Origin of the sequence: Pseudomonas peli (assembly GCF_900099645.1) — a bacterium.
Taxonomy (GTDB): Bacteria; Pseudomonadota; Gammaproteobacteria; order Pseudomonadales; family Pseudomonadaceae; genus Aquipseudomonas; species Aquipseudomonas peli.
In genome coordinates this window covers 282870-510459 of record NZ_FMTL01000003.1, presented here as the reverse complement: position 1 = coordinate 510459, position 227590 = coordinate 282870, and the positions used below count along the sequence as shown (strand labels likewise).

Below are 227590 nucleotides of genomic sequence, written 5' to 3'. Positions count from 1 at the left end.
CCATGGCCTTGAGCAGACGCGGCTTCTGCAAGGGCTGCAGCTGGTTGAGCCGTTTGAGCGCAGCCTCCAGGGCTTTCAGATCGCACTGCGTTGCCGGCAACAGGTTGAGCACGGTGTATGGCAATTCGCTCGCCGCCTTTGCCAACGCTGCTTGCGCCTGATCCGTCGGAACAGTGCCGGCATGGGCCAGAAACGACAGCAACACCTGCGCGTCATCCAACACTTCCAGCAGGTGGAAATGCCCACTGAGCCGCCGACTGGGAGCCAAGTTGCGCTCGACGATGCGCAGCAAGGTCCATTCCAGCAGCTCAACCTGGCCATCGGCACGAATCAGCCGCGCCATCACCGCACACAACCCAGCCGCCTGCTCGGCGCCCAGCTGCTTGAGCGCCGGCATGGCCAGGTCCAGCAGGGTCAGCCGCTGGTTGCCTGGCAGCTGCCGCAGCGGTTGTTCCAGCGCCTGCACATGCTCCATCAGCTCGGCGCTGAGCAGTGGCTTGAGCATCTGCAGTTGCTGGTCACGCAAGGGCGCCGTTGGCGCCAGCAGCAAACCATAAAGTAAGGCCTGGGCGCCGCTGCCGTGGTGCGCCGCCTGACGCAGCGCCGGGTGCAATTCATCCAGCACTTTATGCGCCTGCTGCAGGTGGGCCGCACGTGGCTCGCCAATGCTGGCGATGGCCGCCGTGGCCGAGGCGGCGCTAAAGCCGGTCAGGGCCTGATCCCAGCCCTGGGCCACAGCAGGTTGGTTTGCCGTGGCATTGGTAGGCAGCAGACTGAGGATCGAGACATCCGGGTAGCGCCCATCCCACTCCGGCGTGACGCGACGAATCCGCTCTTCCAGTGGCGGATGGGTCGCCAGCATGCCCTCCAGCGCCCTGCTGATACCGGCGGCGAAGTACATATGACTGAACTCGGCCGCATGCCCGGCGCGCAATTGCGAACCGTACTGGTTGCCCCCGATCTTCTGCAGCGCTCCGGCAATGCTCTGCGGATTGCGGGTGAACTGCACGGCCGAAGCATCGGCGAGAAACTCGCGCTGTCGACTTACGGCAGCCTTGATCAAGCTGCCGAAGAACGTCCCGGCATAGCCCAACAGCCACAAGGTAGCGCCGACCGCAATGATCGCTGCCGCCGAATTGTTACGGCTGGAACGCGAACTGCCACGGGAGCTGCTGCGCAGCAGAAACCCACCGATAAGCCCCAGCAGCAGAATGCCGTGCAGCACTGCGACCAAGCGTGTGTTGAGGCGCATATCGCCGTGGAAAATATGGCTGAACTCGTGGGCAATCACCCCCTGCAGCTCTTCACGCGAGAGCAGGCTGATTGCCCCGCGGGTAATCCCGATCACCGCATCCTGCGGCGTCAAGCCGGCGGCAAAGGCATTGATCCCCACATCATCCAGCACATACACCGGCGGCACCGGGGTGCCCGAGGCCAGAGCCATCTCCTCTACCACATTAAGCAGGCGCTGTTCTTCCAGGCTCTGCGGCGCGAGGTTGATCAAACGCCCACCCAGCCGTTCGGCCACCGCCTGACCGCCACGGCTGAGCTGCAAGCTCTTGTAGAGGCTGCCCAGCAGCACCACACCGATTACGGCCAGGGCGACCATCGCCACCTGCGGCCCGCTGGGCAGTAACGTGCGCGGACCATCCAGCATGCCCAGAGACTGTGGGTCAGGACCGAATACCTGCCAGACCACACCCAACGCCAAGCTGGTCAGGCCGATCAGACTGAGTACTGCCAGTATCATCAGGACCAGCAAACGCCCGCTGTTACGTCGGGCGCGATCCTGTTGCTCGAAGAAGTTCATCCCTGGGGATCCTTAGAACGACACCTTCGGCGCTTCCTGAATCGCCGCACTGTCGGCGAACTCCAACAGGCTGGCGTCCTGGGCGTGGCCAAAGCTGGCGGCCAGCAGCACCGGTGGGAATGCCTGCTTGTAGGTGTTGTAAGCCATTACCGCATCGTTGAACGCCTGGCGGGCAAAGGCCACCTTGTTCTCGGTGCTGCTCAACTCTTCACTGAGCTGCTGCATATTCGCCGAGGCCTTGAGATCCGGGTAAGCCTCAAGCGTCACGTTCAAGCGACCCAAGGCACTGTTGAGCAGCCCTTCCGCGCCGCCCAGCTGCGCCATGCTCTGCGCATTGCCCGGCTGCGCGGATGCGGCCTTGAGCCCGGTCACGGCGTTGTTGCGCGCGGCAATCACCGCCTCCAGCGTCTCGCGCTCATGCGCCATATAACCCTTGGCGGTTTCCACCAGATTGGGGATCAGGTCATAACGGCGTTTGAGCTGCACCTCGATCTGCGCAAAGGCGTTCTGGAAGCGATTACGCAGGGTCACCAACTGGTTGTAGATGCCAATCACGTAAAAAATCAGTGCCGCGAGAACCGCCAGGAAAATCAGCGTGGAAATGGACATGGGGAAATCCTTATCAGCATGCGAAAGAACGCAGATGGTAGCGGAAAAGCGGTGAAGCGACTGCTCACCGCTGCACGCGGGTCGCACACCCAGGGCAGGCACGCGACCAATCCAAGTGATGCCTTGTCATATCGCCCGGTTATGAGGCAGAAAACCCTTGGCAAAGTAGACCGACCGGTCTATATATTTAGCCTATGAAAAAGATCTCGACCCGCGACAAGCTCATTCACGCCATGGCCGACGCCTTGCAACGCAAGGGGCTGCATGGCGTTGGTCTGAATGAGCTTTTGGACATTGCCGGCGCGCCCAAGGGCAGCCTCTATCACCACTTCCCCGGCGGTAAAAGCGAGCTGGCAGTGGCCGCAATTGACCACATCAGCCGCACTATCGACAGCCTGTTTGCCCAACTTTTCAGCCAACGAAGCGACCCACTCAAGGCCATGCACCACTGGTTGCAAGGTGCACTGCAGCAGCTGGAGAACAGCCAGTTTGAGCGTGGCTGCCCGCTGGCCACCATCGCGCTGGAAAGCGGCCCGGAGGATGTAGAAATCCGCGCCGCTCTGCAGCGCAGCTTCACCGCTGTGCGCCAGGCACTGAGCCAGCAACTGCACGCCTACGGTTACCCCAGCGAACAGGCCGACAACCTCGCCGCGCTGTTTGTCGCGCTGTATGAAGGCGGGCTGCTGCAAGCCCGCGTGGCCGGCAGCAGCGAGCCGCTCAAGCGCGCCGCCACTGCCCTGTTCAACCTGACCCACGAACAGCTTCCGGGAGGAGTCCGCCCATGAATACCCCAGCCATTCTTAGCGAGACCGTGCAGTTGCCAGCACTCGACGGTTACCCGCTGACCGCCACGCTGTATCACGCCCCGGAACCGGTCGCGCAGCTGGTGATTGCCGGCGCCACCGGCGTGCCCCAGGGTTTCTACCGACGTTTTGCCGAATATGCCGCGCAGCGCGGTTACAGCACCCTGACCCTCGATTATCGCGGCATCGGTCAATCGAAACCGGCCAGCCTGCGCGGCTTTGCTATGGATTACCTGGATTGGGCGCACCTCGATCTGGCGGCCGCTGTCGACCAACACCGCCACCCACAACGACCGCTGTATATGGTCGGTCACTCCTTTGGCGGACATGCCTTTGGCCTGCTGCCGAACCATGATCAGGTCCAGGGGTTCTACACCTTCGGCACCGGTGCTGGCTGGCACGGCTGGATGCCCAAGACCGAGCAGCTGCGCGTGCTGACTATGTGGCGCCTGATTGGCCCATTGATGACCCGTTACAAAGGCTACCTGGCCTGGAGCACCCTGGGCATGGGCGAGGATTTGCCGCTGGGGGTCTACACCCAGTGGAAGCGCTGGTGCCGCTACCCGCGCTACTTCTTCGAGGACCCGCAGATGCCGGGCCTGGCCGAACGCTTTGCCAAGGTCAGCACGCCGATCATTGCCGCCAATGCCCTGGATGACCTGTGGGCCCCGCCCGCCTCGCGCGATGCCTTTATGGCGGCTTACAGCGCCGCGCCCTATCAAGCGCGCACCATCGATTCAGCCGCCAGCATCGGCGCCATTGGCCATATGGGCTACTTCCGTCCTGCGGCGCAGGCGTTGTGGGATGAAACACTGAACTGGTTCGCCGCGTTGCAGGCGCAGCGCCAAGCCGCCTGACGAGCCCACAACACAGAAGGTATCGCTGATGAGCATGGTTCCCGAGGGCTTTACCCGATTGTTTCGCAGCAGCCCCTTTCTCGATTTGCTGGGGCCCATATACAACCAGCGCACCGATAAGGGCCTGGTGATTGGCTTATGGGCCGAAGAGAAACACTGCAACGCCCGCGGTCTGGTGCATGGCGGCGTGCTCAGCAGCCTGGCCGACGTAGCACTGGGCTATAACAGCGCCTTCGCCGAGGAACCGCCCACGCCAATCGTCACCAGCAGCCTGACCATCGACTACGCCGGCATCGCCAAACGCGGCGACTGGATAACCCTGGAAACCGATGTGCAAAAGGTCGGCAAAAGCCTGGCGTTTGCCAATTGCTACGTTGTGGTTGAGTCAGTGCGGATTGCCCGTGCCAGCGCGGTATTCAGCGTGGTCACACAGTAGGTTCGGTAGGTCGAGAAGGGTTCTGCGGTTTGGCGAACGCCATAAAAAAGAAAACCCCGCATTGCGGGGTCTTTGCAGACTGTTTGCTGACATCCTTGATCTGCTTGCCGTCCTGGCAGCTGTCCCACGTATCCTTGTTGCTAAAGTGCGCTTCCTGCGCGACGTCCACGGGGAGCAGATTAGCCAGTGCGAGGAACTCGGCATAGTGGCGATCTACAGCACGCCGTGTAAGCCATAGCCTACACAACCGCTTCTTGAGTAAAACCGAGCAAACGCTCGGCTTTATTTTGTGACGCAGGTCTTGTTAGACTCGATCTTGTCTTACAAAAACAACAGACCCCGTCAACGGCGGTCACTGGGGCCACACATGCGCTCATTGCTTTTCGCCATCGGCTGCCTGACAGCCACCCTCAGCTCACTGGCATCCGCCAACGGGCAAAACCAGCTTTCTGATCCCAAGGCCGCGACGCAGTTATTCTGGAGTCAGCTGTATGGCCAGGGTGGCAGCACACTGTATTGCGGCAAAGCCTTCACGGAAGAAAGCGGCCAACTCAAAGCCAGCCCGATATACAGCAGCAAACAGCTGAAAAGCTCGCTGCGCTGCATCACCGACCGTCAGTGCGGGATCATGAATCCGCGTTACGTCTTCATGGCTTCGGACCTGCACAACCTCTACCCAGCACTCACCCGCGTGGAACTGGTTCGGCGCAATGCGCAGTTCGGTGAGCTAGATGACAGCGTGCCGAGCAAGTTCGACGACATCGGCTGCGACATGAAAACCAGCTTCCAGCTAGTGGAGCCGCGCGATGAAGCCAAGGGCAATGTGGCCCGGGCGATTTTCTATATGCACGTGGAATATGCCCTACCGATTGTTGGTCAGGTGCAGGTGTACAAGAAGTGGCACCAGATGGACCCACCCGATGCCGAGGAAAAAGCGCGCAACGACAAGATTGCCAGCCTGCAAGGCACGCGTAACCGCTTTATCGACAATCCGGAACTGGTTGAGCAGTTGATCAATAACTGAGAGCCCCGCACACAGCCGCTGAGCACTGATCCCAGGCACAAAAAAACCGGCACTTAGGCCGGTTTTTTTGTCATACCGAACGCCTTAGAACTGCGCAGCATCCAGCAGGTACAGCGACTCGCTACCGGCTTTGACCGAAGCGGTCAGCGAGTGGATACGCGGCAACAAGCGGGCGAAGAAGAAGCGCGCGGTACCTAGCTTGCTCACGTAGAACTCGTCCTGATCCTGCTTGGCCAGCGCGGTACGGGCCATCAACGCCCACATGTAGGCGTAGGCGGTATAACCGAACACTTGCAGGTACTCGACCGAGGCGGCGCCGACTTCATTCGGGTTGGCCTTGGCGCGCTCCAGCAGGTCGCTGGTCATCAGTTCCAGGTTGGCGATGGCGTCTTTCAGCGGGTTGACGAACTCGGCCAGCGAGGCGTCGGCGCTGTCGGTGAAGGCTTTGATCTCTTCAGCGAAGTGCTTGTAGAACGCACCGCCGCTGCCGACCACTTTACGGCCAACCAGGTCGAGCGCCTGAATGCCGTTGGTGCCTTCGTAGATCTGAGTGATGCGGCAGTCGCGGATCAGCTGCTCTTGGCCCCACTCGCGGATAAAGCCGTGACCGCCAAAGATCTGCTGGCCGTGCACGGTGGTTTCCAGCGCCATGTCGGTGAGGAAGGCTTTGGCCACGGGCGTCAGCAGGGCGACCAGTTCTTCGGCGCGCTTGCGGGTGGTGGCGTCTTCGCTGTACTTGGCGGTGTCCAATTGCATAGCCACATAGCTGGAGAAGGCACGGCCGCCTTCGTTCAGGGCTTTCATGGTCAGCAGCATGCGGCGCACGTCGGGATGCACGATGATCGGATCAGCGGCTTTGTCTTTAGCCACCGGGCCGGTCGGCGCACGGCTCTGGATACGGTCGCGGGCGTATTCCACAGCATTCTGGTAGCTGCGCTCACCCAGGGAAAGGCCCTGAATGCCGACGCCCAGACGCTCGTAGTTCATCATGGTGAACATCGCTGCGAGGCCTTTGTTCGGCGCATCGACGATCCAGCCGGTGGCGCCGTCGAAGTTCATCACGCAGGTGGCCGAGGCCTTGATGCCCATCTTGTGTTCGATCGAGCCGCAGGACAGGGCGTTTTTCTCACCCAGCGAACCGTCGTCATTGACCATGACTTTCGGCACCAGGAACAGCGAGATGCCTTTCGGGCCAGCCGGTGCGTCCGGCAGCTTGGCCAACACCAGGTGGATGATGTTTTCGGTCAGGTCGTGCTCACCGCCGGTGATGAAAATTTTGGTGCCGCTGATCTTGAAGCTGCCGTCAGCTTGCGGCTCGGCCTTGGTGCGAATGATGCCCAGGTCAGTGCCGGCGTGCGGCTCGGTCAGGCACATGGAGCCCGCCCAAACGCCGGAGTACATGTTCGGCAGGTATTTTTCTTTCAGCTCTTCGCTGGCGTGGGCGTTGATCGACAGGCAAGCACCGGCGGTCAGCATCGGGTACAGGCCGAAGGACAGGTTGGCCGAGTTGACCATTTCCTCGACCTGGGCCGAAATCACCTTGGGCATGCCCATGCCGCCGAATACCGGGTCACCACCAACACCAACCCAGCCGCCATCGGCATAAGTCTGGTAAGCCTCAGGGAAGCCGGCTGGGGTTTTCACCGCACCATCGGCCCAGGAGCAACCTTCTTCGTCACCGCTGCGGTTCAACGGAGCAATGACGCCGCCGGTGACCTTGCCCGCTTCTTCGAGAATGGCCGCAGCCGTGTCTTCATCAACCACTTCAGCCAGGGCCGGCAACTGGGCCCACAGCTTGGAAACTTCAAACACTTCATTGAGCACGAAGCGCATATCGCGCAGGGGAGCTTTGTAGTCGGCCATGGGGTAAATCCTCGAGCGAAGCAACAGGTATACAGATGTGCAGAAAGTCTAACCGAACAACTTTTTAGACACATAGCGTCGCGTACAGACCGAACAGTCACAACCCATTCAGTCGGCCACACACAGTAAAAACCCGCCAAGTGGCGGGCCTTTACCTACACGTACCGTCCGTCAGAGCGCGAAATGCTCGGCGGGCAAACGCATCAAGCATTCACTGCCGGCTTCGGCACCGGCCAGGTGAGTCGCGGTACGCGGCAACAAGCGCTTGAAGTAAAACTCGCAGGTGGCCAACTTGGCCTGATAGAACGCAGCATCACTCGCGCCCGCCGCCAACTGCTGCTCGGCGACCAGCGCCATGCGCAACCAGAAGTAGGCCAGGATGACGTAGCCGGAGTACATCAGGTAGTCCATCGACGCCGCCCCGACTTCGTCCGGGTTCTTCATGGCCGCCATGCCAATTTTCTGAGTCAGTGTGCCCCACTGCTGATTCAGCGTGGCCAGCTGAGCGACATAGCCCTTGAGCTGCGGATGCTCGGCCTGCACTTCGCAGAATTTATGCACGATTTTGGTAAACCCGCGCAGCAACTTACCCTGGCTACTCAGCACCTTGCGCCCCAACAGGTCGAGCGCCTGGATACCGTTAGTGCCTTCGTAGATCAGGGCAATGCGGCAGTCGCGAACCAGCTGCTCCATGCCCCACTCGCGGATAAACCCGTGGCCACCGAATACCTGCATGCCATGGTTGGTCACCTCCAGGCCGGTTTCGGTCATAAAGGCTTTGCAGATCGGAGTCAGGAAGGCCAGCAGGTTCTCGGCTTCCTCACGCTGTTCGGCACTGGTACCGCTGTGGGCTTGATCGATCAGCTGTGCGGTGAAATAGGCCAGCGCACGGTTGCCTTCGTTGAACGCCTTCATGGTCAGCAGCATGCGCCGCACATCAGGGTGCACGATGATCGGGTCGGCGGCCTTATCCGGGGCTTTCGGCCCGGTCAGCGCACGCATCTGCAGGCGATCAGTCGCGTACTTGATCGCGCCCTGGAAGCTGGTTTCACCCAGACACAGCCCCTGCATACCGGTGCCAAGGCGCGCATGGTTCATCATGGTGAACATGCAGTTAAGGCCTTTGTTGGCCTCGCCAATCAGGTAACCGGTGGCGCTGTCGAAGTTCATCACGCAGGTGGCAGACGCCTTGATGCCCATCTTGTGTTCGATCGAGCCGCAGCTGACGCCATTGCGCGCCCCGGCCTGACCTTCAGCATCGGGCAGGAACTTGGGCACGATAAACAGCGAGATGCCTTTGGTGCCCGCCGGCGCGTCAGGCAGCTTGGCCAAGACCAGGTGCACGATGTTTTCACTCATATCGTGCTCGCCAGCCGAGATAAATATCTTGCTGCCGGTCACCGCATAGCTGCCATCGGCCTGAGGCACGGCGCGGGTTTTAATCAGCCCCAGGTCGGTGCCGCAGTGGGCTTCAGTCAGGCACATGGTGCCAGTCCAACGGCCTTCGGTGAGTTTGCTCAGGTAAGTCTGTTTCTGTGCTTCAGTGCCATGGGCGTGAATGGCCGACATCGCGCCGTGGGTCAGGCCCGGGTACATGCCCCAGGACAGGTTACTGGAACCCACCATCTCACTGATGATTAACCCCAATGAAGACGGTAACCCTTGGCCACCATAGGCCGTATCAGCGGAGAGTCCATTCCAGCCGCCCTCCACATACTGAGCAAAGGCTTCCTTGAAACCCGCAGGCGTGGTCACCACGCCATTGTTAATCTGGCACTCTTCTTCATCGCCTGAGCGATTCAATGGCGCCAGCACCTGCTCACAGAATTTGGCGCCCTCGGCCAGAATGGCGCTGACCATGTCCGGGGTGGCATCGCTGGCACCCATCACGGCATAGCTCGCGTGAAAATCGAAAACTTCGTCGATCAGAAACTGCATATCGCGCTGGGGGGCTTTGTACTCGGGCATGCTGGGTTCTCCGTCAGCTAGAGCGTGGGTTAGCGCACTACGCTACGGCTCATGCGGCGCGCCAACAATCACCGTGCAAATGCTGAATACACTGCCATTAGCCGGCGCGTTTAACCCCGCACGTTAACCAGCTTGACCGCACCGCGACGCTGGCCGTAACTGCGTACACAGTTACGGCCGGCGCCCTTGGCGTTATACAACGCCTGGTCAGCGGCCTTGAGCACCTCATCCGGATTACGCTGTTCCACCCCGCGTTCGGCCACGCCCATGCTGACCGTCACCGACACCTGATTGGCAGCACTGCCAGCCCGCCGCGCCCGACCTTGCTTGTCGTCCCGCGGGCGCTGCTGTTTGTCGCGCAACTGAATGCGGTAGGTCTCAATGGCCTGGCGCACCACTTCAAGGTGGGGCAGGCACTCTTCAAGCGTTTTGCCAGGGAACACCAGGGTGAATTCCTCGCCGCCATAGCGGTAGGCCTTGCCCCCGCCACCGATCTTGCGCAGCTGAGCGGCGACCAGGCGCAGGACCTGATCACCGACATCGTGACCATGGGTGTCGTTGAATTTCTTGAAGTGATCGACGTCGGCCATGGCGATCACATAACTGCGGCCCAAGCGCTGCAAGCGCTCATTCAGTGCACGTCGTCCCGGCAGGCCCGTAAGCTCGTCACGGAAGGCCATCTGATAGGCCTCGTGAGCCAAGGCTGCCACCAATATCAGCATGACCTGACTGCTCATCACATTCAGCGCATTGGGCTGGATAAAGGTGTTCGGCAACATCCATAGCACGCCGCACAAGCCAAGCAGCTGGGCCGCATGCAACGGCCTTGGCGCCCGCAGGTACTGCACTGCCAGGAGGATCAGGCCGAGGATAAACACCGGATAAGCCAGCTGCACCAGCGTCAACCACTCAACCTGCAACGCCGGCCAGCGCACACGCGATAACCAATGCAGCAGCGCATCGGGAAAGCGCTGCGCCAGGCCCACCGCCACCGCACCGACTGCCAGCAGAACCGCTGCACGGGCAATCAGGTCCTGCAGCAGATGGGTACGTTCCAGCCAGGCCGCGTAGAGGCTGTAGAGCAGCGGCAACAACAGGCTGCACAGATGGAAGATCAGCGCCGCATCACTGCGCACCTGCCCTGTGGCACGAAAATGATCAACCTGGGTATCCAGCAGGAAGTAAGCGAGGTACAGCGTCAGCAGCAGAAACACTTCGCGTTGGCGGCCATACACCAGGCAAAAGGCGCCGCCGAGTAACAGCAGGAGGGTGGGCAGCACGTTGAACAGCGAGGTGAAGAACTCGCTCAGCACAGCCAACCGCGCCAACAGCACACCGCCAAGCAGCAGCAGCAGCGACGGCAGAAAATGACTGAAGCGCACAGCAGCAAGACGCGACAAGACAGGCTCCACACCACGATAAAAGTGGATAACGTCGCGCAGTTTGCCTGTAACGCGCGCGTTGCGCATGGAACCTAACGACAAATCGACAAGCGAGCTGGCGCGTTTTATTTGCCCCATAAAAAAACCGCCGCCCAAGGGCAGCGGTTTCTTTGACCTAATCGGACGAAGGCTTAGTAGCCCAGGGCGAAGTTCTCTTCAGCCATGTCCATCAGGTTGTTGGCGCCAGACAGCATCGCCTCTACGTGCATACGGGTACGCGGCAGAATACGGGCGAAGTAGAAGTTGGCGGTCTGCAGCTTGGCTTTGTAGAACGCCTCGTCTTCAGCACCGGCAGCAATCTTCTCAGCAGCCAGGCGAGCCATGTCGGCCCAGAAGTAAGCCAGGCAGGCATAACCGGAGTACATCAGGTAATCCACCGAAGCGGCACCGACTTCTTCACGGTCTTTCATAGCGGCCATGCCCACTTTCATGGTGATGTCGCCCCACTCTTTGTTCAGCTTGGCCAACGGCTCAACCAAGCCTTTGATGGCGTCGTTAGCTTCGTTGGTCTGGCAGAACTTGTGCACGATCTTGGTGAAGTTCTTCAGCGCGCCGCCTTGAGTCATCAGAATCTTACGACCCAGCAGGTCGAGTGCCTGAATACCAGTGGTGCCTTCGTACATCATCGAGATACGGCAGTCGCGAACGTTCTGCTCCATGCCCCACTCGGCGATAAAGCCGTGGCCACCGTAGATCTGCATGCCGTGGTTGGCGGCTTCGAAGCCGACTTCAGTCATGAAGGCTTTGGCGATTGGCGTCAGGAAGGCCAGCAGTTCGTCTGCGGCTTTCTTCTCGGCTTCGTCTTTGCTGTATTTGACGATGTCCACTTGCTTGGCAGTGAAGTACACCATCGCACGGTTGCCTTCAGCGAAGGCTTTCATGGTCAGCAGCATGCGACGTACGTCCGGGTGGACGATGATCGGGTCAGCGGCTTTGTCCGGCGCTTTCGGGCCAGTCAACGAACGCATCTGCAGACGCTCGCGAGCGTACTTCAGACCACCCTGGAAACCGATTTCAGCGTGAGCCAGACCTTGCAGAGCAGTACCCAGACGAGCCGTGTTCATAAAGGTGAACATGCAGTTCAGGCCTTTGTTGGCTGGGCCGATCAGGAAACCGGTGGCGCCGTCAAAGTTCATCACGCAGGTAGCGTTACCGTGGATGCCCATCTTGTGCTCGATCGAGCCACAGGAAACGGCATTCCGTGCGCCAACAGAGCCGTCAGCGTTGACCGAGAACTTCGGCACGATGAACAGCGAAATACCTTTGGTGCCTTGCGGCGCATCGGGCAGGCGGGCCAGAACGATGTGGACGATGTTATCGGCCATGTCGTGTTCGCCAGCGGAGATGAAGATCTTGGTGCCGGACACTTTGTAGGTGCCGTCAGCTTGCGGCTCAGCCTTGGTGCGCAGCATGCCCAAGTCGGTGCCGCAATGTGGCTCGGTCAGGCACATGGTGCCAGTCCACTCGCCGGAAACCAGCTTGGTCAGGTAGGTGTGCTTCTGATCATCGGTGCCGTGTTCGGCAATGGTGTTCATCGCACCGTGCGACAGGCCTGGGTACATGCCCCACGACCAGTTGGACGAACCCACCATTTCGCTCAGCACCAGACCCAGCGACTCAGGCAGGCCTTGGCCGCCATGGTCAGCGTCGTGCGCCAGGCTCGGCCAGCCGCCTTCAACATACTGCTGATAGGCTTCTTTAAAGCCGGTAGGGGTTTTCACGCCTTCCGGGGACCAGGTGCAACCTTCGGTGTCACCTACACGATTCAGTGGCGACAGCACTTGCTCACAGAACTTGGCGCCTTCTTCAAGGATGGCGTCAACCATGTCCGGAGTAGCGTCCTGGCAGCCAGGCAGGCTCTGATAATGCGCTTCGTAACCGAGCAGTTCGTCGCGTACGAAACGGATATCACGCAAGGGGGCCTTGTAATCAGGCATAGCGGTTAACCTCTGCGGTGGATTCTTAGTGTGTAGGTGACCGGGTATTCGGTCGGTTTCGGGAGCAATCCCGGCGCTCGCCTGCCCCTTGGCAATCGAGCTAATCAAACAATCGTTTGAAACATACGTTTATGCCTATTTAATGTCAAGCACCCCACGTGCCGTTCAGGCCACCAGATCGACAATCGGGGCCGGCGCCTGCAACCCGCTGAGCTGCTTGTACAGATCAAGACTAGGGGATGGTGGCAAATCCTGCTGGGCGGGCGCGGTTGATTTCTCTTCCTCGTCCGACGGCGGCTCTTCCTCTTTGCTGCGTTGCTCGGCACGCGCCTCACGGGCGGCCTCAACCTCACTGCGCTGCTGTTGTGCCAGCTCGACACGGGCCTCGGCCATCTGCAACTGAGCTTGCGCGGCCACCTGACGATCCTGCGCAGAGGGCTCTGCGGGCGCCAGTGCAGCACGGATGACAACCTCCATCTTGCGCAAGGTGGCTTCCGGGTCGTTCGGAATGGGGCTGGTGTCGATGCCGACCTCACCACCCACCGCGTAGCGTTTGCCATCCGGGCCGCGTTCATAGGTGTAGCTCGGCGCGCCGGCATAGCGGCCACCGACGGCGGCATGCGCCTGCTCGTGGGTGCGCACTTCCTGATCACGGCTGACCAGCTTGGCGATTTCCAGTTGCTCAAGACGCTGCTGAGGGCTGGGCTCGCCTTCGCGGCTTTTCGCGTTTTCGGGATTGGTCGAGGCGTCGGCAGGTTTATCCGCTTCTTCACGCGCCGAAGCCGACTGCTCATCGGCCAGTGGCTGGGCGGCGGTTACCGGCGACTGAGCGGCGCGGGTGATGTCCGGGGATACATCAGGGGAAATATTGGACGCAAGAAGACGGGCCGGCAGTAACGTGGCTGCAGGCGCAGGATAAGACGATGCGCCGCCAATCTGCATGCAATGACTCCTCGCCCCGCAGTTGCTGCCTCATTACCAGGCATGAGAACGCTCGGGGCGGGCGACTCAGGCCGTTGTATCGATCAGGGTACCGAGCACTTCGTCAGCGGTTTTGACCACCTTGGCGCCGGCTTCCGCCTCATTTTGGCCTTGGCGCAAAGCGACCAGGCTTTCCGCCAGATCAGGGCGCGACTGCTCGGCCGAACTCGGCGAAGGGTTAACCTGATTAGCTGGCGGCGCAGAAGTTGGCTGCGGTTGCGGACCCAGCGCATTGCTGGCGATATCCGCCGCAGCCTGATCGACCCGGCGCTGGCCAGACTGAATGGTGCTGATGCCCGAGTTGAAGGCGCTTCCTGAAATTTCCATGTCCAAGCTCCCGCTATGGCAAACCACTAACAGCTTCAATTGAAGCAGAAGTTGCTCGAAAAACGTACAAGCAAAAAGCTATGGCACTTGGCCTGCTTATAGCGCGCGGTGCAATAGATCGAGGTTGAGGTAGCCAGAAACCGCAGCCGGCGTGGCTTCGGCCAGGCGCGGAACATAGCCCAGACAGGGGGCTGATAGCCGTTCGGCTAGGGTGGCTAGATTGTCCTCAAGCCGGGAGGTCTGAGGATCGACCAGATTGGCCACCCAGCCCTCCAGCAGAAGGCCGTCACGCAGGATGGCCTCGGCAGTGAGCAGCGCCTGATTGATGCAGCCCAGGCGCACGCCGACCACCAGAATCACCGGCAACTGCAAAGCAATCGCCAGGTCCGACAGGGCTTCCTGACCGGCCAACGGCACCCGCCAACCGCCCGCCCCTTCGACCAAAGTAAAGTCCGCCTGCTTGTCCAGAATTGCCTGTACCGGCCCCTGCAACGCGGCAACATCCAGCAATACACTCACCTCGCGCGCCGCCAGATGCGGGGCAATCGCCGGCTCGAAGGCCAGCGGATTGACCTCTTCATAGCGCAGCGCCAGGGTGCACTCACCGAGCAATGCCAGGGCGTCGTCGTTGCGCAGGCCATCCACTGTGCGCACGCAGCCGGATGCCACCGGTTTGGCCGCAGCAGTCGACAGCCCCGCCATTCGTGCCGCGTGCAGCAGCCCGGCGGCGATGGTGGTTTTGCCGATTTCGGTGTCGGTGCCTGTAACGAAAAATGCTTGGCTCATAGCGATCTCTGACGAGGGGTATTGGCTACGTTCTGAAGTAACTCTGGGCAAGCGGGTTATCTCAACCCTTGCGCAATATGCCGTAGACCACCTGATAGGTCGCTGGCAGGCCTTGTGGCTGACGGAACTGCTCATAGGCGTTAAGCAGCGCCAGCATGCGCGCTCGCCCCGTCAAACCGCCGGGCCGACCGGGGTTGAGGTTGTGCGCGCCCAGGGCTTTCAGTTCATGGGTGAGGCTGCGCACATCCGGGTAGTAAAGGGTTTCCGGGGTGGTTTGCAGGCTTACACAGGTCAACCCGCTACCAGCGCACAGGCGCTGGTAATCCTCGAAACGGCGGAAACGGTTGACGTGGACAAAGCCATCCACCGCTTGCCAGCTGTCGCGCAGCTCCTGCAGGGTGCCGACACACAAGCTGCTAAACGCAAGCACACCACCAGGGCGCAGGACCCGTGCGGCCTCAATGAGCACCGCGGAAAAATCCGCACACCATTGCAAGGCCAGGCTGGAAAACAGCAGCTCGCAAGACGCATCGCGCAACGGCAGGCGCTCGGCATCGCCGGCAATAAACTGCTGCGCGCCACCCAGCGGCCGAGCGTGCTGCAGCATGCCTTCGGCGATATCTACAGCTACGCCCTGGCTGGCCGGAAAACGCTCGCTCAGCGCGCGACTGAAATAACCGGTACCGCTACCCAGATCGAGCCAACGCACCGGACTGATCGCTGCCGGCAACTGCGCCAGCAACTGCTGACCCACGTTGCGCTGCAGAGCCGCCACGCTGTCGTAGCTTTGCGCCGCGCGGGAGAAGGATGCCGCCACCTGGCGCTTGTCCGGCAGGCCGCCGAGAGGATCATTGGCCAGATCAGTCATCACCGGCCTCGTGCAGAAAGGCCTGAATCGCCGCGGCAATTTCATGCGGCCGCTCCAGGGCAAAGGCGTGGCTGGCGTTATCAATCAGGCCGACTTCGACATCTGGCAACAACTCCAGCAAGGCCTGCGCGGCACTTGCAGGAACCAGTGCATCGGCGCCGGCGAACAGATGCAACTGTGGGCCGGCAAAGGTCTGTAACGAGGTCCGCGTATCCAGATTGGCAAGCAGATCCAGCACGGCCAACAGTGTGGCGGACTGTGGTTGCGGTGCCGCGCCGAGCAACTGCCGCGACAGGCCACGGGCATCCGCAGCGCCTTGGGCGCAAAGCAGGGAGAAACGCTTCAGGGTAGCGGACGCATCAGCAGCGCAGCCCTGACGAAAAACCTTAAACGTCTCGGCGGGCATAGCCGCAGACCAGCTTGGCTCGGCGACAAAACGCAGGTTACTGGCCAGGGTCAGCAGACCGCTGCAACGTTCACCCCGACGCGCTGCCAGCTCAGCGGCAAGCATGCCGCCGAGGGACCAGCCGCCAAGCCAGGCGTCCTCTGGCAGGTTGGCGTCGAGTTCGTCCAGCCAGTCGACTGGGTCGCTAGAAACCAATAAAGGGAGCGGTTCGACCTGCACCTGCAAGCGCGGATCGAGGCCGCGTAAGGCCTCGGCCAGCGGCTGCAAGGGCGCAGTGCCCAGCCCCCAGCCGGGAAGCAAAATCAGTCGATCACGCATGTACGGCCGCCTCACCACCCAGCAGCGGCCAGCATTCGGCCAAAGCCTCCAGCAGCAGCTCCAACTGTTCCAGGCTGTGTGCGGCGGACAAGGTTACGCGCAAACGTGCACTGCCGGCGGGTACGGTTGGCGGACGAATCGCCGTCACCAGCAGGCCGCGCTCGCGCAGCATCTGTGACAGTTGCATCGCACGGCCACTGTCGCCTATCAGAATCGGCTGAATCGGCGTGGCGCTGTCCATCAGCTCAAGACCGATGGCCTGTGCGCCTTCACGGAAGCGCTTGATCAGGGCGTTCAGGTGCTCACGCCGCCAGTGCTCGCTGCGCAGCAATTCCAGGCTTTGCAGGGTGGCGCAAGCCAACGCCGGCGGCTGACTGGTGGTGTAAATATAGGGGCGGGCGAACTGCACCAAGGCTTCGATCAGGTCGTCACTGCCGGCGACAAATGCACCAGCCGTACCGAAGGCCTTGCCCAGGGTGCCGACCAGCACCTGCACATCATCCAGGCCCAGGCCGAAGTGCTCGACAATGCCACCGCCGGAGGCGCCCAGTGGACCAAAACCGTGGGCATCATCGACCATCACCCAGGCATTGGCACGGCGCGCTTCGGCGCACAGTGAAGGCAGATCAGCCAGATCGCCGTCCATGCTGAATACGCCGTCGGTGACGATCAGGGTATTGCCGATGACCTTGCGCAGGCGATTGGCCAGACTGACGCCATCGTTATGCAGGTAACGGGAAAACCGCGCGCCGCTGAGCAGGCCGGCATCCAGCAGGGACGCGTGGTTAAGGCGATCCTCCAGCACGCTATCGCCCTGCCCGACCAGCGCGGTGACCGCACCGAGGTTGGCCATATAACCGGTGGAAAACAGCAAGGCGCGAGGTCTTCCGGTGAACTCGGCCAGTGCTTCTTCGAGCTGGTGATGTGGGGTGCTATGACCGATCACCAGATGCGAGGCACCGCCGCCCACACCCCATTTCTCCGCGCCGGCGCGCCAGGCTTCGATCACCTGCGGATGATTGGCCAGGCCGAGGTAGTCGTTGGAACAGAAGGCCAGCAGCTGCCGACCATCGACCTGCACCAGCGGCCCCTGCGGTGATTCGAGCAAGGGGCGTTGGCGATAGAGGTTGGCGGTGCGCCGTTCGGCAAGGCGGGCGGACAGATCGAAGGGCATGCAAGCCTCAGCAAGGAGCTTGGAAGTAGGAGCGGGCCATGCCCGCGAAAGGTTCGCAACCTTCGCGGGCATGGCCCGCTCCTACCGGTTCGAAGGGATTAGACCGCGGCGTTATAGAACAGCTTGAAATCGCGCTGTTCGACCAGAGCCTGCTCGATGGCGGCCTGGTGCACTTCGTCAGCATGTTCTTCGCGCTCTTCCGGCTTGATGCCGAGGCGGGCGAACAGCTGCATGTCTTGGTTGGCTTGCGGGTTGGCGGTGGTCAGCAATTTCTCACCGTAGAAGATCGAGTTGGCGCCGGCGAAGAACGCCAGGGCCTGCATCTGCTCATTCATCGCCTCGCGGCCAGCGGACAAGCGCACATGCGACTGCGGCATCATGATCCGCGCGACGGCGAGCATGCGGATAAAGTCGAACGGATCGACATCCTGCTCATCAGCCAGCGGCGTGCCTTTGACTTTCACCAGCATGTTGATCGGCACCGACTCCGGGTGCTCCGGCAGGTTGGCCAGCTGAATCAACAGGCCAGCGCGGTCGTCCAGCGACTCGCCCATGCCGAGGATGCCACCGGAGCAGATCTTCATTCCCGAATCACGCACATAGGCCAGGGTTTCCAGGCGATCGGCATAAGTGCGGGTGGTGATGATGTTGCCGTAGAACTCCGGTGAGGTGTCGAGGTTGTGGTTGTAGTAGTCGAGGCCGGCGGCGGCCAGGGCCTGGGTCTGTTCTTTATCCAGCTTGCCCAGGGTCATGCAGGTTTCCAGGCCTAGGGCTTTAACGCCCTCGACCATTTTCAGCACGTAGGGCATGTCTTTGGCCGACGGGTGCTTCCACGCCGCACCCATGCAGAAACGGGTGGAGCCAATGGCCTTGGCCTCGGCGGCGGCCTCCAGCACTTTCTGCACTTCCAGCAGCTTTTCCTTTTCCAGGCCGGTGTTGTAGTGGCCGGATTGCGGGCAGTACTTGCAGTCTTCTGGGCAGGCACCCGTCTTGATCGACAGCAGGGTCGAAACCTGCACGCGGTTCTGGTCGAAATGCGCGCGGTGCACGGTCTGCGCCTGGAACAGCAGGTCGTTGAACGGTTGCTCGAAGAGCGCCTTGACCTCATGCAGAGTCCAGTCGTGACGCAGGTTGGCGGCGGTAGTGGCGCTCATCGGTAATTCCTTATTGTTGGCGGCGTCCTGCTAGATTCAGCGGACGCGACACGGATGTTCGGCATAGTTATGGAAGGCGTATGCGCTGTCAACCCGACTCACAGCACCCGGTTTACAACTGGTTAAAAAGCAAGCAAATCTGCCTGCTCTGCGATGAAGCCGCAGACGCCGCGCTGGCCATCTGCACCAGCTGCGAAGCCGAGCTGCCCTGGCTTGGCGGGCATTGCCAGGTCTGCGCTCTGCCGCTGCCCAGCCAAGGCTTGGTATGCGGGGCCTGCCTGAAGAAGCCGCCGAGTTTTAGCAAAGTCGAAGTGCCTTGGCGCTACGCCTTCCCCATCGACAGCCTGATCACCCGGTTCAAGCATCAGGCCAAGTGGCCATTGGGACGTCTGCTCGGTGAGCTTTTGTCACATCACCTGCAACATGCCTTCGATGAAGGACTGCCTAAGCCTGACCTGCTGCTGCCTGTGCCCCTGGCCAATAAACGCCAACGCCAACGGGGCTTCAACCAGGCTGGCCTGCTGGCTGAATGGCTGAGCGCCAGCCTACAACTGCCGCAACAGGCACACTGGCTGCAGAGGGTGATCGACACACCGGCGCAACAGCAGCTGGATGCGGCCACCCGTAAACGCAACCTGCGTAAAGCCTTCGCCTTGGCGCCGAACAGTGCAGTCAGCGGCCTGCATGTGGCGCTGGTCGATGATGTACTGACCACCGGCGCCACCGCCGAAAGCCTGGCGCGCCTATTGAAGAAGGCCGGCGCGGCGCGGGTTGATGTGTACTGCCTGGCGCGCACACCGAAGCCAGGCGACTGAGTAATGAGTTGCAGGAAAGAGCCTGTTCAAAGGCTCGCGAGCTAGAGCCATGCAAGGCGCTACGTAGTAACAGCCTCCGGCTGGTCAAAACGGCGAGGAAGCGGAGTTTACTGGTGTAAATGAGCATTCCGAGCCTGTTTTTAACGCAGCAGGGCCGACGCGCAGCAGACTTTGGACAGGCTCAAAGCGGTACACTTTGCGGCCCACCTGCTGGAGTCACCCATGTCCCATCCATTTGCCGCACTCACACCCGACCTGGTGCTGGATGCCGTGGAGAGCATCGGCTACCTCAGCGACGCCCGCGTACTGGCGCTGAACAGCTATGAAAATCGCGTCTATCAGGTGGGCATCGAGGACGAGACACCGCTGATCGCCAAGTTCTACCGTCCGGACCGCTGGACCGATGAAGCCATTCGCGAAGAGCACAGTTTCACCTTCGAGCTGGCCGAATGCGAAGTACCGGTGGTTGCGCCACTGGTGCGCGACGGCGAAACCCTGTTCTGTTACCAGGGCTTTCGCTTCGCCCTGTTTCCGCGCCGAGGCGGCCGGGCGCCGGAGCCTGGCAACCTCGACCAGCTGTATCGCCTCGGCCAACTGCTTGGCCGCCTGCATGCGGTCGGCTCACTCAAGCCGTTTGCCCACCGTGAGGCCTTGCAGGTGAGCAACTTCGGCCATGCATCGCTGGCCACCCTGCTCGATGGCAACTTTATTCCACGCAGCCTGCTGCCGGCCTACGAATCGGTGGCGCGGGATCTGCTCAAGCGCCTGGATACGCTGTTCGCCGCTCACCCAGTACAGGCGATTCGTCTGCATGGCGACTGCCACCCGGGCAATCTGCTGTGCCGCGACGAGACCTTCCATATGGTCGACCTCGACGACTGCCGTATGGGCCCCGCAGTGCAGGATTTGTGGATGATGCTGGCTGGCGACCGCCACGAGCGCCTCGGCCAGCTGTCGGAGCTGATGGACGGCTATCAGGAGTTTCACGATTTCAACCCGCGCGAGCTGCCGCTGATCGAAGGCCTGCGCACCCTGCGCCTGATGCATTACAGCGCCTGGCTGGCACGCCGCTGGGACGACCCGGCCTTCCCCATGAGCTTCCCCTGGTTTGGCAGCGAGCGTTACTGGGGCGATCAGATCCTGATCCTGCGTGAGCAGCTGTCGGCGTTGGATGAAGAGCCGCTAAAGCTGTTTTGATGCCAAGCGCATAGCCTGGATGCAGTCCGGGCTACGGTGCTGACCACTACAGTTAGCCCTGTCGCCGTAACGTCTTTGTTACAGCCAAGTGGCCTAGGGCGCCGAAGAAAATCCTGGCCATCCAGACAAGCCCTCGCCGCGCCGACTAGAATCGCAAGCCTCTCGTTAGCAGCCTAAGCAAGGACCCTGCATGGCCACCGCCAACCCGCGCCGCGGGTATATTCTCGGCCTGACCGCCTACATCATCTGGGGCCTGTTCCCGCTCTATTTCAAAGCTATCCAGAGCGTGCCTGCGCTGGAAATCATCGTCCATCGCGCACTCTGGTCCGCGCTGTTCGGCGCGCTGTTGCTGCTGGTGTGGAAGCACCCCGGTTGGCTGCGCGAGCTGCTCAATAATCCCAAACGCTTTGCCGTACTGGCCTTGAGCGGTGTGCTGATCGCCAGCAACTGGCTGGTGTATGTGTGGGCGGTAAATAACGAGCGCATGCTCGAAGCCAGCCTGGGCTACTACATCAACCCGCTGGTCAACGTGCTGCTGGGCATGCTGATTCTCGGCGAGCGTCTGCGTCGCCTGCAGTGGCTGGCCGTGGCCCTGGCCGCGCTGGGTGTGCTGCAACAGTTGTGGCAGGTCGGCAGCATTCCCTGGGTATCCCTGGTGCTGGCGCTGACCTTCGGTTTCTACGGGCTGATTCGCAAGCAGGCGCCGGTGGCTGCCCTGCCCGGCCTGGTCGTGGAAACCTGGCTGCTGCTACCACTAGCACTGGGCTGGCTGCTGATGCACCCAGTAGCGATGAGCACCCAGGCCGATTTCTGGAGCACCCCGGAAGCCCTCTGGCTGATCGCCGCCGGACCGATCACCTTGGTGCCGCTGGTGTGTTTCAACGCCGCCGCCCGCCATCTGCCCTACACCACCCTGGGCTTTCTGCAGTACCTGGCGCCAACCCTAGTGCTGCTGCAGGCGATCTTCCTGTTCGGGGAACATTTCGACCCAAGCAAACTGCTGGCGTTTATCTGCATATGGACGGGGCTGGCGATCTACAGCGTGGATGCCTGGCTGAGCCTGCGCAAACGCCAGGCTGACTAAAAAACAACCAGCACCCTGTAACGCCCGAGGCCGCTGGTCTGCAGCCAGTTGCCCCCGGCTTATCCACAGAAGCATCCCCGGCCTTTGTGCACAACCAGTTGCTAAGTGCTTAAAAAATAAGCACTTAGCAAAAAGCCCCGGGGCACTAGGCAGTGCTCCGGGGCTCCTCATGCTACGCACAGAGTTATCCACATGGATCGTGGATAAACAGCGGCTCTAGCTGGCTGTTGAAACGTGGGCGAGGCAGGCAAGACAAGGCAAAAACAGGCGAGGAAGCGGAGTTTGCTGGTGCAAATGAGCATTCCGAGCCTGTTTTTAACGCCGGATTGCCAACGCAGGTAGTTTCAACGGCCTGCTAGTCTTCAACCTGCAGCTTCAGTTCCACCATCAGATCATCAGCCAGGGTTTCCAGGTGCGTCTGCAACTGCTCCAGGCTCAGGCTCTGCGGCACGCCCAGCACAGCCTGGGCCTGGAAGAGCAGCTCGCCGCTCATCGGCGCGGGCACCACTTCGGTGTTCAGGCTTTCCAGGTTGACCCCATGACTGCTGAGCAGGCGGGTGATATCGCGCACGATGCCCGGACGATCATTGCCCACCAGCTCCAGGCGAATGGCCTGCCAAACCGTTACCGGCTCGGTGCCGCCTGCGGCGATCTGCACACGGATGCCATGGGCCTGCAATTCCTCCAGCGCTGTGACCAGGCCGGAATGCGCGTCCAGCGGCACATCCACCCGCAGGATCCCGGCGAACTGCCCGGCCATGCGCGACATGCGGCTTTCCAGCCAGTTACCACCGTGCTCGCTGATGCACTGGGCGATACGCTCGACCAGCCCCGGCTGATCCTGGGCAATAACCGTCAATACCAGATGGTCCATGAACAACTCCTTATACGAGGCTTATTTGAGCGCCAGCCAATAGGTAAAAAACACCTCATCACGCACATAACCCAGGCGTTCGTAGAGGGCTTGTCCTGGCAGATTGCTCTTTGCCGTCTCCAACTGCAAACCGCATGAGCCTGTGGCCTCGGCATGGGCGCGAGCGGCATTCATCAGCGCTTCGCCAACACCCTGGCGGCGCACCTGCTCACTGACGTAAAGGTCACTCAGTAGCCAGGCTGGCTGCAGCGCCAGCGAAGAGAAAAAGGCATAGAGCTGGACGAAGCCTTGCGCCGCACCTTGCGCATCACGGGCCAGCAGAATGACCGAATCGTTGTTGCGCAGGCGCGCGGCGAGAAAATCCCGCACCTGCGACTGAGGTTTGGCCACCTCATAAAAGCGCAGATACGCGCCAAACAGCTCGGCCAGTTCGTCCAGATCTGCGGCAGTGGCTGCCTGTATATGCATGGTGATCACTCTCCAGAACGGTGGAGCAGCAGTATAGGCAGGCGCGCCTGTAGCAGTAGATCGATAAACACGCGCAATAAACTGTGTACTGTTTTTTATATTTTATGAAACAATATTGAGAGTTAACCGCGACAATAAGCCACACACAGTGACTGCAAAGCACTTCTTGGTCGCAGAGCGACGCGCACCCACTGATTTTCCCCGGATCTTGATGTAGTATGCCGCGCCTCGGACTACATGACGTATTTCCCATGTCCGACGCGGCTATTGAGTAGAGCTGAGCAGAGTGAGGCAAGTGATGACTGAACGCGTTCAAGTAGGCAGCCTGCAGGTTGCCAAAGTGCTGTTCGACTTCGTGAATAACGAAGCCATCCCCGGTACCGGCATCGCTGCCGACAAGTTCTGGGCGGGTGCCGAAGCGGTCATCAATGACCTGGCCCCGAAAAACCGTGCGCTGCTCGCCAAACGCGATGCGATTCAGGCGCAGATCGACGGCTGGCACCAGGCCCGCGCAGGCCAGGCCCATGACGCCGCTGCCTACAAAGCCTTCCTTGAGGAAATCGGTTACCTGCTGCCAGAGCCGGCTGACTTCCAGGCCACCACGCAGAACGTCGACGAAGAAATCGCCCGTCTGGCCGGCCCGCAGCTGGTAGTGCCGGTGATGAACGCGCGTTTCGCCCTCAACGCTTCCAACGCCCGCTGGGGTTCGCTGTACGACGCCCTATACGGCACCGACGTGATCAGCGAAGAAGGCGGCGCCGAGAAAGGCCGTGGCTACAACAAGGTTCGTGGTGACAAGGTCATCGCCTTCGCCCGCGCCTTCCTCGACGAAGCCGCGCCGCTGGCTGCTGGCTCCCATGTCGACTCCACCGGTTACCGAATCGAAGCCGGCAAGCTGGTTGTCAGCCTCAAAGGCGGCAGCAACAGCGGCCTGCGTGACGACGCGCAACTGGTTGGTTTCCAGGGCGCTAGCGATGCGCCTATCGCCGTACTGCTCAAGCACAACGGCCTGCATTTCGAAATCCAGATCGACGCCAACACCCCGGTCGGCCAGACCGATGCTGCCGGCGTTAAAGACGTGCTGATGGAAGCTGCGCTGACCACCATCATGGACTGCGAAGATTCCGTAGCGGCCGTCGATGCCGACGACAAAGTGGTGATCTACAAGAACTGGCTCGGCCTGATGAAGGGCGACCTGGCGGAAGAAGTGGTCAAAGGCGGCCAGACCTTCACCCGCACCATGAACCCGGATCGCGTCTACACCAAGACTGACGGTAGCGAACTGACCCTGCATGGTCGCAGCCTGCTGTTTGTGCGTAACGTCGGCCACCTGATGACCAACCCGGCGATTCTCGATGCCCAAGGCAACGAAATCCCGGAAGGCATCCAGGACGCGCTGTTCACCAGCCTGATTGCCATCCACAACCTGAATGGCAACACCAGCCGCAAGAACACCCGCACCGGTTCGGTCTACATCGTTAAGCCGAAGATGCACGGTCCGGAAGAAGTGGCCTTCACCACCGAAATCTTCGGTCGCGTTGAAGATGTCCTTGGCCTGACTCGCAACACCCTGAAAGTCGGCATCATGGACGAAGAGCGCCGCACCACCGTCAACCTGAAAGCCTGTATCAAGGCTGCCAGCGAGCGCGTGGTGTTTATCAACACCGGCTTCCTCGACCGCACCGGTGACGAAATCCACACCTCCATGGAAGCTGGCGCCGTGGTGCGTAAAGCCGCCATGAAGTCCGAGAAGTGGATCAGCGCCTACGAGAACTGGAACGTCGACATCGGCCTGGCCACCGGCCTGCAAGGTCGCGCGCAGATCGGTAAAGGCATGTGGGCCATGCCCGACCTGATGGCCGGCATGCTTGAGCAGAAGATCGCTCACCCACTGGCCGGCGCCAACACCGCCTGGGTGCCGTCGCCGACCGCCGCCGCGCTGCACGCGCTGCACTACCACAAGGTCGACGTGTTCGCCCGTCAGGCCGAACTGGCCAAGCGTGAGCGCGCGTCCATCGACGACATCCTGAGCATCCCGCTGGCCAAGGACACCAACTGGTCGGCTGACGAGATCCAGAACGAACTGGACAACAACTCCCAGGGCATCCTTGGTTATGTAGTGCGCTGGATCGACCAGGGCGTCGGCTGCTCCAAGGTGCCGGATATCAATGACGTCGGCCTGATGGAAGACCGCGCTACCCTGCGCATCTCCAGCCAGCTGCTGGCCAACTGGCTGCGTCATGGCATCGCCACTGAAGAGCAGATCGTTGCCAGCCTCAAGCGCATGGCACCGGTGGTTGACCGTCAGAACGCAGCTGATCCGCTGTACCGTCCGCTGGCACCGAACTTCGACAGCAACATCGCCTTCCAGGCCGCCCTGGAACTGGTGGTCGAAGGCGCCAAGCAGCCGAACGGCTACACCGAGCCGGTCCTGCACCGCCGCCGCCGCGAGTTCAAAGCCGCCAACGGCCTGTAATCCGCAGCTGTAGCCACATAAAAAACCGCCCTTCAGGGCGGTTTTTTATTATTGGCCGCCAGCAAAGCACAGGCACAGTGACTTGCATCAGGCTGGCGGCCTCGCTTTTGTTCGACAATTTCAAGCAGATACTCACTTTATTGGCTATAGGAATAGGCATGCCAGCCGAAACCATAATATAGCCATAACGGAATATGACTAAAAAATGACCGAAAAGCGGCATTACGCCACTATGTGAACTCGGTATACTCCGCGCCCCTCTTTGGGTACATCTGCCATGTTGAAAAATCTCTCGCTGACACTAAAGTTCTTACTGCTGCCCGCCATTGCCTTGCTGGGTCTGCTGCTGTTCGTGGGCTACACCTCGCTACAACTGGCAAACAACGATGTGCGCCTGGTCACCCTGGAAACCAATAGCTTCCCTACCCTGGAGAAGGCCGATGCGGTGATCTTCCAGTACTCACGTTTACCGGGCCTGCTTAATAGCGCAGTCGCCGCCGGAGAGCTGGAAACCCTCGATGAAGCGCGCAAAGTCCTGACTGACATTGCGGACATGCAGCAGGAACTGCAGACCCTGGTCACCCAAGCGGACCGCCGCCAGGAACTGGACGCCTGGCGGAGCGCCATACAGCGTTACGCGGACAACGCCCTGCCCGCTTCGGAGCAGCTGATTAAAGGCAGCGCCAGCTTTGAAGACCTGGCGCCCAACCTGGGCCGCATGGCCAGTGACTTGGGTGAAGCGCAAAAACTCGGCAATGCGTTCCGTACCCATGCATATGAAGACTTTCAGGAAACCCTGGCGCAAACCCGCACGGACAACGCCACCACCACCCGCGTGGGCTTTGCTCTGTCAGCCATTCTGGTACTGCTAATCAGCATTGCTTCAGTGCTGGTAATTCGCGGCACCATGACCAACGTGCGTGGCGTGATCACCTCACTACAGGCAATCGCCCGGGGTGATGGCGACCTGACTCGCCGAGTGAATGTCGACTCCAATGATGAAATCGGTGAAATGATTCAGCTGTTCAACAGCTTTATCGACAAGCTGCAAGGCACCATCCGCCAGATCATCGAAGCTGCCAGCCCGCTCGCCGGCATGTCCCAGGAACTGTACCGGCTGACTCAAGACTCCAAGGAAAACTCACGTTCGCAGCAAGGCCATACCGACTCGATCAGCCGTGACATTCTGACGATGACCAACAGCATCCAGGAGGTCGCCCATCGCTCGCAACAGGCCTCCGAAGAAGCGGGGGCGGCCTCGCAGCAGGCTGACCAGGCGCGCAAGAACATCGGCAGCCTGTCGAGCAGTATCAGCGACCTGGGCAGCAGCGTAATGGGCGCGGTCAGTGCCATGCAGCAGCTGGAAGAGGAAACCCAGCAAGTGGGCTCAGTGCTGACCGTGATTCGCAGCATTGCCGAACAAACCAACCTGCTGGCACTCAACGCCGCCATCGAGGCCGCACGTGCCGGCGAGCAGGGCCGTGGTTTTGCCGTAGTGGCCGATGAAGTGCGCAACCTGGCCTCGAAAACCGCCGCCTCCACCGCCGAAATCCAGAACATCATCCTGCGCCTGCAGAACAGCGCCAACGGCGTGCTCAGCGTGATGACCGCCAATGGTGAGAAAGCTCAGGCGAGCATCGAGCGCTCCGTACAGGCCACCCAGATACTCGAAGCGATTGCCGGCGCTGTCGGCCATATCAACCAGCTGAATGCCGGTATTGCACAGTTCACCCAGGAACAAATCGGTCTTTCCAGTTCCATCCAGCAAGACACACAAGTGTTGCAGCAGGACGCACAAGCAACCGCTCAAGGTGCAGAAGCAACGGCTCGTCTCGGCGAGCAGTTGGTCAGCACAGGGGATCATCTGCGCGCGGCGACAGCCCAATTCCGCGTTTAACCTGAACACAGGAGCATCACTGCATGTTTAAAGTCCGCCTGCTTCCCTTGGCCATCTGCCTGGCCGCTGCCCCAGCCTTCGCGCTGGAGCAGGGCGAACACCGCTTCAATACCTTTGGCACGGTCGGCATCACCCACCTTGGTGGCGAGGATGATGGCCGCAGTTACGGCATCACCGGCCAGACTACGGACTCCTGGCGCGGCGATCAGCTGTCCAAGTTTGGTGCGCAAGTCAATTACGGCATCACCGACAGCATTGGCGCAACACTGCAACTGACCGCCAAGCCAGCACAGGATGAATGGAAAGCCAATGTAGAGTGGGCGTACTTCTCCTGGCAGGCCAATGACAATCTGATGCTGCGTGTCGGTCGCCTACGCACCCCGGTATACATGTATTCGGAAAGTATCGATGTGGGCTTCAGCTACCCATGGCTGCGCCTGCCTGATGAAGTGTACAGCCAGGTCCAACTGTCCAACTACGAGGGTCTGGACGCGGTTTACAACCTGCCACTTTCCTTCGGTTCAATGGCCTTCCAGGTCGCCGGTGGTCAGGCGAAGAATCGCGACATCTTCGCCTTTGATGGCATGCATGACATCGACTACGAGAAAGTCTTTGGCGCCAATATCAGCCTGGCCACCAATGACTTCGGCACGCTGCGCGTGGGTTATGTAGAAGCCGATATCTCAACTGAAATTGAAGACACCGTATTACTGGGTGGAGCACCTAGAGCCGTATCGTTTCAAAGCTTGGACAAACAGAAAGGAAAATTCACGTCTCTAGGTTACCAATACGACAACGGTACCTGGCTAACCAGTAACGAATGGACCTCACGCGTTATTGAGGCAGACGGTTCAGGCAGTGTCGACGCCTTCTACCTCATGGGGGGGCGCCGCTTTGGCGAATTCCTGACTCATGTTACCTACGCACAACTGGATGACGATGCTGGGCGGCAAAACTCTTGGACTCTGGGTCTGAACTACAACCTACTGCCTAACGTAGTTTTGAAAAGCGAATTCAAACGCGTGGATACTTCAGGCGGTTACGACGGTGTATTTGTCCGTACACCTCAAGAAGCGTTCGAAAACAACATTAATCAAAACGGCATCCCAAGTCTGAATGTTCCCGCAGGGGTAGCAGGCAGCCCAGCCCGCAACTTTGACGGTGACATCATCAGCGTCGGCGTCGACTTCGTATTCTGAGGAGAGCATTGATGAAGCATTCCATTCAAACGCTCTGCGTCGCCGTGTGCCTCAGCGTTAGCGCGCTGGCTCAGGCCGAAGTCGCAGTAATCGTTAATCCGGGCGCGGCCAAGGCTCCAAGCCAGGCAGACGTCAGCAACATCTTTCTGGGCAAAGACAAATCCATGAAAGGCGTTGACCACAAGGATTGGTCTGCAACCAAGGACAAGTTCTACAGTGCAGTGACCAACAAGAGTGAATCACAGCTCAAATCATACTGGTCTGGACTCGTTTTCACCGGCAAGGGCCAACCGCTACCAAGCGTTGGCGGCGACGCTGATGTCATCGCCAAGGTGGCCGCTGAAGCCGATGCGATTGGCTATGTAGATGCCGCCGCAGTGAATGACAGTGTGAAGGTTCTCTTTACCCTGCCTTAATCATTGCAGCATCGTCATCAGAGCCCTTGGATTGAAAAATCCAAGGGCTTTTTTATGCCTCTTACACAGGGCACCCAACGCCTAGACTTACGTCCAATGGCCTACCCCACAGCGCCAGTCGATCATGCTCATAGAGCAAACCGTGAGGCCACCCATGAGCAGCGCAGATGCAATCGCCCAAGCCGGCAAAACGGCGGTGCTGCAGAACATCCATGGCACCATGGCCTTTCTGCAGAAATTTCCGCCGTTTAATCAGATGGATACCGCTCACCTGGCGTATCTGGTGGAGAACTGTCAGCTGCGGTTTTATGGCGAAGGTGAAACAATCATCAAGCCGACCGACGGCCCGGTTGAGCACTTCTATATTGTCAAACAGGGCCGCGTGCATGGCGAACGCCCGCATTCCGCACGACGCGGCACGGAAACCACCTTCGAGATAACCAGCGGTGAATGCTTCCCGCTGGCTGCGCTGATAGGTGAACGCGCCACTCGCACCGAACACCTGGCCGCCGAAGACACCTTCTGCCTGCTGCTGAACAAGCCGGCGTTTATCAAGCTGTTCTCATTGTCCAACCCGTTGCGCGACTTTGCCTTGCGCGGTGTCAGCAGCCTGCTCGATCAGGTCAACCAGCAGGTGCAGATGCGCGCAGTGGAAACCCTTGGCGCGCAGTATTCGCTCGACACCCGCCTCGGCCAGCTGGCCATGCGCACCCCGATCAGCTGCAGCCCGGACATGCCACTGCGTGATGCGGTCAAGCTGATGCACGAGCAGCAGGTCGGCAGCATTGTGATCGTTGATCCCAAACTGAAACCACTGGGCATTTTTACCCTGCGCGACCTGCGTCGCGTGGTGGCTGACGGTGTCGATCTGGCGCAGCCCATCGACTGCCTGATGACGCAATCACCCTTTGATCTGCCACCGGATGCCAGCGCCTTCGATGCGGCGATGGCCATGACGGAGCGGCATATCGCCCACGTCTGCCTGGTTGAGCGTGGCCAGCTATGCGGGGTGATTTCCGAGCGGGATCTGTTCAGCCTGCAGCGGGTCGATCTGGTGCATCTGGCGCGCACCATTCGCCACGCCGGGCGGGTGGAAACCCTGGCGGCGCTGCGCAGCGATGTGCGCCAACTGGTCGACAGCATGCTCGCTCACGGCGCCAGCTCGACGCAGATCACCCAGCTGATCACCCTGCTCAACGACCATACTGTCAGCCGGGTGATCGAGCTGACGTTGGAAGACCTGGGCGACCCTAACATACCGTTCACCTGGCTGGTATTCGGCAGCGAAGGCCGCAGCGAACAGACGCTGCACACCGATCAGGACAACGGCATCCTCTTCGAAGCCGCCGATGCAGCCGAAGCTGCGGCCATACGCAGCCGCCTGCTGCCGCTGGCCCAGGAGATCAACCAACGCCTGGCGCAGTGTGGCTTTACTCTGTGCAAGGGCAACATCATGGCCGGCAACCCCGAGCTGTGCCTGTCGCGCCACGAGTGGTCACGGCGCTTCAGCAGTTTTGTTCAGGAAGCCACGCCGGAGAACCTGCTAGCTTCGAGCATCTATTTCGACCTGCGTGCCGTGTGGGGCGCAACCAAAGGTTGCGATCACCTGCGCGAAGGCCTGCTGCAGCAGGTGGCCGGCAATAGCCTGTTTCAGCGCATGCTGGCGGAAAACGCCCTGCGCCAGCGACCGCCGGTGGGCATGTTCCGTGACTTTGTGGTCGCCCGCAGCGGTGCTGAGAAGGACACCCTAGACCTTAAAGTGCAGGGCCTGACGCCCTTTGTTGATGGCGCCCGCCTGTTGGCCCTGGCCCATGGCGTGAACGCCTGTAACACCCTGGAGCGCCTGCGCGCGCTGATTCAGCAGGGGGTGATCGAAGCCCAGGATGGCGCCGCCTATGAAGAGGCCTACCACTACATTCAGCAGGCACGGATGCAGCAGCACCAGCTGCAGGCACGCGATGGCCTGCCCTACTCCAACCGCGTCGACCCCGATCACCTCAACCACCTCGACCGGCGCATCCTGCGTGAATCGTTCCGCCAGGCACAGCGCCTGCAGAGCAGCCTGGCGCAGAGGTATCAGTTATGAGCAAGTTCACCTGGTTTACCGGGCAACGACCGGCCCTGACGCAAGCACAACTCACGCGCCGACAGGCGCTGGCCGAGACCTCCTGCCTTAACGATGGTCCGCTGAATGAGCAGCGCCTAGTGGTGCTGGACCTGGAAACCAGCGGACTGAATATGCGCCGTGATCAAGTCCTGTCCATTGGTGCGGTGGTAATCGATCAGGGCGCCATCGACCTTGGTCAGCAATTCGAATGCACCTTGCTCCGCGAAGGCCACCAGGCCAGCGCCAGCACGCTGATCCATGGCATCGCACCCAGCGAAATCGCCAATGGCGAGGAGCCCGCCGAAGCCCTGCTGAGCTTTATGGAGTTTGTCGGCGACAGTCCGTTGCTGGCCTTTCATGCCGAGTTCGACCAGCGCATGCTGGCCCGCGCGCTCAAGCAGAGCCTGGGCTACCGCTTGCAGCATGCCTTCTTCGATGTCGCCGAAATCGCCCCACTGGTCTGCCCCAAGGCAAAACTGCCGCACGCAGGCCTAGACGACTGGACGCAGCATTTCGGCCTGCAGGTGCAACAACGTCACCACGCCAGCGCCGACGCGCTAGTGACTGCAGAGCTGGCGCTGATTTTGTTCAGCAAGGCGCGCCAGCAGCGCCTCGACAACCTGCCGGCACTGCTGCAGCAACTCAACAGCCGTCGTCGCCAGCGCGCGCACTCGATGTAAGAGCAGCGCCTACAGATCGCGCATCAGCAGGCCATATTCCAGCTGCACCTCAGGCGGCACCGGCAGGTAGAGCACATGGCCGTCGCCCGGCGCGACTGCCACAGCATGGCCCTTGCTGTTTTCCAGCTGCTCGAGGGTAAAGCGCAGATTACCCTGGGGCGTCATCAGCTCCAGACCATCGCCAACGGCAAAGCGGTTTTTTACCCGCACCTCGGCCAGTTCGCCACGCCGCTCGCCGGTCAGTTCACCGACAAACTGCTGCTGTTCGGACACCGAGCTGCCGCGCTCATAGTTCTGATATTCATCGTGCACATGGCGGCGCAGAAAACCCTCGGTGTAGCCGCGATGGGCCAGGGACTCCAGGGTCGTCATCAGGGATTTATCGAAGGGCCTGCCGGCCACCGCATCATCGATGGCCTTGCGGTACACCTGAGCGGTGCGCGCCACGTAATAGTGGGATTTGGTACGGCCCTCGATCTTCAGCGAATGCACGCCCATCTGCACCAGACGCTCGACATGCTGCACCGCGCGCAGGTCCTTGGAGTTCATGATGTAGGTGCCGTGCTCATCTTCAAAGGCGGCCATCTGCTCGCCAGGGCGACTGGCATCTTCCAGCAGAAACAGCTGCTCTGTGGGCGCACCCACGCCTAAGGTCGGTTCGACAATCTGCACCACCTCGCCCAGTTCGTTCTCGCCGGCAAGAGTGGCCTGGTACTGCCAGCGACAGGCATTGGTGCAGCTACCCTGGTTGGGATCGCGCTTGTTGATATAACCCGACAGCAGGCAGCGTCCGGAATAAGCCATGCACAGCGCACCGTGGACAAACACCTCCAGTTCCATGCCCGGCACCTCACTGCGGATCTCGGCGATCTCCTCCAGCGACAGCTCGCGCGACAGAATCACCCGGCTCAAGCCCTGCTGCTGCCAGAACCTCACGCTGGCCCAGTTCACCGCATTGGCCTGCACCGACAGGTGAATCGGCATTTGTGGGAAGTGCTCGCGCACCAGCATGATCAACCCGGGGTCGGACATGATCAGCGCATCCGGCCCCATCAGCACCACCGGCAGCAGGTCACGCAGAAAGGTCTTCAGCTTGGCGTTATGCGGCGCGATGTTGACCACCACATAGAACTGCTTGCCCTGGGCATGGGCCTCGCGGATACCCGCCTCCAGATTGGCGTGGTCGAACTCATTATTGCGCACCCGCAGGCTGTAACGCGGCTGCCCGGCGTACACCGCATCCGCGCCATAGGCGAAGGCGTAACGCATGTTCTTCAGGGTGCCGGCTGGCGAGAGCAGCTCGGGGTAACGCGGAGTCGGTGCCATGGATAAAGCGCTCAGCCAACAGGGCCGGTCACTCTAGCGCGGCAGCGGCCAGCGGCTATTGATCTGCATCTATGTCACTGCGGTGTCATGGCATAGCGCAACCACCCATCGCGGCAGCGCATCGGCTGATTGCAGCGCAGGGGGCGGCGCTGTCATCATATGCGAATAATTCTTGATTTGTTTCCTATCTCCTATTGCGAGGTCCGCGTGTCGGCCGGCGATTCCACCCACCAGCAAGTTGTCGGTCTGTTCTATCGCGATCACCGTGACTGGCTGCTCGGCTGGCTGCGCAAAAGCCTGTACAGCCCGGAACGCGCCGAAGACCTCAGCCAGGACACCTTTGTCCGCCTGCTCGGCCGCAGTGATCTGGATCAGGCCCGCGAGCCGCGCGCGATGCTGACCACCATCGCTAAAGGTCTGCTGATCGATCACTTCCGCCGCAGCGCGTTGGAACGTGCCTACCTCGAAGAACTCGGGCAACAGCAGCAGGACGTGCAACCCAGCGCCGAAGAACAGGCGCTGGCCCTGGACGCGCTGCGCGAGATCGACCGCTTGCTTGGTGAGCTGTCGAGCAACGCCCGCGCGGCCTTTCTGCATAACCGCCTGGATGGCATGGGCCACGCGGAAATTGCCGAGCACCTCGGCGTGTCAGTATCCCGCGTGCGCCAGTACCTGGCTCAGGGCCTGCGTCAGTGCTACATCGCCCTTTACGGAGCACCGCAATGAGCGCGGTATCGGCGCAGGTGCTGGATGCCGCCATCGAATGGCAACTGTGCCTGGACTCCGGCACGGTCAACGCCGAACAGCAGCACGCGTTCGCCGCATGGTTGGCGGCGCACCCCGACCATGCGCGGGTCTGGCAACAACTCAATGGCCTGGATATCCGCCTGGCGTCAGCCGCCGCCGCACCGGCGCGCCAGGCCTTGCTGCACAGTGCGCGCAGCAAAGGTTTGCGTCGTATGGGCGGCACCGCGCTCGGCCTTCTGCTGAGCAGCGCGCTGGTGCTCGGCCTGTTGGCGCAGCAACGCCCGCTCGGCGATTACCTGGCCGATGAACACACCGGCCGTGGCGAACAGCGCGAACTGCTGCTGAGCGACCACAGCCTGGTGCGCCTGAACAGCGCCAGCGCCGTGGACATCGAATTCAGCGACAGCCAGCGCGCAGTGCGCCTGCACAGCGGTGAAATCCTGGTGCAGACCGCTCACGGCGATTCACGCCCCTTTGTAGTGCTTACCGAACACGGCAGCCTGCGCGCTCTCGGCACGCGCTTTCTGGTGCGCCGTGAGGGCAACAGCACACGCCTGACCGTGCTGCATTCGGCCGTAGCCGCGCACCCGGCAGAAGGCAGCAGCGAACGAATTATCCACAGCGGCGAACAAGTGCTGATGCAACGCCAGCGCCTGGGCGGCGTGCTGCCTGCACCACTCAGCGCTGCGGCCTGGAGCCACGGCATGCTGGTGGCGGACAACCTGCGCCTGGCCGACCTGCTCGACGCCCTGGGCGAATACCGCAGAGGCTACCTGGGCCTCGACTCAAGCCTGGCCGACCTGCGCATCAGCGGCAGCTTCCCCTTGCACGACAGTGACAAGGCCCTGGCTGCCCTGCCGCCGAGTTTGCCCGTGCGTATTGAGCGCGTTGGCAACTGGTGGACCCGGGTTGTACCCGCTGCGCAGTAGGTGTCGCGCTGCGCAGCCGGTTGATACACAGGGCGTTGGTAAATTATTTTTAACGAGCCCTGTCACTTTTTCATTCTGCTTCGGCAACAGGTCATTGAGATACATTCCCGCTTAGGAGAGTTTCGTAATGACCCGCGCCCTGCCCCTGTTTCGCCCCGGCCTGCTGGCCGCTGCCATCAGCCTTGCCAGCGTCTGCGCTCCCGCCCTGGCGGATAGCTACCAACTGCCGGCCGCACCGTTGGCCAGCACCCTGACGCAGATAGCCAGCCAGGCCAGCATCGTGCTGAGCATCGACCCCGCGCTGACCGCAGGCAAACAATCAGCCCCGGTGGCAGGTGACTACGACGCCCTCGAAGCACTGCACCAGGCGCTGCGTGGCAGTGGCCTGCAGTTGCAGCAGAACAGTGCAGGCACCTACAACCTGGCACCCGCGCCGCAAGCGGCCGTGGCGTTGCCGGATGTCACCGTGACCAGCCAAGTCGTCAACGAAGGCAGCGCAGCGTCCGGCTACCGCAGCGATACCGCGCAAAATATCGGCGCCCTCGGCGATATGAGTTTGCAGGACGCACCCTACTCGGTCAGCGTGGTGTCCAAGGAGCTGTTGCAGAACATCCAGGCCACGTCCAGCGATGACGTGTTCAAGCTCAGTCCGGCCACCCAGTTCACTTCACCCGTCAGCGCCGGATATGCCAGCGCGGTGAGCATGCGCGGTTTTAGCGGGTCCGGTAATTTGAGCATCGCCAACGATGGCCTGCGTTTCAGCAACAGTTATGACGGCGGCAATTTCATCGAAGAGATGGAGCGGCTGGAAATCCTTACTGGCCTCAGCGGTTTTCTCTACGGCCCGGCCAGCCCTGGTGGCCTGGTCAACTACGCGCTCAAGCGCCCGACCTATGAGCGCTATAACAGCGTGACCCTGGGCAATGCCGGCGGCGAGAACTACTATCTGCACGGCGACTTCGGCGGCCAGATCGACGATGCCGGCGTCTTTGCCTACCGCGTCAACATGCTGACTCAAGATGGCGAAACCGCCCTCGACCTGCAGAAGCGCCGCCGCGAAATGATCAGCGTCGCACTGGACTGGAATGTCAGCGACGATTTGCAGATCCAGTTCGATGCCTCGCACAAGAAGACCGAGATACGCGGACTGAGCAGCTACTGGTACTTCGGTGATCAGAGCCTGCGCCCGGACGCTAAGGACCTCGACAACGACAAGCTGTACAGCCAGAAGTGGGCCTTCTCCGACAGCGAGCACGGACGTGTCGGCAGCCGCTTCAACTGGCGTCTGGACGATGTCTTCACCCTGCGCGGCGCCTTGTCCTACAGCGAGTACACCGAGGAATACACCTACACCGGCCCTACGGTGTACAGCACCGGTAACTACACCCAGCCGCTGTACGCGTTTGCCCCGGTAGATAACGAAGAAACCTCCGGCTACCTGTTCCTCGACGCCGCCTTTGCAACGGGCGCTATCGAGCACAAGACCACCCTCGGCTATCAGGGCAACGTCGCGCGCGTACGCAACTACGAAGACCACATTCCCTACCCAGGCCCGCAATACAACGACGTAGTCGGTACACCGAAACCCTTCAATCAGACCCCACAGGTCGACAAGCCCGGCTATTCGATCGGCAACGGCGACCAGCGCCTGTCTTCGCGCACCCAGTCGGACAACTTCCTGATCGGCGACGTGATCACCCTCAACGAGCGGTGGTCGAGCATCCTTGGCCTGACTCACACCACGATCAAGACCTACAGCAACGACTTCATCTGGGCCGAAGCCTTCGGCTATGGCGAAACCACCAGCGACTATAAAGAGTCGGAAACCTCGCCCAATGTCTCGCTGATTTACAAGCCAGTGCCGTGGCTGACTACTTATGCCAGCTATATCGAAGGCCTGCAGGCCGGCGGCATCGCCCCGAGCACCGCACTCAACGCTGGCCAGGCCATGGCCCCACTGGTCAGCGAGCAGTATGAAATAGGCGTAAAAGCCACCGTCGGCGAAACCCTGCTGACCCTGGCCCTGTTCAATATCGACAAGCCCAACACCTACACCAATGGTGCCGGCGTGTTCGTCCAGGACGGTCGCCAGGAGAACAACGGTCTGGAGTTTGGTATCACCGGCAAAGTACTGCCAGAACTGACCCTGGTCGGTGGCGTGACCCTGCTTGATCCGCAGGTGAAGGACTCCGGCGCCGCCACCAGCGAAGGGCAGAAACCCACCGACGTTGCCTCCCAGCTGGCCAAGCTGTATGCCGAGTACGACATCAATGCTGTACCGGGCTTGGCGCTGACCGGTGGTACTTACTACACCGGCAAGCAGTACAGCGACGAAGCCAACCAGCACAGCCTGCCCTCATTCACCACCTTCGATGCCGGCGCACGTTACCGCGCACAGCTGAGCAGCGACAACACCCTGACCCTACGCACCAACATCAGCAACCTGGCGAACAAGGAATACTGGCTAAGCAGCCATTACCTGGGCGCGCCGCGCACCCTGACCTTCTCAGCTCAGCTGGAATTCTGATCACACCGCAACACACCTACGCCGCCATACCGGGCGGCGTAGGCATTTCTGGATATGCCGATGAAAAGCACCACCATCCGCCGTTGGTCCCTGGTGCACACCTGGACCAGCCTGATCTGCACTCTGTTTCTGTTGCTGCTGGCCCTAACCGGCCTGCCGCTGATCTTTCACCACGAGCTGGAGCACCTGCTCGGCGAAGCGCCAGAGCTGCGCGAGCTGCCGGCCGAGACGCCACACCTGAGCCTGCAGCAGCTGGTCGAAGCGGCCGAGCGTCATCGGCCGGGGGAAGTGGTGCAGTACTTCGGCTTCGAGGACGACGAGCCCAACGGCGTGGTGGCAATTACCGCCGCCACGGCAGGCACCGAGCCGAATTCCTCGCACACTTTTATGCTCGATGCACGTAGCGGCGAGGCGGTGGAGATGCCAGCGGCCAATGGCGGCATCCTGATGGTCATTCTGCGCCTGCATGTGGATATGTTCGCCGGCCTGCCTGGCAAGCTGTTGCTGGCGTTTATGGGCGTGCTGTTCGTGGTAGCGATCATCTCCGGCGTGGTGCTTTACGCACCCTTTATGCGCCGGCTGAAATTCGCCGAAGTGCGCCATGAGAAATCCACCCGTACACGCTGGCTCGACCTGCACAACCTGATCGGCATCGTCACCCTGACCTGGGCGCTGGTGGTGGGCGTGACCGGGGTAATCAGCGCGTGCGCCGATCTGCTAATCAGCGCCTGGCGTACCGAAGCCCTGGCCGCGATGGTCGCGCCTTACCGCGACGCGCCGCCGTTAACCGAGCGTGCACCAGTCAATCAGGTGCTGACTATCGCTGCGCAGGCCACGCCGGGTATGCAGCCAGACTTTATCGCCTTCCCCGGCACGCGCTTTTCCAGCGAGCACCACTACAGCGTGTTTATGAAGGGCAATACGCACCTCACCGCCCACCTGTGGACGCCGGTGCTGATTGATGCGCGCAGCCTGGAAGTCACCGCTATCGGCCAACGGCCCTGGTATATGGATGCGCTGTCGATGTCGCAGCCGCTGCATTTTGGCGACTACGGCGGCATGCCGATGAAAGTGCTCTGGGCGGTGCTCGATGTGCTGAGCATCATCGTGCTCGGCAGCGGCCTGTACCTCTGGTGGGTACGCCGGCGAACCCCGGCGACGCAACGTGAGCGCGCGGAGACCCCAGCATGAATTGGCGCCAATCGACCTTCACCCTGCCGCTGCTGATCGGCCTGCTCAGCGCTATCGGCCTGATCAGTGCGCTACTGGGTGATGGCGGCTGGGATGCCGTGGCCTGGCTGGGCCTGGGCCTGCCGGCCGTTCTCGGCTGCTGGCCACTGCTGCAACGCAGCGAAATCCGGCGCCCGTAGCCCTGAACGAGGCCAGGGCTAGCCCGGTGATTAGCGAAGGGACTTGACGATGCTGCGGACTGCTACTGGCAGACGTGCCGGTAGAGCGCATCCTCTTTAGCGACGACCTTCAACTGATCCAGCAGCGGCTTTTTCTCTGCGTCCAAGGGCAGCAGCTCTGCCGTGCTGCAATTGAGCAGATGCGCCTGATGGCTGACATGGTCGATGTGCTGCTTTTCAAAGCGGTACAGGTTAAAGGCGCTGATTACGCCACCCTCTGTTTCCTGGCGCTGCACGCTTTTGCTGTCGAGCACGGTGAACGCCTTGGTCATCGGCCAGTAAAACGTCCAGGGCCGCCAGAACACCTCGCCGTTTTCACTGGCTACCAACACCGACTCCGCCGGCTGACGCTGCAGCTGGTGCTCGAACCAGGAATACTCGTAGTAAATCTGGTAGCTCAGCATGCCCAAACCGCCAAACGCCGGAATGATCCACTTGGGCAAGCGGTTGCGTGTCAGTTTGCGCAGCAGCATGGCAATACCAGCCGCCCCCAGCCCTGAAACCACGATGGCAAGTATTGTCCACAACATGTACTGACTCCCGATAATAAAAACTGCCTGGCGCAGTTGATGACGCTGCACCGCGACGCGCCAGAAGGTGTGCGCCATGGATAGCTGGAAATAAAACGGGCCTCCTAAGGAGGCCCGCTGGCAAGACCCTGATCAAACATGATCCGGGGTGATTATGCTCAGTGGCTCAATGCGCCACCAGCACCTTTGGGAGTACGCACGCTTTCCACCAACTCCTGAATCTCCTTCGGCGGCGCTACGGTCGCAAGCGACACGGCGTAGGCGACAGCGAAGTTGATGACCGCACCGACGGTACCGATGGACAGCGGCGAGATGCCGAACATCCAGTTCTCCGGAGTATTGGCGAGGGTCGCAGTGCCAGGAATGAAGAACCAACCCAGGTACAGGAAGATGTAAACGACGGTGAACACCAGGCCTACCAGCATGCCGGCAATCGCGCCCTTGTCGTTTACCCGCTTGGAGAAGATCCCCATCATCAGCGCAGGGAACAGCGTGGCCGCGGCTATACCGAAGGCCAACGCCACCACCTGCGCCGCAAAGCCTGGCGGATTGAGCCCCAGCCAAGTGGCCAGCAAGATAGCCGCCGCCATAGAGAGCCGCGCAGCGCGCATTTCGTTCTTCTCGCTGATCTTCGGATTTATCAGCGTCTTGATCAGGTCATGACTCACTGCCGAAGAAATGGCCAGCAACAGACCGGCAGCCGTGGACAACGCAGCCGCAATGGCACCTGCCGCGATCAGACCAACAACCCAGCTAGGCAGGTTGGCGATTTCCGGGTTGGCCAAAACCAGAATGTCGTTGTTAACGGTCAGCTCATTGCCTTTCCAGCCGCGAGTTTCAGCAGTTGGGGTGAAGGCTGGAGCGGCATCGTTGTACAGCTGGATACGACCGTCAGTGTTCTTGTCTTCCCAGGTGATCAGACCGGTTTTCTCCCAGTTCTTCACCCACTCAGGACGCTCTTCATACGCCAGCGCTGGAGCCTCGACACCTTGTGGATAGACGGTGGTCAGCAGGTTCAGGCGCGCCATAGACGCCACAGCCGGAGCTGTGAGGTACAGCAGAGCGATAAAGATCAGGGTCCAGCCAGCCGACCAACGTGCGTCAGCGACTTTCGGCACGGTGAAGAAGCGAATGATTACGTGCGGCAGACCGGCCGTACCAATCATCAGCGACATGGTGAAGAGCACCATGTTCAGCTTGTTGGTGACATCCGCGGTGTAGTCGGTAAAGCCCAGACCCGCTACGACTTCATTGAGCTTCTGTAGCAGCGGTACACCTGACTCAGTGTGCTCGCTGAACATGCCGAACATCGGAATCGGATTACCCGTCAGTTGCAGGGAGATGAATACCGCCGGGATGGTGTAGGCGATGATCAACACCACGTACTGCGCCACCTGGGTGTAGGTAATGCCCTTCATCCCGCCGAACACCGCGTAGCAGAACACCACGCCAGCAGCGATCCAGATACCGGTGGAGTTGCTCACTTCGAGGAAGCGCGAGAACGCCACGCCAGCACCAGCCATCTGACCGATCACGTAAGTAACGCAGATAATGATCAGGCAGACCACTGCAGCCAGGCGTGCGCCGTTGCTGTAGAAGCGATCGCCGATAAAGTCCGGCACAGTGAACTTGCCGAATTTGCGCAGGTACGGCGCCAACAGCATGGCCAGCAGCACATAGCCACCGGTCCAGCCCATCAGGAAAGTTGAGTTGGCATAACCACCGGCAGCAATCAGGCCCGCCATGGAAATAAACGAAGCCGCGGACATCCAGTCGGCTGCAGTCGCCATGCCGTTGGTAATGGGGTGAACGCCACCGCCGGCGACATAGAACTCTTTAGTCGATCCGGCACGGGCCCAGAACGCGATGCCGAAGTAGAGCGCAAAGGAGGCGCCCACAAACAGCAGGTTTATTGCAAACTGGCTCATGGATTATTCCTCGACACCGAATTGTTTATCGAGTCTGTTCATTTTCCAGGCGTAAAAGAAAATGAGTCCGATAAAGGCAATGATCGAACCTTGCTGGGCGAACCAGAAGCCAAGGTCAGTACCGCCGACAGAGATACCTGCCAGCATGGGTCGAAGAAGTATGGCGAAGCCGAAAGACACCAGGGCCCAGACAATCAGGCTCCAGGTAATCAGCCGAACATTCGCCTTCCAGTACGCTGCAGCGTTAGCTTGATCAGAAGTCATAAACTCCTCCGGTTATTGTTATTCTCATGCACCTTCAAGCTAGCAGCAGGCCACTAGTGCCGACAGATAGACATTGGTATTAGCCGTCTAGCATCGTTCCTCAAAACAGAATTTATCCATATATAACAATCAGTAGCTGGCAGACTGAAAGAATCAACAACAGCACCAAGACGTTAGTCGAACGAGATAACAGCTACACCCTACTCAACACCTTCGCACAACGCCTGCAGCGCTCCTGCAAACTCGCCGTAATCCAACGCTTAGCCGTCATAACCCGATACGATCAGTCCTTCATCCGGAATTAACAGCAATAAACCCTCAGGTTTGATGCTGTAGAACGCCCCAGGCGCCTGCATTGCCGTATGAATACGTATAGCCAAACGCGCATCAATGCCGGCACACCAAAGCGGCGGCCAGCCACCCTCACTGGTAAAACCATCAGGCACCGGCGTCTCCTGCCAAGGTTCATAGCTGTAGTACGAGGAACCGTATCCACGCGCCTGCCGGGCTGATTCAAGAAAAGCTGCTCCCTCTTGCAACAACCGTTTACGGGTATACCCAGACAAGCGGAATACGGCAGCACCACACCCCTCACGCCCACCACTTTCACCACTGAGCAACACGACACTACTGGGTTCGATACCCACTGGCAGAGCATCAATAGTGAACTGACGCTCGGCAACCTTGTAGCTCAGGTACAGGCACAGCAATAGACCGAAAAACAGATGAAGACTGAACAACAGGGTGTTGCCGAATATGCCGGCAACCCGCCGTAGCACTGTGGGCACAGCCATGGCCTAATCCTCAGCAAAAAAATAGAACAGCCACAAGCTCAACAATGCCAAAGCACCTATGCGCGCCCACACCAGGTAGTACGGCACCTGCACCGACGTCAGCAAGGCGTACTGCAAGTCTTGCAGCAGCAGGGCAATAGCCGCTGCCGGGGTGAACAAGCCATTGAATGGCCAGGACGGCAGCAGTCCCCCCAGCAGCACACAGCCTAGGTAAGCCCCGTTCAGTCCCAACAAAAAACCTTGCAACCTGGCATTAGTGCGACTCAAGGTCGTCGACATATACGGCTCTCCACTTGGGCAACCCCTGATGGCGGCAAGGGGCGCGCAAAGAGGAGCGCGATCCGCCGCGCCAGCACATGCCCGGCACGCGACTCTTCGCGTAAACCGATATGCCCGCTCATCGCACATACCACAGACGAAAGAAGCCAAATGCCAGCAGCAGCCCCACCTGGCCCAGCGCCGTGCAGAGGCTGAGAAAGGACTGCACTTCAAGGTTCTGTGGGGCGTTGGCCAAGCCAGTCAGGCTCTTCCAGAAGGCTTCTGGCAATAGCACCAGGCTCAATTGCGCCATGGGTTGACCGGTCAACTGCAGGCCTTTGATCAGGTCAAACTGGCCGCAGAACATCAGGCCCAGCAGCACCATAAAGGCCACCGCCAACCCCAGAGCGAAACAAGCAGAGAACTGCATCAGTAAACGCATCATGTTCAACTCCCACGCAGGTAAAAAGTGGCGCAAGCTGAACCTGCGCCGCAGGGTTTAGCGATCGCTGATAGGGCTGGCCAGTGGCAGGCGACCGACGCCGTACCAGTCGAGTTTGCGGGTCAGCACCATCACCCCGGCGAGCACACCGAACACCAGTACCGAGCCCATCAGCAAGGCGTAGTCCTCAGCCCCAAGCAGGCCAAACAACATGCCGTAGAGCAGCGCCAGCAACGCACCAAAGCCCACTCCGCGCAGGGCGCTGTGCAGCACGTAACTGACGTAGAAACCAATCAGCAGCACACAGGCGGTCGCGGCAATGCCGTAGGCCAGGGCAAAACTCAGGTGCTCGGACAGCGACAGCAGCAACAGGTAGAACAGCGCCAGCGACATGCCCACCAAGGCGTATTGCACCGGGTGTACGGCCATGCGTTTGAGCACTTCAAAGAGGAAGAACACGGCGAAGGTCAGGCCGATAAACAGCAGCGCATATTTGATCGCCCGCTCGGTCTTCAGGTACTGGTCCACCGGGTCGACAAAGCTCACGCCAAAGTTGCGCGCGGTCAGCGCATTGCAGCTGTCGCCTTGCACGCAATCAGCCAATGCTTCTTCCAGGTTGGTGGCGAAGAAACTGGTCTGCCAGTGCGCTTTGAATCCGGCGGCCGAAACCTCACGGCTGCTCGGCAGGTATTCCCCAACAAAGCTCGGGTGCGGCCAGCCGGAGGTCAGCTCAACCCGGCTGTCACGCCCCACCGGGGTGATGCTCAGCTGCTCGGTACCCTGCAGTTTGAGGTTGAAGGCGAACTCCAGCACTTGCCCACCCTGGGTATCCAGCAGCGGCAGCGGCGCATGCACACCTGCACCGAAGCGCTCTTCAGCGCTGCCCGGGGCGAAGCTCAGGTTCATGCCGTTGAAGCGCAGTTGCAGGTCATTGCTGATGCCCCGCACATCGCTGATGCCGACCGAGAGGAACGGCCGGTCAAACTGGTACAAACCCAGCTCATCACCCAACCCCAGACGCGCCGGTAGCTTAAAGGCACCACTGATCTGGTTGTCGCTGCGGTACAGCAGCGCTTTATAGATGCCGCGTGCACGCTCCTCGGTGTTTACCTGGCCATTGAGCACAAAGCGCTCTGGCAAGAAGTACAACCGGCCACGGCTCTTCTGCTCTTCCAGGTAACGCTCGCCAGTCTTGGCGTGGGTTTTCCACTGGTTCCACACCTTGGTGTAAGGCATTACCAGAATCGGCCCGGTCAGCTGCTGGCGGTAGCTGGAACTGCGCGCGATGTCCTGCAGCACCTCGGCACGTTGATACTGCCGCTCGCTCACCAGCCCGCCAATCATCGACAGCGGGATCAGCAATAACAAAATCAGCAGGGCAATGGCGCCCAGCTTGAAACCCAGAATGCGGCTCATGGTGCAACTCTCCGATACGGTTTAGGTGGGCAGAGTCTGGGTGGCGCAAATGGTGGCTTTATGGAGGGCAGATGGAGAGTATGTGGAGATGCGGAGCAGACACCCAGCAGGCCAATAGACAGTCATCCGGGAAATGCGTAGCGTGCCGCTGAACGCCACTTAAGGATGAACGGCCATGACCCAGCACAACCCCTACGCTACCCCGAAAACCAGCGTCGCCGACGCAGAATCCCTGGTGTCCGACGAGCAGATTGCAGCCTTACCCATCTCGGATAAATGGAAGCAGCGCTTTAGCGCGATCCACCATGCCGGCGGCATCAAGATGCCCAGGTTCAAGCAGCTGCCCGCCGAGGAGCGGCGCAAGGCTTTCAGCTTCAACTTTCTGGCTTTCTTCTTCGGGCCGATCTACTACGCCATCAAGGGCATGTGGAAAAAGGGTCTGGCGCTGTTCGTCGTCTGCGCAGCGGTAGTGATCATCCTCGGCATCGGCCTGGACTACCTCGGCTACAGCCAAATCGCCAACGCGCTGGGCTACGGCATCAGCGCGGTATTCGCCACGCGCGCCAATATCGATTACTACAAGAAGATGCTGCTGAACGATAACGGCTGGTGGTAAGCGCCTAACTCAACAGCATCAGGAGAATGACGTGACGGAGTATGTCGCTGAGGTGATCTGGCAACGCGGTGAGCAGGACTTTCTTGGTAACCGCTACAGCCGCAAGCATCTGCTGCGTTTTGATGGAGGTCAGGAGGTCGCCGGTTCGTCCTCACCGCATGTAGTTCCGCTGCCAATGTCGGGTGCAAGCGCCGTCGATCCCGAGGAAGCCTTCGTCGCTTCGCTGGCCAGCTGCCATATGCTCTGGTTCCTCTCCATCGCCGCCAAGCGCCGCTTCTGCGTCGATGACTACCGTGATAATGCCAGTGGGTTGATGCAGGAAAATGCTGCCGGCAAGCTGTTTATCGCCCAGGTGACTCTGCGTCCTGCGGTCAGCTTCTCTGGTGAGCGCCTACCCAGCCGCGAACAGATTGAGCAGATGCACCACCAAGCCCATGAAGAGTGCTTTATTGCCAACTCAGTGAAATCTGAGGTGCGCTGCGAGCCACGTTTTATTGAGTGACAACCCACCGACCGTATCGTTGGCTGAACACGATGCGGATTAACGCAACAGCGGCTAGCGGGAGATAGGGCATGAACCCAACTGCATACGGCTGCCCCGATGGACAGCCACTGTTCTACTTCCATGGCGTACCGGGCGCAGCGGTTGAGGCGGCGATGCTGCATCAGGCTGCCTTGGCGCACGGCATCAAGCTGCTGGTGGTGGAGCGCAATCTGCCCGGCGAACTCGGCAGCGCGGCTTATCTGCAACAACTGGCGCAACAGATCAGTGATCACGCCGCTGGCCAGCCGATTCGCCTGCTTGGTTTTTCCATCGGTGCCTGCCTGGCGTTGCGTGTCGCCGCACTGATGGGTGAGCAAGTAGCTGAGGTCTATTTGCTATCGGCCGCCGCACCTCTGGAAATCCCCAGCAATAGCGTCGGCATGGGCGCGGGCCGTTATACCTTCCTTTGGGCGCAGCATTACCCAAGGCTGTTCCGGGCCTTTGCCGGGTATCAGGCGCTGCTGGCGAAAGTCAGCCCGCGCCTGCTGCTGAAGTTACTCTTCAACGGCGCTGGCGGCAAAGACGCCGAATTACTGCATCAAGCCGACACCCAGGCCTGGCTGGCAGACATTCAGCGCGCGTGTTTCAAACATGGCACTAGCCGCTATCAGCGCGACGTAAAACTTTACGTCGAGCCCTGGGCTGCAGAGCTGGATAGCGTCACGGCGGCGGTCAACCTGTGGCATGGCGACACAGATAATTGGGCGCCCATTGCCATGTCCATTTACCTGCAGGAGCATCTGCGCAATGCCAATGCGGTGATCCGCTGCGCCGAACAAGCGCACTACGGCTGCCTGCTGGAGAACGCTCAAGCCGTGATGGCGACGGTGCAGCTGAACAGTTCAGCAACCCACGCGCCAGGCTGATAGCGCACAGCTCCCTCGACTAATAACAACCCAAGGATGGCACCATGAAAAAGCTCGCACTGCCGCTGATCACCCTGCTGGCCTTCAGCGCCTACACCTTCTACGTGATGCTGCACGCAGAGCAATCGCTGCTGCAATTTGGCATTCAGTTGATGTCCAGCCCTGACACCGCCCAGGTGGTGATCGACCTGTATATCCTCGCGGCGCTGGCCTGCATCTGGATGTACCGCGACGGCCGCCAACGGGGCAAGTCGCTGGCCTACCTACTGCCATTCTTTGCCCTGACTTCGCTGTTTGTCTCAATCGGACCGTTGCTGTATCTGGTGCTCAAAGCGCTCGATACAGCGAGCAAAGCGCCACAGAATAGCGCCTCGACTACAGCTTGACTGGACGGAGCAGCCCGAAGAACCGGGCTGCCAAACGCTTAGAAGTTCAGATTGAAATTGCCAGTGCCGAAGATGCCAACAAGACCAATCACGATCAGATAAATCGCCACGATGTAGTTCAACAGGCGCGGCATCACCAGAATCAGAATGCCAGCGATCAGCGAAATCAGTGGAGTAAGGGCAAGGGTCATCGTCGTCACCTGAGGATTATTGAAAGGCCAGTATGCGCGCCACAACCAAAGCGCACAGCACTATCCACCCACAGGGCCGTGACCCGCCCAGCACTCAGTTAAACAACCGCGTATTGAAGGCCCTTTATGAGCAACGCCAGCTTGTTAACCTCACTGCTGCAGTACAAGGCCTGGGCCAATCAGGAACTCTTTGCTGAGCTGCAGCGACTTGACCCGCTCACCCAGCAAAGCGAGCTGCACGCCGCCCTGCGCATCCTCAATCACATCTATGTGGTCGAGCGAATATTTGTCGCCAACCTGCAAGGCATCAACCACAGCTACTGCGCCACCAACACCGCGGAAACGCCCACGCTGGATGCGCTGCAGCAGGCGGTGCAAGAAACGGATCGCTGGTATCTGGACTATGCCGCAAGACTAAACGCCGAACAGTTGGCCGAGCGCCTGCTTTTCAACTTCGTCGATGGTGATGCGGGCTGCATGAGCCGCGAGGAAATGCTCGCGCATATCGTCACCCACGGCGGCTACCACCGTGGCGCGGTCGGCCAAATCATGGCGCAGCTGCAACTGGCGCCGCCGCGGGATATCTACACGCGCTTTCTGCATGCGGATCAGCCGCAGCGTCGCGCAGTGAGCTAACGCGGCAAGTGCTATTCGCCGCGAATATACTGTTCCAGCTGCTGGATCAGGCTGGCCTGTTCGGCGATGGTGTGTTTAACCAGGTCGCCGATCGACAGCAAGCCGATCAATTCGCCTTCGGCGATTACCGGCAGGTGGCGCAGGTGGCGGTCGGTCATCAGCTGCATGCAGTGCTGAGAGGTGTCGCGCGGCCCGACGGTCAGGACATCTGCGGTCATAATTTCGCTGATCTGGGTGCTAAATGCCGAGCGTTGTAGCAGCTCGATTTTACGTGCGTAGTCACGCTCGCTGACGATGCCGACCAGGCGGCCCTTGTCCAGTACTACCAGCGCACCGATGCCTTTTTCAGCCAGCAATTTGACTGCGTCGAGCACTGTGGTGTCCGGGCTAACGCTGTAGATCGCGGCATGTGGCTTGGCCCTGAGTATCTCGGCTACGGTTTTCATGCAGTGACTCCATTCTGGTCTTGTTGGCAGTAAAGGTCGCGCGTGGGTTGTTGCTATGAGGATAGCCAACCCGACAACAGGGATCAGAGCATCTGCCTGGCGGTTGCGCAACCTTGCTTAGCCACAGACGTCAGCAAGGAGCAGGCCAAGATGTGCCACTAATCACTGGTTGCCGCCGGCAAACGCAGGCGCACTTCTACGCCGCCGCTGACATTGCCGATGTGCAGTTCGCCGCCATGCAGCTGCACCACCTCCTCGACAAAATTCAGCCCCAAACCGGTGCTCTTGCGTCCACTGCCGGGGCGCGGCAGGGAATAGAAGCGTTCACTCAAACGCGCCAAGGCGTAGTCCGGTATCGGCTCACCCTGGTTGAACAGGCGCAGTTCAATCTGCTCACCGACGCACTCGGCCGTAAACCGCAGCTGACCCTGCGGCGGAGTGAAATCCAGGGCATTGTCGAGCAGGTTGACCAGCGCCTGGCGCAGTAGAAAACGTTCACCACGGAGTGCAAGGCTGGCTTCAATCCTATTCTCGACCTGCACAGCAGCGGCTTCTATTCGCGCCATCTGCGCCTGTAAAAGCGACGTGACCAGTGCTTGCAGCGGCACCGCGACCTGTTCCTCCAGGCCCTGGCGCTGCTCAACCTGCGCCAGGTGCAGCAGGCGCTCTATCAGCTGCTGCATGCGTGCGCTTTCCTGATCGATATTGGCGACAAAACGCTGTCGCTGTGGCGCAGGCATTTCACCATCGAGCAACTCCGCCGCGCCACGAATCGCTGCCAGGGGGCTTTTCAGTTCGTGGGTCAGGGTGTGTACGTAGCGCTCGACATAGGCCTTGCCTTCCAGCTCGGTGCGCATGCGCTCGATCGCTTCGGCCAGTTGCGCCAGCTCACCGCCGCGCACGCTGGGCAGTTCGGCACGTTGACCGGCACTAACCGCCTGGGCGTAACGGGTCAGCTTGCGCAGGGCTGCGCTGAGCCACCAGGACAGCAGTGCGCCAATCAACAGGCCGAGCACAATCAACCCACCACCGAGCCAGGCCAGGCGCTGTTCGGAGCGTTCGATATAGGGCTGCAGCGTGCGATTGGGTTTGGCCACCGAGACCACGCCGATAATCTGCGCGCCGTCCATGATCGGCGCAGCGACATACATCACCGAGGAGTCAGGATCGTTCGGGTCTTCCTTGGTCGAGCGCGCACCGTATTCACCGCGCAGGGTACGCAGCACATCGTTCCAGCGCGAATAATCCTGGCCTACCGCCGCGCCTGTGGAGTCGAGCAAGACAATGCCCTTGGCGTCGGTGACATAGATGCGATGGTTGACCTGAGTTTTCTCCACGCCCCAGATCTGCGCCTGCGGTTGACGCTGACCATAGGCTTGCAACAAGGCGGGCAGGCGGCTCTGTTGCAGGCGACCGGCCTTGACCTCGTCACGCAGAATCTCGGCCAACAGGTTGGCGGTATCGACCAGGGTTTCTTCGGTGCTTTGCCTTACGCCGGGGCGGATTTCGTCCATCACCGTGCTCAGCACAAACCAGCCCGCCAGCCCGACAAACAGGAAGTACACCAAAAAGATGCGTATCCCCAACGGCATCAGGCGTGCCTCGGCGAGTAGCTGTAACCCAGGCCGCGATGAGTCTGGATCGGCTCCGCCTCAGCGGCCACCAGGCGCAACTTGGCGCGCAGGCTTTTGATATGGCTGTCGATGGTGCGCTCGTAGCCGACATCGGCGGCCACGCCCAGGCCGTCGAGCAACTGCTCGCGGGAGAACACCCGCTCGGGTTGCGCCAGCAGGCTTTGCAGCAAACGGAATTCGTGGCGGGTCAGGCTCAGTAGCTGGCCGTGATAGTGGATCTGCACCCGCTCGATATCCAGCTGGAATGGAGCGCAGGCCGGGCTGGTGGCAGGTGCTTCACGCGGCGCTATGCGTTTGAGAATGGCCTTGACCCGCGCGGCGACTTCCCGGGGGCTAAAGGGTTTGACCACGTAATCGTCGGCACCGATTTCCAGGCCCACCACGCGGTCGATTTCCTCGCTGCGGGCCGTAAGGAAGATCACCGGCACCTCGGAGAAGCGCCGCAGCCGTTTGCAGGCCTCGAAACCGCTGATATCCGGCAGGCCGACATCGAGAATCAGCAAGTCCGCCGGACTGCGCTGCTGTTCGGCCAGGGCCTGCTCGGCCAGGCTCAGCCAGGTGGTGGTGAAGCCTTCGCTTTGCAGGGCGAAGATCAAGGTGTCGGCGATCGCGGCTTCGTCTTCGACAATCAGAATATGCGGCATGGGCGTCCTGCTCGTGGCAACTCGGCGGGGAGCCTGCGGCAGGCAGCCGATAGCGTCAAGATCGGACGAAACCGGCGGACAAACTGTGCGTTGTCCGCCCTACGCCGACCTGGCCTTAATCCAGCTTGAAGCGCGCAGTGTTCTGCGCCAACGCCTGACTCCCCTGACGCAGTTGTTCGGCGGCGTTGCTGACTGCTTGCGCACCTTCAAGCAAGGCGCTGGCGGCATGATCAACCTGCTGGATATTGCCGCTGACTTCATCGGCCGTTGCCGCCTGCTGCTCGGCGGCAGTGGCGATCTGCGCCAGACGGTCAGTGACAAGTTGCACCGATTCGACGATGGCATTGAGGTCCTCGCCCATGGCCAGCACACTACCGACATCGCCTTCGGCCTGGCGCACGGCATCTTCCATCTGGGTGACCGACTGGCCGACCACCCGGTGCAGGTTGGCCACCGTGTCGGCGATTTCCGCGGTGGAGTTCTGCGTGCGCTGCGACAGGCTACGCACCTCATCGGCGACGACGGCAAAGCCGCGGCCCTGATCGCCAGCACGCGCTGCTTCGATGGCCGCATTGAGCGCGAGCAGGTTGGTCTGCTCAGCGATGCCCTTGATCACATCCACAACCCGAGTGATTTGCGCCGTCTGCTCTCGCAGCTGTTGCAACGTGGTGGCACTGTCGCCGAGGCGGCTGCTGAGCTGGCGCATGCTCTGGCTGGTGCGCGCGCTGCGCTGGTTGCTCTGGTTAGCGATCTCGCGGGTCTGGTTGGCTTCTACCGCCGCCTGCTCGCAGCTTTGCGCAACGCTTTGCGCGGTGGCAGCCATTTCAGTGGCGGCCGCCGCAATCTGGCTCATCTGTGCCTGCTGCTGCTCCACTGACACCAGGGCATTACGCGCCTCGCCGTTGAGCAGTTGCACGGTGCCGCCCAATTGCTGGCTCTGTTGATTGACCCCCAGCATGGAATCGCGCAACTGGCCGACGGCGGTATTCAGGGCCTGGGCGATATTCGCCAGGTCATCCTCGCCATGCACTTGCATGCGCACACGCAGATCACCATCGCGCAAGCCTTCAGCGGCCTGAATGATCCCAGCAGTGCTGCGCCGGATCGACGCGTTAAGGCAGAACAACACATACAGCGCCAGCAATGTCAGAACGCTGAACACACCAATGACTTGAGCCATGGCGCTCAGCGCCTTGCTCCGATAATCACCCAAACTGGCAACAAACTGCTGATACAACGCCGTTTGCAGCTTCAGCAGTTGGCCCTGAAGAGCATCCGCGCGCTGTACAAATTGATCCGGGGTCAAGGCCATAGGGCTGGCTTCAAACATGTCGCGATCGATGCCCGCGAGGAAGGCTTCATAGCCCTTCAGTGCCTCATCATAAGGCCCCTGCAACTGGCGCATGGCATGCGGCGCCTCAAGGGTGAGCGTGGCCTGTGCCTTCAGCAGCTGACTGCGTGATTCATCCAGGCTACGGCGTAGGTCGCGGATCAGTACGCGGCTCTGTAACGTGAAGTGCTGCGACACCACCGCGCCATAACCTTGACTGGTGAAGCTGCCAAGCTGCTCGAGCAGGCGCGGCAAGGTGTAGGTCAGCTGCTCCATCATCAGGTACGTGTCGAGCTTCGGGTCAAGGATCAACCCACTGTCGGTGGCCACCTGCTCGCGCAGGGCCAGCAGGCTCAGCAGGTTCTTTTGGTAACGCTCAAGCGCATCGGGCAGGGCCAGTTTACCCAGCACATCGATACTCAGTTCGGCCTGGCCGGTTGTAAGGCTCTGCAAATGTTGACGGGACTGATCACTCAGCAGCTCTGACTGAAGCGGCTGTTCCAAGGCTTGCAAGGCGGGCTCAAGGCCGCTGGCATGCTCACGCAGCAGCGCTTCGGCGGCTTTCTCTGTGCCCTTCCAGCGCGACAGCAACGTGCGCTGCTCAATCAACGCCTGCTGCACGCCAGCCATGCCCTGCAGTGCATTGATGCCCTCTACCTCATTGGCAATGGAGGTGAGCCGCTCCTGGTAATTACTGCTTATCACCCATAAGGCAAAAACCAGTGGCATCGCGAACAAGACAAACACCAGCTGAAACTTGCGCGCGAAGCTGAAACGCTCCAGCAGCCGCACACCTGGTTTGAGTACTCCAGTCATACACACCTCAACCTGTTGAGCACGCCAACTACAGGGGCGCGCCAAAGCGAAACTTCAAGCAAGAAGTACGCCCAAGCCGCGTGCCTGCGGACAGTCATAGGTAATGAGCATAGTTGAGTGACCGGGCTACGACCCGCTATCCGCTCGACACGCGAGCCGTGGCACCCAAGGCACTACCTGGAAATGCCGCTCCAGAGTTCCTCGACATTACGAAAGCCCCACTCCTCAGCAGACTCACGGCCAACAATCTTGTCGCGACCGACCAGCTTGCTGAGGTCGAGGGTTTCCTGCGGGATTGGGGTTTTCGAGCGGGCCGAAAAGAACACCTTCACCCGCGGTGCAAGCAAGGATTTGGCTTGCTGCTCCAGCACCAAGCCAATGCGCCCGCTTTCCAGCCGCACCAGCGAACCCACGGGGTAAATACCCACGGTTTTGACAAAAGCCTGGAACACTACAGGGTCAAAATGGCCTTTCCATTCGGCCATCTTGCGGATGGATTCGGCTGGGTCCCAGCCACGCTTGTAGGGGCGATCAGACGTGATGGCGTCATACACATCGCACACTGCGCCCATGCGCGCATACAAGCTGATCTGCTCACCGGCCAGGCGGTGCGGATAACCGCTGCCATCGACTTTTTCGTGGTGGTGCAAGCACACATCCAGCACCAGCGCGCTGACCTGCTTGCTGGCAATCAGCATGCGCGAACCGGCTTCAGGATGATCGCGCACGGTGGCAAATTCATTGTCAGTGAGCTTACCGGGTTTGTTCAGCACCTCATTGGGGATCGCCATCTTGCCGATGTCATGCAGCAGCCCGGCCAACCCAGCCTCACGCACCTGGCCCTCGTTGAGCCCCAGGTTGCGAGCCAAAGCAATCATCAGCGCGCAGACCGCCACCGAATGCATGTAGGTGTATTCGTCGGCGTTTTTCAGCCGCGCCAGGCTGATCAGCGCATTGGGATGACGCATGATCGAATCGGAAATTTCCTCAACCAACTCCCCGGCCTGTTCAAACTGCAAGGCCTGGCCCATGCGCGCATCGCTAAACATGCTGACCACTGCAGCCTTGGAGCGCTCGCAGAGCCTGGCCGCGCGCTGCAACTCATCTTCCATCGACACCGCCAGATTGACTGGTGGGGTCTGTACCGCCGCCAAGAGTGCGGCCTCGGCTTCGGCGGCAACCTCTTCGGGGCTGACACTCACGGTGCCAACCTCGACATCCAATCCCTTGCTGACATCAATCCAAAGCTCGCCAATGCTGCTGGCCTTGATCCGCTGCAGGTCTTTTTCAGAATTGAGAAGGAACTTGGATTTCCAGAAGGGGTGGTCCATCCATGCGCCACAGAACTCGTGGATATACATACCGACTCGCACGTCGGTCACAGCGATGCACTTCAACATGGATGGCACTCGAACAGAAAAATAACCCGGTTATTGTCAGACAAGAATAGATGAACAATAGCCAGCATTATGCGGACTTGGAACAACTAATGGCCATAGGACATCGGTCGCAGATCAGTGGCTTGGAAGCCTTGACACGACTGCTTATCATTGCCGCTCAAGCGCACCCTAAGGAGCTGCCATGCGCCGTTTGTTGACCGGTCTGAGCGTCATTTTCCTGCTGCTGTTTAACACGCTGATTCTGATCGGCCCGCTGCTGCTGATCGCCCTCGGTAAGTTCGTCCTGCCGGGCAAAGCGCTTAAGACTGCAAGCTCACGCGGGGTGATGTGGGTGGCGGAAACCTGGGCGGAAATCAACAAGCTGATCTTTGCCGCCCTACTGCCCGTGCGCTGGGATATTCGCGGCAGCGCTGACCTGCGCCCAAGCACCTCCTACCTGGTTATAAGTAACCATCAGTCGTGGGTGGATATTCCAGCACTGGTGCAGTGCCTTCAACCGCAAGACCCCGTACTTCAAGTTCTTCCTCAAGCAGGAACTGATCTGGGTACCCTTCCTCGGCCTGGCGTTCTGGGCATTGGACTACCCCTTTATGAAGCGCTATTCCAAAGCGTTTCTCGCCAAGCACCCGCATATGCAGGGCAAGGACCTGGAAATCACCAAGCAGGCCTGCGAAAAGTTCAAGGACCTGCCGGTGACCGTGGTCAACTACCTCGAAGGCACTCGATTCACCCCGGCCAAGCAGGCGCAACAGGGTTCGCCCTTCCAGTACTTGCTCAAGCCCAAGGCCGGCGGCGTGGCTTTTGTGCTGGCGGCGCTGGGTGAGCAGCTTGATACGGTGCTGGACGTGACCCTGGTCTACCCCGGTGCGCGTATTCCAGGCTTCTGGGCGCTGATCAGCGGGCAGGTGGACAAGGTGATCGTCGATATCCAGACCCGCGAGCTGGACCCGGCGCTGTGGCAGGGCGACTACGAAAATGATCCGACCTTCCGCCAGTTTGTGCAGAACTGGGTGAACACACTCTGGGAAGACAAGGATGCGCGAATAGCGCAGATTCGCACTGAGCTGAGCACGCCAACGCACGGCTAGGGTTGGCCTACTGCGGCAGGTCGCGGCGAATCATCCAGTGTTCCGGCGGTGGCATCAGGCGGCTGATGTCGAACTGCGGCAAGCTAGCCTGATCGAGCATCTGGATCATCGGGCTGACCTGCTGGGCATGCGGCTGATCTTCCAGCACCCGGACCGCCAGATCGACAGCAATCCGCGCCTGTATCACCGGTGAATCCGTGGGCGCAGCAACAATAAAGCCGTCGCGAATCTGCTCGATAATCCGTTCGGTGGTGTAGGTCGCCAGTACCTGCGCCCGGTAGTTTTGCCCGGAGGTCTGCACCAGCTGGGCGGCAAACCCGGCAGCTTCGGCGTTGCCCAGCAGGTAATCGAGGTGCGGATGCGTCTTCAGCAGCCCGCGCACCAGCTGCGCCTGGCTGGCGCGATCGACCGGGGCATAGCCACCATGCTCCACGCGCATACGACCTGCCTGCTCGGCCTCGCGCAGCGACCGCTCAAGATCCTCGACCCAACCCGCGCCCTGCGGCCCGGGTAACCAGCCAAGGCTGAACGACCCAGCAGGACGATGCTGCTCGATGTAACCCAGCGCAGCCTTGAGCATGTCGGCAAAGTCCACGCTCGAATTGGCACTCAACCCCGGGCAATCACTGCCGTTCACCAGATCAATCACCGGTTTACCCTGCTCGACCAGCGTGGCGATAGCCCCGCAGAGGGCCTGGGCGTTGATCGCGGCGATGATGTAGGCATCGGCATTTTGTTGCCGGCATTGTTCCAGCTGCTGGGCCTGCACCTGAGGATTTTCATAGCCACCGGCTTCATAGATGCCAAGGCGAACGCCCTGTCGGGTGGCCTCTTCATCCAAACCCCAGGCCACACCCCACCAATAGCGATCCTTGCCATGGGGCAACAGCGCACAGATGCGCCAGGGCTTGGCCGCTTGCGCCAAGGGTTGGTAGGGCTGTACCTGGCCATCCGCCTGCACGGACACAGGGAACCAGTCAGCAGCCGAGACCAGGCCTGACGTGCACAACAAACAGAGGGTTAAAACGATTACCCGCATGAACTCCGGCCCTGGAAAGTGCGCACTGAGCAGCCGTGCCGTGCACTTACTGTAGCCAATTTTACGGGTCTAACGAGGGCGCAATACTGCGCTGAAGGCGGGCACTTGAGTGCCCGCCGAGGTGCACCTATTGATCAAGCGGCGCTGAACAGCTTGTGCGGGTCGATGACGAATTTCTTCGGCACACCAGCATCGAACTCGCCGTAACCGCGCGGCGCGTCGTCCAGACTGATCACCTGCACGCCGACCACTTCGGCGATATTGATGCGGTCCCACATGATCGCCTGCATCAGCTGGCGGTTGTACTTCATCACCGGGGTCTGGCCGGTATGGAAGCTGTGGGATTTGGCCCAGCCGAGGCCGAAGCGGATGCTCAGGGAACCGATCTTCGCCGCCGCGTCCACCGCGCCCGGATCTTCGGTGACATACAGGCCGGGAATACCGATCTTACCGGCGACCCGAACCACGCCCATCAGCGAGTTGAGCACCGTGGCCGGCGCTTCGTGTTGCACGCCTGCGTGACCGTGACCACGAGCCTCGAAACCCACCGCATCCACCGCACAATCGACTTCCGGTTCGCCCAGTAACGCAGCGATCTGTTCGTGCAGCGGAGTGTCTTTGGACAGGTCAGCAATCTCGAAACCCACCGCCTTGGCATGCGCCAGACGCACCGGGTTGACGTCACCGACAATCACCACTGCCGCGCCCAGCAAGCGTGCCGAGGCAGCCGCAGCCAGACCGACCGGGCCAGCACCGGCGATATACACGGTGCTGCCAGGGCCGACACCCGCCGTTACGGCGCCGTGGTAGCCGGTGGGCAGGATGTCAGAGAGGCAGGTCAGGTCGCGGATCTTCTCCATGGCCCTGTCGCGATCCGGCAGTTTCAGCAGGTTGAAATCGGCATATGGCACCATGGCGTATTCGGCCTGACCGCCGGTCCAGTCGCCCATGTCGACATAACCGTAGGCACCGCCGGCACGCGCCGGGTTGACCGACAGGCACACCCCTGTGTGTTGCTCTTTGCACGAACGGCAGCGGCCGCAGGCCACGTTGAACGGTACCGAGACCAGATCACCAATTTTCAGGTTCTCCACATCGCGGCCCTTCTCGATCACCTCACCGGTGATTTCGTGGCCCAGTACCAGCCCGGTTTGCGCCGTGGTGCGGCCGCGCACCATGTGCTGGTCGGAGCCACAGATATTCGTGGAGACCACGCGCAGGATCACTGCGTGCTCGATCTTGCGACCGCGCGGGTCCTGCATTTTCGGATAGTCGATTTTCTGCACTTCGACCTTGCCAGCGCCGAGATAGACGACGCCACGATTACCAGACATACGTATTTCTCCTTTCTTGTTGTGAATACAAAGGCGCGGCCAACGGTCGCGCGGCCTTGTACTGGAGCTTGTGTCTGTTGCCGGGCGGGACCCAGGGTTTGGCAGTCGGTGACCCACCCGTAGCGGGGATTCAGCAGTTGCGGTTTAGGCGTGCAGCACCACCGTGCGGCCGTCATTGAGGAAGACGCGGCGTTCAAGGTGATAACCGATGGCCTTGGCCAGGGTCTGGCACTCGATATCGCGGCCCTTGGCGATCAGGTCTTCGGGGTAGTGGGCATGGTCCACCGACTCCACGCCCTGGGCGATGATCGGCCCTTCGTCGAGGTCGTTGTTAATGTAGTGGGCAGTGGCGCCGACCAGCTTGACGCCCTTCTCATAGGCCTGGTGATAGGGCTTGGCGCCTTTGAAACCGGGCAGCAGCGAGTGGTGGATATTGATCGCCCAGCCATCCAGCTGGCGGCACAGCTCTGGCGACAGCACCTGCATATAGCGAGCGAGGACTACCAGCTCGGCGCCGCTGTCCTCGATCACCTGCAGCACCTTGCGCTCCTGCGCCGGCTTGTCTTTCGGGTCGAGCGAGAAGTGGTAATAGGGAATGTCGTGCCAGCGCGCCAGCGGCTCCAGATCCGGGTGGTTAGACACCACCGCCACCACGTCCATGGCCAGGTGGCCGATACGCTGGCGATAGAGCAGGTCGTTCAGGCAATGGTCGGCCTTGCTGACCATCAGCACCACCTTGGCGCGGTAGCCCGGCGGGGTCAGTTCGACCTGCATGCCGAAGGCGCTCAAGCGATCGTTCAAACCGGCGCGAAAGGCCAGTTCATCGAAGTCATCCGGCTGGCGGAATTCCACACGGATAAAGAAGCGCGCCGACAGGCGATCATCGAAGGAATGGTGCTCGGTGACGTAGCAGCGCTGCTCGAACAGAAAGCGCGTCACCGCATCCACCGTGCCGAGCACGCTCGGGCAGTGGGCGGTGAGAATCCAGGTATCGGGGGTGCGGCTCATGGTAAGGGGCTCCGCTCAATGGCTCCCCTCTTCCATTCATGGGAGAGGGGCTGGGGGAGAGGGTAAAGCGGCCCTCTCCCTAACCCTCTCCCGCAAGCGTGAGAGGGGACAGTGCGTGCAAGCTTCAGGCCTTGATCGCCAAGCCAAACTCGGCGCTGGCGTCCTGCAGCCACAGCCAGAAGTAATCGGAGAAGCTGCGGCGGATCAGCAGTTCCCAGGTGTCTTCGGCAGTGTGGCGGATCACCAGCTGCGACTTGGCGAAGTGCGTACCCACCGCCTTGCCGGCCGGGAAGTTGCTCGGGTGCACGTCATAGCTGGTGGACTTCATCAGCACTTCGCGCACCTTCGGCCCAGTCAACTCCAGCAGGGTCTGCCCGCCGCTAACGTTGACGATCGAGATGTGCTGGCCCTCCAGCGCCTCGCGCAGCTTCTGCTCGACCGCGAACTCGCTGCCGCTCGGCACAATCAGCAGCCATTCATCGGGGGCCAGCCATTGCAGCGAGGTGTCGCCGGCCGCCACCAGGGTCAGTGCCACCGGCAGTTCCAGGCCCAGGGCCTTGTGTACACCGCCGGCAAACGCCGGGTCCTTGGCGTCGCCACGCAGGGTCAGGTGCCCGAGCAGCTTCTTCTCGCGCACCGTCACCCCGGCTCTGGCCGAGCCTTTACCTGCCAGCTGTTCAAGGCCAGCGTGGAACAGAGGTGATTCGGCATGTGCCGCAGCCGGGCGTTGCTGATAAACGTTGATCAAATTAGACATTCTGGCGATCCCCTTTCGGGTCATAGAACACGGAGCTGACGATTTCGGCTTCGATCAGGCTGCCATCGGCCAGCGGTGCGAACACCCGCTCACCCATGCGTTTGAGGCCGCCCTTGACCACACCCATGGCGAAGGAATAGCCCAGCGCCACGCTCATGTAGCTGGAGGTGACGTGGCCGACCATCTGCATCGGGACGGTCTGTTTCGGGTCGAACACCAGTTGCGCGCCTTCCGGCAGCACCTTGTTGGGGTCGACGGGTTTGAGCCCGATCAGCTGCTTGCGGTCTTCGCGCAGGCTGTCTTCGCGGTTCATGCCGCGCCAGCCGATCCACGAGAACGGTTTGGTTCGCCCTACGCACCAGCCCATGTTGAGGTCGTCTGGGGTGACCGAACCGTCGGTGTCCTGACCGACGATGATGAAGCCCTTCTCAGCACGCAGTTCGTGCATGGTCTCGGTGCCGTAAGGCGTCAGACCGTGCTTCTTACCGGCTTCGATGATCTTTTCCCACACACCCAGGGCGTAGTCGGCCTGCACGTTGACTTCGTAGCTCAGCTCACCGGTGAAAGAGATGCGGAACACCCGCGCAGGCACACCGCCAACCTGGCCTTCCTTCCACGTCATAAACGGGAAGGCGTCCTTGTCCAGGTCGATGTCGGTGACCTCGGCCAGCAGCTTGCGGCTGTTGGGGCCGGACAGGGTCATGGTTGCCCAGTGGTCGGTAACCGAGGTGAAGTACACCTTCAGCTCCGGCCACTCGGTCTGGTGGTAGATTTCCAACCACTCCATCACCCGTGCGGCGCCGCCGGTGGTGGTGGTCATCAGAAAATGGTTGTCGGCCAGGCAGGCGGTCACACCGTCGTCGAAGACCATGCCGTCTTCCTTGCACATCAGACCGTAGCGCGCCTTGCCCACATCCAGTTTGGTCCAGGCGTTGCTGTACACGCGGTTGAGAAACTCGCGGGCATCCGGGCCTTGAATATCGATCTTGCCCAGCGTCGAGGCGTCCAAAATGCCGACTGCGTTACGCACGGCCAGGCACTCGCGGGCTACGGCGGCATGCAGATCTTCACCGGCTTTGGGGAAGTACCACGGGCGCTTCCACTGACCCACGTCCTCGAACTCGGCACCGTTTTGCAGGTGCCAGCTTTGCATCGCGGTGTAACGTTTGGGCTCGAACAGCGCGCCACAGTGACGGCCGGCCACCGCACCGAAGGTCACCGGCGTGTAGTTCGGGCGGAACATAGTGGTGCCCATCTGCGGGATGCTGATGCCCAGCGAACGGGCGGCAATCGCCAGGCCGTTGATATTGCCCAGCTTGCCCTGATCGGTGCCGAAGCCCAGCGCGGTGTAGCGTTTGACGTGCTCGACCGACTCAAAGCCCTCGCGGGTGGCCAACTCGATACCGGCAGCGGTAACGTCATTCTGCAGGTCGACAAACTGTTTGGGCGCACGCGCCGTCGGCTTGTCGTGCGGCACCTGGAACAGCGCCAGGGAAGGTTCTTCCAGACGGACAGCGACCTGCGGCAGGCTGGCGGAAACCGCCTTGAAGCCGGCTTCGGCAGCCGCCGACACACCCGCCTCGAAACCATCGGCCAGGGCATCGCCCAGGCCGAATACGCCATTCACCGCACCGGCGCACAGGCGCTTCTGGAAGCCACCCTCGCCTGGCACAAAGGCCAGAATATCTTCACGCCAGGTCGGCCGGCCGCCCAGGTGCGAAGCCAGGTGCACCACCGGGCTGTAGCCTCCGGAGCTGACGATCAGGTCGCAGTCGAGCACTTCGCCGGGGCTGCTGACCTTATGGCTTTGCACATCGATGGCGCAGATGCGTGCAGCGGTCACCCGCTTGCTGCCGGCGGCTTCCACCACGGCGCTGCCGGTAAGGATGCGCACGCCGCGCTTGCGCGCTTCTTCCACCCAACTGCCGCGCGGGTTGCTGCGTGCATCGGCGACGGCCACCACCTGCAGGCCGGCGTCGAGCCAGTCGAGCACCACGCGGTAGGCGTAATCATTGTTGGTCGACAGCACCAGCTGCTTGCCCGGGGCCACACCATAACGGCGCACGTAGGTGGACACCGCATCGGCGAGCATATTGCCCGGCACGTCGTTGTTGGCGTACACCAGCGGCCGCTCGTGGGCACCGGTGGCCAGCACCACACGCGTGGCACGCACGCGGTGCATGCGCTGACGAACCATACCGAGTGGCGCAATTTCACCAAGGTGATCGGTCAGGCGCTGGTGAATGGTGAGGAAGTTGTGGTCGTGGTAACCGTTGACCGTGGAACGCGGCAGCAGAGTCACTTCAGGCATGCCAGACAGCTCGGTAATCACCTGCGCGGCCCAGTCGGCGGCCGGTTTGCCGTCGAGGGTTTCGCGAGTGCTGAGCAGGCTGCCGCCGAACTCTTCCTGCTCATCGGCCAGGATTACCCGTGCACCGCTGCGCGCAGCCGCCAGCGCTGCCGCCAGGCCCGCCGGGCCGGCACCGACCACCAGCACGTCGCAGTGCTGGTTCATGTAGTCGTAGCTGTCCGGGTCCACGGCGGTTGGCGCACGGCCAAGACCTGCGGCCTTACGGATGTATTTCTCGTAGGTCAGCCAGAGGTTCTGCGGGTACATAAAGGTTTTGTAGTAGAACCCCGGCGGCATCATCTTGCCGCCGACCTTGCCGAGAATGCCCATCAGGTCGGTGTTCACACTCGGCCAGCCGTTGGTGCTGCTGGCGACCAGACCGGCATACAGCGCCTGCTGGGTGGCGCGCACGTTGGGGATCTGCGCCGCTTCGGTGCTGCCAATCTGCAGCACGGCGTTCGGCTCTTCGGCGCCAGCAGCAACGATGCCGCGCGGCCGCGAGTACTTGAAGCTGCGCCCGACGATATCCACGCCATTGGCCAGCAAGGCGGCAGCCAGGGTGTCACCGGCAAAGCCTTGATAGCTCTGCCCGTTGAAGCTGAATGTCAAAGGCTGGCTGCGGTCAACGCGGCCGCCGCTGGCAAGACGATTGACCTGGCTCATGCCGTTACTCCTTGGTCGCTGGCCTTTTTCTCGGCGGTGCCAGCAGCAGTAACGCTGGGCTTCTCGCCGATCTTGTAGGTTTCGAGAATTTCGTAGGTCACCGTGTGACGGGTGGCGTTGAAGTACTTGCGGCAACCAGCCGAATGCACCCACAGCTCGTGGTGGATGCCGCGCGGGTTATCGCGGAAGAACAGGTATTCACCCCACTCGGCATCGGTGCAGGCAGTCGGGTCCAGCGGGCGCGGAATATGCGCCTGGCCCTTGGCGTGGAACTCCTCTTCGGAGCGCAGTTCGCCGCAGTGAGGGCAGAAGATATGCAACATGGGTAAGCCCTCTTAGTGAGCCACGGCAGCAGCGCCGTGCTCGTCGATCAGTGCGCCGGTGTGGAAACGGTCCATGGAGAACGGCTTGGCCAGCGGGTGCATTTCGCCCTTGGCCAGGCTGGCCGCGAACACGTGACCCGAACCCGGCGTGGCCTTGAAGCCGCCGGTGCCCCACCCGCAGTTGAAGAACAGATTGGGCACCGGGGTCTTGGAAATGATCGGGCAGGCGTCCGGCGAGGTGTCGACGATGCCGCCCCACTGACGGTTCATGCGTACCCGCGAGAGCACCGGGAACATCTCAACGATGGCCTGCAGGGTGTGTTCGATGGTGCCGTAAGAGCCGCGCTGACCGTAGCCGTTGTAGCCGTCGATACCGGCACCAATGACCAGGTCGCCCTTGTCGGACTGACTGATGTAACCGTGCACGGCGTTGGACATGATCACGCTGTCGATGACCGGTTTGATCGGCTCGGATACCAGCGCCTGCAGCGGGTGGGATTCCAGCGGCAGACGGAAACCCGCGAGGCCGGCCATGTGCCCGGAGTTACCCGCAGTGACTACACCGACGCGCTTGCCGCCAATAAAGCCCTTGTTGGTTTCCACACCGATGCACACGCCGTTTTCCTTGCGGAAGCCGATCACCTCGGTCTGCTGGATCAGGTCCACGCCCGAGGCATCGGCAGCACGGGCATAGCCCCAGGCCACGGCGTCGTGACGGGCCACGCCACCACGGCGCTGCACGGTGGAGCCCAGCACCGGGTAACGGGTGTTCTTGCTGCAATCGAGGTACGGAATCTCTGCGGCCACCTGCTTGGCATCCAGCAGTTCGCCGTCCACCCCGTTGAGGCGGTTGGCGCTGACGCGGCGCTCGGAGTCACGCATGTCCTGCAGGGTGTGACAGAGGTTGTAGACGCCGCGCTGGCTGAACATGACGTTGTAGTTGAGGTCCTGGGACAGGCCTTCCCACAGTTTCATCGCGTGCTCGTAGAGGTGCGCCGACTCATCCCAGAGGTAGTTGGAGCGTACGATGGTGGTGTTGCGTGCGGTGTTACCGCCGCCCAGCCAGCCCTTCTCGATCACCGCGACGTTCTTCACGCCAAACTCTTTCGCCAGGTAATAGGCCGTGGCCAGACCGTGACCGCCACCGCCGACGATGATCACGTCGTACACCGGCTTGGGCGTTGGGTTACGCCACATGCGCTGCCAGTTTTCGTGGTGGCTGAACGCGTGCTTGAACAGGCCGAAGCCGGAATAACGTTGCATAAAGGTGCTCCCTAAATTGAAGCCTGGGATGAATCATCGAGCGGGATGAAGTGCAAGGCGGCCGGAGCGCGGCAAGCAAGACATACCTGTAGGTAGGCGCAGCTTGCGAGCACCGGGCAACGCAGCAATTCGCCCGCGCAGATATTCATCAACGGTAGACCGGGTAATCGGCACACAGACCTGCTGCCAAGGTCGCCACCTGCGCTTCCACATCGGCATCGCCGAGGTGGTCGAGGATGTTGCAGATCCAACCGGCCAGCTCGATGCTCTGCGCCTCTTTGAGGCCGCGCGTGGTGATCGCTGGCGTACCGATACGCAGGCCCGAGGTGACAAATGGCGATTGCGGGTCGTTCGGCACGGCGTTCTTGTTAACCGTGATGCCGGCACGCCCCAAGGCAGCATCGGCGTCTTTACCGGTCAGGCCCTGACGGATCAGGCTGACCAGGAACAGGTGGTTGTCGGTGCCGCCGGAGACCACGTCATAGCCGCGCTCGATAAACACCTTGGCCATGGCCTGGGCATTTTTGATCACCTGCGCTTGGTATTCCTTGAAGCCAGGCTCCATGGCTTCCTTGAAGCACACAGCCTTGGCCGCAATCACATGCATCAGTGGGCCGCCCTGGGCACCGGGGAAGACCGCCGAATTGAGTTTCTTCTCGATATCAGGATTAGCCTTGGCCAGGATCAAGCCACCACGCGGACCGCGCAGAGTCTTGTGGGTGGTGGTAGTGACCACATCGGCAAAGGGAATCGGGTTGGGGTACAGGCCTGCGGCGACCAGGCCGGCGACGTGGGCCATGTCGACAAACAGCAGCGCCCCGACCTTGTCGGCGATGGCGCGGAAACGCGGGAAATCCAGGGTTTTCGAATAGGCCGAGAAACCGGCGACGATCATCTTCGGCTGGCATTCAACGGCCAGGCGCTCGACTTCGTCGTAATCGATCAGTCCAGTGGCAGTGTCGATGCCGTACTGCACGGCGTTGTACAGCTTGCCCGAGGACGACACCTTGGCGCCGTGGGTCAGGTGGCCGCCGTGGGCCAGGCTCATGCCGAGGATGGTATCGCCGGCATTGATCAGCGCCAGGTACACCGCGCTGTTGGCGGACGAACCGGAGTGCGGCTGCACGTTGGCGTAATCGGCGCCGAACAGTTTCTTGGCACGGTCGATGGCCAGCTGCTCGACCACGTCTACATGCTCGCAACCGCCGTAGTAACGCTTGCCCGGATAGCCTTCGGCGTACTTGTTGGTCAGGCCGCTGCCCTGCGCTTCCATAACCCGCTGGCTGGTGTAGTTTTCCGAGGCGATCAGCTCGATATGGTGCTCCTGACGGCGCTCCTCGGCGTTTATGGCGCTGAGCAATTCATCGTCGTAGCCTTGAATCTGGTCGTTCTTGCTGAACATCACTGATCTCCTGCGGCACCGGGGTGTGGCGCATCTGTGTCGTAAGCGGGCTGAGCCCTTGTGAGCCGATGGTATGACTGGCCCTGATCGGTCAGATGCCTAGGCACGCCACGGGGGATTGCGTTTGCGACATGCACGCGTCGCAATTGCGCAGGCCTTATAGGCGACAGCGCGCTGCGGCTTCGCCTGTATGGCAGAGGATGTCGCCCCCGTATCTGCACGCAGGCGTGACCGCGGATACAGTAGAAGCATCCCAAACGGCTTAGCGTTAGCGCCCACAAGGAAGCTCCCATGCCCGATCTCTCGCAACAATTCGCCAGCGACAACTACTCCGGCATCTGCCCGGAAGCCTGGGCAGCCATGGCCGAAGCCAACCAAGGCCACCAGCGCGCCTATGGCGACGACGAATGGACCGCACGCGCCGCCGACCATTTCCGCCGCCTGTTTGAAACCGACTGCGAAGTGTTCTTCGCCTTCAACGGCACGGCGGCCAACTCCCTGGCCCTGGCGTCGTTGTGCCAGAGCTACCACAGCGTGATCTGCTCGGAGACCGCCCACGTCGAAACCGACGAATGCGGCGCGCCGGAGTTCTTCTCCAACGGCTCCAAGCTGCTGCTGGCCAAGACCGAAAACGGCAAACTGACGCCCGAGGCGATCCGCGAGATCGCCCTCAAACGCCAGGACATCCATTACCCCAAGCCACGGGTGGTGACCCTGACTCAGGCCACGGAAGTAGGCACCGTTTACAGCCCAGATGAGGTGCGGGCGATCAGCGCGGTGTGCCGCGAACTGGGCCTGCACCTGCACATGGACGGCGCGCGCTTCTCCAATGCCTGCGCCTTTCTCGGCTGCAGCCCGGCCGACCTGACCTGGAAGGCCGGCGTCGATGTGCTGTGTTTTGGCGGCACCAAAAACGGCATGGCCGTGGGTGAGGCCATTCTGTTCTTCAATAAAGATTTGGCCGAAGACTTCGACTACCGCTGCAAGCAAGCCGGTCAGCTGGCCTCGAAGATGCGCTACCTGTCCGCACCCTGGGTCGGCATCCTGCAGAACGATGCCTGGCTGAAATACGCCCAGCACGCCAACCGCTGCGCGCAGCTGCTCGCCGAGTTGGTCAGCGATATTCCGGGGGTCAGCCTGATGTTCCCGGTGCAGGCCAACGGCGTGTTTTTGCAGATGTCGGAACCGGCGCTGGAAATCCTGCGCGGCCTGGGCTGGCGCTTCTACACCTTTATCGGGGCTGGCGGCGCACGCTTTATGTGCTCCTGGGACACCGACGAAGCGCGGGTGCGCCAGCTGGCAGGGGATATTCGCCAGGCGATGACGGCCAGCTAAGCAAGACGCTCACGATGCGGGCTGATGCAGGCGGCCACTGACGCCTGCATCAGCCCCAACCATCAGGAAGGACGGGGAACCAGCGCCGGCAGCAAGGTGCGCGAGATCGCCTCGCGCACATTCGGCAACAGCGTCGCGCTGCCACCGAGCAACTCCTCCACCAGACGCCGCAGGGCCAGCGCGCGCTCCGGGCTCAGGCCGCTGACGGCATGTTCGCACGCCTGCTCGGCAGTGACCCCGGGTGGAATCGACAACCCTAGCGCCACCAGGCGTTCGCGTAGGTCCTCCTGATCAATCAGGTCGGCGTGCATCATGCTCAATTCCTCCAATGGTGGCGTGCTAGCGCAGCACGCCCTCTTCCAATAGCAACTTGAAGATAGCCTCCGCGCCCGCTTGCGGCGAGACATCCTTGAGCACCTGTCCGCCACCGCCGGATGCCTTGGCCGTAGCCGCCTTCATACGCTCCGCGCCGGTCTTGGCCTTGATCACCTTAAGGCGCTTGGGCCGGGGCTTGGCCGGTTGCAGCTGGGCGCTGGCAAACAGTGGATCGGCAACCAACTCCACCTCTTCGCCCGTCAGCAGGCCACGGCGTGCCGGGCCGAAGGCGCTTTGCCGGGCGGTAGGCGCGGCGTTATCCACGCTGGCGACAAACGGCAGACGCACCTGCAAGCGCCGGCGCTGTCCGCGCGGCAAGGCTTGCAGCACCTGCGCCACACCATTGCTGACCTGCTCCACCGCCGCCAGCCCGACCACCAGTGGCCAGCCGAGCTGTTCCGCCAGCAGGTAAGGCAGCATGCCCGAGCCTTCGCCGGTTTCCGCCTGGCTGCCGGTCAACACCAGCTGCGCGCTGGAGTCGGCCAGGTACTCGGCCAGCACCGGCAGCGCATCGCTGTGCGCCGGTTGTTCGAGAATCTTGATCTGCTCAAGGCCCATTCCCAGGTAAGCACGCAGCGCCTCCTGCTGCGGGTCTCCGGCATGCAGCACCTGCAAACGCTCACCGGCCAGACGCAAACCCAGCTCGACCGCGCGGGCATCCTGCTCGGCGCGACGTGGGCGCCCGGAGGTGGGGTGAGCGCCTACGGAAACCAGCGTAACTACCTGCAAATCAGTCATGGAGCAGCTCCATAGGGTGGAAGACGCTGTGCTCTTCCACCATCGCAGTGTGGTGGTTACTGGTGGATGGGTGAAGCGTCATCCACCCTACAGTTTGCTTAGGCAGCATCACGTTCTGCTCCCTGCCGATGGGCGGCGACCCGCTCGATCAGCGCTTGCAAGATCGCAGCGGACTCACCGATTACCGAAAGATCAGCGCGTTTGATCATGTCGCAGGTCGGGTCGAGGTTGATCGCCACCACTTTGTCGCAGGCACCGATGCCTTGCAGATGCTGGATCGCCCCGGAAATCCCCACGGCCACGTAAACCCGCGCCGTGACCCAGATGCCGGACGCGCCGACCTGGCGTTCGCGGCCCATAAAGCCATCGTCCACTGCCACCCGTGAGGCGCCTTCGGTGGCGCCCAGCGCCGCAGCGGCCTGATGGAACAGCGTCCAATCCTTCACGCCGTTGCCGCCGGAGAGAATAAATTCGGCCTCGGCCATGGGGATCTGCGCCGGGTCGACTGCCACCGCGCCCAAATCCTGAATCCGTGGCAAATGGCTGACCAGTGCTTCACTCAGCGCCAGCGGCCGTACTTCGTGACGGGTTTCGCTGACCGGTTCGGCGCATTCCACCGCCGCCAGAATCAGGCGTGGCGCTTGTTGCACCAGGTCTTCCCGACCGGCACCCGCACGCCCGCTGGCCATGCCATCGGCCACCTGCCAAACCCGCGTGGCCGGGCGTTCACCCAGTTTGGCGGCCAGACGCCGGCCCAGTTCTCCACCACCGCTGCGGCTGTCGGGCAGCAACCAGTGGCGCGGCGAAAGTTGCCGTTCTACTGCGCCGAGGGCCAGCACTCGCGCTTCCGGGGCGTAGCCGTCGAAACCCTCGCCATCGAACTGCAGCAGACGATCCACGCCGTTGCTATCGAAGGCGCTTTCCTTGTGCTCGCCAAAGATCACCGCGACCACCGCACCGTCGCTGCCGGCCAGCTTGTGCGCCAGGCCGAGCAGGTCCTTGTCATGGGCGCTCAGGCGGCCGCCGACCATATCCGGCACCACAGCGATATAGAACGCCGGTTGCTCGATAGCGCGTAGCGGCAACTGCACCACGGCACTGGCCGTCGAACGCTTGGCCGTGCCGCCTTGCTGCGCGCCAGAGCGATCGATACGTTTAAGACCATTGGGGCCGATAAAACCCACTGCATGGGGATTCTTGCGTAGCACCCCGGCGGCGCTGAGCCAGCTAGCGACGGCCGGTTGCGCGGCGGCATGCAGCGGATGCAGGCGGTTACGGGCGATCCATTCGGCCCGTGGATCACGGCGGATCAGGTCGCTCATGGGCTTACCTCGGCTGCTTCACGCGGGACGGATGCAGGCTTCTTCACCTCGACCACGCCCTCGATCAATACATCGGCCACCAGCTCGGCAATATCCTTGACCTCCGGACGCGGACCGACCACGCCTTCGAGCATCGCGGTGCACTGCGGGCAACCCACGGCGACCAGCTCGGCGGCCGTTTCCTTGATATCAACCATGCGCATATCAGGGATACGCTGCTTGCCGGGGATATCGGTGATCGGCGCACCGCCGCCACCGCCGCAGCAACGGGAGCGGAAACCCGAGCGCTGCATCTCTTTCACTTCAATGCCGATGGCATTCAGGACATTACGCGGCGCTTCATACTCGCCGTTGTAGCGGCCCAGGTAGCAGGGGTCGTGGTAGGTGACCGAGCCGCCTTTGTGGGTGCCAAGGTTGAGTTTCTGGCCAGTGATCAGCTCATCCATATAGGTGCTGTGGTGCAGCACCGAATAGCGACCGCCCAGCTCGCCGTATTCGTTTTTCAGCACATGAAAGCTGTGCGGGTCGCAGGTGACGATGCGCTTGAATTTGTACTTGGCCAAGGTGGCGATATTGCGTTTGGCCAGCAGCTGAAAGGTCGCTTCATCACCCAGACGCCGGGCCACGTCGCCGCTGTCGCGTTCTTCCAGGCCGAGCACAGCGAAGTCGACCTTGGCGGCTTTCAGCACTTTGACAAAGGCGCGCAGGGTGCGCTGGTTGCGCATATCGAAGGCACCGTCGCCGACCCAGAACAACACATCGACGTTCTGCTTATCGCCCATCAACGGCAGGTTCAAATCCGCCGCCCAGTTCAACCGGCCACCCGGTGCGAAACCGCCGGGGTTGTCGGTGGCGATCAGGTTATCCAGCACCTCGGCGCCCTTGTTCGGCGTCGCGCCTTTCTCCAGCGTGAGATGGCGGCGCATATCGACGATGGCGTCGACGTGCTCGATCATCATCGGGCATTCCTCGACGCAGGCGCGACAAGTAGTGCACGACCACAGCGTCTCGGCATCGACCAGCGCCTTGCCATTCAGATTAACGATCGGCAGGTGTGGGCCGCCACCGTGTTCGCCCACTGGTTTTCCTGGGTAAGGCGAACCAGCAAACTTGGCATCGGTACCGCCGGCCAGACCGACCACCATGTCCTGAATCAGCTTTTTCGGGTTGAGCGGCTGTCCGGCGGCGAAGGCCGGGCAGGCCGCCTCGCACTTACCGCACTGCACGCAGGCATCGAAGCCGAGCAGCTGGTTCCAGGTGAAGTCCGTGGGTTTTTCCACGCCCAGCGGGGTTTTCGGATCATTCAGATTCAGGGCTTTGAGGCCGGTCGAGCGACCACCGCCAAAGCGTTCACTGCGGCGGTGCCAGGCCAGGTGCAGGGCGCCGGCGAAGGCGTGCTTCATCGGCCCACCCCAGGTCATGCCGAAGAATAGCTCGGACACACCCCAGGCCACGCCGACGGTCAGCAGCAGTGCCAGCACCCAGCCGCCAAAGTCTGCAGGCAGAATCCCGGCCACCGGCAAGGTGGCGATAAAGAAGCTGCCGGCAAACATCAGCAGGCTTTTCGGCAGACGCATCCACGGGCCTTTCGACAAACGCGATGGCGGGTCGAGGCGGCGTTTGGCGACAAACAGTGCGCCGACAAACATCAACGCCGTCGCCGCCAGCAGGGCGAAGCCGAGGATGCGACTCTGCAGGCCAAACCCGTGCACCAGAATCGCCAGCATCGCGGCCAGGACAAAGCCGCCCGCCGTAGCCACGTGGGTGTTGGCGATGTATTTATCGCGGGCCACCACATGGTGCAGGTCGACCATATAACGGCGTGGCATGGCCAGCAGCCCGCCCAGCCAATCGACCTGAGCCGGACGGCCACGGCGCCACATCAAAAAGCGCTTCACCGCGCCAATAACCGCAAGGGCCAGGGCAGCGAAGAGCAGGATGGGGAGTAGGGTGTTCAACATGTGAGGCTCCCACCGCCAATGTCAGGGGATGATGCATTTCAGTCCCCTCTCCCCTCCGGGGAGAGGGTTAGGGTGAGGGGCTGGCCTGTGAGACCGCTCCCCTCACCCCAGCCCTCTCCCCAAGAGGGAGAGGGAGCTAGACCGGGTCAAACCATCGATGTTGTGCTGGACTCAGAAATCCTTGCACAACCGCAGCGCGTCATAGATCGCTGCATGGGTGTTGCGCTGGGCTACGCAGTCGCCGATGCGGAACAGCAGATAGCCGTCACCCTTCTCAGCTAAACAAGGTTGCGGCTTGATCGCGAACAGCGCTTCCACATCGGTCTGGCCCTTGTTGCGTGAGCCATCCTTGAGCGCGTAGTACAGGCGCTCATCTGGACGCACGCCGTTTTCCACCACCACTTGGTCGACCACCCGCTCCTCTTTCGCCCCGGTGTATTCGTTCTCCAGCACCGCCACCAGCTTGTCGCCTTCGCGGTAGACCTTCTCCAGCATCATGTCGCCGGTCATGATCACTTCTTTCGGGTACATGCTGCGGTAGTAAGTCGGGAACGTGGTGCCGCCCATGGCTACGCCCGGCTTGATGTCGTCGGTGACGATCTCGACCTTGGCGCCCTTCTCGGCGATAAAGTCGGCCACCGACATGCCGCCGAATTCGCAAATGGTGTCGTACACCAGCACGTTATTGCCCGGTGCAACGGTGCCATCGAGGACGTCCCAGCTGCTCACAACCAGGCCTTCGGCGGCGCCCCAATGTTCGTTTTGCTCGATAAACGGGTGACCGCCGTTGGCCAGCACGACGATGTCTGGGCGCAGGTCGAGGATGCTCGCTTCATCAGCACCAGTACCCAGGCGCAGGTCGATATTCAGGCGGGCCAACTCCAGCTGGAACCAACGGGTAATGCCGGCCATCTGGTCGCGCTGCGGTGCCTTGGCGGCTAAAGTGATTTGCCCGCCGAGGCTGTCTTTCTTCTCGAACAGGGTCACATCGTGGCCACGCTCGGCAGCCACGCGCGCCGCTTCCATCCCGGCCGGGCCACCGCCAACAATCACCACCTTGCGCTTCGGTCCGCTGGTTTTCTCGATGATATGCGGCAGGCCCATGTATTCGCGGCTGGTCGCGGCGTTCTGGATGCACAGCACATCCAGACCTTGATACTGGCGGTCGATGCAATAGTTGGCACCGACGCACTGCTTGATCTGGTCGACCTGGCCCATCTTGATCTTGGCGATCAGGTGCGGGTCAGCGATGTGCGCGCGGGTCATGCCGACCATGTCGACGTAGCCGCCTTCGAGGATGCGCGTGGCTTGGTTCGGGTCTTTGATGTTCTGCGCGTGCAGCACCGGCACCTTGACCACTTCCTTGATCCCGGCGGCCAGGTGCAGAAACGGCTCCGGCGGGTAACTCATGTTGGGGATAACGTTGGCCAGGGTGTTGTGGGTGTCGGCACCAGAGCCAACCACGCCGATAAAGTCGATCAGGCCGGTGGCATCGTAATAGGCGGCGATCTGCTTCATGTCCTCGTGGGACAGGCCGTCCGGGTGGAACTCGTCACCGGAGATACGCAGGCCCACGCAGAAATCGGGACCGACCTCGGCGCGCACCGCTTTGATCACTTCCAGGCCGAACTTCATCCGGCCCTCAAAGGTGCCACCCCATTCGTCAGTGCGCTTGTTCACCCGTGGCGACCAGAATTGGTCGATCATGTGCTGGTGCACGGCCGACAGCTCTACGCCGTCCAGGCCGCCGGCTTTGGCCCGAGCCGCTGCCTTGGCGAAGTCACCGATGACGCGCCACATTTCCTCCGGCTCGATGGTCTTGCAGGTGGCACGGTGTACCGGTTCGCGGATACCGGACGGCGACATCAGGGTTGGCCAGTCGAAACCATCCCAGCGCGAGCGACGGCCCATGTGGGTAATCTGGATCATGATCTTGGCGCCATGCTTGTGCATGGCATCCGCCAGATTCTGGAAGTGCGGAATGATCCGGTCAGTCGACAGGTTCACCGAGCTCCACCAGCCGTGCGGGCTGTCGATGGAGACCACCGAGGAGCCACCGCAGATCGCCAGGCCGACGCCACCCTTGGCCTTCTCTTCGTAATACTTAACGTAACGCTCAGTGGTCATGCCGCCGTCGGTGGCCATGACCTCGGCGTGCGCGGTGGACACGATGCGGTTACGAATAGTCAGCTTGCCGATCTGGATCGGCTGGAACATTGCTTCGAAAGCCATGACTCGATCCTCGACTTAGCGTGGCTTGACGATAAACAGGCCATCGTCGTGGCCCTCTTCGGAACCGCCATAGACCTGCTCGGCCACGGTGCGCAGTGTGCTGCCCTGGGCCTGGAGAATCTGATCCATGGCGCCGGCAAACCAGCCGGTGAACATGTAGTCGACCTTGCGCCCGCATTTGCCGTAGACGTAGACGAAGGCCGAGTGCTTGAGCTTCACCGAGGCGGTGCCGGCGGCCAAATCGATGGCTTCAATCTCGAACAGCCCCCAGCCGCGTTGCGACAGGCGCTTCATGTAGTGCTCGAACACCGCCACGCCAGACAGGCCATGGCACTCGGCCTCTTTCTCGCACCAGTGCCAGGCAGACTTGTAGCCGGCCTTGTAGAGGATCTCTGCATAGGCCTCAGCGCCCAGTACCTCTTCGATACCAATGTGGTTGTTAACGAAGAAATGCCGCGGCACATAGAGCATCGGTAGCGCGTCAGTGGTCCAGACGCCGGTTTCGTCGTCGACCTGGATAGGCATTTCGGGTGCGTGGGTGGCCATGTGTTCAGTGCTCCAGAATTCGTTGTCTTGCGTATTTGAAAAGTGCCGATGAATGCCTGTGGAGCCGTAGCGAGCGCGCCGAGAGCAAGGAGACCCGCAGCGACAAGCGAGAGCAGTACGCATGTACGGCGAGCTTGCCGCGAGGACGCGACGCAGCTATCGGTGGGCGCAGTAGGCTCCGCAGGTATTCATCACTCGCCCCAGACGTCCGCCAAAACCCTTACCCAGTTCTCGCCCATGATCTTGCGCACCACACGCTCGGAATGGCCGCGCTTGAGCAGGGTCTCGGTGAGGTTGGGGAATTCGCCGACGGTGCGGATGCCCAGCGGGTTGATGATCTTGCCGAAGCTGGTCAGGCGGCGGGCGTAGCCCTTGTCGTGGGTCAGGTACTCGAAGAAGTCCTGGCCATGGCCCTGGGTGAAGTCGGTGCCGATGCCGATGGCGTCTTCACCAACGATGTTCATCACGTACTCGATGGCCTCGGCGTAGTCGTCGATGGTCGAGTCGATGCCTTTGGCCAGGAACGGCGCGAACATGGTCACGCCGACGAAGCCGCCGTGGTCGGCGATAAATTTCAGCTCGGCATCGGACTTGTTGCGCGGGTGCTCTTTCAGCCCCGACGGCAGGCAGTGGGAATAGGTGACCGGCTTTTTCGATTCGAGGATGACTTCCTCGGAAGTCTTCGAACCCACATGCGAGAGGTCGCACATGATGCCGACGCGGTTCATCTCGGCAACGATCTCGCGGCCGAAGCCGGACAGCCCGCCGTCACGCTCGTAACAGCCGGTGCCGACCAGGTTCTGGGTGTTGTAGCACATCTGCACAATGCCCACGCCGAGCTGCTTGAACACCTCGACGTAACCGATCTGATCTTCGAACGCATGGGCGTTCTGGAAGCCGAAAAGGATGCCGGTCTTGCCCTGCGCCTTGGCGGTACGAATGTCGGCGGTGGTGCGCACGGGCATCACCAGGTCGCTGTTTTCGCGGATCAGCTTCTGGCTGGCGGCGATGTTGTTCACCGTCGCCTGGAAGCCTTCCCACACCGACACGGTGCAGTTGGCGGCGGTGAGGCCGCCTTTGCGCATGTCTTCGAACAGTTCGCGGTTCCACTTGGCGATGATCAGCCCGTCAATAACGATGCTGTCGGCGTGTAATTCGGCTGGGCTCATCAGGCAGTCCCCTTTTAGCGGTGTCGCCAAACCCGTTGTTGGCGCTTTGGACTGAGCATATCCCCGGGGGCTTGGGCGACCCGGTGCAAAAACGACTGGGGTATTGCCGAAAGCGTCAAAGCCGGGTCGCCTATGGATAAGCCACCGAGTGAGCGGCCCCCGACTGCACTGCCGGGCGTGCGGAAAGGTCGCGAGGGGAAGAAAAACGAAACCGCAGAAAGCACAAAGGGGAGCCTAGGCTCCCCTCTAATTGGGTGTGTGCTTTATTTTTATTATTTAGCGACTGTTATTGTTGTTTTATCGCTGTTTGTTGCGTCATCGCTTTCGGTGATTCCAAGTGGAACCAAGGGCAAACGTATTTTTTTGGTTACTGATACAGCAATCGCCATTGCCAAAACCCCTGCAATGATCCAACCGGCACACCGAGCTACCTCAAGGTAGTTTTATTCTTTTCGGCCTGGTTGCGGGAAAACCCGAATCACATACCCTTTCCAAAAAAATCTGTTTGCGACTCGTGGGTACTCTTGTTTTTGTTGTGCCTTGAGTCGATACGATAGTTCTGCTGATGCTTGTTATTGTTTTTGTGCAGGAAACAAAGCATTCAGCGTGCCAACTTTAAAAATTACTTATAAATCAATGGTATATGAAAATAGCAGACAGCCAAACTGACACAAGCAGTCACCATTCTGGGGTGCTGCTACTCGTTTGTGTTCCCGTTGCTGGCTGAGCGGTAACACTTGTGCGCAGGTAATGGCGCACATTGGCGGGGCTAAAAAAATGCCCGCAGCAGACTGCGGGCAGCAAAGCGGCCATGAAGGCCTGAGTGTGGAGCCGTTCCGGCGGGCGACCAACCCGCCAGCTCCGTTACTCGGCGGCAACCCCTTTCAGGTAGGGCGCAGGCGCGGCGCCGAGGTTGTTGAGCAGACGCTCGCTGTACCAGTCGATAAAGTTGACCACACCAAACTCGTAGGTTTTCGAGTACGGGCCGGGCTGGTAAGCGGTGGAGTTGATGCCGCGCTGGTTTTCTTCGGCCAGACGGCGGTCCTGATCATTGGTGGCGTCCCACACCTGACGCAGGCGCGCCACGTCGTAGTCGACGCCTTCCACGGCATCCTTGTGCACCAGCCATTTGGTGGTGACCATGGTTTCCTGGGCACTGATCGGCCACACGGTGAAGACAATCATGTGATCGCCCATGCAGTGGTTCCACGAGTGCGGCAGGTGCAGGATGCGCATCGAGCCCAAGTCGGGATCGGTGATACGACCCATGAGTTTCTTGCAGCCCTGCTTGCCGTCCATGGTCATGGACACAGTGCCCTTGAGCAGCGGCATGCGCACGATGCGGTTGCGCAGACCAAAGCTGGCATGGGCGTAGGGAATATTGTCTTTGTCCCAGCGACCCGTGCACTCCGCCACCTGATCCTTGAACGCCTGGGTGGCGCGCGGGTCGGTAACGTCATCCCACTCCAGCAGGGTATTGAGCAGCTCGGGGTGCGAGCCGTTGCAGTGGTAGCACTCGCGGTTGTTCTCCAGCACCAGCTTCCAGTTGGCCTTTTCCATCAAGGTGGTTTGCACGGCCACCTTGGTGTTTTCCATGTCGTACGGCTCCATGTAATGAGCCAGCGTACTGAGGAACTCATCAATGGCCGGTGGGTTTTCCGCCAGGGAAATAAAGATGTAACCACCGGCCACTTTGCAGTTGACCGGTTTCAGGCTGTAGTCCTTGAGGTCGAAATCCGCGCCCATTTCGGTGCCAGCAAACAGCAGGCGACCGTCGAGTTCGTAGGTCCACTGGTGATAAGGGCACACCAGCTTGGCCACCTTGCCTTTGTCACTGGTGCACAGGCGCGAGCCACGGTGACGGCAGACGTTATGGAAGGCATGCACCACACCATCGGCCCCGCGAATCACCATGATCGGGTTATCGCCGATCTGCAGGGTGAGGTAGTTACCCTTGGCCGGGATCTCACTGGTCATGCCGGCAATCAGCCATTCCTTGTGGAAGATCTCCTGCATATCGATCTTGAACAGGCGCTCATCGTTGTAGAACGGCTGCGGCAGCGAAAAGGTGCGCTCGCGGCTTTGCAGCATCTCGGCGGTGGCCTTGCGTGCAGGCTCCAGCGGATCGCCCAGGCTCAGGGTGGAAGTGACGTCCATCGGTAACTCCTCAATGGCGACTCGCTCGGCGAGTTGCCGCAATAAAGTGGCTAGTCGGTATCACGCAAGGTGGCGTCATTGCCCCGTTCTACGCCCGCCGATGGCGACTGGATGAAAGAGGAATTCGCTCGTGACCTTTTTGCTTCGGCTGGCTGCGAGTGTGGCGCTGAGCGTGGGCCAAACCTTGTCTATGGACGACATGGTCACATCCGTTTCCGACGCGGCAAACCAAGGCCTGCGCGGCAGGTCGCGATAAGCATGTAAATGTCGCTGGCAGATAAATGAGCCCATCCGCCAGTGCGCACAATCCGCCCCATATAAGGCCGATGCCCGGCCGCGCGGAGAGACGTCCATGACGACGAACGACTTCCTCAACCCCATTACCACCCAGACCTGGAGCAATGGCCGCCACCTAGTACGCTGCGTCAAAGTCATCCAGGAAACCTGGGACGTGCGCACGTTCTGCTTTATGGCCGATCAGCCGGTGCTGTACTTCTTCAAACCAGGACAATTCGTCACCCTGGAACTGGAAATCGACGGCCAGCCGGTGATGCGCTCCTACACCATCTCCAGCTCGCCTTCCGTACCCTACAGCTTTTCCATCACCATCAAGCGAGTGCCTGGCGGCAAGGTCTCCAACTGGCTGCATGACAACCTGCAGGAAGGCCAGGAACTGCCGGTTCACGGCCCGGCCGGGCTGTTCAATGCCATCGACTTTCCCGCCGACAAGGTGCTCTACCTCAGCGGCGGCGTCGGCATCACGCCGGTGATGTCGATGGCGCGCTGGTTTTACGACACCAACGCCAATGTCGACATGGTGTTTGTGCACAGCGCGCGCTCACCGAAGGACATCATCTACCACCGCGAGCTGGAGCATATGGCCGCGCGGATCAACAACTTCAGCCTGCATGTGATTTGCGAGAAGCATGGGCTGGGTGAGGCTTGGGCCGGTTATCGCGGCTACCTCAACCAGAAGATGCTGGAGCTGATTGCCCCGGATTATCTGGATCGGGAAATCTTCTGCTGCGGCCCGACGCCGTACATGAATGCGGTCAAACGCCTGCTGGAAAGCAATGGCTTCGACATGCAGCACTACCACGAGGAGTCCTTTGGCGCGACGCCGGCGGATGTCCGCGAAGAAGCCAAGGAGCTCGCCGCCGAAGCCGCCGAAGCCCCCGCCGTGCCGGCTGCCGAACAGAATCAGGTGGCATTCACCAGCACCGGCAAGAGCATCCGCGTCGACCCAGGCGAAACCGTACACGCCGCCGCGGCCAAGCTTGGCCTGCATATCCCCAAAGCCTGCGGCATGGGCATTTGCGGCACCTGCAAGGTAATGAAAACCTCAGGCGAGGTGAGCATGGAGCACAACGGCGGGATCACCGACGAAGATGTCGCCGAGGGCTACATCCTGTCCTGCTGCAGCGTGCCGCAGGGTGATGTCGCGATCGAGTACTAAGCACCGCGTATCGCACCGTCGCGCACACAGCAAAACGCCGCACTCGCCTTCAAGGCCAGTGCGGCGTTTTGTTTTGTGGGAGGGCTGGGCGGCACTCCGCTTCAGCCGCGACAAGCGATTAACAGCTCGCCGCTAAAGCGCCTCCCACACAGCGTGTAGGAGCCAGATCCCTGCCAAGCAAAAGCATCGCAAGCAAGCTGGCTCCTACAGGTTATTCAGCGAGGCTTAGAGCCTAACACTGGCGAAGGTCGACTCCCCCTGCGCCCGCGTCAGCGCGGCCATAGCCGAGGATGGCGATGGGCGCATGAGGTCTTCCGGCATTGGCAGCAGCGCCACCACATTGCCGCCCTGCTGGCCCGCGCGTTCGTCGCGCGGCGGGATGCCAAAGTATTCGCGGTAGCACTTGGAGAAGTGCGGGGTAGAAACAAAGCCGCAGACCGAAGCCACTTCGATAATCGACATGCTGGTCTGCTTGAGCAGTTGGCGCGCACGTATCAGGCGCAGCTTGAGGTAGTAGCGCGACGGCGAGCAGTGCAGGTACTTCTGGAACAGGCGCTCCAGCTGGCGGCGCGACACATCGACATACAGCGCCAGCTGATCGAGGTCGATTGGCTCTTCCAGGTTGGCTTCCATCAGCGCGACGATTTCCTGCAGCTTCGGCTGGTTGGTGCCAAGCATGTGCTTGAGCGGCACGCGCTGGTGATCCTGCTCGTTGCGGATGCGCTCGTAGATAAACATTTCAGAAATTGCCGCTGCCAGTTCGCGGCCATGCTCGCGGCCGATCACGTGCAGCATCATGTCCATCGGCGCAGTGCCGCCGGAGCTGGTGTGGCGGTTGCGGTCAATCGAGAACAGGCGGGTGCTGACTGCTGCGCGGGGGAAGGCTTCCTGCATCGAGGCCAAACATTCCCAATGCACGCTGCAATCGAAACCATCGAGCAGCCCGGCCTTGGCCAGCGCCCAGCTACCGGTACATACCGCACCCAGTTGCGCGCCATGGCGGGCCTGGCTTTGCAGCCACTGCACGTGCTCGCGGGTGACGCTGTGCTGAATGTCCACACCGCCGCAAACGATCACCGCATCCAAACGCGGCGCCGTAGCCAAACTGGCATCCGGGGTGATCTGCAGGCCATCACTAGCGCAGACCGGCAGGCCGCTTTGGCTGAGGGTGTGCCAGCGGTACAACTCCTTACCGGACAGCTGGTTGGCCATCCGCAGCGGCTCGACGGCAGACGCCAGGGAAATCAAGGTGAAGTTGTCGAGCAGGAGAAAGCCGATGGACTGCGGAGCACGGCTCTGGGGTTGTGCCCCTTGAGTGAACTGTGACATCAGGTAAACCCTCACGCGAAGCAAAGCACGGTAGTGAGCCCCTCTATACGGTGGCTCTTTTTATGGTTCTGGGACTGCATAACGCCAGATCGACCACCAGCACAACGCAAAGGCCGTGCCTAAATTGATTGGGCGTTCAATTAAAAACAGATGGGTCGGCCCAACGCTAGTGACACTAGGCGTTGGCAGGAGCGACAGAAGCATTCTGATTACGACCGCAAACGCCCATTCGGCGGGCGCTTGAGCATTTCGGTAGCACTGCCAGGCGGGTGCTTTGTCACCCCGCTACGCAGGGTAAAAACGGCGCGGTAACGGACCAACGGTCAGGCCGTATTCAGCAGCGTTGCGCTGCCCTTTTCCGCTGCACCAAACAGCCACGCACCACAAATGTGCGCAATGCGCAGCACGCACCTGATTGAACGCACAGCGCCTGATTTACGATCTTGCGAGCTAGAGTCCTGCAAGGCAAAAACAGGCGAGGAAGCGGAGTGTGCTTTTGCACATGAGCATTCCGAGCCTGTTTTTAACGCAGCAGGGCCGACGCGCAGCTAATCGTAAACAGGTGCTCAACATTCAACAGCGCTAACTGCCAACCCGCCGCGCGAGGTTTCCTTGTACTTGTCATGCATATCGGCGCCGGTGTCGCGCATGGTGCGGATCACCCGGTCCAGTGAGATAAAGTGCTCGCCGTCGCCACGCAGGGCCATCTGCGCCGCGTTGATCGCCTTCACCGCAGCAATCGCATTGCGCTCTATGCACGGCACCTGCACCAGGCCACCGACCGGGTCACAGGTCAGGCCGAGGTTGTGTTCCAGGCCGATTTCGGCGGCGTTTTCCACCTGCCCAGGGGTAGCCCCGAGAATCTCTGCCAAGCCTGCCGCGGCCATGGCGCAGGCCGAACCGACCTCGCCCTGACAACCGACCTCAGCGCCGGAGATCGACGCGTTCTTCTTGCACAGGATGCCGATGGCGGCAGCAGCTAGCAGGTAATCCACCACATTGGCCTCGGTCACCGACGGGCTGAAGCGCACGTAATAATGCAGCACCGCCGGGATGATCCCCGCCGCACCATTGGTCGGTGCTGTGACCATGCGCCCGCCGGCGGCGTTTTCCTCATTCACCGCCAGGGCGAACAGGTTGACCCACTCCATACCGCTGAGGGTCGAGCCGATCACGTTGGGCTTGCTCATTTCCTGCAGGCTGCGGTGCAGCTTGGCGGCGCGGCGCTTCACATTCAGCCCACCAGGCAAGGTGCCCTCGTGCTGCAAGCCTTGCTCGACACAATCGCGCATGGCCTGCCACAGACGCATCAGCCCGCTGCGGATTTCGGCCTCACTGCGCCAGGCTTTCTCGTTGGCCATCATCAGCTCGGAAACCCGCAGGCCATGAGCCTTGCACAGGCTTAGCAGCTCCTCCGCGCTATTGAAGTCATACGGTAGCTGCGTGTGATCCTGATCCAGCTGACCGCTGGCGGCCTGCTCGGCGTCCACCACGAAACCGCCGCCCACCGAGTAATAGGTGTTTTCGTGCAGCAGGCTGCCATCTGCGGCAAACGCACTGAGGGTCATGGCGTTGGGGTGATACGGAAGGTTTTCGTCCAGCAACAGCATGTCGCGCGACCAGTCGAAGCCGATGCTGACCCGCCCACCGAGCGGCAACTGCCCACTGGCCAGCAGCTGCGCGATACGCGGTTCGATGCTGCTCGGGTCGACCTGATCCGGCCATTCGCCCATCAGCCCCATAATCACCGCACGGTCGCTGCCGTGGCCAACACCGGTGGCCGATAGCGAACCGTACAGACGCACCTGCAGCCGCGCCGTACGTTCCAGCAAACGCCGCTCGGCCAATGCGCCGCTAAACAGCGCCGCCGCACGCATCGGTCCGACGGTATGCGAACTGGACGGCCCAATGCCGATCTTGAACAGGTCAAACACGCTGATAGCCACACCACTCTCCTGCACGATTGCTACATGCAGGCATGATCAGGATTTCCCCACGCTACCGCCGCTCCACACCGACCCGCCCATATCTAAATCCGTCAGCGCCGCAAACGAACGCGACGTGTGCGACAGCGCGCAGTTTCAAGCGCCGCTGCAGCAATTCACGACAGCAGCGTTCTACTTGCGACTTCACGCATAGGCAGCGAAGGAAATCTGTCGGCATGATCGCCGCGCCCATGGACCGGCCAGCTGCATTCGCCTGCCACCCGTGGCCCGACTGCGCGCTTCTACGCGTGCCCTGTCACTGCAACCGGGAGAGGCTTGATGACACGCAACAAACGCTGGCTGCTGGCCGCCACCTTCTGCACCACCCCGCTGCTGGCCCAGGCCGCAGAGCCGGCGCAGTGCGGGCTGATTCGCTTCGCCGATGTCGGTTGGACCGACATCACCGTGACCACCGCCGTCACGCGGCAGGTATTCAGTGAATTGGGCTACCGCACCCAGGTCAAACGCTTGTCCGTGCCCGACACCTACAAAGCCATGCAGGACGGCAAGATCGACGTGTTCCTCGGCAACTGGATGCCGAGCATGGAAAACGACATCAAACCCTACGCCGCCAACGGCTCGGTAAAGACCCTCGGCGCCAACCTCATCGGTGCCAAATACACCCTGGCGGTTAACCAGACGGCGTATGACGGCGGCGTGAAAAACTTCGCCGATCTCGCGCGCTTCAGTAAAGAGCTGGGCGGCAAACTCTACGGAATCGAACCGGGCAACGATGGCAACAAGCTGATCCAGTCAATGATCGACAAGAACGCTTTCGGCCTGAGCGGGTTCAGCCTGGTGGAGTCCAGCGAGAACGGCATGCTGGCCCAGGTCAAACGCGCCGAGCACCTCAAACAGTGGGTGGTATTTCTCGGCTGGGCGCCGCACCCGATGAACAACCAGTTGCAGATGCATTACCTGGACGGCGGTGATGAGTTCTTCGGCCCCAACTACGGCGGCGCCACGGTGTACACCAACGTGCGCGCAGGCCTGGCCGAACAGTGTCCGAATGTCACCCAGCTGCTGAAAAATCTGCGCTTCAGCCTGGAGATGGAAAGCTACCTGATGGGCGCCATCCTCAACAAAAACACCAACCCGCGACGCGAGGCCAAAGCCTGGTTGAAGGCTAATCCGCAGACGCGGGCGAGCTGGCTGGAAGGCGTCACACGATTGAACGGTCAATCAATAAAAACCGCCGAAAACCTCGCCAGTGGAAATTAATTTGTCATTTTTTCCGAACAGCGCGCAGCCCCCAGCGCATAGTACCTGTGGCCATTTGAAACGCTGCAAACCACGGCCGCTGTGGCTTGCAGCCTTGGCAACGGAACAAACAAGTCTGTTATGGTTTTTAAAGCGTCTGTCGCCGCGCAACACGTCAGAGTCGCAAACCGACAATTGCGACAGGCCGAAGACTATATCGTTGAGTCAGCCGATTTCGTCGCTGTCGCCTTAGCAGGGTCGACAGACCGGGCGCCCACAGCCCCGGACCGAAGAATATATAAGTGCTGGCTCACCACGTGATGGGTGCCAGCCCAACAAGAAATTTCGGATGTACGCGCGCCTCGGGTCGAGGTGTGTAAAACCCAAGGATGGGACTTCGTAACACTGCCAGAGGGTTTGGAACGCGGTTTGCAGCACGGCACAGCAAGGTTGACTCAACAGTACGCCCCCATAGCGTCCATTGCCCACAAGGCAACCGGAGCGTTGCAGCGGTTGTGCCTGAGCACCCTGAATGTGTTGCGCGGCAAGGCACGGCCCCGACCCCGGAACCCAGTAAACCCACACAGGCAAGAACAGTCGGCATCACCGTACGTACGCCAGCTGGCGTAGGCGCGGTTCCGCAGCACTGATCTGGATGTCTACTGAAGGGGAATCATCCCATGCAGTCTGGAAAAATCGTCGTCGAAAACCTCTACAAGGTGTTCGGCGCAGAGCCACAAGAAGCCATTGACCTGCTCAAACAGGGCTGGAGCAAGGAACGAATTCTTGCGGAGAAAGGCGCGGTAATCGGCGTCAGCGACGTGTCTTTCAGCGTCGAGGAAGGTGAAATTTTCGTGCTGATGGGCCTCTCCGGCTCTGGCAAATCCACCCTGATTCGCCTGATCAACCGCCTGGTTGAACCCAGCGGCGGCAATGTCTACATCGACGGCCAGAACGTCGCCAAGATGCCCAAGGCGGAGCTTATCGATCTGCGCCGCCGCGACATGAGCATGGTCTTCCAGTCCTTCGCCCTGATGCCTTCGCGCAGCGTGCTGGACAACGCCGCCTTCGGCCTGGAAGTGGCCGGCAAGAGCAAGAAGGTGCGCGAAGAGCGCGCCATGCAAGTACTCAAGCAGGTTGGCCTGGACACCTTTGCGCACAAGATGCCGCATGAGCTGTCCGGCGGCATGCAACAGCGCGTCGGCCTGGCCCGCGCCCTGGCGGTTGACCCGTCAATGATCATCATGGACGAGGCGTTTTCCGCCCTCGACCCGCTCAAGCGCCGCGAGATGCAAGACGTGCTGCTGGAGCTGCAAAAGACCGACCGCCGCACCATCATCTTCGTCTCCCACGACATCGAAGAGGCCATGCGCATCGGCACCCGCATCGGCATCATGGAAGGCGGCAAACTGGTTCAGGTTGGCACCCCGCAGGAGCTGATCGACAACCCCGCCAACGATTACGTGCGCAACTTCTTCAATACCGTCGACACCAACCGCTACCTCACCGCCGGCCAGCTGATGGCCAACAGCGTGCCGATCTACGTGCACAACGGCAAAGCGCCGGATGCGCAGAAGGTCTGCCAGGAGCTGCAGGCACTGGACAAGCACTACGCCTTTGTCGTCGACGAGCAGAACAACTTCCAGGGCTCTATCAGCCTGGAAAAAATCGCCCTACTCGTCGAAGGCGGCGCGACATGCAGCCTTGACGCGAACGTACTCAAGCATATCAACCCCGTTTCCGAAGGCACCCCGCTGGATCAGGTGATTGAACGCCTGGTGGACAACGAAGGGCCTATCCCGGTGATTGACGCGCACGGCCACTACAGCGGCGCCATCAGTAAAGGTCGCCTGTTGACCCGCCTGCAGGGAGAGTCCCATGAGTGAGAAACAGCTCGACCTGGGCAGCTGGGTCAACGACGTGGTGCAGCACCTGCTGGACAACTACAGCGATGGCTTCGACAGCATCGGCGCCGTGGTCAATGGCTTCTCCGAAGGCATCGAATGGCTGCTGATGCTGCCACCGGCCTGGCTGCTGATTGCCATCTTTATCGGCCTCGGCCTGTGGCGCATCGGCTACAAGTTCGCCATCTTCACCGCCATCTCCTTCGTGCTGATCGTACTCACCGGTTTCTGGGAACAGACCGTGGTAACCCTCGGCCTGACCTTCTCGGCCACGCTGATCAGCCTACTACTCGGCATCCCGCTGGGCATCTGGGCCGCGCGCAGCGAGCGGGTAGCGACCATCATCCGACCGATTCTCGACTTTATGCAGACCATGCCGGCGTTCGTTTACCTGATTCCCGCCGCCATGCTGTTCGGCCTCGGTCGTGTGCCGGGGATCATCGCCACGGTGATCTTCGCCATGCCCCCGGCGGTACGCCTGACCAACCTGGGCATCCGCCAGGTGAATAAAGAGATCATCGAAGCCGGCCAATCCTTCGGCTGCACGCCGCGTCAGCTACTGTTCAAGGTCCAGCTGCCCAACGCCATGCCGTCGATCATGGCCGGGGTCAACCAGACCATCATGATGGCCCTGTCGATGGTGATCATTGCCTCGATGGTCGGCGCCGGCGGCCTGGGTAACGACGTACTGGCGAGTATTCAGCGCCTGGACATCGGCCTCGGTTTCGAAAGCGGCATGGCCGTGGTGCTGCTGGCGATCATTCTCGACCGCATCACCGAAAGCTTCGGCACCCCACAAACCGCCAAGCGCAGCAGTCTGTTCAGTTGGTTCAGCGGCAAGCTTCAACGCCAGTAATCTAAATTTAACCATCACAGGGAATCGCAGATGAAGACGATTAAACAGCTCGCAGGTGTCGGTCTGCTCTCCGTGGCCATGCTGCAAAGCGCCTGGGCGCAAGAGCCGGAGAGTTGCAAGATGGTGCGCTTCGCCGAAATCGGTTGGGCCGACATCGCCGCTACCACTGGCGTAGCCATGACCCTCAGCGAAGGCCTGGGCTACCAGACGCGCAAAATCATGGCCTCCGTACCCATCGCCTTTACCGGCGTGCAAAAAGGCCAGATCGACGTATTCCTCGGTTACTGGGCACCCTCGATGGACGCCGTGATCGAACCCTTCACCAAGGATGGCGGCGTCAAAGTACTGCCCAAAGCCAACCTTGAAGGTGCCAAGTACACCCTCGCCGTCCCGACCTACGCCGCTGAAGCCGGGCTGAAAAGCTTTGCCGACATCGCCAAGTTCAAGGACCAGCTGGGCGGCAAGATCTTCGGCATCGAGCCCGGCAATGACGGCAACCTGCTGATTGACGGCATGATCAAGAGCAACCAGTTCGGCCTCGGCGAATTCAAGATGGTCGAGTCCAGCGAAGCCGGCATGCTGGTTCAGCTGCAACGCGCAGTGAAAAAGAATGAACCCGCCGTGTTCCTCGGCTGGGCACCGCACCCGATGAACACCCAGTTCGACATCACCTACCTGGAAGGTGGCGATGACGTATTCGGCCCCGACTTCGGCGCCGCCAAGGTCTACACCGTCGTGCCGCCAGATTACGAAGCACGCTGCGCCAACGTCGGCAAACTACTGAACAACCTGCAGTTCACCGTGGAAATTGAAAGCCAGCTGATGGAAAAGGTCCTGGATAAACAGAACCCGACCGAAGTCGCCAAAGAGTGGATCAAAGCCAACCCGGCGATCCTCGATCAGTGGCTGGCCGGCGTTACCACCTACGACGGCCAGGACGGCGTTGCAGCGGTGAAAAAACACCTCGGCCTGTAAGCCACAACGCGCCGCCTCCTTTACCCGCGGGCGGCGCGGTTAGTTCAAGCACCTGAATCAGCACCACACCCGCGAGGCCACATGGCCATCGCCGGGTTTGCTGCACTCCGGATTTAACACGCAATACCGTACGACCCAGCTAGGCCCGCAAGAAGAACGCGCCAGTAACTCACTGAACTGCCACTCTCACTGACGGAGCACACCCTATGCGAAACCTGAAAAACCTCTGCCTGCAAAGCCTTGGCGTCGCCGCCCTGGCCCTCGGCATGAGCAGCGCCATGGCGGCGGACAAAGCCACCCTGAAAATCGGCTACGTAAACGGTTGGGACGACAGCGTCGCCGCCACTCATGTAGCCGGTGAAATCCTCCAGAGCAAACTCGGTTACACCGTCGAGCTGAAGCCTGTAGAACCCGCCATCATGTGGCAGGGCGTAGCCCGTGGTGACCTCGACGCCACCCTCTCCGCATGGCTGCCCGCCACCCACGGCGAATACTTTGCAAAACTCAAAGACAAGGTCGAAGTGCTCGGCACCAACTACGCCGGCGCGAAAATCGGCCTGATCGTGCCCGACTACGTCCAAGCCAAAACCATCGCCGACCTGCAAACCTACGCCAAAGATTTCGACGGCAAAATCACCGGCATCGACGCCGGCGCCGGCGTCATGCGCCGCGCCGAAGACGCGATCAAGGAATACGCCCTCACCGACATCAAACTGATGCCAAGCTCCGGCCCAGGCATGGCCACCGCCCTGACCCGCGCCGAAAAGGACAAGAAAGCCATTGTCGTCACTGGCTGGATCCCACACTGGATGTTCGCCAAATGGAACCTGCGCTTCCTCGAAGACCCGAAAAAAGTCTTCGGCGATGACGAACACGTCGACACCGTCGCCAACCCCAGCATCAACAGCAAAGCCCCAGAAGCCGCTGCCTTCCTGAAGAAATTCTCCTGGAGCGGTGAAGAAGTCGGCGCCGTCATGCTCGCTATCCGCGACGGCGCAAAACCGGAAGACGCTGCCAAAGACTGGATCAGCAAAAACCCAGAGCGCGTCGCCGAGTGGCTTAAATAAGCCAAGGCTGCACCTCTATATATAAAGCGGGCTACGGCCCGCTTTTTTGTGGGCGCGAAATGGTGGCGGAGAATTTTCTAGACAGTGAGATGGGGGGCTAGATAGGGTTGGGGCATGGTGGCTGAGTAATGGCCCGACGGTCGCTTGGGGACGGCATAATCCTGCTGGATTGCGACATATAACGCGGATATAGAAGGATTGCAGTAGGCAGAAGGGCGTTATACGACAGATAAGCGCGACACTGGTATGTCGCATAATTAATAGTTAGATTTTTCAGGAGAGTTCAACAGTGGCCTTTGAAGCACCAATAGTTAGCCTTGGAAAGTTCCTTTACGACGCCATAAAAGAAACAAAAAATGATGTTGATTCTGGAGATATGGTAGAGCTTAAAAAGGAAGAAGCCCGACAAGAAATATCCATGAGAATGGCCGAGCGGCAAGCAAAAGTTGCTCAAGAACTTGCTATCGCTGAACGCATCCGTGATGCAGAAGAAGTCGAAATAGAGGAATACTACGACAATTCAAAAGAAGGGAGTGGCGGCTTAAGTGCAAGCGAGTCCGGAGTATCCCTGGGAGTCAATGGAAAATCAGGGTTTGTCTCAAAACGAGTATTTCGCTTTAAAGGTATTGAAGAGAAAACCATTGAAATTGTGGAATCAAAAATCTAACACCTGGTTCAAACCGTTCGCTGCGCTCACTGGGACGGGCTAAAGCCCGCACCCTAACCAAACGTTAGATATTTATGCCAATAATCGAGTTGTTCACAAATGCGTCGACTTGGACAAATGAGAACCAGGGCGTTCTCACTGTCGCACTTTTTATCGTCACCGTTATTTTTGGCTGGTTTAGCGGTATTTTTTCAGCTCTGCGTCGGAAGCCAAAATTCAAAATAGAAACTATTCCCGGCCCAACGTTCAGCTGCACATATTTAACTGGAAACAAGCACAACGGATATGATGAACATCAAACGGCCATTGCTATATATTTATATATCTCAAATGTTGGCGCTGCACCATCAAGCATTCACAAAATCAGAATTGCTTACCACTGGAACCTAACGCCATGGAGTTTTATTTGGTTGAAAAACACCATTGGCTGGTTTTGGATTGAGCACCAAGCAGTAGCAATTACTGATTTTCAGGCAAGAATCGGAGATAGCATAAAAGTCTACCCATTCCTGACACAGAAAAATTATCTGTCACCCGCCAAGCCAGAAACCTTTCTCGAAGTAGGAAAGTCCAAAAATGGTGTTGTCTACTTTGAGCAACCCGAGAGCTGGGGCGGTTGCTTCCCCAAATCCGACAAGCAGCACGTAAAAGTCAAAATAGAAATCACCGATGTATTTGGTCGCCGTCATAAAGCCACAGTTAAAATCCCGGCAGTATCACTAGAAGAAGCCCGGAAATACAATCCAGAGTTTGGAGATACGCTTTTCAACATTCAAAGTACAGAACCATCCAGCAATGAAGTTTAAATATCTGACGGCTGGTTCAAACCGTTTGCTGCACTCACTGGGGCGGGTTAAAGCCCGCCCCTTAACAAAACGTCAGTCCCTATGAAAAACAGATCAGGTGGCTCAAGAAACTACCGAATCATCACCGCAGTGTTCGGACTATTCTTCGTCGTACTTGCGGTCGCAATTGTCGTCGTGTCTGACCATAGTGCCGGCCCCCTGCTTGCCGCTGCGGTCATTAGCGCCTTGGGCATTGATGCCATTGCCAGCGCATTTCGCAACAAGCCTTCGCTGCTTTCCCGTATCGGCCCATTACCGTGACGGCAATGGGTATGAGGCCCAAGAAGTTAAAGGGTCGGGGGATTTATTTTTGATCTACTCAAAGCCATCAAACCGCTAGATTGCTTCTCAAAACCGCTTTTTGTATCCCCCATTAACCAACCTGGCCTTAAACCATGAACCGCCGCAAGAAAATCAAACAGCTACTAGAAGCTCACGCCAAAAAGGCCAACGCCAAATTGGCACCCAAGAAAAAATCCACCTATATCAGCAAAGCCGACCGTTTAAAGCTGGCTGCCGAAGCCAACCCGGAAGCCACCATTACCCCTGAGAACTGAGTGCGCTTTCCTACCTCAGCCGTAACCGAGAGAACACACCATGATCACCTGCCATATCCGCTATGTGCTCGACCCGCGCAAACTCAAGGAATTCGAGCATTACGGCAAGCTGTGGATTGCCCTGGTGGCGAAGTTTGGCGGTACGCATCACGGTTACTTTCTGCCATCGGAAGGTGCCAACAATATCGGCCTGGCGATGTTCAGCTTTCCCAGCCTCGCGGAGTACGAACAGTATCGGCTGAAGTCCTTTGCCGACGCCGAGTGCCTGGCGGCCTTTAACTATGCGGAAGAGACCCAGTGCATCATCAGCTACGAGCGCACCTTCTTCCGCCCGGTATTCGATGCCTGACTGAACCTTAATTGCCGAGTTAAGCGCCATGTCCCAGCTCGCCCACTTCCAGTTGATGGCCCGCTATAACGCGTGGATGAATGACAAGCTCTACGTAGCCGCCGGCCAGCTGTCGCCGCAGGCGCTGAGTGAGGATCGCGGGGCGTTTTTCCCGTCCATCCTCGCCACCCTTAACCATATTGCGGTGGCCGATATCATCTGGCTCAAGCGCTTTGCCGAACACCCAGCCTGCTCTGAACTGCGTGAAGTGATCAGCGATCTGCAGCGGCCAGCGGCGCTGGATCAGCTGCTATTCGACACCTTCGCGCCGCTACATGCTTTGCGCAGCCGGCTGGATGGGCATATCAGCGACTTGGTGGCAGCGCTGACCGAGCCGGACCTGGAGCATGTGCTGGCCTACGGCAATATGAAGGGCGTGCCGGCGCAGCGGCCGTACGCCAGCCTGATGCTGCATTTCTTCAATCATCAGACTCACCATCGCGGCCAGGCCAGCGCCCTGCTCCATCAGGCTGGTCAGGATATCGGCGTGACCGATTTACTGGCGCTGATTGCCGACGTTGAGCCGCGCTAATGCGCTCAGCAATCCGCCAGAGCCACGACAGCCGATGAAGCCACTCGCCCTGCTGCTGGTTTATCTCCCGCGCGTCGCCTTTCGCCGCGCGGCGCAGGCGCAGCTGGGTGCGTGTTTGCCGGCGACCACGTCGACAGTGATATGGGCCAGAACCCTGGAGGTGCAGAGTGAACTGCAACGCACGCAGGTAAGCCATTCGCCTGGGGTAAATCTGCTGCTGCGTTATATGCAGTGGGATTACGCGCTGTACCGCGCCCTGCAGGAGCAGGGCATTAGCCCGCAGCAGGCCGGCGAGTGGATCGAGCAGATCAACTGGCAGATCTTCGCTCCGGCCAGCGCCATGGCGTTCAAGGTGTCGCGCCTGCGCAGCAGCCGCTTGCAGGCACGCATCAAATGGCTGCTCGACGCGCTATTCAGCCTGGTGTTTACCCGGCCTTTTCGCCGCAGCAATCTGCCCGCCGCCGCTGGCGTGGCCTTTGATGTGCAGGTGTGTCCGCTGGCCAGTTACCTGCGCGAGCAGGGTGCGCCGGAGCTGACCCACTTTGCCGCGTGCAGCCTGGATTACCGTATGGCAGCAGATTGGGGCGTGACTCTGCAGCGCACGCAAACCCTCGCTGGCGGCGCGACCTACTGCGATTTTCGCTTTAGCGTGCCACCGGTTCAGCTGATTGCTCGCGAAGGCGCGGGCGTCGATAAAACCGCCGCCGATCATCCTGGAATCTAGCGCCGTCGGCCCTCGCGCAGCGGCATGCCCCTGACCGACAGGTCATCTCTGGAACGTCATGTTTGATTGATCGTTCAACAATAACCGGCCTAGACTGCGCGCATTCCGGGGACGCCCCCATCGATGGAGAAGCAGATGCCCAAGGTCGGAATGCAACCGATCCGCCGCTCGCAATTGATCGCGGCCACCCTCGAAGCGGTTGATCAGGTCGGCATGAGCGATGCCAGCATCGCCTATATCGCGCGGATCGCCGGGGTCTCCAACGGCATCATCAGCCACTATTTCCGCGACAAGAACGGCCTGCTCGACGCCACCATGCGCCACCTGATGCAGGCGCTTAGCGATGCCGTGCGCGAACGCCGCGCCAGCCTGCCGCCGGACCAGCCGCGCGAACACCTGCGGGCAATGATTGAAGGCAACTTCGATGACAGCCAGGTCAACGGCCCGGCGATGAAAACCTGGCTGGCGTTCTGGGCCACCAGCATGCACCAGCCGGCGCTGCGGCGTTTGCAGCGGGTCAACGATCACCGCCTGTATTCCAACCTGTGTGGGCAATTCAGCCGGGTATTGCCGCAGGAGCAGGCGCGCAGCGCTGCCCGTGGTCTGGCGGCATTGATCGATGGTTTGTGGCTACGCGGGGCGCTGTCCGGCGAGGGCTTCGACACCCGCCAGGCGATTGAAATCGCCTACGAATACCTCGACCTGCAACTGCTCAAGGCGCAATAGCCGCCCCCTCTTTCAACAACCCGAATACCGCCGCCGACACGCCCGGCGTGTCGCGTTTGGCTGTGCCCTGTCGTTGTTATTGATTGATCGTTCAATTAAGATAATTTAGCCTTGCGTCTATATTGCCTACACCGACGACCTGCGCCAGGCGGCTCGCGTCGACCACCGCACACGAGGAACGCGCCATGCCCCGCTTCGACGAACAGCAGCTCTTTATTGGCGGCCGTTATGTAACGGCCAGCAGTGGCGAGACCTTCGACAGCATCAACCCCGCCACCGGCGAAGTACTGGCCCGCGTGCAGCGTGCCAGCAAAGCGGACGTGGAACTGGCCGTGGCCAGCGCCACCGAAGGCCAAAAGGTGTGGGCGGCGATGACCGCCATGCAGCGTTCGCGCATCCTGCGCAAGGCAGTCGACATCCTGCGCGAGCGCAACGATGAGCTGGCCGAGCTGGAAACCCTCGACACCGGCAAGCCGCTCTCCGAAACCCGCTATGTCGATATCGTCACTGGCGCCGACGTGCTGGAGTATTACGCCGGCTTGATCCCGGCCATCGAAGGCGAGCAGATCCCGCTGCGCGACACCAGTTTCGTCTACACCCGCCGCGAGCCACTGGGCGTGGTCGCCGGTATTGGCGCGTGGAACTACCCGATCCAGATCGCTCTGTGGAAATCCGCCCCAGCCCTGGCCGCTGGCAACGCGATGATCTTCAAACCCAGCGAAATCACCTCGCTGAGCGCATTGAAACTGGCGGAAATCTACAGCGCCGCCGGCCTGCCGGATGGCGTGTTTAACGTGCTGACCGGCAGCGGCCGTGAAGTTGGCCAGTGGCTGACCGAGCATCCGGGCATCGAGAAGATTTCCTTCACCGGCGGCACCGTGACCGGCAAGAAGGTCATGGCCAGCGCCTCCAGCTCGTCGCTCAAGGAAGTGACCATGGAGCTGGGCGGCAAGTCGCCACTGATCATCTTCGAGGACGCCGACCTCGACCGGGCCGCCGATATTGCGGTGATGGCCAACTTCTACAGCTCGGGCCAGGTCTGCACCAACGGCACCCGCGTATTTGTGCCGCGCATGCTGCAGGCACGCTTCGAGGCCAAGGTGCTGGAGCGGGTCAAACGCATCCGCCTCGGCGATCCGCTGAATGACGCCACCAACTTCGGCCCGCTGGTCAGCGCGGCGCATATGGACAGCGTGCTCGGCTATATCGAAAAAGGCCGCAGCGAAGGCGCGCGCCTGCTGATCGGTGGCAACCGCGTGACCGAGGGCGACTACGCCAAAGGCGCCTATGTCGCGCCGACGGTATTCACCGACTGCAACGACGGCATGACCATCGTCCGTGAGGAAATCTTCGGCCCGGTGATGAGCATCCTGGTGTACGACAGCGAAGAGGAAGTGATCCGCCGCGCCAACGCCACCGAGTACGGCCTGGCCGCCGGCGTGGTAACCCGCGACCTGAACCGCGCTCACCGAGTGATCCACAAGCTGGAAGCTGGCATCTGCTGGATCAACACCTGGGGCGAGTCGCCTGCGGAAATGCCGGTGGGCGGTTACAAGCAATCCGGCGTCGGCCGCGAGAACGGCCTGACCACCCTGGCGCACTACACGCGGATCAAATCGGTACAGGTTGAGCTGGGCGGTTACACCTCGGTGTTCTGACCCGCCCACGGATTGATCGCCGCCCCGTAGCCCGGATGCAATCCGGGAACAGTCACCGCGTTTTCCCCGGAGTGCATCCGGGCTACAGGAGCTTTTATGCCCCAGGAATTCGACTACATCATCATCGGCGCCGGCTCGGCCGGTAACGTGCTGGCCACCCGGCTGACTGAAGACGCCGACGTCAGCGTGCTGCTGCTGGAAGCCGGCGGCCCGGATTACCGCCTGGATTTCCGCACCCAGATGCCCGCCGCCCTGGCCTTCCCGCTGCAAGGTCGGCGCTACAACTGGGCCTACCTGACCGAACCCGAACCGCACATGAACAACCGCCGCATGGAGTGCGGGCGCGGCAAGGGCCTGGGCGGCTCGTCCCTGATCAACGGCATGTGCTACATCCGCGGCAACGCCAAGGATTACGACGGCTGGGCCGAGGAAAAGGGCCTGGAAGACTGGAGCTATCTGGATTGCCTGCCGTATTTCCGCAAGGCGGAAACCCGTGATATCGGCGCCAATGCCTACCATGGCGGCGATGGCCCTGTGTCGGTAACCACCCCTAAAAACGGCAATAACCCGCTGTTCCACGCCATGATCGAAGCCGGCGTGCAGGCCGGTTATCCGCGCACCGACGACCTCAACGGTTACCAGCAGGAAGGCTTCGGCCCGATGGACCGTACCGTCACGCCCAAGGGCCGCCGCTCCAGCACCGCACGCGGCTATCTCGACCAGGCCCGCGAACGGCCAAACCTGACCATCATTACTCACGCCCTCACTGACCGCATTCTGTTCAGCGGCAAACGAGCCAGCGGCGTGGCATATCTGCAGGGCGATAACGACACACCGATCACCGTCAACGCGCGCCGCGAAGTGCTGCTGTGTGGCGGCGCGATTGCCTCGCCGCAGGTGCTGCAACGCTCCGGCGTAGGCCCGGCGGCGCTGCTGCGCGAGCTGGACATCCCCTTGGTGCACGACCTGCCTGGCGTCGGCCAGAACCTGCAGGATCACCTGGAGGTGTACCTGCAATACGCCTGCAAGCAACCGGTGTCGCTGTACCCGGCGCTGCAATGGTGGAATCAGCCGATGATCGGTGCCAATTGGCTGTTCCTCGGCAAAGGCATCGGCGCCAGCAACCAGTTCGAGGCCGGCGGCTTTATCCGCTCAAGTAGCGAGTTCGAGTGGCCGAATATCCAGTACCACTTCCTGCCGGTGGCGATTAACTACAACGGCAGCAACGCGGTTAAAGAACACGGTTTCCAGGCACACATGGGCTCCATGCGCTCGCCAAGCCGTGGACGCATTCAGGTCAAATCCAAAGACCCGCGCCAGCACCCGAGCATCCTCTTCAACTACATGGCGCACGAGCAGGACTGGCGCGAGTTCCGCGACGGCATCCGCATCACCCGCGAAATCATGGCGCAATCCGCCCTGGACCCGTATCGCGGACGTGAGATCAGCCCCGGCGCCGAGCTGCAAACCGACGCCGAACTGGACGCCTTTATCCGCGAACATGCAGAAACGGCCTACCATCCGTCGTGTTCCTGCAAGATGGGTGAAGACGATATGGCGGTGGTCGACGGCCAGGGCCGCGTACATGGCGTGCAGGGCCTGCGCGTGGTGGATGCGTCGATCATGCCGCTGATCGTCACCGGCAATCTGAATGCACCAACCATCATGATGGCCGAGAAGATCGCCGACAAAATCCGTGGCCGCGCCCCGCTGCCACGCAGCAGCGCGCCGTATTTCGTCGCCGGCAACGCGGCGGTGCGCGGCACGGCGCAGCGCTCTGCCTAACGCTGCGCGCCACACCCAGACGCCGCAGTGGTTTCGCCTCTGCGGCGTTTGTCTATATATGCCCAGCGCGGCGTGATCTGCAGCCCATCGCGGCGGCCTTTAGCCCGGCGAAACCACGCGCTGCTTGAAGCTGCGGGCGAAGGGCGTCGATAATGCGCAGTTTTCAACCAGCGCCTTTGTGCGCCGCCGCCCCCCACGGCCGACCGAGCAGACCATGAAAGACAGCATTCGCCACCTGATCCAGCAAGCCCTGACCCGCCTCACCGCCGACGGCGTGCTGCCGGAAGGCCTGAGCCCGGCCATTCAGGTGGAGAACACCAAAGACAAGACCCACGGCGACTTTGCCAGCAATATCGCCATGATGCTGGCCAAGCCCGCCGGCATGAAGCCGCGTGACCTGGCCGAGAAGCTGATCGCCGCGCTGCCGAGCGATGCTGCGATCAGCAAGGTCGAGATCGCCGGCCCGGGCTTCCTCAATTTCTATCAGAACACCCAAGCCCTGGCCGCGCGCCTGGACGCCCTGCTGGCCGACGCCAAGCTTGGCGTACGCAAGGCTGGCCCAGCGCAGCGCGTGGTGGTCGACCTGTCGGCGCCCAACCTGGCCAAAGAGATGCACGTCGGCCATCTGCGCTCGACCATCATCGGTGACGGCGTGGCGCGGGTGCTGGAGTTCCTCGGCGACGACGTGATCCGCCAGAACCACGTGGGCGACTGGGGCACCCAGTTCGGCATGCTGCTGGCCTTTATGCAGGAAAACCCGGAGGCCGCCGAAAGCGAGCTGGCGGATCTGGAAGGTTTCTACCGCGCGGCGAAGAAGCGCTTCGACGAATCCCCTGAGTTCGCCGAGCGTGCCCGCGAGCTGGTGGTGCAGCTGCAAGCCGGTGACGCCGAATGTCTGCGCCTGTGGCACCGCTTCAACGATATTTCCCTGAGCCACTGCCAGGCGCTGTATGACCGCCTTGGCGTGAAGCTGAGCATGGCCGACGTGAAAGGCGAGAGTGCCTACAACGACGACCTGGCCAACGTGGTCGCCGACCTCAAGGCCAAGGGCCTGCTCAGCGAAAGCGACGGCGCGCAGTGCGTGTTTATGGACGAGTTCAAGAACGCCGAAGGCAACCCGCTGCCGCTGATCGTGCAGAAGGCCGGTGGTGGTTACCTGTACGCCACCACCGACCTGGCCGCTACCCGCTACCGCGCCAATGCGTTGAAAGCCGACCGCGCGCTGTACTTCGTCGACCAGCGCCAGGCCCTGCACTTCCAGATGGTCTTCACCGCCGCGCGCCTGGCCGGCTTCGTCCCTGCCAACATGCAGTTGGAGCACATGGGCTTCGGCACCATGAACGGCGCCGATGGCCGCCCGTTCAAAACCCGCGACGGCGGCACCGTGAAGCTGGTCGACCTGCTCGATGAGGCCGAAGAGCGCGCCTACGCCCTGGTCAAAGGCAAGAACCCCGAACTGGACGAAGCCGAGCTGCGGCAGATCGCCCGCGCCGTGGGCATCGGTGCAGTGAAATACGCCGACCTGTCCAAGCACCGCACCAGCGACTACCGCTTCAACTTCGAGCTGATGCTGAGTTTTGAGGGCAACACCGCGCCTTACCTGCTGTACGCCTACACCCGTGTGGCCAGCGTGTTCCGCAAGCTGGGCAAGGGTTTCGAGCAGATCGAAGGCAGCCTCGACCTGCAGGCCGCCCATGAAATCGAACTGGCCGGCAAGCTCGCGCAGTTCGCGGAAGTGCTCGCCAGCGTCGCCGACAAGGGCGAACCGCACCTGCTCTGCGCCTATCTGTACGACCTGGCCGGGCTGTTCTCGAGCTTCTACGAGAACTGCCCGATCCTCTCCACCGAGGACATCGCAGCGCGCAACAGCCGCCTACGCTTGGCCGCACTGACCGCGCGCACGCTCAAGCAGGGCCTGGAACTGCTCGGCCTGGAAACCCTGGAGCGCATGTAAGTGGCCGCCAAGAAAAAGCCCGCCGCCAAACGCGGCGCCAGCCGTTACCAAGCGCCGGCGAAAAAACCGGTGCCGGGTTGGTTCTGGCTGGTCTGCGGCCTGGTGATCGGCGGCTTTATGGTGTTTCTGTTCAGCCTCGAACCGGGTCGCGATGAGATCAAGCGCAACAAGGTCGAACAGGCGCGCGTCACTCAGGCCAATAAAGCGGCGGCGGCCAAGCCTGCCAGCAACGAGCCGGCCAAGCCCAAGTACGACTTCTATACCCTGCTACCGGAATCGGAAGTGATCCTGCCGCCGCAAAGCATCGAGCCCGTCGCACCGCCCGCGCAGAAGCCGGTCACCCCGGAAGAAGCCGCGAAGATCGACGCCGCCCGCGCCGAAGCCGCACTTAACGGCCAGGTGCCACCGCCGCCGCCGGTGGTCGCCAAAGGTCCGGTCAGCTCGCAGTTCTTCCTTCAGGCTGGCTCGTTCCGCCGCAAGGACGACGCCGACAGCCTGCGCGCGCAGATCATCCTGCTCGGGCAAAGCGTGCAGGTGGAATCCGGCACCGTGCGCGAGGAAACCTGGCACCGCGTGCTGGTCGGCCCCTTCGCCACCCGCGAACAGCTCGGCCAGGCGCAGAAAACTCTGTCCGCCAGCGGCTTCAGCAATCTGTTGTTACAGCAGCGCCAGGCGCAATAAACCGCGTAATTTCAGGCCCTGCGGCGCGCTCTGACGACTATTTGTCGGACAGCATGCGCTACAGGGCTTGAAGCGGGCTGCCGCTGCCCCCACTTCATTCGGCATTGGGCACTTTCGCCCCGCTGCGTGGAGACTCTCCCCTTGACCACCATCGTTTCAGTGCGCCGCAACGGCAAAGTCGTCATGGGCGGCGACGGCCAGGTGTCCCTCGGCAATACCGTGATGAAAGGCAACGCGAAAAAAGTTCGCCGCCTGTACCACGGCCAGGTGCTGGCCGGTTTTGCCGGCGCCACCGCTGACGCATTTACCCTGTTTGAACGCTTTGAAGGCCAGCTGGAAAAGCATCAAGGCCATCTGGTGCGCGCCGCCGTTGAACTGGCCAAAGACTGGCGCACCGACCGCTCGCTGAGCCGCCTGGAAGCCATGCTGGCAGTGGCTAACAAGGACGCCTCGCTGATCATCACCGGCAACGGCGATGTGGTTGAGCCCGAGCATGGCCTGATCGCCATGGGCTCCGGCGGCGGTTTCGCCCAGGCCGCGGCCATGGCCCTGCTGCAGAAAACCGATTTGAGTGCCCGTGAAATCACCGAAACCGCGCTGAACATTGCCGGCTCCATTTGTGTCTTCACTAACCAAACCCTGACTATCGAAGAAGAAGACTGCGCCGAGTAAGCGCGCCTTCTTCTGGAGTAAACCCGCATGTCCATGACGCCCCGCGAAATCGTTCACGAACTCAACCGCCACATCATCGGTCAGGACGACGCCAAGCGCGCCGTGGCCATTGCCCTGCGCAACCGCTGGCGGCGCATGCAGCTGCCGGTTGAGCTGCGCGCCGAAGTGACGCCCAAGAATATCCTGATGATCGGCCCGACCGGCGTCGGTAAAACCGAAATCGCCCGCCGCCTGGCCAAGCTGGCCAACGCACCGTTTATCAAGGTGGAAGCAACCAAGTTCACCGAAGTCGGTTATGTCGGCCGCGATGTCGAGTCGATCATCCGTGACCTCGCCGATGCGGCAATCAAGATGCTGCGCGAGCAGGAGATGGTCAAAGTTCGTCACCGCGCCGAAGATGCCGCTGAAGAGCGCATCCTCGATGCCCTGCTGCCACCGGCCCGCACCGGTTTCAGCGAAGAAGCCGCACCGGGCAACGACTCCAACACCCGCCAGCTGTTCCGCAAGCGCCTGCGCGAGGGTCAGCTGGATGACAAGGACATCGAGATCGAAGTGGCCGACGCTCCGGCCGGCATCGAAATCATGACCCCGCCAGGCATGGAAGAGATGACCAACCAGCTGCAAAGCCTGTTTTCCAACATGGGCAAGGGCAAGAAGAAGAGCCGCAAGCTCAAGGTCAAGGAAGCCCTGAAAATGGTGCGCGATGAAGAAGCCGCGCGTCTGGTCAACGAGGAAGAACTCAAGGCCCAGGCCCTGGAAGCCGTGGAACAGAACGGCATCGTGTTTATCGACGAGATTGACAAAGTGGCCAAACGCGGTAACACCGGCGGTGCCGACGTGTCCCGCGAAGGTGTGCAGCGCGACCTACTGCCGCTGATCGAAGGCTGCACGGTTAACACCAAGCTGGGCATGGTGAAAACCGACCACATCCTGTTTATCGCCTCCGGCGCGTTCCACCTGAGCAAGCCGAGCGACCTGGTGCCCGAGCTGCAAGGCCGCCTGCCGATTCGCGTCGAGCTTAAAGCCCTGACCCCGCAGGATTTCGAGCGCATTCTCACCGAGCCGCACGCCTCGCTCACCGAGCAATACGCCGCCCTGCTGAACACCGAAGGCCTGGGCATCCAGTTCGTTGCCGAAGGTATCAAGCGCATCGCCGAGATTGCCTATCAGGTCAACGAAAAGACCGAGAACATCGGCGCGCGCCGCCTGCACACCCTGCTCGAACGCCTGTTGGAGGAAGTCTCTTTCAGCGCTGGCGACCTGGCTGGCCAGCAGAACGGTACGCCGATCGTGATCGACGCGGCCTACGTCAACAGCCACCTCGGCGAGCTGGCGCAGGACGAAGACCTGTCGCGCTATATCCTGTAACGCGCCCGCCCGAAGCCCGGATGCAATCCGGGCTTCGGAGCAACCCAGGAAGCAATCATGCGCATCCCTACCGCGATAAAACTGCACAAAGCCTCGAAAACCCTGGAGCTGCATTACGGGGCGGACGAGCGCTACACCCTGCCCGCCGAGTTCCTGCGCGTGCACTCGCCGTCGGCGGAAGTGCAGGGCCACGGCAAACCGATCCTGCAGACCGGCAAGCTCGGCGTCGGCCTGAACAAGATCGAGCCAGCAGGCAATTACGCCCTCAAACTGACCTTCGATGACGGCCACGACAGCGGCCTGTTCACCTGGGATTATCTGGAACAGCTGTCCCTGCGCCAGACTGAACTGTGGAACGATTACCTCGCCACCCTCGCCGCCGCCGGCAAGTCCCGCGATCCCAGCGAGAGCGTGGTCAAGCTGATGCTCTGAAGTGTCCAGGCGATATACCGTCAGGAATTGACTCAGGTGCTTCAGCTATTTCCTCACGCCCGCACCACCAAGCGGCAATCTGCGCAGCGCAGCAGCCCGTCTAGCTCGTTGATCCTGGCGGGTTAGAGCGCATTTTCTAATCCTTCCCTGCATACTCATCATGCATTCGGCCTGGATCGCGGCCGGCTTGCACAAATTCTCAAACTCGGGTAACCAAGTAGTTGGAAGTTTCTCGCGCCAGGCAGCCCCTGCGACGAGGACGATTGCGGAGCGATCCGCCCTTGGTAATCCGGGCAATACCTGGCCCTTAGCCCTGTGTCGCCGAGCACAGCAGTACGCCGGTATTTCGTCTCAGGACAATGGAGCGTTGTAGATGACAGATAAGAATAATGATGACCTGAAACACCAGGCCTCCGAGAACACGCTGGGCCTTAACCCGGTGATCGGCATCCGCGGTAAAGACCTACTTAGCTCCGCCCGAGTCGTACTCAAGCAAGCCCTCAAGCAACCCCTGCACAGCGCCAAACACCTCGCCCACTTCAGCATGGAGCTGAAGAACGTGATGCTCGGCCAATCCGACCTCACCCCCGCCGATGGCGACCGGCGCTTTGCCGACCCCGCCTGGAGCCAGAATCCGCTGTACCGCCGCTACCTGCAGACCTACCTGGCCTGGCGCAAGGAGCTGCATGACTGGGTCGAGCACAGCAACCTGTCCGAACAGGATGCCAGCCGTGGCCACTTCGTGATCAATCTGATGACCGAAGCCATGGCCCCCAGCAACAGCATGGCCAACCCGGCCGCTGTTAAGCGCTTCTTCGAAACCGGCGGCAAGAGCCTGCTCGACGGCCTGTCGCACTTGGCCCAGGACATCGTCAACAACGGTGGCATGCCCAGCCAGGTCAACATGAACGCCTTCGAGGTCGGTAAAAGCCTGGCCACCACCGATGGCGCAGTGATTTTCCGCAACGACCTGCTGGAACTGATCCAGTACAAGCCGATCACCGAGCAGGTACACGAACGCCCCCTGCTGGTAGTACCACCACAGATCAACAAGTTCTACGTGTTCGACCTGTCGCCGGAGAAGAGCGTGGCGCGCTTCCTGCTGCGCAATGGCGTGCAAACCTTCGTGGTGAGCTGGCGCAACCCGACCAAGGCACACCGCGAGTGGGGCCTGTCGACCTATATCGAAGCACTGAAAGAAGCCATCGACGTGGTCACCGCCGTCACCGGCAGCAAAGACATCAACATGCTCGGCGCCTGCTCCGGCGGCCTGACCACCACCTCGCTGTTGGGCCATTACGCCGCGCTGGGTGAGAAGAAGGTGCATGCACTGACCCTGCTGGTCAGCGTGCTGGATAACCGTCTGGAAACCGATGTGGCGCTGTTCGCCGACGAAAAAAGTCTGGAGCTGGCCAAGCGCCGCTCCTATCAGGCCGGTGTGCTGGAAGGCAGCGACATGGCTAAAGTGTTCGCCTGGATGCGCCCCAACGACCTGATCTGGAACTACTGGGTCAACAACTACCTGCTCGGTAACGAGCCGCCGGTGTTCGATATCCTCTACTGGAACAACGACACCACGCGCCTGCCCGCGGCCCTGCATGGCGAGTTTATCGACATGTTTACCTCCAACCCGCTGATCCGCGCGGGCGCACTGGAAGTCTGCGGCACACCGATCGACCTCAAGCAGGTTACCAGCGACCTCTATTGCGTGGCCGGCACCACCGATCACATTACGCCGTGGGAGTCGTGCTACAAATCGGCCAATCTGTTCGGCGGCAATGTCGAGTTCGTGCTGTCCAACAGCGGGCACATTCAGAGCATTCTCAACCCGCCGGGTAACCCGAAAGCACGCTACATGACCAACACCCAGATGCATGCGGACCCGAAAACCTGGCAAGCCAGTTCGACCAAGCACGCCGACTCCTGGTGGCTGCATTGGCAAGTCTGGCTGGGCGAGCGCTCCGGCGCGCACAAGAAGGCACCGACGCAGCTGGGCAACAAAAAATACCCGGCCGGCGAAGCAGCTCCAGGCACCTACGTGCACGAGCGTTGATCACCTGCGCACTGCGCATACTGCCCGCGGCACTGGAGGTGTCGCTCGCCCACCCGCTGATTGGCGCGGGTGAGGCGAACCAGGCTTAGCCCTGGTATTTCTGGAAAAGACCCGGAGGGTCTGATCCAGCGTTTTAATTGATAGGGCTTTTGCGCATGTCGCTACCTTTCGTATTCCGCACCATTGAACTGGACGGCCAGACCATCCGCACCGCGGTTCGCCCCGGTAACGGCGAGATGACTCCGCTGCTGATCTTTAACGGCATCGGCGCCAACCTGGAGCTGGTCATGCCGTTCGTGCGCGCCCTGGACCCCGGCCTGGAGGTCATCGCCTTCGACGTACCCGGTGTCGGCGGCTCCTCCACGCCCAGCACACCCTACCGCTTCCCTGGCCTGGCCAAACTGGCCGCACGCATGCTCGATTACCTCGACTACGGTCAGGTCAATGCGATTGGCGTGTCATGGGGCGGAGCCCTGGCGCAGCAGTTTGCCCATGATTACCCCGAGCGCTGCAAGAAGCTGATCCTCGCCGCCACCTCAGCCGGCGCGGTGATGGTGCCTGGCAAACCCAAGGTGCTCTGGTGCATGGCCAGCCCGCGGCGTTATGTGCAACCGTCCTACGGCGTGCAGATTGCCCCGGAAATCTACGGCGGCGCATTCCGCCGCGACCCGAAACTGGCCCTGGCGCATGCCAGTAAAGTCCGTTCGGGCGGCAAGATGGGCTACTACTGGCAGCTGTTCGCCGGCCTCGGCTGGACCAGCATCCACTGGCTGCACAAGATTCGCCAACCGACGCTGGTGATGGCCGGCGATGATGACCCGCTCATCCCGCTGGTGAACATGCGTCTGCTGGCCTGGCGCATCCCCAACTCGGAACTGCACGTGATCGACGACGGCCACCTGTTCCTGGTAACCCGCGCCGAAGCTGTAGCGCCGATCATCATGAAGTTTCTTGAGGAAGAACGGCAGCGCGCGATCATGCACCCACAACCCGCGCCAGCCCGCACGCTCGGCTAAGCGCACTCATGCTGGGCGAGCACGTCAACAACACGCACCGGGGCTGTGCCGAAGCACAGTGCTTGACCCACTTTCGGGCACGTTGTATTACCTGAGAATTAGCGCGCGGCAGTCTGGAACGCCCATGCGCGCGCATTGGTATAAGCCTTGCTGCTTATCAAGTCTCATGGTTTGACGACGGAGTGTTGCCCAATGCGAGACCAACCTGCCAAACGTGCCCTGCCCGTACGCAGCAGCGCGATGAATGCCCAAAACGCAGTGGTCGGTCTGCGCGGCCGCGACCTGCTGTCCACCCTGCGCGGCCTGGCGCTGCAAGGGATCAAACAACCCATTCACAGTGCCCGCCATGTCGCCGCACTGGGCGGTCAACTCGGTCGCGTGCTGCTGGGTGACAAGCCGTTCAAGGTCAACCCGCAGGACCCGCGTTTCGCCGACCCGACCTGGCGTGATAACCCGATCTACAGCCGCAGCCTGCAAGCCTACCTGGCCTGCCAGAAGCAGTTGAACAGCTGGATCGACGAAAGCAACCTGGACACCGACGACCGTGCCCGTGCGCGCTTTGTCGCCACCCTGCTCGGCGATGCCCTGGCGCCCAGCAACACCCTGCTCAACCCGCAAGTCATCAAAGAGCTGTTCAACAGTGGCGGCAGCAGCCTGTTCAAGGGCGTGAGTCACCTGTTCGATGACTTGGTCAATAACGACGGCATGCCCAGCCAGGTCAGCAAACACGCCTTCGAAGTCGGCCGCAACCTGGCCACCACCAGCGGTGCCGTGGTGTTTCGCAGTGAACTGCTGGAGCTGATCCAGTACAAGCCGATGAGCGAAAAGCAGTACGCCAAGCCGCTGCTGATCGTGCCGCCGCAAATCAACAAGTTCTATATTTTCGACCTTTCCAGCGAAAAGAGTTTCGTCCAATACGCGCTGAAGAACGGCCTGCAAACTTTCGTCATCAGCTGGCGTAACCCCGACCCACGGCACCGCGAATGGGGCCTGTCGAGTTACGTAGAAGCACTGGAAAAAGCCATCGACGCCTGCCGTGAAATAACCGGCAGCAAGGACGTTAACCTGCTCGGCGCCTGCGCCGGTGGCCTGACCATTGCGGCACTGCAAGGCCATCTGCAGGCCAAGCGCCAGTTGCGCAAAGTGGCCAGCGCCACCTACATGGTCAGCATGCTCGACAGCCAGATCGACAGCCCGGCCATGCTGTTTGCCGACGAGCTGACCCTCGAAGCCGCCAAACGCCGCTCCTACCAGCAGGGCGTGCTAGACGGTCGTGATATGGCGCGGGTGTTCGCCTGGATGCGCCCCAACGACCTGATCTGGAATTACTGGATCAACAACTACCTGCTCGGCAAGCAGCCGCCGGCCTTCGACATTCTCTACTGGAACAACGACAACACCCGCCTACCCGCTGCTTTACACGGCGACCTGATCGACTTCTTCAAGCACAACCCCCTGACCCACCCACGCGGCCTGGAAGTCTGCGGTACACCCGTCGATCTGCAGAAGGTTACGGTCGACAGTTTCAGCGTCGCTGGGATCAATGACCACATCACCCCCTGGGATGCGGTGTACCGCTCGACGCTGCTGCTGGGCGGTGATCGGCGCTTTATTCTGTCCAACAGCGGGCATATCCAGAGCATTCTCAACCCACCGGGTAATCCGAAGTCCAATTACCTGGAGAACCCCAAGCTCACTGGTGACCCACGCGCCTGGTACCACGATGCCGAGCACGTGCAAGGCAGTTGGTGGCCGGTGTGGCTGAACTGGATGCAAGAGCGTTCGGGTGAACAACAGGACACCCTGATGGCGCTTGGTAACCAGCACTACCCAGCCATGGAAGCTGCGCCCGGCACCTATGTGCATGTGCGCTAAACCACCCAAACATGCCTGATCAGACTGGCCGCAAACCCATGCGGCCAGGTATCGTCAGCCTTCCCGCGGCCAGAATAAGAAGACCGGATGAAAACCCGCGACAGAATCCTTGAATGTGCCCTGCTGCTGTTCAACCAGAAGGGCGAGCCGAATGTCTCCACCCTGGAAATCGCCAACGAACTGGGCATCAGCCCGGGCAACCTCTACTACCACTTCCATGGCAAAGAACCGCTGATCCTCGGTCTGTTCGAGCGCTTTCAGGCCGAACTCGCGCCGTTGCTTTCACCGCCCGAAGACGTGCAGCTGGATATGGAAGACTATTGGCTGTTTCTGCACCTGATTGTCGAACGTCTGGCGCACTACCGCTTCCTGTTCCAGGACCTGTCCAACCTGACCAGCCGTCTGCCAAAACTGGAACGCGGCATGCGGCACTGGCTCAACAACCTGAAACGCGCGCTGGCCGAACTGCTCGCCCAACTGCAACTTGATGGCCAGCTGCAAAGCGATACCCAGTCACTGGGCCAATTGGTCGAGCAAATCACCCTGACCCTGCTGTTTTCCCTGGACTACCAACGCATCATCGGTCGCGAAGGCGAGAGTCGCCTGGTGGTGTATCAGGTGATGATGCTGGTGGCTCCACACCTGGCTGAAGAGTCACGCTACGCCGCCGAACACCTGGCGCAGCGCTACCTAGAAGATTAACGCGAATGCATAAACGCAAACGCCCGGCACGAGGCCGGGCGTTTGCGTTGACTGCTGCGCGTCTTACGACTGGGCGGCAGGTGTTACAGGTGCAGCAGGTGCAGCGGCCGGTGCAGGTGCAGCAGCGGCGGCCGGAGCAACAGCGGGCTTCGCGGCGACCGGCTTGGCTGGTGCCTTGGCAGCGGGTTTAGCCGCTGGCTTGGCGGCTGGCTTAGCAGCAGCTTTGGCAGCAGGTTTAGCCGCTGGTTTGGCTGCAGCCTTGACGGCCGGTTTAGCCGCTGGCTTGGCGGCTGCTTTAGCGGCCGGCTTGGCTGCTGGCTTAGCAGCTGGTTTGGCCGCTACTTTCTTCACAGCAGGCTTGACCGACTTGACCGAAACACCGGTCAGTTGCTCGATCTGCTTGGTCAGGCTTTCAACTTTGGCGTTGAGCGCTTTCACTTCATTGCGGCTCGGAACACCGAGACGCGAAATGGCATTGTTCAGACGCTTGTCGAAGGCTTCTTCCAGCTCGCCCCACTTGCCAATAGCCTTGTCTTTGACCTCATCAACTTTCGATTTGGCAGTGTCCACTTTCGAACCCACAGTGGTCTTCACTGCGCCAACTTGCTTGTCGACTTCGGTCTTGGCTTGCTTCTCAGCTTTTTCGCCATCCTTGACCAGCGTGTCGAACAGCTTGTTGCCGTCCTTGCTGACCTTGGAGTAGGCACCCAAACCAGCCAGCCAGATTTGACGCGAGTATTTTTCTACTTCGCCAATCCAGGAAGTGGTTTGCTTTTCGGTTTTCTTTTTGACAGCCATCCTGCTCTCCTTACTTGGTACGCGCGACGTGCTCGAGCAACGCGCTCAGCTCATCCAGCTTAGCAGACAGTACTTCAACATCCTGCTTGGACGGGATACCCATGCGATTCAGGGCGCTGGCAACACGGTTATCGAAGGCCTTCTCGATTTTGTCGAGCTGTACTTCGAACTTGCCTTTCACGCTGCTGACATTGCTGGTGACAGTGGTCTTAACGCTGTCGATCTGGCTGTTGGCGGCTTCAACTTGTTCGTTGACCAGTTTTTTGCCTTGTTTTTCAACGCCTTCGCCGCTTTTCACGAGTTCTTTGAAGTACTCGGAACCTTCTTGACCGGCTTTGGCGTATGCGCCCAGACCTGCCAGCCAGATTTTGCGGGCGTAAACTTTCGCGTCGCTCAGCACAGTGCTGGTTTCTTCAACGACGGCTTTCTTTTTAACGGCAACTTTCGACATGGTGCACCTCACTCTAAGTGTTTCGAGGAAACGCCCACGGAATGCAGGCTTAGGTGCACGGTATCGATGAAAATTAGAAACCGCATACTAAGCATGCGGAAAATTGCAGGAGCCATGCTCAACAAGAGAGCAGCAACGGCCGTAAACCTCAGGCCTGCAGATTCTTGTCCAGCACCTCTTCGATCTCGCGTTTGATGCTGCCGCTCATCGCCGACAGCAACAGCCCCAGGCTGAGCTGTACGCGCACACTGTGGTCATGCACCTCAATACGCCCATCCGCGCCGCTGCGCTTGAACTCCAGCGTGTCGCCATTCCAGCGGTAACGCACATCGTATTCGCGAGCCAGGCGCTCGGCCAGTTGCTCGGCTTTTTCCCGGGCGACTTCGCGCCCCAGGGTGTGGGGACGTTCTACGGTGATTTTGGCCATGGCATTTCTCCTCGCCCGTTAACTGCGACCTTACGTCGCTGCGACTATAGCAAGGCTACAGACCGCAAGCTGCACACGACGTCAGCGCTCAGTCCGTTGCAGAACTTTGTTGTTCGCCGCCGCACGGCCCAAACCCAGCGGGGCTTTTTGGGTTTAGAATGACCGCCACTTTAGATGCAGCCTCTGTGTTTTAGGAAAGGCCACGATGAACGATCCGCGCAAGAGCAGCGACAGCGAACCCACCACGCACTTCGGTTTCCAGAGCGTGCCGGAAAGCCAGAAGGCGGAAAAAGTCGCCGAAGTCTTTCACTCGGTCGCGGCCAAGTACGACCTGATGAACGACGTGCTGTCTGGCGGCATGCACCGCTTGTGGAAGCGCTTCACCATCGAACTGTCTGGCGTGCGCAGCGGCAATCGGGTGCTGGATATTGCTGGCGGCACGGGCGATCTGACCCGCAAGTTTTCCAGCCTGGTCGGTCCGACTGGCGAAGTGGTGTTGGCCGACATCAACGAATCGATGCTGCGCGTCGGCCGTGATCGCCTGCTCGATAAGGGCGTGGCCGGCAACGTCAGCTTCGTCCAGGCCGATGCGGAGAAGCTGCCGTTCCCGGACAACCATTTCGACGTGGTGACCATCGCCTTCGGCCTGCGCAACGTGACGCACAAAGAAGACGCCATCCGTTCGATGCTGCGCGTGCTCAAGCCGGGCGGTCGCCTGCTGATCCTGGAGTTCTCCAAGCCGTCCAGTCCGCTGCTGTCGAAGTTCTACGACGCCTACTCGTTCAAATTCATGCCGCTGGCCGGCAAACTGATCACCAACGACGCCGAAAGCTACCGCTACCTGGCCGAGTCGATCCGTATGCACCCGGATCAGGACACCCTCAAGGCGATGATGGTTGAAGCTGGTTTCGAGCGCGTGACCTTCCACAATATGACCGGCGGCATCGTCGCCCTGCACCGCGGCATCAAGCCCTAATGCTGCTGACCGGGCTGCTGGCCGGCGTCGAAATCGGCCTCAATCGCGTGCTGGCCATGGACAGCACCGCGCTGCCGCGCCTGGCGCGCTTAAGCGGCCGGGTGATTGCCGTGGAGTGCGCCGCGCCAAATCTGAAGCTGTTTATTCTGCCTAGCGCCAACGGCATGCAACTGGCCGCGCAATGGGCCGGCGATGCTGATTGTCACTTGCGCGCCCCCGCCGCCAGCCTGTTGCGCCTGGCCGTGAGCCGCGACAAGACCAGCATCCTGCATAGCCCGGACGTCAGCCTGGATGGCGACAGCGCCGCCCTGCTGGAGCTGGCCGGCATCCTTCAGGACCTTGAGCTGGACTGGGAGTACGAACTGTCGCGCTGGCTCGGCCCAGTCGGCAGCCAGCTGCTCGGTGGCCATCTGCGCAGCCGGATGAACTGGAGCAGCCAGGCGCTCGACAGCCTGCGCCTGAACCTGGCCGATTACCTCAGTGAAGAATCCCGCAGCCTGGTCGGCCAGCGCGAAGCCGATGCGCGCTTCGCCGAACTGGACCACCTCAAGCTATCCCTCGACCGACTCGACGCGCGCATCGAGCGCCTCGCCCAACGCCATAAGCCCATCGCATGAAGCTGCTTGCCGTTCGTCGTCTGTTGCGTATCCAGCGCGTAGTCATTCGCTACCAGCTGGACGACCTGTTATTCGCCCTGCCGCTGCCTTTCTGGGCTCGCTTACTGCGCGATGTGCTGCCTTGGCGCTGGCTGCCGCGCCGTAACCTGCTGCTGTCGCGCGGCGCACGTCTGCGTCTGGCGCTGGAAGAACTGGGGCCGATCTTTATCAAGTTCGGCCAACTGCTTTCCACCCGCCGCGACCTGTTGCCCACTGATATCGCTGACGAGCTGGCCAAGCTGCAGGATCAGGTACCGCCCTTCGACCCGGCCAAAGCGCTGGCACTGATCGAATCCCAATTGGGCGCAAAGGTCGGTGAAGTGTTTGCCCGCTTTGATACGCAACCGCTGGCATCGGCCTCGGTCGCCCAGGTGCATGCCGCGCAGCTGAAAAGCGGCGAAGAGGTGGTGGTCAAAGTCATCCGTCCAGGCTTGAAACCGGTCATTGAGCAGGACATCGCCTGGCTATTCCTACTGGCCAAAGTGGCCGAGCGCGCCTCCGCGGATGCGCGTCGTCTGCGCCCGGTGGAAGTGGTCAGCGATTACGAAAAGACCATTTACGACGAACTCGACCTGCTGCGCGAAGCGGCCAACGCCAGCCAGCTGCGGCGCAACTTCGAAGGCTCGCCGCTGCTCTATGTGCCGCAGGTGTACTGGGACTATTGCCGGCCGAAGGTGCTGGTCATGGAGCGCATCTACGGCATTCAGGTTACCGACCTGGAAACCCTGGCCGATCAGCGCACCGATATGAAACTGCTAGCCGAACGCGGCGTGGAGATTTTCTTCACCCAGGTGTTCCGCGACAGTTTCTTCCATGCCGACATGCACCCCGGCAACATCTTCGTCAGCACGCGCACGCCATGGAACCCGCAATACATCGCGATCGACTGCGGCATCATCGGCAGCCTCACCGCTGAAGATCAGGACTACCTGGCGCGCAACCTGATCGCCTTCTTCAAGCGCGATTACCGTCGCGTGGCACAGCTGCATATCGATTCCGGCTGGGTGCCGGCGGAAACCAAGATCAATGATTTCGAGGCGGCAATCCGTACCGTCTGCGAGCCGATCTTCGAAAAACCACTGAAGGACATCTCCTTCGGTCAGGTGCTGCTGCGCCTGTTCCAGACCGCGCGCCGATTCAATATGGAAGTGCAACCGCAGCTGGTGCTGCTGCAGAAAACCCTGCTCAACATCGAAGGCCTGGGCCGCCAGCTCTATCCCGATCTGGACCTGTGGAGCACCGCACAGCCCTTCCTTGAGCGCTGGATGCGTGAGCGCATCAGCCCGCTGCAGCTGCTGCGCAACCTGCAACTGCAGGCCGAGCAGGTGCCGCACCTGTCGCAAATTGCCCGTGAAACCCTGGAACGCCTCAATCAGCAACCGGTCAGCCACCAGGAACAACCCGTGGCGGGCCGCCAATGGCCTGCACGCTTGCTCGGCGCAGCGCTGATCGGCGGAGCTGCTTCTCAGGGCCTGGCGCTGAGCCTGATCGCCTGGCCGAGCTGGCTAATGCTGGCGGGCGGCCTCTATCTGGTGCTGCGCCGATAGCCACACCGGTTAGGCACTGGCACACTAGCTTTTGAATCAGACAGCCCGAGATGGGCGGAACTTGCAATGACTGACTGGCTCGACGACATCAATTGGAACAGCGACGGCCTGGTACCGGCCATCGCCCAGGACCACAAGACCGGCCGCGTGCTGATGATGGCCTGGATGAACCGTGAGGCGCTGACCCTGACGGCCACCGAACAACGTGCCATCTACTGGTCACGCTCGCGCGGCAAACTCTGGCGTAAGGGCGAAGAATCCGGGCATGTGCAGAAACTGCATGAAATGCGCCTGGACTGCGACGCTGACGTGATCATCCTCATGGTTGAACAGCTGGGCGGTATCGCCTGCCACACCGGCCGCGAAAGCTGCTTTTACCGGGTGTTTGAGAACGGCACCTGGAAAATCGTCGAAGCGGTACTGAAAGACCCGCATGCCATCTACAGTGCAGGACATACCCATGAGTGACTCGGCCATGACTGATACCCTGAGCCGCCTGGCCGAGGTGCTGGAGTCGCGCAAAGGCGCTGCCGCCGACAGCTCGTATGTCGCCAGCCTGTACCACAAGGGCCTGAACAAGATTCTGGAAAAGGTCGGTGAGGAGTCGGTGGAAACCATCCTCGCGGCCAAAGATGCAGCCGTCAGCGGCGACTGCAGCGATGTGATTTATGAAACCGCCGACCTGTGGTTCCACAGCCTGGTTATGCTTGCCGCCCTCGGCCAGCACCCCCAGGCGGTATTGGACGAGTTGGACCGGCGCTTTGGCCTCTCCGGGCACGCGGAAAAAGCCGCGCGCTCGCAAGACTGATTAAACCTTCACTTTCGGAGTACGCATTATGGGATTCGGTGGCATTAGCATCTGGCAACTCCTGATCATCCTGCTGATCGTGGTCATGCTGTTCGGCACCAAGCGCCTCAAGGGCCTGGGTTCTGACCTGGGCGACGCGATCAAGGGCTTCCGTAAGTCGATGGACAACGGCGACGCTGAGAAGCCGGCCCCTGCCGTGGACGAGCCGAAAGGTCAGACCATCGACGCTCAGGCGCGCAAGGTCGAAGAACCGGCGAAAAAAGACTAAGCCATGTTTGATATCGGCTTTACCGAACTGCTGCTGGTCGGCATCGTCGCCCTGGTGGTGCTGGGGCCTGATCGCCTGCCCGGCGCAGTGCGCACGGCCGGTTTGTGGATCGGCCGGATCAAACGCAGCTTCAGCGCGATCAAGGCTGAGGTCGAGCGTGAGATCGGCGCGGATGAAATCCGCCGACAGCTGCATAACGAGCAGATCCTTGAGCTGGAGCGGGAAATGAACGCGATTAAGCAAAGCCTCAACGCACCGCATACCAGCATCACCGAACCGAGCCCTGCCGCTGCACCCGCCGCAAAGCCGACCGCAGCTACCGATAGCACCCGCCAGGATAAAAGCCCGCAGCCATGAGCCAACGACCGGACAGCGATCAGGAAATGCCCCTGATCTCGCACCTGACCGAACTGCGCACGCGCCTGCTCCGGATTGTTGCAGCGATACTGCTGCTGTTTGCAGGGCTGTTCTATTTTTCCCAGGACATCTACGCGCTGGTTGCCGCACCGCTGCGCGCTTATCTGCCGGAAGGTGCGACGATGATCGCCACCGGAGTGGCCTCGCCATTCCTCACGCCGTTCAAGTTGACCATGATGGTCGCGCTATTCCTGTCGATGCCGATCATCCTGCATCAGATCTGGGGTTTTATCGCACCAGGGCTATACAAGCACGAGAAGCGCATTGCTGTTCCCCTATTGGTTTCCAGCATCCTGCTGTTCTATGCGGGCATGGCCTTCGCCTACTTCGTGGTGTTCCCGATCATGTTCGGCTTCTTCGCCAGCGTGACCCCGGAAGGCGTAGAGATGATGACCGATATCGGTCAGTACCTGGATTTCGTCCTGACCCTGTTCTTTGCCTTCGGCGTCGCCTTTGAGATCCCGATTGCCACCTTTCTGCTGATCTGGGTCGGCATCGTCGATGTCGAGACCCTACGCAAAAGCCGCCCCTATGTGATCGTTGGCTGCTTTGTCGTCGGCATGCTGCTGACCCCACCTGATGTGTTCTCACAAACCCTGCTGGCCGTACCGATGTGGATGCTCTTCGAAGTCGGTCTGCTGTGCGGCAGCATGGTCAAGCGCCGTGACGACGAGGAAGCCGCGGCGGCAGAGGAAAACGACAGTTCGTCCAACGACCAACCGCCCGCTGCACAACCGTGAACCTGCTGCTGCTGGAAGACGGCGACTTTATCGCCGCCGACCGCGTGCTGCTCAGCGGCCGTCGCCTCAAGCATCTGCATGAAGTGCACCGCGCCGAAGCCGGCGACAGCCTGCGTGTCGGTCACCTGAATGGTTTGATGGGCAGTGGACAGCTGCTGCGTCTGGACGCCGAGCAAGCTGAACTAGCGGTGCAGCTCGACCAGCCACCGCCTGAGAAACTGCCACTGACCCTGCTGCTCGCCTTGCCCCGGCCGAAGATGCTGCGGCGCGTGTTACAAACCGTCAGCAGTATGGGCGTGCCTCGGCTGATTCTGCTGAACAGCTACCGGGTGGAAAAAAGCTTCTGGCAGACGCCTTTCCTCGAACCCGCAGCGATTCGCGAACAGCTGATTCTCGGCCTGGAACAGGCCCGCGATACCGTGCTGCCGGAAGTCGTTATCGAGAAGCGCTTCAAGCCCTTTGTCGAAGATCAGCTGCCTGGCATCGCTGCCGGCACAGTGGGCTTGGTCGGCCATCCCGGCGACTTCCCAGCCTGCCCGCGCGCAGTCGAACAGCCTGTGACGCTGGCCATCGGCCCGGAAGGCGGCTGGATTCCCTACGAAGTAGAAAAGCTCACCGAAGCCGGCCTGCAACCGGTGCAGCTGGGCGCGCGAATTCTGCGGGTGGAAACAGCAGTGACTGCATTACTGGCGCGCCTGTTCTAACCCTGATCTAGCAGTTGATGCCAATGCGCCGGCAGTAGCTGACCCTTGAGCGCTGGCGCTTCAACCAACTGAACATCACGCGGCTGCAGCGGCTCACCACAATCCGAACACACCAGCACGCCTTGCATCGGCTGGCCACAGCTGCGGTGGATGTGCCGGATCGGCGCGCCTTCCGCACCGCTCATATGGCGGTCGCCCCAATGCACCAGTGCCATGATGGCCGGATACAGATCACGGCCCTTGGCGCTCAGGCAGTACTCCTCACGCAACGGCCGCTGCTGATACGCCACCTTGTCCAACACGCCCGCTTCAGCCAGTTTTTTCAGGCGATCGGCCAGCACATGCCGGGTAATCCCCAGGCGTTTCTCAAACGCATCGAAACGACGAATACCGAGAAAACTCTCGCGCAGCACCAACAGCGTCCAGCGATCACCCACCACCGATAGGGTGCGGGCCAGCGAGCAGGGTTGCTGCTCCAGTTCTTCCCAACGCATAAGCCAACCTCTAACAGCAATGGCTCACGATAGCTTGACAGGTTCCAAAATGGAACCGACTATCAGACAAGGTTCCAAAATAGAACTGACGGAGACTGCAATGAGCGAACGTAAAGCAATTCTGGTCGTCGGCGCTGGTGACGCCACCGGCGGCGCCATCGCCAAACGCTTCGCCCGCGAGGGTTATGTCGCATGCGTGGCACGACGCAATGCCGAGAAACTCTTGCCATTGGTGGCGGAAATTGAAGCCGCCGGTGGCAGTGCGCGGGCCTTTGGCTGTGATGCACGCGTCGAGGAGCAGGTGGTCGAGCTGTTCGCCACCATTGAGCGCGAGGTCGGCCCGCTGCATGCGGTGGTATTCAACATCGGCGCCAACGTGCAGTTTTCCATCACCGAAACCACCGAGCGGGTCTACCGCAAGGTCTGGGAAATGGCCGCGCTGGCCGGTTTTCTCACCGGCCGTGAAGCCGCCAAAGTGATGCTGCTGCGTGGCCAGGGCACGATCATCTTTACCGGCGCCACCGCTTCCTTGCGCGGCCGGGCCAACTTCTCTGCCTTCGCCAGCGCCAAGTTCGCCTTGCGCGCGCTGGCTCAAAGCATGGCCCGCGAACTCGGCCCCAAGGGCATTCATGTCGCCCACCCGATTATCGACGGGGCCATCGATACCGCGTTTATCCGCGACACCTTTCCGCAGCTATACCAGCTCAAGGATCAGGACGGTATTCTCAATCCCGACCACATCGCTGACACCTACTGGCAGATCCATTGCCAGCCTCGTGATTGCTGGGTGCATGAGCTGGATCTGCGGCCATGGTCTGAGACGTTCTAACGACTGCGCGCTCGCCCAATAACAGAATCTCCCAAAGGAGCATGCAATGAGCAAAACCCTGGAATTCTTTTTCGATTTCGGCAGCCCAGCCAGCTACCTGGCCTGGACCCAGGTGCCGCGAATCGCCCGCGAAGCCGGCGCGCAGCTTATCTGGCGACCGATGTTGCTCGGTGGCGTATTCAAAGCCACCGGCAACCAGTCGCCGGTCATGATCCCGAGCAAGGGCGCCTGGATGCTCAGGGACCTCGCACGCTTTGCCAGCCGCTATGGCGTGCCAATGGCCTTCAATCCGCACTTCCCGATCAACACCCTCACCCTGATGCGCGGCGCAGCAGGTTATCAGGGCAGCGAACGCTTCGAGCACTATGTGAAAACCCTCTTCGAAGCGCTGTGGGTGCAACAGAAAAACCTCAGCAAGCCCGAGGTCGTGGCCGAGGTATTGAGCAACGCGGGTTTCGACCTGAGTGAGTTTGAGCAACTGGTCAGCGATGAAGCGGTGAAGGAACGCCTCAAGGCCACCACTGAAGAAGCGATCAAGCGCGGCGTGTTTGGCGCACCGACGTTCTTCATCGGCCAGGAGATGCACTTCGGCCAGGACCGCCTGGACTTTGTCGCCGAAGCCCTTGCGCGCTAGCAGCGCCGCTAGCTCTCCAGCAGAAAGGTCACCGGCCCGTCATTGACCAGATGCACCTGCATATCGGCACCGAACCGGCCAGTGGCAACCTGCGAGTGTTTGCCGCGGGCCTGGGTAACCAGTAGGTCGAACAGCTCCGCGCCCAGCGCCGGTGCTGCGGCACTGGAAAAGCTTGGGCGCAGGCCGCTCTTGGTGTCGGCGGCCAGGGTGAATTGCGACACCAGCAGCAAGCCGCCGCCACTATCGCTGAGCGACAGGTTCATCTTGCCAGCCGCATCGCTGAACACGCGGTAGTTGAGCAGCTTGTGCAGAATTTTCTCGACACTGGCCGGGGTGTCCTGCGGCTCGACGCCCACCAGCGCCAGCAGGCCCTGATCAATCGCGCCAACTACCTCACCCGCCACTTCTACTCGGGCGCCACGCACCCGTTGAATCAGTGCCTTCATGCTTCGTCCGGAGACAGGTTGAGTAGGCGCCGCGCCAGGTCGTCCGCCGCACGCACCAGGGCATCGGTAATGCCGACTTCTGCGGCCGAATGCCCCGCATCACGGATGATCTGCAGCTCGCTGTTAGGCCAGGCCTGGTGCAGCGCCCAGGCGTTGTCCAGTGGGCAGATCACGTCATAGCGGCCGTGTACGATCACCCCGGGCAAGTGGGCAATCTTCGGCATGTCGCGCAGCAGCTGATCGGTTTCGAGGAAGGCGTTATTGACGAAGTAATGGCATTCGATGCGGGCAATCGACAGCGCGCGGTGGGCGTCACTGAAACGGTCGACCACCTGCGGATTGGGGCGCAGGGTGGCAGTACGCCCTTCCCAGGTCGACCAAGCTTTGGCGGCATGCATCTGGGCTATCTGATCCGGGCCGGTCAGGCGTTTGTAGAAGGCCTGTACCAGATCACCGCGCTCATCCGCTGGGATCGGCGCGAGGTAATCCTCCCAGTAATCGGGGAACAGGCGGCTCGCCCCTTCCTGGTAGAACCACTGAATTTCCTGCGGGCGACACAGAAAGATGCCGCGCAGAATCAGCCCATGCACGCGCTGCGGATGAGCCTGAGCATAAGCCAGCGCCAGGGTCGAACCCCATGAGCCGCCGAACAGCACCCATTTGTCGATGCCGAGGTGCTCGCGGATCTGCTCCATGTCAGCGATCAGTGCCTGAGTGGTGTTGTTCTCCAGGCTGGCGTGCGGTGTGGAACGGCCGCAGCCACGCTGATCGAAGGTGACAATACGGTACAGGTTGGGGTCGAAATAGCGCCGGCTCGCCGCGTCGCAGCCGGCGCCCGGGCCGCCATGAATGAACACCACAGGTAGACCATCCGGCGAACCACTCTCGTCGACATACAGCACGTGCGGCGCCTGCACCGCCAGCTCATGACGGGCGTAGGGTTTAATCTCCGGATACAAGGTCTGCATGGCATGCTCCTGACTTGACCTGAATAATGCGCGGCGTAACGTCGACGGCCTTGCGCCGAACACCCACGGGCGCAACCGCTTTAAGCTCTGCCGGGCATCATAACCATGAAAAAGGAGTTCAGCATGCCAACACGGATATTTGCCTTAGCTTTCCTACTGTTTTGCACCCTGCTCGCCGGTTGCGGTGCCAAAGATGATCCGCAGGCCGCGCTGGAAGCAGCCTTGCAGCAACTGCAGGACAATCTGGAAGCGAAGAAGAACAACGCGGTACTCGACCAGCTGCACCCACAGTTCTCGGCCCAAGGCGAATTTGACCGTGAGTGGGCGCAGCGCACCATGTTGCTGCTGTTTATGCGCCACAAGAACATCAAGGTGCTGGCCCTGAGCAAGAACAGCTACCTCGACACGACCTACCGCGAAAAAGGCCACACCGAAGCACAGGTCGCCCTGGCCGGTGCAGAGAGTCTGATCCCCGACAGTGCACGTCACTACAACGTGAAGATGGAGTGGTGGCTTGAAGGCGATGAATGGAAGCTGGCGCGGCTGAACTGGCAATAACCGCCCGCAGACAAACTGCGGGCGGCTAACAGAGTTACCAGTCTAAGCTGAGCCCAAGGTTAATGCCGTGCTGGCGGTCTGAAGTGCCACGGAAGTTATAGCCCGCGCTCAGCTTTAACTCATTCCCGAGCACATGCTGTACCCCGAGGCTGGCCAAGGTCTGTCCATTGGCTGGCGTATGCCCCTGCAGTTCGAATTGATTGCCCGACACGGAGTTAAGCCCCATTTTCAAGTCACGCCGGTCGTCCTCGAACTCGCGTTCACGGGCGACCTCGGCATACAGCTGGGTGCTGTTGCTCAATTGATAATTAAGCTGCAGGCCTATACCCAAGCGGCGACTGTCACGCTGCTGATCGCCAAAGTTGAGTGCCGTGGAACTGTTGCCCTGCTCGGCATAACCATCGACATCCACCCGTGCCAGATCGGCACTGATAAAGGGGCTGACACGCCAGTCAGTGCCGGCATTGGCCAGGTCATAACCAATTCGCGCAGACAGCGCATAGAGCTTGCCATCGGTATCGCCTTTCTCGCGGCGCTCGGCAATCCCCAGAGCAAACTGACGATTGAGGTCGCTGTAGTCCAGCTGCCCCAGACTCAGGCTGGCATCAGCCCACAGACGCTCCTTTTGGTACTGGGAAAAGGCGCTGAGCAAATAGCTGCGCAGGTCGTACTCGGAATCGTTGTCGCTTTCCAATTGCTGATGCTGTAAGCCCAGCGAGAGGCCGAAGCGCCAGTTTTCATCGAAGCGGTAACTACCGCCCAGGTGGACGCCCAAGCCATCACTGTCACCACCACTCGTGACAGCATCACGCTGAAACTGCTGACGCATGCCGCTGGCCATGACAAAACTACGCCACTGGCCCTGAGCCTGCCAAAGGCCGCGATCTGTCTGCCACTCACTGCGCAATTGCTGCTGATGGGCATTCAGGCTGGCCATCGCCATTTCCGGCAGCAGGGACACTTCCCAGGGCGCGCCCAGTATCGAAAAAATATAATCCGCACTGATCTGTTGCACGGCTGCAGTCGGGTGCACCCCGTCATTGAACATCAAGCGGTCAGGGTTGGGCGTGAGCCCTGTGATGCCCCAGGTCGGATCGGCCAGGCAACTACTGCCGCTGAAGCAGACATCAGTCTGCGCCACCAAGGGGTCGAAGCCGAAAGAGGCCAGTTCAGCCTTCACCTCGGTAAGCAACCCGCGGAAATTGAGGCGAATGACGTTGCCGCCCAATGCAGCCAACTGAGTACCCAACTCATCGTTGAGCAGCCCTGATGCATTCGACCAGGCCGCGCGGAAGCCGGTGGCGAAACCCGCAGGCGTCAAGCCGACGTCAGGTAGATCGGAGACAATGATGGTGCGTGCACCTGCAGCCTGAAGAGCCGCTACCCCCGCGACCAAATCAGCCGCTGCAGCCGCAGCGCTTGCCTGGTCAGTCACAACAAACTGCAGCACATCGTTGCCACCACCATTGATGTAGAACAACGCATCGGGATCAACGCGTGGCACATCTACCAGATACCCATTACGAGTACGACTGATGCCGCCGCCAGCATCGACCACAGAACCATTGGCCGCGGTGATCGAACTCAGGATCTGATCAGTGCGATAGCCGCCCACGGCATAGTTGGTGCCATCGGCGTTACCAGTCAGGATCTGCGGCAGAATGGGTGTCGAGGGCAGCGCCTGTAGGCCTAGCAGGGAAGCCAAACGCTGGGTGGCAACCGTGTCGAAGTACTCGCGGTTATTGCCTAAGTAGTTCGGTCCAGTGCGGTTGGTAAAGCGCACCCCTCCAGTCGGGTTCCCCCCCAGTAAAGGGCTACCCAGATCCGGAAACTGCCCACTGTCGCTCAAGGAATCGCCAAAAATGATCAACTGCGAATAAGGCATGGCTTGTGACGCTGCAGACAGACTCGCCAGCAGCACAGCAGCGCTCAAGGCTTTCAATGGATGACTCATGGGGTTCCCCTTCTTATTGTGATGCCCTACACAGGCAAGCGAAGGAGACTAATGAGAACCCGCGCACGCGGCTCTCACCCAAACGGGTAAATAGAAAGCCTATTCAGCGGTTGAATAGCGCTATATCACCCAGGGAATAAACATTCTGCTGCGCTGCATATAGTCGCGGTATGCCTCGCCAAACTGCTGCAGACATTCAGCTTCGTCGCGCTTGGCAGTCAGCCAGAGTGTCAGGCTGGCCAGCAGCGCCAGAACCAGGCTCAGGCCATTGGGCTGCTTGCAGGCCACGCCCCAGGCCAACAATAGCAGCGAGGCGTACAACGGGTGGCGGATGTGACTGTAGATGCCGCTGGTCACCAGCTGCGAGGTGCGTTCGAAGGCAAACAGCTCGGCATCCGTGCGCTGCTCGTTCGGGCGCCCCATGCGGCGCAATTGATAAAGACCGGGAAACAGCACCAGCAGCGAAGCGAATAGCAGGACCCAGGACACCAGCTGATGAGTGGAAAAACGGTCGACAAACCACTGCGGCCCGTTGAGCACCAGTAACGCCAGGATCGCCTCCCAGGCAAAAAAACGGTAGAAGCCGTGGGACTTGGGCCGCTGCAATGCCCGCCAGGACAGCGCCACCAACACCAGCGTCCCCAGCGCAAAAGCGCCCCCTTGCAACCACGCCATAGAACCTCTCCAATTTTGCTCGCTGGCCTGCCAAACCCAGGCACTGCGTGACTTGCAGCCCCTCTGTTACACTGCCGACCTCTTTGCCTCGGCCGCCCGCAATGGATCGCACTCAACTGCACAGCCTGCTGCCCCATCAAGGCCCAGCTCTCTGGCTGGACGACCTGTTGGCGCATGACAGCCTGAGCATTCAGGGCCTGAGTGCCTGGCGCTATCTAGATGCCTTCGGCCCAGCGGCCTCGCCCTGCCTGCTGTTCGAGGCAGCGGCCCAGTTGTGCGCCGCGCATGGTGCCTTATACGGCGACAGCAATGCCATTGAAATGGCCCTGGTCGGCAAGCTCTCGCAGCTGCAGCTGCACCACGAGCCAGCTCAGCGCAGTGGCGCATTGCAGGTCAGTGCCCAGCAGGAGGCGCTAAGCCCGGCAGGTGCGCTGTATGCCTTCAGCATCCACAGCGACGAACATCTGCTGCTCGACGGCAAACTGCTGCTGGTGTTGATCCATGCTTGAGCTGCGCAATGTCGTCCACAGCTACCCAGGCACCAGCCGCGCGGCGCTGCAGGGTATCGACCTGCAGCTGCAGGCCGGCGAATGCCTGGGCCTGCTGGGCAGCAATGGCGCCGGCAAAACCACCTTACTGTCGCTGCTGAGCGGCGTGCTGGCGTTGCAGCAGGGTGAGCTGCGCTGGGAGGGCCAACCCAGGCTCGGCCTAGTGCCGCAACAGCTGGCCTTCTATGCCGGGCTCAAGGTGTGCGAGAACCTCGAACTGTTTGCCGACCTGTATCGCCTGCGCGGTGCCGAACGCCGGCAGCGCCTGCAGCAATGCATCGATATTTGTGCACTGGAAGACAAGCTGACGCGGCGCAGCGAGCAGCTGTCCGGCGGCGAACAGCGGCGGCTGAATTTCGCCATCGGCCTGCTGCAACCCGCTGATCTCTATTTATTCGATGAAGCTACCGTGGGCGTCGACGCCGCGAGTCGCCAACAGCTGCTGGCTGCCGTGGAGCAGCTGACCGCCGATGGTAAGGCGGTGATCTACACCAGCCACTATCTGGAAGAAGTCGAGCGGGTCGCCCAGCGCATTCTGCTGCTGCACGAAGGCCAGGTACGCCTGGATCTGGACAAACGTCAGTTGCTCGGTGACGACCACGGTCTGCTGCTGGAATGGCCGGACGCCATACCGGCAGGCCTTAACCAACTGCTCGCGAGCCTGCAACTGACGGGCGAAGTGCTACCCAAGGGCCTGCGTATCGCATCCCTGAATGGCCAACAGCTGCTGGCGATCACCGAATTTGTTACTGCGCAGGATGGCCTGCCCAACCTGCTGCGCTTCGGTCGCCCGTCGCTCGAGCAGTTCTACCTGCGCCTGAACGGAGGCCGGCTATGAGGCTCTGGGCGCTGGTACGCAAAGAAGTGCGGCTGCTGCTGCGCGACCCGCATGCGTTGGCCGTGCTGTTTATTATGCCGACGCTGTTTCTGCTGCTGATGGCCGGGGCAATGTCCAGCTATATGCAGGATAAGCCACCTGCGCTACGCCTGCTTATCGACGCACCACAGGGCGACGCCAGCCAGTTCTTCCGCGACGCTCTGCAGGCGCAACTGGCGGACAGTACGCTGCTCACAAACAGCGACGAACGTCTGGCCCGCGTGCGCCTGCCCGCAGACTTCGCTGACACGCTGCTGGACAGCCCACATCAAGGGCCGAGCCTGAGCTACCCGGCACAGTTCGACAAACTCTCGCGCCAGCGCCTGCAAAGCGCGGTGAGCATCGCCTTGGCGCAGACCCGGCTGCTGGCCTATCTGGAAGACAGCGGCGTAGTTGATGCCGAACTCAGCCGTGCTGAACGTTTGAAAGTGGTGCAGCAGCGCACCCAGAGCCAGATCAATGAACAGGAACAACTGGCCAGCGGCGACCTCAGCGGCCGCGCCAATGCCACTCAACTGAGCGTGCCGGCCTGGCTGATTTTCGGCATGTTCTTCGTCGTGCTGCCCATGGCCGGTGGCTTTCAGCGCGAACAACAAAGCGGCACCCTGCTGCGCCTGCGCTGCCTCGGGCTGAACCTTGGCACCCTGGTGTTGAGCAAACTGCTGCCGTACTTCGCCATCAACCTGCTGCAGTTCGCTCTGCTGCTGAGTATTGGCGTCTACGGCCTGCCACTGCTTGGTCTGCCGGCGCTTAGCCTGCCCGGTAGCGCCGTGGCGTATCCGCTGCTGGCCATCAGTGTGGCGCTTGCCACCTGCAGTTTGGGCCTGTTGCTCGCCGCGTTGGCGCGCAGCAGCGAACAGGCACTGCTGCTCGGCGGCGGCATCAATATCCTGCTGGCCGCAATTGGCGGGATCATGGTGCCGAAAAGTGTGATGCCGGCGGCCATGGCCCAACTGGCGGAAATCTCCCCCATGAGCTGGGCGCTGGACGCCTTCCTCACCCTGCTGGTGGGCCACGGCTCACTGGCCGACATCGCCCCCTACTGCGCGCGCCTGCTGCTGTTTGCAGCCGTATGCGGCATGGCTGGGCTGCTTCTGTTCACCCGACGAGTACAGCGCACGCAATGGACCACTCACTACTAGAACAACAACTCAAACAACTGCTGATTCGCGAGTGCGACAAGGAAGACGATATCGACTGGCAAAGCATCAGCGATGACGAGCCACTGTTCGGCGGCAAAAGCCGTATTGCCATGGACAGCCTGGATGCTCTGCAAGTATCCCTGGCGCTGCAGCAGCACTACGGTGTGCGCATTGAGGGTGCCAAGGACGGTCGACGCATCCTCGGCACTATCGCCAGCATCGCCGCCTACATCAGGCAGCAGCAGTGACCCCCATCTACCTGCAACGCGCCGCCCTGCACTGCGCCCTGGGTGATGACCTGCACCATGCCGCCCAGGCCCTACAACGCGGCCAGGCACCTCAGGGCGAGCCCTTCGTACTGCATGAAGTGCAGGAACCGCGCACGTACCTTTATGCAGCTAAAACTGGCGAAAGTCTGAGTGAGCGCCTGGATCGCCTGCTGGCTGAGACCCTCGGCGTCCCACCGCAAACACTCGACGACTGCCTGCTGATTGTCGCCAGCACCAGCCTGGATATCAGTGAGCTGGAAGCCCTGACCACCGAACGCCAGGGCTTTTGCCCAGATGACTCAACATCCCTCAACATGCTGGCCCACCAACTACGCCAGCGTTGGGGGTTTGCCGCTGCCTTTACCCTCAACACCGCCTGCACCAGCGCGGCTAATGGCCTGTTGTACGGCGCCCGCCTGATCAACGCAGGCCAGTATGCCCGCACCCTGGTGCTGAGTTTCGAGACACCCAGCGCTATCGCTATGCAGGGATTCGGCGCGCTGATGCTGACCAGCGCCAGCGGTAAATACCGCCCCTTCCACCCTGAACGCGATGGCCTTTTGCTGGGCGAAGCCTATGCCGCAGCGCTGCTCAGCCACGAACCCGGTGACGCACCGTTGGCGCGCCTGCTCGGTGGTTTCAGTGCGTGCGACACCAGCAGCCTGACCACCACCCGCGAAGATGGCAGCCATATCCACTGGGTCATGCAACAGGCGCTCAACAGTGCCGGCTGCTCGGCGGCGCAGATCAATCTGGTGAAACTGCACGGCACCGCCACCAGCGCCAACGATGAAGCCGAAAGCAACGGCATGCGCCGGCTGTATGGCGAACAGATGCCGGCCCTGAGCCTGCTTAAACCCTGGCTCGGCCACACCCTGGGGGCCTGCGGCCTGAGTGAAAGCCTGCTGTTGCTCAAAACCCTGCAGCTGGGCGCACTTCCAGCCGTGGACTACGCCAGCGAAGCCCTGCTGCCCTTTAGCGCAGAACCGCAAGCCTTGGCGGCCGACAGCCTGCTGCTGACCAACTTCTTCGGTTTTGGCGGCAATAATGCCAGCCTGGTTTTACAAGGCTGCGCTCAGGGAGATTTAGCATGCCGGTAATCGCTGCCTGTGAGATCCACGGCCTGGCCAGCATGGATGATAAACAGCTGAAGACCGCCCTCGGGCAGTGGCTCGACAGCCCGCCACGGCGTATCGACCGGCTGATTCTGCAATGCCTGCTGGCCGCCGCACCGCTGAAAAGCCATGTGCGCAGCAACTGCGGCCTGTACCTGGCTTCGGCGCACCCGGCGCGGGCCACCATGGGCGCGTTACTGGAGGCCGTGTGCGTGCAGCACAAGCAGCCCAAGCCTTTCGAGTTCGTGAACAGCGTGAGCAATGCCGCCGGATTTCATATCGCCCAACAGCTGAGCCTCGAGGGGCCAAACCTGTTTATCGGTGCTGGCGCACAGGTCTGGATGCAACTACAGGCCCTGGCCAATCTGGATTTGCAGGACGGCCTCATCGAGCAGGCGTTGCTGCTGGTCTGCGATGAGCACGGGGATTTCTGTGTGCAGGCGGTGCTGCTAGAAGGTGCAACTGCTGGCGCTTACGCCAACAGTTTTGCCGAGTTAAGTGCAGATACCGAAGTGCTGCGTATCAAGCTGTAAGGCGGATGACGCCGCGTTCATCCACCAGCGGCGTTGAACAGTGGATCGATACAGCGCGATCCACTCTAGCGCTTGCTCCAAGCCGCCAGCTCTTTCATCAACCCGCGTTCCTGCAGGGCAATGCCACGCAGACTCTCGGCGATGGGCGCGAAATTGGGCGTCTCGCCCTTGTTGCGGCTGGCGCGCACGCAAGCCGAGGCAAATTGACGCCACTGGTCGCCGATGGCGGTCAGCTGCGCCGAGGCCTCCTGCAGGTTGTTGTCGCCCAGCTTCTCGCCAGCCTCCTGCAAAAAGCTCGCATACATAAAGCGGAAACCCGCGCCGCCGGTGCCGATTTCTTCCTGCATACGCACAATATGGGTCAGGTACAGGCGGTTGTACTTGCTCTGCGCGGGATGGAGCTTGTCGATCTGCTTGGCCAGGTGCTGAATACCGCGAATACCGATCCACGGCAGCGGCATGCCATCGAGAATCCGTGTGGTGGACAGCACGCTCTGGCGGATCAGTTTGTTCCAGTCCTGCTCCAGCGGCACATCATCGAGCCAGTACATCAGCCCCTTGGCGGCCAGCGCCCCTTTGGCAAAACGCGCCTTCTGCAGGTCTTCGGCGGCGCAGCGCACGGGCGCTTCGAACACCGGATCGCTGATCAGGTAGTCATTGCCCTCGCGGCCATAGGCCAGCAGGTTGTGCGCATTGAAGTGAAAACGCATCTCCGGCGGGAAATACGGCAGCCAGAACACCGAACTCTGCAGCCCGGCCAGACGGCCACTGTCCAACGCTGCATCCAGCTCACGACGGCCCTGCTCGGGATCGCCGAAGGTGCGCGTGTGCAGCTTCGCCCCCAGGCGTTTGCTCAGGGTCTTGATCAGGTGTTTAGGCGGCATGCGGTAGGCAATCAGCGGCATGCCGCTGAGTTTGACGATCGGCAGGTAGGCAAACGCCAGGCCCGAGGCCAGACCGAACGCCATCGGCTCGCTCATCGGCAAACCGGCATGGGTCAACAGACTGGCCATCACCCCGCTTTCGCAGTGGGCGCTCTGTTGATGCTGAAAACTGCTCATGCCAAATCCTTTTGATAGGTGATCAGCTGCTCAACAGGCAGGCCGAAGGCGTCCGCATAACGCGCCAGGATGGCTGCCGACAGTGTCTTGTAAATCGCCGGGCGAAAGTGCCGCCGAATGCGCCACTGCCATAGCCCAGTAATCTGCGCCAACGCTGGCTCATCCAGGCGGTAGCGGTACATCAGGCACTTCAGCGGCGACAGCTCACCGCGCTGCCAGCCCGCCTCAGCCTCGGCTTCCTGCTCCTGCAGTTCGGCTACGGCCAGCTGAGTGGCAAAAGCTTCCGGCTCCCAGCCATCGCTCTGCGCGCCCTGGTAATGGCCGCTGGCATCCACGGCATAAACCAGCTTGCAATGGCCGCCGTAAGTGGAGCTGTGGTCCTGAGGAACCTCATCGAGCTTCATGTGTTGTCACCGTCCTGGCCAACCACTGTCAACTGCATAAAGGCGCTGGAGAAGCGCCCACTTTCCGGCACATAGCAGAGCAAACGCTGGCCGCTGCGCAGGCTACCTGAATTGAACAACTCATCAAGCATGATAAAGATCGACGCGGCGCCGGTATTGCCCTTGCGGGTCAGGTTGGTAAACCAGCGTTCCTGCGGGATTGGCAAGCCGGCATTGGCCAGGCCTACGGAGAGGCGCTCGCGAAAGAATTCGGAGGAGTAGTGCGGGAGGAAATAATCCACCGCATCGGCCTGCAGCTCGCGGCGCGCCATGATGCGCTTCAGCGTCTCTTCCACGGTGTATTTGACGATGTTGTCGTTCAGCAGTTTGACATCCTGCTTGATCGCCATCAGCGAGCGGCGGTTGCGCTCGCCGCCGTCATAGCGGCTCCAGCCCTGCAGCTGACCGTCGACCATCTCCGCGCCGGCGTACATGCACGGTGGCATCTGGTCGGCAAAGGAGAAGATGTCGATCCAGTCGATGCGCAAGCTCAGGCCTGTGCGGTTCGGCTGGCCTTGCAGCAGCACGGCACCCGCGCCATCGGAGAGCATCCAGCGTAGAAAGTCCTTCTCGAAGGCAATTTCCGGGTGGGTTTCCAGCTCGTCGAGGCGGCTCTCGTACTCGGCGTTGAAATTGCTCGCCTGCATCAGAGTCGACGCCACTTCCGAGCCGCAGGCTACGGCGTTGCGGCTTTCGCCATTGGCCACGCTCATCCAGGCGTATTTCAGCGCGGTCATGCCGCACAGGCAAATACCGGCGGTGGACACCACTTCGCACGGCGGATTGCCCAGCTCGCCTTGCACCATCACCGCATGGCCCGGCATGACCTGATCCGGCGAAGCGCTGCTGGCCACCAGGCAATCAAGGTCATCCAGCTGGAAATCGCCACCGAGCAGTCCCCGAATCGCCGCCGCACTGACCTGAGCATTGTTCATGCTCGGCGCGCCGGTCTGCGGGTCGATCACATAGTGACGCTGCACAATGCCATTGCTGCGCAAAATCAGCTTGCGCGCCCGCGAGGGTTTGCCGCCGACCAGGCCCAGGCGTGCTTCCATCTGCTCGTTGTCGACCGGCTCATGGGGCAGGAAGGCGCTGATGCGGTTGATATATACGGGTTGTACCACGGGACTTCCTCGGGTCACTTCACTCGCCAGACGGGCCGGCAAAGTAAGCCTTCTCACGCTGGGTGCGCTCTTTTAACAGCGGCGCCAACAATTTTTTAAGCAAGGCACTGAGCGGCACGACCGTGACAATCAGGCACAACAGAAAGACGATATACACCACCAGCCCGGCGCCACGCCGACGGCTCTGCTGCGGGCCTAAAGCGGCCAGCAAGCGGCTCCATAACTGGAAGCTGCGATTGCCGACCCTCTCACTGGCGATCAGCTTTTCATCTACTCGCACCGCACCAAGCCCGGTCAGCATGGGTTGCTCAATCGGCAGGCTGTCAGCCGTTAAGCGTTGCCTCATGGCCACGCCAAAGCGGCTGGTGGCGCTAATTTGCGCCTCATCGATACCGGCGCGCGGCACCCAGCTGTAGGGCTTCTGCCGTCCGGTAAACAGCCACAAGGGCGTTGCTAGAAAGCTCGCCGCTGTTCCGCAAGCGTCCGTCAGGGCGATATTGTCCACCAGCCGCGCGCCCAGTTCAGTGAGCTGCTTCTTGACCTTCTCTTGAGCCATCAGCCACATGTTGCGGCAGCCGATCAGCGTCACCACCGGCGTGTCCTTGAGCAGCTTCGCCGCCTCAGGGGAGGCCAGAAAAGCCGTCATCGGTTGCGAGGGCGACAAGAACCACACCTGATAGGCGAGGATCACCAGGTCATAACGCTTGTTCGCATCGACCGCCAACGGCAGCAATGGCTGCGGGCGCATCAACACGGTTTCCGGAAAAATCCGGAAAAAGCCGAGAAACGGCCAAGGAAACGGGTAAGGTTGCGCGGGTTGCAGCGTGAGAAAATCCAGCTGAATATCGCGGCATTGCTGTAAAGGTCCGCATACCGATTGTGCCAACCTGTCTAGCTGGCCGGTTTGCGAAAAATGAACGATCAAGACCTGACGCATCGCCAGCCACTTCCTGCGAAATGCCCGGATTATGCCACAGAGAATTCTTCAAACCGTAAAGAAGGCCGGCTATCAGACTGGCCTTTTGCTGCTACTGGTCAGCTCAGCGGCCCAGGCTGGCGACATCTTGGTCACAGTCGGCGGCATACAGGCCACAGGCCCCGTGTACGCAGCACTGGTGAGCGGCGAGCAAAACCGCTGGCCCGAACAACCACTGCGCCAGCAACGGAGTGACGAAGGCGAGCTGCGTTTGGATAGCGTGCCGCCCGGCCGCTACGCCATCCAGGTGTTCCAGGACAGCAATGGCAACGGCCTGCTCGACCAAGGCCGGCGGGGCATTCCACTTGAGCCGGTGGGTTTATCCAGCAACCCACCGCTGCTCAATGGCAAACCGACCCCAGCTGATAGCGTGTTTGAACACGGCACGGCGGACACTCAGTTGCATATCCGCCTGCAGAGCCCGAAAGCCAAGCAATAAGCGGCGCTTAACGCTGCAAGGCCATCTCGGCATCCGTCCGCCGCCAGATGAGTGCGCGAGTGTCGTAGCCACGGCTGCGCGCTTCCTCAAGCAGAGTGGCGCGACGTTGCGCACTGATGTCCTGATCGCGCGTCAGCAGCCAGAGGTACTCGCGATTGGGGTGCCCAACCAGCGCAGCCTGGTAATCGTCATCCAGGTACAGCACCCAATACTCGCCCTTGGTCAGCCCTGGCAGCAGGGTGCTGGCCCAGTTGTCGAAACGCACCCAGAGCTTATTGGTTTCGCCCGGCACCTGCGCCACGGCCTGACCTTGCACCTGCTGCACATCGCCGTCATACGTGCGGCAACGGTTGGTCACGCCAATCGCGCCATCATCCTGCAGCGTATAGATCGCTTCAGACTGCGCGCAGTTGCGCTGAAAGAACATCGGCAAACGCGCCTGCTCGTACCAAGTGCCTTGGTAACGCTGCAGGTCGACCTGCTCTACCGTCTTTGGCGGCACCACGCCCGTGCCGGAGTTGGCGCAACCCACCAACAACGCTGCTGCGGCCAACGCCGCCAGCAGGCGCATCACTTCAGCCCCTTGCCGGAGAACATCATGACCTTGTCGCCAGCGTACTGGACGCTGATAAAGCGCTGTTCATCGCCCCAGGTGCAGCTGGACATACCCAACGCGCCGGCGCATTCGCCGGGACTGCCCAGCAGGCTCTCAACCTCATCCTTGCTCATGCCCGCCTTGAGCTGGGTGTAATTGTCCTGATTGATCTTGTTGCAGGCGGCCAGCAGCAGGCAACCGGCGAGTAGTGCGACGACACGCAGAGACATGGGGAAACTCCTGAGGAAAGAACCAAGACCAGCTTGGCATAGCAATACCGAGCATGCCTGCTTGGATGCTAGAAGCGCGAGCCAGGTTCCAACAGAAAGGCAGATTCCTCGGCGCTGGAGGTACGCCCGAGAATCAGGTTGCGGTGGGGAAAGCGGCCAAAACGCGCGATTACTCGCTGATGACGCTCGGCAAAATCCAGATAACCGGCAAACAGCTGGCGTTCGGCCGTAACGGCTTGCTCGAGTAAAGCCTCAAACAGCTGCACCGCCTGATCCTGCAGCGCCAGCTCTTCGGCGTGCTCCAATACCAGGTAGGCAAATACCCGCTGGATTGGTGGCAGTTGCTGATCCCAGCCCTGGGCCAACCCGTGCAGAGCCAACGGTCGAGCCAGCAGATCCCCAGCAAAAGCGCGCGGGGTATCGCGAAAGATCATCCGTGGCAGCTGATCGAGCAACAGCAAGTTTGCCAGCCAGCCTTCAGGTTCGTGCTGCCAGTCTTGCAGCTGGTTACTCAGAGCTTGCTCAACCAGCCCACCAAACTGCTCGCGCGCCTGGTCATCCTGGCTGTCCTGCTTGCCGAACCACAGCGCGGTACGACTGGCAGCCACCTCGACAGCCGTAACGCCAGCGCCGCGGCCGGCCGCACCGAACCACCAGTCGAGTAACGGCTGCCAGGGCGCGCTCATCGCTTACTCGCGGTGATAGGCGCTGATGCGCAGCACTTCTTCCTTAGAACCCAGGAAGACGGCGACGCGCTGGTGCAGGGAAGTCGGCTGAATATCGAGAATGCGCTGGGAGCCGTTGGTGGCCACGCCGCCAGCCTGCTCGATGATCATCGACATCGGGTTGGCTTCGTACATCAGGCGCAGCTTGCCCGGCTTCTCTGGCTCACGGCTGTCGCGCGGATACATGAACACGCCGCCACGGGTGAGGATGCGATGCACGTCGGCCACCATCGAGGCAATCCAACGCATGTTGTAATTCTTGCCCAGCGGGCCTTCTTCGCCCGCCAGCAACTCGCTGACGTAGCGCTGCACCGGCGCCTCCCAGTGGCGCTGGTTGGACATGTTGATGGCGAATTCCTTGGTCGACTCCGGCACCTTGATGTTGTCGTGGGTCAGCACAAAGCTGCCCAGCTCACGGTCCAGGGTAAAGCCTTTAACGCCATCACCAAGGGTCAGCAGCAGCATGGTCTGCGGGCCATAGATCGCGTAACCAGCCGCCACCTGCTCGGTACCCGGCTGCAGGAAGGCTTCCTCACCGAGGTCGCCTTCATCACCATTGCGATCCGGGCAACGCAACACCGAGAAGATGGTGCCGACCGAAACGTTGACATCAATGTTGCTGGAGCCGTCCAGCGGATCGAAAACCAGCAGGTAAGCGCCTTTCGGGTACTTACCGGGAATCTGGTAGGCATTGTCCATTTCTTCGGACGCCATGCCAGCCAGGTGACCGCCCCACTCGTTGGCTTCCAACAGGATTTCGTTGGAAATCACGTCGAGTTTCTTCTGCACTTCGCCCTGCACGTTCTCGGTGCCCATGCTGCCCAACACGCCGCCCAGTGCACCCTTGGATACCTGATGGCTGATTTCCTTACAGGCCCGTGCGACCACTTCAATAAGGAAACGCAGATCGGCCGGGGTGTTGTTGCAACGGGTCTGCTCGATCAGGTAGCGGCTGAGGGTAACGCGGGACATGGATGGCTCCGGGAAGGAAGAAAAATCGCGCGCAGTTTACCCTTTTAGCGGGGAAAGCGCTTTAGCACTGGATGGAAGGAGTTGCCGGACCATCAGGCCAGACTGCAGACCCTATTGCGCCCCGCATGCTTGGCTTGATACAGCGCGTCATCGGCCACGTGCAGCAATTCATCGAGCACCAAGCCTTGCTCCGGCCACAGCGCCAGGCCGGCCGAAAGGGTCACATAGCGTGCGCCCCCCCGCGTTGGCAAGGGGTGTGCGGCCAAATCACGGCAGATGGTTTCTAGACGCGCGCGGGCTTCGTGGGCATCGGCACGCGGCAGGATCAGCAGGAACTCTTCGCCACCGATACGGAATACCGCGTCCGAGCTGCGCAGATTCTCCAGCAGGTGCTGGGCCACGCCCTTGAGCACGTCGTCGCCTTCGAGGTGGCCGTGCTCGTCGTTAAGCTGTTTGAAATGATCCAGGTCGATCAGCGCCAGAGAAATCGGCGTGCGCTCGCGCTGTGCAACGGCCAACTCGCGGGTAAAAAACTCATCCAGATAACGCCGGTTGTAAAGCCCGGTCAGCGGGTCACACAGCGCCTGTTCCTGCAGTTGCTCATGCAGGTTGGTGATGGTGCGCAGGCGCTCCTCGCTGAGGGCCAGGGCTTCGGCCAGCTTTAACTCACTGAGGTGGCGCTGAGTAACATCACGCAGGTAGAGCATCTGCCCGAGCACCACGGTGCCGCGATGTGTCACCCGCTCGATGGCGCGAATACGCACTTCGAAATACCGCGCCGAGTTGGCCAGGGTCAACAAGCGGTCATGCTCACCTTGATCCTGCTGACTGAGCAGCTGCTGCAAATCTGCCCCGAGAATCGGCCAATCCTCCAATTGCCGGCCCTGCCAGCCACTGCGCAGATTGGCGAGTTTCAAGGCGGCTGGATTGGCCTCGATCACGCGCAATTGCGCATCAACCGCCAGCACCGGATCGAGCAAGGCATCCAACAGGAGGTGGCGGGCCACCGGCAGTAGGTCAAACAACCTTACGCCAACGATCAGCCAGGCAAACGCCACCAGGGTAAAGGCGAAACTGAAGGGCGTCGGATCGAAGCCAAAGAGCATCCAGCCAAACACCACATAACTGATATTGGCAACCCAGGGCACCGCCGTGACGAACACAAACGCCAGGTAATGACGGCGATGCACGCCATAACTGACGATGGCCGCGCGCAACACCACACCCATGCAGAAGGTCATAAACAGGTAAACGTAAGCAGCGGCAGCGTAGAACAGCGGCCCGTGCTGATAGCGAATCGGCGCGCCTGGTTCATCGCTCAGTGGCGCCGTACCCGCGCCGTAGAACAGGCCGTGCCAGGGGTTGCTCAGGGCCATCAGCCAGATCAGCACCGGCACCACGGCCAACCCCAGGGTGCTACGCAGCGGCAGCGGTTGACGCACGCTGTTGACGTATTGCCAGAGGAAAATGGCCCAGAAGGTGGGCACCACCAGAATGCCCGGCCAGGCCATGGTGGCCCAGAACACTTTGCACTGTGGGCCTTGCGCAGCCATTTCCAGGCTGGCGGCAATCATCCACCAGAGGCTCGCCAAGTGCAGCACGATAAAGCTCTCGCGCCCCGGGAAATAGCGCTGCCGCGTGACCCAGCGGGCCAGCAAGAGCACCCCGATGCAGACCAGACCGGTGAGAATGACCGGGGCACTGAGCGCCCAGCCAGAATTACCGCAGGCATTCATCGGGTAGGTTCTGCCGAAAGAAGCAGCTGAGCGAATCGGTCAGAGCGAACGCGAAAACGCACAGGCGCGCCCACAAAACGGGGCAAAGTCGAGATACGCAAGGGCCTTCCTGACCTCAAACGCTAATCAATTTAAGGTGCCAACCATACTGCAAAAATCGTTAGCCAGCTGGCCTTTATTTCACCAACAGTCGCTATTCAGCGCTCGGCCGGCGCAACAGGCTGACCGCCATCAGCGCCAATAAGCCCACCCCAATTAGCAGCACCAGCCACAAACCCCAGCGTTTCCAGTCACTCTCACCCGCTGCGGCCTGCTCTTGCTGCGCCAGATTCTCAGCCTGCAACTGCGCCTCAGCGATGCCCAGCTGTTGTAGGCGCTCTGGTTCATAACCCGGAATCAGAGTGGTCAGCGGCAAGGCCGCCGACTGCGCTCCCGCTCGCCCCAACGCCAGCCGATAAGGCGGGCTGCCACGTTGGAGGAACACCAGCTGGGTGGCGCGCACCGCCACCTTTATCTGTGGCGGCTCGACACCCAAACCGCCGCCCCGCTCATCCACCTGTAAACGCAGCTGCTGTACCGGCCAGCCCGGCAAGAGCAATTCGTCCTGACGGATTTCCGCACCATTTTCCGGCAACCGGTACAGCAGGCCCTGCGCCAGTGATTGCCAAGCGCCCTTGGCTTCATGGCGACCACTGACGCGAATCGGCGCCAGGCTATTGGCCTGACTGAGTTCGACATGCAGACGCTCCAGGGGCAAGGCCAAGGGCAACTGCCACTGGTATTCGCCATCCGGGCTGCGCGTTGCTGCCAGCGGCTGTGACCACACCAGCGGCGCGGGCACGCTGTCACTGCGTTGACTGAGCAGACTCGCGGCCGTCAGCTGCGGCGCCTGTTGCGGGCTTTGCCAGAGCAGACGCACATAGCGCGCCTTAAGCCCTGGCAGCTCGACCTGGCGCTGCTCGACACGCTCACCATCAAACGACAGGCGCGCCAGCTGGCCACTGCCCCAGGACTGCCAGTCTTGCAGGTCATCACTGGCCTCGATGCTGAAGCGCTGAAAACCGTCCTGAGCGCCGCTCCAATCCAGCTGCAAGCGCACCAGCGGCTCGTCCATTGCGCTGGCATCCAGCAGCCAGCCGCGCAGCAGAGCCGGCTTGGCGGCTGCATCTGGCTCATCAAGCAGCTCGATCAAGGTGCCGCTGGTACTGCGCTGTACCCGCAAACTTGGCGAGGCCGCGTTGTCGCCCTGTTCGGCGTACAGCGGAAACCACTTCACCGCCTGCTCCTGCTGGCTGTCGCGCGACTCGCCCTGCCCTGCCACCAAGGCGTAAGCCAGTGCTTGGGCTTCGGCGTTAAACACCCGCAGATCACGCAAATCGCCATAGCGCGCAGCGAAATGCAGTGCCATCGGCACATCCAGGCGATACCAGGGGCCTTCGCCACTGAGGCTCAGCGGTAATTGCACGGCATAGTCGCCTGGCTGCTCCTTCGCCAAGGCTGACGCGCTGCACAGCAGGCTGAGCAAAATAGTGCTGATTAAACGACTGATCATGCTGGCTCCTGCGGCTGATCCGCATCCGCTTTGCGTGCTGGCAAGGGCGCAAAATAGCCCACCACCAACAGCAATACACCCACCCCGATAAACGACACGATGCGCTCCAGGCCACCGCGATTACCCAGCTCGACGAAGAACAGCTTGGCCACCACCAGCGCGATCAGCGCCGCGCCAATCAGCCACAGCTCGCGACGGCCAAGGCGATTGCCGAGGACCATCAACGGCAGCGCGATCAGCGTCCAGACAATCGACAGCCCCGCCTGCACCAGCATCGAATCAAGCAGCGCATCCAGTTGATAAGGCACACCGCCCCAATGATGTGCGGTGCGCATCACCATGGCAGTCAGCAACGCGAACAGCGAGGCGCCGGCCACGCCCTGAGTCAGCCACTGACTGCGCAGACTCTCGACACCCAGCTCGGCCAGGCCCAGGCGCGCCCAGGCGAATACCGCGCCAAGGGCAAACAGCAAACCCAGTTCCAGCGGGTTGAGCAGCGGCAGATAGGCCAGCGGTTCAGCCTCCCCAGCGCTGACGACATTGGCCAGCCAGAACCAGCCGAGCATCAGCAGCGCCAACGGCGCCGACGCCAACACGCGGTATTCGCGCGGGTAAGCGGCCACCGGCCAAGGCCAGCGACGCGGCAGCGCCATCAGCCAGAGGTAGGCACTCGGCAGCAGCGCCCAACCCAGCCAACGCCAGGCGTTGTAATACTCCGACAGCGCCAACAGCAGGTAACGCAGCTCCAGCGCCAGCACGCCCAGCAGCAACCAGCAGCCGAGTACATGGGCAGCGCTCAGCGCCCCCGCCGGCAACTGCGCAGCCAAGCGTCGCAGGGCCCAGAAGTGCACAGCAAACAGCAGCGCCCAGGCCAGCCAGCCGAACTGCGCTGCCGGATGGTAATGCAGGTGCCAGGCGTGCAGCAGCACCACGCCGGCCAGCGGTGTCAGCAGGCCGCACAGCAGCGCAAGTTCGGCCCAGCGCGTGCGCGGGGCGAGAAATGCCGCCAGGGCGACGCTGGCTGCCAGCACCGCCAGCAAAGCACTGGCCTGCCACTCCGGCGCAACAAATCGCACCACTTCGCTGCTTAGCGCCAACGCCCACCAGGCCGCACCCCACACCAGCAGCAACTGCGCCAGGCCCAGCAAACTGAAATTGCCAAGAGCGCTGGGCGCCTCGCGCCGCGCCAGTTGCTGCAAGCGCCAGGCGCCGACCAACGCAGCGACACCGAGCACCAGCGGCGTCCAGAAATCCATATGCGCCAGTGGGCGAATGCCCTCGGCCGATAGCTGGCCGAACAGCAGCGGGCTGACTGCAAGGAACACCAGTCCCGCCAGCACCTGCAACAGCAGACCGAAGATAAAGCTGGCGCGCTGCTGCAGATGCAAACTGAGCCAGATGATCAGCAGCCCGCTACCGCCCCACACCGCGCTCGCCGTGGCCCAGGGTAGGACGAACAGCACCGCCAGATTTAGGAACACCAGACCCACCAGCAGCACCACGGATAGCCCGCGCAGCAGACGACGGTCGTTACCCACCTGCGGATCACGCGCGGCCAGCAGCATGCCTGCGATCAGGCCGAAACCGATCAAGGACGAAGTCAGCAAGCCCTGCCAACCAGCAGAGAAGCCGCCCATGCCGGTGGCCGCATTGCCGGCCATGTCCAGCATAAACACCACACCACCTAGCAATTGCACGGCAAAGGCGCTGAACAGAAAGCTCCGTGCCTGAATACGCAAGCCCAGCCACAGCGTCAGCAAGCCGGCCAGCGCCCAGCTGATCGCCGTGCCCTGGGCGGCAAACAGCAGTGGTGCAAGCAGATAGAGAAAGGCCAGCCCGGCGCAGGCCAGTACCGGCAATCCGCGCACCTCCCAGCTGCTGGCGTATTGCGTGTTCTGGCGCAGCTGCCAGTAGCTGAACAGCAAAGCCACGCCGAGCATCAACGCACCCAGCGGCGCACCGTCCAGCAGCGTCAGTTCACCGCCACGTAAGCCGATGACGAACGCCAGCGCCGCGCCCATCTGCAGCAGCAGGGCGAATGCCCGTGCCAGGCTGCGTTGCTGGCGCAGGCCGAGCCAGAAGATGCCCGCGCCTTCCACCGCCCAGGCGGCCGAAGTCCAGCGCGCATCAAGGCCCAAGGGAATCGCCAAACTGCCGAATACCACGCCCAACGCGAGGCAGGTTTCCACCAGCAACACGGCACGATCACCGCTGCGACCGACCAGCAGCCGCGCCAGCACTAAATAGAAAAGCCCAAGCGCCAACGCACTGAACGCTGCGGCAAACTCGATGTGCTGCACCAGGGCGAACTGCAGACCAAAGCCCACCAGCGGCGGGCCGAACAGCACGGTGGCGTCGATGTAGTCGCCTTTACGTGCCGCCCAGCGCAGCAGTTCATCAGGGTTCTCGGGCGCATCCAGGGCTTCACGCAGCTTGCGCCGGGCAAACAGCAGGCCGATGGCCACATACATCAGGAAGAACAGAATCAGGAACGGCTCAGTGCTCCACAGCAGCTCTGGCTTATAGGAGCGGATGCCCCAGGCGAAGCCGATGCCGAAGGTGCCGACAAAGCCGATCAGGTTGAGCAGCCGCCAGGCCTTGAACCAGGCAATGGCAAAGATCCCGGCATTGAGCAGGGCGAAATAGCTGAACAGCGCCACATGGTTGCCGCTGCCGGTGCTGGTCAGGATCGGCGCGGCGAAACCGCCCAGAGCCGCTGCAGCCGCAAGGCCCAGGGCATCCTGTTTGAGCGCCAGAATCGCCGAAAAAACCGTGACCAGCACCAGCAGACCCAGCGCCACGCCAGGATCCAACAGCGGGTGTAAGCGCATCGCGGCAAACACCGTCAGATACAGCACGGCAACGCCGGTGCCTTGCAGCATCAGGGCATAGTTTGGGTTACGCAGACGCAACCACCAACCGAGGCCGAGCAAGGCCACCGCACTGGCGGCGACACTGGCGTAGCGAAATTCCACCGGCACCACCACACCTTCGGTGGCGTAGCGCAGCAGGAAGGCCAGGCCGAGAAACAACAGCACCACACCGACGCGCAGCACCGTATTGCCGCCCAGCAGCCAGTCCTTCGCCGCAGTAAAGCCTCGCTCCAGCAGCGTTGGCTGACGCGGTTCGACAGGTTTCCATGGCTTAGCGGGAGGCGGCTTGATCGGCGCGGCGGCCAGTTCGGCCGTAGCCTGCATGGGTGCGACAGGCTCAGGAGCAGGCTCGGGCAGGACAAAATCCAGGGTCCAATCCAGTTCAGGCTGGGCCGCTTGGGCACTGCCGATAGGTTCAGGTGCAGGCTCGGCAACGGAGCTGATCGGTTCCGAAACAGGCGGTGCCTCGGCAGCTGGCGTGGCAGCCTGCTCCAACTTGAGCAAGCGCTCATACAGCGCCGCAGTACCTTGCTCGAAGCGCTGCGAAAACGCCTTGAGCTGCGCTGTCAGCGCAGCATTCTCGCGCGCCAAACCCTGCAGTTTGAGCGCCTGGCCAAGGCCCAAACCTATCAGAGCGCCCAGCAGTGACGCCGTCAGCGTCTCATCCGCCAACGCCCCGAGCACCAACCCCACCAGCATGAAGATCCATTGCATGCAGCGCGTTCCTATATCAGCTAAACCCGAACATCCTGTTGCCCGGCACCCGGCGCACACTGCGCAGCAGTATAGGAGCCCGACCGGTGCATACCCAGAGAGACGAATGCCGCACGCATCACAGCACAACAAGAAACTCGGAGCGACGCTGCCGCACAAACGATGACCAGCCGGCAGATAGTCATTCACAAACGCCGCCAGGCCGCTATCATCGCGCGCCGAACCACTGATGCATGCCTGCCCCGATGAAAAACAACCTGATTGCCGCCGCCGAACTCGACCGCCTGGAAACCTGGGCTAAATACACCGCCGACATGTGCCACAGCTGCATGTCCAGCTGCTGCACGCTGCCGGTTGAAGCGCGCCTGAATGACCTGATCCGCATCGGCGTGGTTGATGAGTTCGAACGCAGCGAGCCGCTGAAGAACATCGCCAAGCGCCTGCAGAAAGACGGCATCGTCGAACGCTTCCATCAGAAGTCGGGCATCTTCACCCTGACCCGCATGAGCAACAACGACTGCTACTACCTCGATCGCAAAACCCGCCTGTGCACCATCTACGAGAAGCGTCCGGACACCTGCCGCAACCACCCGAAGATCGGCCCACGTCCCGGCTACTGCGCCTACAAGCCGAAGAGCTAAGCAACAGCATTGAGCTGCCGCGACGCCTCGGGCAAGCTGGCAGGCATGCACAACGCCGACTTCCCCGATGACGCCCAACAGACCGAGCGCACCCGCGCCACGGTGATGCGCTATCACTACAGCTGGAAAGACCGCGACCTCGACGCGGTGATGGCGCTGTATCACCCGGATATCCAGTACCACGACTTCTTCCAGCAGCGCTGCATGGGCTTTGCCGAGCTGCGCGAGTATGTGCGCAACAACCTGCCGCGCCAGCCTGGCGAAGCACTGGAGCACACCGACCGCATCCGCATCGACGGCCATACCGCGTTTATCCAGTACCGCATCAGCCTGCACGGCAGTGGCGGCCTGCTGGCGTTCCGCACCGGCGAGGCGATTACCGTGCGTGACGGGCTGATCTGGCGCATCCATGAATACGCCACGCTGATGCGCGAAGAGCGCGAGCTATCCGCCGCCAGTGATTCCCGCCCGGCCCTTAGCCGCCTCGGCCTCAGTGCCCGCCAGCTGGGGCTATTGGCGCAGGACCTGGAAGACTACATGCAGCGCGCCCAGGCCTACCTCGACCCGCAACTGAGCCTGCCGCAGGTGGCAACCGCCACCGGCTACAGCCGCAACCAGATCTCCCACCTGCTCAACCAGGTGCTCGGCCAGAGCTTCTACCGCTACATTAACCACAAGCGCTTGCAGCACCTGCTCGCCAGCCTGGACGCCGGCAACGACCTGCTGCGCATCGATGAGCTGGCCTTCGCCGCTGGGTTCAATTCGCTCTCAGCGTTCTACAGTTGCTTCCGCCGGCACACCGGCTTGTCGCCCAAGGCCTACCTCAAACAAATTTCCTTGCGGGCACGCACACAAGACAAGCCCTGATCGACCTCCTAGTCTCTGCGCATCGCATAGTGATTGACTGCCGGAGATCGACGATGAGCCCATGGCGCTCCCTCAGCCTGTGGATGGATCAGCTGACCGAACCGCTGACCGCCCGCCCCGCGCTGACCGAAGACCTGCACGCCGATGTGGCAATCATCGGCGCGGGCTACACCGGCCTGTGGACCGCCTATTACCTCAAGCGCCAGGCGCCACACCTGCGCATCGTCATCCTCGAAGGCGAGATTGCCGGCTTCGGCGCTTCCGGGCGCAACGGCGGCTGGCTGATGGGCAACCTGCTCGGCCAGGACAACCTGCTCGCCGACCAACCCAGCGCCGCGCGCCAAAGTGCCTATGCCCTGCTGCATGGCATTCCTGATGAAGTCGCCAGTGTGCTGCAGGACGAGCAGATCGCCTGCGATTACCGTAAGGCCGGCGTACTGTATTGTGCCGCGCGCTACCCCGAGCAGCTGACCAGCCTGCGTCAACACCTGGCCGAATTGCGTGCCCTGGGCCTGGACGAAACCGACTACCGCTGGCTGACGCCCTTCGACCTGGGCAAACAGCTGCAGCTGGCCAACGCCTTTGGCGCCATCTACACCCCGCACTGCGCCACCATTCAACCCGCCAAGCTGGTGCGCGGCCTGGCGCGCTGCGTTACCGCCATGGGCGTCGAGCTGTATGAACAGAGCCGAGTGACCGACTGGCAAACCGGCCTGGTGCGCACCGCCACTGGCAGCGTACGCGCTGACTGGATCGTCCCGGCCGTGGAAGGTTACGCCGCCAGTTTGCCGCCGCTAGGCAACCATCAGCTGCCGGTACAGAGCCTGCTGGTGGCCACCGAGCCACTGCCCAAGGAAGTTTGGGCCGATATCGGCCTGGAGCGCGGTCAGGCCTTCAGCGAGAACAGCCGCCAGGTGACCTATGGCCAGCGCAGCGCCGACGACCGTTTGGTATTCGGCGCCCGCGGCGGTTACCGCTTTGGCGGCCGCCTGCGCACCGATTTCAACCTCAGTGAGGACGAGCGCGACCTGCGCCGCTACCTGTTTGGCGAACTCTTCCCGCAACTCAAGCAGGTGCGCATCACCCACGCCTGGGGCGGCAACCTGGGCATGGCGCGGCGCTTTCGCCCGCACATGCTGGTGGACCGCAGCAACGGCATCGCCTTGTCCGGCGGTTACGGTGGCGAAGGCGTGGGCGCCAGCAACCTCGGCGGGCGCACTCTGGCCGACCTGATTCTCGACCAGCAGAGCGAGCTGACCCGCCAGCCCTGGGTGCTCGGCGACCAGCCGATCAACCGCCTGCCGCGCTGGGAGCCGGAACCGCTGCGCTGGCTCGGCTACAACGCGATCATCCAGAGCTTTGTGCATGAGGACCGCGTACTGGCCAACCCAGACAGCGCGCCCTGGCGGCGCCAGCTGGCCAGCAGCCTGGCCGGCACCATGGAAAAATTCATGCGTTAACGGAGAGTTTCATGAGCATCGAACACTTCAAGAACACCGCCCACCTGCCCCTGAGCGATGCCACGCCGGTGGCCGTGCCGCTCGGCGAGCCCGTGGCGATCACCAGCAGCCAGGGCATCGAGCATGCGGACGGCGTCGCCGCCGGTATCTGGGAATGCACACCCGGGCGTTGGCGCCGGCAGATCGCCCAGCAGGAGTTTTGCCACTTTATCGCCGGGCGCTGCACCTTCACCCCAGATGGCGGCGAGCCCATGCAGATCCAAGCTGGCGACGCCCTGTTGCTGCCCGCCAACACCTTCGGCGTGTGGGACATCATGGAAACCGTGCGCAAAAGCTTCGTTCTGCTCAAGTAACCCGGCCCAACGCAGGCCCTGCTCCACCCTATTCAACTGCCGCTTCGACAACACCGATAAAAACGATGAGGTATTCCCATGCTGAAAAAACTGCTTCCCCTGCTGCTGCTCAGCAGCATCAGCCAGGCCGCGGAAACCGTGCGCATCTACAACTGGACGGACTACATCGCCCCCGACACCCTCAAGCAATTCGAGCAAAGCAGCGGCATCAGCAGCCACTACGATGTGTACGACAGCAATGAAACCCTCGACGCCAAACTGATGGCAGGGCGCTCGGGCTATGACGTGGTGTTCCCGTCCAACCACTACATGGCCCGGCAGACTCAGGGCGGCGCGCTGAAGAAACTCGACAAGAGCCGCCTGCCCGGCTGGAACAACCTCAACCCGATCCTGATGAAGGCCCTGGAAACCAACGACCCTGGTAACCAGTACGGCTTTCCCTACCTATGGGGCAGCACCGGCATCGGCTACAACATGGCCAAGGTGCGTGAATTGCTCGGCGAGGACGTGCCGCTCGACTCCTGGGACCTGATCTTCAAGCCCGAATACCTGGCCAAGCTCAGCCAGTGCGGTGTAGCGATTCTCGACAACGGCCCGGAGCTGTTGCCCATCGCCCTGCATTACCTGGGGCTGCCACACCACAGCCAGAACCTTGAGGACTACAAAAAGGCCGAAGCACTGCTGCTGGAGATGCGCAAGAACGTGCGCTACTTCCACTCCTCCAAGTACGTCGGCGACCTGGCCAATGGCGACATTTGCATGGCCGTGGGCTTCTCTGGCGACATCATGCAAGCCGGCAACCGCGCCGCCGAAGCGAACAACGGCATCCGTATCAACTACGTGATCCCCAAGGAAGGCACGCCGATCTGGTTCGACATGGTCACCATGCCCGCCGACAGTAACAACGAGCAGGCCGCCTACGCCTTTATGAACTACCTGCTGCAGCCCCAGGTCATCGCACAGATCACCAATCACGTGCAGTACGCCAACGGCAACAGCGCTGCCGACAGCCTGGTTGACCCCAAGCTGAAAGCCGATGCCACCGTTTACCCACCGCAAGAGGCGATGAACAACCTCTACGCTCTGGAAGCCATGCCGCTGAAGATTGACCGTGTGCGCACGCGCATCTGGAGCAAGGTGAAAAGCGGGATTTAACCGAGGGCAGCGTAACGAGCCCATAAAAAGCCCCCGCCAGCCAGGCTGACGGGGGCTTTTTCATGCGTCTTACAGCTCGACAGCAGGCTGCTCCCGCTCACGTTGAGCCAGTTCAGTCACATCGATCTTGGGCTTGATCAGGCTGAAATCTATCAGGCTCTTCGGCTGCTCGGGATTGCCAATCAGCAGCGGTAACGGCCTGAACGCATCACTCACCAGGCTTTTGTGCGGCTCGTACATATCAAACCGCAGGCCCGCCAGGTCCGCCCATGTATGGATAAAGTGCGACGAACTGTAGGGCCGTGACAGCGCCGTGGTGAAATCCCGGGGTTGCTGCGTGCGCCACTGGGGCGAGTTCCAGAGAATAAACGGCACGGTGTACATCGGGCTGGTCGGCGCGGCCTCATTACGCCCCAGCACATCGACCTTGGGCGCATCGAACACCGCCTCGCCATGGTCCGCCAGGTACAGCAGAAAGCCATTCGGTTCCTGCCCAGCCAGGCGCTTGATCAGGCTGGCCACTACATGGTCGTTGTACAACACCGCGTTGTCGTAACTGTTATAGGTTGGCAGTTGATCATCCGTGACATTCGCCGGCACACCCGTACGGTCGTTGAAACGCGCGAACTCCGGCGGATAGCGGTACTGGTAGCTCATGTGCGTGCCCAGCAGGTGCACCACCACAAACTTGCGCGGGGCCGGGTCGGCCAGCACCTGGGCAAAGGGTTCCAGCACATCCCCGTCGTACTGGCGGGCATTCTGCTCACGGTTGTTGTTCAGGTAAACCTGCTCATCCGCCTGCTTGGAAAAAGTCGTGAGCATGGTGTTGCGCTTGGTCATGGTCTGCTGGTTGGTGATCCAGTAAGTTTTGTAACCCGCCTGCTTCATCAGGTTGAGCACCGAGGGCGTGGTCAGGTAGCGCTCCGGGTGCTCCTGATCGGCAAAGGTCAGAACCTGCTGCAAGGCCTCGATGGTGTAAGGCCGTGGCGTGACCACGTTATCGAATACCTGCAACTGGTCACGCAGCGCATCAAGCTCCGGGGTGGTATCACGCGGGTAGCCATATAGGCTCATGCGCTGGCGATTGGTCGACTCGCCAATCACCAACACCAAGGTGGCCGGCTGCCCAGCATGGGCGTCCTGTAAGTTGCTTAAGGGCGCAATGCTGGCGTTCTCCGCTAGCAAGACCTGCATATTGGCCAGCTGCTCACGGTAATTTTTGTAGCCCACCGCCAACTGCCAGGGCGTCGCCGTTTCAATGCGTTGGGTAAAATTATCGAAGCCCGCCTGCCAGCTGTCGTGCTTACTGAACTGACGCAACGCCGGGTAACCCAGCGACACAAACAAAGCCAGAGCCGCCGCGAACACCGCGCCCGGGCGAGATAAATACACCGGCCGCACCTGGCGCCACAGCCACCACCCGCCCAGACCGTAAGCGAAAAATGCCAATAGCATCCACCAGGAGAAGTACTGAATCAGGTATTCGCGGCTCTCATTCAGGTTCGACTCGAACATGATGAAAATTACGCTTTGGGAGAACTCCTGCCCGTAAATCAGAAAGTAACCAAAGCTGCCCAGCGAACACAGCCATAGCACTGCCCCAATCACCGCAGCCAGCTGACGCGAGCGCGCCGGCCACAGCAGCAACGGCACCAGCCACAAGGCACTGGCAAGCAACGCCTGACGAAAGCCAGAAAACCCCGCCGTACCGGTCAGCTGGATCAACAACTGGGTCACGCCGGAGAAGTACCAGAAAAACACAAACGCCCAACCCAGCCCGGCCCAATCGACCCGCTGGCGCGCCGCTCCTGTCAACACTGCAGACATAGCAACCTCATGGCAGCCCAATAGTGGTGCCTGTTATGCCAGACAGACTGTGAAAAACTCGTCAAACCTTGCGCGCAAACTCAACATACGTCCAGTAGACCATCCGAAAACAAAAAGCCCCCGCAGGCTCGCGCCGGCGGGGGCTTTTCAGTTAGCTAGAACTGTTATCAGTTCTTGGCTTTTTTGGCAGCGCGGGTGCGCTCGCCTTCGTCGAGGATCTTCTTACGCAGACGAATCGACTTCGGCGTAACTTCGCACAGCTCGTCGTCCTGGATGAATTCCAGCGCCTGCTCCAGGGTGAAGCGAACAGGCGGAACCAGGGCGATGGTTTCGTCTTTGCCGGAAGCACGCATGTTGTCGAGCTTCTTGCCTTTGGTTGGGTTAACGCCCATGTCGTTGTCACGGCTGTTCAGGCCAACGATCTGACCGTTGTAGATTTCCTGGCCGTGCTCGACGAACAGCTTGCCACGCGCCTGCAGGGTTTCCAGGGAGTAGGTCAACGCTTTACCGGTTTCTACCGAGACCAGTACACCGTTCTGACGGCCGGACATGTCGCCGGACTTCATGGTGTCGTAGCGATCGAAGATCGAGGTCAGGATGCCAGCACCGTTGGTCAGGGTCAGGAACTGGTTACGGAAACCGATCAGACCGCGAGCAGGGATGTTGTATTCCAGACGTACACGGCCTTTGCCATCCGGCACCATGTTGGTCAGGTCGCCCTTACGCAGGCCCATCTCTTCCATGACCTTGCCCTGGGATTCTTCCGGGGTGTCGATGGTGACGTTTTCGAACGGTTCCTGCTTCACGCCGTCCACAACGCGGATGATCACTTCTGGACGGCCTACACCCATTTCGAAGCCTTCGCGACGCATGGTTTCGATCAGTACCGAGAGGTGCAGCTCACCACGGCCGGAGACCTTGAACTTGTCAGCGCTGTCGCCTTCTTCAACACGCAGGGCCACGTTGTACAGCAGCTCTTTGTCCAGACGCTCTTTGATGTTGCGGCTGGTGACGAACTTGCCTTCTTTACCGCAGAACGGCGAATCGTTGACCTGGAAGGTCATGGAGACGGTCGGCTCGTCGACGGTCAGCGGGGTCATCGCTTCGACATGGTTGATGTCGCACAGGGTGTCGGAGATGAACAGCGAGTCCATGCCGCTGACGCAGACGATGTCACCGGCGGTGGCTTCTTCAACGTCGATGCGGTGCAGGCCGTGGTGACCCATCAGCTTGAGGATACGACCGTTACGCTTCTTGCCGTCGGCGTCGATGGCGATCACCGGGGTGTTCGGCTTGACGCGACCACGGGCGATACGGCCAACGCCGATGATGCCGAGGAAGCTGTTGTAGTCCAGTGCGGAGATTTGCATCTGGAACGGACCATCAACGTCAACAGCCGGGGACGGCACGTTGTCGACGATGGACTGGTACAGCGGGGTCATGTCTTCAGCCATGTCGGTGTGATCCAGACCGGCAATGCCGTTCAGGGCCGAGGCGTAGACGACTTTGAAGTCCAACTGCTCTTCGGTGGCACCGAGGTTGTCGAACAGATCGAAGATCTGGTCCAGAACCCAGTCCGGACGCGCGCCTGGACGGTCAACCTTGTTGATGACCACGATTGGACGCAGGCCGGCTTCGAAGGCCTTCTTAGTCACGAAGCGGGTTTGCGGCATCGGACCATCTTGGGCGTCAACCAGCAGCAGCACGGAGTCAACCATCGACATTACGCGCTCAACTTCACCGCCGAAGTCGGCGTGGCCGGGGGTATCCACGATGTTGATGTGGTAGCCGTTCCAGTTGATCGCGGTGTTCTTGGCGAGAATGGTAATGCCGCGCTCTTTTTCCTGGTCGTTGCTGTCCATTACGCGCTCGTCGTTGAGCTCGTTACGCTCAAGGGTGCCGGACTGGCGCAGGAGTTTGTCTACCAGGGTGGTCTTACCATGGTCAACGTGGGCAATGATGGCGATGTTGCGTAGATTTTCGATCACGTGTGTATCTCGATCAGAGGATTCGGTGTGCCGCTTAGTCTAGGCGGCGAGTATTAACTAATTGCGATTTCTGCCAGGCGGCGCGAGCGTGTTAATCACGCCGCCTGTAGGTCGGGAGGGCGATGGCGGATGCTGCCGCCATTCAACCCGGGCGTTTTATGCCGGACGATAAACGCGCACATTGGCATGCCCCTCACTCAGCAGATGGTGGGCGTGCAAACGACTCATCACACCTTTATCGCAATACAACAGGTACTGACGCGCCTCATCCAACGCCTTGAACGAACTGTTCAGGGCGTAGAACGGCAGCGCCATGACCTCGACGCCAGGCAGGGCGAGTGGCTCGTCCTCGGCAGCATCGGGGTGACGAATATCAATGATCACGTGGTTGGCCAGCGCTTCGCTGACCTCCTCGATCTGCACGTCCTTGCCCAACTCGTCGATCACTTTGTCGATCGGCAGCAAGGTCGCGCGTTCCAGGGCGCGCTCGAGAATGGCCATGTCGAACTGGCTCTCTTCATGCTCGATGCGCAGCTTCTTTGCCCGGGTGGTCGGGTTGACCGAGATAACCCCGCAATATTCCGGCATGTGCTTGGCGAACTCAGCTGTGCCAATGCGCGTGGCGGTGTCGATGATGTCTTGCTTATGGCTGGCCAGCAGCGGGCGCAGCACCAGCATGTCGGTGGCCGAATCGATCACCGCGAGGTTCGGCAGGGTCTGGCTCGACACCTGGGAGATCGCCTCGCCGGTAACCAGCGCATCAATCTGCAAGCGCTCAGCCATGCGCGTGGAGGCGCGCAGCATCATGCGCTTGAGGATGACCCCCATCTGGCTGTTATCAACCTTGCCGAGAATCTCGCCCAGCACTTCCTCAAACGGCACGCTGATAAACAGGACGCGCTGCGAGCTGCCGAACTTCTGCCACAGGTAATGCGCCACTTCCATCACGCCCAGCTCATGAGCGCGCCCGCCTAGATTAAAGAAGCAGAAGTGGGTGACCAGGCCGCGGCGCATCATCTGGTAGGCGGCAACGGTGGAGTCGAAGCCACCGCTCATCAGCACCAGGGTCTGCTCCAGCGAGCCCAGCGGGTAACCGCCCAGGCCTTCGTGCTGGTGATGAATAACGAAGAGGCGCTGATCGCGAATCTCCATGCGCACCACCACGTCCGGGTCTTTCAGCGAGATGCCGGCCGCGCCGCACTGTTGGCGCAACTGGCTGCCAACATAGCGCTCGACATCCATGGAGCTGAAACTGTGCTTACCCGCACGCTTGCAGCGCACGGAGAAGATTTTACCTGGCAGCTGATCGGCGAAGTGCCGCTTGCACTTTTCCAGCACGTCATCGAAGTCACCCAACGGGTATTCGTCGACCTGCAGAAAATGGGTAATGCCCGGCGTGCAGCTTAAACGCTCAATCATCGCCTGTAGGGTTTTCGGTTCACTGATCTGGGTTTCGACTTCAAGGTTGTCCCACACACCGCTGACCTGCAGTTGGGGATCGAACTCACGCAAAACCGAACGAATGTTCTTCGCCAGCTGCCGGATAAAGTGCTTACGCACCGGCCGACTTTTGATGGTGATTTCTGGGAAGACTTTAACAATCAGTTTCATGAAAACAGGGGGTGCCGAGGCCGCGAAAAAACAGGGGCGCGGATTATAGCGGAAATTGCTCACGCTTTGATCAAAAATCCTCACCCACGCAAAAAACGCACCATTAATGTGCGCGCAACAAATATAGCGACCCATAACAGTGCAAATATTTATCAGGCAGCGCTACGCAACCCCCGCCAGCCCTGAGTTTCAGGGCTTACACCCATTCCTGTGCACTGGCATGCAATTTGCTCCCTTGTGAGGCAGGATGCCCTGGCGGAGTATGCCGCGGCCGTACCGTACTATTGAGGGCTCACGATTCGAGCCTTATCCACCTGGAGGACAGCATGTCGAAGTCGATTCAACTTATTAAAGAACACGACGTGAAGTGGGTTGACCTGCGCTTCACCGACACCAAGGGCAAACAGCACCACGTGACCATGCCGGCACGCGATGCGCTGGACGACGAATTCTTCGAAGTCGGCAAAATGTTCGACGGCTCCTCCATCCACGGCTGGAAAGGCATCGAAGCCTCCGACATGATCCTGCTGCCGGTTGACGAAACCGCCGTACTGGATCCGTTCACCGAAGAACCAACCCTGATCATCGTGTGCGACATCATCGAGCCAAGCACCATGCAGGGCTACGACCGTGACCCACGCTCGATCGCCAAGCGCGCTGAAGAGTTCCTGAAAACCACCGGCATCGGCGACACCGTATTCGTCGGCCCAGAGCCTGAGTTCTTCATCTTCGACGAAGTGAAGTTCAAGTCCGACATCTCCGGCTCCATGTTCAAGATCTACTCCGAACAAGGCTCCTGGAACACCGACGCTGACATCGAAGGCGGCAACAAGGGCCATCGCCCAGCCGTTAAAGGTGGCTACTTCCCAGTTCCGCCGTGCGACCACGACCACGAAATCCGTACTGCCATGTGTAATGCCATGGAAGAAATGGGCCTGGTCATCGAAGTTCACCACCACGAAGTGGCGACTGCCGGCCAGAACGAAATTGGTGTGAAGTTCAACACCCTGGTGGCCAAGGCTGACGAAGTTCAGACCCTGAAGTACTGCGTACACAACGTGGCCGATGCCTATGGCAAAACCGCGACCTTCATGCCGAAGCCACTGTACGGTGACAACGGTTCGGGTATGCACGTACACATGTCCATCTCCAAAGATGGCAAGAACACCTTCTCCGGCGAAGGCTATGCCGGCCTGTCCGATACCGCCCTGTACTTCATCGGCGGCATCATCAAGCACGGTAAGGCCCTGAACGGCTTCACCAACCCGTCGACCAACTCCTACAAGCGTCTGGTCCCAGGTTTCGAAGCTCCGGTAATGCTGGCTTACTCGGCGCGTAACCGTTCGGCTTCGATCCGTATTCCATACGTGTCCAGCCCGAAAGCTCGCCGTATCGAAGCACGCTTCCCGGATCCGGCTGCCAACCCATACCTGGCATTCGCTGCACTGCTGATGGCCGGTATCGACGGTATCCAGAACAAGATCCACCCTGGCGATGCTGCCGACAAGAACCTGTACGACCTGCCGCCAGAAGAAGGCAAGCTGATCCCACAAGTGTGCGGCAGCCTGAAAGAAGCCCTGGAAGAGCTGGACAAGGGCCGTGCGTTCCTGACCAAAGGCGGCGTGTTCTCCGACGACTTCATCGATGCCTACATCGAGCTGAAGTCCGAAGAAGAAATCAAAGTACGCACCTTCGTACACCCGCTGGAATACGACCTGTACTACAGCGTCTAAGCCCGCACGCAATACAAAAGGCCACCTTCGGGTGGCCTTTTTGCGTTTGGCGCCTGGCACAAGCCACCTTTCAGCCCGTAGTTTTCTGCGCTGGTACACGCCCAGCCATCAACATGCTTGCCAGCGCGCGCTACCAGTGCAAGGCTTAGGGCACCTTACTAGGGAGAGTCCGGTATGCGCCCTCTACTTATTTGCCTGCTACTGGGCCTGGCATTGCCGGCCAGTGCGCAGATCTACAAATACACCGATGCCAGTGGCAATACGGTATTCACCGACCAGCCGCCCGAAGGCCAGGCGACGCAGAATGTCGAGCTGCCGAAAACCAACAGCGTGTCGATGCCCGTCCCGAGCCAGCCCACCACAACCACCACAGACCCTGTCGACAAAGCCGCGCCTTACAGCACCCTGCAGCTGACCGGTATCCCGGATGACGAGGCCATGCGTGCGAACAATGGCACCTTCAGCGTGGGCGTGGACATCCAGCCACGCCTGGCCAGCAACCATCGCCTGCGCCTGCTGCTCGACGGCAAGCCACACGGTCAACCGAGTAACGTACCGCGCCTGCAAATCAGCAATGCCGACCGTGGCGAGCACAGCCTGGCTGTGGAAGTCCTCAGTGGCGAACAATCAATCCAGCAGAGCGCCACTGCCACCTTTACCGTGCAGCGAGTCAACACCAGCAGCCCGGCCCTTCGCCCACCACCTCCGCCACCGAAACCAAAACCTAAGCCAGCCACCTGACTATGCGCAATCTGCTGTTTTGCAGCCTGATGCTGCTCGCATTGCCTGCCCTCGCGCAGGTCTACACCTATATAGATGCCGAAGGGAATCGCGTCTTCACCGACAAACCGCGGTCCGGCGATGCCGAGCGTGTCGAACTGGCGCCCAGCAACTCGATGCCGACCACCCAAACGCAAACCGCGCCAGTTATTGAAGCGCCACCAGAACCCAGCCAGCGCTACAGCCTGCTGCGTATTCTGGTGCCGCAGCCTGACGCGACCATCCGCGACAGCGCGGGCAACCTAATTGTCAGCGTCAACAGCGAACCGAAACTCTTCCCCCAGCACAGCTATCGACTGCTGCTGAATGGCACTCAGGTCGGCGAAGCAGGCAGCAGCCCGGTCTTCCCGCTGGAGAATATCGACCGCGGCACGCACCAGTTGGCGGTGGAAATCATCGACCAGCAGGGCCGCATCATCGAACGCACCCCCACTCAGCCGTTCCACATGCTGCGCATCTCCCTGGCGCAGAAACGCATGGTGACACCCTGCAAGAAGGCCGATTACGGCGTGCGCCCGGAGTGTCCGCTCAAGGACAAACCGCCGGAAAAGAAAGACATTCCCCTCGTCCCGTTTATCTAATCTCGCATTACGCACCAAAGCAGTGCGCATATTGATCAGCGTTTCTATACTCTCCCTGTTTTGGGTCGCCGCGCGCGACCCGGCTGCGCTGAAAAGCAGCTAATTCCCGGCATCCCACGGCCAAACACGCTTCTTTTCGGGGCTTTGGTTTGCTTCTTGCATTTTCCAGCTGCATTGCTGGAACCCAAGGGTCTGCTGACATCCCATATGATCATCAACGACGCACTGCACCGCCTGCTGCTGGACAACCTGACCACTGCCACGCTGTTGCTCAACGACGACCTGCGCCTTGAGTACATGAACCCGGCAGCGGAGATGCTCCTGGCCGTCAGTGGTCAGCGCAGTCACGGGCAATTCATCAGCGAGCTGTTTACCGAATCCAGCGAAGCGCTGAGCGCCCTGCGCCAGGCCGTTCAACACGCTCATCCGTTCAACAAGCGCGAAGCAGTGGTGACTTCAGTCAGCGGCCAGACCCTGACCGTCGACTACGCCGTGACACCGGTGCTCAGCAAAGGCGAAACCCTGCTGCTGCTGGAAGTGCACCCACGCGACCGCCTGCTGCGCATCACCAAAGAAGAAGCGCAGCTGTCCAAGCAGGAAACCACCAAATTGCTGGTGCGCGGCCTGGCCCATGAGATCAAAAACCCGTTGGGTGGCATTCGCGGCGCCGCGCAATTACTGGCGCGCGAACTGCCCGAAGAAAGCCTCAAGGATTACACCAATGTGATCATCGAGGAGGCCGACCGCCTGCGTAATCTGGTCGACCGCATGCTCGGTTCGAACAAGCTACCGTCCCTGGCGATGACCAACGTGCACGAAGTGCTAGAGCGTGTCGGCAGCTTGGTGGAAGCGGAAAGCCAAGGCAGCATCATTTTGGTGCGCGATTACGACCCGAGCATTCCTGATGTGCTGATCGACCGCGAGCAGATGATCCAGGCGGTGCTGAATATCGTGCGCAACGCCATGCAGGCGCTGTCCGGGCAAAGCGATCTACGCCTGGGCCGCATCACCCTGCGCACCCGTGCGCTGCGCCAGTTCACCATCGGTCATTGTCGCCACCGCCTGGTGACCAAGATCGAAATCATCGACAACGGCCCCGGCATTCCGCCAGAGCTGCAAGAAACCATCTTCTACCCCATGGTCAGTGGTCGGGCCGACGGCACCGGCCTTGGCCTGGCCATTACCCAGAACATAATCAGTCAGCACCAAGGCCTGATCGAGTGCGAGAGCCATCCGGGTCATACCGTGTTCTCGATCTTCCTGCCGCTGGAACAAGGAGTATCACCGTCATGAGTCGCAGTGAAACCGTCTGGATTGTCGATGACGACCGCTCCATCCGCTGGGTCCTGGAAAAGGCCCTGCAACAGGAAGGTATGACTACCCAGAGCTTCGACAGCGCCGATGGCGTGCTTAGCCGCCTGAGCCGTCAGCAACCCGATGTGATCATTTCCGATATTCGTATGCCAGGGGCCAGCGGCCTTGATCTGCTGGCGCGCATCCGCGAGCTGTACCCGCGCCTGCCGGTGATCATCATGACCGCGCATTCCGACCTGGACAGCGCCGTGGCGTCCTACCAGGGCGGCGCGTTCGAGTACCTGCCCAAGCCATTCGATGTCGACGAGGCGGTGTCGCTGGTCAAGCGCGCCAATATGCATGCGCAGGAGCAGCAGAGCCTGGCCGTGCCGGTCGAGCAGCCGCGTACGCCGGAGATCATCGGTGAAGCACCGGCTATGCAGGAGGTGTTCCGCGCCATCGGCCGTCTTTCGCACTCCAATATCACCGTGCTGATCAACGGCGAATCCGGCACCGGCAAGGAGCTGGTCGCCCACGCCCTGCATCGCCACAGCCCGCGCGCGGCCTCGCCGTTTATCGCGTTGAACATGGCAGCGATCCCCAAAGACCTGATGGAGTCCGAGCTGTTCGGTCATGAAAAAGGCGCCTTTACCGGCGCGGCTAATCAGCGTCGTGGGCGTTTCGAGCAGGCTGACGGTGGCACACTGTTTCTCGATGAAATTGGCGACATGCCGGCCGACACCCAGACCCGTCTGCTGCGCGTGCTGGCGGATGGCGAGTTTTACCGGGTGGGTGGCCACACCCCGGTCAAAGTGGACGTGCGCATCATCGCCGCCACCCACCAGAACCTGGAAAGCCTGGTGCAGGCCGGCAAGTTCCGCGAAGACCTGTTCCACCGCCTAAACGTGATCCGTATCCATATTCCACGGCTGTCGGATCGCCGCGAAGATATCCCCACGTTGGCCCGGCACTTCCTGAGCCGCGCCGCGCTGGAGCTGGCAGTCGAACCCAAGCTGCTGAAAAGCGAAACCGAAGACTATCTGCAGCAGCTGCCGTGGCCGGGCAACGTGCGCCAGCTGGAGAACACCTGCCGCTGGATCACCGTCATGGCCTCGGGCCGTGAGGTGCATGTCGACGACCTGCCGCCCGAATTGCTTAGCCAGCCGCAGGAAAGCGCGCCGGTCAGCAACTGGGAACAGGCGCTGCGCCAGTGGGCCGATCAGGCCCTGGGCCGTGGTCAGTCCAGCCTGCTGGATACCGCCGTACCAGCGTTCGAGCGGATCATGATCGAGACCGCGCTCAAGCACACCGCCGGCCGCCGCCGCGACGCCGCCGTGCTGCTGGGCTGGGGCCGCAATACCCTGACGCGCAAGATCAAGGAACTGGGCATGAACGTCGAAAGCGCGGATGACGAAGACAGCGACGACTGAGGCCTCGCGGCTAACTCGATCCAAGCAAGGCCGCCGCACAGGCGGCCTTGTTATTTCAGCGATACAGCTCGCGGCGGTAGATCACCGGGGCTGAGCCCTTGTATATCCCAAAACTGGCCAGGCCTCGTGCTGCCGAACGGGTTGTCCCGTCCCAGGGGTACTGCAACCAGCTGGGCGCGGACGGATAACTGACCTGCACCGAACCATCGTTGCCGCTACCTGGCGCACTCATTAGCACCTGACGTTGAGTTGGATTCAGCGGCCAAGCCAGGCTGGCTGTGGTTTCCCCCGCGGCCAGATTGCCACTGAATTGATCCAGCTGCGCCGCCCCTAGGCTGACAGCCGTGGTGCAGGTGTCCAACCCTTCAGGCTGAAAGCTGCCGTTTGCGTTAGCCTGCCAACTCTCCAGCACCACCGGCAGACTCAGCCCCTGCAGTTCCGAGCCATGCGCGTTGCCCAGGCGCAAGCGGCCCAGACGCACTTCGCTGCCGGGGCTATTGGTAAAGTCATAGCTAAAGTCTTGGCAGCCGCCCCCAGCACCGATACAAACCCCATCACTGTCAGTTAAGGCTGCCGCAACAAAACGCTGCTGCACACTGGCCGTAAACGGATAGTCATCGCTGCTCGGCAGCTCCGCCGATTTATAGAGCAGCTGTTGATTGCTCCAGCGAAAACTCTGTTTACCATCCCCATCCCCCGCACCCTCTTGTGTGAGGTTGGCCGTCCCTTGGCTGGCAAGGCGCGCATCAAGTCCAACTACCCAGGTAGTCGAAATAAACGCACCGGCATTCGGTACTGCCAGACGCCAAAAGTCACCACGATCATAGTTACTCGTGACGTTGCCGCTTCTGTTGTAACCAGTAACCATCAAGGTCGGCTCATTGCCTGAAGTAAAACCCATGGGCTGCCCTTGATAACTGAAGGTACTGCCACAACTCGGCGTCAGGCTGGCGCTGCCGGCCGCGCCAAGATACGCCGGAATAAAACGCCCAACCAGACCACTGCTGCCGCCACTGACCGTCTCACCAAAATAACCGTTAGCCGGTGGCGTGGCCGTCAACCTAAACACACCAACTTCAGAAATAGATTGGTTTTCCACGGTAGTTTCATTGCCCACGAGATGGGCATAACTGCTGATCCCAAGCACACCGTTGCTACCACCAGCAGGCGCTTGAACTTGGCTATTCAAGGCAATGTTGTTCTGACGATAGTTAGGTGTAACGAGATTGTTACTCAGGTCTGCTGCCGTAAGTGGCTCAGTATCACTTTGCCAGGCTACTGCCTTGATGCGCATGCTGAACGGATCGCCAGCACGTACACCACCCGGGAACACAGGACACGATATGTTTGCAGCACAACTGCCCGCAGCATCAGTCTCCAGCAACAATCCATAGGGCTTGCTTACAAACTGATCAACACCCGTCATCAGCAATCCGTCATCGTCAGAGTCGTCATTGCCAATGTAGCGAGCACTGAGCGTCACCAGCCCAGCATCGTCGTAACGCACAGTAAGTGGTGCGCTGGCGTTCGCATCAAAATTCAAGTCGAGCGCAGCGGTACCTCCCACCAAGCTCACGCCATTAACGACAACAGGCTCGGTTCCACTGTCAGGGTCGGTGTACGTAGAGCTAAATTGGACATTGCGCTTACCACTTGCAAAGCCTGGAACACAGGCCTGACTGGCATTATCTTTGCGCACAGCTCGAATGGTTGCGTCAGCTTGCCGCGCTGCCAGCAAATTGGGGACATCCAACAAAAAACCGCTGTCTGCAAAGGTAATTGAACAACTGTTCGAAGCCCCCCCCAACTGGCATCGGGAAATGTTGCTAGCAACCGGCTTTACTTCTACAACATCCAGCAAAAACGTGCCTGCAGTTCTCTTATTGAACTGCACAGTACCTGTACCACCTGAGAAACTGGCGAATCCAACAGCCTGTTCGTCTAAACGGAGGGTCGCACTAACGCCTCCGGTATATAACGAAGTGCAAAGACTGTCGACGCACGCCTGCAGCGTTAGGGTCTCTGGGTTACAGGTTAACCCTGCGCCATCATGGTTAATTCGAATATGATCAATCACCACACAGGGATGTGTCGCAACCACGTCAGCCAAAACAGCAGCATTACTAATTTCAAAATTGTAAACCCGCACACTATCGAAAGTACCATCGGCCGAGTTTAGCGTTCCATTTTGACCGATCACGGAACTGCGATTATCACCAACAAATAACGTACCTAAATTACTGGGCAGAATGCCATTAGTAGTTGTCTGCGCGACCCTCGCGAGCACGCCATCCACGTAAATCCGAAGAACGGTCTGGTTTGTACCTGGTGCAAATCGCCAAGTAACAGCAATATGTTTCCAAGCATTGGCATTCACCGTTTGTGGGAGTGTGTCTACAGTTGCAAGACCTCCCGCACTATCACTCATCACAAAACGCAACGTGCGATTAGCGCGCTTAGTCAGAAAAAACCAACGATTGTTTTGAGTAGTTGCATCCAACAGCTGATGATCACGAACACTCCAAGCATTATTCCCCCGATACCAGAAGGTAATTGAACCGCTGTTACCAATGGCTGCATCGATATCAAGATTGGTATTTACCGCATTGCTGGTGCCATTGGTATTTGCCGCAATGCGAACCCCCCGGCATATGTAGCCATCGGCCTCAGAAGAAGCACTTCCAACGGCCTGCCCATGGAACGCATTACCGGACCAATCAATAACTTCGTTGACTGTGCCATTGAGCACACCCTCCTCAAAACGGTACTCAGCCAAACGAGCGGGCTCCCCCGAAGGGATAAACCAGCGAATAGCTGTGCCGGAGTAGCTATATTCACTATTAAGGGAGTAGAGCGTGAAGTCGGAGTTATCGATTTCAACACCAATAGTGGCACTCACACCACTGGCATTACCTGTACCGTATTGAAAAACAAACTCACCTGACTCATAGAGAATGGCTTGAAAGCTATAGGCCCCACCAAAGTTGAAGTGTGGAACACTTTCCCAAGAAACCACCAACCTGCGATTAGGTGCAGTGCCTTTTGTCTGATATCGCACAGTGCCACCCAACCGCGGGTTGATATCATCCCAATACAACAACATCAGGCGATCGGCCTGTGTACCTGCTGAACAGCCTGAGCAAGCGGGGGGCGTAGTAGTTATTGGCAGATCAGTATTATTAAATTGCCGATGGAACTGCGTATCGGCACCAAATTGCAGAGCCCCATTGGCATGTACACGAACCTGGGTGTAATTAACGCCGGCAAAGCGGAAGGTAAAACCAATATTGATAACTTGTTTGTCATCATCACGAGGAAAACCAGTCTGCGTTTGGTCCCAGACAATATTGGTATTAGCAGACTCCCACGCATAGTTCGTGGACTGAAATGCATAAGTCGCGGCCATTGCCTGAAAAGGAAGAAGAGCAAAAAGTACGAGCAGCAGTCCAACGTGAGACAGCGCATACGCCATCCGTCTAAAGCCGCGAAGCCCGTCCTCAAGGCCCATCTTCATACCCCATTCTCCAACCCAAATAGTGTGCTCACCTTGTTGGCGCACGACTCACCAACAACCGACACCTGCACCTTCACGGCTCAACGTTCCATGACGGCTGCCATCTGACGATACGCATAATCAGCGCACTGCTGCTGGTCAGGGTATCGCCGCTGGCAAAGCTGACCTGGCCACTACAGGTGTTACTGCCAGCCGTCCAGGTCCCCTGGCAAGGCGCAAATGTCGCGCTTGGCAGGGTGTAACTGACTGCCAGCGCATTGCCACTCAACAGCAGCAGCCCGACAACTAAGCAACGCAGGTACATGTTCATGGTCGCTCCACCACCGAGGTTATCTCCCGATAGGCATAGTCCGGGTTACCCGGCTGGCCATGTTCAGCCCGGGCCGTAATGCTGAAGAACTGCACAGCCAGGCGGTCTTCTTCGGGAATATCCACCGCTGCCGATGGGGTGCAGGTCACCGCAACCTGAAAACCACCGAGTGCGAAATTCGTACAGCCCTGGCCAGCCAGCACCCGGACAATGCCGTACTCAATCCCTGCGCGCGCGGCCTGATAGGCGCGCGCCTGCTGGATGGCCAGGCTGGTGGTGGCATTCTGGGTCACCGCCAGGCGCGCCATCGCGGCGATCACCAACGCCACGATGATGATCAGAAACATTGCCGCTACCAGGCCAAAGCCGGCCTCATTTCGTTCAGGGCGCATTGTCGACATGAACCTGCTGCAAAAGGCTGATGGTTTCGCCGTTGGTGCTCAGCGTCAGTCGAATTGTCACCAGACCACTGCGAATATTGGTGCCTGGCGTGTAGGTGAAACTGCTGTTGGCGCAATCCACCTTATCGACCACGGGAGCAGCAGTGCTGTAGTCATAGCTGGCGGCCAGCGAGTCGAACTCGCCACGCCATAACCGACCATTGCTGCAGCGATAGCCCACCACCTGATCGGCGAGGAAGAAACGGTGCTGCGGTGAGGCATAACGAAAGCGAAAGCCGCTGATGGCCGCATCCGTCAGGTACAGCTCAGTGCCCTGCACACTGATGCTGACACGTGGGCTGATCACCGAGGGGGCGCCTGCCGCCGGCGTCCAGACGTTATTGCCGGCCCCGGCACTGCCAACGTTGTAGATCACCATCCACAGATTGGCCGGCAAGGCCAGTTCATTGAGTTGCAACGGCCCGGCAAAGGGAATGGTACAGGGCGAAGCAGCACACACCGGCGGGTCCTGTAGCACACCGCCCGCCAGATTGGCGCGATAACGCCCACCCGACGGTGCCCGCAACAACTCCAGCACCCCGCCATTGATACGCACCGAGTTAGGCACTGCCAGGCGCACGTCGCGGGCCATGCGATTGACCGCCGTGGCGGCCAGATCGACCAGTTCGGCGCGGCGGCTCTGGTCGACAAAGCCCTGCATCGGCCGCGACATCACCGTGCCAATCATCACCGCCACCAACCCCGAGAGGGCGATCACCATCACCAACTCGACCAAGGTAAAGCCATGGCCGGTATAAGCCACCCGCACGGGCGTACGGGACGCTGAAAGAGTGCAGGCGAGCCGGCGCATCAGTAGTTGGTCCTGAAGCCGTCGAGGCTTAGGGTTTGCCCACCCGGATCACTGACCGTGACGCGTATGCGGGTTGCCGGTGTTCCATCCAACGTCACCGTGGTATCGACGCCGACAGCCACCTGATAACCCGGCAAAATCGCATTGCCATTGATGTCCTGTGCCGCTTGCGCGGCCTGCGCAGCAGCCGGTAAGTCGGCATAAGCACGAGCACTGATGGCTTCCAGATAGGCCTCGGCCAGGGCAAGGCTCTGCTGACGCAGCATCGGATCGGCCGAGCGCCCGGTAATACTGGCCATGGCTGAAAACATGGCGGCGGCGGCAATGCCGATCACCACAATGGTGATCACCAGCTCAACCAGTGTCATCCCGCGCTGCCGAGACCAGCGGCAACCCCGCACAGACTCTCGCCCGTTCACGGTGTGGTCCCGATAAAGCCGGTAACCGGGTTGACGTTCAGAACAAAGGCACCGTTGCCCAGATTGGCAGTGTTAGCCGCACCGGCAGCGCCGCCCAGGGAATTGAAGGTGATATCCAGAGCAGTCGTCATCGTCACGCTCTCCGGCTTGCTGGCGGCATAGTTACCACCCGATGGGTTAGCCACTGCACTACCGGCGGCCAACTGACCGCAGACCTGCGCATAGGTCAGCGCATAGCCCGTGTTATTGATCTGGGTGCGAATCGGACAGCCACTGGCCACTGCCAGCTTCTGCCCGTAGCGCACTGCCGCCAGACTTTCTTCAAAAAACAGGCGTTCATCGAACACCTGCCGATCAAAGAAACGCGGCCCTACCACGGCTGCGAGAATGCCGATCAGCACAATGACCATCAGCAACTCGACCAGGGTAAAGCCGCGCACAGGGTTTAGCAGCCAGTGGTAGTACGGACAATAGTCGGAGCCACCGTCGCAGTGGCTGCGGTATAAACCACCTGACATGCAGTCGCAGTAGTTGCACCTTTCGCCTGCACAGTGGTTGTGGTGGCTGCGGTCGTAACAACAAAATCGCCCGTATTGGTGTTATCAGTAGCACTGGTACCTGTGATATTCGCCGCCACTACGATACCTGCAGCACTGGCATAGCCATTCGAAATGGCCACAGAAGCTCCCTCCAGAGTAACAGTCCCTGGATTCGTACCAGCCGCCAGAAATGCCGAGCGCGTGATTGCACTGGCTGATTTCATGGAGCCTTCAACACCCTGGATGGTTGCGCGGCGAGCATCGGCACCGAAATCCGCAAACCGCGGCAACGCAAACGCCGCCAGGATGCCCAGAATCACAATCACCATAATCAGCTCGATCAGGGTAAAACCGCTTTGTTGCTTCTTCATCAGATAGGTCCTCTAACAGCAATTGATCAACGTACGTAAGTCGTGACGACAGTGCCCGTTGCGGAGTTGTAGACGATCCGGTCACCTGTGGTGGCACTCACTGGCGGGTCGAGTTGATAGGTGTAAGTACAGGTTGTACCGGCAGTTGTGGCCACGTAATCCACCGGAGCAGTCGGTGTCGAGGCAGTGCCAACAGTCGGAGCAGATCCCTGCAGAATCGCGTTCCACAGCTGCACGCAGTTGAGCGCACCACCGGTTCCGATTGGCCAGCCGCTGGCGTTCACATCCACCAGGCCGTCGCCGTATCCAGTTACATCCGTATCAGGAGTCGTATCCGAGCCGTTGGAGCGATTCACTTCCCACTGCGAACGAACCAGCAGAACAGCTGAAGCCAATGCACCGCCGGCACCTTTGACGGCACCTTCATGAGCATCCTTGGAGACGTTGATAAAACGCGGCAGCGCCACAGCGGCAAGAATGCCGAGTATGACGATGACGACAACCAATTCGATCAGGGTAAAGCCTTTACTGTTCTTCATTGCTTCCTCTCAGTCACTTCAATACCCCGCTGCAGACAACTCCGTCGCGGGTACTGCCTCAAGCTCCAGGGTAAAAGATGCTTGTAATGATTGTGACGCAGCTGGCGGGCCAGCTGAAACCACCAACAACCGCCACGCACGCACCTCACCCTGTGTTCTTGTCCACCCGTCGGCAAAGCTGGCTTGGTAAAGAACCCAAGCGTGGTCTGGTAACCAATACCAGCAACCGCCCTGAGGCGCAGCCTCTCCCGTCAATTCACCGCAATAGTTGTCCTGCTGCCAACGCAACAGGGCAAACGGATTTCTCTTGCGCCAGCTACTGTCCAGAGGACGCCCCTGTGCATGATGCTCGGCACTCAGGCTGGCGAGACTAGAGGCCAGGTACTCACGGGTGGCCTGCTGCGCACGCCGCTCGCTGACCTGGGCAATCTTCCAGGCCAGCGCCAGCAGCACGGCCACCAGCAGTACACCGCCAATAGTCCACACGAGCCGCCGCGCCAGGCGCACGTGCTCTTCCAATTGGTACTCACCCTTCAACGACCACCCTTGGCCGCCGAAGCCAGTTCCCACATCGGCAGAAACACACCCAACGCCAGCACCAGCACCATGATGCCCATGGCCACAATCAGAATAGGCTCGATGGCATCGGCCAGTTGCTTGAGGTCGTAGTCCACTTCCTGCTCGTAGAAATCCGCCACCTCGACAAACAGGTCGTCCAGCGCGCCGGTTTCTTCGCCCACGGCCATCATCTGCAGCACCAACGGGGTAAACAGGCCGCTGGCAGACGCGGTGCGGGTAAGGGCTTCGCCACGCTCAATGCCTTCACGCATGGCCAGAATCGCTTGGCCGATGTAGCGGTTACCCACGCTGGCGCTGTTGATCGACAGGGTCTGCAGCAAGGGCACGCCGGCGCGGTACATCATCGCGAAAGTCCGGGTGAAGCGCGCCAGGGCGATCCGCTCGAAGATGCCGCCAACAATCGGCAGGCGGAGTTTGATCTGGTCCCACTTCAGGGCACCGGCATCGGTCTCGATCCATTTGAAAAAGCCAAACAGGCTGCCACCGAACAGCAGCGCCAGCAGCCACCAGAAATCCTGGAAGAATTGCGAGGTGCCGATCAGGATCTGCGTAGCCCAAGGCAGGTCCGCCTTGAACTGGGCAAACACCTTGGAGAAGGCCGGAATCACGAACAGGTTGATCACTACCAGCGCCACCGCCATGGCCGACAGCACGAACAGCGGATAACGCGTGGCCTGCTTGATGCGCTTGCGGGTTTCGCGCTCCAGTTCCAGATAGACCGACAGCTGGCGGAAAGCCTGATCGAGCTGACCGGTGTTTTCCCCGACGCTGATCATGCTGACAAACAGGGTGTTGAACACCTTGGGATGGGCGTTAAGCGCCACGGCCATGCCCTGCCCGCCTTCCAGATCGCTGCGCACCGCCTGAAGCACTTCGCGCAGGTAAAGGTTGCGACTGGATTCGGCCAGACCACCAATCGCACGGATGATCGGCACGCCAGCCTTGCTCAGGCTGTACATCTGCCGGCAGAAGATAATCAGCTCTTCCAGGTCGACATGTTTGCGCCGCAGGCTTTCCTTGAGCTGGGCGAACACGTCGCTGTCACTCGCCTGTGCCTGCTCCTCGATGGTCAGCGGAGTAATGCGTTCGGCCAACAGTTCACTGGCCAGGCTGTCAGCAGAACCGGCCTCGCGGCTGCCGATGATTTTGCCGCCCTGGGCATCACGACCGGTAAAGCGATACAGGCTCACCGCCCTGCCTCCTGGCGCCATATGCTCGCCATCAGGCCACCCCTTCATCGGTCAGGGTGGCACAGACTTTTAGCACTTCATCCACGCTGGTGACCCCAGCCAAGGCGTAGTCCAGCGCACAGGCGGCGAGCGGCCGGTAGTGGGCACTGGTTTGGGCCGCTTCGGCAAAGCCTTGCGGGTCATTGCGGCGCAGGGCGGCGATCATGCCGTCATCCATTTCCAACAATTCATACACCCCCACGCGACCGGCATAACCGGTGTTGTGGCACTGGTGACACCCGGCGCCACGCTTGAAGCTGCGCCCGAGCAGCGGCGCTTTGTAGAGGTTTTCCAGCCAGACCAGCTGACGGGCATCCGGGGTGTGATCCTGCATGCAGTTCTCGCACACCCGGCGTACCAGGCGCTGGGCCAATACGGCATTCAGCGAGGTGGCGACGAGAAACGGCTCGGCGCCCATGTCGATCAGGCGCATGGCCGAGGTCAGGGCATCGTTGGTGTGCAGGGTCGAGAGCACCAAGTGACCGGTGAGTGCCGCTCGCAGGCCGATTTCGGCAGTTTCCTGGTCACGCATCTCACCGATCAGCACGATGTCCGGATCCTGACGCAGCGCGGCGCGCAGCACGCGGGCAAAGCTCAGGTCGATCTTGGCGTTGACCTGCACCTGGTTGATGCGTGGCAGGCGGTATTCCACCGGGTCTTCCACGGTGATGATCTTTTTCTCCGGACTGTTCAGCTCCGACAGCCCGGCATACAGCGTGGTGGTCTTACCCGAACCCGTCGGCCCGGTCACCAGCACCAGGCCAAACGGGCGTTGCAGCAGGCGACGGAAGCGCACCAGCATGTCGGGCGGCATGCCGCTGGCTTCCAGGGTGGACACCCCGCCGGTTTGATCGAGCAGACGCATGACCACTGACTCGCCGTACTGCACGGGCATGGTCGAGACCCGCACATCGATGTTGTGGCCTTTAACGCGGATATTGAAACGGCCGTCTTGGGGCAGGCGCTTTTCGGAAATATCCAGCCCGGACATGATCTTCAGGCGCATCACCAGGGCCGAAGCCACGCGCGCCTCCTTCATCACCTGCTCATTGAGCACGCCGTCGATGCGCTGACGAATGCGTACCACGCCTTCGTCGGGCTCGATGTGGATGTCCGACGCCTTCATCTGCACGGCGTCTTCAAACAGGGTTTGCAGCAGGCGCACCACCGGCGCTTCGGTGTTGCTGTCAGCGCCGAGTTTGGACAGGTCGAAGTCGCTGTCCTTGAGTTCACCTTCCAGCTCACCGGCAATCGAGGCAATTTCACTGGTGCGCCGGTACACCGTATCCAGCGTCGCCAGCAGCTCGGCCTCACGGACCACCGCCGGGCGCACGCGGACCTTGAGGATGCGGTCCATTTCATCCAGGGCAAACAGGTCGAGCGGGTCGGACATGCCCACCAGCAGGCCATCGCCTTCGCGTGACAACACCAGCGCGCGGAACCGTCGGGCCATGGCCTCCGGCAGTTTTTGCACCAACTCCTGGTCGAACTTGAAGTGTTTGAGATCGATAAACGGGATCTTCATCTGCTCGGACAAGGCGGTGAGCAGGCGCACCTCATCGACAAAGCCCATATCCACTACTGTGCGGCCCAGTTTGGAGCCCGTGCGTTTCTGATCCTGCAGGGCCAGTTGCAGCTGCGCATCGCTGAGCAAACCGGCCTGGATCAGCAGGTCACCGAGGCGCACCTTGCGCTGGCGAACATCATCCTGACTCATCAAAGGCCTCCAAGCGCCTTGGCGCGTTCACTGACGAAGCGTCGAGTGCTGTCGTCCAGGTCTGTGCCCAGGAGGGCCAGACGATAATGGCGGCCAGCTTCGGCCGGTTGATCGAGCTGCTCAAGGGCAATCGCCAGCCCGAGTTGCCAGGTTGACTGGCTGGGCCGCAGGGCGAGCAGACGCCGGTACAAGTCGGCACTGTTTTGCCATTGGTCGGTCTGTTGATAGCTGGCGGCCAGCAACGCAAAGTAAGTCGGTTCCTGTTCGAGGCGCGGCGGGTTCTGCTCCAGCGTCGCCACAGCGCGACGGGTATCACCGGCCTGCAATTGCGCGCGTGCCAGTATCAGGCGTAGCTCACTGTCATCGGGCAGTTGCGCCAGTTGCGCGGGCAGCCAGTCGAGGAGACGCTGCTGATCGTCGGCCGCCAGATAGGCGCGGGCCAACCAGCGCAGCACTTGTGGGTCATGGCCACGGGTGTTCTGCAGGGTTTCAAGCAGGCTGATCGCGCGAGGGTGGTCGCCTGCCTGCAAGGCCTGACGCGCCAAGGTCAGGGTGTCGGGCTGGTACGCGGCAATCTTCACCTGCGGCGCAGCAACGGGTGCTATGGGTTGTACTGCGGGTGGAGGTGGCGAGGCGGCAACAGGCGTCGGTAATGGCGCACTGACCCACGCCGGCAGTGGCGCTTCACTGTGCGCGTTTTCGGCTTCGGCCGGGGGCAGGTTATCCAGTGCCAAAGGGGCATCAATCGCCTCAACAGGCGTATTCAGAGGCACGTCTATCCAAAGCATCCAGCGGTCACCTGCCGCTTCAAGGCGGTCAGACACTGCCAAGCTATTGCCCAGGCCGACCAGCAGGACTTGCACATCCGTACCCGAGTTCTCCACTCGCCAGGAAATGCTCCGGCCATCGCGCTGCAACCGCCCCTGCTGCAGTTCACCGGCCAGCTGGGTATCTTTCAGGCGCAGGCTGACAGCGCCACTTTCTTCGTTACGCTGATAGGCCACGCTGCGATCCAGCAGCAGCTGCAGCACCAAGCCACGGCCATCATGTTGCGGCAGCACGTCGAGTATCTGCACCGGCGACGGTACCGCCGAAGCGGGCGCCACGGGCGGCGTTACGGTGGACACCTCAGGCGCTGCACTGAGCAGCCGATCAACCAACAGGCCAAGTAGGACAGCGAGCACGGCCACCACCGCCAGCACGACAACGCTGCGGCGCAGACGCTCATATCGGTCGCGGCGGGTCACAGCGGTTTCATCCACCGCGTACAGCCCATCCAACTGCAGCCGTTCACTGGGTGCGGCGCGCCGGGTTTCCAGGTCACGCAGCATGTCGTTCACCAGGCTCATAGCAGCCACTCCCGCCAGTGCGCCAGCCAGGGCCACGCGCCCACAACCAACACAATCGACAACACACCGACCAGCATGCCCCACCCCAACCAGGGGGAGCGCCGATGCAGGAAAGGTTGCGCACCTTCAGTATCGCGCCGGGCGCGTTTGACATGGCTGACACGCACCTGCCGCACCCCCTCACCGAAGGCCACCATCAAGGCTTTATGCGCCAGGATATTGAGCAATCGTGGAATACCGCCGCTGCCCTGTACCAAGCACCGCACTGCGGGCATTTCAAACAGCGACTCGCCACGATAGCCGGCCACCGCCAGACGTTCGCTCAAGTAACGGCTGGTGTCTTTGACATCCAACGCACGCAGTTGATAGGAAAAGGTGATGCGCTGGCGCAGCTGACGAAACTCCGGACGCGCCAGGGTCGCATCCAGCTCGGGCTGGCCGAACAGCACCACCTGCAGCAGTTTGGCCCGCTCGGTTTCCAGGTTGGTCAGCAGACGCAGTGCTTCCAGAGTCGCGGTAGGCAGTGCCTGGGCCTCGTCAATCAGTAGCACCGTGCTTTTGCCTGCGGCGGCCAGCTCAATCAGCCGTCGGTGCAAGGCCTCCAGCACCGCCTGGGTATCCAGCTCTTCAATACCTTCAATGCCCAGCTCACGCGCCAAGGCCTGGCGCAAGCCCGTCGGGCTCATGCCCGGATTGGGCAAATAGGCCAGCTGAAAGCGCTCAGCGTCGAGCTCATTGAGCAACGTGCGGCAGAGTAACGTCTTGCCGGTGCCCACTTCCCCTGTGACTTTGATAAACCCTTCACCTTCACCGAGAGCCACGCGCAGCAGGTTGAGGCACGCCTGATAGGGCGCCAGCTGCACCAGAAAACCGGTGTTCGGGGTCAGCGCGAAAGGCTTTTCGTGCAGACCAAAGAAGGCTTCATACATCGGCCTATCTCAGCTCTTTGAAGGTTTGCGCACTCTTGCGCAGCTCATTCAGCCAGACCTCATCACTGACCACCTGCGGCCGCATGAGAATCACCAGCTCGCTCTGCTGCAGTGCTTTGCGCTGCTGCTTGAACAGGTTGCCGACGATCGGCAGGGTGCTGGCCCAGGGAATGCTGGCATCGGTGTTTTCGTTGTTGTTCTGCAGCAGGCCGCCAATCACCACCACCTGGCCACTGCGGGCACGCACGATGGAGTCCGACTGGCGCGTGGTGGACAACGCCAGCGGCAGGTTGAATACATTGTCTTCGCCCAGGGTGATGGTCTTGTTCTGATCACGCACACGGCTGACGGTCGGCCGCACATGCAGGGTCACGGTGTCGTTCTGATCGATCTGCGGCGTAACGTCGAGGGAGATACCGGAGAAGAATGGCGTCAGGGTGATGTCCTGGGTCGGCTCAGTAACCCCGCCCACCGTGGCCGTGGAACCGGTGGAGGAGACGTTGGTGACAAAGAATTCGTCAGTCCCCACCTTGATCACCGCTTTCTGGTTATTCAACGTGGAGATACGCGGGCTAGAGAGCACACGTACCTCACCTTGCGTCTCCAGCAACTCGATCAGCCCGGTGAAATCCCCCAGGGTCAGGGCAATGCCGAATACACCATTGACCCCAGTTGGGCCACTCAGCGCCGCAGCCCCCAGGTTACTGCTGACATCGCCACCAATCTGGTCCCAGCTGATGCCGGCCTGGAAGCCGTCGGAGAGCTGCACCTCGAGGATCTTGGTCTCCAGAATCACCTGCCGCTGCAGGTTGATCTGCGCCTGCTCAAGAAAGCGCGCGACGTTTTCCTGAGCAGCGCTGTGCGCCCGCACCACCAGCAGACTGGCCTGCGGATTGACCATCACGCTGCTGTTGCTGTCACCCGCCACGATCATTTCCACCACCTGGCGCACTTCATTCCAGAAGTCGACATTGCTGGAAGTGCTGACCTGGCTGGCGTTGAGGGTGGTCACAGTATTGCTGTTGCCGCTGGTGTTGGTGCTGTTGCTGACGCCGCTGCCCGCGTTGTTGTTACTGGTGCTTTCCACCTGCCCGGAGCTGACCCGTGTATCGGTCTGGCCGATACGCTGCAGGTTGAGGTAGTTGATGTCGTAACTGCGGGTAATCACCTGATTGGGCAGGATCTGGTAGCCATAGCTGGTACGGCGGAAGTCATAACCGTAACTGTCGCGCACCGCTGCGAGCACTTCATCGAGGGTGACGCGGCGCAGACTGAAGGTAATGGTGCCGCTCACGTCCGGATGCACCACCAGGTTCTGCCCAGCACCCTCCATCAGGCTGAGAAAGAACTCACGCGCCGGCATGTCCTTGGCCGCCACATCAAAGCGCGGGCCACTGCTGAAGCCGCTGCCCAGCGGCGGGATCAACGCGGCCTGCACGGCCAGCGGCGGCATCACCTTGGGGGCGGCCTGAGCCTGCTTGAGGCTGTCATCCAGCAACTTGCCGCTCTGCTCATAGAGTTGCGCGTCACCATCCTTGAAGGTCTGGCAGGCCACAAGCAGACAGCTCAGGCTCAACAGACAGACACTGGGCAAAAATCTGATCATGGGCATCATCGGCTCGGTTGCATAACGGGTTCAGCCAGGCGCAGCAGCTGTTGCTGGCCCTGGCGCTCAATCAATACGGACTGCGCATGGATGGCCAGCACCCGGGCATCGGCATAGCGCTCGCCGACTCGCAGGTTCTGTCCACCAATCACTGCGCGGCTGCCCTGGGCACCACGCACGATGGCTTGCAATATCAGCGGGCTGTCGCCACTGGCCGCGGCGGCAGGCAACAGCTCGCGCGGTGGCTGGGTCGGGTCGATACCCACATTGTCGGCCAGCGCCGCACTGCTCAATAGCAGACTCAGTAACAGGACTTTAGACACCGACCCACCCCGCATGCCGACTCAATGTGTAGAGTTTCAGACGGATGCTGGCCTTGCTCGGGCCCGCCTCGCCAACCTGATAATCCAGGCTGTCCCAGTTGAGTTGCCAACCGCTGGCGTGCACTGCTTGCAGGTAGTTCAACAGGTCGAAATAACCACCTTCCAGCTGCAGCTCCAAGCCATGTTTATAGAGTGTCACCGCTGGGGTAGGCGGCGCTTTGTCAGCGCTTACCGGCGCCGCAGCCGGCTCGGCAGGAGCCAACTGTACCGGCTCACTGAAACTACTCATGCCCAGCACACGCAGCTGCGGTTGTTTGCGCAGCAGCTCTTGCAGCACCGTTTGCATTTTCTGCGGGGTGATCAGCTCTGCGGTGTGCTGATCAATCTGCTGGATGAGCCCATCACGATTCGCCGCTGCAGCGCTGAGGGCGTTGAGGTATTGCCGATTAGGATCAGCCTCTGTGCGTCGCTGCAATTCCAACCGAGCACTCTCGGCCTCAGCACGACGACCTTCGGCCACTTGCCAATCACTCTGCTGCTTGGCCAGGCGCATGCTCAACGGGTCGCCGATCAACAGCACATAGAGCACTCCGAGAAGGCCCAGCGCCACACCGTACGTCAGCCAGCGCTCGCGCGCGGCCATACCCTGCCAGCGCTGCAGCCACTTATTCATCGCCGGCCTCCTTATCCTTCAGCTGGGACGAGAGGTCAAAATGCAGCAGTTGATCGTCACCGCGCTGCACATCGAAACGCGCGAACTCACGCCCGCTGAATACGGCACTCTGCCCCAGACGCTGCAAGTACGCCGGCAGCAACTCCTGGTCCTGGCTACGCCCCTGCAGACGAATATGCCGCCCCCCCTCGTGCAGGCTGATGCCGTTCAGCCACAAACCACTTGAGGGATGTTGCTCGGTCAGCGCCGCCAACGGTGCAACAAATCCGGCACTGCGTTGGCTGCCAAGCAGCTGCAAGTAAGCGACCAGTCGCTGCAACTCACGGTTGCCCTGCTCGCGCGCAGCCAGCTCCTCGGGTAATCGCTCATCCAGCGTTGGCTCGATAAAACTGCCAAGAGCCGATGCCAATTGGGCCTCTTCTTGCTGTGCTTGCAGCTGCTTCTCGGCCAGACGCTGTGCGCCGTGATGCAGCTGCCAAGCCTGCCAACTGGCATGGCCTAGGCACAGCAACAACACGACGCCTAAGCCCAGCAACATCTGCGCGGGACGCGGTCCACTCTGTTGTGTACGTTCAAGCTGATACAGGTTGAGGTTTTGCATCAGCCAACCTCCTGCCGCAGCGCCGCACCTACGGCGCCCATGCAATAGGCTTGCTCCTGCTCGGATAATTCTGCGCTGGCTTGGCCCGGAAACAGCTCACGCAAATCCAGTGCCTGCAGCTTAACCGCCAAGCCGTTGGACAAGGCTTGCAGGGCTGCGGCGCCATTGCGCTTCATGGGCAACAGCAGCAGCCGGTTGATGTACCCCTTACCGAGCTGACTTTCGTAGTAATCGAGCGAACGCTGAATCTCCAGGGTCATCGCTGAGAACTCCGGGTCTGCCTGGTCGAGGCCCTGCTCGATGCGCCGCGCCATATATAAATCGGCGCCATGCTGAACAGCGATCAGCCCTTCACTGGAGCGTAAACGCAGCAGCGCCAGGCTCATGCCCTCGCTGCCAGCAAGCACGCCCAGATTGCGGAACGCCATTTCGGTGACATCAATGCTGCCCAGGCGCAGACCCGCCTCGTTGCACATGGCCCCCAAGGCGTGCATCCGCGCCTTATTCAGGACGGCGCAATAAGCCATACGTGAGCGTCCACGGTAGGCATCTTCGGGCAGATTGAACGCATCGACGACGACGTTCTCAAGCGGCTCACTGATCAGCTCCTTGACTCGCCAACGCATCGCATCACGCAATTCAGTGGCAGGTACATCAGGACTGTCGAGCAGCAGCATCTGGTAAGTCGCAGGGTGCAACAGCAGGTTGACCGGCATGCCGGCAAAGCCCAGCTCATTGACCAAGCGTTTGAGCAAGGCAGGCTGTTCAACACTTGTGGCCTCATGGAATTGGCATTCCAGCAGGCGCGGCGGCTGGCCGGGCTCACGTAGCACGCGTGCCAGTGCAATACCTTCAGGACTGGTTTCGATGCCCAGCAAACCATTGGCGACTTTTATCTTTCTTTTAGCAAACCACGCCAACTGTAATCCCCACCACCCATAGCGACCTAGGCAATCCTGCCGGCCGCACAGTTTAGAATAGCTGTTCAGGCGCGCCCCTGATGCTGATCAATGCCTCTGCTGCAACGCCTGGAACTGTGCCTCGACTGCCCCTCACCCAAACATATGAAATCAACACCTTCGCCAGCCATATAGCAACGCCAGTTGCTAAACAACGCTGCACAGCCACGCGACATCAAAAGGCCATACATTAGTTGAAGACTGTATAACACAAAGCATAGGCCTCGACCCCGTGCTGCGCCCATCCCCGCCAAGGCCTTCGCCATGAACGCGGCGGGAAATGCGCCAAAGCAATGCACATCCACCACCCCGATGCACAGCTATGATTCATCCCCGCCAGCCCTAGCTGTCATCGGCAACAACGGCCGCCAGACTCTGAGCCTCTATTTACTAGGCCTGTAGCCAACGTAATAAAACTGGCACACAGCCTGCATAGACTCAAGCAATCCCAGTTTTGGGGACCTTGGTACAGGCAGGCCGGGGATTCCCCTCTTTTATTGCTCCATCAGGCTGACCACCAGCCGCCAGCGCCCGTCCACCTCTTCAGCGTGCCATTCACTGCGCAAAGGACGGGCCGCCACCACCTTCAAGACCAAATCCCTTCGCTCACGCTGCAAACGCCAGTTGGCCAAGCGCCCCTGTACTTCTAACTGGCCTTGCTGCTCGCGCCCAAAACTCTGCAAGCGCAGGATCACCACACCGCCCACATGCTCCTCATGCGGCACCGGCTCAACGTTGAACCAGAACTCCAGCCGCTGCTCCAGCACGTCAACACGCTCAAGCCACAATGGGTCAGGCTGGAACATCCGGCCAATCATCAAACCAATCAAAAATCCAAACACACCCAATGAAGCAATTACCCGCACCCACGGACGGGGGCGCGGGTCTGTAGAATGCTGCTCGTCTTCAAGCTCGGAGCCGCGCATGTTTCACGTCATCCTTTTTCAACCGGAAATACCGCCCAATACCGGCAACATTATCAGGCTCTGCGCCAACAGCGGCTGCCACCTGCACCTGATCGAGCCGCTGGGCTTCGAACTGGATGACAAACGCCTGCGCCGCGCCGGGCTGGATTATCACGAATACGCCACCCTGCAGCGCCACGCCGACCTGGCCAGCTGCCTGGCAAGTATCGGTCAGCCGCGCGTGTTCGCCTTTACCACCAAGGGCTCGCAGGCATTCCACGACGTTAGCTACCAGCCTGGCGATGCTTTCCTGTTTGGCCCGGAAAGCCGCGGCCTGCCTCAGGAGATTCGCGACAGCCTGCCGCCTGAACAACGCCTGCGCCTGCCGATGCGCGAAGGCTGCCGTAGCCTGAACCTGTCCAATACCGTCGCCGTGGCCGTCTATGAAGCCTGGCGTCAGCAGGGATTTGCCGACGCCCAGTAACGCGTATAAAAAATTGCCGGGAGCAATTTTTAACGTCGCGGAGCGACGGCCCGCAGGGTAGCCGCCAAGGATGGCAGGCCATAAAAAAACGCCCCGTAGGGCGTTTTTTGTTGCAACCGCAAACCTTAGTGCGCGGTGGCCGCTTCGCCGGCTTGCTGCATGCGCTGCAGCTCCTGAGCGTAGAGGGCGTCGAAATTCACCGGCGCCAGCATCAACGCCGGGAACGAGCCACGCACAACCAGGCTGTCCAGAGTTTCGCGGGCATACGGGAAGAGGATGTTCGGGCAGAACGCACCCAGGGTATGGCTCATGGACGCCGCATCCAGCCCCTTGATCAGGAAGATGCCGGCCTGCTGAACTTCAGCGATAAAGGCGGTTTCTTCGCCAGTTTTCACGGTTACCGAGAGGGTCAGCACCACTTCGTGGAAGTCGCCATCCAGCGCCTTCTGACGGGTGTTGAGGTCCATGGCAACGCTAGGCGCCCACTCCTGACGGAAAATTTCCGGGCTCTTCGGCGCTTCGAAGGACAGGTCACGTACATAGATACGCTGCAGGGAGAACTGTGGATTTTGTTCGCCCTGAGCGGCGCCGTTGCTAGCTTGTTCTGTCATGGCAAAGCCTTCTTGTCGTTAGGTACGGGTAAACAGGGAATTAAGCCTTGAGCAGCGCGTCGAGCTTGCCCGCGCGCTCCAGGGCGTAAAGATCATCGCAACCACCCACATGGGTGTCGCCGATCCAGATCTGCGGCACCGAGGTCTGGCGCGCCTTGCGGGTCATTTCAGCACGCACATCCGGTTTGCCATCAACCTTAATCTCGTTAAAGGCCACGCCTTTGTGCGTCAGCAGTTGTTTGGCGCGGATGCAGTACGGGCACCAATCGCTGGAATAGATGACGACAGGCTGCATCTCACTTCACCAATGGCAGGTTGTCGCCACGCCAGCTGGCAATCCCGCCAGACAGCTTGGCCGCGGTGAAGCCGGCCTTTTTCAGGTCACGGCAAACGCCGCCGCTGTGCTGGCCCATGGCATCAACCACGATGATGGTTTTGGCCTTGTGTTTGTCCAGCTCAACCATACGAGCGGCGAATTTTTCGAACGGAATATTCAGTGCACCGACGATATGCCCAGCGGAAAAGTCCTTCTGCCCGCGGATATCCAACACCACGCCCTGCTCGCTGTTGACCAGGGCAGTCAGCTCGCGACTGCTCAGGCTCTGTCCGCCCTTGCGCGCTTCGGTAAAGATCAGCAGCGCGAGCAGAGTTGCGAACAAACCGCTCAGGACATAGTGGGTAGTGGCAAATTCAATCAAGTTGGCAAGCATTGTGCGGTTCCGGGGCGGTAAAATGTCGGCCAGTATACACAGCCGCACAGGTCGGCCAAACCCCGCCCGGCGGTGACGTTTTCCATACTTGGCCGTAAAATGCCCAGCCTTGTTTCCCGCCCATCGACCCAGAGCGAACCAGCTTTATGAGCGCTACGCCCAAACCCCTGGTACTGATCATCCTCGATGGCTTCGGCCACAGTGACAGCCCCGAATCCAACGCCATCATGGCCGCCAACACGCCGGTCTATGACCACCTGCGCGCCACCCAGCCCCACGGCCTGATCTCGGGTTCAGGCATGGATGTCGGCCTGCCAGACGGGCAAATGGGCAATTCCGAGGTCGGCCACATGAACCTCGGTGCCGGTCGCGTGGTGTATCAAGACTTCACCCGAGTGACCAAAGCCATTCGTGATGGCGAGTTCTTCACCAATCCAACCATCACCACTGCCGTCGATAAAGCCATCAGCGCTGGCAAAGCCGTGCATATCCTCGGGCTGCTCTCCGATGGCGGCGTACACAGCCACCAGGATCATCTGGTGGCCATGGCCGAACTCGCCGTTCAGCGCGGTGCCGAAAAAATCTACCTGCACGCCTTCCTCGACGGCCGTGACACCCCACCGAAAAGCGCACAGCCGTCCATTGAACTGCTTGACGCCACCTTCGCCAAACTCGGCAAGGGCCGCATCGCCAGCCTCAGCGGCCGCTACTTCGCGATGGACCGCGACAACCGCTGGGACCGCGTCGAGCAGGCCTACGGGTTGCTGGTCGACGGTCACGGCCAGTTCAACGCTGCCACTGCAGTGGAAGGCCTGAATGCTGCCTACGAGCGTGGCGAAAGCGATGAATTCGTCAAAGCAACGACCATTGGCGAGCCCGTGCGGATGGAAGACGGCGACGCCTTAGTCTTTATGAACTTCCGCGCCGACCGCGCACGCGAGCTGACCCGCGCCTTTGTCGAGCCGGGCTTCAAAGAGTTCGAGCGCCCGCGCGTGCCGCAACTGGCCGGCTTCGTCATGCTCACCCAGTACGCCGCAAGCATCCCGACGCCCAGCGCCTACAAGCCGGAAGCCCTGACCAACGTACTCGGCGAATACCTGGCGAATAACGGCAAGACCCAACTGCGCATCGCCGAAACCGAAAAATATGCCCACGTCACCTTCTTCTTCTCCGGCGGTCGTGAAGAGCCCTTTGCCGGTGAAGAGCGCATCCTGATCCCGTCACCGAACGTCGCCACCTATGACCTGCAGCCGCAGATGAGCGCGCCGGAAGTTACCGACAAGATCGTCGATGCCATCGAAAACCAGCGTTATGACGTGATCATCGTCAACTACGCCAACGGCGACATGGTCGGCCACACCGGCGTGTTTTCCGCTGCCGTGGCCGCCGTGGAGTGCCTGGACGGCTGCGTCGGCCGCATCGTCGCCGCGCTGGATAAAGTCGGCGGCGAAGCGCTGATCACTGCCGACCACGGAAACGTCGAGCAGATGGCGGATGAAAGCACCGGCCAGGCGCACACCGCACACACCTGCGAGCCCGTGCCCTTCATCTATGTTGGCAAACGCCCGGCGACAATCCGTTCAGGCGGTGTACTGGCCGACGTGGCCCCGACCCTGCTGACGCTGATGGGTTTGCCAGTACCCACGGAAATGACCGGCACCAGCATCGTTGAGCTGAACTAAGCAACTGCCCGCAGCCAGGTGCAATGCCTGGCCTGCGGGCCGTCGCAACGTGACGTTAACCATGGCTCCCGGCCATTTTTTAGGCATACTAGGCGCGTTCTTAATTCAGGTGCCGCCCGCCCCATGTTTCGTGCCCTCGCCGTTATTTTCCTGACCCTCCTGCTGACGCCTGCGATCGCCGACGAGAAGAGCGATGCGCAGAAGCAACTGGATGCCGCGCGCGCCGATGTCGCCGAGCTGAAGCAACTGCTGGAGAAGCTGCAGCAGGAAAAATCCGGCGTGCAGAAAGATCTGAAGAAAACCGAAAGCGAGATGGGCCAGCTGGAGAAGCAGGTCAAAGGCCTGCAGCAGGACCTGAAGAAGAGCGAAGAGGAAATCCAGCGCCTCGATACCGAGAAAAAAAAACTTGAGGGCGCGCGCCTTGAACAGCAACGCCTGATCGGCATCCAGGCCCGCGCCGCTTACCAGAGCGGGCGCCAGGAGTACGTCAAGCTGCTCCTCAACCAGCAGAACCCAGAAAAGTTCTCACGCACCCTGACCTACTACGACTACCTCAGCGAAGCGCGCATGGAACAACTTGCGACCTTCAATGAAACCCTGCGCCAGCTGGCTAACGTCGAGCAGGATATCGCCAACCAGCAGAACCAGTTACTGGAGCAGAAAAGTGCCCTGGATGGCCGCCGCGAACAGCTCGCCAGCGTGCGCAAAGAGCGTCAACTGGCGTTGGCCAAACTGAACAAGGAGTTTTCCGCCCGCGACCAGAAGCTCAAGGCGCGCGAGCAGGAACAAGCCAACCTGACCCGCGTGCTGAAAACCATTGAAGAAACCCTTGCCCGCCAGGCCCGTGAAGCTGAAGCCGCGCGTCAACAAGCCCTGCTCGCCGAACGTGAACAATCGCGCAACAGCTCTAATACCGTACCGACAGGTCCACTGGTAAGTTCTGGCGCCAGCTTCGGCGGCCCATTTGCCAAAGCCCGCGGCAAATTGCCCTGGCCGGTAAACGGTCGCCTGGTGGCTCGCTACGGCACACCGCGTGGCGGCGATGCCCGTACCAAATGGGACGGTGTGCTGATCGGCGCTTCCGCTGGCAGCCAGGTTCATGCCGTGCATGGCGGGCGCGTGGTGTTTGCCGACTGGTTGCGTGGCGCCGGGCTTCTGGTCATTCTCGACCATGGCAACGGCTACCTGAGCCTCTATGGGCATAACCAGAGCCTGCTCAAAGACGCCGGGGATGTGGTCAAAGCCGGCGAAGCCATCGCTACCGTTGGCAACAGCGGTGGCCAGGAAACCTCAGCACTGTATTTCGCAATTCGCCAGCAGGGCCGCCCGATTGACCCCGCTCAATGGTGCCGCGCACAAGGATAAGTGCTGCGATTACCGATTCAGGACAGGAGTAAGTTCGACATGCCGCATCTGTTCCGCCTCACCGCCCTCGCGCTGGCTGTTACCCTGCTGGGTAGCACTGCCGCCTTTGCCGCGCCAGCCGAAGTACCGGCCACCGCCAACGACAGCGCGCCACTGCCGCTGGACGACCTGCGCACCTTTGCCGAGGTGATGGATCGCATCAAGTCCGCCTATGTTGAGCCGGTCACGGACAAAACCCTGCTGGAAAACGCGATCAAGGGCATGCTCAGCAACCTTGACCCGCACTCGGCTTACCTGGAGCCGGAAGCCTTCCGCGACTTGCAGGAGAGCACCAGCGGCGAATTCGGCGGCCTGGGCATTGAGCTCGGCACCGAGGATGGCTTCCTCAAGGTGGTCTCGCCGATTGATGACACCCCAGCCTCTGCGGCCGGCATCCAACCAGGCGACCTGATCGTGAAGATCGACGGCCAGCCAACCAAGGGCCTATCGCTGATGGAAGCCGTGGAGAAGATGCGCGGCAAAGCTGGCAGTGACATCGAACTGACCTTAGTGCGTGAAGGCGGCAAGCCCTTCGATGTTGAACTGACACGCGCCGTGATCAAGGTCAGAAGCGTGAAGAGCCAGCTGCTTGACGATGGCTACGGCTACATACGCATCACCCAATTCCAGGTCAACAGCGGCGAAGAAGTCGGCAAGGCCCTGGCTAAACTGCGCAAAGACAACGGCAAGAAGCTGCGCGGCCTGGTGCTCGACCTGCGCAACAACCCCGGCGGCGTGCTGCAGGCGGCCGTGGAAGTCACCGACCACTTCCTCAAGAAAGGCCTGATCGTCTACACCGAAGGACGCATCGCCAACTCCGAACTGCGCTTCAATGCCGACCCAGCCGACGCCAGCGAAGGCGTGCCCCTGGTCGTGCTGATCAACGGTGGCAGCGCCTCGGCCTCCGAAATCGTCGCCGGTGCCCTGCAGGATCACAAGCGTGGCGTGCTGATGGGCACTGATAGCTTCGGCAAGGGCTCGGTACAGACCGTGCTGCCACTGAACAATGACCGCGCCCTGAAGCTCACCACGGCGTTGTACTTCACGCCTAACGGCCGCTCGATTCAGGCTCAAGGCATCGTGCCGGACATCGAAGTGGCGCGCGCCAAGCTGACCCGCGAACAGGGCGACGAAACCATCAAGGAAGCCGACCTGCAAGGTCACCTGGGCAATGGCAACGGCGGCGCCGATAAGCCAAGCAAAGGCAAGACCAGCGCGCCGATACGCCCACAGGATGACGACTACCAGCTCAGCCAAGCCCTCAACCTGCTCAAGGGCCTGAGCGTCACCCGCGGCGACTAGGTTTCACCTGTAGAGACACAGCGCTAAAAAAAGCCCGACTTTGATTACTCAAGGTCGGGCTTTTTAATAACGCCTGCGACTACAGGTAGTTATTGGTCATCTCGTCAATAAAGCCTTCGGCGCGCAGTTCATCCAATGCTTTCTGCAGACGCTGCACCACCTCATCCGGGGTGTCCTTGTTAAGCGCCAGGTACAGCTCAGCCTCGTTAAAGCGCAGCGCGGTATTCAGACCACTGACGCCCTCCTGCTTGGCCAGATAGCGCCCCACGGGATCAGTGGTAGCCCACAGGTCGATCTTGCCGCTGAGCAGCTTCTTGATGTTCTCCTGATCACGCAGCGCATTGACCGGACTCAGCCCCTGGCTTTCCAGATGCTGGCTAACCGCGTCATTTTTGTAGGCGCCAATTTGATACTGCGCTGCATCTTTGAGGCTAGCGACACTGACGTTATTACCCGGCGCCGCCAGCAGCACCCAACCGGTTTTAGCCAATGGCCCCACCCACTTGAACAGAGGCTGACGTTCAGCAGTGAACGTGGTGGAGAACAAGCCGTAGTTGGGTTTGTCCAAGGTCAGGCGGTACAAGCGGTCCCAAGGGAAGCGCAGGGTCAGCGTGTAGTTGATGCCGGCACGCTTGAACATCGCCCGGATAATCTCGGCACTGATGCCGTCGATACCGTCATCACGGGCAAAGTTCTTGTCATCCACCGCCATGTTGAACGGCGGGAAGTTCTCGGTCAGCAACACCACTTTGTAATCGGCTGGAAGCTCTGCACGGGCAGCACAGGCACTCAGGACAAGCCCGAACAACAGGCTGGCTTTCAGGGTTTTCAACATAGGTCATTCCGCTCGCATGAATTGTGATTATGGCTAGCGGCATCCTTGCTCGGGCGGGTGCCCGGCGACGTATGGTACGTAGCGTCAACCATCCATGGCCGCGGGCCGGTTTGTGACCGGCCCACTGGTTTTGCGTATTACAGGTAGTTGTTCAGAATATCGTCGACAAAACCTTCGCTACGCATCTTGTCCAGCTCGGCTTGCAGCTTCTGCACAACTTCATCCGGCACTTCTTTATTAAGCGCCAGATACAACTCTGCACTATCGAAACGCAGAATGGTTTTCAGCCCGGAGATACCCTCCTGCTTGGCCAGGTAGCGGCCGGCGGGGTCGCCGGTGGCCCACAGATCAATCTGGCCGGCCATCAGCTTCTTGGCGTTTTCCGTGTCGCGCAGAGCGGTAATCGGCTCCAGACCTTTTTCCACCAAGTGCTCGGCAATCGCGTCGCCCTTGTAAGCGCCAACCTTGTACTGTTTGGCATCGTCCAGGCTGTTCAGGGTAATACTGCTATCGGCCTTGCCGAGCAGCACCCAGTCATCCGGACCAATCGGGCCAACCCACTTGAACAGCGCCTCACGCTCCGGCAAGCGCGCCGCAACAAACACGCCATAGCCAGGCTTTTCCAGCGCTAACTTGTAAATGCGGTCCCAAGGGAAGCGCAGGGTCATGTTGTATTGAATGCCGGCACGTTTGAACATCTCACGGATGATGTCCACGGCAATGCCGTCAATATTGTCTTCCTGAGCGAAGTTCTTGCCGTTGATCGCCATGTTGTAAGGCGGAAAATTCTCGGTCAGTAGAACCATGCGGTAGTTCGGGTCAATTTCGGCCCGAGCACTGCCCGCAAGCACCATAACTGTGCCGGCAAGGGCGGCTAGTAAGTGTTTAAACATGATGTCTCACATCGATAGTTGGGCTGAGCATGCAAGCATACCCAGCGTGTCCGGCTAAGCCCAGCCCAGGTTTGCCGCGGGGATCGACAGCAGCGGGTTAAAGATAACCGTCTTTGATAGCGGTCAATCCACCTTGAGCGCGCATATCGTCCAACGCTTTTTGCAACTTCTGCACCACATCATCGGGTGTCTCTTTATTCAGCGCCAAGTACAGGTCAGCACTGTTAAAGCGATGTACCACCTTGAGCGCACCCAGTGGCGACTGCTTAGCCATGTAGCGCCCGCCGACTTCATCGGTGGCCCAAAGGTCGATCACGCCTTTCTCCAACTTGTTGAGGTTTTCCTTGTCCTGCAGACTGGTTTGTACCGGCACGCCACGGTCGATCAGAAACTGTGAAATCGCATCATTGCGATAACCGCCGATCTTGTAGGCACCGGCCTGATCCAGGCTGTTCAACGTAATGCTGCTGTCAGCCTTGGCCAGCAACACCCAGTCGCTCACGGCAATCGGCCCAACCCATTTGAACAACGATTCACGATCCGGCGTACGAATCGTGGAAAACACCCCATACCCTTTGTTCTCTAATGCCTGCTTGTACTGACGATCCCACGGGAAGCGCAGGATCATCTGGCACTCAAGCTGCGCCTTGCTGCACAGCGCCCGCACCGTGTCGCTGCTGATGCCCTGTACATCAGCATCCTTGGCGAAGTTGCCGCCGTTAGCCGCCATGCTGAACGGCGGCAGGTTTTCAGTAAGCAGAACCAGAGGCTCCGCACGAGCCAGACTGACGGCACACAACAGCCACACTGCGGTGAATAGCCGGATAGCGGACATAAGAACTCCGTGTTTGGAAATGCCATTTATAGAAAGAGGGGCGCTGCGGGATGCTGAATGTGTCAACCCGAACGCAGACAATCTGATTTTAGCGGGCGAGTCGACATTTTGCTGTCGACTCGCCCGCAGCAGTGGTCAGCAGGGCTGCCTGTTGATAGGCCCAAACCAGCGGCCACATGTAGACATCGCAGAGCTAGCCGTTAAATTGCTTCGTTTTTAAATGAGTGGGGGCACGCGGGCGTATTTGTAGCTCCGCCTAGCGGCGGCACATGATGAGGTTTGGGGGTGTCTACGCAACTAGGGACCATAAAGGCGCGATTACATCTGAGGGTGCGCGAGCTTATTAGCTAACAGATGCGGAGCCGCGTGATGACTCAAAGTAACTCGGGCGCGGGAACAGCTCTGTGCGTATTCGATCCAGCTTATCGCGCATTTTTGCGATGTCTGAGCGGTCGTCAGTCGTGTCGTTGATGCAGATGCATAGATGACGCCCGAGCGAGTCAAGCAGCGACGCCACCCGGTCATTCTCCACATCATCGGTGAACAGGTAGCGGCACTGCTCCCAGTCAATATCTGCTCGCCCATGGGTCGCACACCAATCAAGGTATAAATTAGCCAGGATGCTTTGACCTGTCCTACGCCTGAATTTTTCCTGACGGACCTCGTCGAAAATATCAGGGTGCGCCGCTTCAAGCTCCATCATCCAGCTCTTACGAATGCCTTTGGGGGCGTGCTCAGGGATGAACGCGATGCTCGATGCACCATAGTTTTTTTGCATCCAGTGCCGCGCGTTACTGGCATCGTTATGACCCGACAGCTGTAGATCGGCATCACTGGTTGGAATAGCCTCTCGGGTTAAGAACACCATAGCGCCAACCGCGCTGAAAAAGTCTTTGGGCTGAACATGCCGGGTTAGCATTTGATCATCGTTGAATGAAACGAAGTGTTCCGCTAGGTCGGGGATATGGTGCAGCGCCGATTCGATCGCCCGGGATGAGAATGTCGGAAGATAGCGCGCATCCAGAATCTGCGAATGGTCAACGATGCGCAGCCGAGGGTGCTCCGCGATAAAGCCCGGTACTTGCTGATCGGTGACAATAAAGATGTTGCCGTCTATGCCCCAGAACTGCTCCATCGAGCGAAGCAAAAACAACAAATCGTCGTTATCTCGATAGCGGCCCTCGCCGTTGGCAAAGGGCAGAAAGTCTTGGTGCGGTTCACCTGAGTGATATTCACGCTTGGCCCGCCAATTAGCGTCGCCTCCATCAACCCAAGTAATAACAGCATCAACTTGCATGTCTAATCCAGCTTTGATTCAGGGCAGTCACAACAATCGTCATACGCGCACGGCAAACGTACGGCATTGAGTGCGATGCGCAGCGGTTTGAACAGCCCTTACGGGAAACGGCTTACGGGGTGACGCTGGCGCACAACTCGTTGCCCCTTCGCACAAGGTAGCAACGCTCACTGACCTGCCAACTCGCTGACAGGGCTGCCGGCCAGCGAGGTTTAGCGCACGACAATCCCGCGAGCGGCCATGTAGGCTTTGGCTTCCGGCACGGTGTATTCACCGAAGTGGAAGATGCTCGCCGCCAGTACGGCCGCTGCTTTGCCTTCGATGATGCCGTCAGCCAGGTGCTGCAGGTTGCCGACGCCACCGGAGGCGATCACCGGGATGCCAACCATTTCACTGATGGCGCGGGTCACGCCCAGGTCGTAGCCGCTTTTAACGCCATCCTGATCCATGCTGGTCAGGAGGATTTCGCCGGCGCCGAGGTCTTCCATCTTCTTGGCCCAGAGCACCGCATCAAGGCCGGTGGGCTTGCGCCCGCCATGAGTGAAGATTTCCCAGCGCGGCGCTTCGCCCGGCTTGGAAACTTTCTTCGCGTCGATGGCCACGACAATGCACTGCGAGCCGAAGCGTGAGGCCGCTTCACCGACAAACTCCGGGGTAAACACAGCAGCGGTGTTAATCGACACCTTGTCCGCGCCGGCATTCAGCAGGTTGCGGATGTCCTGCACGGTGCGCACGCCGCCACCGACAGTCAGCGGGATAAACACCTGGCTGGCCATGCGCTCGACGGTGTGCAGCGTGGTGTCGCGGCCGTCGACGCTGGCGGTGATGTCGAGAAAGGTAATCTCGTCAGCACCCTGTTCGTCGTAACGCCGGGCGATTTCCACCGGGTCACCGGCGTCGCGGATATTCTCGAACTGGACACCCTTGACCACGCGGCCGTTGTCCACGTCGAGGCAGGGGATGATGCGTTTAGCCAGTGCCATATCGGTATTTCCGTAGGGTATCGCGGGGCCGCCCAGGCGGCGCGCACCGCCAGAGCAGACGAATCAGCCCTTGAAGTTGTCGCAGAAGGTCTGCGCTTCAGCCACATCCAAGGTGCCTTCATAGATGGCACGGCCGGTGATGGCGCCGATGATGCCGGGCGAACGCGCCAGCAGCAGCTTCTCGATATCGCCCAGGTTATGAATGCCGCCGGAGGCGATCACCGGGATACGGCTGGCCGCCGCCAGGGCCGCCGTAGCTTCGATGTTGCAGCCCTGCATCATGCCGTCTTTAGCGATGTCGGTATAAACGATGGCCGAGACACCATCAGCCTCGAAACGCTTGGCCAAATCAGTGGCCTGCACGGTCGACACTTCCGCCCAGCCGTCGGTGGCGACGAAGCCATCTTTGGCGTCCAGGCCGACGATCACTTTGCCGGGGAAGGCTTTGCAGGCATCGGTGACAAACTGCGGATCTTTCACCGCCTTGGTGCCGATGATCACGTAGCTGACGCCAGCGCGTACGTAGTGCTCGATGGTTTCCAGGGTGCGGATGCCACCGCCAATCTGGATCGGCAGGGTCGGGTAGCGCTTGGCGATGGCCGTGACCACTTCGCCGTTGACCGGCTGACCTTCGAAGGCACCGTTGAGGTCAACCAGGTGCAGACGGCGGCAACCTCCCTCAACCCACTTGGCCGCCATGCTCACCGGGTCATCGGAAAACACCGTTGAGTCTTCCATGCGGCCTTGGCGCAGACGCACGCAGGCGCCGTCCTTCAGATCGATAGCGGGGATAATCAGCATCGGTTGAACCTGCTCAAGTCGTGTGAATTCGGTGGGTCAGCTCTTTTCGAGTGCCCAGAGGTCGCTTTCGATGCTCTCGAACCGTTCTTTCAGGTGAGTCTGCACATCAAAAATCGCCCGGTTGTAGTAGTGCGGTGCAATCTCGCGGGCAAACAGTTCGAGCACCTCAGCGGCCTCGAAACTGCCCAGCTCCAGCTCAAAGCGCTCGGCCATGAACCGTTTGAGCGCCAGGCAGGCTTCACGCTCCTGCTCGGCACTCAAGGTCATGATCGGCGGTTTCGCCTTGCCTCGGCTCATTTACCAGCGGCCATCCCAGGCGGCGAAGTTCTGCAGCAGCTGCAGGCCATGGGTATGGCTCTTTTCCGGGTGGAACTGCACGGCAAAACGCGAGCCTTCAGCCAGCGCCGCGGCGAAGTCCTTGCCGTAATGGCCACGACCGACCACCTGCTTGGGGTTGCCAGCCTCGATGTAATAGCTATGCACGAAGTAGAAACGCGCCAGGTCCGGAATGTTGTGCCACAGCGGGTGTTTGACCGACTGCGCCACCTCGTTCCAGCCCATGTGTGGCACCTTCAGCGGCTCGCCGTCTTCAACCATGTCCTTGCCGAAGAAGCGCACTTTGCCGGGGAACAGACCAATGCAATCGACGCCATCGTTCTCTTCGCTGTGCTCCAGCAGCGCCTGCATGCCCACACAGATGCCGAGAAACGGCCGATCCGCGCTGACTTCACGCACCAGGCTGTCGAAGCCCAAGCGCTTGATCTCGGCCATGCAATCGCGGATCGCGCCCACACCGGGGAATACCACGCGGTCGGCTTCGCGAATCACCTGGGCATCACTGGTCACCAGCACCTTGCCGGCACCGACGTGCTCCAGGGCCTTGGCCACCGAGTGCAGGTTGCCCATGCCGTAGTCGATTACTGCAACTGTCTGCATTTACAGGCAGCCCTTGGTCGACGGCATCTGCCCGGCCATACGCTCGTCCAGCGTCACCGCCATGCGCAGCGCGCGGCCGAACGCTTTGAACACGGTTTCGATCTGGTGGTGGGTGTTGGTGCCGCGCAGGTTGTCGATGTGCAGGCTGACCAGGGCGTGGTTGACGAAGCCCTGGAAGAACTCCTGGAACAGGTCCACGTCGAAACCGCCAACCACCGCGCGGGTGAATGGCACGTGCATCTGCAGGCCTGGACGGCCAGAGAAGTCGATCACCACGCGCGACAGCGCTTCATCCAGCGGCACGTAGGAATGGCCGTAACGAGTCATGCCCTTCTTGTCGCCGATGGCCTGGGTAAAGGCCTGCCCAAGAGTGATGCCAACGTCTTCCACGGTGTGGTGGTCATCGATATGCAGGTCGCCCTTGCACTGGATATCCAGATCGATCAGGCCGTGACGGGCGATCTGATCGAGCATGTGCTCAAGGAACGGTACGCCAATATCGAACTTGGCCTTACCAGTCCCATCCAGGTTGATCGAGACCTTGATCTGGGTCTCCAGGGTATTGCGCTCGACGGATGCCGTACGTTCGGCCATCACCAGCTCCAGAAATTGCCCACGGAAAAAGGCTGGCATTATAGGCGGGCATCCGCCTGGGCGGCTACCGGCGGCGATCAGAGGCACAGACTATTGGCCCAACCGAAGCCTCGCAGCCTGCGCGAGCGCGTGGGGAAACTCACCCCGAGCAGGGAACCGGCCCCCAACTTGCCTATCCAACTGCCAGAGCAGACGGTTAGAAAGCCCAGGTGCGACGGGCCCGACCAGAGCCAGCCACGCTACGCACCTGCAAAAGCCGCTTGCAAAATCACCGCTTAAACGGGACTGTCGGCGGTCATGGTAAAAACGCTGGCGCTATACTCGCCGGCTCGAATTGCAGCTCTTCACCATCCCGTTTCGAAACAAGGATTCGCACATGAAAGCGCTCGGCAAAATTCTCGGCCTGTTTTTTCTCGGGCTCTTGCTGATCATCGTGGCGCTGGGCTTTGCCCTTACCCACCTGTTCGATCCCAACGATTACAAAGATGAAATTCGCCAGCTTGCCCGCGACAAGGCCAACCTGGAGCTGACCCTCAAGGGCGATATCGGCTGGAGCCTGTTCCCCTGGCTCGGCCTGGAGCTGACCGACGCCACCCTCGCGAGCGTCAGCACTCCGGACAAACCGTTCGCCGATCTGCGCCTGCTCGGCCTGTCGGTACGCGTGCTGCCGCTGCTGCACAAAGAAGTGCAGATGAGCGACATCCGCATTGATGGCCTCAACCTCAACCTGCAGCGCGACGAGAAAGGCCGCAGCAACTGGGAAGATGTCGGCAAACCGGCCAGTGCCACGACTGCAACACCCGACGCCCAAGCACCGAGCACCGATAGCGCACAGACCGACAGCCCAGCCACCGAGCCAGGCGAAAGCAGCCAGCCGTTGAAACTGGATATCGACAGCCTGATCGTCAACAGCGCGCGCATCGACTACCACGACGCACAGAAAGGCCAGCAATTCAGCGCCGAGAGCATCCAGCTGACCACCGGCGCGATACGCGAAGGCGCGAGCATCCCGGTCAAACTCAGCGCCTTCTTCGGCCTCAACAAACCGGTACTGCGCGCACGCAGCGAGCTGCAAGGCGAACTGCGCTTCGACCGCGCGCTCAAGCGCTATCAACTGGAAGACGCCAAGTTCTCCGGGGAGGTCTCCGGCGAGCCCTTCGACGGCCAGACCCTGACCTACTCGGCACAGGGCCAGCTTTTAGTTGATCTGGCCGCTCAAGTTGCCGAATGGAACGGCCTGAAGCTCTCCGGCAACCAGTTGCGCGCCCTCGGCGAGTTGAAAGTCCGCGACCTCGACAAGCAGCCAAAACTCAGCGGCGGCCTGTCGATTGCCCCACTCAACCTGCGCGAGTTCCTCGCCACCATCGGCCAGAAACTGCCGCCGATGAATGACGACAAGACCCTCAACCAATTTGAACTGGTCACCCGCCTCAGCGGCACCGATAACAGCCTGACCTTCGAAGACCTCAAGCTGACCCTGGATGACAGCCACTTCAGCGGGCAACTGGCGGTAGCCGACTTCGCCAAACAGACCCTGCGCGTGCAACTCAAGGGCGACCAACTGAACCTCGACCGTTACCTGCCCGCGCCCTCCAAGGATGCCAAGGACGCTGGCGCCGCCCGCAAAGCCGAGGTCAAAGCCAGCGTCGCCAGTGCCGGACAGAGTGGCAGCACACCATTACCCGACGCACCGACCCAGCACGCCTGGAGCAGCAGCGAAGTACTGCCGATCGAGACACTGCGCAAGCTCGACATGCAGCTCGATATTGGCCTGGACCAGCTCACAGCTCAGCAACAAGCGATCAATAACTTCAGCGTCAAGGCACAGAGCAAAGGCGGCCTGCTGACGCTGCAGGATGTGCGCGGCAACATCGGTAACGGCAGCTTCGACGCCAAGGCCAGCATCGACGTGCGCCCGGCCGTGCCGCTGCTTAGCGTGCAGAAAAACCTCAGCAGCATCCCGGTTGAGCCGTTCCTGAAAAAGCCCGATCAGCCGTCACCGGTCAAAGGCCTGCTGGACCTCAACACCAACCTGACCACCAGCGGCAACAGCCAGCGCGCCTGGATCGACGGACTGACGGGCGAGGCCAGCTTCCTACTCAACGACGGCGTGCTGGTCGACGCCAACCTGGAACAGCAACTGTGCCGCGGCATCGCCACGCTCAACCGCAAATCCCTGAGCAGCGACCCACGCGGCAAGGACACACCCTTCGAGACCCTGCAAGGCAGCCTGATTCTGCGCAACGGTGTGGCCCACAACCCCGACCTCAAGGCCGTTATTCCGGGCCTGGCGGTCAGCGGCAATGGCGATTTGGACCTGCGTATCCTCGGCCTCGACTACCGCGCCGGCATCACCATCACTGGCGATCAACGCGAAATGCCTGACCCGGCCTGCCAGGTCAACGAGCGCTATGTCGGTATCGAATGGCCAGTACGCTGCCGTGGCCCGCTGGAGATGGGCGGCAAGGCCTGCCGCCTGGACCAGGACGGTCTGGGTAAGGTCGCCGCCAAACTCGCCGGCAACAAGCTCAATGAGAAGATTGAAGAAAAACTCGGCGATAAAGTCAGCCCCGAGCTGAAAGATGCACTCAAAGGCCTGTTCAACCGATGAGCCCCGAGCAATTTTCTGACGCAGTACTGAATTGGTACGACAGCCACGGGCGCAAGGATCTGCCCTGGCAACAGGGCATAACGCCTTACCGTGTCTGGGTCTCGGAGATCATGCTGCAGCAAACCCAGGTCAGCACCGTGCTCGGTTATTTCGACCGTTTTATGGCCGCATTGCCGACGGTAAATGACCTGGCCGCAGCACCGGAAGACGAAGTGCTGCACCTGTGGGCAGGCCTCGGTTACTACACTCGCGCGCGCAACCTGCAAAAGACCGCGCAGATCGTGATGCGCGAACATGCCGGCGACTTCCCCTGCGATGTCGACCAGCTCACCGAACTTCCCGGCATCGGCCGCTCTACCGCCGGAGCCATCGCCAGCCTGAGCATGGGCCTGCGTGCACCGATCCTCGACGGTAACGTCAAACGCGTCCTGGCGCGCTACGTGGCGCAGGAAGGCTATCCCGGCGAGCCAAAGGTGGCGAAACAGCTGTGGGATGTAGCCGAGCGCTATACCCCGCACGCCAGAGTCAACCATTACACCCAGGCGATGATGGATCTAGGCGCCACCCTGTGTACCCGCAGCAAACCCAGCTGCCTGTTATGCCCGCTGAAAAGTGGCTGCCAGGCGCACCTACTCGGCCTGGAAATCCGCTACCCAATCCCTAAGCCGCGCAAGGCGCTGCCGCAGAAACGCACGCTGATGCCGATCTTCGCCAACCGCAACGGCGAGGTGCTGCTTTACCGGCGCCCTTCAAGCGGCCTCTGGGGCGGCTTGTGGAGCCTGCCAGAGCTGGAGCATGCGAATGCTATCAACAGCTTGGCCAGCCAACACGGTTTGCAGCTCGGCGCACAACGCGAGCTGAGCGGCCTGACCCACACCTTCAGCCACTTTCAGCTGGCCATAGAGCCCTGGCTGGTGCAGGTCGACGCCGCGCCTGCTGCCGTGGCCGAGGTTGACTGGCTCTGGTATAACCTCGCCACCCCGCCGCGCCTGGGCCTCGCCGCCCCAGTGAAGAAACTGCTGAAGCGCGCGGCCGATGCACTCGCAGCAAATACTGGAGAAACGCCATGACCCGCACCGTACAGTGCCGCAAACACAAGCAGGAACTCCCCGGCCTGGACCGCCCGCCCTACCCAGGTGCCAAAGGTGAGGACATCTTCAACAACGTATCCAAGCAAGCCTGGGACGAATGGCAGAAGCACCAGACCCTGCTGATCAACGAACGTCGCCTGAACATGATGAACGCCGAAGACCGCAAATTCCTCCAGGTCGAGATGGACAAATTCCTCTCCGGCGAGGAATACGCCCAAGCCGACGGCTACGTACCGCCCAGCGCGTAACAGCTGCACATTGGCCAGCAGCAACAAACACTCCTGCTGGCCATCACACCCCCGCAAAACCTCCGTTCGCAGCTAACCGCCCGTAATAATTAAATATTTTTCAAACTCACGCTTGACACCCACCCTTCAAATCCGTCTAATAGCGCCCCGTTGGCCCAGGTAGCTCAGTCGGTAGAGCAGGGGATTGAAAATCCCCGTGTCGGCGGTTCGATTCCGTCCCTGGGCACCATAAATACCGAGAAACCCCAAGTGAAGTTAAATTCCTTGGGGTTTTTTCTTGCCTGAAATTTACCGGGCAACCGCTGAATTAGCCCCACTGAAATTGTGCACGCGCGACAGCCAACTGCAGCCAAGCGACAGCGTGACCGAGCAAGCACGCCCTGGCCGGTAAACGGCTTGGCGGTCAGCGAAACGCTATGCTAGCTTGACGCCTCGCCAGGAAGGCCACGCAACGCCTGAGCGCACCCGAAGAATAAGAGGACACTCCATGGCCGAGGCCACGCCCGCGCTGGAAATACGCGACCTGCATAAACGCTACGGCGACCTTGAGGTGCTCAAGGGCATCTCCCTCACCGCTCGCGACGGCGATGTGATTTCCATCCTCGGTTCTTCCGGCTCCGGCAAGTCGACCTTCCTGCGCTGCATCAATTTGCTGGAAAACCCGCACAAGGGACAGATCATTGTCGCCGGCGAGGAACTCAAGCTCAAAGCCGCGAAGAATGGTGATTTGATCGCCGCCGACAACCGCCAGATCAATCGCCTGCGCAGCGAGATCGGCTTTGTCTTCCAGAATTTCAATCTGTGGCCACACATGAGCGTGCTCGACAACATCATCGAAGCGCCCCGCCGTGTGCTCGGCAAGAGCAAGGCCGAAGCCATCGAGATGGCCGAAGCGCTGCTGGCCAAGGTCGGCATTGCCGACAAGCGTCACGTTTACCCGAATCAGCTTTCCGGCGGCCAGCAGCAACGTGCAGCAATTGCCCGCACCCTGGCCATGCAGCCAAAAGTCATCCTGTTCGATGAGCCGACCTCGGCCCTCGACCCGGAGATGGTACAAGAAGTGCTTAATGTGATCCGCGCACTCGCTGAAGAAGGCCGCACCATGCTACTGGTCACCCATGAGATGGGCTTTGCCCGTCAGGTATCCAGCGAAGTGGTGTTTCTGCATCAGGGCCTGGTTGAAGAACAGGGCTCCCCGGCGCAGGTGTTCGACAACCCCAACTCGGCGCGCTGCAAACAATTCATGTCCAGCAATCACTGAAAACACGGAGCAACTACGCATGCAGAACTATAAGAAGATCCTGCTGGCCGCGGCCGCTACACTGGCCTTCGGCACCAGCGCCGTCGCCGCAGACAAGCTGAAAATCGGTACCGAAGGTGCTTACCCACCGTTCAACTTGATCGATGCCAGTGGCCAGGTCGGCGGTTTTGACGTGGAAATCGGCCAGGCCCTGTGCGCCAAAATGAAGGTCGAGTGCGAAGTGGTCACCTCCGACTGGGACGGCATCATCCCTGCTCTGAACGCGAAGAAATTCGACTTCCTGATCGCCTCCATGTCGATCACCGAAGAGCGCAAAGTGGCGGTGGACTTCACCGACCCCTACTACACCAACAAGTTGCAGTTCATCGCCCCGAAAGGCGGCGACTTCAAGACTGATAAAGCCAGCCTGAAAGGCAAAGTGATCGGCGCTCAGCGCGCCACCATCGCCGGCACCTGGCTGGAAGACAACCTCAATGGCGTGGTAGACATCAAGCTGTATGACACTCAGGAAAACGCCTACCTCGACCTGTCCTCGGGCCGTCTCGATGGCGTGCTGGCTGACACCTTCGTTAACTGGGAATGGCTGAAGAGCGACGCTGGCAAGAGCTTCGAATTCAAGGGCGACCCGGTATTCGACAACGACAAGATCGGCATTGCCGTTCGCAAGGGTGATGCCCTGCGCGACAAGCTGAACGCCGCACTGGCCGAGATCGTGGCTGACGGCACCTACAAGAAGATCAACGACAAGTACTTCCCGTTCAGCATCTACTAAGCTGCCGGCACTGCGTCGCCCGCCCGGGCGGCGCAGGCTTCTGAGCCCCTATGAATTTCGACCTCTACGGATTCGGCCCGGCCCTGGCTGCTGGCACCCTGATGACCATCAAGCTGGCGCTTAGCGCGCTGTGCCTGGGTCTGGTGCTCGGCTTGCTTGGCGCCCTCGCCAAGACTTCCCCGTACAAGCCGCTGCAATGGCTTGGCGGTACTTACTCGACCATCGTGCGCGGGATTCCCGAGCTGCTTTGGGTGTTGCTGATCTACTTCGGCACCGTGCAACTGATGCGCAACCTGGCGGACCTGCTCGGCATCGAAAGCCTTGAGCTGAACGCCTTCGCCGCCGGCACCATTGCCCTCGGCATCTGCTTCGGCGCGTACGCCACCGAAGTGTTTCGCGGCGCGATCCTGGCCATCCCCAAAGGCCACCGTGAAGCCGGCCAAGCGCTGGGCATGTCCAAACCACGGATCTTCTGGCGGCTGATCCTGCCGCAGATGTGGCGCATCGCCCTGCCCGGTCTGGGCAACCTGTTTATGATTCTGATGAAGGACACCGCACTGGTATCGGTGATCGGCCTTGAAGAAATCATGCGCCGCTCGCAAATCGCCGTGACCGCTAGCAAGGAGCCCTTCACCTTTTATATGGTGGCGGCCTTTATCTACCTCGGCCTGACCGTCCTCGCGATGATCGGCATGCACTTCCTTGAAAAACGCTCCAGCCGTGGCTTTGTCAGGAGCGCGTCATGAGAAAGATCTCTGAAATCGCGGCCTGGTCGGTTGCCGTTGCGCTTATTGCCTATGCGTTGTGGAGCGGCCTAACTGCCCTTAACTGGGACGTGATCATCAAGTGGCTGCCGCGGCTGTCTGAAGGCGCCCTGCTGACCCTGGAGCTGGTGGCCATCGCGGTTCTCGCCGGGTTGATTCTCGCCCTGCCGATGGGCATCGCCCGCGCGTCGCGGCACTGGTATGTGCGCGCCCTGCCCTATGGCTATATTTTCTTCTTCCGCGGCACACCACTGTTGGTGCAACTGTTCCTGGTGTACTACGGTCTGGCACAGTTCGATGCAGTGCGCGAAGGCCCGCTCTGGCCCTATCTGCGCTCACCTTACTGGTGCGCGGTGCTGACCATGACCCTGCACACCGCCGCCTATATCGCTGAGATCCTGCGCGGCGCGATTCAGGCCGTGCCGCCGGGCGAGATCGAAGCCGCTCGTGCGCTGGGCATGTCGCGCGCCAAGACGATGTTCTATATCGTCCTGCCACGCGCCGCGCGTATCGGCCTGCCGGCCTACAGCAACGAAGTAATCCTGATGCTCAAGGCTAGCGCCCTGGCCAGCACCGTGACCCTGCTAGAGCTGACCGGCATGGCCCGAACCATCATCGCTCGCACCTATCTGCCGGTGGAGATCTTCTTTGCTGCGGGGATGTTCTACCTGCTGATCGCCTTCCTGCTGGTGCGCGGCTTCAAGCTGCTGGAACGCTGGCTGCGCGTCGACGCCTGCCAGGGCCGCTGATTGCCTGAGGGCTCGCACCCTCAGGCACCGCCACCATGCCAACCACAACTCCCGCCCAGATCCTGCAAGACGTTGCCCTCTTACAGCGCTTTCAAGAACTCGACAGCTTTCTGAGCGCGCATCAGACGCTATGGCGGCCACGGCCATTTGTGCATTACCCCGCACTCCCCTGGGAAGCCGAGCACCCGAAGCTGGCAGCCTGGCTCAGGGCACAAAGCCTGGAGCATGCCGAAGCCGCACATAACCAGCCCCACCTGCTGAAAGCACCTGCGCCCTTCCTGCAACTGGCCGCCCAGGCTTACGAACTAAGCCAGATCGGTGAACTGCCACAGTCACCCGCGACGGTATTGCCTGCGCGCTTTAGCAGCGATGTACCGGGGCGCAAATGGCAACAGATTGATGCCTTCGCCCGCAGCCTGAGTTTTAGCCATACACCGCAACACTGGCTGGACTGGTGCGCCGGCAAAGGCCACCTTGGCCGCATGCTGGCACACACGGGCGGCAGCCTGACCTGCCTGGAATACAACCCACAGCTGGTCAGCAGCGGCCAACAGCTCAGCCATAAACTCGGCATCGCCGCGCAGCATATCGAGCAGGATGTGCTGGCCGCCGACGCCGCGAAGCAACTGCAGGCGCAGCACACCCCCGTAGCGCTGCATGCCTGCGGCGAACTGCATACGCGCCTGCTGCAACTGGCCAGCCAGGCCGGCTGCAGGCACGTGGCCGTGGCGCCCTGCTGCTACAACCGCATCAGCACTGCGAGCTATCAGCCACTTTCGGCAAGCGCCCAGGCCTCATCACTGCAACTGTCTATCGACGATCTCGGCCTCCCCCTGAGCGAAACCGTCACTGCAGGCGCCCGCGTTCGTCGGCAGCGCGATCAGTCCATGGCCTGGCGCCTGGCCTTCGATCTGTTGCAGCGCCAACTTCGTGGTATCGACGAGTACTTGCCAACGCCATCCCTGCCGCCAGCCTGGCTCGACAAATCGTTTGCCAATTACTGCCAAGACCTCGCCGCACTTAAACAGCTACCCACCCCCGCGAAACAAAACTGGCAACAGCTCGAACAACAAGGCTGGCAACGCCTGGCCGAGGTGCGCAATCTGGAACTGCTGCGCGGATTATTCCGCCGCCCACTGGAACTCTGGCTACTGCTCGACCGCGCCCTCTACTTGCAGGAACACGGCTACACCGTGCGCCTTGGCACCTTTTGCAGTCGCCAACAGAGCCCGAGAAACCTGCTACTGCTGGCAGAACGCCAGCAAAACTTGCCCACAGCATCTGTGGATAACTCTGTTGACAGAATCTGAGCAAACCGCGCAAAAGCCCGCCCCAGCTGAACATTGCTAAGCTGCGCATTTTTTAATCTGAAAATATAGCTTGTAAAAACATAGACTTAGCCAATACCGCGAACCAGCGCACAAAGTCTGCGCACGTCCGTGCCAAATGCCCTGCTTATGTGCATAACGATTTAGCTACTGATAACAATGCCTGCACAGAACTACGCTCAGACGGCTTTACTCAGCCAAATGAATGGATATAATGGCGACCCTCAAAGGCCGGTATAGCTCAGCTGGTAGAGCAACTGACTTGTAATCAGTAGGTCCCGGGTTCGATTCCTGGTGCCGGCACCATATAAAGAAAGCCTCGCAGTGATGCGGGGCTTTTTTTTGCCGAAAAAATACTGCAGCTTGCTCACCTAGACGCGGCTTGCAACACTGCCCGCAATGTTAACCGGCCACCTGAGCAACGGAAGGTATAAGCCTGTGCGTATCCTGATCACCGGCGGCGCCGGCTTTATTGGCTCGGCACTGATTCGTCATCTGCTGAATCACACCGGGCATCGGGTGCTTAACCTCGACAAGCTGACCTATGCCGGCAACCTCGAGTCGTTGGCCAGTGTTGCCAATCATCCCGGCTATCGCTTCATGCAGGCCGACATTGCCGACAGTGCAGCCGTCAGCCAGGCACTGGCTGAATTTCAGCCGGACGCGATCATGCACTTGGCGGCTGAATCGCACGTCGATCGCTCCATCGACGGCCCGGCAGCGTTTATCCAAACCAATATCGTCGGCACCTATACGCTGCTCGAAGCCACGCGTAGTTATTGGATGCAGCTGGAGCCGGCACGCAAAGCCGCGTTTCGCTTTCACCATATCTCGACCGATGAAGTGTATGGCGACCTGCACGGTGTAGATGATCTTTTCACCGAGGCCACGGCCTACGCACCCAGCTCGCCCTACTCGGCGAGTAAGGCCGCGTCGGATCATCTGGTGCGCGCCTGGCAACGCACCTATGGCTTGCCAGTCCTGCTGACCAACTGCTCGAACAACTACGGCCCTTACCACTTCCCGGAAAAACTGATCCCGCTGATGATCCTCAATGCTCTGGATGGCAAGCCGCTACCGGTTTACGGCAACGGCCAGCAGGTGCGTGACTGGCTGTATGTGGAAGACCATGCCCGCGCACTGTTAACGGTGGTGAGCGAGGGCAAGGTCGGCGAGACCTACAATATCGGCGGGCATAACGAGCAGAAGAACCTGCATGTGGTGGAGAGCATTTGCGCGTTATTGGACGAGTTGTGCCCACGCCAGAACGGCTCCTATAAAGAGCAGATCAGTTTCGTCACTGACCGTCCAGGTCATGATCTGCGCTATGCCATCGATGCCAGCAAGATCGAACGCGAGCTGGGCTGGAAACCTGAGGAAACCTTCGCCAGCGGCCTGCGCAAAACCGTGCTCTGGTACCTGAATAATCTCGACTGGTGCCGCCGCGTGCAGGATGGCAGCTACCAGCGCGAACGCCTCGGCGCACTATAAGGAGCAGCACAATGAAAGGCATCATTCTCGCCGGTGGCTCCGGCAGTCGCCTGCACCCCATAACCCTAGGGGTGTCCAAACAGCTGCTGCCGATATACGACAAACCGATGATCTACTACCCGATATCCGTGCTGATGCTCGCGGGTGTGCGCGAAATTCTGATTATCTCCACCCCCCAGGACTTGCCGAATTTCCGCAAGATGCTCGGTGATGGCAGCCAGTTTGGTGTGCGTTTCGAGTACATCGAACAACCCTCACCCGACGGTCTGGCCCAGGCCTTTATTCTGGGCGAAGAATTTATCGGCAAGGATTCGGTGTGCCTGATCCTTGGCGACAACATTTTCCATGGCCAGCACTTCACCGAAAAACTTCTGCGCGCTGCCGCTGAGCCATCAGGGGCTACGGTTTTCGGCTACTGGGTCAAGGACCCGCAGCGCTTTGGCGTGATCGAGTTCGACACTCAGGGCAAGGCCATCTCCATTGAGGAAAAGCCCGTCATACCGAAGTCCAGTTACGCGGTGACTGGCCTGTATTTTTACGACAACGATGTGATTGAAATTGCCAAAGCGGTCCAACCCTCGCCGCGTGGCGAGCTGGAAATCACCGACGTCAACAATGCTTATCTGCAACGTGGCGATCTGCGGGTCGAGCGTTTCGGCCGTGGCTTCGCCTGGCTCGACACCGGCACCCACGACAGCCTGCTGGACGCTTCGCAATACGTGCAGACCATCGAACACCGTCAGGGCCTGAAAGTCGCCTGCCTGGAAGAAATCGCTTACCAGCAGGGCTGGATTGATCGTCAGCAACTACTGGCGCAGGCCACTATTTTCGGCAAGACCGGCTACGGCCAGTACCTGTTCAAACTGGCTGAGGAATGAGCATGCAGGCGATCAAGACCGAGCTGCCCGGCGTGATCATCCTCGAACCCAGGGTGTTCGGCGATCAGCGCGGGTTTTTCTTCGAGAGTTTCAACGCCCGAGACTTTGCCGATGCCACCGGCCTGCAGTGCGCGTTCGTTCAGGACAACCATTCGCGCTCAGCCAAAGGGGTGCTGCGTGGCCTGCATTATCAGGTGCAACAGACACAGGGCAAATTGGTGCGGGTCATCGCCGGCGAAGTCTATGACGTGGCAGTGGATCTACGCCGCAGCTCTCCCACCTTCGGCCGCTGGGTTGGCGTGCACCTGTCCGCCGAAAACAGTCGGCAGTTGTGGGTGCCGGAAGGGTTTGCCCATGGCTTTGTGGTGCTCAGTCAGTTCGCCGAGTTTCTCTACAAAACCACCGACTACTATGCGCCGGAACATGAGCGCTGCATCCGCTGGGATGACCCAACACTGGCCATTGACTGGCCGCTGGAAGGCTCACCGCAACTGTCAGCCAAGGATCAGGCCGGCGCCAGCTTCGTCGATGCGCAGGTCTTCCCATGAAAGTTCTCCTGCTCGGCCGGCATGGCCAGGTCAGCCAGGAACTGCAGCGCGCCCTGCACGGTGCCGCCGAGTTGACGGTACTGGGCCGCGAGCAGCTGGACCTGGCTCAGCCGGAGCGGATTCGCCAGCAGGTTCAGCACCTAAGCCCCGAGCTGATCATCAATGCCGCCGCGCACACCGCGGTCGATCAGGCCGAGAGCGAGCCGGAGCTGGCCTTCGCGATCAACGCCACGGCGCCGGGCATCCTCGCCGAGGCAGCCGCTGAACTGAGTGTTCCGCTGATCCATTACTCCACCGACTATGTATTCGATGGCAGCCTGGCCGAGCCTTACCGCGAAAACGACGCCACCAACCCGCTGAGCGTATACGGGCGTAGCAAACTGGCGGGCGAGCAGGCGATTCAGGCCGTGGGCGGTATGCACCTGATTCTGCGCACCAGCTGGGTTTACTCGCAGCACGGCAAGAACTTTCTGCTGACCATGCAACGTCTGCTGCAGGAACGCGAACGCTTATCCGTGGTGGACGACCAGATCGGCGCGCCCACTTGGGCCGGCACGATTTCGCAAGCCACGGCGCAGCTGATCACGCAGTGGCGTAGCGGCCATCCAGGCCCGTGGGGGGTCTATCACCTGACCGCACAAGGCGAAACCAGCTGGTTCGGTTTTGCCCGCGCGATTGCTACGCACCTGCACAGCCAAGGCAAAACCGTGGCGACGCTGCACCCCATACCCAGCAGCGCCTATCCAACCCCCGCACAGCGCCCACTTAATTCGCGCCTGGACTGCAACCGTTTGCAGCAGGATTGGCAGGTGCAACTGCCGACCTGGCAAGCCGCGCTGGAGCAGTGCCTAGCTCATCGCTAAGCCCTGAAGCGCTGGATCTGTTGCTGCAAACCCGTGGCCAATTGCGCCAGATCGCGGCTGGCAATCGAGCTTTGCTCGGCACCGTTGACCACATCACCGATGCTGTCATTGAGGCTGCTGATGTTCTCGCTGATCTCATTCGCCACTGCCGTTTGCTGTTCCGTGGCGGCGGAAATCTGCACATTGCCGTCAGCGATACCTTCAATGGCGAGGGCAATATGATTGAGCACCTCACCCGCCTCACGGGCACGGCTGACACTGTTTTGCGCCTGCTCGCGCGACAGCTGCATCGCACTGACCGCACTGCGTGCGCCGCCTTGCAGGGCATCGATCATGCTGCGGATCGATTCGGTGGCTTTCTGCGTATTACTCGCCAGGCTGCGCACCTCATCAGCCACCACGGCAAAGCCGCGCCCGGCTTCACCAGCGCGCGCCGCCTCAATCGCGGCATTCAGCGCCAGCAGGTTGGTTTGCTCGGCAATGCTCTGGATCACCCCAAGCACCTTGCTGATTTCATCGCTCTGGCTGTGCAGGGTGTCGATCACCTCACCGGCTTTTTCCACCGAGGTCGACAGCCCCTGAATCGATGTGAGGTTGGACTGCACCAACTCGCTGCCCTGGCGCGCTTCCTTATTCGCGTCTGCGGCATTGCTGGCAGTGGCCTGCGCATTGCGCGCGACCTCCTGCACCGCAACGCTCATCTGGTGCACGGCGGTGGCCACCATGCTGGTTTGGTCGCCTTGGGCCGTGGCGGCCTGACTGACCTGAGCACTGATCGCACTCATTTCCTCGGACGCCGCCGCCAGTTGCGTAGCGGTGTCGGTCAAATGGCGGATCAACGCCTGCTGGTGCTCCAGCATGGCATTGAAGGCCCGCGCGGTATCGGACACCTCATCACGGCCACGGGTGTCAGCACGTAGGGTCAAGTTGGACGATTCCTGCACTTCGCTGATCACGCTGCGCAAACCGGACAGCGGGCGAATGATCGACAGACTGATCATCACGGCGGCCACCAGCACCAGCACCAGCGCAACGGCACCGATCAACAGGAAGGTATTACGGATGGCCAGGTACTGTGCCGTGGTCTCGACGTTGAGCCGCTCACCCTCGCTCAGCTGCAAACTGATCAACCCTTCCAGCTCGCCCCCCAGCGGATCGAAGGTGTCATACAGGGTGCGGTTGAACGAGGCGGCTTCGGCCGCCAGTAACTGGCCATTTGCGAGTTGCCCCAGGTACAGGTCCGCCAGTTGCTGGACCTTCAACAGGAGTGGCTTGGTGCGCTCGACCCGACTACTTTCATCACGGGTCAGTCGAGTGGCGATGTACTCGGCCCAGGCTTTGTCGCCACGGCTGCGGGCATCACTGAATGCCTTGCGCAATGCGGCTTCATCGAACACCCCAGCGCGGTATTTATGCAACGCATCAACCATCGCCACCGCGTAGGCATCCGACACCACCTTGAGCTGGCTGATCGGCTGCATGCGGTCGGTAAACAACTCGTCAAAACTGTCATTCAGCTTGCTGGCATTGGACAACGCCATGCTGATCACCACAATCAGCACCAGCAGCGGCACCACCGCCAACAGCAGCAACCTCGCCCGTACCGTCAATTGAGCCAGCATCAGGGTATCTCCAGGACTAAAGCGCAGCCGTCCATGCAGGGCGCAAGCGGGCGGCACCATTACTCCAGGGCGATGCCAAACGGCTTGAGTATTGACCCATATTGGCGAGCTTGCCCACTTATTGCATAACCGCCACTCTGAACTGATCACCCTGTACGAGTAAGCGCATGCCCACCGTTCATCCTCACCCGCGTCGTCCGCGTTGGCGCAGCCTGGCAGTCCTCGCCCTGCTGTTGACGCCCCTGTTGTGGCCGCTGCAGCAGCTGGCCGAGCGTTACTACAGCGGCGTGCTGGTCGAGCAGAACCGCCAGACCCTCGACCTCTACGTGGCCAACCTGCTCGGTACGCTGCGCCGCTACGAGGTACTCCCCCCCATTCTCGGCGATCTGCCGGCCCTGCGCCTGGCCCTGCAGCAGCCGACTGAGCGCACCCTGCTGGAAAACGCCAATCGCCTGCTTGACCAGGTGCGCGGGCAGACCGGCGCCGACGTGATCTACCTGATGGACCCCAACGGCAAGACCCTGGCAGCCTCCAACTGGGAGCAGGCCGACTCCTTCGTCGATCGCAACTTCGCCTTCCGCCCGTATTTTCGCGAAGCCATCGCCGGCCGCCCCGGACGTTTCTTCGGCCTCGGCACCACCTCGGGCAAGCGCGGCTACTACTTCGCCGCCGCCGTGCGCGACGGTGAGCGCAACCTCGGCGCGCTGGTGGTCAAGGTCGACCTCGACCACACCGAAACCCTCTGGGGCAACACCCCGGAACAACTGCTGGTGACCGATGCCAATGGCGTGGTGATCCTCACGTCCAACAGCCAGTGGCGCTTTACCGCCAGTCGCCCGCTGGACGCCGCCGAACGCGCCGCAATCGCTGCCAACCTGCCCTACCCGACCCAGGCGCCACCGCCGATCAAGCTGGATGCGCAAAACTGGATTCGCCAGGACCGCGAACTCAAGGAAACCGGCTGGACCGTCAGTATTCTCGCCCCGCGCAGCCTGCTCGACCGCCCGGTACGTACAGCCTTGGTGGCCGGCGGCGGCATGCTGCTGTTGTTGATGCTGCTGCTTGGCCTGCTGATGCAGCGCCGCCGTCACTACCTGGAGCGCATCGCCCTCGACAGCCAGGCCCGTCAACAGTTGGAGCAGCGGGTGCTGGAGCGCACCCTCGATCTGGAACGCCTCAATAGCCGGCTGAAGCAGGAAGTGCTGGAGCGCGAACAAGCCCAGCAGGAGCTGGTGCAAGCGCAGGATGAACTGGTGCAGGCCAGCAAACTCTCAGCCCTAGGCACCATGAGCGCGAGCATCAGCCATGAGCTCAATCAGCCGCTGGCAGCCATCCGCAGTTACGCCGACAACGCCGGGGTGCTGCTTGACCACCAGCGCGGCGACGAAGCCCGCGCCAACCTCAAGCTGATCAGCAAACTGACCGAGCGCATGGCCTCAATCATCGCCCACCTGCGCGCATTCGCCCGCCGCGACCGCCACGCCCCGGAAAGCGTGGCCCTGCAGCCGGCCATCGACGATGCCCTGGCCCTATTGGCCAAGCGTCGCCAAGCCATGCAGGTCGAGCTAACCCGTGACCTGCCGGACGCCACCCTGTGGGTGCAGGCTGGCGAAACCCGCCTGCGCCAGGTGCTCGGCAACCTGCTGGCCAATGCCCTCGACGCGTTGAGCGAAGTGCCGCAGCCACGCCGCCTGTGGCTAAGTGCCGAACTTACCGCCGAAGGCGTCGATCTACACCTGCGGGACAATGGCCCCGGCTTTAGCCAGGAGGCGCTGCAACGCGCCCGCGAGCCATTCTTCACCACCAAAACCAGCGCTCAGGGCCTCGGCCTCGGCCTGGCTATTTGCGATACCCTGATGCGCGCCCTGGGCGGCGAACTGCTGTTCGCCAACCACCCCGATGGCGGCGCTCAACTGACCCTGCGCCTGCGCGCCGCGGATCAGGGCATCAAAACCCAGTCGCCAGAGGACTTTGTTGTATGAGCATGATTGACTCCCGCACCCAGGTGCTGCTGATCGACGACGACCCGCACCTGCGTCAGGCGCTGAGCCAGACTCTCGACCTTGCAGGGCTCAAGGTCAGCAGCCTGGCCGACGCCCATGGCGTCGCCGCGCGCATCGAGCGCGACTGGCCGGGCGTGGTAGTCAGCGATATCCGCATGCCCGGCATCGACGGCCTGCAACTGCTGCAACAACTGCAGGAACAAGACCCGGAACTGCCGGTGCTGCTGATCACGGGGCACGGCGATGTGCCGCTGGCCGTGCAGGCCATGCGCGCCGGGGCCTATGACTTCTTGGAAAAACCTTTCGCCAGCGACGACCTGCTCGACAGCGTGCGCCGCGCCCTGGCTGTGCGGCGCCTGGTACTGGATAACCGCAGCCTGCGCATGGCCCTGGCCGATCGCCACACCCTGTCGGCGCGTTTAGTGGGGCAATCCCCGGCCATGCAACGCCTGCGTGAACAGATTGGCGCCCTTGCCGGAATCAACAGCGATGTGCTGATCCTCGGGGAAACCGGCGCCGGCAAGGAAGTAGTGGCGCGCGCGCTGCACGATCTATCCAGCCGCCGCGCCGGGCCGTTCGTGGCGATCAACGCCGGCGCCCTGGCCGAATCGGTGGTGGAAAGCGAGCTGTTCGGCCACGAGCAGGGCGCCTTTACCGGCGCGCAAAAGCGCCGCATCGGCAAGTTCGAATTCGCCAATGGCGGCACGCTATTCCTCGATGAAATCGAAAGCATGAGCCTGGAAGTCCAGGTCAAGCTGTTGCGCCTGCTGCAGGAGCGCGTGGTCGAGCGCCTCGGTGGCAATCAGTTGATTCCTCTGGATATCCGGGTGATTGCCGCGACCAAGGAAGACCTGCGCCAGGCCGCCGACCAGGGACGTTTCCGCGCCGACCTGTATTACCGCCTGAATGTCGCGCCACTGCGTATCCCGGCCCTGCGCGAGCGCGGTGAAGATGCGCTGCTGCTGTTCCAGCACTTTGCCGAAGCCGCCAGTAGCCGCCACGGCCTGGCTGAACGCAGCCTGCAGCCGAGTCAGCGCGCGGCGCTGCTGCGCCATCCGTGGCCAGGCAACGTGCGTGAGCTGCAGAACGCGGCAGAACGCTTCGCGCTCGGTTTGGAGCTGGATCTCGACCTGCAGGCCCAGGCGGCTGCACCGATGTTCGATGAAGAGAGCAACAGCGGCGGCTTAAATGCCCAAGTAGAAGCCTTTGAACGCAGCCTGATCAGCGCCGAACTGAGCCGCTCGCACAGCTCGCTGCGCAGCCTCGCCGAAGCACTGGGCGTGCCGCGTAAAACCCTGCACGACAAGCTGCGCAAACATGGCCTGAGTTTCGCCGACGCTGGCGGAAGCTCGCCAGACAGCCTCGACTAGCTGGCGGATTTCCGCCAAAAGCTGCGTATAACGCCTACGCCGCCTCGCTGAAAATCTCCGGCAATAACCCGTCAAGCCTTGCCGCTGCTGCGTTTCATCACGCCCGCAGCGGCCATTTCAGCGCCTGGCATGGCGGTTGCTCTAGCCTCCTGCAGGCGACTCACCCAAGTACACCTCTAGGCAATCTGCCAGACGCCCGTCATTTTTTGATAGGCCGCCTAGACTTGAGCCTGTTCGCCCGACTTGTAGCGCTACGGCGCATCACGCTATACAAAAACAAGAGGAAAGACTCCATGTTCAAACTGACTGCCAAGGCGCTCGCGTGCGCCCTGTCGCTGAGCATCGCCGGCCTGGCTCAAGCGGCCGATCCGATCGTGATCAAGTTCTCCCACGTGGTCGCCGACCACACCCCTAAAGGCCAGGGTGCCGCGCTGTTCAAGAAGCTCGCCGAAGAGCGTCTGGGCGACAAGGTCAAGGTCGAGGTTTACCCGAACTCCTCGCTGTTCGGTGACGGCAAGGAAATGGAAGCGCTGTTGCTCGGTGACGTGCAGCTGATCGCCCCATCGTTGGCCAAGTTCGAGCATTACACCAAGCAAATCCAGATTTTCGACCTACCGTTCCTGTTCAACGACATGGCCGCCGTTGACCGCTTCCAGCTCAGCCCGGAAGGTCAGGCGCTGCTGAAATCCATGGAAGAGAAAAACATCACCGGTCTGGCCTACTGGCACAACGGCCTCAAGCAGCTGTCCGCCAACAAGGCGCTGCGTGAGCCGAAAGACGCCCGCGGCCTGAAATTCCGCGTACAGGCTTCTGCCGTACTGGAAGAGCAGTTCAAGGCTGTGCGCGCCAACCCACGCAAAATGAGCTTCGCCGAGGTTTACCAAGGCCTGCAGACTGGCGTGGTCAACGGTGCCGAGAACCCCTACTCGAACATCTACAGCCAGAAAATGCATGAAGTGCAGAAATTCATCACCGAATCCAACCACGGTGTTCTGGACTACATGCTGATCACCAACACCAAGTTCTGGAACGGCCTGCCTGCCGATGTTCGCAGCGAGCTGGACAAGATCATCGTGGAAGTGACCGCCGAAGTGAACAAGCAGGCTGACGCCCTCAACGAAGGCGACAAGCAGCGCATCCTCGAAGCCAAAACCACCGAGATCATTACCCTGACCCCAGAGCAGCGTAATGAATGGCGCGATGCCATGAAGCCGGTGTGGAGCAAGTTCGAAGCGGAAATCGGTGCCGACCTGATCAAGGCTGCCGACGCAGCCAACCAGTAAGGCGGAACAGGCTACGGCCTGCACCCAACCACAGCGCAGCCTTGCTGCTGCGCGATTGGCCGAATACCCAGGCACCCCTTGCCGGCTGCCTGGGTACGCTGCCCCTCACCACTGGAGACTCTATTGATGAACGCCTTGCGGCGCGTCTGGGACCACTTCGAGGAAGGCTTTATCGCGTTCCTGCTGGCCGCCATGACGCTGGTGACCTTCGTCTACGTGATCCTCAACAACCTCTACACGCTGTTCTACAACCTGGCGGATCGCTGGGAAGGCAGCAGCGAGTTTTTCTTCGCCATTGGCGACAGCATTCTCGGCATGGCCCAGTCGATGACCTGGAGCATTGCCCTGACCAAGGCGCTGTTCGCCTGGTTGATCTTCTTTGGCCTGGCCTACGGTGTGCGCACCGCCGGTCATATCGGCGTGGATGCGCTGGTGAAACTGGCCAGCAAACCGGTGCAGCGGGTTATCGGCCTGATCGCATGCACGGCCTGCCTGGGTTATGCCGGGCTGATCGCCGTGGCCAGCTTCGATTGGGTGAAAACCCTGTTCACCGCCGGCATCGGCGCCGAGGACCTCGGTCACTACGGCATCATGCAATGGCACATTACTGCCATCGTGCCGTTCGGCTACGCCATGGTGTTTATCCGCTTCTTTGAAATCTTCGTGCGCATCCTGCGCAACCAGCAGACCGGCCTCGGCCTGGCCGATGAAGCCGCCGACGCGCTGAAGATCAATGAGCATGAGGAGCACAAGCAATGACCATTCTGTTCCTCTTTGTCCTGCTGTTTCTGCTGATGTTTATCGGCGTGCCGATTGCCGCTTCGCTGGGCCTGGCCGGCTCGGTGACCATCATGCTGTTCAGCCCAGACTCGGTACGTTCACTGGCGATCAAGCTGTTCGAAACCTCTGAGCACTACACCCTGCTGGCGATTCCGTTCTTCCTGCTGTCCGGTGCGTTTATGACCACTGGCGGTGTGGCCAAGCGCCTGATCGATTTCGCCAACGCCTGCGTCGGCCATATCCGTGGCGGCCTCGCTATCTCGGCGGTCTTGGCGTGCATGCTGTTCGCGGCGCTGTCCGGCTCCTCCCCAGCCACCGTGGCTGCAGTGGGTTCGATTGCCATCGCTGGCATGGTGCGCTCGGGTTACCCGCAGGCGTTCGGCGCCGGTATCGTGTGTAACGCCGGTACCCTGGGCATCCTGATTCCGCCGTCGATCGTCATGGTGGTGTACGCCGCCGCGACCGAGCAATCGGTGGGCAAGCTGTTTATGGCCGGTGTTGTACCGGGCCTGCTGTTGGGCGTAATCCTGATGGTGGCGATCTATATCGTCGCGCGGAAGATGAATCTGCCCGCCATGCCACGTGCCACTTTCCATGAATTCATCACCGCTGCACGCAAGGCCATCTGGGGCCTGCTGCTGATGGTGATCATCCTCGGCGGCATCTACACCGGCATGTTCACCCCGACAGAAGCAGCCGCAGTGGCGGCAGTCTACGCCGGCTTCGTCGCGCTGTTCGTGTACAAGGACATGACCATCCGCGAGTGCCCGAAGGTGCTGCTGGAGTCCGGCAAGCTGACCATCATGCTGATGTTCATCATCGCCAACGCCATGCTCTTCGCCCACGTGCTGACCACTGAGCAGATCCCGCAGACCATTACCGCCTGGGTAGTGGACATGGGCCTGCAGCCGTGGCAGTTCCTGCTGGTGGTGAACATCGTGCTGCTGGTAGCAGGCGCCTTTATGGAGCCGTCGGCGATCATCCTGATCCTCGCGCCAATCCTTTTCCCGATTGCCGTGCAACTGGGCATCGACCCGATCCACCTGGGCATCATCATGGTGGTGAACATGGAAATCGGATTGATCACACCGCCAGTGGGGCTAAATCTGTTCGTCACCTCGGCAGTGACCGGTATGCCGCTGACAGCCGTGGTCAAAGCCGCCTGGCCATGGCTGATGCTGCTGCTCAGCTTCCTGATTGTGATCACCTACGTGCCTTCAATCTCTCTGGCACTGCCGAACTGGCTGGGCATGACCTGACAGCGACTCCGTGTGTACTTCCCTACACACTTTTAGCCCGGCCTCAGTGCCGGGCTTTTTTTGCTCGCGTTTTTTGTCAGGCGAATTGGCGCCATGCGCCATGGCCAGGTTCACGCCGTGCGGCGTAACCCAGCCTCGGCGGAACACACATCACTGGGCTAGAGAGTTAAACCCTTGCCAACTCTGGCAGGTCACCAGACAAACCCAGGGCCTGGCGCACGAACAGCGCCTTGGCTTCCGGCAGGTCGTCGACCCAGTTGAGGCCGCTGTTGCGCAGCCAGCGCACGGGCAGCGGATCAGCCTGGAACAGCCGCTCGAAGCCTTCCATCGCCGCCATCATCGCCAAGTTGTGCGGCATGCGCCGACGCTCGTAGCGGCTCAGCACCTTTACATCACTCAGACGCTCGCCACGTTGCATGGCGTGCAGCAACACCTCAGCCAATACCGCGACATCAAGAAAGCCCAGGTTGACGCCCTGCCCGGCCAACGGGTGGATGCTGTGCGCGGCATCGCCAATCAGTGCCAGGCCATCCTCGACATAACGCTTGGCGTGCCGCTGACGCAAAGGAATACACAGGCGCGGGTCAGCTTGCAGCACTTCACCTAGACGATGCTCGAAGGCAAAACCGAGGGCGCGGCGGAAACACGCATCATCCAGGGCCATCAACCGCTCAGCTTCTGCCGGGGTCACCGACCAGACAATCGAGCACCAATGTTCGCCTGCTGGGCCAGCCAGCGGCAGAAAAGCCAGCGGACCGTCATCAGTAAAGCGCTGCCAGGCAGTGGCCTGGTGCGGCTTGGCGCAGCGCACGCTGGTGACAATGGCGTGGTGCAAGTAATCCCATTCACGGGTGGCGCAACCTGCCAGGCGGCGTACCGCTGAGTTGGCCCCATCCGCCGCGATAACCAGCGGCGCACGCAGCTCACGCCCATCATTGAGGCTCAATAACCAGCCCTCGCCCGAGCGACGCAGCTGCTCCAGACGCGCGCCGGGGAGCAAGCCAATCGAGCTGTCATGCAGGCGCTCAAGCAGCGCGTCCTGCACCACACGGTTCTCGACAATATGGCCGAGCGATTCGGCATGCACGCTGGCCGCGCTGAAGTGAATCTGCCCGGTACCGGAACCATCCCACACCTGCATCTCGCCATAGGGGCAGACACGCCGCGCGGCGATGCCTTCCCACACGCCCAGGCGTTCAAGAATGCGTTGGCTGGCAACCGACAGCGCGCTAACTCGGGGCTCGAAGGCGGCCTGTGGATCAAAGGGTTTGACGCTCAGCGGGCTGCCATCGACCAGCAGGATTTCCAGGCCCTGATCCTGCAGGGCCAGCGCCAGGGCGCTGCCCACCATGCCTGCGCCTACGATGATCAGATCCGCTTGCATCACATATTCCTTGTTCAGGCTGCCTGACGAGCGCGCGGTTTTAGTCGCACGTAGAGAGTTTTATGCACCCGCGCCACCAAGGTACCGCTGCCATCGCGCACTTCTACATGCAGCTCGGGGTGGTACTTGTCACCGTCTGCGGTGTGCTGGCGAATATCGTCAAGCAGTCCTTGGTCGATGCTGAAGTCGGCGTACACCGGGCCTTTGCCGGGGGCGATAAAGTCGATGCGCGCGGCCTTGTCCCAGACAATAAAATCGCGCCCGAGGTTTTCCATGATCATCAGCATGAAGAACGGGTCGGTCATCGAATACAGACTGCCGCCGAACTGGGTGCCAACATAGTTGCGGTTATACCAGCCCAGGCCCATCTTCACCTGCACCTGACGGAAGTCCGCGCTGATCTGTCGCACCCGCACGCCAGCTCCCAGGTAGGGCGGATACAGGTTCATCGCCCAACGCAGCAGCCGCGCCTTGCGCGCCAATTTATTTGCCGACATGAATCAATGCTCCGAGCGGGTGCCGAGGCCCATGGCCTGGCGGGCAAACCAGCGTTTCGCCGGAGGAAGAAGATCGAGGCCAAGCAAACCAAGGTTACGCCCGGCGGCCAACAGCGGCTGGCCGGTGCTGAACAGGCGGGTGACCTGATCAGAGAAGCCGACAGTCAATTGCTGATCCATCTGCTGGCTATTAAGGTAGCCCTGTAGCGTGGCCAGATCGCCCAACGGCGCATCACTGGCCAACAACGTTTCCGCCAGCACCTGGGTGTCGCGCAGCGAGAGGTTGTAGCCCTGCCCAGCAATCGGGTGCAGGCTATGCGCGGCATTGCCGAGCACCACCAGATGCTGGCGCACCTGTTCTTTGGCAGCCGTCAGCGCCAGCGGGTAGAGGTGCCGCGCGCCGATCTGGCGCAGACTGCCCAAACGATAGCCGAAAGCGTGCTGCAACTCGGCGAGAAACGCTGCATCGCCCAGTTCTGAAAGCCTTTCGGCTTCCAGGGTGGCACGGGTCCAGACCAGCGCGCAGCGGTTATCCGCCAGCGGCAACAGGGCCATTGGCCCTTCTTCGGTAAAGCGCTCAAAGGCCAGGCCGTTGTGCGCCTCCTGCGGGCTGACGTTAGCGATCAGCGCGCTCTGCCCATATGGCGTAGTACTGACGGCGATCCCCAGCTGCTCACGCAAACCGGAGCGACCGCCCTCGGCGAGAATCGCCAGGTTGCATTCAAGCTCGCTGCCATCATCCAGGGTCAGGCGGTAGCCATCGGCCAAAGCTTGCATGCGGGTGACCTGCGCCGGGCTGCGCCAGCTCACCACCTGCTGATCCAGGGCCTGCCAAAGGCATTCGCCGAGCCAGGCGTTTTCCACCACATAGCCGAGCGCCGGCACGCCTTCTTCTTCGGCACTTAGGCGCGCAGCGGCGAAACGGCCACGGTCGGAGACATGAATTTGCTTGATCGGCTCGGCACGCTGACTGATCTGCTGCCACAGGCCGAGGCGCTGATAAATCTGCTGCGAGCCAAACGACAACGCAGTGGAGCGCGCATCGTAGCTAGGCTGATAGCCAGTGCCCGGAGTGAACGGCTCGATCAGGCAAATGCGCCAGCCGCGCTGCTTGGCTTCGGCCTGCAGGGCCACGGCCAGGCTAGCGCCGACCAGGCCACCGCCGATAATCGCAATGTCGACGCGTGACATGTTCTAGGCCGCCACGCTGCGTGCGGCGGCCATCAGCGCTTCGATCTCGGCGACGGTTTTCGGCACGCCACTGGTGAGGATTTCGCAACCGGTCTTGGTCACCACCACGTCGTCTTCAATACGCACGCCGATGCCGCGCCATTTCTTCGCCACGTCCTGATTGTCCACGGCGATATAGATGCCTGGCTCGACGGTCATGGCCATGCCGACTTCCAGCTCGCGCCATTCGCCGCCGACCTTGTACTCGCCCACATCATGCACATCCATCCCCAGCCAGTGGCCGGCGCGGTGCATATAGAAGGGCTTGTAAGCCTCAGTGGCGATCAGCTCAGCGACATCGCCCTGCAGCAAGCCGAGTTCCACCAGACCGGCGGTAATCACCTGCACCGTGGCTTCATGAGCCTGGTTCCAGTGCTTGCCGGGGCCGATTTCCTTGAACGCGGCTTCCTGGGAGGCCAGCACCAACTCGTAGATGGCTTTCTGTTCAGGGGAAAACGTGCCGCTGACAGGGAAGGTGCGGGTGATGTCACTGGCGTAGCAGTCGATCTCGCAACCGGCGTCGATCAGCACCAGGTCACCGTCTTTCAGCGGCGCGTCATTCTCACGATAATGCAGGATGCAGGCGTTCTTGCCGGCCGCAACGATGGAGCCATAAGCTGGCATCTTCGCTCCGCCCTTGCGGAACTCGTAATCCAGCTCGGCTTCCAGGTGGTACTCGAACAAGCCGGCACGGCTGGCCTGCATGGCGCGCACATGAGCGCGGGCGCTGATTTCCGCCGCCTCTTTCATCACTTTGACCTCGGCAGCCGACTTGTACAGGCGCAGGTCATGCAGCAAGTGTTCGAGGGTGATGAATTCATTGGGCGGCGTCGCACCCTGCCGCGCTTTGGAGCGGATCACGTTGATCCACTCCATCAGCTGACGGTCGAACTCATGGTTAGTACCCATGGAGGAGTAGACCCGATCACGACCCTCAATCAGCCCCGGCAGGATGTCGTCGATGTCACCAATCGGGAACGCGTCATCCGCGCCGTACTGGCTGATTGCGCCATCCTGGCCAGCACGCAGGCCGTCCCACAGTTCGCGTAGCGGGTCACGCTCGCGACAGAACAGCACATACTCGCCATGTTCGCGCCCGGGAATCAGCGCGATTACCGCTTCCGGCTCGGGAAAGCCGGAGAGGTACTGAAAGTCGCTGTCCTGGCGGTAGATATGCTCAACATCGCGGTTGCGGATATACACCGGCGCCGCCGGCAGAATCGCGATGCTGTTGGGTTCCATCTGCGCCATCAGCGCCTTGCGCCGACGGGCGTATTCCGACTTAGGGATGCTGATCATGGGCAGATTGAGTCCACTTCTATTGCATGAAAATCAATGCAGCGACGGCTTCGCCGCGGCAACCACTGGCTTGGCGCACTCGCTGAACAGCAGCAGCGGCGCAACGCGCAGATACTCCATCACTTCCATGTAATCGTTTTCGCCATCATCGGACTCGTCCAGGGCGTTCTGCACCTGGGAAATGGCCGAGAGGTCCTGCAGCACTTCCATGGCTTCGGCGCTCAGGGCGCTGTCACGGGCAGTCAGACCGAAGCCGCCGAGGAAGCCCTGGCACCATTGTCCCAGAGCCACGGCACGCTCGCTAAGCGGCGCATCGTCGCTGGGCAACAACAGCATCACGGTAACGTCGTTGCTGGTCAGTTCGTTCTTGACCATTTCCTGCAGGCCAATCAGCGCCTGGCGTACGGTGTCTTCTGGCGCCGCGCCGAGCAGCTCGGCGGCATCCACCAGCCAGGAGTCGATTTCAAAGCCCGCACCAGCACAGCTGCGACCGAGCAGCAGACCATGCAACTCGGCTGGGGAAATGGTGTAACCGCTGCTGGCAAGCAGGGCGGCAAACGCGGAGTACGGAGAATTTGAAGTTGGCATAGATAACTAGGCGCAAAGCTGCGCGATCACTAGAATGGAGGCCTTGTATCCTAGCACCGGCAGGCGTGCCAAGACTATGCAAGCGGCTCGACGGAGCCCGCTCAGCCAGCGCAAAAATTGCCGCGCCGTGATCCATGGGTGAATTGCATCAATCTCTGGCGCACTGAACTGCCCCACACTGGCAAACAACTGTGCCGCGCACCGTTCGGCACTGTCGAAGACGCCGCAAAGACGCTATTTTTCACCTGCCAGCCCACTCACCTAGTAAGAGTAGAGAACCATGGAAGACGTCGACCTGCAGGCTCTTACGACCAAGCTGGACTTGCTGATCCAGCGTGTCGAACAGCTCAAGGCGCAAAACCGACAGCTTCTGACGAGCGAAAAGGCCTGGCGCGAAGAACGCGCCCATTTAATTGAAAAGAACGAAATGGCCCGGCACAAGGTCGAATCCATGATTTCGCGCCTCAAAGCCCTGGAGCAGGATTAATGACCCAGTCGAACACCTTGACCGTCCAGATTCTGGACAAAGAATATTGCATCGCCTGCCCAAGCGATGAACGCAGCAACCTGGAAAGCGCCGCGCGCTACCTGGATGGCAAGATGCGGGAGATCCGCTCGAGCGGCAAAGTCATCGGTGCTGACCGCGTTGCGGTCATGGCTGCCCTGAACATCACCCACGATCTGCTACACAAACAGCAACACCTTGATCAGCAGGCCGGGGCCAACCGCGATCAGGTGCGTAGCCTGCTCAATCGGGTCGACAGCGCTCTGGCTCGGGATGCCGATGAGCAAGGCAGCTGATTGCGCGCCGACGCTTTCGGGTATACTGCCCGCAGCTCCCTGGAGTGTGCGCCAGTTGGTGATGTCCCTGAGCCGATTCGCACAACCCCGGAGGTTGCACGTTGAGACCGGTGTGCATGTCCGCTTGACGGAAAGCCTTAACGTCTCCTGCAACCTCCACCTTGAACTTTCGGGTTCAAGGGCTAAGCCGACAGCGGCACGTCGGGGAGTCACTTCTTCCAGCCCATTGCCCTCCTGCGGCAATCGCTACAGCAACACCCCATGCTCGACACTTCCACACTAAGCCGTGCGCAATTGCGCCGCCACTTGCGTGGGCAACGTCGGTCGCTCAGCCGCCATGCTCAGCACCAAGCCGCCCAAGGCCTGTATAAACAGCTGGCGCAGCACCCGCTGTTTCGCCGCGCACGACATATTGCCTTATACCTACCGAATGACGGCGAGATCGACCCGCGCCCCCTGTTGCGAGCCGCACAGCAACGAGGCAAAGCCACCTATTTACCAGTGCTCAGCCCTTGGCCGCGCAGCAAGATGGTGTTCCAACGCATCCGCGCCAAGCAGCGCCTGCAAAAGAATCGCTTTGGCATTGATGAACCCCGGCGCAATCGCAAACAGCAACGCAAGGTCTGGGCGCTGGATTTGGTGTTGCTGCCATTGGTCGGCTTCGACCGACACGGCGCGCGCCTGGGTATGGGCGGTGGATTCTATGACCGAAGCCTGGCGTATCGCGCATTGCGCAAAAATTGGCACAAACCGACATTACTGGGCTTGGCGCATGAATGTCAGCAGGTGGATCGACTGGCCATGGCCAGCTGGGATGTGCCGTTGCAAGGCACCGTCACGAATAAGGCGTGGTATTGATGGGATAAGGCCGTACCGCGTTCCCTGCGGTACATGAGCACCTCAGCCAGCCACTTTAGACTGCACGACCGGCGCAGGCTGGCGCTCCCACAGGCTCTGGGTGTAACCGGTAGTGACCACACCCAGGCTGAACAGTATTACCAAAATCAACAACACATCGGGTTTACGTTTCATCGAATGCCTCCCCCTTAAAGGCATAACGCACGCTGTATACGCGGCGATTATTTTTATAGGTCCAACAGCGTCTGCCATCCACATTCGCCGGGTGCAAAACTGCAACACGCCGAATACCACCCGGCAAACAGCACCTGACCGCTAACGGACCGAACCACAGGAGCAAAGTTCATGCCTTATTGGCTAATGAAGTCAGAACCCGACGAACTCTCGATCCACGACCTGCAGCGCCTGAAGCAGGCACGCTGGGATGGCGTGCGCAATTACCAGGCGCGCAACTTTCTGCGCGGCATGCAGCCGGGTGATCTGTTCTTCTTTTATCACTCCAGCTGCCCGGAGCCGGGCATTGCCGGCATCGCTCGCATCGCTTCGGCGCACTACCCGGACCCGACTGCACTCGAGCCCCAGAGCCATTACTACGATGCCAAGGCCAGTGCCGCCAAGAACCCCTGGAGCGCAGTCGATGTGGTGTTTGTCGAGACGTTCAAGCGGGTGATCCCGCTGGCGCAGCTGAAAGCGCAGAGTGCACTGCTGGCGTTGCCGCTGGTGCAGAAGGGCAGCCGCCTTTCTGTGATGCCCGTCAGTGACGAGGAATGGGCAGCGGTGCTGGCGCTGCGCTGAAAAGGCGCTGCACCAGCCGAGCATGGGCTTATTGAATAATCAGGTTGTTGAATAGCAAGTCTTCCACCAACGGCTTGCCTTCTTCCTGTGTCAGCACTTCCTGCACCTGCTTAAGCGCCTCGGCACGCAAGGTCTCACGTGCGCCTGGGGCCGACATGGCCGCTTCTGTTTGCTGGGAGAACAACATGACCAGTTGATTACGGATCAGCGGGTCGTGGTGTTTAACCTTGGCCTCAATATCCGCCCCCGTCACGCGCAGGGAAATATCGGCCTTGAAGAACTTGAGCTTCGGCCCTTCACCAAAATTCCCCACCAACGCCGGGAACAGCGACACGTAAGCCACCACCGGAGCAGCAGCCTCACCCTCCTTGGCTTCTTTCTCCTCATTGGCCTGAGCCAGCAATGGCAGGAACAGCGCTAGCAGCAATGCGATCCAGACTTTCACAGGCAGTATTCCTCAACAGTTCAGCCCTTAGCATAGCCACAGTCAGGCGGCAGCCCAAGCCCTAAGCTTATGCATTGCTATCAGGCGCAGGCATGCTTGTTGACCGGATATCGCCCGCACCTACACTGCATGGCCATCAACCGCAGAGGAAAAGCCCGATGAAAGCCGTGCTGTGCAAAGCCTTCGGCCCCGCCGAAACCCTAGTACTGGAAGAAATCGCCAGCCCCGAAGCGAAGAAGAATGAAGTGCTGCTGCAAGTGCATGCGGCAGGGGTCAACTTCCCCGACACCCTGATCATCGAAGGCAAGTACCAGTTCAAGCCGCCCTTCCCGTTCTCTCCGGGTGGCGAGGCCGCTGGCGTAGTCACGGCCGTTGGTGAAAAAGTCAACCACCTGAAAGTCGGCGACCGGGTGATGGCACTCACAGGCTGGGGCAGCTTTGCCGAAGAGGTCGCGGTGCCTGGCTACAACGTCATGCCGATTCCGCCGAGCATGGATTTCGCCAGCGCGGCCGCCTTCGGCATGACCTACGGCACCTCGATGCACGCCCTCAAGCAGCGCGCCAACCTGCAACCAGGTGAAACCCTGCTGGTACTCGGCGCATCCGGTGGCGTTGGCCTGGCGGCCGTGGAAATCGGCAAGGCCATGGGTGCCAAGGTAATTGCCGCTGCCAGCAGCGCGGAAAAACTCGAAGTAGCCAAGGCCGCGGGCGCCGATGAGCTGATCAACTACAGCGAAAGCAACCTTAAGGATGAAGTAAAGCGCCTGACGGGCGGCCAGGGCGCAGACGTGATCTATGACCCGGTGGGTGGCGATCTATTCGATGCCGCCATCCGCTCCATCGCTTGGAACGGTCGCCTGTTGGTCGTGGGTTTTGCCAGCGGGCGCATCCCCGAATTGCCGGTTAACCTGACCCTGCTCAAGGGCGCGGCCGTGGTCGGCGTGTTCTGGGGCTCGTTTGCCCAGCGTCAGCCGCAGGACAATGCGGCCAACTTCCAGCAGCTGTTTGCCTGGCACGCCGAAGGCAAACTCAAGCCGCTGGTATCGCAGACCTTCCCACTGGAGCAAGCGGCGGAGGCGATCAACACCCTCGGCCAGCGCAAGGCTGTTGGTAAAGTCGTCGTCAGCGTACGCTAAACCTCACGCGTAGCAAAAGGCCGCCCATCAGGCGGCCTTTTTTATGCGCAGGCTTCAGCCGCGCGGCGCATAGGCGAATACATCCGCGCGCATCTGATGGGCATCCATACCGGCCTCCACCAGCGCATCCAGGGTGGCGTATACCATCGCCGGAGAACCGCTGGCGTAGACATGCAACGCCTTAAGACTGGGGAAATCTTCACGTACTGCTTCGTGCAGCAGGCCGCAACGACCCTGCCAGCCGCACTGGTCGCTGACCACCTGATGCAGAAATAGATTCGGCACCTGCTGCCACTGCGCCCAGTGCTCCAGTTCGTAGAAGTCGTCCGGACGGCGCGCCCCCCAGTACAAGTGCACCGGGTGAGCAAAGCCAGTGGCGCAGCAGTGCTCGATCAAGCTGTGCATCTGCGACATGCCAGTACCGGCGGCAATCAGCACCAGCGGCCCATCCGGTAACTCGGCCAGGTGGGTGTCGCCGAACGGCAGCTTCACCCGTACCAGGCCGCTATGGCGCAGCTGGGCGATCAGCGCAACCGTGGCCTCATCGCGAGCCAGCACATGCAATTCCAGCTCACGCCCACGTTGCGGCGCCGAAGCCAGGGAGAAGGCTGCGTAATCGTCACCATCACGCTGCAGCAGCAGGTATTGTCCTGCGTGGTAGCGCGGCACCTTGCCGGCAGGCGCCTGCAGGCGCAGACGAAAGACATCACCGCCCACGTCATCACACGCGACCACCTGGCAGGCCAGCTCACGCACCTGCAGCTCGCCAGGGGCCAGCACACCATCCCAGTGCAGCACACAGTCTTCCAGCGGTTCGGCCAGGCAGGTGAACAGCTCACCTTGACTCAGCTCAACCCCGCCCTGCTGCACACGGCCTTCAACCAGCAGCGCCGCGCAGATATGGCAATTACCATTGCGGCAGCTCTGCGGGCAGTCATACCCAAGCCGCCGTGCCGCATAGAGGATGCGTTCGTGGGGCTGCACGTCAAGTACCGCGCCTGAAGGGTTCAGGGTGACTTTCATCAATCAATTCCCAACTCAGACCACAGCGCGTCGACACGCTGCTTGATCGCATCATCCTGAACGATAGCCCGGCCCCACTCGCGCGTCGTCTCGCCCGGCCACTTGTGGGTGGCGTCCAGGCCCATCTTGCTGCCCAGGCCGGATACCGGCGAGGCGAAGTCGAGGTAGTCGATCGGCGTATTATCGATCATCACCGTGTCGCGCTTGGGGTCCATGCGCGTGGTGATGGCCCAGATCACGTCGTTCCAGTCACGGGCGTTGATGTCGTCGTCGGTGACGATGACGAACTTGGTGTACATGAACTGTCGCAGGAACGACCACACACCGAGCATTACGCGCTTGGCGTGGCCGGGGTACTGCTTCTTGATGGTCACCACCGCCATGCGATACGAGCAGCCTTCCGGCGGCAGGTAGAAGTCGATGATCTCGGGAAACTGCTTCTGCAGGATCGGCACGAACACTTCGTTCAGCGCCACGCCGAGAATCGCCGGCTCATCCGGCGGACGACCGGTGTAGGTGCTGTGGTAGATCGGTTTTTGCCGGCGGGTGATGCGCTCGACGGTAAACACCGGGAAGGTGTCGACTTCGTTGTAATAGCCGGTGTGATCACCATAAGGGCCTTCCGGCGCGGTTTCGCCCGGATGAATCACCCCCTCGAGAACGATTTCAGCGCTAGCCGGCACCTGCAAATCGCTGCCGCGCGCCTTGATCAGCTCGGTGCGGTGGCCTCGCAACAAACCGGCAAACGCGTATTCAGACAGCGTATCGGGAACAGGTGTCACCGCGCCCAGGATGGTGGCCGGATCAGCACCCAGCGCCACACACACAGGATAAGGACGACCCGGGTACTTCAGGCACCACTCGCGAAAGTCCAGCGCGCCGCCGCGGTGGCTGAGCCAGCGCATGATCAGCTTGTTGCGACCAATCACCTGCTGGCGATAAATACCGAGGTTTTGCCGCTCTTTGTTCGGCCCTTTGGTGATGGTCAGGCCCCAGGTAATCAACGGGCCGACATCACCTGGCCAGCATGTCTGCACGGGCAGCTTGCTGAGGTCGACGTCGTCGCCCTCCTCGATCACTTCCTGGCACGGCGCATCCTTCAGCACCTTAGGCGCCATGCTCAGCACCTTCTTGTAGATCGGCAGCTTGTTCCAGGCATCCTTGAGGCCTTTCGGCGGCTCGGGTTCCTTGAGAAAAGCCAACAACTTGCCGATTTCACGCAGCTCGCTGACTTCCTCGGCCCCCATACCCAAGGCCACGCGCTTGGGCGTGCCGAACAGGTTGCCGAGTACCGGCACATCAAACCCTGTGGGGTTTTCGAACAGCAACGCCGGCCCGCCTTTACGCAGGGTACGGTCACAGATTTCGGTCATTTCCAGCACAGGGGAAACCGGCGTTTGGATGCGCTTAAGCTCACCACGCGCTTCCAGGCCGCGAATAAAGTCGCGCAGATCACGATACTGCATGCAAATGCCTCGTTTCGGGCCGAGCAATAGGGGGACAAAGTTTAGCGCCGAACTGGGTCTTTCAGAAGGGAAAGCCAGCTTCCAGACACACAAAAGCCGGGCTTACCCGGCTTTTGTTATAAAGCGAAGAACGCCTTACTTACGCTTCATCGACTGGAAGAACTCTTCGTTCGTCTTGGTCGCTTTCAGCTTGTCGGTGAGGAACTCGATGGCGGCAATCTCATCCATCGGGTGCAGCAGCTTGCGCAGAATCCACATACGCTGCAGTTCGTCATCGGCGGTCAACAGTTCTTCGCGACGGGTGCCGGCGCGGTTGATGTTGATCGCAGGGAATACACGCTTCTCAGCGATACGACGGTCCAGTGGCAGTTCCATGTTGCCGGTGCCTTTGAACTCTTCGTAGATCACTTCATCCATCTTCGAGCCGGTTTCCACCAACGCGGTGGCGATGATGGTCAGCGAACCGCCTTCCTCGATGTTACGCGCGGCGCCGAAGAAGCGTTTCGGCTTCTCCAGGGCGTGGGCGTCGACACCACCGGTGAGTACCTTGCCGGAGCTTGGGATCACGGTGTTGTAGGCACGCGCCAAACGGGTGATGGAGTCGAGCAGAATGACCACATCCTTCTTGTGCTCGACCAGGCGCTTGGCCTTCTCGATCACCATTTCGGCAACCTGCACGTGGCGGGTTGGCGGCTCATCGAAGGTTGAGGCAACCACTTCGCCGCGCACGGTGCGCTGCATCTCGGTCACTTCTTCCGGGCGCTCGTCGATCAGCAGAACGATCAAGTGGCACTCGGGATTGTTGCGCGCGATGTTCGCAGCGATGTTCTGCAGCATGATGGTCTTACCGGCTTTCGGCGGTGCGACGATCAGGCCGCGCTGGCCTTTACCGATTGGAGCGCAGAGGTCGATCACCCGGCCGGTGATGTCCTCGGTGGAGCCGTTACCGGCTTCCATGACCAGACGCTTGGTGGGGAACAGCGGCGTCAGGTTTTCGAACAGGATCTTGTTCTTGGCGTTTTCCGGGCGGTCGTAGTTGATCGTGTCAACCTTGAGCAGCGCGAAGTAACGCTCGCCTTCTTTCGGCGGGCGAATCTTGCCGACGATGGTATCGCCAGTACGCAAGTTGAAGCGGCGGATCTGGCTCGGCGAGACGTAGATGTCATCGGGGCCAGCGAGGTAAGAGGCATCCGCAGAGCGGAGAAAGCCGAAACCGTCCTGGAGAATCTCCAGCACGCCATCACCGGAGATTTCCTCACCGCTTTTAGCGTGTTTTTTCAACAGGGAGAAAATCACGTCCTGCTTGCGCGAACGGGCCATGTTTTCCAGGCCTTGTTGTTCAGCGAGTTCCAGCAGTTCGGTAATCGGCTTTTGCTTGAGTTCGGTCAGATTCATAGGAATGACGTAATCATGAAGGAGGGGAATAAGCTATTTAGCTTGGGAGGCCGCGCCGCTGAGAAGGCGACTTGATCGCCTGCTTGTATATCGAAAGATTCGAATAGGAATGCGTCGGCGACGGCTTGCAGGGGGCTACATAGGAAATGCAGCGAGGCCGAATGTAACACCGGTTTTATTCATACGTCTAGCGCCCAGACAGAAAAAAGCCCCGCAATGTGCAGGGCTTTCAGGGCTTGTTGCCGTCTCAGCGCAACTTAGATGTTGCTATCGAGGAAGGCTGCCAGTTGCGACTTGGACAGTGCGCCAACTTTGGTGGCTTCAACATTGCCGTTCTTGAACAGCATCAGCGTCGGGATGCCACGCACACCGAACTTCGGCGGGGTGTCCTGGTTTTCATCGATGTTCAGCTTGCAGACTTTCAGTTTGCCCTGATAGGTCTGGGCGATCTCATCGAGCACCGGTGCGATCATTTTGCACGGGCCGCACCACTCAGCCCAGTAGTCGACCAGCACCGGACCCTCGGCCTGGAGAACATCCTGGTCGAAACTGGCATCGCTGACATTGGTGATGAATTCGCTCATGGAAAGTCTCCGAGTTCGTAAGCAAAAGATGGGCGACATCATAGCCCGGCTTTTCCCACACAGGAAGGCGGTGGCAATTGAGCTTCTCTATGGCCTGGTCACCAGCCAGCCGCGCAAAGGCCTGCGTCACAATTTATTCAGACGGCCGGCAAGCCCTGGCCGGCCGCCGCACGAGCCCTAGTGCAGCCGGCTTGGCCTGTGCCTGCGACATCAGTATGCGTTGGCGGGGCCAGCCTATCGTGGCACGATGGCGCGGTTCCGCATTGAGATCGTTCTGCCATGCCGCATACCCCTGCCGAGTCTTTTCCTTTGATTGCAGCTATCGACCTGGGCTCCAACAGCTTCCATATGGTGCTGGCCAAAGCCGATCATGGCGAGATCCGCATCCTCGAACGCCTCGGCGACAAGGTCCAGTTGGCCGCTGGCATCGACGAGCAGCGCCTGCTCAGCGAAGAAGCCATGCAGCGCGGGCTCGATTGCTTGCGCCGCTTCGCCCAGCTGACCGCCAGCCTGCCGGAAGGCGCAGTGCGCGTGGTGGGCACCAATGCCCTGCGTGAGGCGCGCAACCGTGGCGAATTTATCCGCCGCGCCGAAGAAATTCTCGGCCACCCGGTGGAAGTCATCTCCGGGCGTGAAGAAGCGCGCCTGATCTACCTCGGCGTATCGCACAGCATCGCAGACACCCCTGGCAAGCGTCTGGTTGCCGATATTGGCGGCGGCAGCACCGAGTTCATCATCGGCCAGCGCTTCGAACCACTGCTGCGCGAAAGCCTGCAGATGGGCTGCGTCAGCTTTACTCAGCGCTTCTTCAAGGACGGCAAGATCACCCCGGCGCGTTACGCCCAGGCCTACACGGCGGCGCGACTGGAGATCATGGGCATTGAGCACGCTCTGCGCCGCCTGGGCTGGGAAGATGCGGTGGGGGCATCCGGTACCATAAAAGCCATCGGCCTGACCATTCAAGCGGCGGGCCTTGGCGCAGGCGAAGTGAACGCCCAGGGCCTGGCCTGGCTGAAACGCAAAGTATTCAAGGCTGGTGAGGTGGAAAAGCTCGACCTCGATGGCATCAAGCCAGATCGCCGAGGCATCTTCCCGGCGGGCCTGGCGATTCTCGAAGCAATCTTCGATGCCTGTGATATCCAGCGCATGAGCCATTCCGAAGGCGCGCTGCGTGAAGGCGTGCTGTACGACCTGCTGGGTCGCCATCAGCATGAAGACGTGCGTGAACGCACGCTGAGCTCGCTGATGGAGCGCTACCACGTCGACCTGGAGCAGGCCGCACGGGTCGAAAGCAAGGCACTCTCGGCACTGGAGAAGGTCGCAGGGGATTGGCAGCTGGAAGACGACTGGCACCGCGAGTTGCTCAGCTGGGCGGCCAAGGTGCATGAAGTCGGCCTGGATATTGCCCACTACCAGTACCACAAGCACGGCGCTTACCTAGTCGAGCACTCAGACCTATCCGGCTTCTCGCGACAGGATCAGCAGATGCTCGCGCTCTTGGTGCGCGGCCATCGACGCAACATCCCCAAGGACAAGTTTGCCGAGTTCGGCGCCGAGGGCATGAAACTGATCCGCCTCTGCGTGCTGCTGCGCTTTGCCATCCTGTTCCACCACATCCGTGGTACTCAGGAAATGCCCAACGTGCAGCTAAAAGCGGCCGAACAGCGCCTGGATATTCAGTTCCCTGAAGGCTGGCTGGAGAGCAACCCGCTGACCCAGGCAGATTTCACCCAGGAAGCGGAGTGGCTCAAGCGCATCGGGATTGAACTGAGTGTGAGCTGATACTCACGGCCCTCGCCCATAGTGTGAGAGGGCCATTCAGATAGATGTGGCAGCCTTGCTTAGCGCGCGCTGATCAGCGGTGCAGTCAGTTTCTCCAGTAGGCCAGCCTGAGCGCTGCGCGGATTCTGGTTGCCGCTGGGGCTGACACGCAGATAACGCCCGTCCGGCTGCAGCACCCAGGCCTGGGTGTTGTCGGTCAGATAGCTTTCCAGCTCCTTCTTGACCCGCAGAATCAGCTTCTTGCCTTCCACCGGGAAGCAAGTCTCGACGCGCTTGTCGAGGTTGCGCTCCATCCAGTCGGCACTCGATAGGTAGATCTTCTCCTCGCCGCCATTGGAGAAATAGAACACCCGCGTGTGCTCCAGGAAACGGCCAATGATCGAGCGCACCTGAATGTTGTGCGAGACCCCGACAATCCCTGGACGCAAGCAGCACATACCGCGCACCACCAGGTCGATCTTCACCCCAGTCTGGCTGGCCTTGTACAGCGCGCGGATGATCTTCGGATCAGTCAGCGAGTTGAACTTGGCGATGATATGCGCCGGCTTACCCTCGGCCGCCAGCGCGGTTTCGCGGGCGATCATGTCGAGCAGGGTCTTTTTCAGGGTAAACGGCGCGTGCAGCAGCTTCTTCATGCGCAGGGTCTTACCCATGCCAATCAGCTGACTGAACAGCTTGGAGACGTCCTCGCACAGCGCCATATCGGCGGTCAGCAGGCTGTAGTCGGTGTACAGTTTGGCGTTGCCGGCGTGGTAGTTACCGGTGCCGAGGTGGGCGTAGCGGACGATATCGCCACTCTCGCGGCGCAGAATCAGCATCATCTTGGCGTGGGTTTTAAAGCCCACCACACCGTAGATCACCACCGCGCCAGCGGCCTGCAGGCGGCTAGCAAGCTGCAGGTTGGACTCTTCATCAAAGCGCGCCCGTAGCTCGATCACGGCGGTGACTTCCTTGCCGTTGCGCGCGGCTTCCACCAGCGCATCGACGATCTCCGAGTTGGCACCGGAGCGGTATAGCGTCTGCTTGATTGCCAGTACGTGCGGGTCTTTCGCCGCCTGACGCAGCAGATCGACCACTGGGGTGAACGACTCGAAGGGGTGCAGCAGCAGAATGTCCTGCTTACTGACCACACTGAAAATGTTCTCGGCGTTCTGCAACAGCTTGGGGATCACCGGGGTAAACGGGGTGTATTGCAGCTCCGGATGACTTTCCAGGCCGGTGATGCTGAACAGGCGGGTCAGGTTGACCGGACCATTGACCCGGTACAACTCGGCCTCGGTCAGGCTGAACTGCTTGAGCAGGTAATCGAGCAGCGGCCGTGGGCAGGTGTCGACCACTTCCAGGCGCACCGCATCGCCATAACGACGGCTGAACAGCTCACCGCGCAGGGCACGGGCCAGGTCTTCGACGTCCTCGGTGTCCACCGACAGGTCGGCGTTACGGGTCAGGCGGAACTGGTAGCAGCCCTTGACCTTCATGCCCTGGAACAGGTCATCGGCATGGGCGTGGATCATCGAGGAGAGGAACACGAAGTTGTCGCCAGGGCCACCGACGTCTTCCGGAACCTTGATGATGCGTGGCAGCAGGCGCGGCGCCGGGATGATCGCCAGACCAGAGTCGCGGCCGAAGGCGTCGATACCTTCCAGCTCGACGATAAAGTTCAGGCTCTTGTTCACCAGCAACGGGAACGGGTGCGTTGGATCGAGGCCGATCGGGGTGATGATCGGCGCGATCTCATCACGGAAATAGCGGCGCACCCAGGCCTTGTGCTTGGCCGTCCAGAAGCGCCGACGGATAAAGTTGACGTTGTGCTTGGCCAGCGCCGGGAACAGGGTGTCGTTAAGAATGGCGTACTGACGATCCACCTGCTCGTGCACCAGCTCGGCAATCCGCGCCAGCGCCTGATGCGGCTGCAGGCCATCGGCGCCGGCTTGTTCACGGGCGAAGTTGATCTGCTTCTTCAGCCCAGCCACGCGGATCTCGAAGAACTCATCGAGGTTGCTGGAGAAGATCAGCAGGAACTTCAACCGCTCCAGCAACGGATAGGACTCATCCAGCGCCTGTTCCAGCACGCGGATATTGAATTGCAGCTGCGACAGCTCGCGGTGAATGTACAGGCTGCTGTCATCCAGGTTATGGATCACCACAGGCGCCGGGGCGACCGGCACTGGGGCTTCGATGACAGGCACTTCCACGGCTACAACCTCGTCGACGACCGGCTGGGCATCTTGCAATTCAGGGGTACTGAGTCCTTCGGTGTTCATTACAAAGTCCTGGCGGGGCTATTGCCCCTGCTTCAGCAGTTCTGCCGCGCGCACGGCGAAATAAGTCAGGATGCCATCGGCACCCGCACGTTTGAAGGCAGTCAGTGATTCAAGAATCACCGCCTCGCCCAACCAACCATTCTGGATAGCCGCCATATGCATGGCGTACTCACCGCTGACCTGATAGACAAAGGTCGGCACCTTGAATTCCGCTTTGACCCGCCAGAGGATGTCCAGATAGGGCATGCCCGGCTTGACCATCACCATATCCGCGCCTTCGGCCAGATCGGCCGCTACTTCATGCAGCGCTTCGTCGCCATTGGCCGGGTCCATCTGGTAGCTGGCCTTGTTGGCCTTGCCCAGATTGGCCGCCGAACCCACTGCATCGCGGAACGGGCCGTAGTAGGCACTGGCGTACTTGGCCGAGTAGGCCATGATGCGCACATTGCTGTGATCGGCCAGTTCCAGCGCCTCGCGGATCGCCTGCACGCGGCCATCCATCATGTCCGAGGGCGCCACCACCTGAGCACCGGCCGCTGCATGTGACAGTGCCTGTTTGACCAGCGCATCAACGGTCACGTCGTTCTGCACATAGCCGTCGGCATCGAGGATGCCGTCCTGACCGTGCGTGGTGAACGGGTCCAGCGCCACGTCGCTGATCACCCCCAACTCGGGAAACTTGGCGCGCAGGGCGCGGATGGCGCGCTGGGCGATGCCGTCCGGGTTCCAGGCTTCTTCAGCCAGCAGGGATTTCTTCTCCAGCGGAGTCACCGGGAACAGCGCCAGCGCCGGAATGCCCAGAGCCATCCAGTGCTCGGCTTCCTTGAGCAGCAGGTCGATGGACAGGCGCTCGACGCCGGGCATCGAGGCAATCGCTTCGCGGCGGTTTTCGCCGTCGAGGACGAACACCGGCAGAATCAGGTCATCGACACTCAGGCGGTTTTCACGCACCAGACGCCGGGAAAAATCATCACGGCGGTTGCGACGCAGGCGAGTGGCGGGAAACAGACGATTGGCGGGGGTAAAGCTCACGGCAGGCTCCGAAGCCCGTAGCGACGGGCGAGTGTGACAGTTATAAGCGGCCATTATGACCAAAGTATGACAACGCACGACAGCGCTGCGACCGCTTGCCGCAAGCCCAACAAGCATAGCGCCGCGACCGACGCGAGGATATGCCGGAAAAGCAGGGAGATAGTCTGAATAGCAAGGCTTAAACGCATAACGGTGGAGCAAGCCTGCGCCTCTCCACCGTTATCGGGCCCAGCAGCGGTTTATGCCTAAGCAGGCACGGGAGTATCTCCGCGCGGGGTCCAGAACAGCGCACCGACACTGAGCAGGCTATAGGCCAGCAGTAGCGCCCAAAGCAGTGGCTGAGCGGTCAACAGGCCAAGCTGCAGGGCCAGCCAGACCGCCGGCAGGTTGAGCAGCAGACGAAGCATTTCCCAGCGCCTGGCCGTCGGCCGGTTTTCCAGCCAGCTGCCGATAATCATCAGCCCCACGGCCATCCAGACGATGCCCAGTAGCGCCTGCATCAGGCTCAGTGTGTCGCCCATGCCCAGCAGCACGGTGCCGGCCACTACATACAGACTGAACTGCACGCCGGCATAGAGCTTCTGCGCCAGGCTCAGCGGCACATCGAATTTGACGAACTGGCTGAGGTCCGGCTTGCTCTGCGGGTACTTGGCCGCCACATCGGCCGGGCGCCAGCCGGTGCGCATAAACCAGATGCGCAGCTTGTCCCACCAGGACTCAGCCCGTACCGCGTCCCGCCACAGCGCGACATAGAACTGCGCATTGGCCCACAGCGGGTTCCAGCTGGCCAGCGGCGTGGTCACGCCAAAGATCACCGGTTCTTCATCCAGTTCCTCCTGAAAGGTGCCGAACAACCGATCCCAGAGAATGAACACTCCGCCGTAATTGCGATCCATATACACGGCATTCTGCGCATGGTGCACACGGTGGTTGGACGGCGTGATGAAGAACCACTCGAACCAGCCCAGTTTGGGGATATGCCGGGTGTGCACCCAGAACTGATACAGCAGGTTCAACGCAGCCACGGTGAGGAATACCAGCGGCGGCACGCCAATCAGCGCCATCGGCAGGTAGAAGATCCAGCCGAAGATGAAGCCGGTACTGGTCTGCCGCAACGCGGTGGAGAGGTTGTAGTCCTCACTCTGGTGATGCACCGAATGCGCGGCCCAGAGCACGTTGCGTTCATGGCCCAGACGGTGGTTCCAGTAGTAACAGAAGTCGTAGAAGACGAAGGCAAACAGCCAGACCCACAGGCTGCTGGCCGACAACTCGAACACACCGAAGTGCTGCCAGGCCGGGGTGTAAGTGAGTAACCCGACGGCCTTGGTCAGCAGACCCACGGTAGTCGACAGCACCCCGGCGCTGAGGCTGTTGATGGCGTCGGAGAAGCGGTAGGTGCTGACCCCGCGCCAGCGGTCGAGCAGCAGCTCCAGAGCGATCAAGGCAAAGAAGAACGGTACGGCATAGAGGATGTAATTCATGGTTTCACCGGTTGCATAGAATCGCCATATCGCTGCACGAGGCTAACGGCTAGGATTGCTCAATAAATCCTAGCCCAGCGCCACATCCGCCTCGCGGCGCACCATGCCAACCTGGGTGGCATATGGCGACATTAGGGTTCAGGCGACGACACGACTCAATTCGGTACAGCTGGTTATTCAGGAGAATTTGATGAACAAGAAAGTCGCGGTGATTCTTTCCGGCTGTGGCGTCTACGACGGCGCGGAAATCCATGAAAGCGTGATCACCCTGCTGCGCCTCGATCAACGCGGCGCGCAGGTGCAGTGCTTTGCCCCCAACGTGCCGCAGCTGCACGTGGTCGATCACTACAGTGGCGACGAAATGGACGACACGCGCAACGTACTGGTTGAATCGGCGCGCATCGCCCGCGGCAAGATCAAGGACGTCAAGGAGTTGCATGTCGGCGACTTTGATGCGCTGATCCTGCCAGGCGGCTTCGGCGTGGCAAAAAACCTCTCCGATTTCGCCATCAGCGGCGCCAACTGCACCGTGCAGCCCGATGTACTGAGCGCCACCCAGGCCTTCGTCAAGGCCGGCAAGCCAGTGGGCTTGATGTGCATTGCCCCGGCACTGGCGGCAAAAATCTTCGGCGCGGGCGTGATCTGCACCATCGGCAAGGACCATGAAACCGCCGCTGCCGTGGTGCAGATGGGTGCCGAGCACCATGAGTGCGAAGTCAGCGAGATTGTCGAAGATGCCGAACGCAAGCTGGTGACCACCCCGGCCTATATGTCCGCCCAGTCGATCAGTGAGGCCGCCTCGGGGATCAACAAGCTGGTTGATCGGGTGCTGGAGCTCAGCCAACCAGCCTAAATCTTCGACCTGATCAGCCACCGACCAGGCCGATAGCAAGCCAATCACGCCAATGCGCG

221 protein-coding genes, 2 tRNA genes, 1 other RNA gene and 1 pseudogene (1 of these 225 running past the window's edge) are annotated in these 227590 nt (G+C 60.7%); 110 read left to right on the top strand and 115 right to left on the bottom strand.

The genetic code is table 11. The features are described 5' to 3' along the window. Both BLO50_RS17005 and BLO50_RS17000 read right to left on the bottom strand, forming a co-directional pair. On the bottom strand, nt 1–1810 hold the 5' portion of the coding sequence (locus tag BLO50_RS17005; RefSeq protein ID WP_090255098.1) for a M48 family metallopeptidase. Its footprint begins 128 nt before the window's first position; only the first 1810 of its 1938 coding nucleotides appear in the window; its start codon is at nt 1808–1810; its stop codon lies beyond the left edge, outside the window. Nucleotides 1811–1822: 12 nt separating this feature from the next. Next, a complete protein-coding gene (locus BLO50_RS17000; protein WP_090255095.1) occupies nt 1823–2419 on the bottom strand; it encodes a LemA family protein in 597 nt (198 codons plus the stop codon). Nucleotides 2420–2613: 194 nt separating this feature from the next. Between BLO50_RS17000 and BLO50_RS16995 the strand changes: the two genes are divergently transcribed. The 4 genes from BLO50_RS16995 (at nt 2614) to BLO50_RS16975 (ending at nt 5539) form a co-directional block, all read left to right on the top strand. Then, nucleotides 2614–3204 carry a TetR/AcrR family transcriptional regulator gene (locus tag BLO50_RS16995; protein WP_090255093.1) on the top strand — a complete coding sequence of 197 codons (591 nt, stop codon included), beginning with the start codon at nt 2614–2616 and terminating at the stop codon, nt 3202–3204. Further along, a complete protein-coding gene (locus BLO50_RS16990; protein ID WP_090255091.1) occupies nt 3201–4079 on the top strand; it encodes an alpha/beta hydrolase family protein in 879 nt (292 codons plus the stop codon). The genes BLO50_RS16995 and BLO50_RS16990 overlap by 4 nt, the downstream gene beginning before the upstream one ends. 28 nt (nt 4080–4107) lie before the next feature. Next, on the top strand, nt 4108–4515 hold the full coding sequence (locus tag BLO50_RS16985; RefSeq protein WP_090255088.1) for a PaaI family thioesterase: 408 nt from the start codon (nt 4108–4110) through the stop codon (nt 4513–4515). Between the two features lie 367 nt (nt 4516–4882). Then, nucleotides 4883–5539, top strand: coding sequence for an endonuclease I family protein (locus tag BLO50_RS16975; RefSeq protein WP_090255085.1), 657 nt, complete (start codon nt 4883–4885; stop codon nt 5537–5539). Between the two features lie 84 nt (nt 5540–5623). Here the strand turns inward: BLO50_RS16975 and BLO50_RS16970 are convergent, their stop codons facing one another. The 11 genes from BLO50_RS16970 to bioB form a co-directional block, all read right to left on the bottom strand. After that, entirely contained in the window at nt 5624–7402 is a 1779-nt protein-coding gene (locus BLO50_RS16970; protein WP_090255083.1) for an acyl-CoA dehydrogenase C-terminal domain-containing protein, read from the bottom strand. A 171-nt stretch (nt 7403–7573) separates the two neighbouring features. Beyond that, nucleotides 7574–9370, bottom strand: coding sequence for an acyl-CoA dehydrogenase C-terminal domain-containing protein (locus BLO50_RS16965; protein WP_090255081.1), 1797 nt, complete (start codon nt 9368–9370; stop codon nt 7574–7576). Nucleotides 9371–9480: 110 nt separating this feature from the next. Then, nucleotides 9481–10770: a GGDEF domain-containing protein gene (locus tag BLO50_RS16960; protein ID WP_090255186.1), complete on the bottom strand. Its 1290-nt coding sequence runs from the start codon at nt 10768–10770 to the stop codon at nt 9481–9483. 173 nt (nt 10771–10943) lie between these two features. Beyond that, a complete protein-coding gene (locus tag BLO50_RS16955; RefSeq protein WP_090255079.1) occupies nt 10944–12749 on the bottom strand; it encodes a phenylacyl-CoA dehydrogenase in 1806 nt (601 codons plus the stop codon). Nucleotides 12750–12914: 165 nt separating this feature from the next. After that, nucleotides 12915–13691 (bottom strand): putative metalloprotease CJM1_0395 family protein, encoded by a 777-nt coding sequence (locus BLO50_RS16950; protein ID WP_090255077.1) that lies wholly within the window; start codon nt 13689–13691, stop codon nt 12915–12917. A 66-nt stretch (nt 13692–13757) separates the two neighbouring features. Continuing rightward, on the bottom strand, nt 13758–14057 hold the full coding sequence (locus BLO50_RS16945) for a hypothetical protein (RefSeq protein ID WP_090255075.1): 300 nt from the start codon (nt 14055–14057) through the stop codon (nt 13758–13760). Nucleotides 14058–14153: 96 nt separating this feature from the next. After that, nucleotides 14154–14843 carry a dethiobiotin synthase gene (gene bioD, locus BLO50_RS16940; RefSeq protein WP_090255073.1) on the bottom strand — a complete coding sequence of 230 codons (690 nt, stop codon included), beginning with the start codon at nt 14841–14843 and terminating at the stop codon, nt 14154–14156. A 61-nt stretch (nt 14844–14904) separates the two neighbouring features. After that, nucleotides 14905–15711, bottom strand: coding sequence for a malonyl-ACP O-methyltransferase BioC (gene bioC, locus BLO50_RS16935; RefSeq protein WP_090255071.1), 807 nt, complete (start codon nt 15709–15711; stop codon nt 14905–14907). After that, the gene (locus tag BLO50_RS16930) at nt 15704–16435 is read right to left on the bottom strand and encodes an alpha/beta fold hydrolase (RefSeq protein ID WP_090255069.1); all 732 of its coding nucleotides are present in this window, start codon (nt 16433–16435) and stop codon (nt 15704–15706) included. Before BLO50_RS16930 ends, bioC begins: the two co-directional genes overlap by 8 nt. Beyond that, nucleotides 16428–17609, bottom strand: coding sequence for an 8-amino-7-oxononanoate synthase (bioF, locus tag BLO50_RS16925; protein ID WP_090255067.1), 1182 nt, complete (start codon nt 17607–17609; stop codon nt 16428–16430). Before bioF ends, BLO50_RS16930 begins: the two co-directional genes overlap by 8 nt. Before the next feature lie 98 nt (nt 17610–17707). Then, nucleotides 17708–18763: a biotin synthase BioB gene (gene bioB, locus BLO50_RS16920; RefSeq protein ID WP_090255065.1), complete on the bottom strand. Its 1056-nt coding sequence runs from the start codon at nt 18761–18763 to the stop codon at nt 17708–17710. An 80-nt stretch (nt 18764–18843) separates the two neighbouring features. On the opposite strand from bioB, the gene BLO50_RS16915 reads away from it, so the two are divergent. The 3 genes from BLO50_RS16915 to rarD all read left to right on the top strand — a co-directional run bounded on the left by BLO50_RS16915 (nt 18844) and on the right by rarD (nt 21859). Then, on the top strand, nt 18844–19578 hold the full coding sequence (locus BLO50_RS16915; protein ID WP_090255063.1) for a ComF family protein: 735 nt from the start codon (nt 18844–18846) through the stop codon (nt 19576–19578). A 222-nt stretch (nt 19579–19800) separates the two neighbouring features. After that, on the top strand, nt 19801–20775 hold the full coding sequence (locus tag BLO50_RS16910; protein WP_090255061.1) for a serine/threonine protein kinase: 975 nt from the start codon (nt 19801–19803) through the stop codon (nt 20773–20775). 190 nt (nt 20776–20965) lie between these two features. Then, entirely contained in the window at nt 20966–21859 is an 894-nt protein-coding gene (rarD, locus tag BLO50_RS16905; RefSeq protein ID WP_090255059.1) for an EamA family transporter RarD, read from the top strand. A 355-nt stretch (nt 21860–22214) separates the two neighbouring features. On the opposite strand, the gene BLO50_RS16900 is transcribed toward rarD, so the two are convergent. Beyond that, nucleotides 22215–22733 carry a glycine cleavage system transcriptional repressor gene (locus tag BLO50_RS16900; RefSeq protein WP_090255057.1) on the bottom strand — a complete coding sequence of 173 codons (519 nt, stop codon included), beginning with the start codon at nt 22731–22733 and terminating at the stop codon, nt 22215–22217. Between the two features lie 21 nt (nt 22734–22754). Beyond that, nucleotides 22755–23201 (bottom strand): GNAT family N-acetyltransferase, encoded by a 447-nt coding sequence (locus BLO50_RS16895; protein ID WP_090255054.1) that lies wholly within the window; start codon nt 23199–23201, stop codon nt 22755–22757. Between the two features lie 298 nt (nt 23202–23499). On the opposite strand from BLO50_RS16895, the gene BLO50_RS16890 reads away from it, so the two are divergent. The 6 genes from BLO50_RS16890 (at nt 23500) to BLO50_RS16865 (ending at nt 31976) form a co-directional block, all read left to right on the top strand. Beyond that, a complete protein-coding gene (locus BLO50_RS16890; protein WP_090255052.1) occupies nt 23500–25677 on the top strand; it encodes a malate synthase G in 2178 nt (725 codons plus the stop codon). Between the two features lie 277 nt (nt 25678–25954). Then, the gene (locus BLO50_RS16885; RefSeq protein ID WP_090255050.1) at nt 25955–27574 is read left to right on the top strand and encodes a methyl-accepting chemotaxis protein; all 1620 of its coding nucleotides are present in this window, start codon (nt 25955–25957) and stop codon (nt 27572–27574) included. A 23-nt stretch (nt 27575–27597) separates the two neighbouring features. Continuing rightward, entirely contained in the window at nt 27598–28773 is a 1176-nt protein-coding gene (locus BLO50_RS16880) for a porin (protein ID WP_090255048.1), read from the top strand. 11 nt (nt 28774–28784) lie between these two features. Next, nucleotides 28785–29189 (top strand): type 2 periplasmic-binding domain-containing protein, encoded by a 405-nt coding sequence (locus BLO50_RS16875; protein WP_090255046.1) that lies wholly within the window; start codon nt 28785–28787, stop codon nt 29187–29189. Between the two features lie 154 nt (nt 29190–29343). Beyond that, nucleotides 29344–31275, top strand: a complete 1932-nt coding sequence (locus BLO50_RS16870) for a putative nucleotidyltransferase substrate binding domain-containing protein (RefSeq protein ID WP_090255044.1) — start codon at nt 29344–29346, stop codon at nt 31273–31275. Then, nucleotides 31272–31976 carry a 3'-5' exonuclease gene (locus tag BLO50_RS16865; protein ID WP_090255041.1) on the top strand — a complete coding sequence of 235 codons (705 nt, stop codon included), beginning with the start codon at nt 31272–31274 and terminating at the stop codon, nt 31974–31976. Before BLO50_RS16870 ends, BLO50_RS16865 begins: the two co-directional genes overlap by 4 nt. A gap of 9 nt (nt 31977–31985) precedes the next feature. On the opposite strand, the gene trhP is transcribed toward BLO50_RS16865, so the two are convergent. Then, nucleotides 31986–33302, bottom strand: coding sequence for a prephenate-dependent tRNA uridine(34) hydroxylase TrhP (gene trhP, locus BLO50_RS16860; protein ID WP_090255038.1), 1317 nt, complete (start codon nt 33300–33302; stop codon nt 31986–31988). A 207-nt stretch (nt 33303–33509) separates the two neighbouring features. Between trhP and BLO50_RS16855 the strand changes: the two genes are divergently transcribed. The 5 genes from BLO50_RS16855 to BLO50_RS16835 all read left to right on the top strand — a co-directional run bounded on the left by BLO50_RS16855 (nt 33510) and on the right by BLO50_RS16835 (nt 38875). Beyond that, nucleotides 33510–34028, top strand: a complete 519-nt coding sequence (locus BLO50_RS16855; RefSeq protein ID WP_167354473.1) for an RNA polymerase sigma factor — start codon at nt 33510–33512, stop codon at nt 34026–34028. Next, nucleotides 34025–34978, top strand: coding sequence for a FecR domain-containing protein (locus BLO50_RS16850; protein WP_090255033.1), 954 nt, complete (start codon nt 34025–34027; stop codon nt 34976–34978). The genes BLO50_RS16855 and BLO50_RS16850 overlap by 4 nt, the downstream gene beginning before the upstream one ends. Before the next feature lie 127 nt (nt 34979–35105). Further along, complete coding sequence (locus BLO50_RS16845) at nt 35106–37505, top strand: TonB-dependent receptor (RefSeq protein WP_090255031.1); 2400 nt, start codon at nt 35106–35108, stop codon at nt 37503–37505. A gap of 60 nt (nt 37506–37565) precedes the next feature. Then, entirely contained in the window at nt 37566–38696 is a 1131-nt protein-coding gene (locus BLO50_RS16840) for a PepSY-associated TM helix domain-containing protein (protein ID WP_090255029.1), read from the top strand. Then, nucleotides 38693–38875 carry a hypothetical protein gene (locus tag BLO50_RS16835; protein ID WP_090255027.1) on the top strand — a complete coding sequence of 61 codons (183 nt, stop codon included), beginning with the start codon at nt 38693–38695 and terminating at the stop codon, nt 38873–38875. Before BLO50_RS16840 ends, BLO50_RS16835 begins: the two co-directional genes overlap by 4 nt. A 62-nt stretch (nt 38876–38937) precedes the next feature. Here the strand turns inward: BLO50_RS16835 and BLO50_RS16830 are convergent, their stop codons facing one another. From BLO50_RS16830 to creD, 7 genes are all read right to left on the bottom strand, one after another. Next, nucleotides 38938–39444 carry a hypothetical protein gene (locus BLO50_RS16830; RefSeq protein ID WP_090255184.1) on the bottom strand — a complete coding sequence of 169 codons (507 nt, stop codon included), beginning with the start codon at nt 39442–39444 and terminating at the stop codon, nt 38938–38940. A gap of 158 nt (nt 39445–39602) precedes the next feature. Next, complete coding sequence (locus BLO50_RS16825) at nt 39603–41372, bottom strand: sodium:solute symporter family protein (RefSeq protein WP_090255026.1); 1770 nt, start codon at nt 41370–41372, stop codon at nt 39603–39605. Nucleotides 41373–41375: 3 nt separating this feature from the next. Beyond that, the gene (locus BLO50_RS16820) at nt 41376–41636 is read right to left on the bottom strand and encodes a DUF4212 domain-containing protein (RefSeq protein ID WP_090255024.1); all 261 of its coding nucleotides are present in this window, start codon (nt 41634–41636) and stop codon (nt 41376–41378) included. Nucleotides 41637–41896: 260 nt separating this feature from the next. Beyond that, entirely contained in the window at nt 41897–42430 is a 534-nt protein-coding gene (locus tag BLO50_RS16815; RefSeq protein WP_090255022.1) for a hypothetical protein, read from the bottom strand. A 3-nt stretch (nt 42431–42433) separates the two neighbouring features. After that, nucleotides 42434–42709, bottom strand: a complete 276-nt coding sequence (locus tag BLO50_RS16810) for a hypothetical protein (RefSeq protein WP_090255019.1) — start codon at nt 42707–42709, stop codon at nt 42434–42436. Between the two features lie 118 nt (nt 42710–42827). Continuing rightward, a complete protein-coding gene (locus BLO50_RS16805; protein WP_244152903.1) occupies nt 42828–43133 on the bottom strand; it encodes a hypothetical protein in 306 nt (101 codons plus the stop codon). A gap of 54 nt (nt 43134–43187) precedes the next feature. Next, entirely contained in the window at nt 43188–44546 is a 1359-nt protein-coding gene (gene creD, locus BLO50_RS16800; RefSeq protein WP_090255018.1) for a cell envelope integrity protein CreD, read from the bottom strand. A 175-nt stretch (nt 44547–44721) separates the two neighbouring features. Here creD and BLO50_RS16795 point away from each other — a divergent pair, with 175 nt between their 5' ends. From BLO50_RS16795 to BLO50_RS16780, 4 genes are all read left to right on the top strand, one after another. Next, on the top strand, nt 44722–45162 hold the full coding sequence (locus BLO50_RS16795; protein WP_090255016.1) for a DUF2628 domain-containing protein: 441 nt from the start codon (nt 44722–44724) through the stop codon (nt 45160–45162). Between the two features lie 31 nt (nt 45163–45193). Continuing rightward, complete coding sequence (locus tag BLO50_RS16790) at nt 45194–45664, top strand: OsmC family protein (RefSeq protein ID WP_090255014.1); 471 nt, start codon at nt 45194–45196, stop codon at nt 45662–45664. Between the two features lie 71 nt (nt 45665–45735). Beyond that, nucleotides 45736–46572, top strand: coding sequence for an alpha/beta hydrolase (locus BLO50_RS16785; RefSeq protein WP_090255012.1), 837 nt, complete (start codon nt 45736–45738; stop codon nt 46570–46572). Between the two features lie 44 nt (nt 46573–46616). After that, nucleotides 46617–46958: a DUF2834 domain-containing protein gene (locus tag BLO50_RS16780; RefSeq protein ID WP_090255010.1), complete on the top strand. Its 342-nt coding sequence runs from the start codon at nt 46617–46619 to the stop codon at nt 46956–46958. Between the two features lie 38 nt (nt 46959–46996). Here the strand turns inward: BLO50_RS16780 and BLO50_RS16775 are convergent, their stop codons facing one another. After that, nucleotides 46997–47149 carry a DUF3096 domain-containing protein gene (locus tag BLO50_RS16775; protein ID WP_167146758.1) on the bottom strand — a complete coding sequence of 51 codons (153 nt, stop codon included), beginning with the start codon at nt 47147–47149 and terminating at the stop codon, nt 46997–46999. Between the two features lie 126 nt (nt 47150–47275). Between BLO50_RS16775 and BLO50_RS16770 the strand changes: the two genes are divergently transcribed. Next, the gene (locus BLO50_RS16770; protein ID WP_090255009.1) at nt 47276–47785 is read left to right on the top strand and encodes a DinB family protein; all 510 of its coding nucleotides are present in this window, start codon (nt 47276–47278) and stop codon (nt 47783–47785) included. 11 nt (nt 47786–47796) lie between these two features. On the opposite strand, the gene BLO50_RS16765 is transcribed toward BLO50_RS16770, so the two are convergent. The 5 genes from BLO50_RS16765 to BLO50_RS16745 form a co-directional block, all read right to left on the bottom strand. Continuing rightward, nucleotides 47797–48231, bottom strand: coding sequence for a CBS domain-containing protein (locus tag BLO50_RS16765; protein ID WP_090255006.1), 435 nt, complete (start codon nt 48229–48231; stop codon nt 47797–47799). 158 nt (nt 48232–48389) lie between these two features. Then, a complete protein-coding gene (creC, locus tag BLO50_RS16760) occupies nt 48390–49823 on the bottom strand; it encodes a two-component system sensor histidine kinase CreC (RefSeq protein WP_090255003.1) in 1434 nt (477 codons plus the stop codon). Then, entirely contained in the window at nt 49823–50509 is a 687-nt protein-coding gene (gene creB / locus BLO50_RS16755) for a two-component system response regulator CreB (protein ID WP_090255001.1), read from the bottom strand. Before creB ends, creC begins: the two co-directional genes overlap by 1 nt. A gap of 115 nt (nt 50510–50624) precedes the next feature. Beyond that, nucleotides 50625–52655, bottom strand: coding sequence for a methyl-accepting chemotaxis protein (locus BLO50_RS22435; protein WP_090254998.1), 2031 nt, complete (start codon nt 52653–52655; stop codon nt 50625–50627). A gap of 173 nt (nt 52656–52828) precedes the next feature. Then, a complete protein-coding gene (locus BLO50_RS16745) occupies nt 52829–54055 on the bottom strand; it encodes a cyclic di-GMP phosphodiesterase (protein WP_090254996.1) in 1227 nt (408 codons plus the stop codon). A gap of 181 nt (nt 54056–54236) precedes the next feature. Between BLO50_RS16745 and BLO50_RS16740 the strand changes: the two are divergent. After that, nucleotides 54237–55143, top strand: a pseudogene (locus tag BLO50_RS16740) (acyltransferase). A 7-nt stretch (nt 55144–55150) separates the two neighbouring features. On the opposite strand, the gene torT reads toward BLO50_RS16740, so the two are convergent. From torT to glyA, 8 genes are all read right to left on the bottom strand, one after another. Beyond that, complete coding sequence (gene torT / locus BLO50_RS16735; RefSeq protein WP_090254994.1) at nt 55151–56182, bottom strand: TMAO reductase system periplasmic protein TorT; 1032 nt, start codon at nt 56180–56182, stop codon at nt 55151–55153. A 134-nt stretch (nt 56183–56316) separates the two neighbouring features. Beyond that, nucleotides 56317–57516: a formaldehyde dehydrogenase, glutathione-independent gene (gene fdhA, locus BLO50_RS16730; RefSeq protein ID WP_090254992.1), complete on the bottom strand. Its 1200-nt coding sequence runs from the start codon at nt 57514–57516 to the stop codon at nt 56317–56319. 144 nt (nt 57517–57660) lie between these two features. Beyond that, nucleotides 57661–58524 carry a formyltetrahydrofolate deformylase gene (purU, locus tag BLO50_RS16725; protein ID WP_090254990.1) on the bottom strand — a complete coding sequence of 288 codons (864 nt, stop codon included), beginning with the start codon at nt 58522–58524 and terminating at the stop codon, nt 57661–57663. A 124-nt stretch (nt 58525–58648) separates the two neighbouring features. Beyond that, entirely contained in the window at nt 58649–59281 is a 633-nt protein-coding gene (locus BLO50_RS16720) for a sarcosine oxidase subunit gamma (RefSeq protein WP_090254988.1), read from the bottom strand. Next, entirely contained in the window at nt 59274–62294 is a 3021-nt protein-coding gene (locus BLO50_RS16715; protein WP_090254986.1) for a sarcosine oxidase subunit alpha, read from the bottom strand. Before BLO50_RS16715 ends, BLO50_RS16720 begins: the two co-directional genes overlap by 8 nt. After that, nucleotides 62291–62617: a sarcosine oxidase subunit delta gene (locus BLO50_RS16710; RefSeq protein WP_090254984.1), complete on the bottom strand. Its 327-nt coding sequence runs from the start codon at nt 62615–62617 to the stop codon at nt 62291–62293. Before BLO50_RS16710 ends, BLO50_RS16715 begins: the two co-directional genes overlap by 4 nt. 12 nt (nt 62618–62629) lie before the next feature. Then, nucleotides 62630–63880, bottom strand: coding sequence for a sarcosine oxidase subunit beta family protein (locus tag BLO50_RS16705; RefSeq protein WP_090254982.1), 1251 nt, complete (start codon nt 63878–63880; stop codon nt 62630–62632). 148 nt (nt 63881–64028) lie between these two features. Then, nucleotides 64029–65282: a serine hydroxymethyltransferase gene (gene glyA, locus BLO50_RS16700; protein WP_090254980.1), complete on the bottom strand. Its 1254-nt coding sequence runs from the start codon at nt 65280–65282 to the stop codon at nt 64029–64031. A gap of 291 nt (nt 65283–65573) precedes the next feature. Here glyA and BLO50_RS16695 point away from each other — a divergent pair, with 291 nt between their 5' ends. Then, entirely contained in the window at nt 65574–66617 is a 1044-nt protein-coding gene (locus tag BLO50_RS16695; protein ID WP_090254978.1) for a threonine aldolase family protein, read from the top strand. Between the two features lie 62 nt (nt 66618–66679). Here the strand turns inward: BLO50_RS16695 and BLO50_RS16690 are convergent, their stop codons facing one another. The 8 genes from BLO50_RS16690 to gbcA all read right to left on the bottom strand — a co-directional run bounded on the left by BLO50_RS16690 (nt 66680) and on the right by gbcA (nt 77117). Beyond that, a complete protein-coding gene (locus tag BLO50_RS16690; protein WP_090254976.1) occupies nt 66680–66931 on the bottom strand; it encodes a hypothetical protein in 252 nt (83 codons plus the stop codon). A 25-nt stretch (nt 66932–66956) separates the two neighbouring features. Continuing rightward, nucleotides 66957–67730 carry an electron transfer flavoprotein subunit beta gene (gene etfB / locus BLO50_RS16685; protein WP_090254973.1) on the bottom strand — a complete coding sequence of 258 codons (774 nt, stop codon included), beginning with the start codon at nt 67728–67730 and terminating at the stop codon, nt 66957–66959. Nucleotides 67731–67828: 98 nt separating this feature from the next. Then, nucleotides 67829–69052 carry an electron transfer flavoprotein subunit alpha gene (gene etfA / locus BLO50_RS16680; protein ID WP_090254971.1) on the bottom strand — a complete coding sequence of 408 codons (1224 nt, stop codon included), beginning with the start codon at nt 69050–69052 and terminating at the stop codon, nt 67829–67831. After that, nucleotides 69049–71013 (bottom strand): dimethylglycine demethylation protein DgcB, encoded by a 1965-nt coding sequence (gene dgcB / locus BLO50_RS16675; RefSeq protein WP_090254969.1) that lies wholly within the window; start codon nt 71011–71013, stop codon nt 69049–69051. Before dgcB ends, etfA begins: the two co-directional genes overlap by 4 nt. Before the next feature lie 171 nt (nt 71014–71184). Then, nucleotides 71185–73245: a dimethylglycine demethylation protein DgcA gene (gene dgcA / locus BLO50_RS16670; RefSeq protein WP_090254968.1), complete on the bottom strand. Its 2061-nt coding sequence runs from the start codon at nt 73243–73245 to the stop codon at nt 71185–71187. 15 nt (nt 73246–73260) lie between these two features. Continuing rightward, a complete protein-coding gene (locus tag BLO50_RS16665; protein ID WP_090254966.1) occupies nt 73261–73791 on the bottom strand; it encodes a DUF5943 domain-containing protein in 531 nt (176 codons plus the stop codon). A gap of 191 nt (nt 73792–73982) precedes the next feature. Then, complete coding sequence (locus tag BLO50_RS16660; RefSeq protein ID WP_090254964.1) at nt 73983–74960, bottom strand: dipeptidase; 978 nt, start codon at nt 74958–74960, stop codon at nt 73983–73985. Between the two features lie 864 nt (nt 74961–75824). After that, nucleotides 75825–77117, bottom strand: a complete 1293-nt coding sequence (gbcA, locus tag BLO50_RS16655; protein WP_090254962.1) for a glycine-betaine demethylase subunit GbcA — start codon at nt 77115–77117, stop codon at nt 75825–75827. Nucleotides 77118–77469: 352 nt separating this feature from the next. Here gbcA and gbcB point away from each other — a divergent pair, with 352 nt between their 5' ends. Then, the gene (gene gbcB, locus BLO50_RS16650; protein ID WP_090254960.1) at nt 77470–78573 is read left to right on the top strand and encodes a glycine-betaine demethylase subunit GbcB; all 1104 of its coding nucleotides are present in this window, start codon (nt 77470–77472) and stop codon (nt 78571–78573) included. Between the two features lie 225 nt (nt 78574–78798). Here gbcB and gbdR read toward each other — a convergent pair whose 3' ends face one another. Together gbdR and BLO50_RS16640 are read right to left on the bottom strand one after the other, a co-directional pair. Further along, nucleotides 78799–79902 carry a choline metabolism transcriptional regulator GbdR gene (gene gbdR, locus BLO50_RS16645; protein WP_090254958.1) on the bottom strand — a complete coding sequence of 368 codons (1104 nt, stop codon included), beginning with the start codon at nt 79900–79902 and terminating at the stop codon, nt 78799–78801. 566 nt (nt 79903–80468) lie between these two features. After that, nucleotides 80469–81848, bottom strand: coding sequence for an L-serine ammonia-lyase (locus BLO50_RS16640; RefSeq protein WP_090254956.1), 1380 nt, complete (start codon nt 81846–81848; stop codon nt 80469–80471). 318 nt (nt 81849–82166) lie between these two features. Here BLO50_RS16640 and choX point away from each other — a divergent pair, with 318 nt between their 5' ends. From choX to BLO50_RS16525, 24 genes are all read left to right on the top strand, one after another. Further along, nucleotides 82167–83108 carry a choline ABC transporter substrate-binding protein gene (gene choX, locus BLO50_RS16635; protein ID WP_090254954.1) on the top strand — a complete coding sequence of 314 codons (942 nt, stop codon included), beginning with the start codon at nt 82167–82169 and terminating at the stop codon, nt 83106–83108. A gap of 659 nt (nt 83109–83767) precedes the next feature. Beyond that, nucleotides 83768–84973 carry a quaternary amine ABC transporter ATP-binding protein gene (locus BLO50_RS16630; protein ID WP_090254952.1) on the top strand — a complete coding sequence of 402 codons (1206 nt, stop codon included), beginning with the start codon at nt 83768–83770 and terminating at the stop codon, nt 84971–84973. Continuing rightward, nucleotides 84966–85847: an ABC transporter permease gene (locus BLO50_RS16625; RefSeq protein ID WP_090254950.1), complete on the top strand. Its 882-nt coding sequence runs from the start codon at nt 84966–84968 to the stop codon at nt 85845–85847. The genes BLO50_RS16630 and BLO50_RS16625 overlap by 8 nt, the downstream gene beginning before the upstream one ends. A 30-nt stretch (nt 85848–85877) precedes the next feature. Further along, on the top strand, nt 85878–86822 hold the full coding sequence (locus tag BLO50_RS16620) for a choline ABC transporter substrate-binding protein (RefSeq protein WP_090254948.1): 945 nt from the start codon (nt 85878–85880) through the stop codon (nt 86820–86822). A gap of 206 nt (nt 86823–87028) precedes the next feature. Further along, nucleotides 87029–87889, top strand: a complete 861-nt coding sequence (locus tag BLO50_RS16615) for a glycine betaine ABC transporter substrate-binding protein (protein ID WP_090254945.1) — start codon at nt 87029–87031, stop codon at nt 87887–87889. Between the two features lie 289 nt (nt 87890–88178). Continuing rightward, nucleotides 88179–88556 (top strand): hypothetical protein, encoded by a 378-nt coding sequence (locus BLO50_RS16610; protein WP_090254944.1) that lies wholly within the window; start codon nt 88179–88181, stop codon nt 88554–88556. Nucleotides 88557–88630: 74 nt separating this feature from the next. After that, nucleotides 88631–89362 (top strand): hypothetical protein, encoded by a 732-nt coding sequence (locus tag BLO50_RS16605; protein WP_090254942.1) that lies wholly within the window; start codon nt 88631–88633, stop codon nt 89360–89362. A gap of 81 nt (nt 89363–89443) precedes the next feature. Beyond that, nucleotides 89444–89662 carry a hypothetical protein gene (locus BLO50_RS21700; RefSeq protein WP_143003835.1) on the top strand — a complete coding sequence of 73 codons (219 nt, stop codon included), beginning with the start codon at nt 89444–89446 and terminating at the stop codon, nt 89660–89662. A 134-nt stretch (nt 89663–89796) separates the two neighbouring features. Continuing rightward, nucleotides 89797–89958: a DUF2986 domain-containing protein gene (locus tag BLO50_RS16600; protein WP_090254940.1), complete on the top strand. Its 162-nt coding sequence runs from the start codon at nt 89797–89799 to the stop codon at nt 89956–89958. Between the two features lie 40 nt (nt 89959–89998). Further along, nucleotides 89999–90307: an NIPSNAP family protein gene (locus BLO50_RS16595; RefSeq protein WP_090254938.1), complete on the top strand. Its 309-nt coding sequence runs from the start codon at nt 89999–90001 to the stop codon at nt 90305–90307. A 28-nt stretch (nt 90308–90335) separates the two neighbouring features. Continuing rightward, nucleotides 90336–90878, top strand: coding sequence for a DinB family protein (locus BLO50_RS16590; protein ID WP_090254936.1), 543 nt, complete (start codon nt 90336–90338; stop codon nt 90876–90878). 34 nt (nt 90879–90912) lie between these two features. Further along, complete coding sequence (locus BLO50_RS16585) at nt 90913–91602, top strand: L-2-amino-thiazoline-4-carboxylic acid hydrolase (protein ID WP_090254934.1); 690 nt, start codon at nt 90913–90915, stop codon at nt 91600–91602. Between the two features lie 135 nt (nt 91603–91737). Further along, nucleotides 91738–92328: a transcriptional regulator BetI gene (gene betI / locus BLO50_RS16580; RefSeq protein ID WP_090254931.1), complete on the top strand. Its 591-nt coding sequence runs from the start codon at nt 91738–91740 to the stop codon at nt 92326–92328. Between the two features lie 185 nt (nt 92329–92513). Further along, nucleotides 92514–93986: a betaine-aldehyde dehydrogenase gene (gene betB / locus BLO50_RS16575; protein ID WP_090254929.1), complete on the top strand. Its 1473-nt coding sequence runs from the start codon at nt 92514–92516 to the stop codon at nt 93984–93986. Nucleotides 93987–94082: 96 nt separating this feature from the next. Next, nucleotides 94083–95771 carry a choline dehydrogenase gene (betA, locus tag BLO50_RS16570; RefSeq protein ID WP_090254927.1) on the top strand — a complete coding sequence of 563 codons (1689 nt, stop codon included), beginning with the start codon at nt 94083–94085 and terminating at the stop codon, nt 95769–95771. Nucleotides 95772–95985: 214 nt separating this feature from the next. Further along, nucleotides 95986–97725 (top strand): arginine--tRNA ligase, encoded by a 1740-nt coding sequence (gene argS / locus BLO50_RS16565; RefSeq protein WP_090255178.1) that lies wholly within the window; start codon nt 95986–95988, stop codon nt 97723–97725. After that, nucleotides 97726–98406 (top strand): SPOR domain-containing protein, encoded by a 681-nt coding sequence (locus BLO50_RS16560; protein ID WP_090254923.1) that lies wholly within the window; start codon nt 97726–97728, stop codon nt 98404–98406. Nucleotides 98407–98547: 141 nt separating this feature from the next. Next, a complete protein-coding gene (gene hslV, locus BLO50_RS16555) occupies nt 98548–99078 on the top strand; it encodes an ATP-dependent protease subunit HslV (protein ID WP_090254921.1) in 531 nt (176 codons plus the stop codon). A gap of 27 nt (nt 99079–99105) precedes the next feature. Continuing rightward, nucleotides 99106–100446 (top strand): HslU--HslV peptidase ATPase subunit, encoded by a 1341-nt coding sequence (gene hslU, locus BLO50_RS16550; protein ID WP_090254919.1) that lies wholly within the window; start codon nt 99106–99108, stop codon nt 100444–100446. A 57-nt stretch (nt 100447–100503) separates the two neighbouring features. After that, on the top strand, nt 100504–100878 hold the full coding sequence (locus tag BLO50_RS16545; RefSeq protein WP_090254917.1) for a gamma-butyrobetaine hydroxylase family protein: 375 nt from the start codon (nt 100504–100506) through the stop codon (nt 100876–100878). A 373-nt stretch (nt 100879–101251) separates the two neighbouring features. After that, the gene (gene phaC / locus BLO50_RS16540) at nt 101252–102931 is read left to right on the top strand and encodes a class II poly(R)-hydroxyalkanoic acid synthase (protein WP_090254914.1); all 1680 of its coding nucleotides are present in this window, start codon (nt 101252–101254) and stop codon (nt 102929–102931) included. Nucleotides 102932–103086: 155 nt separating this feature from the next. Further along, the gene (phaZ, locus tag BLO50_RS16535; protein ID WP_090254912.1) at nt 103087–103947 is read left to right on the top strand and encodes a poly(3-hydroxyalkanoate) depolymerase; all 861 of its coding nucleotides are present in this window, start codon (nt 103087–103089) and stop codon (nt 103945–103947) included. Between the two features lie 192 nt (nt 103948–104139). Beyond that, nucleotides 104140–105822, top strand: a complete 1683-nt coding sequence (gene phaC / locus BLO50_RS16530; RefSeq protein WP_090254910.1) for a class II poly(R)-hydroxyalkanoic acid synthase — start codon at nt 104140–104142, stop codon at nt 105820–105822. Between the two features lie 87 nt (nt 105823–105909). After that, nucleotides 105910–106524 carry a TetR/AcrR family transcriptional regulator gene (locus tag BLO50_RS16525; protein ID WP_090254908.1) on the top strand — a complete coding sequence of 205 codons (615 nt, stop codon included), beginning with the start codon at nt 105910–105912 and terminating at the stop codon, nt 106522–106524. Nucleotides 106525–106587: 63 nt separating this feature from the next. Here BLO50_RS16525 and BLO50_RS16520 read toward each other — a convergent pair whose 3' ends face one another. From BLO50_RS16520 to BLO50_RS16510, 3 genes are all read right to left on the bottom strand, one after another. Then, entirely contained in the window at nt 106588–107322 is a 735-nt protein-coding gene (locus BLO50_RS16520) for a phasin family protein (protein WP_090254906.1), read from the bottom strand. A 10-nt stretch (nt 107323–107332) separates the two neighbouring features. Beyond that, the gene (locus BLO50_RS16515) at nt 107333–107773 is read right to left on the bottom strand and encodes a phasin family protein (RefSeq protein ID WP_090254904.1); all 441 of its coding nucleotides are present in this window, start codon (nt 107771–107773) and stop codon (nt 107333–107335) included. A gap of 148 nt (nt 107774–107921) precedes the next feature. Beyond that, nucleotides 107922–108200 (bottom strand): polyhydroxyalkanoic acid system family protein, encoded by a 279-nt coding sequence (locus tag BLO50_RS16510; RefSeq protein ID WP_090254902.1) that lies wholly within the window; start codon nt 108198–108200, stop codon nt 107922–107924. Between the two features lie 205 nt (nt 108201–108405). On the opposite strand from BLO50_RS16510, the gene ubiE reads away from it, so the two are divergent. The 9 genes from ubiE (at nt 108406) to BLO50_RS16465 (ending at nt 114316) form a co-directional block, all read left to right on the top strand. Next, nucleotides 108406–109176, top strand: coding sequence for a bifunctional demethylmenaquinone methyltransferase/2-methoxy-6-polyprenyl-1,4-benzoquinol methylase UbiE (gene ubiE, locus BLO50_RS16505; protein ID WP_090254901.1), 771 nt, complete (start codon nt 108406–108408; stop codon nt 109174–109176). After that, entirely contained in the window at nt 109176–109793 is a 618-nt protein-coding gene (locus BLO50_RS16500) for a ubiquinone biosynthesis accessory factor UbiJ (RefSeq protein WP_090254899.1), read from the top strand. The genes ubiE and BLO50_RS16500 overlap by 1 nt, the downstream gene beginning before the upstream one ends. Beyond that, nucleotides 109790–111379 (top strand): ubiquinone biosynthesis regulatory protein kinase UbiB, encoded by a 1590-nt coding sequence (gene ubiB / locus BLO50_RS16495; RefSeq protein WP_090254898.1) that lies wholly within the window; start codon nt 109790–109792, stop codon nt 111377–111379. The genes BLO50_RS16500 and ubiB overlap by 4 nt, the downstream gene beginning before the upstream one ends. A gap of 66 nt (nt 111380–111445) precedes the next feature. After that, nucleotides 111446–111847 (top strand): phosphoribosyl-AMP cyclohydrolase, encoded by a 402-nt coding sequence (gene hisI / locus BLO50_RS16490; protein ID WP_090254896.1) that lies wholly within the window; start codon nt 111446–111448, stop codon nt 111845–111847. A 7-nt stretch (nt 111848–111854) separates the two neighbouring features. Further along, nucleotides 111855–112187: a phosphoribosyl-ATP diphosphatase gene (locus BLO50_RS16485; protein WP_090255176.1), complete on the top strand. Its 333-nt coding sequence runs from the start codon at nt 111855–111857 to the stop codon at nt 112185–112187. A gap of 28 nt (nt 112188–112215) precedes the next feature. Next, nucleotides 112216–112455 carry a twin-arginine translocase TatA/TatE family subunit gene (gene tatA / locus BLO50_RS16480; protein ID WP_090254894.1) on the top strand — a complete coding sequence of 80 codons (240 nt, stop codon included), beginning with the start codon at nt 112216–112218 and terminating at the stop codon, nt 112453–112455. 3 nt (nt 112456–112458) lie between these two features. Beyond that, nucleotides 112459–112812: a Sec-independent protein translocase protein TatB gene (gene tatB / locus BLO50_RS16475; protein WP_090254892.1), complete on the top strand. Its 354-nt coding sequence runs from the start codon at nt 112459–112461 to the stop codon at nt 112810–112812. After that, nucleotides 112809–113612, top strand: a complete 804-nt coding sequence (gene tatC, locus BLO50_RS16470) for a twin-arginine translocase subunit TatC (protein WP_090254890.1) — start codon at nt 112809–112811, stop codon at nt 113610–113612. The genes tatB and tatC overlap by 4 nt, the downstream gene beginning before the upstream one ends. Next, nucleotides 113609–114316 carry a 16S rRNA (uracil(1498)-N(3))-methyltransferase gene (locus BLO50_RS16465; RefSeq protein ID WP_090254888.1) on the top strand — a complete coding sequence of 236 codons (708 nt, stop codon included), beginning with the start codon at nt 113609–113611 and terminating at the stop codon, nt 114314–114316. The genes tatC and BLO50_RS16465 overlap by 4 nt, the downstream gene beginning before the upstream one ends. Here the strand turns inward: BLO50_RS16465 and BLO50_RS16460 are convergent. After that, nucleotides 114313–114810 (bottom strand): winged helix-turn-helix transcriptional regulator, encoded by a 498-nt coding sequence (locus tag BLO50_RS16460; protein WP_090254886.1) that lies wholly within the window; start codon nt 114808–114810, stop codon nt 114313–114315. The genes BLO50_RS16465 and BLO50_RS16460 overlap by 4 nt on opposite strands. A gap of 100 nt (nt 114811–114910) precedes the next feature. Between BLO50_RS16460 and BLO50_RS16455 the strand changes: the two genes are divergently transcribed. Both BLO50_RS16455 and BLO50_RS16450 read left to right on the top strand, forming a co-directional pair. Beyond that, on the top strand, nt 114911–115639 hold the full coding sequence (locus tag BLO50_RS16455; protein WP_090254884.1) for an SDR family oxidoreductase: 729 nt from the start codon (nt 114911–114913) through the stop codon (nt 115637–115639). 46 nt (nt 115640–115685) lie between these two features. After that, entirely contained in the window at nt 115686–116273 is a 588-nt protein-coding gene (locus tag BLO50_RS16450) for a 2-hydroxychromene-2-carboxylate isomerase (RefSeq protein ID WP_090254882.1), read from the top strand. An 8-nt stretch (nt 116274–116281) separates the two neighbouring features. Here BLO50_RS16450 and dtd read toward each other — a convergent pair whose 3' ends face one another. Next, nucleotides 116282–116719, bottom strand: coding sequence for a D-aminoacyl-tRNA deacylase (gene dtd, locus BLO50_RS16445; protein ID WP_090254880.1), 438 nt, complete (start codon nt 116717–116719; stop codon nt 116282–116284). Further along, nucleotides 116716–117687 carry a prolyl aminopeptidase gene (gene pip, locus BLO50_RS16440; protein ID WP_090254878.1) on the bottom strand — a complete coding sequence of 324 codons (972 nt, stop codon included), beginning with the start codon at nt 117685–117687 and terminating at the stop codon, nt 116716–116718. The genes dtd and pip overlap by 4 nt, the downstream gene beginning before the upstream one ends. Before the next feature lie 123 nt (nt 117688–117810). On the opposite strand from pip, the gene BLO50_RS16435 reads away from it, so the two are divergent. Beyond that, the gene (locus tag BLO50_RS16435; protein ID WP_090254877.1) at nt 117811–118245 is read left to right on the top strand and encodes a hypothetical protein; all 435 of its coding nucleotides are present in this window, start codon (nt 117811–117813) and stop codon (nt 118243–118245) included. 34 nt (nt 118246–118279) lie between these two features. Here BLO50_RS16435 and BLO50_RS16430 read toward each other — a convergent pair whose 3' ends face one another. After that, nucleotides 118280–120199: an autotransporter domain-containing SGNH/GDSL hydrolase family protein gene (locus BLO50_RS16430; RefSeq protein ID WP_090254875.1), complete on the bottom strand. Its 1920-nt coding sequence runs from the start codon at nt 120197–120199 to the stop codon at nt 118280–118282. A 120-nt stretch (nt 120200–120319) separates the two neighbouring features. Continuing rightward, the gene (locus BLO50_RS16425; protein ID WP_090254874.1) at nt 120320–120874 is read right to left on the bottom strand and encodes a methyltransferase family protein; all 555 of its coding nucleotides are present in this window, start codon (nt 120872–120874) and stop codon (nt 120320–120322) included. 101 nt (nt 120875–120975) lie between these two features. Between BLO50_RS16425 and BLO50_RS16420 the strand changes: the two genes are divergently transcribed. Genes BLO50_RS16420 through BLO50_RS16395 form a run of 6 tightly spaced genes read left to right on the top strand, consistent with a single transcriptional unit; the run spans nt 120976 to nt 125358 of the window. Beyond that, complete coding sequence (locus BLO50_RS16420; protein ID WP_090254872.1) at nt 120976–121383, top strand: hotdog family protein; 408 nt, start codon at nt 120976–120978, stop codon at nt 121381–121383. After that, on the top strand, nt 121376–122260 hold the full coding sequence (locus BLO50_RS16415; RefSeq protein WP_090254870.1) for an ABC transporter ATP-binding protein: 885 nt from the start codon (nt 121376–121378) through the stop codon (nt 122258–122260). The genes BLO50_RS16420 and BLO50_RS16415 overlap by 8 nt, the downstream gene beginning before the upstream one ends. Further along, complete coding sequence (locus tag BLO50_RS16410) at nt 122257–123441, top strand: ABC transporter permease (protein ID WP_090254868.1); 1185 nt, start codon at nt 122257–122259, stop codon at nt 123439–123441. The genes BLO50_RS16415 and BLO50_RS16410 overlap by 4 nt, the downstream gene beginning before the upstream one ends. Continuing rightward, nucleotides 123423–123689, top strand: coding sequence for an acyl carrier protein (locus BLO50_RS16405; protein ID WP_090254866.1), 267 nt, complete (start codon nt 123423–123425; stop codon nt 123687–123689). The genes BLO50_RS16410 and BLO50_RS16405 overlap by 19 nt, the downstream gene beginning before the upstream one ends. Then, complete coding sequence (locus BLO50_RS16400) at nt 123686–124810, top strand: beta-ketoacyl synthase N-terminal-like domain-containing protein (protein ID WP_090254864.1); 1125 nt, start codon at nt 123686–123688, stop codon at nt 124808–124810. The genes BLO50_RS16405 and BLO50_RS16400 overlap by 4 nt, the downstream gene beginning before the upstream one ends. Beyond that, entirely contained in the window at nt 124801–125358 is a 558-nt protein-coding gene (locus tag BLO50_RS16395) for a hypothetical protein (protein ID WP_090254862.1), read from the top strand. The genes BLO50_RS16400 and BLO50_RS16395 overlap by 10 nt, the downstream gene beginning before the upstream one ends. A gap of 65 nt (nt 125359–125423) precedes the next feature. On the opposite strand, the gene darH is transcribed toward BLO50_RS16395, so the two are convergent. The 4 genes from darH to BLO50_RS16375 are packed head-to-tail and all read right to left on the bottom strand — an operon-like array spanning nt 125424 to nt 128923. Next, nucleotides 125424–126419: a BtrH-related acyltransferase DarH gene (darH, locus tag BLO50_RS16390; RefSeq protein ID WP_090254859.1), complete on the bottom strand. Its 996-nt coding sequence runs from the start codon at nt 126417–126419 to the stop codon at nt 125424–125426. Next, nucleotides 126416–126823, bottom strand: a complete 408-nt coding sequence (locus tag BLO50_RS16385) for a DarG family dialkylresorcinol biosynthesis protein (RefSeq protein WP_090254857.1) — start codon at nt 126821–126823, stop codon at nt 126416–126418. Before BLO50_RS16385 ends, darH begins: the two co-directional genes overlap by 4 nt. Next, nucleotides 126820–127986, bottom strand: a complete 1167-nt coding sequence (locus tag BLO50_RS16380) for a beta-ketoacyl-ACP synthase III (RefSeq protein ID WP_090254855.1) — start codon at nt 127984–127986, stop codon at nt 126820–126822. The genes BLO50_RS16385 and BLO50_RS16380 overlap by 4 nt, the downstream gene beginning before the upstream one ends. A 19-nt stretch (nt 127987–128005) precedes the next feature. Further along, entirely contained in the window at nt 128006–128923 is a 918-nt protein-coding gene (locus tag BLO50_RS16375) for a hypothetical protein (RefSeq protein WP_090254853.1), read from the bottom strand. An 85-nt stretch (nt 128924–129008) separates the two neighbouring features. Between BLO50_RS16375 and BLO50_RS16370 the strand changes: the two genes are divergently transcribed. Continuing rightward, nucleotides 129009–129401: a DUF2141 domain-containing protein gene (locus BLO50_RS16370; RefSeq protein ID WP_425262273.1), complete on the top strand. Its 393-nt coding sequence runs from the start codon at nt 129009–129011 to the stop codon at nt 129399–129401. Nucleotides 129402–129408: 7 nt separating this feature from the next. On the opposite strand, the gene BLO50_RS16365 is transcribed toward BLO50_RS16370, so the two are convergent. The 7 genes from BLO50_RS16365 to BLO50_RS16335 form a co-directional block, all read right to left on the bottom strand. Continuing rightward, nucleotides 129409–129972 carry a lipocalin family protein gene (locus BLO50_RS16365; RefSeq protein WP_169852806.1) on the bottom strand — a complete coding sequence of 188 codons (564 nt, stop codon included), beginning with the start codon at nt 129970–129972 and terminating at the stop codon, nt 129409–129411. After that, on the bottom strand, nt 129972–130226 hold the full coding sequence (gene bamE, locus BLO50_RS16360; protein WP_090254847.1) for an outer membrane protein assembly factor BamE domain-containing protein: 255 nt from the start codon (nt 130224–130226) through the stop codon (nt 129972–129974). Before bamE ends, BLO50_RS16365 begins: the two co-directional genes overlap by 1 nt. A gap of 68 nt (nt 130227–130294) precedes the next feature. Then, nucleotides 130295–130912 carry a DUF924 family protein gene (locus tag BLO50_RS16355; protein ID WP_090254845.1) on the bottom strand — a complete coding sequence of 206 codons (618 nt, stop codon included), beginning with the start codon at nt 130910–130912 and terminating at the stop codon, nt 130295–130297. 3 nt (nt 130913–130915) lie between these two features. Beyond that, nucleotides 130916–131923: a class 1 fructose-bisphosphatase gene (locus tag BLO50_RS16350; RefSeq protein WP_090254843.1), complete on the bottom strand. Its 1008-nt coding sequence runs from the start codon at nt 131921–131923 to the stop codon at nt 130916–130918. Between the two features lie 92 nt (nt 131924–132015). Next, entirely contained in the window at nt 132016–133659 is a 1644-nt protein-coding gene (locus tag BLO50_RS16345; RefSeq protein WP_090254841.1) for a histidine kinase N-terminal 7TM domain-containing diguanylate cyclase, read from the bottom strand. Between the two features lie 193 nt (nt 133660–133852). Beyond that, nucleotides 133853–135211: a DUF3999 domain-containing protein gene (locus BLO50_RS16340; RefSeq protein ID WP_090254839.1), complete on the bottom strand. Its 1359-nt coding sequence runs from the start codon at nt 135209–135211 to the stop codon at nt 133853–133855. Then, complete coding sequence (locus BLO50_RS16335; RefSeq protein WP_090254836.1) at nt 135208–138798, bottom strand: DUF2339 domain-containing protein; 3591 nt, start codon at nt 138796–138798, stop codon at nt 135208–135210. The genes BLO50_RS16340 and BLO50_RS16335 overlap by 4 nt, the downstream gene beginning before the upstream one ends. A 245-nt stretch (nt 138799–139043) precedes the next feature. Here BLO50_RS16335 and BLO50_RS16330 point away from each other — a divergent pair, with 245 nt between their 5' ends. From BLO50_RS16330 to BLO50_RS16310, 5 genes are all read left to right on the top strand, one after another. Further along, nucleotides 139044–139439 carry a YkgJ family cysteine cluster protein gene (locus BLO50_RS16330; protein ID WP_090254835.1) on the top strand — a complete coding sequence of 132 codons (396 nt, stop codon included), beginning with the start codon at nt 139044–139046 and terminating at the stop codon, nt 139437–139439. Between the two features lie 45 nt (nt 139440–139484). Beyond that, entirely contained in the window at nt 139485–140306 is an 822-nt protein-coding gene (locus BLO50_RS16325; RefSeq protein ID WP_090255174.1) for a helix-turn-helix domain-containing protein, read from the top strand. Between the two features lie 53 nt (nt 140307–140359). Then, nucleotides 140360–141766, top strand: coding sequence for an NAD(P)/FAD-dependent oxidoreductase (locus BLO50_RS16320; protein WP_090254833.1), 1407 nt, complete (start codon nt 140360–140362; stop codon nt 141764–141766). 11 nt (nt 141767–141777) lie between these two features. After that, nucleotides 141778–142119 carry a cupin domain-containing protein gene (locus tag BLO50_RS16315; protein ID WP_090254831.1) on the top strand — a complete coding sequence of 114 codons (342 nt, stop codon included), beginning with the start codon at nt 141778–141780 and terminating at the stop codon, nt 142117–142119. Nucleotides 142120–142197: 78 nt separating this feature from the next. Next, complete coding sequence (locus BLO50_RS16310; protein WP_090254828.1) at nt 142198–143274, top strand: polyamine ABC transporter substrate-binding protein; 1077 nt, start codon at nt 142198–142200, stop codon at nt 143272–143274. A 69-nt stretch (nt 143275–143343) separates the two neighbouring features. Here BLO50_RS16310 and cptA read toward each other — a convergent pair whose 3' ends face one another. The 3 genes from cptA to thiI form a co-directional block, all read right to left on the bottom strand. Continuing rightward, on the bottom strand, nt 143344–145101 hold the full coding sequence (cptA, locus tag BLO50_RS16305) for a phosphoethanolamine transferase CptA (protein ID WP_090254826.1): 1758 nt from the start codon (nt 145099–145101) through the stop codon (nt 143344–143346). Nucleotides 145102–145268: 167 nt separating this feature from the next. Next, nucleotides 145269–147089, bottom strand: a complete 1821-nt coding sequence (typA, locus tag BLO50_RS16300; RefSeq protein ID WP_090254824.1) for a translational GTPase TypA — start codon at nt 147087–147089, stop codon at nt 145269–145271. 156 nt (nt 147090–147245) lie between these two features. Further along, nucleotides 147246–148700 (bottom strand): tRNA uracil 4-sulfurtransferase ThiI, encoded by a 1455-nt coding sequence (gene thiI / locus BLO50_RS16295; RefSeq protein WP_090254822.1) that lies wholly within the window; start codon nt 148698–148700, stop codon nt 147246–147248. A gap of 326 nt (nt 148701–149026) precedes the next feature. On the opposite strand from thiI, the gene glnA reads away from it, so the two are divergent. The 5 genes from glnA (at nt 149027) to ntrC (ending at nt 154517) form a co-directional block, all read left to right on the top strand. After that, on the top strand, nt 149027–150433 hold the full coding sequence (gene glnA / locus BLO50_RS16290; protein ID WP_090254820.1) for a glutamate--ammonia ligase: 1407 nt from the start codon (nt 149027–149029) through the stop codon (nt 150431–150433). A gap of 174 nt (nt 150434–150607) precedes the next feature. Further along, nucleotides 150608–151174 (top strand): DUF4124 domain-containing protein, encoded by a 567-nt coding sequence (locus BLO50_RS16285; protein WP_090254818.1) that lies wholly within the window; start codon nt 150608–150610, stop codon nt 151172–151174. Nucleotides 151175–151176: 2 nt separating this feature from the next. Further along, nucleotides 151177–151794 (top strand): DUF4124 domain-containing protein, encoded by a 618-nt coding sequence (locus tag BLO50_RS16280; protein WP_090254816.1) that lies wholly within the window; start codon nt 151177–151179, stop codon nt 151792–151794. A gap of 210 nt (nt 151795–152004) precedes the next feature. Continuing rightward, nucleotides 152005–153087, top strand: coding sequence for a nitrogen regulation protein NR(II) (gene glnL / locus BLO50_RS16275; RefSeq protein ID WP_169852826.1), 1083 nt, complete (start codon nt 152005–152007; stop codon nt 153085–153087). After that, on the top strand, nt 153084–154517 hold the full coding sequence (gene ntrC, locus BLO50_RS16270; RefSeq protein ID WP_090254813.1) for a nitrogen regulation protein NR(I): 1434 nt from the start codon (nt 153084–153086) through the stop codon (nt 154515–154517). The genes glnL and ntrC overlap by 4 nt, the downstream gene beginning before the upstream one ends. Before the next feature lie 55 nt (nt 154518–154572). Here the strand turns inward: ntrC and BLO50_RS16265 are convergent, their stop codons facing one another. From BLO50_RS16265 to BLO50_RS16175, 19 genes are all read right to left on the bottom strand, one after another. After that, nucleotides 154573–158031, bottom strand: coding sequence for a LamG domain-containing protein (locus tag BLO50_RS16265; protein WP_090254811.1), 3459 nt, complete (start codon nt 158029–158031; stop codon nt 154573–154575). A gap of 73 nt (nt 158032–158104) precedes the next feature. Continuing rightward, a complete protein-coding gene (locus tag BLO50_RS16260; protein ID WP_090254809.1) occupies nt 158105–158341 on the bottom strand; it encodes a hypothetical protein in 237 nt (78 codons plus the stop codon). Continuing rightward, nucleotides 158338–158733 carry a pilus assembly protein MshP gene (locus tag BLO50_RS16255; protein WP_244152900.1) on the bottom strand — a complete coding sequence of 132 codons (396 nt, stop codon included), beginning with the start codon at nt 158731–158733 and terminating at the stop codon, nt 158338–158340. The genes BLO50_RS16260 and BLO50_RS16255 overlap by 4 nt, the downstream gene beginning before the upstream one ends. After that, nucleotides 158723–159592: a PulJ/GspJ family protein gene (locus BLO50_RS16250; protein ID WP_090254805.1), complete on the bottom strand. Its 870-nt coding sequence runs from the start codon at nt 159590–159592 to the stop codon at nt 158723–158725. The genes BLO50_RS16255 and BLO50_RS16250 overlap by 11 nt, the downstream gene beginning before the upstream one ends. Continuing rightward, complete coding sequence (locus tag BLO50_RS16245; RefSeq protein ID WP_090254802.1) at nt 159592–159960, bottom strand: type IV pilus modification PilV family protein; 369 nt, start codon at nt 159958–159960, stop codon at nt 159592–159594. Before BLO50_RS16245 ends, BLO50_RS16250 begins: the two co-directional genes overlap by 1 nt. 47 nt (nt 159961–160007) lie before the next feature. Beyond that, complete coding sequence (locus BLO50_RS16240) at nt 160008–160529, bottom strand: type II secretion system protein (protein ID WP_090254799.1); 522 nt, start codon at nt 160527–160529, stop codon at nt 160008–160010. Further along, nucleotides 160457–160921, bottom strand: a complete 465-nt coding sequence (locus BLO50_RS16235) for a pilin (protein ID WP_090254797.1) — start codon at nt 160919–160921, stop codon at nt 160457–160459. The genes BLO50_RS16240 and BLO50_RS16235 overlap by 73 nt, the downstream gene beginning before the upstream one ends. A gap of 26 nt (nt 160922–160947) precedes the next feature. Next, complete coding sequence (locus BLO50_RS22175; protein ID WP_090254795.1) at nt 160948–161460, bottom strand: type II secretion system protein; 513 nt, start codon at nt 161458–161460, stop codon at nt 160948–160950. An 18-nt stretch (nt 161461–161478) separates the two neighbouring features. Then, nucleotides 161479–161979 (bottom strand): hypothetical protein, encoded by a 501-nt coding sequence (locus BLO50_RS16225; protein ID WP_143003834.1) that lies wholly within the window; start codon nt 161977–161979, stop codon nt 161479–161481. 14 nt (nt 161980–161993) lie between these two features. Next, nucleotides 161994–163229 (bottom strand): type II secretion system F family protein, encoded by a 1236-nt coding sequence (locus BLO50_RS16220; protein ID WP_090254791.1) that lies wholly within the window; start codon nt 163227–163229, stop codon nt 161994–161996. Nucleotides 163230–163260: 31 nt separating this feature from the next. Next, nucleotides 163261–164985 (bottom strand): GspE/PulE family protein, encoded by a 1725-nt coding sequence (locus BLO50_RS16215; RefSeq protein ID WP_090254789.1) that lies wholly within the window; start codon nt 164983–164985, stop codon nt 163261–163263. After that, nucleotides 164985–166334 carry a tetratricopeptide repeat protein gene (locus tag BLO50_RS16210; protein ID WP_090254787.1) on the bottom strand — a complete coding sequence of 450 codons (1350 nt, stop codon included), beginning with the start codon at nt 166332–166334 and terminating at the stop codon, nt 164985–164987. The genes BLO50_RS16215 and BLO50_RS16210 overlap by 1 nt, the downstream gene beginning before the upstream one ends. Further along, a complete protein-coding gene (locus tag BLO50_RS16205) occupies nt 166331–167263 on the bottom strand; it encodes an ExeA family protein (protein ID WP_090254785.1) in 933 nt (310 codons plus the stop codon). Before BLO50_RS16205 ends, BLO50_RS16210 begins: the two co-directional genes overlap by 4 nt. Nucleotides 167264–167267: 4 nt before the next feature. Then, a complete protein-coding gene (locus tag BLO50_RS16200) occupies nt 167268–168869 on the bottom strand; it encodes a pilus (MSHA type) biogenesis protein MshL (protein WP_241693803.1) in 1602 nt (533 codons plus the stop codon). Nucleotides 168870–168874: 5 nt separating this feature from the next. After that, a complete protein-coding gene (locus BLO50_RS16195) occupies nt 168875–169192 on the bottom strand; it encodes a Type II secretory pathway component (RefSeq protein ID WP_244152899.1) in 318 nt (105 codons plus the stop codon). Next, nucleotides 169185–169865: a type II secretion system protein GspM gene (locus BLO50_RS16190; protein WP_090254779.1), complete on the bottom strand. Its 681-nt coding sequence runs from the start codon at nt 169863–169865 to the stop codon at nt 169185–169187. Before BLO50_RS16190 ends, BLO50_RS16195 begins: the two co-directional genes overlap by 8 nt. After that, on the bottom strand, nt 169858–170466 hold the full coding sequence (locus tag BLO50_RS16185; RefSeq protein WP_090254777.1) for a PilN domain-containing protein: 609 nt from the start codon (nt 170464–170466) through the stop codon (nt 169858–169860). Before BLO50_RS16185 ends, BLO50_RS16190 begins: the two co-directional genes overlap by 8 nt. Further along, nucleotides 170466–171386 carry a type IV pilus biogenesis protein PilM gene (locus tag BLO50_RS16180; protein WP_090254774.1) on the bottom strand — a complete coding sequence of 307 codons (921 nt, stop codon included), beginning with the start codon at nt 171384–171386 and terminating at the stop codon, nt 170466–170468. The genes BLO50_RS16185 and BLO50_RS16180 overlap by 1 nt, the downstream gene beginning before the upstream one ends. Before the next feature lie 533 nt (nt 171387–171919). Next, the gene (locus tag BLO50_RS16175) at nt 171920–172351 is read right to left on the bottom strand and encodes a hypothetical protein (RefSeq protein ID WP_090254771.1); all 432 of its coding nucleotides are present in this window, start codon (nt 172349–172351) and stop codon (nt 171920–171922) included. On the opposite strand from BLO50_RS16175, the gene trmL reads away from it, so the two are divergent. Continuing rightward, entirely contained in the window at nt 172350–172814 is a 465-nt protein-coding gene (trmL, locus tag BLO50_RS16170) for a tRNA (uridine(34)/cytosine(34)/5-carboxymethylaminomethyluridine(34)-2'-O)-methyltransferase TrmL (protein ID WP_090254769.1), read from the top strand. The two genes, BLO50_RS16175 and trmL, sit on opposite strands and share 2 nt — an antisense overlap. 125 nt (nt 172815–172939) lie before the next feature. Here trmL and secB read toward each other — a convergent pair whose 3' ends face one another. The 3 genes from secB to BLO50_RS16155 are packed head-to-tail and all read right to left on the bottom strand — an operon-like array spanning nt 172940 to nt 174135. After that, nucleotides 172940–173425, bottom strand: coding sequence for a protein-export chaperone SecB (secB, locus tag BLO50_RS16165; RefSeq protein ID WP_090254767.1), 486 nt, complete (start codon nt 173423–173425; stop codon nt 172940–172942). A 40-nt stretch (nt 173426–173465) separates the two neighbouring features. Next, nucleotides 173466–173720, bottom strand: a complete 255-nt coding sequence (grxC, locus tag BLO50_RS16160) for a glutaredoxin 3 (protein WP_090254765.1) — start codon at nt 173718–173720, stop codon at nt 173466–173468. Between the two features lies 1 nt (nt 173721). Beyond that, nucleotides 173722–174135: a rhodanese-like domain-containing protein gene (locus BLO50_RS16155; protein ID WP_090254763.1), complete on the bottom strand. Its 414-nt coding sequence runs from the start codon at nt 174133–174135 to the stop codon at nt 173722–173724. 146 nt (nt 174136–174281) lie between these two features. Between BLO50_RS16155 and gpmI the strand changes: the two genes are divergently transcribed. From gpmI to BLO50_RS16140, 3 genes are all read left to right on the top strand, one after another. After that, nucleotides 174282–175817 (top strand): 2,3-bisphosphoglycerate-independent phosphoglycerate mutase, encoded by a 1536-nt coding sequence (gene gpmI, locus BLO50_RS16150; RefSeq protein WP_090254760.1) that lies wholly within the window; start codon nt 174282–174284, stop codon nt 175815–175817. A gap of 123 nt (nt 175818–175940) precedes the next feature. Then, nucleotides 175941–177182 carry a murein hydrolase activator EnvC family protein gene (locus tag BLO50_RS16145; RefSeq protein WP_090254758.1) on the top strand — a complete coding sequence of 414 codons (1242 nt, stop codon included), beginning with the start codon at nt 175941–175943 and terminating at the stop codon, nt 177180–177182. Between the two features lie 39 nt (nt 177183–177221). Continuing rightward, nucleotides 177222–178523, top strand: coding sequence for a S41 family peptidase (locus BLO50_RS16140; protein WP_090254756.1), 1302 nt, complete (start codon nt 177222–177224; stop codon nt 178521–178523). Nucleotides 178524–178602: 79 nt separating this feature from the next. On the opposite strand, the gene BLO50_RS16135 is transcribed toward BLO50_RS16140, so the two are convergent. The 9 genes from BLO50_RS16135 to hisB form a co-directional block, all read right to left on the bottom strand. Then, nucleotides 178603–179358, bottom strand: a complete 756-nt coding sequence (locus tag BLO50_RS16135) for a substrate-binding periplasmic protein (protein WP_090254754.1) — start codon at nt 179356–179358, stop codon at nt 178603–178605. 137 nt (nt 179359–179495) lie between these two features. Beyond that, a complete protein-coding gene (locus tag BLO50_RS16130; RefSeq protein ID WP_090254752.1) occupies nt 179496–180251 on the bottom strand; it encodes a substrate-binding periplasmic protein in 756 nt (251 codons plus the stop codon). Between the two features lie 97 nt (nt 180252–180348). After that, entirely contained in the window at nt 180349–181086 is a 738-nt protein-coding gene (locus BLO50_RS16125) for a substrate-binding periplasmic protein (RefSeq protein ID WP_090254750.1), read from the bottom strand. 343 nt (nt 181087–181429) lie between these two features. Next, nucleotides 181430–182383 carry a stealth family protein gene (locus tag BLO50_RS16120; protein ID WP_090255172.1) on the bottom strand — a complete coding sequence of 318 codons (954 nt, stop codon included), beginning with the start codon at nt 182381–182383 and terminating at the stop codon, nt 181430–181432. Nucleotides 182384–182595: 212 nt separating this feature from the next. Further along, nucleotides 182596–183366, bottom strand: coding sequence for an imidazole glycerol phosphate synthase subunit HisF (gene hisF / locus BLO50_RS16115; protein WP_090254748.1), 771 nt, complete (start codon nt 183364–183366; stop codon nt 182596–182598). A 63-nt stretch (nt 183367–183429) separates the two neighbouring features. Next, entirely contained in the window at nt 183430–184167 is a 738-nt protein-coding gene (gene hisA, locus BLO50_RS16110) for a 1-(5-phosphoribosyl)-5-[(5-phosphoribosylamino)methylideneamino]imidazole-4-carboxamide isomerase (protein ID WP_090254746.1), read from the bottom strand. A 36-nt stretch (nt 184168–184203) separates the two neighbouring features. Beyond that, nucleotides 184204–184464, bottom strand: a complete 261-nt coding sequence (locus tag BLO50_RS16105) for a DUF2164 domain-containing protein (RefSeq protein ID WP_090254743.1) — start codon at nt 184462–184464, stop codon at nt 184204–184206. Then, on the bottom strand, nt 184465–185103 hold the full coding sequence (gene hisH, locus BLO50_RS16100; RefSeq protein ID WP_090254742.1) for an imidazole glycerol phosphate synthase subunit HisH: 639 nt from the start codon (nt 185101–185103) through the stop codon (nt 184465–184467). Beyond that, entirely contained in the window at nt 185104–185697 is a 594-nt protein-coding gene (gene hisB, locus BLO50_RS16095) for an imidazoleglycerol-phosphate dehydratase HisB (RefSeq protein WP_090255169.1), read from the bottom strand. 376 nt (nt 185698–186073) lie between these two features. Between hisB and BLO50_RS16090 the strand changes: the two genes are divergently transcribed. The 14 genes from BLO50_RS16090 (at nt 186074) to rfbD (ending at nt 198301) form a co-directional block, all read left to right on the top strand. After that, nucleotides 186074–188308, top strand: coding sequence for an AsmA family protein (locus tag BLO50_RS16090; RefSeq protein ID WP_090254740.1), 2235 nt, complete (start codon nt 186074–186076; stop codon nt 188306–188308). Then, nucleotides 188305–189378: an A/G-specific adenine glycosylase gene (gene mutY / locus BLO50_RS16085; RefSeq protein ID WP_090254738.1), complete on the top strand. Its 1074-nt coding sequence runs from the start codon at nt 188305–188307 to the stop codon at nt 189376–189378. The genes BLO50_RS16090 and mutY overlap by 4 nt, the downstream gene beginning before the upstream one ends. Next, the gene (locus BLO50_RS16080) at nt 189375–189647 is read left to right on the top strand and encodes an oxidative damage protection protein (protein WP_090254736.1); all 273 of its coding nucleotides are present in this window, start codon (nt 189375–189377) and stop codon (nt 189645–189647) included. The genes mutY and BLO50_RS16080 overlap by 4 nt, the downstream gene beginning before the upstream one ends. Nucleotides 189648–189800: 153 nt before the next feature. Continuing rightward, a tRNA-Phe gene (locus BLO50_RS16075) sits at nt 189801–189876 on the top strand. 258 nt (nt 189877–190134) lie between these two features. Beyond that, entirely contained in the window at nt 190135–190908 is a 774-nt protein-coding gene (locus BLO50_RS16070; RefSeq protein WP_090254733.1) for an ABC transporter ATP-binding protein, read from the top strand. 19 nt (nt 190909–190927) lie between these two features. After that, nucleotides 190928–191680, top strand: coding sequence for an ABC transporter substrate-binding protein (locus BLO50_RS16065; protein ID WP_090254731.1), 753 nt, complete (start codon nt 190928–190930; stop codon nt 191678–191680). Between the two features lie 50 nt (nt 191681–191730). Continuing rightward, the gene (locus BLO50_RS16060) at nt 191731–192426 is read left to right on the top strand and encodes an ABC transporter permease (RefSeq protein ID WP_090254729.1); all 696 of its coding nucleotides are present in this window, start codon (nt 191731–191733) and stop codon (nt 192424–192426) included. Next, entirely contained in the window at nt 192423–193193 is a 771-nt protein-coding gene (locus BLO50_RS16055; RefSeq protein WP_244152898.1) for an ABC transporter permease, read from the top strand. Before BLO50_RS16060 ends, BLO50_RS16055 begins: the two co-directional genes overlap by 4 nt. A gap of 35 nt (nt 193194–193228) precedes the next feature. Further along, nucleotides 193229–194503 (top strand): methyltransferase, encoded by a 1275-nt coding sequence (locus tag BLO50_RS16050; RefSeq protein WP_090254727.1) that lies wholly within the window; start codon nt 193229–193231, stop codon nt 194501–194503. 248 nt (nt 194504–194751) lie between these two features. Further along, nucleotides 194752–194827: transfer RNA gene (locus BLO50_RS16045), tRNA-Thr, on the top strand. Nucleotides 194828–194959: 132 nt separating this feature from the next. Next, nucleotides 194960–196012, top strand: a complete 1053-nt coding sequence (gene rfbB / locus BLO50_RS16040) for a dTDP-glucose 4,6-dehydratase (RefSeq protein WP_090254725.1) — start codon at nt 194960–194962, stop codon at nt 196010–196012. 11 nt (nt 196013–196023) lie between these two features. Beyond that, a complete protein-coding gene (rfbA, locus tag BLO50_RS16035; protein WP_090254723.1) occupies nt 196024–196890 on the top strand; it encodes a glucose-1-phosphate thymidylyltransferase RfbA in 867 nt (288 codons plus the stop codon). Between the two features lie 2 nt (nt 196891–196892). Beyond that, nucleotides 196893–197438 (top strand): dTDP-4-dehydrorhamnose 3,5-epimerase, encoded by a 546-nt coding sequence (gene rfbC, locus BLO50_RS16030; RefSeq protein WP_090254721.1) that lies wholly within the window; start codon nt 196893–196895, stop codon nt 197436–197438. Continuing rightward, nucleotides 197435–198301: a dTDP-4-dehydrorhamnose reductase gene (rfbD, locus tag BLO50_RS16025; RefSeq protein WP_090254719.1), complete on the top strand. Its 867-nt coding sequence runs from the start codon at nt 197435–197437 to the stop codon at nt 198299–198301. The genes rfbC and rfbD overlap by 4 nt, the downstream gene beginning before the upstream one ends. Here the strand turns inward: rfbD and BLO50_RS16020 are convergent. After that, complete coding sequence (locus tag BLO50_RS16020; RefSeq protein ID WP_090254717.1) at nt 198298–199923, bottom strand: methyl-accepting chemotaxis protein; 1626 nt, start codon at nt 199921–199923, stop codon at nt 198298–198300. The genes rfbD and BLO50_RS16020 overlap by 4 nt on opposite strands. A gap of 167 nt (nt 199924–200090) precedes the next feature. Here BLO50_RS16020 and BLO50_RS16015 point away from each other — a divergent pair, with 167 nt between their 5' ends. The 5 genes from BLO50_RS16015 (at nt 200091) to dctM (ending at nt 206618) form a co-directional block, all read left to right on the top strand. Further along, nucleotides 200091–201905, top strand: a complete 1815-nt coding sequence (locus tag BLO50_RS16015; protein WP_090254715.1) for a sensor histidine kinase — start codon at nt 200091–200093, stop codon at nt 201903–201905. Then, entirely contained in the window at nt 201902–203296 is a 1395-nt protein-coding gene (locus BLO50_RS16010; protein WP_090254713.1) for a sigma-54-dependent transcriptional regulator, read from the top strand. The genes BLO50_RS16015 and BLO50_RS16010 overlap by 4 nt, the downstream gene beginning before the upstream one ends. Nucleotides 203297–203589: 293 nt before the next feature. Next, nucleotides 203590–204579 carry a C4-dicarboxylate TRAP substrate-binding protein DctP gene (gene dctP / locus BLO50_RS16005; RefSeq protein WP_090254711.1) on the top strand — a complete coding sequence of 330 codons (990 nt, stop codon included), beginning with the start codon at nt 203590–203592 and terminating at the stop codon, nt 204577–204579. Nucleotides 204580–204705: 126 nt separating this feature from the next. Next, the gene (locus BLO50_RS16000; protein ID WP_090254709.1) at nt 204706–205338 is read left to right on the top strand and encodes a TRAP transporter small permease; all 633 of its coding nucleotides are present in this window, start codon (nt 204706–204708) and stop codon (nt 205336–205338) included. Beyond that, nucleotides 205335–206618, top strand: a complete 1284-nt coding sequence (dctM, locus tag BLO50_RS15995; RefSeq protein ID WP_090254707.1) for a C4-dicarboxylate TRAP transporter large permease protein DctM — start codon at nt 205335–205337, stop codon at nt 206616–206618. The genes BLO50_RS16000 and dctM overlap by 4 nt, the downstream gene beginning before the upstream one ends. 166 nt (nt 206619–206784) lie before the next feature. Here the strand turns inward: dctM and BLO50_RS15990 are convergent, their stop codons facing one another. The 5 genes from BLO50_RS15990 to BLO50_RS15970 are packed head-to-tail and all read right to left on the bottom strand — an operon-like array spanning nt 206785 to nt 211616. Further along, nucleotides 206785–208002: a 2-octaprenyl-3-methyl-6-methoxy-1,4-benzoquinol hydroxylase gene (locus BLO50_RS15990; protein ID WP_090254705.1), complete on the bottom strand. Its 1218-nt coding sequence runs from the start codon at nt 208000–208002 to the stop codon at nt 206785–206787. 14 nt (nt 208003–208016) lie between these two features. After that, the gene (locus BLO50_RS15985) at nt 208017–208499 is read right to left on the bottom strand and encodes a DUF4442 domain-containing protein (protein WP_090254703.1); all 483 of its coding nucleotides are present in this window, start codon (nt 208497–208499) and stop codon (nt 208017–208019) included. Between the two features lie 3 nt (nt 208500–208502). Next, the gene (gene ubiH / locus BLO50_RS15980) at nt 208503–209690 is read right to left on the bottom strand and encodes a 2-octaprenyl-6-methoxyphenyl hydroxylase (RefSeq protein WP_090254701.1); all 1188 of its coding nucleotides are present in this window, start codon (nt 209688–209690) and stop codon (nt 208503–208505) included. 3 nt (nt 209691–209693) lie between these two features. Continuing rightward, on the bottom strand, nt 209694–211028 hold the full coding sequence (gene pepP / locus BLO50_RS15975; RefSeq protein WP_090254699.1) for a Xaa-Pro aminopeptidase: 1335 nt from the start codon (nt 211026–211028) through the stop codon (nt 209694–209696). Nucleotides 211029–211061: 33 nt separating this feature from the next. After that, a complete protein-coding gene (locus tag BLO50_RS15970; protein WP_090254696.1) occupies nt 211062–211616 on the bottom strand; it encodes a YecA/YgfB family protein in 555 nt (184 codons plus the stop codon). A 280-nt stretch (nt 211617–211896) separates the two neighbouring features. Between BLO50_RS15970 and BLO50_RS15965 the strand changes: the two genes are divergently transcribed. The 4 genes from BLO50_RS15965 to BLO50_RS15950 all read left to right on the top strand — a co-directional run bounded on the left by BLO50_RS15965 (nt 211897) and on the right by BLO50_RS15950 (nt 213275). Beyond that, the gene (locus tag BLO50_RS15965) at nt 211897–212103 is read left to right on the top strand and encodes a TIGR02449 family protein (protein ID WP_090254694.1); all 207 of its coding nucleotides are present in this window, start codon (nt 211897–211899) and stop codon (nt 212101–212103) included. Continuing rightward, complete coding sequence (locus BLO50_RS15960) at nt 212103–212417, top strand: cell division protein ZapA (protein WP_090254691.1); 315 nt, start codon at nt 212103–212105, stop codon at nt 212415–212417. The genes BLO50_RS15965 and BLO50_RS15960 overlap by 1 nt, the downstream gene beginning before the upstream one ends. Nucleotides 212418–212450: 33 nt before the next feature. Next, nucleotides 212451–212629, top strand: a non-coding RNA gene (gene ssrS / locus BLO50_RS15955) — 6S RNA. Nucleotides 212630–212678: 49 nt separating this feature from the next. Continuing rightward, nucleotides 212679–213275 carry a 5-formyltetrahydrofolate cyclo-ligase gene (locus BLO50_RS15950; RefSeq protein ID WP_090254689.1) on the top strand — a complete coding sequence of 199 codons (597 nt, stop codon included), beginning with the start codon at nt 212679–212681 and terminating at the stop codon, nt 213273–213275. Between the two features lie 42 nt (nt 213276–213317). Here BLO50_RS15950 and BLO50_RS22170 read toward each other — a convergent pair whose 3' ends face one another. Then, on the bottom strand, nt 213318–213449 hold the full coding sequence (locus tag BLO50_RS22170) for a hypothetical protein (RefSeq protein ID WP_256665625.1): 132 nt from the start codon (nt 213447–213449) through the stop codon (nt 213318–213320). Between the two features lie 171 nt (nt 213450–213620). Between BLO50_RS22170 and BLO50_RS15945 the strand changes: the two genes are divergently transcribed. Next, nucleotides 213621–214070 carry an EVE domain-containing protein gene (locus BLO50_RS15945; RefSeq protein ID WP_090254687.1) on the top strand — a complete coding sequence of 150 codons (450 nt, stop codon included), beginning with the start codon at nt 213621–213623 and terminating at the stop codon, nt 214068–214070. Nucleotides 214071–214098: 28 nt separating this feature from the next. Here BLO50_RS15945 and BLO50_RS15940 read toward each other — a convergent pair whose 3' ends face one another. Beyond that, nucleotides 214099–214515 (bottom strand): flagellar basal body-associated protein FliL, encoded by a 417-nt coding sequence (locus BLO50_RS15940; protein WP_090254685.1) that lies wholly within the window; start codon nt 214513–214515, stop codon nt 214099–214101. Between the two features lie 158 nt (nt 214516–214673). Between BLO50_RS15940 and BLO50_RS15935 the strand changes: the two genes are divergently transcribed. After that, a complete protein-coding gene (locus tag BLO50_RS15935) occupies nt 214674–215651 on the top strand; it encodes an NADPH:quinone oxidoreductase family protein (protein ID WP_090254683.1) in 978 nt (325 codons plus the stop codon). A gap of 54 nt (nt 215652–215705) precedes the next feature. On the opposite strand, the gene BLO50_RS15930 is transcribed toward BLO50_RS15935, so the two are convergent. From BLO50_RS15930 to trxA, 4 genes are all read right to left on the bottom strand, one after another. Continuing rightward, nucleotides 215706–216674 carry a CDP-6-deoxy-delta-3,4-glucoseen reductase gene (locus BLO50_RS15930; protein WP_090254682.1) on the bottom strand — a complete coding sequence of 323 codons (969 nt, stop codon included), beginning with the start codon at nt 216672–216674 and terminating at the stop codon, nt 215706–215708. Then, a complete protein-coding gene (gene ubiD / locus BLO50_RS15925) occupies nt 216674–218140 on the bottom strand; it encodes a 4-hydroxy-3-polyprenylbenzoate decarboxylase (protein ID WP_090254680.1) in 1467 nt (488 codons plus the stop codon). Before ubiD ends, BLO50_RS15930 begins: the two co-directional genes overlap by 1 nt. Nucleotides 218141–218275: 135 nt before the next feature. After that, entirely contained in the window at nt 218276–219535 is a 1260-nt protein-coding gene (rho, locus tag BLO50_RS15920) for a transcription termination factor Rho (RefSeq protein ID WP_090254678.1), read from the bottom strand. 257 nt (nt 219536–219792) lie between these two features. Continuing rightward, entirely contained in the window at nt 219793–220119 is a 327-nt protein-coding gene (gene trxA, locus BLO50_RS15915) for a thioredoxin TrxA (RefSeq protein WP_090241426.1), read from the bottom strand. A gap of 279 nt (nt 220120–220398) precedes the next feature. Between trxA and ppx the strand changes: the two genes are divergently transcribed. Beyond that, complete coding sequence (gene ppx, locus BLO50_RS15905) at nt 220399–221901, top strand: exopolyphosphatase (protein ID WP_090254674.1); 1503 nt, start codon at nt 220399–220401, stop codon at nt 221899–221901. 59 nt (nt 221902–221960) lie between these two features. Here ppx and ppk1 read toward each other — a convergent pair whose 3' ends face one another. The 3 genes from ppk1 to BLO50_RS15890 all read right to left on the bottom strand — a co-directional run bounded on the left by ppk1 (nt 221961) and on the right by BLO50_RS15890 (nt 226678). Continuing rightward, the gene (gene ppk1, locus BLO50_RS15900) at nt 221961–224165 is read right to left on the bottom strand and encodes a polyphosphate kinase 1 (protein WP_090254672.1); all 2205 of its coding nucleotides are present in this window, start codon (nt 224163–224165) and stop codon (nt 221961–221963) included. An 18-nt stretch (nt 224166–224183) separates the two neighbouring features. Continuing rightward, entirely contained in the window at nt 224184–225197 is a 1014-nt protein-coding gene (gene hemB, locus BLO50_RS15895) for a porphobilinogen synthase (protein WP_090254670.1), read from the bottom strand. Between the two features lie 245 nt (nt 225198–225442). Continuing rightward, entirely contained in the window at nt 225443–226678 is a 1236-nt protein-coding gene (locus tag BLO50_RS15890; protein ID WP_090254668.1) for a sterol desaturase family protein, read from the bottom strand. 190 nt (nt 226679–226868) lie between these two features. Between BLO50_RS15890 and elbB the strand changes: the two genes are divergently transcribed. Beyond that, complete coding sequence (elbB, locus tag BLO50_RS15885) at nt 226869–227531, top strand: isoprenoid biosynthesis glyoxalase ElbB (RefSeq protein WP_090254666.1); 663 nt, start codon at nt 226869–226871, stop codon at nt 227529–227531. Nucleotides 227532–227590: the final 59 nt, after the last annotated feature.

Bases quoted from the DNA above. Each gene is read 5' to 3' on its own strand.
- dgcA (WP_090254968.1), bottom strand. From the start codon at position 73,245: ATGGCTTTCGAAGCAATGTTCCAGCCGATCCAGATCGGCAAGCTGACT.
- BLO50_RS16090 (WP_090254740.1), top strand. From the start codon at position 186,074: ATGAAAGCGCTCGGCAAAATTCTCGGCCTGTTTTTTCTCGGGCTCTTG.
- BLO50_RS16285 (WP_090254818.1), top strand. From the start codon at position 150,608: ATGCGCCCTCTACTTATTTGCCTGCTACTGGGCCTGGCATTGCCGGCC.
- BLO50_RS16910 (WP_090255061.1), top strand. From the start codon at position 19,801: ATGTCCCATCCATTTGCCGCACTCACACCCGACCTGGTGCTGGATGCC.
- BLO50_RS16255 (WP_244152900.1), bottom strand. From the start codon at position 158,733: ATGCGCCCTGAACGAAATGAGGCCGGCTTTGGCCTGGTAGCGGCAATG.
- BLO50_RS16185 (WP_090254777.1), bottom strand. From the start codon at position 170,466: ATGCAAAACCTCAACCTGTATCAGCTTGAACGTACACAACAGAGTGGA.
- BLO50_RS16955 (WP_090255079.1), bottom strand. From the start codon at position 12,749: ATGCCTGATTACAAGGCCCCCTTGCGTGATATCCGTTTCGTACGCGAC.
- rho (WP_090254678.1), bottom strand. From the start codon at position 219,535: ATGAATCTGACCGAACTCAAGCAAAAGCCGATTACCGAACTGCTGGAA.
- BLO50_RS16625 (WP_090254950.1), top strand. From the start codon at position 84,966: ATGAGTGAGAAACAGCTCGACCTGGGCAGCTGGGTCAACGACGTGGTG.
- BLO50_RS16510 (WP_090254902.1), bottom strand. From the start codon at position 108,200: ATGGCCAAAATCACCGTAGAACGTCCCCACACCCTGGGGCGCGAAGTC.
- BLO50_RS16870 (WP_090255044.1), top strand. From the start codon at position 29,344: ATGAGCAGCGCAGATGCAATCGCCCAAGCCGGCAAAACGGCGGTGCTG.
- BLO50_RS16515 (WP_090254904.1), bottom strand. From the start codon at position 107,773: ATGTCGAAAGTTGCCGTTAAAAAGAAAGCCGTCGTTGAAGAAACCAGC.
- BLO50_RS16690 (WP_090254976.1), bottom strand. From the start codon at position 66,931: ATGATGCACGCCGACCTGATTGATCAGGAGGACCTACGCGAACGCCTG.
- bioC (WP_090255071.1), bottom strand. From the start codon at position 15,711: ATGACTGATCTGGCCAATGATCCTCTCGGCGGCCTGCCGGACAAGCGC.
- BLO50_RS16405 (WP_090254866.1), top strand. From the start codon at position 123,423: ATGGACCACTCACTACTAGAACAACAACTCAAACAACTGCTGATTCGC.
- choX (WP_090254954.1), top strand. From the start codon at position 82,167: ATGACACGCAACAAACGCTGGCTGCTGGCCGCCACCTTCTGCACCACC.
- BLO50_RS16895 (WP_090255054.1), bottom strand. From the start codon at position 23,201: ATGCATATACAGGCAGCCACTGCCGCAGATCTGGACGAACTGGCCGAG.
- BLO50_RS16205 (WP_090254785.1), bottom strand. From the start codon at position 167,263: ATGTATGAAGCCTTCTTTGGTCTGCACGAAAAGCCTTTCGCGCTGACC.
- BLO50_RS15935 (WP_090254683.1), top strand. From the start codon at position 214,674: ATGAAAGCCGTGCTGTGCAAAGCCTTCGGCCCCGCCGAAACCCTAGTA.
- trmL (WP_090254769.1), top strand. From the start codon at position 172,350: ATGTTTCACGTCATCCTTTTTCAACCGGAAATACCGCCCAATACCGGC.
- BLO50_RS16125 (WP_090254750.1), bottom strand. From the start codon at position 181,086: ATGTCCGCTATCCGGCTATTCACCGCAGTGTGGCTGTTGTGTGCCGTC.
- BLO50_RS16845 (WP_090255031.1), top strand. From the start codon at position 35,106: ATGACCCGCGCCCTGCCCCTGTTTCGCCCCGGCCTGCTGGCCGCTGCC.
- BLO50_RS16080 (WP_090254736.1), top strand. From the start codon at position 189,375: ATGACCCGCACCGTACAGTGCCGCAAACACAAGCAGGAACTCCCCGGC.
- BLO50_RS17000 (WP_090255095.1), bottom strand. From the start codon at position 2,419: ATGTCCATTTCCACGCTGATTTTCCTGGCGGTTCTCGCGGCACTGATT.
- BLO50_RS16820 (WP_090255024.1), bottom strand. From the start codon at position 41,636: ATGACTTCTGATCAAGCTAACGCTGCAGCGTACTGGAAGGCGAATGTT.
- dtd (WP_090254880.1), bottom strand. From the start codon at position 116,719: ATGAAGGCACTGATTCAACGGGTGCGTGGCGCCCGAGTAGAAGTGGCG.
- BLO50_RS16130 (WP_090254752.1), bottom strand. From the start codon at position 180,251: ATGTTTAAACACTTACTAGCCGCCCTTGCCGGCACAGTTATGGTGCTT.
- dctP (WP_090254711.1), top strand. From the start codon at position 203,590: ATGTTCAAACTGACTGCCAAGGCGCTCGCGTGCGCCCTGTCGCTGAGC.
- BLO50_RS15890 (WP_090254668.1), bottom strand. From the start codon at position 226,678: ATGAATTACATCCTCTATGCCGTACCGTTCTTCTTTGCCTTGATCGCT.
- BLO50_RS16320 (WP_090254833.1), top strand. From the start codon at position 140,360: ATGAGCCCATGGCGCTCCCTCAGCCTGTGGATGGATCAGCTGACCGAA.
- BLO50_RS16000 (WP_090254709.1), top strand. From the start codon at position 204,706: ATGAACGCCTTGCGGCGCGTCTGGGACCACTTCGAGGAAGGCTTTATC.
- BLO50_RS16770 (WP_090255009.1), top strand. From the start codon at position 47,276: ATGAGCAACGCCAGCTTGTTAACCTCACTGCTGCAGTACAAGGCCTGG.
- BLO50_RS15930 (WP_090254682.1), bottom strand. From the start codon at position 216,674: ATGAAAGTCACCCTGAACCCTTCAGGCGCGGTACTTGACGTGCAGCCC.
- glyA (WP_090254980.1), bottom strand. From the start codon at position 65,282: ATGTTCAGCAAGAACGACCAGATTCAAGGCTACGACGATGAATTGCTC.
- creC (WP_090255003.1), bottom strand. From the start codon at position 49,823: ATGCCGTTGGGGATACGCATCTTTTTGGTGTACTTCCTGTTTGTCGGG.
- purU (WP_090254990.1), bottom strand. From the start codon at position 58,524: ATGAGCCGCACCCCCGATACCTGGATTCTCACCGCCCACTGCCCGAGC.
- BLO50_RS16990 (WP_090255091.1), top strand. From the start codon at position 3,201: ATGAATACCCCAGCCATTCTTAGCGAGACCGTGCAGTTGCCAGCACTC.
- BLO50_RS15945 (WP_090254687.1), top strand. From the start codon at position 213,621: ATGCCTTATTGGCTAATGAAGTCAGAACCCGACGAACTCTCGATCCAC.
- BLO50_RS16460 (WP_090254886.1), bottom strand. From the start codon at position 114,810: ATGCGTTGGGAAGAACTGGAGCAGCAACCCTGCTCGCTGGCCCGCACC.
- betB (WP_090254929.1), top strand. From the start codon at position 92,514: ATGCCCCGCTTCGACGAACAGCAGCTCTTTATTGGCGGCCGTTATGTA.
- BLO50_RS16280 (WP_090254816.1), top strand. From the start codon at position 151,177: ATGCGCAATCTGCTGTTTTGCAGCCTGATGCTGCTCGCATTGCCTGCC.
- BLO50_RS16105 (WP_090254743.1), bottom strand. From the start codon at position 184,464: ATGAGCCGAGGCAAGGCGAAACCGCCGATCATGACCTTGAGTGCCGAG.
- BLO50_RS15990 (WP_090254705.1), bottom strand. From the start codon at position 208,002: ATGCAAGCGGATCTGATCATCGTAGGCGCAGGCATGGTGGGCAGCGCC.
- pip (WP_090254878.1), bottom strand. From the start codon at position 117,687: ATGCAGACCTTGTATCCGGAGATTAAACCCTACGCCCGTCATGAGCTG.
- tatC (WP_090254890.1), top strand. From the start codon at position 112,809: ATGAGCCAACGACCGGACAGCGATCAGGAAATGCCCCTGATCTCGCAC.
- BLO50_RS16880 (WP_090255048.1), top strand. From the start codon at position 27,598: ATGTTTAAAGTCCGCCTGCTTCCCTTGGCCATCTGCCTGGCCGCTGCC.
- BLO50_RS16415 (WP_090254870.1), top strand. From the start codon at position 121,376: ATGCTTGAGCTGCGCAATGTCGTCCACAGCTACCCAGGCACCAGCCGC.
- tatA (WP_090254894.1), top strand. From the start codon at position 112,216: ATGGGATTCGGTGGCATTAGCATCTGGCAACTCCTGATCATCCTGCTG.
- BLO50_RS16805 (WP_244152903.1), bottom strand. From the start codon at position 43,133: ATGATGCGTTTACTGATGCAGTTCTCTGCTTGTTTCGCTCTGGGGTTG.
- BLO50_RS16140 (WP_090254756.1), top strand. From the start codon at position 177,222: ATGCCGCATCTGTTCCGCCTCACCGCCCTCGCGCTGGCTGTTACCCTG.
- creD (WP_090255018.1), bottom strand. From the start codon at position 44,546: ATGAGCCGCATTCTGGGTTTCAAGCTGGGCGCCATTGCCCTGCTGATT.
- bioB (WP_090255065.1), bottom strand. From the start codon at position 18,763: ATGAGCGCCACTACCGCCGCCAACCTGCGTCACGACTGGACTCTGCAT.
- BLO50_RS16435 (WP_090254877.1), top strand. From the start codon at position 117,811: ATGCCAACACGGATATTTGCCTTAGCTTTCCTACTGTTTTGCACCCTG.
- BLO50_RS16830 (WP_090255184.1), bottom strand. From the start codon at position 39,444: ATGTTGTGGACAATACTTGCCATCGTGGTTTCAGGGCTGGGGGCGGCT.
- BLO50_RS16765 (WP_090255006.1), bottom strand. From the start codon at position 48,231: ATGAAAACCGTAGCCGAGATACTCAGGGCCAAGCCACATGCCGCGATC.
- BLO50_RS16520 (WP_090254906.1), bottom strand. From the start codon at position 107,322: ATGGCTGTCAAAAAGAAAACCGAAAAGCAAACCACTTCCTGGATTGGC.
- BLO50_RS16310 (WP_090254828.1), top strand. From the start codon at position 142,198: ATGCTGAAAAAACTGCTTCCCCTGCTGCTGCTCAGCAGCATCAGCCAG.
- gbdR (WP_090254958.1), bottom strand. From the start codon at position 79,902: ATGTCACAGTTCACTCAAGGGGCACAACCCCAGAGCCGTGCTCCGCAG.
- pepP (WP_090254699.1), bottom strand. From the start codon at position 211,028: ATGATCAGCATCCCTAAGTCGGAATACGCCCGTCGGCGCAAGGCGCTG.
- rfbA (WP_090254723.1), top strand. From the start codon at position 196,024: ATGAAAGGCATCATTCTCGCCGGTGGCTCCGGCAGTCGCCTGCACCCC.
- BLO50_RS16775 (WP_167146758.1), bottom strand. From the start codon at position 47,149: ATGACCCTTGCCCTTACTCCACTGATTTCGCTGATCGCTGGCATTCTG.
- BLO50_RS16335 (WP_090254836.1), bottom strand. From the start codon at position 138,798: ATGCAATGGATCTTCATGCTGGTGGGGTTGGTGCTCGGGGCGTTGGCG.
- BLO50_RS16620 (WP_090254948.1), top strand. From the start codon at position 85,878: ATGAAGACGATTAAACAGCTCGCAGGTGTCGGTCTGCTCTCCGTGGCC.
- BLO50_RS15965 (WP_090254694.1), top strand. From the start codon at position 211,897: ATGGAAGACGTCGACCTGCAGGCTCTTACGACCAAGCTGGACTTGCTG.
- BLO50_RS16240 (WP_090254799.1), bottom strand. From the start codon at position 160,529: ATGTCAGGTGGTTTATACCGCAGCCACTGCGACGGTGGCTCCGACTAT.
- hisB (WP_090255169.1), bottom strand. From the start codon at position 185,697: ATGGCCGAACGTACGGCATCCGTCGAGCGCAATACCCTGGAGACCCAG.
- gbcA (WP_090254962.1), bottom strand. From the start codon at position 77,117: ATGGACGTCACTTCCACCCTGAGCCTGGGCGATCCGCTGGAGCCTGCA.
- hisF (WP_090254748.1), bottom strand. From the start codon at position 183,366: ATGGCACTGGCTAAACGCATCATCCCCTGCCTCGACGTGGACAACGGC.
- rfbD (WP_090254719.1), top strand. From the start codon at position 197,435: ATGAAAGTTCTCCTGCTCGGCCGGCATGGCCAGGTCAGCCAGGAACTG.
- ubiH (WP_090254701.1), bottom strand. From the start codon at position 209,690: ATGTCACGCGTCGACATTGCGATTATCGGCGGTGGCCTGGTCGGCGCT.
- hisI (WP_090254896.1), top strand. From the start codon at position 111,446: ATGACTGACTGGCTCGACGACATCAATTGGAACAGCGACGGCCTGGTA.
- hisA (WP_090254746.1), bottom strand. From the start codon at position 184,167: ATGCTGATTATCCCCGCTATCGATCTGAAGGACGGCGCCTGCGTGCGT.
- BLO50_RS16260 (WP_090254809.1), bottom strand. From the start codon at position 158,341: ATGAACATGTACCTGCGTTGCTTAGTTGTCGGGCTGCTGCTGTTGAGT.
- ubiE (WP_090254901.1), top strand. From the start codon at position 108,406: ATGAACGATCCGCGCAAGAGCAGCGACAGCGAACCCACCACGCACTTC.
- BLO50_RS15985 (WP_090254703.1), bottom strand. From the start codon at position 208,499: ATGTCGGCAAATAAATTGGCGCGCAAGGCGCGGCTGCTGCGTTGGGCG.
- rfbC (WP_090254721.1), top strand. From the start codon at position 196,893: ATGCAGGCGATCAAGACCGAGCTGCCCGGCGTGATCATCCTCGAACCC.
- BLO50_RS16715 (WP_090254986.1), bottom strand. From the start codon at position 62,294: ATGAGCCAGGTCAATCGTCTTGCCAGCGGCGGCCGCGTTGACCGCAGC.
- BLO50_RS16835 (WP_090255027.1), top strand. From the start codon at position 38,693: ATGAATTGGCGCCAATCGACCTTCACCCTGCCGCTGCTGATCGGCCTG.
- BLO50_RS16060 (WP_090254729.1), top strand. From the start codon at position 191,731: ATGAATTTCGACCTCTACGGATTCGGCCCGGCCCTGGCTGCTGGCACC.
- BLO50_RS16375 (WP_090254853.1), bottom strand. From the start codon at position 128,923: ATGCGTCAGGTCTTGATCGTTCATTTTTCGCAAACCGGCCAGCTAGAC.
- etfB (WP_090254973.1), bottom strand. From the start codon at position 67,730: ATGACTGATTTGCAGGTAGTTACGCTGGTTTCCGTAGGCGCTCACCCC.
- BLO50_RS16190 (WP_090254779.1), bottom strand. From the start codon at position 169,865: ATGAATAAGTGGCTGCAGCGCTGGCAGGGTATGGCCGCGCGCGAGCGC.
- gpmI (WP_090254760.1), top strand. From the start codon at position 174,282: ATGAGCGCTACGCCCAAACCCCTGGTACTGATCATCCTCGATGGCTTC.
- elbB (WP_090254666.1), top strand. From the start codon at position 226,869: ATGAACAAGAAAGTCGCGGTGATTCTTTCCGGCTGTGGCGTCTACGAC.
- BLO50_RS15950 (WP_090254689.1), top strand. From the start codon at position 212,679: ATGCTCGACACTTCCACACTAAGCCGTGCGCAATTGCGCCGCCACTTG.
- etfA (WP_090254971.1), bottom strand. From the start codon at position 69,052: ATGAGCGACCTGATCCGCCGTGATCCACGGGCCGAATGGATCGCCCGT.
- BLO50_RS16710 (WP_090254984.1), bottom strand. From the start codon at position 62,617: ATGTTGCATATCTTCTGCCCTCACTGCGGCGAACTGCGCTCCGAAGAG.
- BLO50_RS16665 (WP_090254966.1), bottom strand. From the start codon at position 73,791: ATGGCCACCCACGCACCCGAAATGCCTATCCAGGTCGACGACGAAACC.
- thiI (WP_090254822.1), bottom strand. From the start codon at position 148,700: ATGAAACTGATTGTTAAAGTCTTCCCAGAAATCACCATCAAAAGTCGG.
- BLO50_RS16785 (WP_090255012.1), top strand. From the start codon at position 45,736: ATGAACCCAACTGCATACGGCTGCCCCGATGGACAGCCACTGTTCTAC.
- BLO50_RS22435 (WP_090254998.1), bottom strand. From the start codon at position 52,655: ATGACTGGAGTACTCAAACCAGGTGTGCGGCTGCTGGAGCGTTTCAGC.
- fdhA (WP_090254992.1), bottom strand. From the start codon at position 57,516: ATGTCTGGTAATCGTGGCGTCGTCTATCTCGGCGCTGGCAAGGTCGAA.
- BLO50_RS16155 (WP_090254763.1), bottom strand. From the start codon at position 174,135: ATGCTTGCCAACTTGATTGAATTTGCCACTACCCACTATGTCCTGAGC.
- cptA (WP_090254826.1), bottom strand. From the start codon at position 145,101: ATGTCTGCAGTGTTGACAGGAGCGGCGCGCCAGCGGGTCGATTGGGCC.
- bioF (WP_090255067.1), bottom strand. From the start codon at position 17,609: ATGCCCTTCGATCTGTCCGCCCGCCTTGCCGAACGGCGCACCGCCAAC.
- BLO50_RS16355 (WP_090254845.1), bottom strand. From the start codon at position 130,912: ATGAGCGCGCCCTGGCAGCCGTTACTCGACTGGTGGTTCGGTGCGGCC.
- gbcB (WP_090254960.1), top strand. From the start codon at position 77,470: ATGACGACGAACGACTTCCTCAACCCCATTACCACCCAGACCTGGAGC.
- BLO50_RS16340 (WP_090254839.1), bottom strand. From the start codon at position 135,211: ATGATCAGTCGTTTAATCAGCACTATTTTGCTCAGCCTGCTGTGCAGC.
- BLO50_RS16135 (WP_090254754.1), bottom strand. From the start codon at position 179,358: ATGTTGAAAACCCTGAAAGCCAGCCTGTTGTTCGGGCTTGTCCTGAGT.
- BLO50_RS16010 (WP_090254713.1), top strand. From the start codon at position 201,902: ATGAGCATGATTGACTCCCGCACCCAGGTGCTGCTGATCGACGACGAC.
- trhP (WP_090255038.1), bottom strand. From the start codon at position 33,302: ATGGCACCGACTCCGCGTTACCCCGAGCTGCTCTCGCCAGCCGGCACC.
- BLO50_RS15960 (WP_090254691.1), top strand. From the start codon at position 212,103: ATGACCCAGTCGAACACCTTGACCGTCCAGATTCTGGACAAAGAATAT.
- BLO50_RS16815 (WP_090255022.1), bottom strand. From the start codon at position 42,430: ATGGCTGTGCCCACAGTGCTACGGCGGGTTGCCGGCATATTCGGCAAC.
- BLO50_RS16965 (WP_090255081.1), bottom strand. From the start codon at position 9,370: ATGCCCGAGTACAAAGCCCCCCAGCGCGATATGCAGTTTCTGATCGAC.
- glnA (WP_090254820.1), top strand. From the start codon at position 149,027: ATGTCGAAGTCGATTCAACTTATTAAAGAACACGACGTGAAGTGGGTT.
- ppk1 (WP_090254672.1), bottom strand. From the start codon at position 224,165: ATGAACACCGAAGGACTCAGTACCCCTGAATTGCAAGATGCCCAGCCG.
- ubiB (WP_090254898.1), top strand. From the start codon at position 109,790: ATGAAGCTGCTTGCCGTTCGTCGTCTGTTGCGTATCCAGCGCGTAGTC.
- BLO50_RS16825 (WP_090255026.1), bottom strand. From the start codon at position 41,372: ATGAGCCAGTTTGCAATAAACCTGCTGTTTGTGGGCGCCTCCTTTGCG.
- BLO50_RS16745 (WP_090254996.1), bottom strand. From the start codon at position 54,055: ATGTTGAAGTGCATCGCTGTGACCGACGTGCGAGTCGGTATGTATATC.
- BLO50_RS16890 (WP_090255052.1), top strand. From the start codon at position 23,500: ATGACTGAACGCGTTCAAGTAGGCAGCCTGCAGGTTGCCAAAGTGCTG.
- secB (WP_090254767.1), bottom strand. From the start codon at position 173,425: ATGACAGAACAAGCTAGCAACGGCGCCGCTCAGGGCGAACAAAATCCA.
- BLO50_RS22175 (WP_090254795.1), bottom strand. From the start codon at position 161,460: ATGAAGAACAGTAAAGGCTTTACCCTGATCGAATTGGTTGTCGTCATC.
- BLO50_RS16695 (WP_090254978.1), top strand. From the start codon at position 65,574: ATGCCCGATCTCTCGCAACAATTCGCCAGCGACAACTACTCCGGCATC.
- BLO50_RS16450 (WP_090254882.1), top strand. From the start codon at position 115,686: ATGAGCAAAACCCTGGAATTCTTTTTCGATTTCGGCAGCCCAGCCAGC.
- BLO50_RS16810 (WP_090255019.1), bottom strand. From the start codon at position 42,709: ATGTCGACGACCTTGAGTCGCACTAATGCCAGGTTGCAAGGTTTTTTG.
- BLO50_RS22170 (WP_256665625.1), bottom strand. From the start codon at position 213,449: ATGAAACGTAAACCCGATGTGTTGTTGATTTTGGTAATACTGTTCAGC.
- BLO50_RS16590 (WP_090254936.1), top strand. From the start codon at position 90,336: ATGTCCCAGCTCGCCCACTTCCAGTTGATGGCCCGCTATAACGCGTGG.
- hisH (WP_090254742.1), bottom strand. From the start codon at position 185,103: ATGCAGACAGTTGCAGTAATCGACTACGGCATGGGCAACCTGCACTCG.
- BLO50_RS16245 (WP_090254802.1), bottom strand. From the start codon at position 159,960: ATGACACTGGTTGAGCTGGTGATCACCATTGTGGTGATCGGCATTGCC.
- BLO50_RS16330 (WP_090254835.1), top strand. From the start codon at position 139,044: ATGAAAAACAACCTGATTGCCGCCGCCGAACTCGACCGCCTGGAAACC.
- dctM (WP_090254707.1), top strand. From the start codon at position 205,335: ATGACCATTCTGTTCCTCTTTGTCCTGCTGTTTCTGCTGATGTTTATC.
- BLO50_RS16985 (WP_090255088.1), top strand. From the start codon at position 4,108: ATGAGCATGGTTCCCGAGGGCTTTACCCGATTGTTTCGCAGCAGCCCC.
- BLO50_RS16430 (WP_090254875.1), bottom strand. From the start codon at position 120,199: ATGAGTCATCCATTGAAAGCCTTGAGCGCTGCTGTGCTGCTGGCGAGT.
- BLO50_RS16875 (WP_090255046.1), top strand. From the start codon at position 28,785: ATGAAGCATTCCATTCAAACGCTCTGCGTCGCCGTGTGCCTCAGCGTT.
- BLO50_RS16525 (WP_090254908.1), top strand. From the start codon at position 105,910: ATGAAAACCCGCGACAGAATCCTTGAATGTGCCCTGCTGCTGTTCAAC.
- BLO50_RS16455 (WP_090254884.1), top strand. From the start codon at position 114,911: ATGAGCGAACGTAAAGCAATTCTGGTCGTCGGCGCTGGTGACGCCACC.
- rarD (WP_090255059.1), top strand. From the start codon at position 20,966: ATGGCCACCGCCAACCCGCGCCGCGGGTATATTCTCGGCCTGACCGCC.
- creB (WP_090255001.1), bottom strand. From the start codon at position 50,509: ATGCCGCATATTCTGATTGTCGAAGACGAAGCCGCGATCGCCGACACC.
- BLO50_RS16585 (WP_090254934.1), top strand. From the start codon at position 90,913: ATGAAGCCACTCGCCCTGCTGCTGGTTTATCTCCCGCGCGTCGCCTTT.
- BLO50_RS16485 (WP_090255176.1), top strand. From the start codon at position 111,855: ATGACTGATACCCTGAGCCGCCTGGCCGAGGTGCTGGAGTCGCGCAAA.
- tatB (WP_090254892.1), top strand. From the start codon at position 112,459: ATGTTTGATATCGGCTTTACCGAACTGCTGCTGGTCGGCATCGTCGCC.
- BLO50_RS16120 (WP_090255172.1), bottom strand. From the start codon at position 182,383: ATGCAAGTTGATGCTGTTATTACTTGGGTTGATGGAGGCGACGCTAAT.
- BLO50_RS16410 (WP_090254868.1), top strand. From the start codon at position 122,257: ATGAGGCTCTGGGCGCTGGTACGCAAAGAAGTGCGGCTGCTGCTGCGC.
- BLO50_RS16545 (WP_090254917.1), top strand. From the start codon at position 100,504: ATGCGCATCCCTACCGCGATAAAACTGCACAAAGCCTCGAAAACCCTG.
- BLO50_RS16250 (WP_090254805.1), bottom strand. From the start codon at position 159,592: ATGCGCCGGCTCGCCTGCACTCTTTCAGCGTCCCGTACGCCCGTGCGG.
- BLO50_RS16945 (WP_090255075.1), bottom strand. From the start codon at position 14,057: ATGGAAATTTCAGGAAGCGCCTTCAACTCGGGCATCAGCACCATTCAG.
- BLO50_RS16365 (WP_169852806.1), bottom strand. From the start codon at position 129,972: ATGCGCCTGCTGGCGGCGTTGGCCGCAGCAGCGTTGTTGGTGGGTTGC.
- BLO50_RS16850 (WP_090255033.1), top strand. From the start codon at position 34,025: ATGAGCGCGGTATCGGCGCAGGTGCTGGATGCCGCCATCGAATGGCAA.
- BLO50_RS16325 (WP_090255174.1), top strand. From the start codon at position 139,485: ATGCACAACGCCGACTTCCCCGATGACGCCCAACAGACCGAGCGCACC.
- BLO50_RS16020 (WP_090254717.1), bottom strand. From the start codon at position 199,923: ATGCTGGCTCAATTGACGGTACGGGCGAGGTTGCTGCTGTTGGCGGTG.
- BLO50_RS16420 (WP_090254872.1), top strand. From the start codon at position 120,976: ATGGATCGCACTCAACTGCACAGCCTGCTGCCCCATCAAGGCCCAGCT.
- BLO50_RS16345 (WP_090254841.1), bottom strand. From the start codon at position 133,659: ATGAATGCCTGCGGTAATTCTGGCTGGGCGCTCAGTGCCCCGGTCATT.
- BLO50_RS16660 (WP_090254964.1), bottom strand. From the start codon at position 74,960: ATGAGCCCAGCCGAATTACACGCCGACAGCATCGTTATTGACGGGCTG.
- BLO50_RS16995 (WP_090255093.1), top strand. From the start codon at position 2,614: ATGAAAAAGATCTCGACCCGCGACAAGCTCATTCACGCCATGGCCGAC.
- ubiD (WP_090254680.1), bottom strand. From the start codon at position 218,140: ATGCAGTATCGTGATCTGCGCGACTTTATTCGCGGCCTGGAAGCGCGT.
- BLO50_RS16500 (WP_090254899.1), top strand. From the start codon at position 109,176: ATGCTGCTGACCGGGCTGCTGGCCGGCGTCGAAATCGGCCTCAATCGC.
- BLO50_RS16615 (WP_090254945.1), top strand. From the start codon at position 87,029: ATGCGAAACCTGAAAAACCTCTGCCTGCAAAGCCTTGGCGTCGCCGCC.
- BLO50_RS21700 (WP_143003835.1), top strand. From the start codon at position 89,444: ATGAAAAACAGATCAGGTGGCTCAAGAAACTACCGAATCATCACCGCA.
- bamE (WP_090254847.1), bottom strand. From the start codon at position 130,226: ATGTCTCTGCGTGTCGTCGCACTACTCGCCGGTTGCCTGCTGCTGGCC.
- BLO50_RS16970 (WP_090255083.1), bottom strand. From the start codon at position 7,402: ATGGCCGACTACAAAGCTCCCCTGCGCGATATGCGCTTCGTGCTCAAT.
- BLO50_RS16780 (WP_090255010.1), top strand. From the start codon at position 46,617: ATGAAAAAGCTCGCACTGCCGCTGATCACCCTGCTGGCCTTCAGCGCC.
- BLO50_RS16055 (WP_244152898.1), top strand. From the start codon at position 192,423: ATGAGAAAGATCTCTGAAATCGCGGCCTGGTCGGTTGCCGTTGCGCTT.
- BLO50_RS16215 (WP_090254789.1), bottom strand. From the start codon at position 164,985: ATGAGTCAGGATGATGTTCGCCAGCGCAAGGTGCGCCTCGGTGACCTG.
- phaZ (WP_090254912.1), top strand. From the start codon at position 103,087: ATGTCGCTACCTTTCGTATTCCGCACCATTGAACTGGACGGCCAGACC.
- bioD (WP_090255073.1), bottom strand. From the start codon at position 14,843: ATGAGCCAAGCATTTTTCGTTACAGGCACCGACACCGAAATCGGCAAA.
- BLO50_RS16175 (WP_090254771.1), bottom strand. From the start codon at position 172,351: ATGCGCGGCTCCGAGCTTGAAGACGAGCAGCATTCTACAGACCCGCGC.
- BLO50_RS16720 (WP_090254988.1), bottom strand. From the start codon at position 59,281: ATGTCTAATTTGATCAACGTTTATCAGCAACGCCCGGCTGCGGCACAT.
- BLO50_RS16265 (WP_090254811.1), bottom strand. From the start codon at position 158,031: ATGAAGATGGGCCTTGAGGACGGGCTTCGCGGCTTTAGACGGATGGCG.
- BLO50_RS16900 (WP_090255057.1), bottom strand. From the start codon at position 22,733: ATGGACCATCTGGTATTGACGGTTATTGCCCAGGATCAGCCGGGGCTG.
- phaC (WP_090254910.1), top strand. From the start codon at position 104,140: ATGCGAGACCAACCTGCCAAACGTGCCCTGCCCGTACGCAGCAGCGCG.
- darH (WP_090254859.1), bottom strand. From the start codon at position 126,419: ATGAGCAGTTTTCAGCATCAACAGAGCGCCCACTGCGAAAGCGGGGTG.
- phaC (WP_090254914.1), top strand. From the start codon at position 101,252: ATGACAGATAAGAATAATGATGACCTGAAACACCAGGCCTCCGAGAAC.
- BLO50_RS16235 (WP_090254797.1), bottom strand. From the start codon at position 160,921: ATGAAGAAGCAACAAAGCGGTTTTACCCTGATCGAGCTGATTATGGTG.
- BLO50_RS16705 (WP_090254982.1), bottom strand. From the start codon at position 63,880: ATGCAACGTTATTCCGGCTTCGGCCTGTTCAAGCACGCGTTCAGCCAC.
- grxC (WP_090254765.1), bottom strand. From the start codon at position 173,720: ATGCAGCCTGTCGTCATCTATTCCAGCGATTGGTGCCCGTACTGCATC.
- BLO50_RS16595 (WP_090254938.1), top strand. From the start codon at position 89,999: ATGATCACCTGCCATATCCGCTATGTGCTCGACCCGCGCAAACTCAAG.
- BLO50_RS16950 (WP_090255077.1), bottom strand. From the start codon at position 13,691: ATGCAGATTGGCGGCGCATCGTCTTATCCTGCGCCTGCAGCCACGTTA.
- BLO50_RS16015 (WP_090254715.1), top strand. From the start codon at position 200,091: ATGCCCACCGTTCATCCTCACCCGCGTCGTCCGCGTTGGCGCAGCCTG.
- BLO50_RS16930 (WP_090255069.1), bottom strand. From the start codon at position 16,435: ATGCGTGATCGACTGATTTTGCTTCCCGGCTGGGGGCTGGGCACTGCG.
- BLO50_RS16975 (WP_090255085.1), top strand. From the start codon at position 4,883: ATGCGCTCATTGCTTTTCGCCATCGGCTGCCTGACAGCCACCCTCAGC.
- BLO50_RS16840 (WP_090255029.1), top strand. From the start codon at position 37,566: ATGAAAAGCACCACCATCCGCCGTTGGTCCCTGGTGCACACCTGGACC.
- mutY (WP_090254738.1), top strand. From the start codon at position 188,305: ATGAGCCCCGAGCAATTTTCTGACGCAGTACTGAATTGGTACGACAGC.
- argS (WP_090255178.1), top strand. From the start codon at position 95,986: ATGAAAGACAGCATTCGCCACCTGATCCAGCAAGCCCTGACCCGCCTC.
- BLO50_RS16050 (WP_090254727.1), top strand. From the start codon at position 193,229: ATGCCAACCACAACTCCCGCCCAGATCCTGCAAGACGTTGCCCTCTTA.
- BLO50_RS16795 (WP_090255016.1), top strand. From the start codon at position 44,722: ATGACCCAGCACAACCCCTACGCTACCCCGAAAACCAGCGTCGCCGAC.
- BLO50_RS16605 (WP_090254942.1), top strand. From the start codon at position 88,631: ATGCCAATAATCGAGTTGTTCACAAATGCGTCGACTTGGACAAATGAG.
- BLO50_RS16865 (WP_090255041.1), top strand. From the start codon at position 31,272: ATGAGCAAGTTCACCTGGTTTACCGGGCAACGACCGGCCCTGACGCAA.
- BLO50_RS16145 (WP_090254758.1), top strand. From the start codon at position 175,941: ATGTTTCGTGCCCTCGCCGTTATTTTCCTGACCCTCCTGCTGACGCCT.
- torT (WP_090254994.1), bottom strand. From the start codon at position 56,182: ATGCGGGTAATCGTTTTAACCCTCTGTTTGTTGTGCACGTCAGGCCTG.
- BLO50_RS16425 (WP_090254874.1), bottom strand. From the start codon at position 120,874: ATGGCGTGGTTGCAAGGGGGCGCTTTTGCGCTGGGGACGCTGGTGTTG.
- ntrC (WP_090254813.1), top strand. From the start codon at position 153,084: ATGAGTCGCAGTGAAACCGTCTGGATTGTCGATGACGACCGCTCCATC.
- ppx (WP_090254674.1), top strand. From the start codon at position 220,399: ATGCCGCATACCCCTGCCGAGTCTTTTCCTTTGATTGCAGCTATCGAC.
- dgcB (WP_090254969.1), bottom strand. From the start codon at position 71,013: ATGTTGAACACCCTACTCCCCATCCTGCTCTTCGCTGCCCTGGCCCTT.
- BLO50_RS16395 (WP_090254862.1), top strand. From the start codon at position 124,801: ATGCCGGTAATCGCTGCCTGTGAGATCCACGGCCTGGCCAGCATGGAT.
- BLO50_RS16885 (WP_090255050.1), top strand. From the start codon at position 25,955: ATGTTGAAAAATCTCTCGCTGACACTAAAGTTCTTACTGCTGCCCGCC.
- BLO50_RS16210 (WP_090254787.1), bottom strand. From the start codon at position 166,334: ATGAGCCTGGTGAACGACATGCTGCGTGACCTGGAAACCCGGCGCGCC.
- betI (WP_090254931.1), top strand. From the start codon at position 91,738: ATGCCCAAGGTCGGAATGCAACCGATCCGCCGCTCGCAATTGATCGCG.
- betA (WP_090254927.1), top strand. From the start codon at position 94,083: ATGCCCCAGGAATTCGACTACATCATCATCGGCGCCGGCTCGGCCGGT.
- BLO50_RS16315 (WP_090254831.1), top strand. From the start codon at position 141,778: ATGAGCATCGAACACTTCAAGAACACCGCCCACCTGCCCCTGAGCGAT.
- BLO50_RS16065 (WP_090254731.1), top strand. From the start codon at position 190,928: ATGCAGAACTATAAGAAGATCCTGCTGGCCGCGGCCGCTACACTGGCC.
- BLO50_RS16350 (WP_090254843.1), bottom strand. From the start codon at position 131,923: ATGTCCCGCGTTACCCTCAGCCGCTACCTGATCGAGCAGACCCGTTGC.
- BLO50_RS16630 (WP_090254952.1), top strand. From the start codon at position 83,768: ATGCAGTCTGGAAAAATCGTCGTCGAAAACCTCTACAAGGTGTTCGGC.
- BLO50_RS16385 (WP_090254857.1), bottom strand. From the start codon at position 126,823: ATGAAGCTCGATGAGGTTCCTCAGGACCACAGCTCCACTTACGGCGGC.
- hslU (WP_090254919.1), top strand. From the start codon at position 99,106: ATGTCCATGACGCCCCGCGAAATCGTTCACGAACTCAACCGCCACATC.
- BLO50_RS16915 (WP_090255063.1), top strand. From the start codon at position 18,844: ATGCGCTGTCAACCCGACTCACAGCACCCGGTTTACAACTGGTTAAAA.
- BLO50_RS16070 (WP_090254733.1), top strand. From the start codon at position 190,135: ATGGCCGAGGCCACGCCCGCGCTGGAAATACGCGACCTGCATAAACGC.
- BLO50_RS16600 (WP_090254940.1), top strand. From the start codon at position 89,797: ATGAACCGCCGCAAGAAAATCAAACAGCTACTAGAAGCTCACGCCAAA.
- trxA (WP_090241426.1), bottom strand. From the start codon at position 220,119: ATGAGCGAATTCATCACCAATGTCAGCGATGCCAGTTTCGACCAGGAT.
- BLO50_RS15970 (WP_090254696.1), bottom strand. From the start codon at position 211,616: ATGCCAACTTCAAATTCTCCGTACTCCGCGTTTGCCGCCCTGCTTGCC.
- BLO50_RS16200 (WP_241693803.1), bottom strand. From the start codon at position 168,869: ATGATCAGATTTTTGCCCAGTGTCTGTCTGTTGAGCCTGAGCTGTCTG.